This is a genomic window from Paenibacillus albicereus (assembly GCF_012676905.1).
Classification (GTDB): Bacteria; Bacillota; Bacilli; order Paenibacillales; family Paenibacillaceae; genus Paenibacillus_O; species Paenibacillus_O albicereus.
Window position 1 is genome coordinate 1,193,330 of record NZ_CP051428.1, and the last position, 230,686, is coordinate 1,424,015.

At 63.5% G+C, this 230,686-nt stretch carries 189 protein-coding genes and 1 pseudogene (1 of these 190 only partly in view); 146 read left to right on the forward strand and 44 right to left on the reverse strand.

Going from position 1 to position 230,686, the window contains the following annotated elements:
* The 4 genes from HGI30_RS05280 to HGI30_RS05295 all read left to right on the forward strand — a co-directional run.
* On the forward strand, nt 1-540 hold the 3' portion of the coding sequence (locus tag HGI30_RS05280) for a B3/B4 domain-containing protein (RefSeq protein ID WP_168906687.1). 132 nt of this gene lie to the left of the window's left edge; only the last 540 of its 672 coding nucleotides appear in the window; its start codon lies beyond the left edge, outside the window; its stop codon occupies nt 538-540.
* Nucleotides 537-1,931, forward strand: a complete 1,395-nt coding sequence (locus tag HGI30_RS05285; protein ID WP_168906688.1) for an MFS transporter — start codon at nt 537-539, stop codon at nt 1,929-1,931. Before HGI30_RS05280 ends, HGI30_RS05285 begins: the two co-directional genes overlap by 4 nt.
* Before the next feature lie 67 nt (nt 1,932-1,998).
* Nucleotides 1,999-3,258: an ATP-grasp domain-containing protein gene (locus HGI30_RS05290; protein WP_168906689.1), complete on the forward strand. Its 1,260-nt coding sequence runs from the start codon at nt 1,999-2,001 to the stop codon at nt 3,256-3,258.
* Between the two features lie 5 nt (nt 3,259-3,263).
* On the forward strand, nt 3,264-4,886 hold the full coding sequence (locus tag HGI30_RS05295; RefSeq protein ID WP_168906690.1) for an ATP-grasp domain-containing protein: 1,623 nt from the start codon (nt 3,264-3,266) through the stop codon (nt 4,884-4,886).
* 954 nt (nt 4,887-5,840) lie between these two features.
* Here the strand turns inward: HGI30_RS05295 and HGI30_RS05300 are convergent.
* Nucleotides 5,841-6,179 carry a c-type cytochrome gene (locus HGI30_RS05300; RefSeq protein ID WP_168906691.1) on the reverse strand — a complete coding sequence of 113 codons (339 nt, stop codon included), beginning with the start codon at nt 6,177-6,179 and terminating at the stop codon, nt 5,841-5,843.
* Between the two features lie 115 nt (nt 6,180-6,294).
* Between HGI30_RS05300 and HGI30_RS05305 the strand changes: the two genes are divergently transcribed.
* Genes HGI30_RS05305 through HGI30_RS05315 form a run of 3 tightly spaced genes read left to right on the forward strand, consistent with a single transcriptional unit; the run spans nt 6,295 to nt 9,236 of the window.
* Nucleotides 6,295-7,263 (forward strand): helix-turn-helix transcriptional regulator, encoded by a 969-nt coding sequence (locus tag HGI30_RS05305; protein ID WP_168906692.1) that lies wholly within the window; start codon nt 6,295-6,297, stop codon nt 7,261-7,263.
* 12 nt (nt 7,264-7,275) lie between these two features.
* Nucleotides 7,276-8,595, forward strand: coding sequence for an A/G-specific adenine glycosylase (mutY, locus tag HGI30_RS05310; protein ID WP_168906693.1), 1,320 nt, complete (start codon nt 7,276-7,278; stop codon nt 8,593-8,595).
* A complete protein-coding gene (locus tag HGI30_RS05315) occupies nt 8,592-9,236 on the forward strand; it encodes a bifunctional 4-hydroxy-2-oxoglutarate aldolase/2-dehydro-3-deoxy-phosphogluconate aldolase (protein WP_168906694.1) in 645 nt (214 codons plus the stop codon). Before mutY ends, HGI30_RS05315 begins: the two co-directional genes overlap by 4 nt.
* Nucleotides 9,237-9,936: 700 nt before the next feature.
* Here HGI30_RS05315 and HGI30_RS23025 read toward each other — a convergent pair.
* Nucleotides 9,937-11,481, reverse strand: coding sequence for a cytochrome P450 (locus HGI30_RS23025; protein WP_235680330.1), 1,545 nt, complete (start codon nt 11,479-11,481; stop codon nt 9,937-9,939).
* Nucleotides 11,482-11,678: 197 nt separating this feature from the next.
* On the opposite strand from HGI30_RS23025, the gene HGI30_RS05325 reads away from it, so the two are divergent.
* The 3 genes from HGI30_RS05325 (at nt 11,679) to HGI30_RS05335 (ending at nt 15,859) form a co-directional block, all read left to right on the forward strand.
* Complete coding sequence (locus HGI30_RS05325) at nt 11,679-12,248, forward strand: glycerol-3-phosphate responsive antiterminator (RefSeq protein WP_168906695.1); 570 nt, start codon at nt 11,679-11,681, stop codon at nt 12,246-12,248.
* Between the two features lie 13 nt (nt 12,249-12,261).
* On the forward strand, nt 12,262-13,758 hold the full coding sequence (glpK, locus tag HGI30_RS05330; protein WP_168906696.1) for a glycerol kinase GlpK: 1,497 nt from the start codon (nt 12,262-12,264) through the stop codon (nt 13,756-13,758).
* Between the two features lie 262 nt (nt 13,759-14,020).
* On the forward strand, nt 14,021-15,859 hold the full coding sequence (locus HGI30_RS05335) for a glycerol-3-phosphate dehydrogenase/oxidase (RefSeq protein WP_168906697.1): 1,839 nt from the start codon (nt 14,021-14,023) through the stop codon (nt 15,857-15,859).
* Nucleotides 15,860-16,043: 184 nt separating this feature from the next.
* Here HGI30_RS05335 and HGI30_RS05340 read toward each other — a convergent pair whose 3' ends face one another.
* Nucleotides 16,044-17,000 (reverse strand): glycoside hydrolase family 5 protein, encoded by a 957-nt coding sequence (locus HGI30_RS05340; protein ID WP_407945031.1) that lies wholly within the window; start codon nt 16,998-17,000, stop codon nt 16,044-16,046.
* Nucleotides 17,001-17,580: 580 nt separating this feature from the next.
* Between HGI30_RS05340 and HGI30_RS05345 the strand changes: the two genes are divergently transcribed.
* The 8 genes from HGI30_RS05345 (at nt 17,581) to HGI30_RS05380 (ending at nt 29,271) form a co-directional block, all read left to right on the forward strand.
* Entirely contained in the window at nt 17,581-19,062 is a 1,482-nt protein-coding gene (locus tag HGI30_RS05345) for a DHA2 family efflux MFS transporter permease subunit (protein WP_168906698.1), read from the forward strand.
* Nucleotides 19,063-19,252: 190 nt separating this feature from the next.
* Nucleotides 19,253-21,037: a cache domain-containing sensor histidine kinase gene (locus HGI30_RS05350; RefSeq protein ID WP_168906699.1), complete on the forward strand. Its 1,785-nt coding sequence runs from the start codon at nt 19,253-19,255 to the stop codon at nt 21,035-21,037.
* A complete protein-coding gene (locus HGI30_RS05355) occupies nt 21,034-21,825 on the forward strand; it encodes a response regulator transcription factor (RefSeq protein WP_168906700.1) in 792 nt (263 codons plus the stop codon). Before HGI30_RS05350 ends, HGI30_RS05355 begins: the two co-directional genes overlap by 4 nt.
* A gap of 110 nt (nt 21,826-21,935) precedes the next feature.
* The gene (locus HGI30_RS05360; RefSeq protein WP_168906701.1) at nt 21,936-23,288 is read left to right on the forward strand and encodes an extracellular solute-binding protein; all 1,353 of its coding nucleotides are present in this window, start codon (nt 21,936-21,938) and stop codon (nt 23,286-23,288) included.
* A 109-nt stretch (nt 23,289-23,397) separates the two neighbouring features.
* The gene (locus tag HGI30_RS05365) at nt 23,398-24,276 is read left to right on the forward strand and encodes a carbohydrate ABC transporter permease (RefSeq protein ID WP_168906702.1); all 879 of its coding nucleotides are present in this window, start codon (nt 23,398-23,400) and stop codon (nt 24,274-24,276) included.
* A gap of 19 nt (nt 24,277-24,295) precedes the next feature.
* A complete protein-coding gene (locus HGI30_RS05370) occupies nt 24,296-25,177 on the forward strand; it encodes a carbohydrate ABC transporter permease (RefSeq protein ID WP_168906703.1) in 882 nt (293 codons plus the stop codon).
* Nucleotides 25,178-25,233: 56 nt separating this feature from the next.
* Nucleotides 25,234-26,214, forward strand: coding sequence for a glycoside hydrolase family 43 protein (locus tag HGI30_RS05375; protein ID WP_168906704.1), 981 nt, complete (start codon nt 25,234-25,236; stop codon nt 26,212-26,214).
* Nucleotides 26,215-26,364: 150 nt separating this feature from the next.
* Complete coding sequence (locus HGI30_RS05380) at nt 26,365-29,271, forward strand: glycoside hydrolase family 2 protein (RefSeq protein WP_168906705.1); 2,907 nt, start codon at nt 26,365-26,367, stop codon at nt 29,269-29,271.
* A 426-nt stretch (nt 29,272-29,697) separates the two neighbouring features.
* Here HGI30_RS05380 and HGI30_RS05385 read toward each other — a convergent pair whose 3' ends face one another.
* Together HGI30_RS05385 and HGI30_RS05390 are read right to left on the reverse strand one after the other, a co-directional pair.
* Nucleotides 29,698-30,639: a WYL domain-containing protein gene (locus tag HGI30_RS05385; protein WP_168906706.1), complete on the reverse strand. Its 942-nt coding sequence runs from the start codon at nt 30,637-30,639 to the stop codon at nt 29,698-29,700.
* Nucleotides 30,605-31,927: a helix-turn-helix transcriptional regulator gene (locus HGI30_RS05390; protein WP_168906707.1), complete on the reverse strand. Its 1,323-nt coding sequence runs from the start codon at nt 31,925-31,927 to the stop codon at nt 30,605-30,607. Before HGI30_RS05390 ends, HGI30_RS05385 begins: the two co-directional genes overlap by 35 nt.
* A 748-nt stretch (nt 31,928-32,675) precedes the next feature.
* On the opposite strand from HGI30_RS05390, the gene HGI30_RS05395 reads away from it, so the two are divergent.
* From HGI30_RS05395 to HGI30_RS05455, 13 genes are all read left to right on the forward strand, one after another.
* Nucleotides 32,676-33,785 carry a slipin family protein gene (locus HGI30_RS05395; RefSeq protein ID WP_168906708.1) on the forward strand — a complete coding sequence of 370 codons (1,110 nt, stop codon included), beginning with the start codon at nt 32,676-32,678 and terminating at the stop codon, nt 33,783-33,785.
* A gap of 175 nt (nt 33,786-33,960) precedes the next feature.
* Complete coding sequence (locus HGI30_RS05400; protein WP_168906709.1) at nt 33,961-35,004, forward strand: glycerophosphoryl diester phosphodiesterase membrane domain-containing protein; 1,044 nt, start codon at nt 33,961-33,963, stop codon at nt 35,002-35,004.
* The gene (locus HGI30_RS05405) at nt 35,001-35,609 is read left to right on the forward strand and encodes a DUF4129 domain-containing protein (RefSeq protein WP_168906710.1); all 609 of its coding nucleotides are present in this window, start codon (nt 35,001-35,003) and stop codon (nt 35,607-35,609) included. Before HGI30_RS05400 ends, HGI30_RS05405 begins: the two co-directional genes overlap by 4 nt.
* Nucleotides 35,606-36,859, forward strand: coding sequence for a DUF4350 domain-containing protein (locus tag HGI30_RS05410; RefSeq protein ID WP_168906711.1), 1,254 nt, complete (start codon nt 35,606-35,608; stop codon nt 36,857-36,859). The genes HGI30_RS05405 and HGI30_RS05410 overlap by 4 nt, the downstream gene beginning before the upstream one ends.
* Nucleotides 36,856-37,776, forward strand: a complete 921-nt coding sequence (locus HGI30_RS05415; protein ID WP_168906712.1) for an AAA family ATPase — start codon at nt 36,856-36,858, stop codon at nt 37,774-37,776. Before HGI30_RS05410 ends, HGI30_RS05415 begins: the two co-directional genes overlap by 4 nt.
* Nucleotides 37,727-39,097: a DUF58 domain-containing protein gene (locus HGI30_RS05420; RefSeq protein WP_168906713.1), complete on the forward strand. Its 1,371-nt coding sequence runs from the start codon at nt 37,727-37,729 to the stop codon at nt 39,095-39,097. Before HGI30_RS05415 ends, HGI30_RS05420 begins: the two co-directional genes overlap by 50 nt.
* A gap of 28 nt (nt 39,098-39,125) precedes the next feature.
* Nucleotides 39,126-40,127 carry a stage II sporulation protein M gene (locus HGI30_RS05425; protein WP_168906714.1) on the forward strand — a complete coding sequence of 334 codons (1,002 nt, stop codon included), beginning with the start codon at nt 39,126-39,128 and terminating at the stop codon, nt 40,125-40,127.
* Entirely contained in the window at nt 40,124-40,948 is an 825-nt protein-coding gene (locus tag HGI30_RS05430) for an RDD family protein (protein ID WP_168906715.1), read from the forward strand. Before HGI30_RS05425 ends, HGI30_RS05430 begins: the two co-directional genes overlap by 4 nt.
* A gap of 404 nt (nt 40,949-41,352) precedes the next feature.
* The gene (locus tag HGI30_RS05435; protein ID WP_168906656.1) at nt 41,353-41,712 is read left to right on the forward strand and encodes a transposase; all 360 of its coding nucleotides are present in this window, start codon (nt 41,353-41,355) and stop codon (nt 41,710-41,712) included.
* Nucleotides 41,691-42,605, forward strand: a complete 915-nt coding sequence (locus HGI30_RS05440; RefSeq protein ID WP_235680407.1) for an IS3 family transposase — start codon at nt 41,691-41,693, stop codon at nt 42,603-42,605. The genes HGI30_RS05435 and HGI30_RS05440 overlap by 22 nt, the downstream gene beginning before the upstream one ends.
* Nucleotides 42,606-43,769: 1,164 nt before the next feature.
* Nucleotides 43,770-44,354, forward strand: coding sequence for a TetR/AcrR family transcriptional regulator (locus tag HGI30_RS05445; RefSeq protein WP_168906716.1), 585 nt, complete (start codon nt 43,770-43,772; stop codon nt 44,352-44,354).
* A 58-nt stretch (nt 44,355-44,412) separates the two neighbouring features.
* A complete protein-coding gene (locus HGI30_RS05450; protein WP_235680331.1) occupies nt 44,413-46,173 on the forward strand; it encodes an MFS transporter in 1,761 nt (586 codons plus the stop codon).
* A gap of 61 nt (nt 46,174-46,234) precedes the next feature.
* The gene (locus HGI30_RS05455; RefSeq protein WP_168906717.1) at nt 46,235-47,371 is read left to right on the forward strand and encodes a transglutaminase domain-containing protein; all 1,137 of its coding nucleotides are present in this window, start codon (nt 46,235-46,237) and stop codon (nt 47,369-47,371) included.
* A 67-nt stretch (nt 47,372-47,438) separates the two neighbouring features.
* Here HGI30_RS05455 and HGI30_RS05460 read toward each other — a convergent pair whose 3' ends face one another.
* Both HGI30_RS05460 and HGI30_RS05465 read right to left on the reverse strand, forming a co-directional pair.
* Nucleotides 47,439-47,843: a hypothetical protein gene (locus HGI30_RS05460; protein ID WP_168905834.1), complete on the reverse strand. Its 405-nt coding sequence runs from the start codon at nt 47,841-47,843 to the stop codon at nt 47,439-47,441.
* 6 nt (nt 47,844-47,849) lie between these two features.
* Nucleotides 47,850-49,013, reverse strand: coding sequence for a virulence factor (locus HGI30_RS05465; protein WP_168906718.1), 1,164 nt, complete (start codon nt 49,011-49,013; stop codon nt 47,850-47,852).
* A gap of 230 nt (nt 49,014-49,243) precedes the next feature.
* Between HGI30_RS05465 and HGI30_RS05470 the strand changes: the two genes are divergently transcribed.
* The 6 genes from HGI30_RS05470 to HGI30_RS05495 all read left to right on the forward strand — a co-directional run bounded on the left by HGI30_RS05470 (nt 49,244) and on the right by HGI30_RS05495 (nt 56,110).
* On the forward strand, nt 49,244-50,398 hold the full coding sequence (locus HGI30_RS05470) for an MBL fold metallo-hydrolase (protein WP_407945010.1): 1,155 nt from the start codon (nt 49,244-49,246) through the stop codon (nt 50,396-50,398).
* A gap of 104 nt (nt 50,399-50,502) precedes the next feature.
* Nucleotides 50,503-51,570: a Gfo/Idh/MocA family protein gene (locus HGI30_RS05475; RefSeq protein ID WP_168906719.1), complete on the forward strand. Its 1,068-nt coding sequence runs from the start codon at nt 50,503-50,505 to the stop codon at nt 51,568-51,570.
* Between the two features lie 374 nt (nt 51,571-51,944).
* Nucleotides 51,945-52,289: a Dabb family protein gene (locus tag HGI30_RS05480; RefSeq protein WP_235680332.1), complete on the forward strand. Its 345-nt coding sequence runs from the start codon at nt 51,945-51,947 to the stop codon at nt 52,287-52,289.
* Entirely contained in the window at nt 52,286-53,107 is an 822-nt protein-coding gene (locus HGI30_RS05485) for an SDR family NAD(P)-dependent oxidoreductase (protein ID WP_407945011.1), read from the forward strand. The genes HGI30_RS05480 and HGI30_RS05485 overlap by 4 nt, the downstream gene beginning before the upstream one ends.
* Before the next feature lie 521 nt (nt 53,108-53,628).
* On the forward strand, nt 53,629-54,291 hold the full coding sequence (locus HGI30_RS05490) for a helix-turn-helix domain-containing protein (protein WP_168906720.1): 663 nt from the start codon (nt 53,629-53,631) through the stop codon (nt 54,289-54,291).
* A gap of 190 nt (nt 54,292-54,481) precedes the next feature.
* Nucleotides 54,482-56,110, forward strand: coding sequence for an ABC-F family ATP-binding cassette domain-containing protein (locus HGI30_RS05495; protein WP_168906721.1), 1,629 nt, complete (start codon nt 54,482-54,484; stop codon nt 56,108-56,110).
* A 202-nt stretch (nt 56,111-56,312) separates the two neighbouring features.
* Here HGI30_RS05495 and HGI30_RS05500 read toward each other — a convergent pair whose 3' ends face one another.
* On the reverse strand, nt 56,313-57,344 hold the full coding sequence (locus tag HGI30_RS05500) for a glycoside hydrolase family 53 protein (protein ID WP_168909746.1): 1,032 nt from the start codon (nt 57,342-57,344) through the stop codon (nt 56,313-56,315).
* A gap of 395 nt (nt 57,345-57,739) precedes the next feature.
* Here HGI30_RS05500 and HGI30_RS05505 point away from each other — a divergent pair, with 395 nt between their 5' ends.
* Together HGI30_RS05505 and HGI30_RS05510 are read left to right on the forward strand one after the other, a co-directional pair.
* Complete coding sequence (locus tag HGI30_RS05505) at nt 57,740-59,554, forward strand: sensor histidine kinase (RefSeq protein ID WP_168906722.1); 1,815 nt, start codon at nt 57,740-57,742, stop codon at nt 59,552-59,554.
* Complete coding sequence (locus HGI30_RS05510) at nt 59,551-61,125, forward strand: response regulator (RefSeq protein ID WP_168906723.1); 1,575 nt, start codon at nt 59,551-59,553, stop codon at nt 61,123-61,125. Before HGI30_RS05505 ends, HGI30_RS05510 begins: the two co-directional genes overlap by 4 nt.
* A gap of 1,494 nt (nt 61,126-62,619) precedes the next feature.
* Here the strand turns inward: HGI30_RS05510 and HGI30_RS05515 are convergent.
* Nucleotides 62,620-62,832: a hypothetical protein gene (locus HGI30_RS05515; RefSeq protein ID WP_168906724.1), complete on the reverse strand. Its 213-nt coding sequence runs from the start codon at nt 62,830-62,832 to the stop codon at nt 62,620-62,622.
* Between the two features lie 231 nt (nt 62,833-63,063).
* On the opposite strand from HGI30_RS05515, the gene HGI30_RS05520 reads away from it, so the two are divergent.
* From HGI30_RS05520 to HGI30_RS05540, 5 genes are all read left to right on the forward strand, one after another.
* Complete coding sequence (locus HGI30_RS05520) at nt 63,064-63,984, forward strand: ABC transporter permease (RefSeq protein ID WP_168906725.1); 921 nt, start codon at nt 63,064-63,066, stop codon at nt 63,982-63,984.
* 18 nt (nt 63,985-64,002) lie between these two features.
* Entirely contained in the window at nt 64,003-64,938 is a 936-nt protein-coding gene (locus HGI30_RS05525) for a carbohydrate ABC transporter permease (protein WP_168906726.1), read from the forward strand.
* 34 nt (nt 64,939-64,972) lie between these two features.
* Nucleotides 64,973-66,553 carry a DUF3502 domain-containing protein gene (locus HGI30_RS05530; protein ID WP_168906727.1) on the forward strand — a complete coding sequence of 527 codons (1,581 nt, stop codon included), beginning with the start codon at nt 64,973-64,975 and terminating at the stop codon, nt 66,551-66,553.
* Nucleotides 66,554-66,851: 298 nt separating this feature from the next.
* Nucleotides 66,852-68,927: a beta-galactosidase gene (locus HGI30_RS05535; protein WP_168906728.1), complete on the forward strand. Its 2,076-nt coding sequence runs from the start codon at nt 66,852-66,854 to the stop codon at nt 68,925-68,927.
* A gap of 197 nt (nt 68,928-69,124) precedes the next feature.
* Nucleotides 69,125-69,358, forward strand: coding sequence for a hypothetical protein (locus HGI30_RS05540; RefSeq protein WP_168906729.1), 234 nt, complete (start codon nt 69,125-69,127; stop codon nt 69,356-69,358).
* A gap of 1,136 nt (nt 69,359-70,494) precedes the next feature.
* On the opposite strand, the gene HGI30_RS05545 is transcribed toward HGI30_RS05540, so the two are convergent.
* The 4 genes from HGI30_RS05545 to HGI30_RS05560 are packed head-to-tail and all read right to left on the reverse strand — an operon-like array spanning nt 70,495 to nt 74,641.
* Nucleotides 70,495-71,673: a GerAB/ArcD/ProY family transporter gene (locus HGI30_RS05545; protein WP_168906730.1), complete on the reverse strand. Its 1,179-nt coding sequence runs from the start codon at nt 71,671-71,673 to the stop codon at nt 70,495-70,497.
* A complete protein-coding gene (locus HGI30_RS05550; RefSeq protein WP_168906731.1) occupies nt 71,670-71,882 on the reverse strand; it encodes a hypothetical protein in 213 nt (70 codons plus the stop codon). The genes HGI30_RS05545 and HGI30_RS05550 overlap by 4 nt, the downstream gene beginning before the upstream one ends.
* A gap of 13 nt (nt 71,883-71,895) precedes the next feature.
* Nucleotides 71,896-73,083, reverse strand: a complete 1,188-nt coding sequence (locus tag HGI30_RS05555) for a Ger(x)C family spore germination protein (protein WP_168906732.1) — start codon at nt 73,081-73,083, stop codon at nt 71,896-71,898.
* Nucleotides 73,084-73,099: 16 nt separating this feature from the next.
* Nucleotides 73,100-74,641: a spore germination protein gene (locus tag HGI30_RS05560; protein ID WP_168906733.1), complete on the reverse strand. Its 1,542-nt coding sequence runs from the start codon at nt 74,639-74,641 to the stop codon at nt 73,100-73,102.
* Between the two features lie 142 nt (nt 74,642-74,783).
* Between HGI30_RS05560 and HGI30_RS05565 the strand changes: the two genes are divergently transcribed.
* The 13 genes from HGI30_RS05565 to HGI30_RS05625 all read left to right on the forward strand — a co-directional run bounded on the left by HGI30_RS05565 (nt 74,784) and on the right by HGI30_RS05625 (nt 91,005).
* Nucleotides 74,784-75,977 (forward strand): amino acid deaminase/aldolase, encoded by a 1,194-nt coding sequence (locus tag HGI30_RS05565; RefSeq protein ID WP_168906734.1) that lies wholly within the window; start codon nt 74,784-74,786, stop codon nt 75,975-75,977.
* On the forward strand, nt 75,974-77,374 hold the full coding sequence (locus HGI30_RS05570) for a D-arabinono-1,4-lactone oxidase (protein ID WP_168906735.1): 1,401 nt from the start codon (nt 75,974-75,976) through the stop codon (nt 77,372-77,374). The genes HGI30_RS05565 and HGI30_RS05570 overlap by 4 nt, the downstream gene beginning before the upstream one ends.
* 422 nt (nt 77,375-77,796) lie before the next feature.
* Nucleotides 77,797-80,265, forward strand: coding sequence for a peptidase G2 autoproteolytic cleavage domain-containing protein (locus tag HGI30_RS05575; RefSeq protein WP_168906736.1), 2,469 nt, complete (start codon nt 77,797-77,799; stop codon nt 80,263-80,265).
* 303 nt (nt 80,266-80,568) lie between these two features.
* Nucleotides 80,569-81,378 carry an ABC transporter ATP-binding protein gene (locus HGI30_RS05580; RefSeq protein WP_235680411.1) on the forward strand — a complete coding sequence of 270 codons (810 nt, stop codon included), beginning with the start codon at nt 80,569-80,571 and terminating at the stop codon, nt 81,376-81,378.
* Nucleotides 81,375-83,072: a hypothetical protein gene (locus HGI30_RS05585; protein WP_168906738.1), complete on the forward strand. Its 1,698-nt coding sequence runs from the start codon at nt 81,375-81,377 to the stop codon at nt 83,070-83,072. The genes HGI30_RS05580 and HGI30_RS05585 overlap by 4 nt, the downstream gene beginning before the upstream one ends.
* Before the next feature lie 44 nt (nt 83,073-83,116).
* Nucleotides 83,117-83,974 carry a metallophosphoesterase family protein gene (locus tag HGI30_RS05590; RefSeq protein ID WP_168906739.1) on the forward strand — a complete coding sequence of 286 codons (858 nt, stop codon included), beginning with the start codon at nt 83,117-83,119 and terminating at the stop codon, nt 83,972-83,974.
* On the forward strand, nt 83,971-84,618 hold the full coding sequence (locus HGI30_RS05595; RefSeq protein WP_168906740.1) for a glycerol-3-phosphate responsive antiterminator: 648 nt from the start codon (nt 83,971-83,973) through the stop codon (nt 84,616-84,618). Before HGI30_RS05590 ends, HGI30_RS05595 begins: the two co-directional genes overlap by 4 nt.
* 152 nt (nt 84,619-84,770) lie before the next feature.
* Nucleotides 84,771-86,099 carry an ABC transporter substrate-binding protein gene (locus HGI30_RS05600; RefSeq protein ID WP_168906741.1) on the forward strand — a complete coding sequence of 443 codons (1,329 nt, stop codon included), beginning with the start codon at nt 84,771-84,773 and terminating at the stop codon, nt 86,097-86,099.
* A gap of 4 nt (nt 86,100-86,103) precedes the next feature.
* Entirely contained in the window at nt 86,104-87,168 is a 1,065-nt protein-coding gene (locus HGI30_RS05605; RefSeq protein ID WP_168906742.1) for an HAD family hydrolase, read from the forward strand.
* Nucleotides 87,128-88,237 carry an ABC transporter ATP-binding protein gene (locus HGI30_RS05610; RefSeq protein WP_168906743.1) on the forward strand — a complete coding sequence of 370 codons (1,110 nt, stop codon included), beginning with the start codon at nt 87,128-87,130 and terminating at the stop codon, nt 88,235-88,237. The genes HGI30_RS05605 and HGI30_RS05610 overlap by 41 nt, the downstream gene beginning before the upstream one ends.
* A complete protein-coding gene (locus HGI30_RS05615) occupies nt 88,234-89,106 on the forward strand; it encodes a carbohydrate ABC transporter permease (protein WP_168906744.1) in 873 nt (290 codons plus the stop codon). Before HGI30_RS05610 ends, HGI30_RS05615 begins: the two co-directional genes overlap by 4 nt.
* A gap of 226 nt (nt 89,107-89,332) precedes the next feature.
* On the forward strand, nt 89,333-90,154 hold the full coding sequence (locus tag HGI30_RS05620; RefSeq protein WP_407945032.1) for a carbohydrate ABC transporter permease: 822 nt from the start codon (nt 89,333-89,335) through the stop codon (nt 90,152-90,154).
* A gap of 2 nt (nt 90,155-90,156) precedes the next feature.
* Nucleotides 90,157-91,005: a glycerophosphodiester phosphodiesterase gene (locus HGI30_RS05625; RefSeq protein ID WP_168906745.1), complete on the forward strand. Its 849-nt coding sequence runs from the start codon at nt 90,157-90,159 to the stop codon at nt 91,003-91,005.
* Between the two features lie 81 nt (nt 91,006-91,086).
* Here the strand turns inward: HGI30_RS05625 and HGI30_RS05630 are convergent, their stop codons facing one another.
* The 5 genes from HGI30_RS05630 to HGI30_RS05650 form a co-directional block, all read right to left on the reverse strand.
* The gene (locus HGI30_RS05630; protein WP_168906746.1) at nt 91,087-92,451 is read right to left on the reverse strand and encodes an MATE family efflux transporter; all 1,365 of its coding nucleotides are present in this window, start codon (nt 92,449-92,451) and stop codon (nt 91,087-91,089) included.
* A gap of 216 nt (nt 92,452-92,667) precedes the next feature.
* Nucleotides 92,668-93,690, reverse strand: a complete 1,023-nt coding sequence (locus HGI30_RS05635) for a LacI family DNA-binding transcriptional regulator (protein ID WP_168906747.1) — start codon at nt 93,688-93,690, stop codon at nt 92,668-92,670.
* 370 nt (nt 93,691-94,060) lie between these two features.
* Complete coding sequence (locus HGI30_RS05640; protein ID WP_168906748.1) at nt 94,061-95,839, reverse strand: alpha-glycosidase; 1,779 nt, start codon at nt 95,837-95,839, stop codon at nt 94,061-94,063.
* A 475-nt stretch (nt 95,840-96,314) separates the two neighbouring features.
* A complete protein-coding gene (locus HGI30_RS05645; RefSeq protein WP_168906749.1) occupies nt 96,315-97,739 on the reverse strand; it encodes an FAD-dependent oxidoreductase in 1,425 nt (474 codons plus the stop codon).
* Nucleotides 97,740-98,269: 530 nt separating this feature from the next.
* Nucleotides 98,270-99,451 carry a MalY/PatB family protein gene (locus HGI30_RS05650; protein WP_168906750.1) on the reverse strand — a complete coding sequence of 394 codons (1,182 nt, stop codon included), beginning with the start codon at nt 99,449-99,451 and terminating at the stop codon, nt 98,270-98,272.
* A gap of 236 nt (nt 99,452-99,687) precedes the next feature.
* On the opposite strand from HGI30_RS05650, the gene HGI30_RS05655 reads away from it, so the two are divergent.
* Entirely contained in the window at nt 99,688-102,030 is a 2,343-nt protein-coding gene (locus HGI30_RS05655) for a glycoside hydrolase family 95 protein (RefSeq protein WP_235680334.1), read from the forward strand.
* Nucleotides 102,031-102,180: 150 nt separating this feature from the next.
* Here HGI30_RS05655 and HGI30_RS05660 read toward each other — a convergent pair whose 3' ends face one another.
* From HGI30_RS05660 to HGI30_RS05675, 4 genes are read right to left on the reverse strand one after another with little or no spacing between them, the layout of a single operon-like run.
* Nucleotides 102,181-103,296 (reverse strand): Ger(x)C family spore germination protein, encoded by a 1,116-nt coding sequence (locus HGI30_RS05660; protein WP_168906751.1) that lies wholly within the window; start codon nt 103,294-103,296, stop codon nt 102,181-102,183.
* Complete coding sequence (locus HGI30_RS05665; RefSeq protein WP_168906752.1) at nt 103,293-104,390, reverse strand: GerAB/ArcD/ProY family transporter; 1,098 nt, start codon at nt 104,388-104,390, stop codon at nt 103,293-103,295. Before HGI30_RS05665 ends, HGI30_RS05660 begins: the two co-directional genes overlap by 4 nt.
* The gene (locus HGI30_RS05670) at nt 104,387-105,754 is read right to left on the reverse strand and encodes a spore germination protein (RefSeq protein ID WP_168906753.1); all 1,368 of its coding nucleotides are present in this window, start codon (nt 105,752-105,754) and stop codon (nt 104,387-104,389) included. Before HGI30_RS05670 ends, HGI30_RS05665 begins: the two co-directional genes overlap by 4 nt.
* Before the next feature lie 36 nt (nt 105,755-105,790).
* Nucleotides 105,791-106,801 (reverse strand): AraC family transcriptional regulator, encoded by a 1,011-nt coding sequence (locus HGI30_RS05675; RefSeq protein WP_168906754.1) that lies wholly within the window; start codon nt 106,799-106,801, stop codon nt 105,791-105,793.
* Between the two features lie 147 nt (nt 106,802-106,948).
* Between HGI30_RS05675 and HGI30_RS05680 the strand changes: the two genes are divergently transcribed.
* From HGI30_RS05680 to HGI30_RS05720, 9 genes are all read left to right on the forward strand, one after another.
* Nucleotides 106,949-109,102 carry a glycoside hydrolase family 52 protein gene (locus tag HGI30_RS05680; RefSeq protein WP_168906755.1) on the forward strand — a complete coding sequence of 718 codons (2,154 nt, stop codon included), beginning with the start codon at nt 106,949-106,951 and terminating at the stop codon, nt 109,100-109,102.
* Nucleotides 109,083-111,143, forward strand: a complete 2,061-nt coding sequence (locus HGI30_RS05685) for an alpha-glucuronidase family glycosyl hydrolase (protein WP_168906756.1) — start codon at nt 109,083-109,085, stop codon at nt 111,141-111,143. The genes HGI30_RS05680 and HGI30_RS05685 overlap by 20 nt, the downstream gene beginning before the upstream one ends.
* A gap of 85 nt (nt 111,144-111,228) precedes the next feature.
* Entirely contained in the window at nt 111,229-112,170 is a 942-nt protein-coding gene (locus tag HGI30_RS05690) for a Nif3-like dinuclear metal center hexameric protein (protein WP_168906757.1), read from the forward strand.
* 12 nt (nt 112,171-112,182) lie between these two features.
* Nucleotides 112,183-113,343 carry a family 8 glycosyl hydrolase gene (locus HGI30_RS05695; protein WP_168906758.1) on the forward strand — a complete coding sequence of 387 codons (1,161 nt, stop codon included), beginning with the start codon at nt 112,183-112,185 and terminating at the stop codon, nt 113,341-113,343.
* A gap of 72 nt (nt 113,344-113,415) precedes the next feature.
* Complete coding sequence (locus tag HGI30_RS05700; RefSeq protein ID WP_168906759.1) at nt 113,416-115,014, forward strand: response regulator; 1,599 nt, start codon at nt 113,416-113,418, stop codon at nt 115,012-115,014.
* A gap of 16 nt (nt 115,015-115,030) precedes the next feature.
* The gene (locus tag HGI30_RS05705; RefSeq protein WP_168906760.1) at nt 115,031-116,818 is read left to right on the forward strand and encodes a sensor histidine kinase; all 1,788 of its coding nucleotides are present in this window, start codon (nt 115,031-115,033) and stop codon (nt 116,816-116,818) included.
* A gap of 117 nt (nt 116,819-116,935) precedes the next feature.
* The gene (locus HGI30_RS05710; RefSeq protein WP_168906761.1) at nt 116,936-118,657 is read left to right on the forward strand and encodes an ABC transporter substrate-binding protein; all 1,722 of its coding nucleotides are present in this window, start codon (nt 116,936-116,938) and stop codon (nt 118,655-118,657) included.
* Between the two features lie 201 nt (nt 118,658-118,858).
* Complete coding sequence (locus HGI30_RS05715; protein WP_235680412.1) at nt 118,859-119,722, forward strand: ABC transporter permease; 864 nt, start codon at nt 118,859-118,861, stop codon at nt 119,720-119,722.
* 15 nt (nt 119,723-119,737) lie between these two features.
* Nucleotides 119,738-120,703, forward strand: a complete 966-nt coding sequence (locus HGI30_RS05720) for a carbohydrate ABC transporter permease (protein WP_235680335.1) — start codon at nt 119,738-119,740, stop codon at nt 120,701-120,703.
* A gap of 1,362 nt (nt 120,704-122,065) precedes the next feature.
* On the opposite strand, the gene HGI30_RS05725 is transcribed toward HGI30_RS05720, so the two are convergent.
* The 3 genes from HGI30_RS05725 to HGI30_RS05735 all read right to left on the reverse strand — a co-directional run bounded on the left by HGI30_RS05725 (nt 122,066) and on the right by HGI30_RS05735 (nt 125,035).
* Nucleotides 122,066-122,665, reverse strand: coding sequence for a response regulator transcription factor (locus HGI30_RS05725; RefSeq protein WP_168906763.1), 600 nt, complete (start codon nt 122,663-122,665; stop codon nt 122,066-122,068).
* A complete protein-coding gene (locus tag HGI30_RS05730; RefSeq protein ID WP_168906764.1) occupies nt 122,662-123,918 on the reverse strand; it encodes a sensor histidine kinase in 1,257 nt (418 codons plus the stop codon). The genes HGI30_RS05725 and HGI30_RS05730 overlap by 4 nt, the downstream gene beginning before the upstream one ends.
* Nucleotides 123,919-124,009: 91 nt before the next feature.
* Nucleotides 124,010-125,035, reverse strand: a complete 1,026-nt coding sequence (locus HGI30_RS05735; RefSeq protein WP_168906765.1) for a Delta(5) desaturase DesA — start codon at nt 125,033-125,035, stop codon at nt 124,010-124,012.
* Between the two features lie 206 nt (nt 125,036-125,241).
* On the opposite strand from HGI30_RS05735, the gene HGI30_RS05740 reads away from it, so the two are divergent.
* From HGI30_RS05740 to HGI30_RS05750, 3 genes are all read left to right on the forward strand, one after another.
* A complete protein-coding gene (locus HGI30_RS05740; protein WP_168906766.1) occupies nt 125,242-125,724 on the forward strand; it encodes a zinc ribbon domain-containing protein in 483 nt (160 codons plus the stop codon).
* Nucleotides 125,725-126,451: 727 nt separating this feature from the next.
* Nucleotides 126,452-127,306: a cation diffusion facilitator family transporter gene (locus tag HGI30_RS05745; RefSeq protein ID WP_168909750.1), complete on the forward strand. Its 855-nt coding sequence runs from the start codon at nt 126,452-126,454 to the stop codon at nt 127,304-127,306.
* A gap of 367 nt (nt 127,307-127,673) precedes the next feature.
* Nucleotides 127,674-129,344, forward strand: coding sequence for an SH3 domain-containing protein (locus tag HGI30_RS05750; protein WP_168906767.1), 1,671 nt, complete (start codon nt 127,674-127,676; stop codon nt 129,342-129,344).
* A 241-nt stretch (nt 129,345-129,585) separates the two neighbouring features.
* Here HGI30_RS05750 and HGI30_RS05755 read toward each other — a convergent pair whose 3' ends face one another.
* Nucleotides 129,586-131,037 carry an O-antigen polymerase gene (locus HGI30_RS05755; RefSeq protein ID WP_168906768.1) on the reverse strand — a complete coding sequence of 484 codons (1,452 nt, stop codon included), beginning with the start codon at nt 131,035-131,037 and terminating at the stop codon, nt 129,586-129,588.
* Between the two features lie 498 nt (nt 131,038-131,535).
* Here HGI30_RS05755 and HGI30_RS05760 point away from each other — a divergent pair, with 498 nt between their 5' ends.
* Entirely contained in the window at nt 131,536-132,771 is a 1,236-nt protein-coding gene (locus HGI30_RS05760) for an MDR family MFS transporter (RefSeq protein WP_168906769.1), read from the forward strand.
* A gap of 129 nt (nt 132,772-132,900) precedes the next feature.
* On the opposite strand, the gene HGI30_RS05765 is transcribed toward HGI30_RS05760, so the two are convergent.
* Both HGI30_RS05765 and HGI30_RS05770 read right to left on the reverse strand, forming a co-directional pair.
* Nucleotides 132,901-134,313, reverse strand: a complete 1,413-nt coding sequence (locus tag HGI30_RS05765; protein WP_168906770.1) for an NAD-dependent malic enzyme — start codon at nt 134,311-134,313, stop codon at nt 132,901-132,903.
* A gap of 176 nt (nt 134,314-134,489) precedes the next feature.
* Nucleotides 134,490-135,608, reverse strand: coding sequence for an MGDG synthase family glycosyltransferase (locus tag HGI30_RS05770; protein ID WP_168906771.1), 1,119 nt, complete (start codon nt 135,606-135,608; stop codon nt 134,490-134,492).
* A 130-nt stretch (nt 135,609-135,738) separates the two neighbouring features.
* On the opposite strand from HGI30_RS05770, the gene kapB reads away from it, so the two are divergent.
* Together kapB and gltB are read left to right on the forward strand one after the other, a co-directional pair.
* Nucleotides 135,739-136,128, forward strand: a complete 390-nt coding sequence (kapB, locus tag HGI30_RS05775) for a sporulation phosphorelay system protein KapB (RefSeq protein ID WP_168906772.1) — start codon at nt 135,739-135,741, stop codon at nt 136,126-136,128.
* A 640-nt stretch (nt 136,129-136,768) separates the two neighbouring features.
* Nucleotides 136,769-141,376 (forward strand): glutamate synthase large subunit, encoded by a 4,608-nt coding sequence (gene gltB / locus HGI30_RS05780; RefSeq protein WP_168906773.1) that lies wholly within the window; start codon nt 136,769-136,771, stop codon nt 141,374-141,376.
* Nucleotides 141,377-141,585: 209 nt separating this feature from the next.
* Here the strand turns inward: gltB and HGI30_RS05785 are convergent, their stop codons facing one another.
* Entirely contained in the window at nt 141,586-143,061 is a 1,476-nt protein-coding gene (locus HGI30_RS05785; protein WP_168906774.1) for an O-antigen ligase family protein, read from the reverse strand.
* A 970-nt stretch (nt 143,062-144,031) separates the two neighbouring features.
* Nucleotides 144,032-144,403, reverse strand: a complete 372-nt coding sequence (locus tag HGI30_RS05790; RefSeq protein WP_168906775.1) for a helix-turn-helix domain-containing protein — start codon at nt 144,401-144,403, stop codon at nt 144,032-144,034.
* 249 nt (nt 144,404-144,652) lie between these two features.
* Here HGI30_RS05790 and HGI30_RS05795 point away from each other — a divergent pair, with 249 nt between their 5' ends.
* The 32 genes from HGI30_RS05795 (at nt 144,653) to map (ending at nt 172,156) form a co-directional block, all read left to right on the forward strand.
* Nucleotides 144,653-145,072, forward strand: coding sequence for a hypothetical protein (locus HGI30_RS05795; RefSeq protein ID WP_168906776.1), 420 nt, complete (start codon nt 144,653-144,655; stop codon nt 145,070-145,072).
* A gap of 29 nt (nt 145,073-145,101) precedes the next feature.
* A complete protein-coding gene (locus HGI30_RS05800) occupies nt 145,102-145,854 on the forward strand; it encodes a YveK family protein (protein WP_168906777.1) in 753 nt (250 codons plus the stop codon).
* A complete protein-coding gene (locus tag HGI30_RS05805; RefSeq protein WP_168906778.1) occupies nt 145,835-146,527 on the forward strand; it encodes a CpsD/CapB family tyrosine-protein kinase in 693 nt (230 codons plus the stop codon). The genes HGI30_RS05800 and HGI30_RS05805 overlap by 20 nt, the downstream gene beginning before the upstream one ends.
* A gap of 291 nt (nt 146,528-146,818) precedes the next feature.
* Complete coding sequence (galU, locus tag HGI30_RS05810; RefSeq protein ID WP_168906779.1) at nt 146,819-147,718, forward strand: UTP--glucose-1-phosphate uridylyltransferase GalU; 900 nt, start codon at nt 146,819-146,821, stop codon at nt 147,716-147,718.
* A 1-nt stretch (nt 147,719) separates the two neighbouring features.
* Nucleotides 147,720-148,409, forward strand: coding sequence for a sugar transferase (locus HGI30_RS05815; protein ID WP_168906780.1), 690 nt, complete (start codon nt 147,720-147,722; stop codon nt 148,407-148,409).
* 27 nt (nt 148,410-148,436) lie between these two features.
* On the forward strand, nt 148,437-149,708 hold the full coding sequence (locus HGI30_RS05820; RefSeq protein WP_168906781.1) for a polysaccharide pyruvyl transferase family protein: 1,272 nt from the start codon (nt 148,437-148,439) through the stop codon (nt 149,706-149,708).
* A complete protein-coding gene (gene murJ / locus HGI30_RS05825; RefSeq protein ID WP_168906782.1) occupies nt 149,705-151,246 on the forward strand; it encodes a murein biosynthesis integral membrane protein MurJ in 1,542 nt (513 codons plus the stop codon). The genes HGI30_RS05820 and murJ overlap by 4 nt, the downstream gene beginning before the upstream one ends.
* A 10-nt stretch (nt 151,247-151,256) precedes the next feature.
* Nucleotides 151,257-152,483 carry a glycosyltransferase family 4 protein gene (locus tag HGI30_RS05830; RefSeq protein ID WP_168906783.1) on the forward strand — a complete coding sequence of 409 codons (1,227 nt, stop codon included), beginning with the start codon at nt 151,257-151,259 and terminating at the stop codon, nt 152,481-152,483.
* Nucleotides 152,484-152,532: 49 nt separating this feature from the next.
* Complete coding sequence (gene cps2T / locus HGI30_RS05835) at nt 152,533-153,759, forward strand: beta 1-4 rhamnosyltransferase Cps2T (protein ID WP_168906784.1); 1,227 nt, start codon at nt 152,533-152,535, stop codon at nt 153,757-153,759.
* The gene (locus HGI30_RS05840) at nt 153,756-154,505 is read left to right on the forward strand and encodes a sugar phosphate nucleotidyltransferase (RefSeq protein WP_168906785.1); all 750 of its coding nucleotides are present in this window, start codon (nt 153,756-153,758) and stop codon (nt 154,503-154,505) included. The genes cps2T and HGI30_RS05840 overlap by 4 nt, the downstream gene beginning before the upstream one ends.
* A gap of 18 nt (nt 154,506-154,523) precedes the next feature.
* The gene (rfbC, locus tag HGI30_RS05845) at nt 154,524-155,069 is read left to right on the forward strand and encodes a dTDP-4-dehydrorhamnose 3,5-epimerase (protein WP_168906786.1); all 546 of its coding nucleotides are present in this window, start codon (nt 154,524-154,526) and stop codon (nt 155,067-155,069) included.
* A 20-nt stretch (nt 155,070-155,089) separates the two neighbouring features.
* Entirely contained in the window at nt 155,090-156,109 is a 1,020-nt protein-coding gene (rfbB, locus tag HGI30_RS05850) for a dTDP-glucose 4,6-dehydratase (protein ID WP_168906787.1), read from the forward strand.
* Entirely contained in the window at nt 156,102-156,971 is an 870-nt protein-coding gene (rfbD, locus tag HGI30_RS05855; protein WP_168906788.1) for a dTDP-4-dehydrorhamnose reductase, read from the forward strand. Before rfbB ends, rfbD begins: the two co-directional genes overlap by 8 nt.
* A gap of 270 nt (nt 156,972-157,241) precedes the next feature.
* Complete coding sequence (locus HGI30_RS05860) at nt 157,242-157,415, forward strand: hypothetical protein (RefSeq protein ID WP_168905835.1); 174 nt, start codon at nt 157,242-157,244, stop codon at nt 157,413-157,415.
* Nucleotides 157,416-157,456: 41 nt separating this feature from the next.
* The gene (locus HGI30_RS05865; protein ID WP_168906789.1) at nt 157,457-158,608 is read left to right on the forward strand and encodes a nucleotidyltransferase domain-containing protein; all 1,152 of its coding nucleotides are present in this window, start codon (nt 157,457-157,459) and stop codon (nt 158,606-158,608) included.
* The gene (locus tag HGI30_RS05870; protein WP_168906790.1) at nt 158,605-159,549 is read left to right on the forward strand and encodes an LCP family glycopolymer transferase; all 945 of its coding nucleotides are present in this window, start codon (nt 158,605-158,607) and stop codon (nt 159,547-159,549) included. Before HGI30_RS05865 ends, HGI30_RS05870 begins: the two co-directional genes overlap by 4 nt.
* A 43-nt stretch (nt 159,550-159,592) precedes the next feature.
* Nucleotides 159,593-160,279: a VanZ family protein gene (locus HGI30_RS05875; protein ID WP_168906791.1), complete on the forward strand. Its 687-nt coding sequence runs from the start codon at nt 159,593-159,595 to the stop codon at nt 160,277-160,279.
* 28 nt (nt 160,280-160,307) lie between these two features.
* Entirely contained in the window at nt 160,308-160,805 is a 498-nt protein-coding gene (locus tag HGI30_RS05880) for a hypothetical protein (protein ID WP_168906792.1), read from the forward strand.
* A gap of 52 nt (nt 160,806-160,857) precedes the next feature.
* On the forward strand, nt 160,858-161,064 hold the full coding sequence (locus tag HGI30_RS05885) for a hypothetical protein (protein ID WP_168906793.1): 207 nt from the start codon (nt 160,858-160,860) through the stop codon (nt 161,062-161,064).
* A 34-nt stretch (nt 161,065-161,098) separates the two neighbouring features.
* The gene (locus HGI30_RS05890) at nt 161,099-161,317 is read left to right on the forward strand and encodes a hypothetical protein (RefSeq protein WP_168906794.1); all 219 of its coding nucleotides are present in this window, start codon (nt 161,099-161,101) and stop codon (nt 161,315-161,317) included.
* A gap of 26 nt (nt 161,318-161,343) precedes the next feature.
* Nucleotides 161,344-161,565: a hypothetical protein gene (locus HGI30_RS05895; RefSeq protein WP_168906795.1), complete on the forward strand. Its 222-nt coding sequence runs from the start codon at nt 161,344-161,346 to the stop codon at nt 161,563-161,565.
* A gap of 124 nt (nt 161,566-161,689) precedes the next feature.
* On the forward strand, nt 161,690-162,568 hold the full coding sequence (locus HGI30_RS05900; protein WP_168906796.1) for a hypothetical protein: 879 nt from the start codon (nt 161,690-161,692) through the stop codon (nt 162,566-162,568).
* Nucleotides 162,565-162,843: a PqqD family protein gene (locus HGI30_RS05905; protein ID WP_168906797.1), complete on the forward strand. Its 279-nt coding sequence runs from the start codon at nt 162,565-162,567 to the stop codon at nt 162,841-162,843. Before HGI30_RS05900 ends, HGI30_RS05905 begins: the two co-directional genes overlap by 4 nt.
* 34 nt (nt 162,844-162,877) lie before the next feature.
* Nucleotides 162,878-163,474, forward strand: coding sequence for a S24/S26 family peptidase (locus HGI30_RS05910; RefSeq protein WP_168906798.1), 597 nt, complete (start codon nt 162,878-162,880; stop codon nt 163,472-163,474).
* Nucleotides 163,475-164,289: 815 nt separating this feature from the next.
* The gene (locus tag HGI30_RS05915; protein ID WP_168906799.1) at nt 164,290-166,680 is read left to right on the forward strand and encodes an ABC transporter ATP-binding protein; all 2,391 of its coding nucleotides are present in this window, start codon (nt 164,290-164,292) and stop codon (nt 166,678-166,680) included.
* A complete protein-coding gene (locus HGI30_RS05920; RefSeq protein ID WP_168906800.1) occupies nt 166,677-167,183 on the forward strand; it encodes a DUF1854 domain-containing protein in 507 nt (168 codons plus the stop codon). Before HGI30_RS05915 ends, HGI30_RS05920 begins: the two co-directional genes overlap by 4 nt.
* 336 nt (nt 167,184-167,519) lie before the next feature.
* Nucleotides 167,520-167,753 (forward strand): hypothetical protein, encoded by a 234-nt coding sequence (locus tag HGI30_RS05925; RefSeq protein WP_168906801.1) that lies wholly within the window; start codon nt 167,520-167,522, stop codon nt 167,751-167,753.
* A 102-nt stretch (nt 167,754-167,855) separates the two neighbouring features.
* Entirely contained in the window at nt 167,856-168,107 is a 252-nt protein-coding gene (locus tag HGI30_RS05930) for a hypothetical protein (protein WP_168906802.1), read from the forward strand.
* A 364-nt stretch (nt 168,108-168,471) separates the two neighbouring features.
* On the forward strand, nt 168,472-169,434 hold the full coding sequence (locus HGI30_RS05935) for an ABC transporter ATP-binding protein (protein WP_168906803.1): 963 nt from the start codon (nt 168,472-168,474) through the stop codon (nt 169,432-169,434).
* A complete protein-coding gene (locus tag HGI30_RS05940; protein WP_168906804.1) occupies nt 169,427-170,242 on the forward strand; it encodes an ABC transporter permease in 816 nt (271 codons plus the stop codon). Before HGI30_RS05935 ends, HGI30_RS05940 begins: the two co-directional genes overlap by 8 nt.
* A 280-nt stretch (nt 170,243-170,522) precedes the next feature.
* The gene (locus HGI30_RS05945; RefSeq protein ID WP_168906805.1) at nt 170,523-171,413 is read left to right on the forward strand and encodes a TetR family transcriptional regulator; all 891 of its coding nucleotides are present in this window, start codon (nt 170,523-170,525) and stop codon (nt 171,411-171,413) included.
* Nucleotides 171,410-172,156, forward strand: coding sequence for a type I methionyl aminopeptidase (gene map / locus HGI30_RS05950; protein ID WP_168906806.1), 747 nt, complete (start codon nt 171,410-171,412; stop codon nt 172,154-172,156). Before HGI30_RS05945 ends, map begins: the two co-directional genes overlap by 4 nt.
* 23 nt (nt 172,157-172,179) lie before the next feature.
* On the opposite strand, the gene cls is transcribed toward map, so the two are convergent.
* Complete coding sequence (gene cls, locus HGI30_RS05955) at nt 172,180-173,607, reverse strand: cardiolipin synthase (protein ID WP_168906807.1); 1,428 nt, start codon at nt 173,605-173,607, stop codon at nt 172,180-172,182.
* Nucleotides 173,608-173,898: 291 nt separating this feature from the next.
* On the opposite strand from cls, the gene HGI30_RS05960 reads away from it, so the two are divergent.
* Both HGI30_RS05960 and HGI30_RS05965 read left to right on the forward strand, forming a co-directional pair.
* Nucleotides 173,899-174,372 (forward strand): bactofilin family protein, encoded by a 474-nt coding sequence (locus tag HGI30_RS05960; protein ID WP_168906808.1) that lies wholly within the window; start codon nt 173,899-173,901, stop codon nt 174,370-174,372.
* 684 nt (nt 174,373-175,056) lie between these two features.
* A complete protein-coding gene (locus HGI30_RS05965; RefSeq protein WP_168906809.1) occupies nt 175,057-175,791 on the forward strand; it encodes a hypothetical protein in 735 nt (244 codons plus the stop codon).
* 202 nt (nt 175,792-175,993) lie between these two features.
* On the opposite strand, the gene ligD is transcribed toward HGI30_RS05965, so the two are convergent.
* From ligD to ku, 3 genes are read right to left on the reverse strand one after another with little or no spacing between them, the layout of a single operon-like run.
* Nucleotides 175,994-176,890 (reverse strand): non-homologous end-joining DNA ligase, encoded by an 897-nt coding sequence (gene ligD, locus HGI30_RS05970; RefSeq protein WP_168906810.1) that lies wholly within the window; start codon nt 176,888-176,890, stop codon nt 175,994-175,996.
* Nucleotides 176,891-176,912: 22 nt separating this feature from the next.
* A complete protein-coding gene (locus HGI30_RS05975; RefSeq protein ID WP_168906811.1) occupies nt 176,913-178,148 on the reverse strand; it encodes an ATP-dependent DNA ligase in 1,236 nt (411 codons plus the stop codon).
* Nucleotides 178,149-179,111, reverse strand: a complete 963-nt coding sequence (ku, locus tag HGI30_RS05980; RefSeq protein WP_168906812.1) for a non-homologous end joining protein Ku — start codon at nt 179,109-179,111, stop codon at nt 178,149-178,151.
* 172 nt (nt 179,112-179,283) lie between these two features.
* Between ku and HGI30_RS23730 the strand changes: the two genes are divergently transcribed.
* Complete coding sequence (locus HGI30_RS23730) at nt 179,284-179,691, forward strand: hypothetical protein (RefSeq protein ID WP_456238626.1); 408 nt, start codon at nt 179,284-179,286, stop codon at nt 179,689-179,691.
* Between the two features lie 60 nt (nt 179,692-179,751).
* Complete coding sequence (locus HGI30_RS05990) at nt 179,752-179,949, forward strand: H-type small acid-soluble spore protein (RefSeq protein ID WP_168906813.1); 198 nt, start codon at nt 179,752-179,754, stop codon at nt 179,947-179,949.
* A gap of 111 nt (nt 179,950-180,060) precedes the next feature.
* Here HGI30_RS05990 and HGI30_RS05995 read toward each other — a convergent pair whose 3' ends face one another.
* On the reverse strand, nt 180,061-180,294 hold the full coding sequence (locus HGI30_RS05995) for a hypothetical protein (RefSeq protein ID WP_168905836.1): 234 nt from the start codon (nt 180,292-180,294) through the stop codon (nt 180,061-180,063).
* A 274-nt stretch (nt 180,295-180,568) separates the two neighbouring features.
* On the opposite strand from HGI30_RS05995, the gene HGI30_RS06000 reads away from it, so the two are divergent.
* From HGI30_RS06000 to tsaD, 5 genes are all read left to right on the forward strand, one after another.
* On the forward strand, nt 180,569-181,444 hold the full coding sequence (locus HGI30_RS06000) for a YitT family protein (protein ID WP_168906814.1): 876 nt from the start codon (nt 180,569-180,571) through the stop codon (nt 181,442-181,444).
* A gap of 207 nt (nt 181,445-181,651) precedes the next feature.
* Entirely contained in the window at nt 181,652-182,149 is a 498-nt protein-coding gene (gene tsaE / locus HGI30_RS06005) for a tRNA (adenosine(37)-N6)-threonylcarbamoyltransferase complex ATPase subunit type 1 TsaE (protein ID WP_168906815.1), read from the forward strand.
* Nucleotides 182,146-183,153, forward strand: a complete 1,008-nt coding sequence (tsaB, locus tag HGI30_RS06010; protein WP_235680336.1) for a tRNA (adenosine(37)-N6)-threonylcarbamoyltransferase complex dimerization subunit type 1 TsaB — start codon at nt 182,146-182,148, stop codon at nt 183,151-183,153. The genes tsaE and tsaB overlap by 4 nt, the downstream gene beginning before the upstream one ends.
* On the forward strand, nt 183,140-183,664 hold the full coding sequence (gene rimI, locus HGI30_RS06015) for a ribosomal protein S18-alanine N-acetyltransferase (protein ID WP_168906816.1): 525 nt from the start codon (nt 183,140-183,142) through the stop codon (nt 183,662-183,664). Before tsaB ends, rimI begins: the two co-directional genes overlap by 14 nt.
* The gene (tsaD, locus tag HGI30_RS06020; RefSeq protein ID WP_168906817.1) at nt 183,661-184,710 is read left to right on the forward strand and encodes a tRNA (adenosine(37)-N6)-threonylcarbamoyltransferase complex transferase subunit TsaD; all 1,050 of its coding nucleotides are present in this window, start codon (nt 183,661-183,663) and stop codon (nt 184,708-184,710) included. Before rimI ends, tsaD begins: the two co-directional genes overlap by 4 nt.
* Before the next feature lie 1,247 nt (nt 184,711-185,957).
* Here tsaD and HGI30_RS06025 read toward each other — a convergent pair.
* Together HGI30_RS06025 and HGI30_RS06030 are read right to left on the reverse strand one after the other, a co-directional pair.
* Entirely contained in the window at nt 185,958-187,034 is a 1,077-nt protein-coding gene (locus tag HGI30_RS06025; protein WP_168906818.1) for a phosphodiester glycosidase family protein, read from the reverse strand.
* Nucleotides 187,031-187,459: a hypothetical protein gene (locus HGI30_RS06030; RefSeq protein ID WP_168906819.1), complete on the reverse strand. Its 429-nt coding sequence runs from the start codon at nt 187,457-187,459 to the stop codon at nt 187,031-187,033. The genes HGI30_RS06025 and HGI30_RS06030 overlap by 4 nt, the downstream gene beginning before the upstream one ends.
* A gap of 351 nt (nt 187,460-187,810) precedes the next feature.
* Between HGI30_RS06030 and HGI30_RS06035 the strand changes: the two genes are divergently transcribed.
* The 8 genes from HGI30_RS06035 to HGI30_RS06070 are packed head-to-tail and all read left to right on the forward strand — an operon-like array spanning nt 187,811 to nt 196,662.
* Nucleotides 187,811-188,794, forward strand: a complete 984-nt coding sequence (locus HGI30_RS06035; RefSeq protein WP_168906820.1) for an ABC transporter ATP-binding protein — start codon at nt 187,811-187,813, stop codon at nt 188,792-188,794.
* The gene (locus HGI30_RS06040) at nt 188,791-189,645 is read left to right on the forward strand and encodes an ABC transporter permease (RefSeq protein ID WP_168906821.1); all 855 of its coding nucleotides are present in this window, start codon (nt 188,791-188,793) and stop codon (nt 189,643-189,645) included. The genes HGI30_RS06035 and HGI30_RS06040 overlap by 4 nt, the downstream gene beginning before the upstream one ends.
* A 3-nt stretch (nt 189,646-189,648) precedes the next feature.
* Nucleotides 189,649-190,458: an ABC transporter permease gene (locus HGI30_RS06045; RefSeq protein ID WP_168906822.1), complete on the forward strand. Its 810-nt coding sequence runs from the start codon at nt 189,649-189,651 to the stop codon at nt 190,456-190,458.
* 28 nt (nt 190,459-190,486) lie between these two features.
* Nucleotides 190,487-191,866 (forward strand): hypothetical protein, encoded by a 1,380-nt coding sequence (locus tag HGI30_RS06050; RefSeq protein WP_168906823.1) that lies wholly within the window; start codon nt 190,487-190,489, stop codon nt 191,864-191,866.
* Nucleotides 191,863-193,044, forward strand: coding sequence for a hypothetical protein (locus HGI30_RS06055; protein WP_168906824.1), 1,182 nt, complete (start codon nt 191,863-191,865; stop codon nt 193,042-193,044). Before HGI30_RS06050 ends, HGI30_RS06055 begins: the two co-directional genes overlap by 4 nt.
* A gap of 35 nt (nt 193,045-193,079) precedes the next feature.
* A complete protein-coding gene (locus HGI30_RS06060) occupies nt 193,080-194,189 on the forward strand; it encodes a radical SAM protein (RefSeq protein ID WP_168906825.1) in 1,110 nt (369 codons plus the stop codon).
* A gap of 11 nt (nt 194,190-194,200) precedes the next feature.
* On the forward strand, nt 194,201-195,472 hold the full coding sequence (locus HGI30_RS06065) for a Gfo/Idh/MocA family oxidoreductase (RefSeq protein ID WP_168906826.1): 1,272 nt from the start codon (nt 194,201-194,203) through the stop codon (nt 195,470-195,472).
* Between the two features lie 17 nt (nt 195,473-195,489).
* Nucleotides 195,490-196,662: a radical SAM protein gene (locus HGI30_RS06070; protein WP_168906827.1), complete on the forward strand. Its 1,173-nt coding sequence runs from the start codon at nt 195,490-195,492 to the stop codon at nt 196,660-196,662.
* Between the two features lie 273 nt (nt 196,663-196,935).
* Here HGI30_RS06070 and HGI30_RS06075 read toward each other — a convergent pair whose 3' ends face one another.
* Together HGI30_RS06075 and HGI30_RS06080 are read right to left on the reverse strand one after the other, a co-directional pair.
* Nucleotides 196,936-197,922, reverse strand: coding sequence for a hypothetical protein (locus HGI30_RS06075; RefSeq protein ID WP_168906828.1), 987 nt, complete (start codon nt 197,920-197,922; stop codon nt 196,936-196,938).
* A gap of 940 nt (nt 197,923-198,862) precedes the next feature.
* Nucleotides 198,863-200,803, reverse strand: a complete 1,941-nt coding sequence (locus tag HGI30_RS06080) for an ABC-F family ATP-binding cassette domain-containing protein (protein ID WP_168906829.1) — start codon at nt 200,801-200,803, stop codon at nt 198,863-198,865.
* 141 nt (nt 200,804-200,944) lie between these two features.
* On the opposite strand from HGI30_RS06080, the gene HGI30_RS06085 reads away from it, so the two are divergent.
* From HGI30_RS06085 to cysK, 10 genes are all read left to right on the forward strand, one after another.
* Nucleotides 200,945-201,574, forward strand: coding sequence for a 5-formyltetrahydrofolate cyclo-ligase (locus HGI30_RS06085; RefSeq protein WP_168906830.1), 630 nt, complete (start codon nt 200,945-200,947; stop codon nt 201,572-201,574).
* Nucleotides 201,571-202,080 (forward strand): cyclic pyranopterin monophosphate synthase MoaC, encoded by a 510-nt coding sequence (gene moaC, locus HGI30_RS06090; protein ID WP_168906831.1) that lies wholly within the window; start codon nt 201,571-201,573, stop codon nt 202,078-202,080. The genes HGI30_RS06085 and moaC overlap by 4 nt, the downstream gene beginning before the upstream one ends.
* An 18-nt stretch (nt 202,081-202,098) precedes the next feature.
* A complete protein-coding gene (locus tag HGI30_RS06095) occupies nt 202,099-202,593 on the forward strand; it encodes a MogA/MoaB family molybdenum cofactor biosynthesis protein (RefSeq protein ID WP_168906832.1) in 495 nt (164 codons plus the stop codon).
* The gene (locus HGI30_RS06100; protein ID WP_168906833.1) at nt 202,590-203,603 is read left to right on the forward strand and encodes a molybdopterin-binding protein; all 1,014 of its coding nucleotides are present in this window, start codon (nt 202,590-202,592) and stop codon (nt 203,601-203,603) included. Before HGI30_RS06095 ends, HGI30_RS06100 begins: the two co-directional genes overlap by 4 nt.
* Nucleotides 203,604-203,667: 64 nt before the next feature.
* Nucleotides 203,668-203,925, forward strand: a complete 258-nt coding sequence (locus HGI30_RS06105; protein ID WP_168906834.1) for a twin-arginine translocase TatA/TatE family subunit — start codon at nt 203,668-203,670, stop codon at nt 203,923-203,925.
* A gap of 125 nt (nt 203,926-204,050) precedes the next feature.
* A complete protein-coding gene (gene tatC / locus HGI30_RS06110; protein WP_235680337.1) occupies nt 204,051-204,869 on the forward strand; it encodes a twin-arginine translocase subunit TatC in 819 nt (272 codons plus the stop codon).
* Nucleotides 204,870-205,172: 303 nt separating this feature from the next.
* On the forward strand, nt 205,173-205,448 hold the full coding sequence (locus HGI30_RS06115) for a hypothetical protein (protein ID WP_168906835.1): 276 nt from the start codon (nt 205,173-205,175) through the stop codon (nt 205,446-205,448).
* Between the two features lie 202 nt (nt 205,449-205,650).
* Nucleotides 205,651-205,932: a co-chaperone GroES gene (gene groES / locus HGI30_RS06120; RefSeq protein WP_168906836.1), complete on the forward strand. Its 282-nt coding sequence runs from the start codon at nt 205,651-205,653 to the stop codon at nt 205,930-205,932.
* A gap of 80 nt (nt 205,933-206,012) precedes the next feature.
* A complete protein-coding gene (gene groL / locus HGI30_RS06125) occupies nt 206,013-207,641 on the forward strand; it encodes a chaperonin GroEL (protein WP_168906837.1) in 1,629 nt (542 codons plus the stop codon).
* 143 nt (nt 207,642-207,784) lie between these two features.
* Entirely contained in the window at nt 207,785-208,714 is a 930-nt protein-coding gene (gene cysK, locus HGI30_RS06130) for a cysteine synthase A (protein WP_168906838.1), read from the forward strand.
* Nucleotides 208,715-208,937: 223 nt separating this feature from the next.
* Here the strand turns inward: cysK and HGI30_RS06135 are convergent, their stop codons facing one another.
* Nucleotides 208,938-210,110 carry a glucose-1-phosphate adenylyltransferase gene (locus tag HGI30_RS06135; protein WP_235680338.1) on the reverse strand — a complete coding sequence of 391 codons (1,173 nt, stop codon included), beginning with the start codon at nt 210,108-210,110 and terminating at the stop codon, nt 208,938-208,940.
* 267 nt (nt 210,111-210,377) lie between these two features.
* Here HGI30_RS06135 and HGI30_RS06140 point away from each other — a divergent pair, with 267 nt between their 5' ends.
* From HGI30_RS06140 to HGI30_RS06170, 8 genes and pseudogenes are all read left to right on the forward strand, one after another.
* The gene (locus HGI30_RS06140) at nt 210,378-210,704 is read left to right on the forward strand and encodes a YflT domain-containing protein (RefSeq protein ID WP_028600585.1); all 327 of its coding nucleotides are present in this window, start codon (nt 210,378-210,380) and stop codon (nt 210,702-210,704) included.
* Nucleotides 210,705-210,987: 283 nt separating this feature from the next.
* The gene (locus HGI30_RS06145; protein ID WP_235680339.1) at nt 210,988-211,974 is read left to right on the forward strand and encodes a CobW family GTP-binding protein; all 987 of its coding nucleotides are present in this window, start codon (nt 210,988-210,990) and stop codon (nt 211,972-211,974) included.
* 116 nt (nt 211,975-212,090) lie between these two features.
* Complete coding sequence (locus tag HGI30_RS06150) at nt 212,091-212,690, forward strand: hypothetical protein (RefSeq protein ID WP_168906839.1); 600 nt, start codon at nt 212,091-212,093, stop codon at nt 212,688-212,690.
* Nucleotides 212,691-212,964: 274 nt separating this feature from the next.
* Nucleotides 212,965-216,657, forward strand: coding sequence for a response regulator (locus HGI30_RS06155; RefSeq protein ID WP_168906840.1), 3,693 nt, complete (start codon nt 212,965-212,967; stop codon nt 216,655-216,657).
* Complete coding sequence (locus tag HGI30_RS06160) at nt 216,650-217,498, forward strand: CheR family methyltransferase (protein ID WP_168909756.1); 849 nt, start codon at nt 216,650-216,652, stop codon at nt 217,496-217,498. Before HGI30_RS06155 ends, HGI30_RS06160 begins: the two co-directional genes overlap by 8 nt.
* Nucleotides 217,499-217,522: 24 nt before the next feature.
* A pseudogene (locus HGI30_RS23735) lies at nt 217,523-218,374 on the forward strand (response regulator); the annotation flags it as partial.
* Nucleotides 218,375-218,410: 36 nt separating this feature from the next.
* Nucleotides 218,411-219,772, forward strand: coding sequence for an ATP-binding protein (locus HGI30_RS23740; RefSeq protein WP_456238628.1), 1,362 nt, complete (start codon nt 218,411-218,413; stop codon nt 219,770-219,772).
* An 85-nt stretch (nt 219,773-219,857) separates the two neighbouring features.
* A complete protein-coding gene (locus HGI30_RS06170; RefSeq protein WP_328805251.1) occupies nt 219,858-221,195 on the forward strand; it encodes a TrkH family potassium uptake protein in 1,338 nt (445 codons plus the stop codon).
* Nucleotides 221,196-221,274: 79 nt separating this feature from the next.
* Here HGI30_RS06170 and HGI30_RS06175 read toward each other — a convergent pair whose 3' ends face one another.
* Nucleotides 221,275-222,066 carry an SDR family oxidoreductase gene (locus HGI30_RS06175; RefSeq protein WP_168906842.1) on the reverse strand — a complete coding sequence of 264 codons (792 nt, stop codon included), beginning with the start codon at nt 222,064-222,066 and terminating at the stop codon, nt 221,275-221,277.
* A 106-nt stretch (nt 222,067-222,172) separates the two neighbouring features.
* Here HGI30_RS06175 and HGI30_RS06180 point away from each other — a divergent pair, with 106 nt between their 5' ends.
* The 5 genes from HGI30_RS06180 to HGI30_RS06200 all read left to right on the forward strand — a co-directional run bounded on the left by HGI30_RS06180 (nt 222,173) and on the right by HGI30_RS06200 (nt 225,494).
* Complete coding sequence (locus tag HGI30_RS06180) at nt 222,173-223,153, forward strand: magnesium transporter CorA family protein (RefSeq protein ID WP_168906843.1); 981 nt, start codon at nt 222,173-222,175, stop codon at nt 223,151-223,153.
* Between the two features lie 109 nt (nt 223,154-223,262).
* Nucleotides 223,263-223,607 (forward strand): hypothetical protein, encoded by a 345-nt coding sequence (locus HGI30_RS06185; RefSeq protein WP_168906844.1) that lies wholly within the window; start codon nt 223,263-223,265, stop codon nt 223,605-223,607.
* A 126-nt stretch (nt 223,608-223,733) separates the two neighbouring features.
* A complete protein-coding gene (locus tag HGI30_RS06190; protein WP_168906845.1) occupies nt 223,734-224,252 on the forward strand; it encodes a hypothetical protein in 519 nt (172 codons plus the stop codon).
* A 166-nt stretch (nt 224,253-224,418) separates the two neighbouring features.
* The gene (locus tag HGI30_RS06195) at nt 224,419-225,288 is read left to right on the forward strand and encodes an SPFH domain-containing protein (RefSeq protein ID WP_168906846.1); all 870 of its coding nucleotides are present in this window, start codon (nt 224,419-224,421) and stop codon (nt 225,286-225,288) included.
* A gap of 11 nt (nt 225,289-225,299) precedes the next feature.
* Nucleotides 225,300-225,494, forward strand: a complete 195-nt coding sequence (locus tag HGI30_RS06200; protein WP_168906847.1) for a type II toxin-antitoxin system antitoxin — start codon at nt 225,300-225,302, stop codon at nt 225,492-225,494.
* A 197-nt stretch (nt 225,495-225,691) separates the two neighbouring features.
* On the opposite strand, the gene HGI30_RS06205 is transcribed toward HGI30_RS06200, so the two are convergent.
* The 3 genes from HGI30_RS06205 to HGI30_RS06215 all read right to left on the reverse strand — a co-directional run bounded on the left by HGI30_RS06205 (nt 225,692) and on the right by HGI30_RS06215 (nt 229,190).
* Entirely contained in the window at nt 225,692-226,498 is an 807-nt protein-coding gene (locus tag HGI30_RS06205) for a carbohydrate ABC transporter permease (RefSeq protein WP_168906848.1), read from the reverse strand.
* A gap of 93 nt (nt 226,499-226,591) precedes the next feature.
* A complete protein-coding gene (locus HGI30_RS06210) occupies nt 226,592-227,449 on the reverse strand; it encodes a carbohydrate ABC transporter permease (protein WP_168906849.1) in 858 nt (285 codons plus the stop codon).
* A 115-nt stretch (nt 227,450-227,564) separates the two neighbouring features.
* A complete protein-coding gene (locus HGI30_RS06215; protein ID WP_235680341.1) occupies nt 227,565-229,190 on the reverse strand; it encodes an ABC transporter substrate-binding protein in 1,626 nt (541 codons plus the stop codon).
* A 215-nt stretch (nt 229,191-229,405) separates the two neighbouring features.
* Here HGI30_RS06215 and HGI30_RS06220 point away from each other — a divergent pair, with 215 nt between their 5' ends.
* The gene (locus HGI30_RS06220) at nt 229,406-230,536 is read left to right on the forward strand and encodes a LolA family protein (protein ID WP_168906850.1); all 1,131 of its coding nucleotides are present in this window, start codon (nt 229,406-229,408) and stop codon (nt 230,534-230,536) included.
* Nucleotides 230,537-230,686 lie beyond the last annotated feature (150 nt).

The window sequence follows — 230,686 nt, forward strand, 5'->3', positions numbered from 1 at the left end:
CATGCCCGCTGGCGCGGCCGCAGCAAGGCGGACGTCGCGGACGATCCGCGCATCCGCGCCTACAGCGAGTTCTACCGCAGCATCGGGCTTGATCCGAAAAAAACGCCGCCGTCGGTGCAGAACCTGCTGCAGCGGTTCTTCATCAAGGACGAGCTGGCGCGGCTGCCGCTGATCCATCCGGCCGTCGACGCGGTCAACCTGGCCGCGCTCGAGCACCGGATTCCGCTCGGCGCGTTCGACTCCGGCGCGGTCGTCGGCAGCCTGCGGCTCGACTTCACGCAGGGGGGCGAGCCGTTCCAGGGACTCGGCGAGCCGGAGGCGGCCGAGCTGCCTGCCGGCGTGCTCGTGCTCGCCGACGGCGAGAAGGTGCTCTCGCGCTTCTGCTACCGCGACGGCGAGGCGCAAAAGGTGACGGCGGCGACGCGCTCCGTCTGGCTGCTCGGCTGCCAGGTGCCGGGCATCCCGCGCGCCGAGGTGGAGGCCGCGCTCGACGCGGCCGCCGCCCGTCTGGAGCGGACCGGCGTTCGGACGGCCGGATGAGCGGCCGTCTCGGCTCTCCCCTCGCCCGCGCCGGCGGCTTGATCCGGCGCTATGACTCGGCGCTCTGGATCCGCATCTGCGGCAACGCCGTCACGGCGACGACGACGTTCCTGATCCGCCCGTTCCTGGCGCTCTACCTGTACGAGCAGTCGGGCGGCTCGCTGCTGCTCGCGATGCTCGTCATCGGCCTGCAGCCGTTCGCCTCGATGGTGACCAGCTTCGTCGGAGGCGGGCTGAGCGACCGGCTCGGCCGCCGCCCGGTCATGATCGGCGCGCTGCTGCTGCAGGCGGCGTGCATGGGCGCGTACGCCTTCGCCGAGCAGGTGTGGACATTCGCGGCCATCACCGCCGTCATGGGCGTCGGCTCGGCGCTGTTCAACCCGGCCGCCAACGCGATGGTCGCGGACGTCGTCCCTGGCGAGCGGCAGCGCGAGGTGTTCGCGCTGCTGCACACCGCCTCCAACGTCGGCGCCGCCTTCGGCCCGGCGGTCGGGCTGCTGCTGCTGCGCGCCGGGGAGAACGTCGTGTTCGCCGCCGGAGCGGCGCTGCTGCTCGCGTACCTCTTCCTCGTGCTGTCCAAGGTGCCGGAAACGAGGCCGGGCTCGGCCCGGAGGCAGGCGGGCGCGGTCGCCCGAGGAGCGGACGCGGAGCAGCAGGGCGCGTCGCCCGGAGCCGCCGATGGGGCCGATGCGGCCGAGGGCAGGACGCCGGCCGTGCCGGAAGCCGCCGATGCGGCCGATGCGGCCCGGGGCAGGACGCTGTCCGCGCCGGATGCCGCCGCGCGCCGCCGGGCGCTGCTCGGCATGACATCGCTGGCGATGCCGATCGGCCTCGTCTTCGCGCTCGTCATCTCGATCCTGCCGTTCCACTTCGGCGAGTCGTTCGCCCGTCCCGAGGACGTGCTCGCCTCGCTGATGACGTTCAACGGCATCCTCGTCATCTCGCTGCAGCTGTGGATCATCGCGCGCACGAAGCGGATGTCCGCCTCCTTCGCGGCGGCCGTCTCCTACGGCATGTTCGCCGCCGTGTCGGTCGGCTACGCATTTTCGACCGTCCTGCTGCTGCTGTTCGTCGTCGAGCTGGTGTTCTCCGTGGCGGAGATGCTGATCGGGCCGCATCTGCAGAACACGGTCGCCGAGCTCGCTCCGGAGCAGGAGCGCGGCTATTACTTCGCCATCTTCGGCCTGCACATGCACGTTCCGCTCGCGATCGGCCCGGTGCTCGGCGGCCTGCTCTACTCCGCGACGGACGGCGCCGTGCTGTTCTCGGCGCTCGGCGCGCTGTTCGTCGCCTGCGGCATCCTGCAGGCGCTGCTCATCCGCCGCATCCGCAGCGGCGGCCTGGGCGCCGCGCGCCGCGCCGGCTCCGCCGCCATCGACGCCTCGGCCTGAAGCCGGGGCGGCTTTCCGTTTGACCGCAAGCGCAGAACATCCCCAAGAGGGCATAAGGAGGAGCATTATGACCACATCCCGGAAAATCGCCGTCATCCACCGCTTCGGCGACGTTGTGCTCGGCGGCTTCGTCGACTACTCCCGCGTCATCGACCACTCCCGCGACCAGGTCGTCTATTTCGTCAACGCGCGGGGACGCAAGGACATCGCCGCCGTCGAGCCGCTGGCGGCCGAAGTGCACGAGCTGGCCGAGCTGGAGGCGTTCGAGCCGCTGCGCGCCGCGTTCGAGGGCGCTTCCGAGCGGCTGGGCGGCTTCGACCTGCTGCTCGCGCTGTCGGAGTTCGACCTGAGCCATGCGGCGCGGCTGCGCTCCGAGCTCGGCATTCCCGGCGTCGGCTTGGACCGCATCTCCCTGTACCGGGACAAGATCGTCATGAAGGAGCGGCTGCGGCGGGACGGCATCCGCGTGCCTCGCTTCCTCGATGGAGCGGAGGAGGACGCGGCGGTCGCGTTCGCCCGCGAGACCGGCTATCCGGTCATCGTCAAGCCGCGCCGGGGCGCGGCGAGCCAGGGCGTGCGGAAGGCGGAGGACGAGCGGCAGCTGCGCGAGGCGCTGCGCGCCGTGCATGAGGCGGGCACGGCCGGGGACTGCCAGGTGGAGGAGTTCGTCGCCGGCCCGATCTTCCATATCGACGGACTGGTCAAGGACGGCGAGCTGGCGTTCTACGCGCCGTCGCAGTATGTCGGAGGCTGCCTCGGCTTCGCCGAGGGGCGGCCGAACGGATCGTTCATCGTCACCGACCGGCAGGAGCTGCGGGACCGCCTGCAGCGCTTCACGGAGGAGGTGCTGCGCTCGCTGGAGCTGAGCGACGGCTGCTTCCATCTGGAGGTGATCGACCGGGACGGCCGCGAGGCGGTGTTCCTGGAGATCGGCGCGCGCATGGGCGGGGCGGAGACGCCTTTCCTGACCGTCGATCTGTACGGCGTCAACCTGTGCGAGGAGTGGATGCGCATCGAGCTGGGCACATTCGAGCCGCTGCAGGCTCCGCAGGAGGGCGTGCACGGCGGGCTGATCCAGTTCCCCGAGCCTCCCGGCACTCCGGCCGAGGTCGTCTCGGTCTCCTCGCTGCTCGGCGTCGTACCGGAAATCTATGACGAGTGGACGCCCAAGCCGGGCGAGATTCTCGACGGCAAGGGCTCCTACTACCATATCAGCGGGCGCTACCGGCTGCGCGGCGAGAGCGAGGCGGCGGTCGAGAAGGCGATCCTTCGGGCGATGGGGCTGTTCCGCATCGAAGCGCGGCCGCTGGCGGCCGTGGAGGGCTAGGACGGATGGAGCAGACGAGGAAGAAGCTGCTCGTCGTGGCCGATCTCGGCGGCTCGCCGCCCGATCTCCGGACGCTCGCGGAGCTGGCGGACGTCTACGTGTACATCCCGCGCCCGAGCGCTGTTACGGCCCGCTACATGGAGGACGTCGGGCGCTACGCGCACGGCGTGCTCAAGGAGCGTACCGCCTGCCCTCCCGGCGGCTACGAGCATCCGGCCAGCGTCACGTTCACCGGAGCGCGTCCGTACACGCTGACGGAGGAGCAGCTGGCGGACCGGATCGCCGAGGCCGCCGTGCTGTTCGGCGCGGACGGCATCCTGTTCGGCGGCGCGGAAAATATCGTGCTGTCCGTCGCCAAGGCGGCGGAGCGGCTCGGCCTGCGCTCGGCCGGCGTGCACGGCGCCGTGCAGGCGCGCGGCAAGCTGGAGATGCGCCAGGCGTTCCGCGCCGGCGGAGCGCCCGGCCCGGACTTCCGGCCGATCTACGGCGAGCGCGATCTGGCCGCGGCCGCGCGGGAGCTCGGCTATCCGCTCGTGCTCAAGCCGACGTATCTCGCCTGCTCGATCGGCGTCACGCGGCTCGACGGCAGCCGCGATCCGGCGGAGGTGTTCCGCGAGGTGCAGGCCAGCCTCGGCAGCTCGGAGGAGGACCGGCTGCTGTTCGGCGGCGAGTGCCTGTTCCTCGCCGAGACGTACATGGAGGGCTGCGCCGAGGATTGGTACGGCGAGCTGGCGCCGCTGTACGGCGACTACGTCTCCGTCGAGGGCATGATGGTGGACGGCGTCTACCATCCCGTGGCGATCACGGACAAGGCGCCGCAGCACAGCGAGTTCACGGAAACGGCGCATCTCGTGCCGTCCGCGCTCGATGCCGAAGCGCAGCGGATCATCGTGGAGGCGTGCCGGCTCGCCAACGAGGCGCTCGGCCTGCGCACCTGCCCGACCCACACCGAGGTCAAGCTGCTGAAAGGCCGCCGCGTCGGCATCATCGAGACGGCCGCCCGCTTCGGCGGCTGGAACATCGTGCCGCAGCTGCGCGACGTGTACGGCATCGATATGACGCGCGCCTGGGCGCTCGCCGTGCTGTACGGCTCGGCGAACGGCCTGCCGCCGTCGGCACTGCGCGAAGCGCCGTCCGCGCGCTGCAACCTGCGCCTCTATCTGGAGGACGACGCGCGCACGCAGGTCGGCGGCGCGTACGTCTATGCGGGCTACGAGCGGGAAGGGCTGCTGCCGGACGGCGTGCGGCTCGCGGCGGAGCAGGAGCTGCCGGTCGGCAGCGTCGTGCGGCGCGTCGCCGGGCAGAACGCGATGAGCTTCGTCTCGACGCTGCAGCTCGAGGCGGAGCGGCCGCAGGCGCTTGCGGCCGCCGTGCGCCGCATCCGTTCCGCCGTGCGGCTGCGGCTGGCGGCGGCGGACGGGGCGGCCGGACTGGCCGCGGCGGAAGCGCCGGGCGAAGGGGCGGCAGCGGAAGCGTCGGCCGGCGCGGCCGGACTGGCCGCGGCGGAAACGCCGGGCGAAGGGGCGGCAGCGGAAGCGTCGGCCGGCGCGCGGCCGGCAGCCGCTGCGGAAGGCGAGCCGGAGCCCGCTCGCGACGGGCAGCCGCTGCAGGAGTCGTTCTCGTTCTGAGCGCTCCCGGCAGCGGTTCCAGTCGTCGTAAGGGCTCCTCGTAGAAGATCGGGGTGCTGACGACGAATCAGCTCGTTAGGAGGCTGGAATCGGGGTGCCGATCGAGCTAACGACGTGTGGCGAGCTTAGCCGCAAAAAAGTCAGGCAAAACGAGCTGAATGAGGGCGTTTCAGACGTGCAAGCGTCTGACGCGTCGCTAGCTTGTCATAAGCGCGACAAAAGGGCCGCTAAGCGTACCAGGAATCGTAAGCTTAGAACGGACTCAGCTCGCGGACAGCATTCCACTGCTCAAACGGACGTCCAGCAGCTAGCGTGATGCAACGCGCTGCTTGCAGGGGTGCGTCCGCCAGCTAGCGTGATGCAACGCGCTGCTTGCAGGGGTGTGTCCGGCAGCTAGCGTGATGCATCGCGCTGCTTGCAGGGGTGTGTCCGGCAGCTTGCATGATGCAACGCGCTGCTTGCCGGGATGCGTCCGGCAGCTAGCGTGATCCAATGCGCTGCTTGCCGGGAGGCGTCCGCCAGCTTGCATGATGCAACGCGCTGCTTGCAGGGGTGTGTCCGGCAGCTTCGGCAATGCTTAACCCGCACTGAGCCGTGAGCCGCTTGCAGCTGCCTGCAGGCGGCGTCCTGACGATAGCCGTCAGCGCAAAAGCTTTCCGAACCGGAGCTTGCAAAGCAAACGAGACGAAGCCGGAATCAACCGGCTTCGTCTCGTTTGCTTTTTAGGCCGATGGACTTCTTAAAACGATCTGGAGTCCACGTTTCCCTCCATTGTTTAGACGCCTTCCATATATGCCAAAATTACCGCCGTCGGCGGCAATGAGGTGAAAATGGCATTCCTACAGGCGGGCGAGCCGTTCCCGCCGCCGCTTGCTCGCTTTTGCCGAGGCCGGACAGCCCGCCCGCCGCCGCTTACTCGCTTTTGCTTAGGCCGGATAGCCCGCCCGCCGCCGCTTACTCGCTTTTGCCGAGGCCGGACAGCCAGCCCGACAGGACGCGGATCTCATCGGCCGTCAGCCGCTCGCCGAAGGCGGGCATGGAGGCTCCGCCTTGCTCGATCTGACGCGTGATCTCCGGCTCCGACAGCCGCGCTCCGACGTCATGGAGGTCACTGGCCGGCCCCATGCGCCCTTTGAGGTCGGTGCCGTGGCAGCTGATGCAGCTTTGCTTGTACAGCGCGACCGCCTCCTCTGGACCTTCAAGGCTCGCTTCTCCGCGCTCGGCGCTGCTTCCGCAGCCTGCGAGCAGGGCGAGAATCAGCGCGGCCGAAGCCGCTGCCCAAGCTGTTTTCATGGAATGGAAGCTCCTTCCTTCGTTTAGAATGATTTCAATTTTAGAGTTTATTTCGTATAATACCCGAAACGGGATCTTCGGCTGGCCCGGAGCCTATGGACAGGGAGCTGAGCGGATGGATCGGAATGAATCGGTTATTATTAGGCACCGGCTGAGGCAGCTGCACGCCACGTTTTCGATGGCATCCGCCAGCGAGCTGCAGCCGGGGAAGCACGGAGAGCTGCTGCTTCACGACCAGCATTGTCTCGTCCTGCCCGTTACGGGACGCTGCGAGATTCAGATCAAGGGCAAAAGCTCGCATGTCGCCGAAGCCGGCGGCCTCTACTACTATCGCGAGGGCGTCCAGACGAGCTGCGTCGTGCGGGAAGGAGAGCCGTTCCGCTTTTATTGGATCTCCTTCCATCTCGATGCGGGCAGCACGGAATTCATCCGCCTGCTGAAGCTGCCGATCCGCTCTCGGATCGACGACCCGGAGCGGGTCAAGACGCTGTTCCGGCAGCTCGCCGACAGCCGCAGCCGAAGAACGCTGTCCGACGAGCTCAAGGCGCGGGCGGTCGTGATGGAGCTGGTCGCCTTTTTCCTGGAGGAGGGCCTCCGCTCGGGGGAGATGCTGTCCGAGCATCCCGAGCTTCAGCTGCTGTCCGGGGTGCTGAGCTACATCGACGAGCATCTGATGGATGCCCTGACGGTGGAGGAGCTGGCGAAGCTCGCCTACCTCCATCCCAATTACTTTATCACGTATTTCCGCAGCCTGACAGGACTGACGCCGATTCAATACGTCAACCAGAGAAAGATCGAATACGCCCGGGAGCTGCTCGACAGCGGCGAGCTGCCGGTGCAGGAGGCGGCGCGCGCGATCGGCCTCAACAACCCCTATTTCTCCCGCCTGTTCAAGCAGCAGATCGGCCTCTCGCCGAGGCGCTACCGCCAGCTGATGGCCGAGCGCAGGGAACATCTGGAGCAGCAGGAGAAGCAGCAGCCCGCGCTGCCCGAAGCCGGACCGTGGCTGGAGGAGTTCGCTTGGCTGGACGAGCCTCAGGCGAGTCCCCATGCCATCGCGCGTCCGATCGCCAGCCTGGCCTAGAAGGAGAACGACATGAACCCAACGACCAAGACGGATACGCCGGCAACGTACTTCAGCCGCGAGCTGCTGGCCTGGTATCGCGCCAGCAAGCGGACGCTGCCCTGGAGGCGCGACCGGGACCCCTACCGGGTCTGGGTATCCGAGATCATGCTGCAGCAGACGCGAGTCGATACCGTCATTCCTTATTACGAGCGCTTCATGGCCCGCTTCCCGACGCTCGAAGCGCTGGCCGAGTCGCCTGAAGCCGACGTGCTCAAGCACTGGGAGGGCCTCGGCTATTATTCGCGCGCCCGCAACCTGCAGGCCGGAGCGCGCGAGGTCGCGGAGCGCTATGGAGGCCGGGTGCCCGACGACAAGGCCGCTGTATCCTCGCTCAAAGGAGTCGGCCCGTACACGGCCGGAGCGATCATGAGCATCGCGTTCAACCGGCCTGAGCCGGCCGTCGACGGCAACGTGATGCGCGTCCTCTCACGCTATTTCAACCGCGACGAGGACATCGCCAAGCCGTCCACCCGCATCGGCATGGAAAAGCTCGCCGCCTCGCTCATTCCCGAGGGAGCGGCGGGCGACTTCAACCAAGCGCTCATGGAGCTCGGAGCGCTTGTCTGCACGCCCCGTACGCCGGGCTGCCTGACCTGTCCGGTCATGGTCCTCTGCGCGGGACGGCTTGCCGGGCGCGAGACGGAGCTGCCGGTCAAGGCCAAGGCGAAGCCGCCGAAGCCGGAGCTGCGCGTCGCCGCGATCATCGAGGGCGCCGGAGCGCATGCCGGCAAGGTGCTCGTCCGGCAGCGGCCGGACAGCGGACTGCTGGCGAGCCTATGGGAGCTGCCGCATGTGCTCTTGGACGAGCCGGCGGTCAAGCCGCGCGGCCGCGAGGCGAAGCTGGCCGCCGCGGCGCAGCCGCCGGTGGAGCGGCAGGCCGCGGACGCGGCCGAGCTGCTGCGCCGGCTGGAGGAGGAGACGGGGCTGCGCGCCGTCGCCCGACGCTGGCAGGCGACGGAGGAGCATACGTTCAGCCATCTGCACTGGCTGATGCGCGTGTACGCGGCGGAGCTGGACCTTGGCGGTGACGCCGCTCGCGGGGCGGCCGCGCGGCTGCGCTTGCCGGCCGCGCGCGGCGGAGTCCCGAATCTCGGCGCGGCGAGCATCGCGGCCGAAGGCTTGGCGGGAGCCGCGCTCTACGAGGCGGCGGCCGCGGCGGAGCCGCAGCTGCCTGCGGGCTACGCCTGGATCGGACGGGGGCAGATGCGCGAGCTTGCTTTCCCGAACCTGTTCGCCAAGATTCTGTACGACTATTGGGATTCGATCGGGGAAGAGGAGGACGAAGGATGAGCCTGCTGCTGGATGCGCTGATGCGCGAGAAGATCGTGGCGATCTTCCGCGGCATCGGACGGGAGGAGGCGGACGGCGCGGCCCGCGCGCTGGCGGCCGGAGGCGTCCGCCTGATGGAGGTGACGCTCAACACGGACGGAGCGCTGCCGATCCTCGCCCGCTGGCGGGAGCTGCTGGACGGGCAGGCCCATGTCGGAGCGGGAACCGTGCTCGACGAGCGGATGGCGCGCGAGGCGGTCGCGGCCGGGGCCGAGTTCCTCATCTCGCCCAACCTCGACGAGGCGGTCGTCGAGTACGGCGCGAGCCGCGGCGTCTCGGTCTGGCCGGGCGTCATGACGCCGACGGAGATCGTCCGCGCCTGGAAGGCCGGCGCCGAGGCGGTCAAGATTTTCCCGATGGGCTCGCTCGGACACCGCTATCTGCAGGAGCTCAAGGCGCCGCTGGACCACATCCCGATGATCGCGACCGGCGGCGTCGACCTGGACAATATCGGCGACTATCTGCGGGCCGGAGCCGACGCCGTCGGGCTCGGCAGCAAGCTCGTCCAGCTCCAGCTCGCCCGCGAAGGGCGATTCGAGGAGATGGAGCGGCGCGCCGCCGCGTTCGTCGCGGCCGTCCGGGCCGCAGAGCCGCAAGCGTAGACGGCTGCGCGGCTTGGCTGCGCCCGGCGTGATGAAGCATGCGGGCGCAAGGGGCGATGTCCGTGCGGCTAGGCAGAGGCCGGATCGGCGAAGCCTGCTCGTCTGCGCCTTGTACGGCGAGACAGAGCGGGGCTGTCCGGCTCAAGGCGGGGCGCGCTGGGCGTGCGGCCGAGCGCGGAAGGGGTCGAGACGGCCTTCATGGGGCGCGCTGGGCGCGCGGCCGAGCGCGGAAGGGGTCGAGACGGCCTTCATGGGGCGCGCTGGACGTGCGGTGGAGCGCTGAAGGGGTCGAGAGGGCCTTCACGGGGCGTGCTGGGCGCGCGGCCGAGCGCTGATGGGGTCGAGACGGCCTTCACGGGGCGTGCTGGGCGCGCGGCCGAGCGCTGAAGGGGTCGAAACAGCCTTCATGGGGCGTGCTGGGCGTGCGGCCGAGCGCTGAAGGGGTCGAGACGGCCTTCATGGAGCGCGCTGGGCGTGCATTCGAGGCAAAGAATGGAACACCGATCTCATGCAAAAAGCCTTGCCCGTTCAACGGGCAAGGCTTTTTGCGATGGCGCAGCTCCGCGCCGTACCGTCAGCGCCTACCGCCGTACCGTCAGCGCCTACCGCCGTACCGTCAGCGCCTACCGCCGTACCGTCAGCGCCTACCGCCGTACCGTCAGCGCCTACCGCCGTACCGTCAGCGCCTACCGCCGTACCGTCAGCGTCGCAGCCGCAGATTCCGCAGCCGGATGCGGCTATGCGGCAAGGAAGGGATCTCGCTGAGGCTGAAGCTCAGGTCCTGCTCCGGCAGCTCGTAGGACAGCCGGCTTGCGAGGAAATCGAGGCTTTCCTTCATGATCTCAAGCGTAATCCACTCGCCGGCGCAGCGGTGGCCCGCATCGTGGCCGCCTCCGCCCTGGGGCACGAACTTGAACGGACTGCCCTGCCAATCGGCGAAGCGCTCGGGCTGGAACGACTCCGGATCGGACCACAGCGCCGGATGGCGGTTTGTGGCGTACAAGTCGAGCAGGACGAGGTGCCCGGCCTCCAGCCGGAAGCCGGCCCATTCGGCCGGCTCTCCGGCGCGCGCCGCCGCGACCGGGAAAAACGGGTAGAAGCGCCGAACCTCCTGCACGAACCGCTGAAGCAGCTCCTCGCGCTTCCCGGTCCTCCACTCCGCCCCGCGCTCGCCATGGTCTTCGTCAATGCGAACCGGCCCATCCGCGTGACGCGACCCGTCACCGCGAACCGGCGCATCTGCCCGACCCGACCCGTCACCACGATCCGGCCCATCCGCGTGACGCGACCCGTCACCGCGAACCGGCCCATCAGCCCGACCCGACCCGTCACCACGATCCGGCCCATCCGCCCGACCCGACCCGTCACCACGATCCGGCCCATCCGCGCCACCCAGCCCGTCCGCCCGACCGAGTGGATCCCCGTCGTTCCGCGCCAGTCGGGACGCCTCCTCCGGGTGATGGATGACGGCATGCGCGGTAAAAGCGACGTAAACCGCGACGGCGACGATCGGCCGCAGGATGTTGAGCAGCTCGACCGCGGCGATCTTCGCCGGCAGCAGCCCGCCCTGCAGATCGCGATGCAGCGCGATCGTACGCAGCGCGGTGCCTTCGGGAACTTCGAGCCTGCCTTCGCGCACGTCCTCGATCAGGGCGGCGAACCGCTTCTCGCCTTGGCGCCGGCTCCGGCGGCCCTTGACGTAGGCGAGGCCGAGCGAGGCCGGGGCCTCGTACATCGCGCCGAGCGATTCGGCCAGCCGCGGAGCGTCCTCGGACTCGAGCGGCACGCCGGCCCAGGCGCAGGCGGCGCGGGCCAGCAGCAGCTTGGCCTCCTCGTACAGCTCGATGTCGTCGCGGCCCTCCCAGCGGCCGGCGGCCAGCATCCATTCGCGGGCGACGATGTCCCGCATCTCGCGCAGCGCTCCGCGATGCATGAGCGACATGAACATCGCCTTGCGATGGCGATGCTCCGCCCCGTCGAGCCCCTGCACCCCTTGCTCGCCGGTCAGCGTCTTCTGCACGCGCTTGGGCATGGCGCCGCTGCGGACGAGCTTGCCGCTGTCGTAAAAGAAGCGAGCCGCCTCTTCCCCGCGCAGGACAAGCGCCTTTTCCCCGAGCAGCCTCGTCTCGAACGCATCCGACTGAAAGGCGTCGGCCCGATTCTGGCCGAAGCGGTAGCCCTCTTTCAGCAGAGCCAGCGTATGGTCCAGTCCTTCCTCCCGCGCAAGCGGCTTGGCGTGATCCATCCTTGCTCCTCCTTCATCCGGGCGAGCGGTCCGCGCCCGCCCGACGGCCTTGTTTGCTGCTTCTTACCCGCAAGGGCTTCCTTGCAAGCATGGGCCAGAGCGGCGGCAATCATACGCTCGCCGACGCGCGGAGCGGTTGACATCGCTTCCAAGAGCCCGATACAATCGTGCAGAAGGCGAAGGAAGGAGAAGCGCGCATGACATTTCCATCCCAGCCCGTGCTGCCGGCCGCACGGAGCATGAAGCAGCTGGAGCGGCTGCTCCGCTCGTCGTACACGCATCTCATCCTGCTGGACAGCCACGTCAGCCGGCTGAGGCCCGCCGCCGATCTCGCCGCGGCGCACGGCAAGCAGCTGCTCATCCATGCGGACCTGATCGAAGGGCTCAAGAACGACGAGGCGGCGGCCGAGTTCCTTTGCCAGACGATTCGTCCCGCCGGCCTGCTGTCGACGCGGGCGAGCGTCATCGCCAAGACGAAGCAGAACGGCTTGCTGGCGATTCAGAGAATCTTCCTGCTGGACAGCGGAGCGCTGGAAAAAAGCTACGCGCTGCTGGCGCGCTCGCAGCCGGACTGCATCGAGGTGCTGCCGGGCATCCTGCCGGGCCTCATCGCCGAGGTGCGCGAGCGGACCGGCCTGCCGGTGCTTGCGGGCGGGCTCGTCCGCACGGCGGGCGAGGTGGAGGCGGCGCTGGCGGCCGGCGCCTCGGCGGTGACGACCTCGCGCGAGCCGCTCTGGAAGCAGTTCGAGGCATCACCCACCCCCTAGGAGGCGATTCGACTTGAGCGATACCTACATCCTGTCCATCGACCAGGGCACGACGAGCAGCCGCGCGGTCATCATCGGCCGTGGCGGCGAGTTCGTCGCGTCCGCGCAGGAGGAGATCCGCCAGTACTACCCGCGGCCGGGCTGGGTCGAGCATGACGCCAGCGAAATTTGGGTGTCGGTGCTCGGCGTCATCGCCGCAGCGCTGTCCAAGGCGCAGCTGCGACCGGATCAGATCGGAGCGATCGGCATCACCAACCAGCGCGAGACGGCGGTCGTCTGGGACCGGGCGACCGGCTATCCGATCCACCGCGCGGTCGTCTGGCAGTCGCGCCAGACGGCGGGCATCTGCCAGGAGCTGCGCGAGGCGGGGCACGAGGACGCGTTCCGCAGCAAGACCGGCCTGCTGCTCGATCCGTACTTTTCCGGCACCAAGATCAAGTGGATCCTCGATCATGTCGAGGGCGCGCGGGAGCGGGCGGAGCGCGGCGAGTTGCTGTTCGGCACGATCGACGCCTGGCTCGTCTGGAAGCTGACCGGCGGAGCGGTCCACGCCACCGACTACACCAACGCTTCGCGCACGCTGCTGTTCAACATCCATGAGCTGCAATGGGACGCCGAGCTGCTCGGCATCCTCGGCGTGCCGGAGGCGATGCTGCCGGAGGCGCGGCCGTCCTCGGGCAGCTTCGGCGAGACGAGCGAGGCGCATTTCTTCGGCTGCCGCATCCCGATCTGCGGCGTCGCCGGCGACCAGCAGGCGGCGCTGTTCGGGCAAGCCTGCTTCGAGAAAGGCATGGCCAAGAACACGTACGGCACGGGGTGCTTCATGCTGATGAATACCGGCAGCGAAGCCGTCGCCTCCGCGCGCGGCCTGCTGACGACGCTCGCCTGCAGCGCGGACGGCGGTCCGGCCCAGTACGCGCTCGAGGGCAGCGTGTTCGTCGCCGGCTCTGCCGTGCAATGGCTGCGCGACGGCATGCGCATGCTCAAGGCCGCGAAGGACAGCGAGCTGTACGCGATGCGCGTGGACTCGACCAAGGGCGTCTACGTCGTGCCGGCGTTCGTCGGGCTCGGCACGCCGTACTGGGACAGCGAGGTGCGCGGAGCGGTATTCGGGCTGACGAGCGGCGCGGAAAAGGAGCATTTCGTACGGGCGGTGCTGGAATCGCTCGCCTATCAGACCCGCGACGTGCTCGCCGTCATGGAGGAAGACTCCGGCATCCGGCTGAGCTCGCTGCGCGTCGACGGAGGCGTCGTCCAGAACGGCTTCCTCATGCAGTTCCAGAGCGACATCCTCGGCGTGCCGGTCGAGCGGCCGGAGATCAACGAGACGACGGTGCTCGGAGCCGCCTATCTGGCAGGACTCGCTTCCGGCTACTGGCAGGATCTCGAGGAGCTGAAAGCGATCTGGAGCATGGAGCGGCGCTTCAAGCCCGCCATGGAGCCGGAGCGCCGCGAGGAGCTGTACGGCGGCTGGAAAAAAGCGGTCGCCGCCGCAAGGGCTTTTCAATAGCGCCGCCATCTGGTACGCTTGGAGCAACAAGTTGATACGCTCGGCGCTGAGAACGGGAGAACGCCGCAAGGACCGGACCGCCTGCATGATGCAGGCCGGACGCGGTTCCTTGCGGCGTTTTTCATGCCGGGAGGCGGACGGGGGAGCGAAGCGCCCCGATCGCCTTGGCGCCGGAGGGCGGGAAAGCGAGGACGTGCAGATGGCAAGAAGCGGAACGGACGGACAGAGGGGAACGGACAGCGGGAGGGAAACCGAAATCGGGATGAGAGCGGCGAACGGCCCGCCGCCGGCACGAGGAGCTGCCGGGGGCGGGCCGGGGACAGCCGGGGCCGGAGAACGAGCGGCAGACAGAGCCGGAGAACGAGCGGCAGACAGAGCCGGAGGCCGAGCGGGGGAGGAGCCTCCGGCGTTCTCCGCGCTGGAGCGGGAGAGTCTGCTGTCGCGGCTGCAAGGCGAGACATGGGACGTGCTCGTCATCGGCGGCGGCATCACGGGGGCGGGCATCGCGCTGGATGCCGCGTCGAGGGGCCTCAAGACGGCGCTCGTCGAGATGCAGGACTTCGCCGCCGGCACGTCGAGCCGCTCGACGAAGCTCGTGCATGGCGGGCTGCGCTATCTCAAGCAGCTGGAGGTGCGCATGGTCGCCGAGGTGGGGCGCGAGCGGGCGATCGTGTACGAGAACGGACCGCATGTGACCGTGCCGGAGCGCATGCTGCTGCCGATCTACCGGGGCGGCACGTTCGGCCGCTGGTCGACGTCGCTCGGCCTCGCGCTGTACGACCGGCTCGCCGGCGTGAAGCTGCGGGAGCGGAGGCGCATGCTCGGCGCGGACCAGACGGCGGAGCTGGAGCCGCTGCTGAAGCGGGACGGGCTGCTCGGAGGAGGCAGCTATGTCGAGTACCGCACCGACGACTCGCGGCTGACGATCGAGGTCGCCAAGAAAGCGGCGGAGCTCGGCGCCTGCGCCGTCAACTACGTCAAGGCCGAGGGCTTGCTGTATGACAGCGGGGCGCATCCTGCCGGCGGGGCGTCCGCGGCAGAGGACGGACGCCGCAGGCTGTGCGGCATCCGGGCCGTCGATCGGATCGGCGGCAGCGAATTCGAGCTGCGCGCCCGCGTCATCGTGAACGCGGCCGGCCCTTGGGTGGACGGCATCCGCGAGCTCGACGGCTCGCGGCAGGGCAAGACGCTGCGCCTGACCAAGGGCGTGCATCTCGTCTTCGACGGCGCGCGCTTCCCGCTGCGCCAGGCCGTCTACTTCGATACGCCGGACGGCCGCATGATGTTCGCGATTCCGCGCGACGGCAAGACGTATGTCGGGACGACCGACACCGACTACGACGGCGATCCGGCTCATCCCCGCATGTCGGAGGAGGACCGGCGCTACATCGTCGATGCGGCGGCGGCGATGTTCCCGAAGCTGAGGCTGACGGCGGATGACGTCGAGTCCAGCTGGGCGGGCCTGCGGCCGCTGATCTTCGAGGAAGGCAAGGACCCGTCGGAAATTTCGCGGCGCGACGAGATTTTCCGCTCGGACTCCGGCCTGCTCACGATCGCGGGCGGCAAGCTGACCGGCTACCGCAAGATGGCCGAGACGGTGACGGACCTCGTCGTCCGGGAGCTGGAGCGCGCGGGGCATGGCCCGTTCGGCCGCTGCCGCACGCGGACGCTGCCCGTCTCCGGCGGCGACGTCGGCGGCTCGGCCGGGCTGCCGGCTGCCGTCGCGGCTGCCGCGGCGCGAGGCTCGGCGCTCGGGCTGCCGGAAGAGGACGCCCGGCGCATCGCCGAGCGCTACGGCAGCAACGCCGCCGCAGTGCTGGAGCAGCTGCCGGACGAGGCGTCCGCGCGCTCCGCCGGCTTGCCGCGAGCGCTGATGGCCGAGCTCCGCTACGCGATGCGCAGCGAGATGGCGGCGCGGCCGGCGGATTTCCTCGTCCGACGCACCGGCCTCGCGCTGTTCGACCGGGAGGCGGCGGTCCGCTGGCGCGAGCCGGCGCTGCGCCTCATGGCGCGCGAGCTCGGCTGGACGGACGGGCAGCTGCGCTCCGGCGCGGAAGAGCTCGACCGGGAGCTGGCGAACGCGGTGCAGCCTCAGGCTTGAAGCCGGACGGCAGGCTCAGCTCGGCTTGCGAGGCGCAGCTCTCCCGTCGCGGGGGAAGCGGCCAGCGGGGACCGGGAGCGATCCGCCACCGCGAGAAGCATGCTCCAGCTCAAAGAAGGCAGCCTTCGGTCACGACCATGACCGAAGGCTGCCTTTTTCATGGAGGAAACGGAACCGCCGACGGTCAGTACACGCTCGCCTTCACGCTCGTCTGCTTGATGCCGTTGGCGTTGTTCAAGCCGTATACGACCGTATTGCCCCAATCGGTCAAGGTCCCGCCGGCGCTGCGGGCGAGATCGAGGTAAGCGTAGCTCGAGCCGTTGCCGTGCCACGACCAGGCCGTCCAGCCGACCTTCTTCTGCTGCGTGTAGCTGAGGATCGTCGCCTCGTCCACGTCGCCGTTCGTATGGTACTGGCCGAATTCTCCGATCGTCAGACACAGCCCCTTGTTCAGCACGTTGTCGATGTTCGTCTTGATCGTCTGCGCGTTGCCGCCGGCATACTCGTACATATGGATGGAGAACATCGTATTGCGCTGCGGATCGGCGGCGAGCACGCTCTGTCCGTAATCGCGGATGGAATCCGGGTACTGGCCCCAGCCCGCGCCGTCGACCATGATCGTATGCGACAGCCCGGCGCTGCGCAGCTTCGGAATGGCGGCTTTATAGCCGTCCGCCCAGCCGCTGCCGTTCCAGGTGCCGTACCACTCGTTGGCGACGTTGAGGATGACGTACTTTTCCTGGCCGATCAGCGCGTTCTTGATCTCGATCCAGTAGTTCACCGCCTTGTCCAGCTCGGCCGCGCTGTCGCTGCCGGTCGCGTCATGCACCTCCAGCACCGCGATCATCTTGTATTGCTTGACCAGGGAAATGATGGCGCTTACATTGGCGGCCGTATCCTTGGTGTACTGGCTGCCGTTGGAAAGGACGACGCGCACCGTATTGGCGCCGGTCGCGGCGATGGCCGGAATCGCCGTGTTCAGGTCATTCTTGAACCACGTGTGGGCGTAGTTCACGCCGCGCATCACGAAGGGCTTGCCGTTCGCGTCGTACAGCGTCGTGCCGCTGACGTAAAATCCGGAGGCGGCATGGGCGGTGCGCTCCATTCCCGGCATCGCCGCGAGGAGCGTCCAGGCGGCCATCAAGGCAAGAACTAGGTTAAGCGCTTTCATCTTCATCATCAATCTCTCTCCTTTGCTGAGGGGGATGGCTAGAGGATAACACGTCCAGAAAAAGATAAAGATGGAATCGATTTGGATTTCTTGTCTTGTATGATGCAGTTTGTTAGGCGGCCTGTTTGCAGGTGCAAGCGCTTTACATTCAAAAAAAAGAGGCCCGCGCGAGGCGCGGGCCCAGAGAGAATATATGAATAAGGGGGGGTCTGCTAGTTACTATAAAGGCGCTAAATGAAAGCTAGCTGAAGAAAAGATTACAGACAGATTACAAAATTGAAAACAACGCTTCATCAACGCTTCATATAAAAAAGGATTGAACGAAAAATAGCGCCATGATATAATCCATAGCGCGTTGAAGTTTACTTTAACTCACACAGGTCAAACCATTCTTATCCCACTTTAATTGTACCTGCAGAGCTTGAAGTTGTCAACGCTCATTTTATTTCCAAAAAAAGGTAAAGGAGGGGGCTTCACCGGCACGGTTGGACCTCGTTGTCCGCCCAAAGTCTCGCCCATCTTACGCTCGCGGAGCAGAAAGCAGGAGCCTATGCCAGAAACGACGTTCCAACCGGAGCGCAGCGGAGATGATTTTTCGCTGAAAGCGATCCTGATGCCGCTTTTGGCCATCATCATCGGCATGATTATGATTATCCTCGACAGCACGGTCGTGAACAACGCCATTCCGAAGCTTGTCGACTACTTCGACACCGATCTGAAGACGATCCAATGGACCGTCACCGGCTACACGCTGGCGCTCTCCGCCGTCATCCCGCTTGCCGGCTGGATGGCCGACCGGTTCGGCGCCAAGCAAGTCTTTCTCGTCACGATCGCTCTCTTCACGGTCGGCTCCGTGCTGTGCGGCATCGCTCGGACGCCGGAGGAGCTGATCCTCTATCGGGTCATTCAAGGACTGGGCGGAGGCATGGTCGGCCCGATCGGGCTGGCCATGGTGTTCAAGCTCGCTCCCCCGGAGCGGCGAGGCTCGGTCATGGGCCTCATGGGCATACCGATGCTGATGGCCCCGGCGTTCGGTCCCGTCCTGTCCGGCTGGCTGGTCGACGCGGTAAGCTGGCACTGGATCTTCATCATCAACCTGCCGATCGGCGTCCTCGCGCTGATCCTCGCCTGGAAGTTCCTGCCGAGATCCGAGCGCCACGAGGCGCCGCATCTCGATGTGTACGGCATGCTGCTCGCGCCGGTCGCCTTCTCCATGCTGGCGTACGGCTTGACCGAAAGCGGAACCAGCTGGACTTCGGCCTCGACGATTACGGGGCTCGCCGTCGGCGGCGCCGCGCTCGTCGCCTTCATCTTCGTAGAGCTGTCCCAGAAGCAGCCGCTGCTGGAGCTGCGGGCGTTCCGCTCGTCCGACTTCACGCGAAGCATCATCCTGACGTGGATCGTGCAGCTCGCGCTGTTCGGCGCGATGCTGATCCTGCCGCTGTACCTGCAGCGCGTGTTCGGCTACACCGCGCTGGAGACCGGCTGGATCCTGATGCCGTATGCCGTTTGCGCGGGCATCGGCATGCCGATCAGCGGCCGGCTGTTCGATCGGATCGGCGCCCGGCCGCTTGCTTTTGCCGGCCTTGCCGTCGTATCTGCCGCGTTGTTCCTCCTGTCCGGAATCTCGCTGGATACTCCGCTCTGGACGATCATCCTCTACATCTCCATGATGGGTCTCGGGATGAGCTTCGCCATGATGCCGCTCAACACGCATGTCCTGAACTCCGCCCCTCGCGGCCTGGTGAGCCGCGTCACGCCGCTGACGACGGCGGCCCAACAGGTCGTCGTCTCGTTCGCGGCCGCCGGCTTGACGGGATATCTTACGTCCCGCATCGCCGCCCATGGCGCAGGAGGAAGCACGGATCCGCTTCGCGCCGCCGTCCTCGGCTACGGCGACACGTTCTTCCTGTCGGCAAGCCTCACGGCCGCCGGCGTCGCCCTGACGCTGCTGCTGCGCAGGCCGAGGCATGAGGCTCCAGGCCCGGCTGCGGGCGAGGCGAGGCCGGGCGAGGCGATGACGGACCGCTGACCGTCCGACTCTTTGCCCCTATGCAAGCTGCCTTGGACGCGGCCTTCGAGCCGGCCAAGGCTTTTTTTTGTCCATTCTCGGCTCTCGGCCGCCGTTCTTCCTCCCCCTTGCGCCGCTCCGGCGCCTGCTCCTATAATGAGTCACGACTTCACCAAGCGAGCCAAGCTCGAACCGGAAAGGAAGATTCGCGATGAGAACGCGGCTGCGAAACGCCAACACGCTGCGGAACCAGATTCTCGCCGTCTGCTTGCTCGTCATGGCGCTCGTGCTGCTGTTCGTCGGCTTCTTCACGTACAGCCGCGTGTCGACCGTCATTACGAGCAACGCGGAGCGCCAGCTGCAGCAGACGGCGATCGAGGCGATCGGCCGGATGGAAACGCTTTACCGCCAGGTCGACATGCTCTCCAGCCAGGTGATGACCGCATCCGAGGTGCAGCAGCTGCTGCTGCAGGAGTCACGCGGACGCCGCTCGACGCTCGGCCAGCGGCAGTCGCTGCTGCAAAGCGTGCGCACGCTGCAGGTGTATTCCGACGGCATCGCCTCGTTCGACCTGTTCACCCGGGATTACCGCAGCCTGTCTCCGCTGGACGAGAGCCGGCTGACCGACCGGCTGCAGCCCGAACAGATCGGCCTCGCCGACCGCGGCAGCGGGCGCCTGACGTGGATCGGAGAGGATCCGAAGGACCCGGCCTATTTCCTCGCCGTCCGCAGCGTGCGGCTGATGGACCATTCGTTCGAGAGCGCGGGCTATCTGCTCGTGCGCATCGAGCGCAGCTACTTCAACCTCGGCGCGGACGAGGCGCAGGAGCGCCGCGAGTTCATGACGCTGCTGGACGGCGAAGGCCGCGTCATCACGTCCGACTACGGCGGCTCGGCGGAAGCGCTCCTGGACTCGGCCGACCATAACTTGGACATCGGCGGGGAACCCTACCTGCAGGTGCGCCAGACGTCCCAGCTGACGGGGTGGAGGCTCGTCATCCTGGCCCCGGTGAAAAGCCTGACGGAAGGCATCGGCGCGCTGCGCACCGCGATCGTCGTGTCGGGCGCGGTCGGCTTCCTCATCTGCCTCGTCTGCTCGTTTTTCCTCAGCGCGATGATTACGAGGCCGATCCTGCGGCTCATCAAGACGATGCGCGGAGCGCGCCTCGGAGAGCTGCGGCCGAGCCCGGAAGTCCACTCGACCGTGGAGATCAACGAGCTGACCAAGACGTACAACCAGCTCGTCGGCCATATGAACGACCTGATCCAGGTCATCTACGAGAAGGAGCTCGTCCGCAGCCGCACCGAGCTGAAGGCGCTGCAGGCGCAGATCGACCCCCACTTCCTGTACAACACGCTTGAAGCGCTGTTCTGGGCGCTGCAGGACAAGGACGAGGAGGAGCTCGCCAACCTCGTCGTCGCCATGTCCGATCTGTTCCGCTATACGATCGGCAGCGAGCACGGGAGCGAGTGGGTGACGCTGCGGGAGGAGCTCGACCATGCGGAGCGGTACATGCAGCTGATGAAGCTGCGGTTCGGAGACCGTCTCGACTGGAGCATCTCGGCGCCGCCGGACAGCCTCGAGCTGCGCATGCCCAAGCTGCTGCTGCAGCCGCTCGTCGAGAACGCGATCCTGCACGGCGTCGGCGCCAAAAAAGGGCCGGGCTCGGTGTCGCTGCGGGTCGAGCCGGCGGGCGAGCCGGATCTGTGGTCGGTCGCCGTCGAGGACGACGGCCCGGGCATGGAGGCGGCGCTCGTCCAGGAGCTGGCCTCGTCCCTCGGCGAGGGCGGCTTGCCGGGCGCGGGCGGCAAGGTCGCCGGCATCGACGCCGGCAGGGAGGGCGGCAAGGGCAGAGGCAGCGGCATGGCGCTCGCCAACGTGAACAGGCGCCTGCAGCTTTATTACAAGGATCGTCCGCCGCGCGGACTTCGCATCGAGAGCAGGCCGGGGGAAGGCACGACGGTCGGATTCGAATTACCGGGAGGGACAGCATGAAAAACCGGCTGACGGTGCTCATCGTCGACGATGAGCCGAGAACGAGGCAAGGACTGGCCAAGACGCTGGAAGGCTGGGCGGAGGGGCGCTTCGACATCTTCTCCGCCGAGAACGGGGACGAGGCGCTGGAGCTGGCGGCGGAGCGGCCGATCCATCTGCTGCTGACCGACATCCGCATGCCGGAGATGAACGGGCTGGAGCTGATCCGCGCGATCAAGGAGCGGGGCAGCGATCCGGTGGCGGTGCTGCTCTCCGGGTATTCCGAGTTCGACTACGCGCAGGAGGGCATCCGGCTCGGCGTCGTCAACTATCTGCTGAAGCCGGTGACGCGCGCGAAGCTGCTGGAGGCGGTGGAGCAGGCGCTTCAGATCATCGAGGAGCGGCGCCGCCGGGGCGCGATCGAAAAGATCGTCGATCTGGAGCTCGCCGGCATCAAGGAGGAGGATCGGCTCGTGCCGCAGCCGGTGCAGGACGCGATCCGCTTCATCGAGGACAACGTGCGGGCGCCGCTGACGCTGCGCGAGGTCGCCGAGCACGTGCATCTGAACCCGAGCTATTTCAGCTCGCTGTTCAAGGAGAAGACCGGCATGACGTTCAGCCAGTTCGTCGCCCGCAGCAAGCTGCAGGCGGCCAAGAAGCTGCTTTACTCGACCGGCCTGCCGGTCGGGGAAATCGCCGAGCAGGTCGGCTACCAGACGGCCAAGTATTTCATCACCTTGTTCAAGGAATACGAGGGCATGACGCCGAGCCAGTACCGCCGAAGCCTGTCCGAGGACGCCGACACCTGAAAATAACGGACTTTTCCCTAATCGCCGTTACCTTATTTCAAGCCGGGTAAACCGCTATCATTGGAAATGTAACCGCTATCCAAGAGCGATGAAGGGGAGGAACCACCACCATGGCAAAAAAATCGACCTCCGTGCTGGGCGCGGCAGCGCTGGCGTCCATGCTGGCGCTGACCGCCTGCGGCGGCGGCAACTCGGCCGGAACCAACGGCAATGCGGGCGGCGAGGCCGCGAACGCCGGAGCGGGCTCGGGCTCGGCCGAAAAGATCACCCTCAAGATGATGCATCTGTGGCCGGCCGGCAGCTCCAAGCAGCAGAACATGATCGTCAACGACATCATTTCCCAGTATCAGGCCGACAACCCGAACGTGACGATCAAGCAGGAGATTCTGGAAAACGAGCAGTACAAGAACAAGCTCAAGGTGCTGTCCGCCTCCAACGACCTGCCGGACGTCGGCATGACCTGGGCTGCGGGGTTCCTGACTCCTTATGTCAAAGGCAATCTGTTCGCTCCGCTCGACGACACGCTGGCCGGCGGCCTGAAGGACACATTCGTCTCCGGCACGACCGAGGCGTACGCGGTGGAAAACAAGACCTACGCGCTGCCGCTTGAGCTGAACATCACGCCGGTCTACTACAACAAGGCGATCTTCAGCAAGTACAACCTGGAGGTGCCGCAGACGTACGCAGACTTCCAGAAGGCGGTCGACACGCTGCAGCAGAACGGCGTCGCGCCGATCGCGCTCGGCAACAAGGACCGCTGGACCGGCTCGCTCTGGTACATGTACCTGGCCGATCGGCTCGGCGGGCCGGAGACGCTCAAAAAGGCGATCGACCGCTCCGGCTCGTTCGAGGATCCGAGCCTCGTGCAGGCGGCGGACGAGGTGCGCAAGCTCGTCGAAGGCAATGCCTTCAACAAGGGCTTCAACGGCCTGTCCAACGACGAGGGCAAGGCGGAGTTCCTGAGCGGCAAGGCGGCCATGTACCTGATGGGCACGTGGGAGCTGCCGAACTTCACGACGAACGAGTCCATCCCGCAGGAGTTCCGCGACGAGGTCGGCTTCTTCAAGTTCCCGACGATCGAGGGCGGCAAGGGCGACATCGACAGCTGGGTCGGCGGCCCGGGCGTAGGCCTGTTCGTCTCCGAGAACTCCAAGGTCAAGGAAGAGGCGAAGAAATTCGTCAAGTTCTTCGTCGAGAAGTGGGGCGAGCAGTCGGTCACCAAGGCGGGCGTCATCCCGGCGACCAAGGTCGACACGTCCAAGGTCGACCTGCCGCAGATGTACATCGACATCCTGAACGAGCTCGGCAAGGCCAGCAACATCACGCTGTTCGCGGACGTGCAGATGAGCCCGGCCGTCGCGCAGGTCCATCTGAACATGATCCAGGCGCTGTTCGGCAAGGAAGTGCCGCCGGAGGACTTCGCCAAGCAGCATGAAGAGGCGCTGAAGCAGGACGCAGGCTGATCCGAGGCCGCGCGGCATCCGAGGAGGACCTGTCCCGCGAGGCGGGCGCAGGTCCTCTTCGCTTGCCGCCGCATCCGCCACCCGAACGTGCGAAGGAGCGTGAACAAGCATGGATAAAGTGATGTCCAACAAGAAGATGATTGCCCTCTACGTGCTGCCGGCGCTGCTGCTCGTGCTCGTCCTCATCTACGTGCCGATCGTGCTCACCGGCTATTACGGCCTGATGAAATGGGACGGCATCGGCGAGATGACGTTCATCGGCATGGACCAGTACGCGAAGCTCGTCCGGGACGCGGCGTTCTGGGACAGCGCCGGCCACTCGCTGCTGCTGGCGGCGTTCTCCGCGCTCAGCCTGATCGGCTATCTGGCGGTGGCGCTCGTGCTCGCCGGCGAGGTCAAGGGCGCGAACCTGCTGCGCAAGCTGTATCTGATCCCGATGCTGCTGAGCTCGGTCGCGATCGCCCAGCTGTGGGCCAAGATCTATCACCCGACGAACGGCATCCTCAACACGCTGCTCGGCGCGGTCGGCCTGCCCGATACGGTCGAGTGGCTGTCCGACACGGGCATCGTGCTGGTGTCGATCTTCATCCCGATCATCTGGCAGTACGCCGGCTTCTACATCCTGATCTACTACGCGGCGCTCAAGAATATCCCGTCCTCGCTCGTCGAGGCGGCGCGGATCGACGGCGCGAGCCCGCTGCAGATCGCGCTGCGCGTCAAGCTGCCGCTCATCGCCGGCGTCGCCAAGATGACCGTCGTGCTGGCGGTCGTCGGCTCGCTCAAGTACTTCGACCTGATCTACGTCATGACCGGCGGCGGGCCGAACGGAGCGAGCGAGGTCATGGCGTCCTACATGTACAAGCAAGCGTTCAGCAGCTACGACTTCGGCTACGGCAGCGCGATCGGATTTTTCCTGCTGCTCATCTGCCTCGTCGCCACCTGGCTGATCCGCAAGCTCACCACATCCGAAGAGGTCCAATACTCCTAAGCGAAAGGAGCCAACCGACATGCCGCAACCCCTCGCCGCGTCTCGTGCAGAACTCCGCTCCGGCGGAAGCTCTGGCGGGAGCCCGGTCCTGAAGACGCTCCTGTACGCCGTATTGGCCCTCATCGCCGTCGTGCAGGTGTTCCCGCTGCTCTGGCTCGCCGTCTTTTCCCTCAAGGATACGCAGGAAATCTTCACGAAGTCCCCGCTCTCGCTGCCGGCCAGCCCCAAGTGGGAGAATTACGAGAAGGTATGGACCGAGGGCAACATCGGCCAGTACTTCTTCAACAGCGTCTGGTACACCGTCGTCGCCGTCGCCGCGACCGTGCTTCTCGCGAGCCTCGTCACGTTCGCGCTGACGCGTATGAAATGGGGCTGGAAAAAGCCCGTGCTCGGCCTCTTCATGGTCGGCATCATGATTCCGATCCACTCGACGCTCATCCCGCTGTTCCAGATGTTCATGAAAGCGAATCTGACCGACCATCCGCTGTCGATCATCCTGACGTACACCGCGTTCAACCTGCCGCTGACGATCATGATCCTGCTCGGCTTCTACGAGACGCTGCCGCGCGAGGTCGAAGAGGCGGCCGTCATGGACGGCTGCTCCGTGAACCGCATCTTCTTCCAGATCGTGCTGCCGATGACGGCATCCGTGGTGGCGACGACGGTCATCATCAACATGATCTACAACTGGAACGAGTTCGTTTTCGTCAACACGTTCATCAGCACCGACTCGCTCAAGACGCTGACCGTCGGCATCCAGAACTTCATCGGCCAATACTCGGCCGATTGGGGCGCGATCGGCGCCACGCTCATGATCAGCATCCTGCCGATCCTCATCGCCTTCTTCGCGCTCAGCAACCAGATCGTCGAAGGCATGACGGCAGGCTCGGTGAAGGGCTGATCCGCCTGGGCCTGCACGACCCGACGACTCTCGACGACTCCCGAAAGGAAGATACGATGACCGCCAAACCGAGCTTCAACCAGCCGCTCGTCACCCATCTCTATACGGCCGATCCGTCGGCCCATGTGTTCGAAGGCAAGCTGTACGTCTATCCGTCCCATGACCTCGACCACGAGCGGACGTCCAACGACAACGGCGACCAGTACGACATGGAGGACTACCATGTGCTGTCGATGGACGCCCCGGATGCGCCTTGCGTCGACCACGGCGAAGCGCTGCATGTGTCAGGAGTGCCGTGGGCGTCCCAGCAGATGTGGGCGCCGGACGCCGCCTTCAAGGACGGCAAGTACTATCTGTTCTTCCCGGCTCGGGACAAGGACGGCGTCTTCCGCATCGGCGCCGCCGTCGGCGAGCGGCCGGAAGGGCCGTTCCGCGCCGAGCCGAGCTGGATCGACGGCACGTTCAGCATCGACCCGGCGGCGTTCGTCGACGACGACGGCCGCGCCTATCTGTTCTTCGGCGGCCTGTGGGGCGGACAGCTGGAAAAATGGCAGGGCGGCTCGTTCGATCCGAGCGCCGAAGGGCCGGCCGGGAACGAGCCTGCGCTCGGGCCTCGCGCCGCCGAGCTGGCGGACGATATGCTGTCGCTGAGGAGCGCTCCCGTCGAGCTGTCGATCGTGGATGCGGACGGCCGGCCGATCGCGGCCGGCGACGAGGAGCGCCGCTATTTCGAAGGGCCGTGGATGCACAAGCATCAGGGGCGCTACTACCTGTCGTACTCGACCGGCACGACGCACAAGATCGTATATGCGACGAGCGACAACCCGCTCGGTCCGTTCGTCTACCAGGGGACGATCCTCGAGCCGGTCGTCGGCTGGACGACCCACCACTCGATCGTGGAGTGGGACGGCAAGTGGTATCTGTTCTATCACGACAGCTCGCTCTCCGGCGGCGCCGACAACAAGCGCTGCGTCAAGTTCACGGAGCTGCATCATGAAGAGGACGGCTCGATCCGTACGATCCGGCCGTACGAGTGAACTTTACGTCCGAAAAACGTCCCGATGGCTCCGAGCCGGCGGGACGTTTTTAATTTCAATAAATAGAAACAGTTGAATTAAATTTAGTTCATGCTACGATGAAAGGAGCGACGTTCGTTTGGCTTTCTATAGGGAAGGTTGGGGTTCGACATGGAGATGCGGAAGCTGGATGCGGCATGGGAAGTAAAGGGATTCTGGCCGTGGGTGCCGCTGAAGGGCACGAGCATGGAGATCGGCAACGAGCTGCTCGGCGTGACGGAGTGGATTCCGGCGACGGTGCCGGGCGGCGTGCATGAGGATCTGTACCGGGCGGGGCATATCCCCGATCCGTATGTGGATAGGAACAGCCTGGCGGTCGAGTGGGTGGAGAACCGCTGGTGGGTGTATCGCGGCCGCTTCGCGCGGCCGGAGCTTGAGCCGGACTGCCGAATCGAGCTGGTGCTGGCGGGACTCGACTACGAGGCGATCGTCTCGCTGAACGGCCGCCGCCTCGGCGAGCATGAGGGCATGTACGAGCCGGCCGTCTACGACGTGACCGAGCTGCTGGGCGAGCGCGAGTCGGCGGAGCTGCAGATCATCCTCAAGCAGGCGCCGGACGAGATGGGCCAGATCGGCAAGACGAGCGAGACGTTCACGCAGAAGAGCCGCTTCAACTACAAGTGGGACTTCTCGACCCGGCTCGTCCACGTCGGCATCTGGGAAGGCGTCTGGCTGCGCGTCCGCCGCGCCGTCTCGCTGGACGAGCTGGCGCTGCATGCGGATGTGCGAGAGGACGGCACGGGACTGGTTTCCGTGTCGGCCCTGGCGCGCGTGGAGGCAGGGACGGAACGGGCCACGGCGGAGCTGGAGCTGCTCGATCCGGACGGACAGGCGGTTCTTCGCTGGAGCGGGCCGGTGGCGGACGGAGAGGTGAAGGCCGAGCTGGAGGTTCCGCGGCCGCGCCTCTGGTTTCCGAACGGGTACGGCGAGCAGCCGCTCTACGAGCTGCGGCTGCGCCTGTTCGCGGACGGGCGGCTGGCGGAGGAGACGTGCCGGCGGACCGGCATCCGCCGCCTCGAGTACCGCCGCAATCCCGGCGGTCCGGACGACGCGCTGCCGTATACGTTCGTCGTCAACGGCCGGCCGGTCTACATCCAGGGCGCGAACCTGACGCCGCTCGACCATCTGTACGGCAACGTCGGAGCGGAGCGCTACGGCTGGATCGCGCGGCTCGCCCGGCGGGCGAACCTCAATCTGCTGCGGGTGTGGGGCGGAGGCCTCATCGAAAAGGAAGAGCTGTACGACCTGTGCGATCGGCTCGGCATCCTCGTCTGGCAGGAGTTCATCCAGTCGAGCTCCGGCATCGACAACGAGCCGTCGAAGAAGCCGCGCTTCCTCGAGCTGCTCGGCCGCAGCGCCGTGCAGGCGCTCAAGACGCGGCGCAACCATGTGTCGCTGGCGGTCTGGAGCGGCGGCAACGAGCTGATGAGCGCTCCCGATCGTCCTTCCACCTATGAGGACTCCAATCTGGCCTATCTGCGCGCGCTCGTCGCCGAGCATGATCCGCAGCGGCTGTTCCTGCCGACGTCGGCGTCCGGGCCGAGGCAGTACATCACGAGCGAGAAGGGCGTCAGCCACGACGTCCACGGCCATTGGAAGTACATGGGCAATCCGGGCCACTACCCGCTGTATGCCGAGGCGGACCATCTGTTCCACAGCGAGTTCGGCGTCGACGGCGTCAGCAGCGCGAAGAGCCTGCGCAAGTTCCTGTCGGAGCCGCACCGGAGGCCGGTCTCGATGGAGAAGAGCCTCGTCTGGCGCCACCATGGCGAATGGTGGGACACGTTCGGCCGCGATACGGAGCTGTTCGGCGGCTTCGCCGACCTGCAGGCGTTCTCCGACGCGAGCCAGTGGATCCAGGCGGAGGGGCTGCGCTTCATCCTCGAGGCCAACCGCCGCCGCCAAGGCCGGCAGAGCGGCAGCATCATCTGGCAGCTCAACGAGCCGTGGCCGAACGCCAGCTGCACGAACCTCGTCGACTATTACATGGAGCCGAAAATGGCCTATTACTGGACCCGCTCCGCCTTCGAGGGCACGCATGCCTCGCTCGACTACCGCTCCCTGGATGCGCCTGCGGGCAGCCGCCTGCAGGCGGCGGTGCATCTGCATCTCGGGCCCCGGCTGGTCGCGGGCCTGAGAGGCGAGACGGACGGGCTGTACGGAATCGGGCGGCCCGCGGACGCGGCCTCGGAGGCCGGGCGCTCCGCAGGCGCGGCCCTCCGATCGCCCTGGACGGCGTCGCTTCAGCCGTCGATCCTCGGCGTCCGCGCCGAAGTGCGGGACCTGCGCGGAACGCTGCTGCATGAGCAGGCGTTCATGCTGGAGGGGGAAGGCTGGCGGCAGTCCGACGGCGTGGAGCGAGCGGCTGGAGCATCGGACGGCCGGCCGCAGGCGAACGAGGAAGCAGGCGGCGAGCGCTCAGCCGGTGCCGGTTCCCTCGGTAGCCCATGGCAGTCCGGCGACGGCGCAGGCAGCGGAAGCTCGCTTCGGCTCGGTACGTTCGACTGGGTGGTGCAGGAGACGTACAACGGCCTGCTCCTCGTCCGGCTGCTGGTGGAAGGGACCGACGCACCGCCAGCGGAGTATTACTTCTCCACCCGGTCGCCGGCGGTCTACGCGGCCGCGCTGCAGCCGATGGCCGCTGCGCTGCGGGCCGTACCGCTGGGCGGCTGGGAGCAGGCGCCGCCCGAGGCGGGCGGCCCGGCGGCCAGTCCGCTGCTGCGCCGATCCTACGTCGTGGTCAACGACGGCTCGGAGGCCGCGCTGCATGTGCGGCCGGAGGAGACGACCGACGGCTGGTGGATGGAGGCGAGCGAGGCGTACTTCACGCTGCTGCCGGGAGAGTCGCGCACGGTCGAGCTCTCCTGCGCGCCTCGCCGCGGCGAGCTGTTCGGCGCCGGGGCGGCGACCCGAGCGGCGGATGCGGGGAGAGAAGGGGCGGATGCGGACCGTTCCGGCGATGCGCCGGCGGAGCCGACAATCGCCTTCCGCGCGTTCAACCAGCCGCTTCAGGCATGAGCTAGGCATACGGAAAGGGACTTGTTCCGGTTCGTTCAACGAACCGGAACAAGTCCCTTTGTCGCGCTAGATGGCTTGGACAGGAACCAAGGCGGAAACCTGCCTTGGATGGTCGGCTGATGGGCTGGATGCCCGGAACCAAGGCATAAACCTGCCTTGGATGGTCGGCTGATGGGGTGGATGCTCGGAACCAAGGCAGAAACCTGCCTTGGATGGTCGGCTGATGGGGTGGATGCCTGGAACCAAGGCATAAACCTGCCTTGGATGGTCGGCTGATGGGCTGGTTGCCCGGAACCAAGGCATAAACCTGCCTTGGATGGTCGGCTGAAGGGCTGGATGCCTGGAACCAAGGCAGAAACCTGCCTTGGATGGTCGGCTGATGGGACGCGCCGCGAGCTTGCGAGCGAACGAGGACTGAGCGCGCCGCTAACCTGTACTCGTCAGTCCCGCCGCCTCGCCGCTGCCGCGCTGCCCGCCGGCCCCGGCCACCGCGCGAGCCTCCACGCCGGCCTCGGCCTCCACGCCGGCCCCGGCCACCGCGCCGGCCTCGGCCGCCGCCTCGGCCTCCGGCCGAATGCCGTACCGGGCCAGCGCCTTCACCGCGCTGGCCCGCATCTGCTCCTGCAGGGCAGCGCCTTCCAAGACGCGTACCCGCTTGCCGAGGAAGCGCAGCTTCTGCAGCAGGAAGCCGCGCTCGTCGCGCGCATAAGCGAGCTCGATGCGGTAGACGCCCTCGTCGGCATCGTAGCGCACCTCCTGGCGGAAGCAGGAGAGGGCATAGAGGATGCGCGACAGCTCGCGGTTGTAGCGGGGCACGAGCTCCAGCACCGTCGTTTCGCCCGAACGGGCCGACAGGGCAGCGATGCAGGCGTCCAGCCGATCCGCCTCGCCGGGAGGCAGCGGCCGCTCCTCCACGCCGTGGACGTGGGTGAGCCGCGTGCGCATGAGCGGCCGGCCGCTGGCGCGATGCCAGAGCAGGTACCACTGCTTGGTCGACATCGCGTAGTCGAGCCGGTACGGGTAGCCCTCGGCATGGCGGAGCGCGCCGCCGCCCTTGGCGCTGTAGGCGAGCCGCATGCCGCTGCGGCGGGCGACGAGCTCGGCCAGCTCCGGCAGCAGCGGCGAGAAGAGCCGGCGCTCCCGGCTGCGCGCCTTCTCGACCAGATGCCCCAGCGGCAGCGGCTCCTCCGCCGCCAGCAGCTCGGCCAGCTTGGCGCGCGCTGCCGCGCCGAGGAAGCCTTCGGCCGCGGGATGCTCCAGCATGAGCCGCAGCCAGGCGCGCTCGCGTCCGGTCACGGCGACGGCGCCCGCCTCCGCCATGCGGCGGCTCAGCTCATGATTGTGCGCCTTGTCGAACAGCAGCTCCATACGTTTCCGCCAGCTCCTTCCACTCCTCGATCATGTCCTGCCGCAGCTCCTCGGGCTCCAGCACCTCGCAGCTGGAGCCGAAGCTGCGCAGCCACGGCCGGATCTCCCGCGTCCCATTCACGTCGATGTCGTACCGGAACGAATCCGGCCCCTCCTCCGTCAGCTCCCCCCACTGGCCCTGCAGCAGCACGCGCTCGCGGACGAAGTCGTAGTCCGCCCCGTCCGGACGGAAAAACCGCACGGACACGCGCTGCGGCGCGCCTAGCTCGACGAGCCAGCTCGTGCGCAGCCGCGTGCCTAGCTGCTCCTGCCTGCGCGCGAACAGCTCGGGATCGGCGGGCTCTCCGATCGTCAGGCCGCTCATGCCTTCCATCCTCCAGGCGCTCCATCCGTGGGCGCGGCTATAGCCGATCGCGTACCACCGGCCGTACTGGTGGTCGTAGACCGCCCGCAGCGGCAGCATCGCCACCTGGCGCGCCGGGCTGGTCCGCGCATGCAGCGGATTCGTTCCGCGCGCGGCGTAGCGATGCTCCGATTTTGGCGTCAAGTACTCGAAGCTTGCCATCCGCCGCTCTTCAATCGCCGCCAGCAGCGGATGCAGGTACGCCTCGTCGAGGATGCGGCAGTCGTAGCGGTAAGCGAAGCCGACGCCCGAGCTGAGCGCTCCGTCCGGGCCGAGCAGGCGGCGCAAGCTGTCCTGCAGCAGAAAGCCGTGCACCGACGGCACGCGCGTCTGAGCCATCACATGCACGAACAGCTCCAGCCGCCGCAGCTCCTCCGGGTCCAGCGACGTCCACAGCTCGTCGCGCAGCCGGTAGCGCACCGGCCGGCCGCCCGAGCGCGCGACGATGCCGGCTTTTTCGAGGTAGGCGAGGTCGGAGCGGATCGTCTTCTCGTCCGGCCACGGCGATGCCTCCGGCCAGCCGCCGCAGCAGGCGTCGAGCAGCTCGGCCGCAGTGCGGCCGCCTCCGTTCAGCTCATCGAGGAGCAGCGCGAGGCGGGCGATCTCCGATTCCTTGAGCGAGCGGGAGCGGAAAAGAAACAGCAGCAGCGGGTCGCCGACCCGCTCGCGCCGAGCCTGCAGCAGCCGGCCGAGCCCGAGCTCCCCGGCTCCAACCGCTTCCGCGCCGCCGGACGAGGCGGCGTCCCGCAGCCGCCGCAGCGCCTTGTCGAGCGTATGCACCGAGATGCCGAGCCGCTCCGCCGACTCCTTGCGGCTGAACGCCCCGCCCGTCAGCGCGAGCAGCCGCAGCAGCTCGATCTCCTTGTCGAAGCTCTCTCTAGCCATGTCTACTCCTCCTCCTTCCGTCCGTTTTCAGCCGAACCTTCTGTATTCGTGAACAACCGCGCGAGTTCCTGCTCCGGCGGCGGAGAGGGGCAGCATCATCCGGCAGTCCGATGAGCAGCGGCCGAACGCCGGCGCCGTCTTTTTTCCGCTGCTTCGCCATACTTCCGCCCTGTTCCGGCGCTCCGCCCGAAGCTATGATGAAGCGGAAAGGTCAGGCGACAGGCGGGAACTTCGGCCGCAGGCCCTGTTCCGCAGTGCCGGGACGCTGATCCGACTGGCATGCTACGGCCGTCCTTTCTCTCGTTCATTCACCGGGTTCGAATCCCGGACGCTCCGTCCGGAGCGTTCATGGTCGATGAATTCAAAAAGGCGAAGAGCCTATGAACGCAGTACCCGAGGGACCGGCATCCGATTCCGCCGATCCGCGCCGGCCGCGCCGTCATGGGCGGCGCCGGGAGCAGGCCATGAAGCCCCTGCGCCGGCGGCGGCACGAAGGACGATTTCCTGAGGCGATCGCCCGCTCGCGATCCACCTTGCGCCACGGCGCGAGGAAGGCGCGAGCGGGACAGCGGCGGGAGGGCGTCCGGACGCCGCCTGCCCGCAGGCGCTCCGCCTACGCTTCCGGGGCGCGGACGAAACGGACGGATGCCGCCCTGTCCCGGCTGACAAGAGCCCGAGCAGCTTGCCCATGCGGCGCATCGCCGCCGGGGCGGCTCGCGGCTTGCCCGATAGAGAAGGAGATGATCTTATGTTTGAGACTGCGACGATCAAGCCGACCGAGCGCGGCTTGCTGTACCGGAGAGGAAGCTATGCGGGAGTGCTCCTGCCCGGGACGAAGCGGCTGAACCGGCTGCGCCGCGAGACCGCGGTCGCCTGCCGCGTCGACGAGCCGTTCCTGCCGCCAGACGGCCCGCTCGCCGTCTACCTGCAGGATGCCAGGCTTGCCGAGCAGCTGGAGGTTGTGGAGGTCGGCGACGGCGAGTACGCCGCACATCGCATCGACGGGCGCTTCGAGCGGCTGCTGCTGCCGGGCCTGCATGCCTTCTGGAAGGCGGGCGGCCAGCACGGCTTCCAGCGCATCGATACGCGCGAGCCGGATGTCTCGGCCGCGCTCGAGCCGGAGCTCGCGGACCGGATCGGACCGTATGCGTCGACGCTGGAGGTGGAGAGCGGGGAGCGGGGCTTCCTTTTTTACGACCATGAGCTGCAGCGCGAGCTCGGTCCGGGACGCTACCGGTTCTGGCGCGGTCCGGTCAAGGCGTCGATCCAGAAGGTCGATCTGCGACGCCAGCAGCTCGAGCTGCACGGGCAGGAGATGATGACCGCCGACAAGGTGACGCTGCGGCTCAACTTCGTCAGCACGTACCGCGTCAGCGACCCTCGGCGCACGCTGGAGATCCGCTCGCTGTCCGAACATCTGCACGCCTCGCTGCAGCTGATCCTGCGCGACATCGTCGCCGCGAGGACGCTCGACCGCCTGCTCGCCGCGCGCGACGAGGCGGCGTCCGAGGCGCTGGAGCGGCTGCGGGCAGTCGGGGCCGCGAGCGGGGTCGAGTTCCTCGGGACGGGCATCAAGGACGTCATCCTGCCGGGCGAGATGCGCGACATTCTCAATACGGTGCTGCTGGCGGAGAAGAAAGCCCAGGCGAACCTCATCACCCGCCGCGAGGAGACGGCTTCGACGCGCAGCCTGCTCAACACGGCGAAGCTGATGGAGGACAACGAGACGCTGTACCGGCTGAAGGAGATGGAGATGCTCGAGCGGCTCGTCGAGCGCATGGACCGCATCACGCTCGACGCGGGCAGTCCGGTGCTGGAGCAGCTTGCCCGGCTTGCCGGCGGCGCGGGACGGCGCTGAAGTCCCGAGACGGGCGGTTCCCTGCGAACCGCCCGAATTTTTATTCTTTTGGGAGCATAAGGAAAAGGGAACCGTTTCAGGCCTGCGATCCGTAGTATAATGATCGTTGTGCGCCTGAAGGCGAACAGCACTCTATTGACATGGCTTTTTACCTACATAGGGAGGTCGGACAATCATGCAGCAACCGCAACCACTGAGGCCGATGGGGATCGGCCGCATTCTCGACCGCAGCTTCCAGCTGTACCGCACCCACTTCACGACGCTGGCGATCATCATGCTGGCGCTGTACGGACCGATGGCGATCGTCTCGATGGCGCTAGCCACCGATTCGTCCAACACGTACTCCGGCCTGATCGATTCGTTGCGCGATGGCGGACTCGACGGCTACCTGCAGTCGGTCGAGGCGCAGGAAGGCGCAGGGCTGAGCGGCGGCGCCGTGCTGGCCGCCTTGCTCGGCTTCGTGCTCATGCTGCTGCTCGGACCGGTCTCGGTCGCGGCGATCGTGCATCTCGTGCAGGCGCATCTGCGGGGCGAGGACATTCCGAGCGCGGGCGAGCTGCTCAAAAAGGGCTTCCGCCGCCTGTGGCCGTTGACCGGCAGCACGCTGCTGTACGGCATCATCATGATCGGACTTTACGTGCTCGTCGTATTCGCGTTCGCGCTGGTCGGCGGCCTGATGTTCGCCGCGGCTCTGTCCGGCACGAGCGGTCCTTCCGGCGTAGCCTTCCTGCTGATTTTCGCGGCGTTCATCGGCGTTTTCCTGCTCATCACGTTCTTCGCGATCCGCTGGGCGTTCTACCTGCCGTTCGTCGCGCTTGACGAGAGCGGCACGGGCGTCGGCGCGAGCTGGCGTCTGACCAAGGGCAGCTTCTGGCGCCTGCTGCTGCTCTACCTCGTGCTTTCCATTCTGCTCGCCATCTTCACCGGGGTGCTGAACCTCGGCTCGGCCGCCATCTTCGGCGGAGGCGTGCTGAATTCCCTCGTCGACGCGCTCGTCTCGATCCTGATCGGCTCGCTCTGGGTGCTGCCGTATGCGATTACGTTCTTCGACCTGCGCGTGCGCCGCGAGGGCTGGGGACTCGATACGCTGCTGGACGGAGCGCAGCCGTACGGCGGCCAGGCGCCGCCTCCGCCTCCTGCGAGCTGGGGCGGCGGCTACGGCGCGCCGGACCGTCCGGACCGTCCGGATGACAGCTCCGGGGGCGGCCCTCGTCCATGACGGAAAGGGAACAGCTGGAGGAAATCCTCTCCCGCGAAGAATATTCCGCCTATCGCAAGGAGCCGGGCTTTTCCTTGTGGGACTGGATCGTGGAGAAGCTCGGCAAGCTGCTGGCGGCGATCTTCCCCGACCTGAAGCCCGGGCCAGGCACGGTCAGCTTCCTGTCCGTCCTGATCGTGATCGCGCTCGCGGCCTTTCTCGGCTGGATGGTCTGGCTGCTGACGCGCCGCTTCGGGCCGAGGGGGCGGCTGCGCCCCGGCGCCTGGATGGAGCCGGGAGAGGATAGCCGCTCCTGGCGGCATTACGCTCGGCTCGGCGAGGGCTTCGCCGCTCAGAGAGAGTGGAGGGACGGCGTGCGCGCCGTCTTTCTCGCTTTTCTGTTCCGGCTGGAGGAGCGCGGGGAGCTGAGGGTCGAGGCGTGGAAGACGAATCGCGAATACTTGGACGAGCTGGCCGCAGCCGGCTCGCCGCATGCGCCGGAGCTCCGGACGGCGATGTCTCTGTTCGAGCGCATCTGGTACGGCCGGATGGAGGCCGAGCAGGCTCCGTACGACGAGCTCAAGGCGCTGTTGGACAAAGCGGACGGCAGGGAGGTGCCGCAATGAGGAAGGGGACCAAGCGCAGCTTCGGGCTGCTCGCCCTGCTGGCGGCCCTGTTCCTGCTGCTCGGCCTGCTGCTGGGTCGGCCGCAGCTACGGGACGAGTCGCCGAACCTGAGCTTCTCGTCGGACACGGACGGGCTCCAGGCATGGCGGGAGCTGCTTGATGAGCGGCATCCGCTCGTCGGCGAGTGGCGGCTGCGCTGGGACGAGCTCCCGCAAGGCTCGGGCCGGCTGCTGATCGCAGCGGAGCCGGCCGGCGTCAGCGGCGTCGAGTGGAAGGCGCTGGAGGAGTGGCTGAAGCGCGGCAATTCCGCGCTGCTGCTCGGAGATTTGCCGGATCAGCCGTTCTGGGAGCTGACGGGAAGCGGAAGCGCAGCGGCGGAGGACGGCGATGCGGCCGGGGAGGGAGATGCGGCCGAAGAAACGTCGGACGAGGGGTCCGCATCCGACAACAAGGCCGGGTCGGACCACGAGGCTTTGCCCTCCGCAGTGGAAGCGGAGGCGCTGCTCGGCCCGGGCGCCTATGAGGCGCTGACCGATACGTCGGTACGGATCGCCGTCCTGGACGGCGAAGGCTCCGCGCTCGTCGCTGACGAGCGCGGCACGCTCGCGGCGCGCAAGAGCGTCGGCGCCGGCTCGGTGACGCTCGCCGTAGAACCGCGCTGGATGCAGAACGGCACGGCGCTCAAGGGCTCGCATGCGGAGCTGATGGGCGCGCTGCTGGAGGGGAGCTGGACGGAGATGCTGTTCGACGAGCAGCATCACGGCTATACGTCCGCGCCCGGCGCGTTCGCCGTCCTGCCCCGCCCGCTGCTGCTGGCGAGCGCGCTGCTGCTGCTTGCGCTGCTGCTCGCGCTCTGGAGCGCGGGCAAGCGCTTCGGTCCGACGCGCGTGCCGCGCGAGTGGACGACGCGGCGCGGCGACGAGACGGTGCGGGCGCTGGCGGCCTGGTACGAGCGCTTCGGCCTGATGGACGAGGCGCTGGACCGGCAGCGCGGGCGGCTGAGGCAGCAGCTGGCGCAGCGCTGGGGACTGCCTGCGTCGGCATCGCCTGAGCAGGCGGCCGCGGCCGCCCGCAGCCGCTGGAGCGAGGAGGACGCGCTGCGCCTGCAGCGGGCGCTCGAGGAGCGTCCGCTGCAGGCCGACGGCCGCAAGGCGGCACGGCGCGAGTTTACGGCAAGATCCAAGGAAGCAAGCGAGCTGGCGGCGCTGCTGCGTGGCGGCGCCGATCCGGGAAGGGGACAGAGAAGATGAATCACTTGGTCGAATCGCTGGAGCGGCGGATACACGGACAGAGCCGCAACATCCGTTTGCTCGTCACGGCGCTGGTCGCGGGCGGGCATGTGCTGCTGGAGGGCGTGCCGGGACTCGGCAAGACGAGCCTGGCGCGCGAGCTGGCGGCGCTGTCGGGCTGCGGCTGGCGCCGCATCCAGTTCACGCCGGACCTGCTGCCGGGCGACATCACGGGCAGCGTGACCTACAGCATGCAGGAGCAGAGCTTCTCCGTCGTCAAAGGGCCGGTATTCACGAACGTGCTGCTCGCCGACGAGATCAACCGCTCCGGTCCGAAGACGCAGGCGGCGCTGCTGGAGGCGATGGAGGAGCGGCAGACGACGATCCAGGGCACGTCATATGAGCTGCCCGAGCCGTTCTTCGTCGTCGCGACGCAAAATCCGGTCGAGTACGACGGCACGTATCCGTTGCCGGAGGCGCAGCTCGACCGGTTCCTGTTCAAGCTCGTGCTGGACTATCCCGGCGAGCAGGCGGAGATCGGCATCCTGCGCTCGCATCGGCGGGCAGGAAGCATCCGCGAAGCCGCTCCGGAGCCGGCCGTATCGCCGGCCGAGCTGCTGGAGCTGCAGCGCCGGGTCGAGGATGTCGTCGTTCAGGACGCCATCTACGGCTACGTCGCCGCGCTCGTGCGCGCGACGCGCGACACCGACGGCGTGCAGCTCGGAGCGAGTCCGCGCGCGGGCATCGCGCTGCTGCGGGCGGCGTCCGCTTGGGCGCTGCTGGAAGGACGCGACTACATGACGCCGGACGACATCAAGGAAATGGCGCTCCCGGTGCTTCGCCACCGGCTGCTGCTGACGCCGCAGGCGGAACTGGAGGGGATGACCGGTGAAAGCATCATCCGGCAAACGCTGGCATCGGTTCCGGTCCCGCGCTGACCGGCTGCTGCGGCACGCGCCGCTGCCGACGCCGCGTCTCGCATGGTGGACGGCCGGCGGCGGCGCTGCGGCCGCGCTGTTCGGAGCGGCCGGCCTCGAGCTCCAAGCCGCCGTGGTTTGGCTGGCCGCCCTTGCCGCGCTGTCGGCCGCCGATCTGGCGCGGCTGCCTCGGGCGTCCGCCTGGTCGGCGCGCCGCGAGCTGCCGGAGAGCGCGGAGATCGGCCGCGAGTTCGCCGTGCGGCTGGAGCTGACCTGCCGCACGGGACTGCCGCTGCGCGTGGAGCTGGCCGACGACATCCCGGACCGGTTCGACCGTCCGGATGGCCGCAGCGCGTCCGGCATGCTGGAGCGCGGCCGGCTGCAGGCGTCGTATCGCCTCCGCGCGCTGGAGCGCGGGCGGTTCCGTTTCGGCGAGGTGGACGTGCGCTGGAGCGGCGGACTCGGCCTGTGGCGCAAGCAGGCGCAGCTGGCCGCGGAGGACGGCATCCGCATCGATCCCGACCTGTCGGGCGTGCGCGGCGTGCTCGCCTCGGCGCAGGACTCGCTGCTCGTCGACGGCAAGCGGATCCACCGCCGCCAGCGCGGCGGCACCGAGTTCGACGCGATCCGCGAGTATGCGGCCGGCGACGACATCCGCGAGGTCAACTGGCGGGCGACGGCGCGCTCCGGCCGGCTGCTCACGAACCTGTACCGGCCCGAAAAGGGCAAGACGCTCGTGCTGCTGCTCGACTGCGGCCGCCAGATGGGCGTCGAGCTGGACGGCCGGGTGAAGCTCGACCGGACGCTGGAGGCGGCGCTTACGCTGGCCGCCGCCGCGCTCCGGCAGGGCGACCTCGTCTCGCTGATCGCTTATTCGAGCCGCGTCAAGCTGTACATCCCGCCCGGCCGCGGGCTGGAGCAGCTGCAGGCGCTGACCCGCGCGGCGAGCGGCATCGCGCCGGATTACGCCGAGGCAGGAGCGGCCGTAGGACTCGGCTTCCTGCTGCAGCGCGTGCGGCGGCGCTCGTTCGCGGTGCTTTTTTCCGATATGGACCACTATCTGCATGACGCCGAGCTGCTCCCGTACGCGGCCAAGCTACGCAAGCAGCATCATCTCGTGCTGATGTCGCTGCAGAATCCGGCGCTGCGCGAGCTCGAGGAGCGGGTTCCCGAGACGGCTAGCGACGCCTACGTACGGAGCATGGCGGCGTCTTATGCGCTGGAGCGGCAACTGCTCGTCCGTCGACTCGGCAGCGGCGGCGTGCCGATGCTCGACGCCTCTCCGGACCAGCTGGCGACGAGCGCGGTGAGCGCCTATCTCGACATCCGCGACAAAATCTGATCCGGCAACAATCAGGAGAGGAGCCATCATGGACACGACGACATTCATCCGGCGGCACAAGCCGGCCTGGGCGGAGCTCGAAGCCCTGCTCGACCTGCTCGGGCGGCGCAAGGCGCGGCCCGGCGCGGGCCAGCTCGACCGTTTCGCGGAGCTGTACCGGAGCGCCTCGGCGAATCTGGCCTACCTGCAGACGCATGCGCCCGCGAGCGAGGCGGCGCTGCTGCTCGGCGACCTCGTGTCGCGGGCGCACAACCAGCTCTATGCGGGCGGAGCCGCAGGGCGCAGCAAGCCGCTCGAGTTCCTGCTCTGGGGCTTCCCGCTGCTGCTGAAGCGGCGGCTGCCGTTCATCGCGCTCGCGGGGGCGCTGCTGCTGCTCGGCGAGCTGCTCGGCTACCTCGCCGTGCGCGACAATCCGGCGGCGATCCACTCGCTGCTGCCTGCCGGCATGGCGGACAACGTCGATCCCGCGCGCACGGCCGACGACCGCGGCGACATCAACAGCGCGGTCGTCTCCGCCCAGATCATGACCAACAACATCCGCGTGGCCGTGCTCGCGTTCCTGAGCGGAGCGACGCTCGGCCTGCTCACCATCTACCTGATGGTGTTCAACGGCATGCTCGTGGGCGGACTTGCCGCCGTGTTCGCGCAGGCGGGGTACAGCTATACGTTCTGGGCCTACATCCTGCCGCATGGCATCATCGAGCTGGCGGCGATCTTCATCGCGGGCGGCTCGGGCTTCTACATGGGCTACAAGTTCTTCGTGCCCGGCGAGCTGCCTCGGCGCATCGTGTTCGTGCAGGCCGCCAAGGAATCCGCGCTGCTGCTGCTCGGCACGATTCCGCTGTTCGTCATCGCGGGCCTCATCGAGGGCTACATCACCCCGGCCTCGCTGCCGCTCGAGCTCAAGTACGCTGTCGCCGGACTGACGCTCGCCGCGTTCACGGCGTACTGCGTTTACGGCGCGAAGCGCGGGGAGCGCGAGAGCGGGGGGACGATAGCCTCCCCATTCCGAAAGGAGGTCCGACCATGACGATGAAAGAACCCTATTCCGAAAGACAGACGACGTTTGTCACCCCAGAACAGGTGCGGCTGCAGCTGCGGACCGCCGGCCTCGGCAGCCGGGCGATCGCCCACCTGATCGACGCGCTGTTGCTGCTCGCGGCCTCGGCGCTGATCGTATTCGGAACGGCGGGCAGCCTCTACCTGCTGTCCTCGTCCTGGTTCCCGAACGACGGCTACGACTACGTGTTCGCCGGCATGTTCCTGCTGCTGATCGTAGTGAATGTCGGCTATTTCATCGTGATGGAGGCGTACCGGGGCGGCCAGACGATCGGCAAGAAGGCGCTGGGGCTGCGCGTGCTCCAGGCGAGCGGCCAGTCGGCGACGATCCTGCCGGTCGTCATCCGCAACCTGTTCCGGCTGCTCGACTTCCTGCCCATGGGCTACTTCGCGGGCAGCGTCGCGATCTTCTTCAGCCGCGCCGACAAGCGCATCGGCGACATGGTGGCCGGGACGATCGTCGTCGCGGAAGCGACGGCGGAGCAGCGCGGACGCCGCGCGCGCATCGACAAGCGGATCGCCCGCCTGCAGTCGAAGGGGCTGCGGCTGCCGGAGCTCGCCCGCGACCTCGGCGCGGCGGAGCGCGCTCTGCTGGACGAGCGCGACTGGCAGCTGCTGTCCGGCTGGGCCGAGCGCATCGATCCCAAGCCGCCGATCGGCGCCCAAGGGCTCGAGCAGCGCATCTGGCAGCACTTCACCGAGAAGCTCGGCCACAGCCGGGCGGCCTACAACGATCCGCGCGGCTACTTGGCCGCGCTATACCTCGCTGTGCGCGAGGACTGGGAGCTGTAGATCAGTCCTTGTAGGGTCAAACAAGCGTCCGCCTGGCGTAGGCCTGGTGCGGACGCTTCTTTTGCTTTGCGGGGCGGGCTTGCCCCATGGCTGGCCTGGGACGGCGCATCGGCGGGCGAGCAAGTCGGATGGGCGGGCGGCGCGGAGCTCGTGAACTCGATTTATTCGAGTTCAGCGTGCGTGATGCGCCAGCTGGATCTGATTAGGTCGATATTTTCGAGTTAACGCCTGCGAGATGCGCCAGTTGGAGCCCAATAGGTCGATTTTTTCGAGTTAACGCCTGCAAGATGCGCCATCTGGAGCCCAATAGGTCGATTTATTCGAGTTAACTCTTAAGCCCCCTAATTGGAATGGAGAGTACCCTAGGGAATCAGGTACACTTAATCCAAGAGGTGATGAGGACGATGAGACAACGGAATCAGGTCTTTGAAGAAGTCCGCAACAAGGTGGCTCAGGAGGCGCTGGCTGGGATCCGGACCGGCGTGCTTGCACGGAAGTATGATGTTTCTCCAAAGACCATCCGCAATTGGGTGCGGGAGTACCAGGAAAAGATGGGCGACGATGCCCTCCCGACGATCGACCAGCGGATCGACGACGCCAAGCGGCTGGCGGAGCTAGAAGCCAAATACGATCAGGCGCTGAAGGCATTAGGCGAGAAAGAGCTGGAAAACAAAATTCTGCAGGAACTTGTAAAAAAGACCCGCCCTGCCTCGATGAACGGCTTGCCGTCGCCGAATCATTCATCGAGCAGGGACACGCGGTAGCTCCTGTTCTTCGCACCTCCGGTGTCTCCAGCTCGACGTACTATAGCCGTCGGAGCCGGATCGATTCGGACCGGCCAGCTCCAGTCTCTGTCGGGCGTCCCTGCTCCTCCTTCACCCTCACCCGATCCGGAAAGCCAATCTGCAACGAGCAGGTCAAAGAATGGCTGCTCGAGCTTGTTTCCGGCGAAGAGCACGGCTACGGCTATTCCATGCTGACGGACTGCCTGCGCAGCCAATACAACCTTGTCATCAACAAGAAAAAGGCGTACCGGTTCTGCCAAGAGCTCGGCGTGCTTCATTCCCAACGAAAAAAGCAAGTGCAGCATCCCCGGCGGTTGGCGCGAAACCATACCATTACCGGATCCAACCAGCTGTGGCAGCTGGATATTAAATATGGCTACGTGGCTGGCTACGGCCAATTTTTCTTCCTTGCGGATATGATTGATGTGTTTGACCGTACGATTGTGGGCTACCATCTGGGCTCCAGCTGCAGCGCCAAGTCGGTGTGCAGCATGGTGAAGCGTGCGCTAGAACAGCGAATTGCCCCAGGCGCAGCCATGCCGATTATTCGTACGGACAATGGACCTCAATTCGTGAGCCGCGCCTTTGGAGAGCTTGCGCAGCAGGCAGGATTTGTCCACGAACGCATCCCGCCCAAGACGCCGAACATGAATGCGTACATAGAGTCCTTTCATGCCACGCTGGAGCATTGGGTGCTGCGCAAGGAACAGTTCGAGACATTCGATGAAGCCTTCCATGCGGTGGAGGAGTTTATGGATTTTTACAACAACCGCAAGATGCATGGGAGCCTGGCACGACGCTCCCCCGCAGACTTCATGGCGTGGGTCTCCGAGCAAAAACCGGATCTTACCCGATTCCAGCGTGCTGTCTGACCGAGCATGAAGGCCAAAAAAGAAGGTATACAGAGAGACACCCTGATGAAGGGGTCTAGTCTCCACAATTAGGGGGCTGAACCGTTAACGCCTGCGAGATGCGCCAGTTGGAGCTCATTAGGTCGATATTTTCGAGTTAACGCCTGCTGGAACGCCTGCCATCAATTCTGCTAGCTTGCTCGTATCGACATACCGTCTGCGTGAGACATCAGCTGGTGTGGAGTTGTCACTGGGAGTGGAGTTGCTCGGTTTTTCCGCGTAACGCCGCCGTTGGTGTGCCAGTAGGAGTGGAGTTACTCGGTTTTTCCGCGTAACGCCGCCGTTGGTGTGCCAGTAGGAGTGGAGTTACTCGGTTTTTCCGCGTAACGCCGCCGTTGGTGTGCTAGTTCGGGTGGAGTTACTCGGTTTTTCGACGCAACTCCGCCATGGGAGTGCCAGTAGGAGTGGAGTTACTCGGTTTTTCCGCGTAACGCCGCCGTTGGTGTGCCAGTAGATGTGGAGTTGCTCGGTTTTTCCGCGTAACGCCGCCGTTGGTGTGCCAGTAGGTGTGGAGTTACTCGGTTTTTCCGCGCAACTCCGCCATGGGAGTGCCAGTAGGAGTGGAGTTACTCGGTTTTTCCGCGTAACGCCGCCGTTGGTGTGCCAGTAGGAGTGAAGTTGCTCGGTTTTTCCGCGTAATGCCGCCGTTGGTGTACCAGTTGGAGTTGAGTTGCTCGGTTTTTCCGCGTAACGCCGCCGTTGGTGTGCCAGTAGGAGTGGAGTTGCTCGGTTTTTCCGCGCAACTCCGCCATTGGAATACCAGTAGGAATGGGGTTACCGAACGAATCGATTATGGCAGAGGACAGGAGCGCTACAACGGCTGGTAGGCTTGATCGCTGCAACCTGCAGTTCAACAGCGTTCGAATCAGTCGTTGACTGGAGGAGCGGCGGGGGCGTATACTACCTTCATTGAATGTAAGTGAACACTTGCACCAGATGCTGAACATGGCGAACATGAGTCACACGAACATCAGTCGACGCATTAGTGTCAGTCGCTTGAGCGCTATTCACATAAGCATCATTCACGAAAGCATCATTCATTTAAGCATCATTCACAAAAGCTTTACTCACACACGGGCATCGCTCGCCCAGCATCACGAAGAGAGGAAGGGAGGCGCGCGGGAAATGGAGACGAACAGATCGACGGCGGAAAAGCTGTTGCTGGCCACGATCGAGGTGATGGCGGACAAAGGGTATCTCGGCGCCTCGACGAAGGAGATCGCGGCAGCTGCCGGCGTGAACGAGGTCACGCTATTTCGGCATTTCGGCTCCAAGTCGAACCTGCTGGAAGCGGCGCTCGACCGCTATCACTACGCGGACATCATGACGGAGCTGTTCGCCACCCGGCTGACAGGAGAGCTGGAGAGCGACCTCCATCTCATCGCGCAGACGTACCAGCAAGCGATGTTCCGCAACAAGAAGCTGATTCGGATCGTGCACAAGGAAGGAGCCTCGCTCCCGATCGGCGAGCACGTCCACCGAAGGCATCGGGAGAAGCTCCGCGAGCTGCTGCGGGACTACTTTGCAGATCAGCAGCGGCGCGGCCTCATTCACGCCGATCCGCCCGATGCGCTTGCGCAGTCATTCATGTACGTCAATTACGGCTGCTTCATCAGCCGCCTCCACTCCGATTTCACCGAGCCGGACGATGATTCTCGCGAAGTCATCCGCCAGTCGGTGAAGCTGTATGCTAGAGCGCTCAAGCTCTAGCCTTTTATTCGCTCCAAATGCAAGCGTGCGCTTGCTTACAAGGAAAGGATGATCGACTATGTCCGAGAAACGTCCGGCCACCGAGCCGTCCGTAAACGAATCGACCGCCACTGATGCGTCCACATCGACCGCCACCGAATCGTCCGTAAACGAATCGACCGCCACCGAGCTGTCCGCGAACAAATCGACCGCCAGAGGGCTCGCCACCGATGCGTCCACATCGTCCTCCACCGAGCCGTCCGTGAACAAATCGACCGCCACCGATGCGTCCACATCGACCGCCACCGAATCGTCCGCGAACAAATCGACTGCCAGAGGGCTCGCAACCGACGCGTCCACATCGTCCGCCACCGAATCGTCCGTAAACGAATCGACCGCCATCAAGCATGCCGCTGGCGGAGCGGCTGCAGCTCCGCCGGCCCCATCTGCAGCCGAGCAGGCCGCCACCGAGCCGCGGCCCGGCGCGGAAAAGCTGATCGGCGTGCTTGCGTTCACGATGGCGATCTCGTCGATGAGCGCGATGATGTTCACGATCGTGCTGCCCGAGATGAAAGCGGAATTCGGCCTGACGCTGTCCCAAGTGAGCTGGATGATGACCGGCTACATGCTGATCTACGCGATCGGGTCGGCCATCTACGGCAAGCTGGCGGATCTGTTCCGCCTCAAGCACCTGCTCACGTTCGGCCTCTCGCTGTTCGTCATCGGCTCCTTCATCGGCCTCGTCTCCAGCTCTTACGGGGCGGTGCTGGCCGGCCGCCTCATCCAGTCGGCGGGAGCGGCCGTCGTGCCCGCAGCCGCGATGATTATTCCGATCCGCTACTTCCCGCCGGCCGTCCGCGGCCGCGCGCTCGGGATGACCGCCTCCGCGCTTGCGCTCGGCAACGCCATCGGCCCGATCTTCGCCGCGCTCGTCGTCAGCATGCTGCACTGGCGCTGGCTGTTCTGCGCACCGCTGCTCGTGCTGCTCACGCTCCCGCTGTTCCGCCGCTATCTCGTCGACGAGCCCGCCAAAGGCGGCTCGCTCGATCTCGCCGGCGGCCTCCTGCTGGCCGCCTCGAGCGCCTCGCTGCTGCTTGCCCTGACGGAATGGAGCCTTTGGTACGCTGCGGCCGGCATCGTTCTCGCCCTGCTGCTGGCGCTGCGGCTGCGCACGGCGCGCGAGCCGTTCCTGCGCCCGGCGCTGTTCCGCATCCCCGCCTATCGCCAAGGGCTTCTGCTGATGATGCTGGCGATGGTTTCGGGCTACGCGCTGCCTTTCCTGACCCCGCAGCTGCTCTCGTCCGTGCATGAGCTTCCTCCCGGCGTGATCGGCTTCGCGATGGTGCCGGCGGCCGGACTCGCCGCGCTGCTCGGCCGCGCGGCCGGACGTCTCGCGGACCGCAAAGGCAACGCGTACGTCTTTTACGTTGCCGCCAGCCTGCTGCTGACCTTCTTCGGCCTGATGGCGCTGCTTGCCGGTGCATCGCCTTGGGTCGCCGGAGGGGCGCTCGTGCTCGGCCAGCTCGGCCAGACGATGCTGCAGATTTCCCTCATGAACTCGGTCTCGCGCACGCTGCCGGCCGATCAGGCGGGTGCCGGGATGGGTCTGGTCTCCCTGCTCAACTTCCTGACCGGTGCCGCGGCGGGAGCGGTGTTCAGCCGTCTGCTGGACAGCTTCGGCGGCGAATCGGGCAAAGGAGCTTTTCCGGTCTTCGGCTTCATCTATGCGGGGTTGTTCGTGGTCGTCGCCCTGCTCGCGCTGACGTTCCGCTACCGCTTCAGCCAACGCGGCAAGAGCGGCAGGGAAACGATGCCGCTCCGCGAGTCCATTGATTCATGAACCGCCGGTTCGTCCACATATAGTTACATGATGCGGACGCACAACCGGGAGGCGATGGACGATGAAGCACCGGATCGCGAACCTGCTGCTGGCACTGTCGCTGGCGGTATCGATCTACGTGGTGGAGGCGAGAGTCGGCAGTCCGGCGCAGGCCGACAGCTTGGCGGACACCGATGCGCCGGCGGTCTCAGCGGTGGAGCCGAGAAGCGGTGCCGACGGACTCGGAAATAGCCCAGAGGACGGGACCGGGCCAAGCGGCGGCCCGTCCGCCGGAACCGAATCCCCGCCCGAAAGCGGCACGGACCAAGTCGCCGTGCCGAGCAACGGCTCAGCGGGGGCTGGAATCGCCGGCAAGCCCGGCGGCGAAGCCACTGCCCAGCCGCAGCCGGCCTCCTCATCGGAAAGCCCGGACGCCGGCGGCGTGGCTGCGGCCGGAGCGACCGCTTCAGCCTCCGAGCCGCAGACGAACGCGGCCGGCGAATCGTCCGCGGCGGATCAAGCCCGCGCCAAGCTGGTGGGCGGCCTGGCCGAAGGCTTTCGCAGCCGCAGCCCCGAGTTCAGGCTGACCTTCCGGGGCGGCCACGAGCAGCTTGTCGAGCTGATGCCGGACTTGGTGCAGCAAGGCCTTTACCAGGACGACTACACGGCCTATGTGCTGAAATCGTACGCCTACAAGATCCGCTCGGTCTCCGGCACGTCGACGATCACGATGACCGCCAAGTACCGCGAGACGCCGGAGCAGACCGCCGAGGTCGCCCGCCGCTCCAAGGAGATCGTCGCGGGGCTGATCCGGCCGGGCATGAGCGACGAGCAGAAGGCAGGCGCGATTCACGACTGGATCGTGCGCCATGTGCGCTATGACGAGTCGCTCACGCGCTACACCGCCTACGAGGCGCTGGAGCTGCGCTCGGCGGTATGCCAGGGCTATGCGCTGCTTGCCTACCGCATGCTCACCGAAGCAGGGCTCGAGACCCGCATCGTCGAAGGCACGGTCGATACCGGCGACCACGCCTGGAACCTGGTGCGCATCGACGGCCGCTGGCATCACATGGACACGACCTGGGATGACCCGCTGCCGGACCGCGGCGACGAGGTCAGCCGCCGATACTATCTGCTGTCGGACGAGGAGATGCGCCAGGACCATGAGTGGACGAAGCCGTACCCGGAAGCGCCGACGAGCTTCGGGGAAGCCCGGTAGCTCCGGGACATGAACCGCCAAAAGGGGACGAAGCCGGACAGATGCCCGGCTTCGTCCCCTTTTGCGCTTATCGCTCCAGCTCCATGTTCAAACACTCCACTGCGCTGCGAAGCGCTTTTTGCCGCCGTTCCGTCAACGTATGCGAAGAAGTGCCGGGCTTCAGCCGGGGCTGAGCCTTCTCGATCTTGGCGATGACGGCCTGGAGCGCCGACAGGGCGTCTTCCAGCTCGGCCTTGGTATGGCCGGCGGCCGACGCTTGTTCCGCCTGCGCCTCCGCGTCAGGCGCAGGCTCGGCTTGCCGCGCTCTGGCAATCAGATCGAGCGCGATGCGATAGGCGTTGATCTCGCGCGATATCGCGGCCTCCGAAGAGGAGCCTCTTTTCAGCTTCTCGCGCGCCTTTTCGCTTTTCGATAGGACGGAAGCGAGGGCGCGCATCGCCTCATCGCCTTCGTGCGCGTCAAGCCGGAGCATGTCGGCTCAGCTCCGTTCGGCTTCGCCGGTCTCCCGGCGGCGCGCCGCCGTCATCTGCTGCCAGACGGAGCCGGCGGCTTCCTCGCCGCGCTGGATGCGCTCGAGCGCCATTTGAGCCTGCAGCCGGATCTCGAACTCGCTGTCCTCGGCGGCCTGCTGCAGCGCCTCCAGCGCGCTGTCGTCGCCGACCTCGTACAGGAAGCGCGCCGCCCGCCAGCGGACGAGCTTGTTGCGATCGCCGAGCGCGGTTATCATCGCGCCAGTCGCGGCGGGATCGCCGAGATCGGACAGCGTGTCGCCGGCCGTGCGGCGCACCGAAGCCGACTTGTCGGCGAGCGCCTGGATGAGCAGCGGCAGCGCCTGCGGATGCTCCCGCAGGTCGCCGAGATACACGACGGCGAGACGGCGGATGCTGGCGTTGTCGTCGGCAAGCGCCCGCTCCAGCAGCGGCAGCGCGGATTCGTCGACGGCGAGCCGGTCGAGCGCGGCGTAGCGGCTCTGCCAGTCCTCGGCGGCCAGCAGCGGCTCCGCTTCGGCGGCGGTCAGCGGCGCGGGCCGCACGGCTGGCGCGGCAGCGGACTGCTCGCCCGGACCGGCCGCCAGCGACGCCTCCACAAGCGCATCGAGCCGCTCCTCCGCATAGGATGCCTCGAGCTCGCGCACGATCTCGGCGGCGATCTCTTCCGGATCGCCGTAGCGCACGCCGAACTCCTCGAGCTTGCGCTCGCGGATCATCGACGATCCGGCCGCGCGGGTGACCGCATCCGTGAACGCCTGCGGCAGCGCGGCGCGCGTCTCGCCGTCGCCCATGCGCACGCGCACCTGGATCGGGATGCCGCGGAACATCTGGACGAGCACATGCGCCTCGCCGAAACCGCTTGCCGGGTCGGATGCGGCGGCGGCTCCGCCGTCCTCCGCCTGCAGGATGCGCCTCGCTTCCGCGAGGATCGCGGCCCAGTCGGCGCTCGGCTTGCGGTCGAGCGCGATGAAGTCCGCCGTGCGGAACAGGCTGCGCACGCCCGCGATGGCGAGCAGGCTGCGCAGCGGCTCCGGCGCGGCATCCGGCTCGGCCGGCACATACGTATGGCGATGCCCTCGGGGCAGCGTCTCGTCGACGTTCAGCTTCATCGAGTTCGGACTCGGAGTCGGTTCGATGGAGATCAAGTTCATTTTTCGTTCCTCCCGCCTCAGGGTAAGTAAACAGCAAGCTCTGTCCTCCTAGTGTAGCGCATTCGCCTGCGCGATGCGAACCGATGCGAACCGGCAGGCAGCGGGGAGCGGGAGCGGCGAAAGCCCATTCGGACGCGCGAACGGGAAGCCTCGCCGTCCGGCGGCTGCCGCGGATGCGCCGACTGCGTTGCATTCGCCCTGCGCGAACGGTATCTTTAGGGGGCAGAAACTTGACCGACCGACTTTCCGCAGCCGGCGAAAGGGTGACCAAGATGGCCAAGTCCAAATTCGGCAACATGGATCCTGTCTCGACGCAAAAAACATCCAAGCACTTCAAGCGCTGGAGGCAGGAAAAAATCTGGAATCGGCAAGACCGGGACTATTCGTTCTGCGTCCCGAACAGTCCGCCGGACCTGGAGTTCCTTCATTATAACCGCAGCAAGCCGTCCATGACCTGGATCGGCCACTCGACGTTCCTGCTGCAGCTGGCGGGCGTCAACATCGTCACCGACCCCGTCTGGGCGGGCAAGATGGCGTTCCAGCGCAGGCTGGCGCCGCCAGGCGTGCCGCTCGAGGCGATGCCGCCGGTCGATCTGGTGCTTGTCTCGCATTCTCATTACGATCATCTGCACATGGCTTCGCTGCGCCGCCTCGGCGGCTCCAAGACGATTCTCGTGCCGGCTGGCCTCGGGGCCAAGCTCAAGACGAAGGGCTTTCCGCGCGTGCATGAGCTGCACTGGTGGGAAAGCTTCCACTTCCGCGGCCTCAAGCTGACGTTCGTGCCGAGCCAGCATTGGACCCGGCGCAATCCGTGGGACATGAACGCCTCCCACTGGGGCGGCTGGGTGATTCAGCCGGAGCACGGGCTCGACCACGAGCCGGGCGAAGGCACGCTCGGCGGCGCCAGCTCGCATCCGCCGCGGCCGCATGATGCCGGCGCGCCCGCAGGCTCGGAGGACGGATCAGCCGGCGACGGCGCTCCCGCAGCCGACCCCGGGCCGTTCGATCCCTTCCATCCGGATGCCGAGCGGCCTCGGGCGGGCCTGTACCCGACGGTCTATTTCGCGGGAGACAGCGGCTATTTCCGCGGCTTCGCCGACATCGGCCGCAAGTTCCGCATCGATGTGGCGATGCTGCCGATCGGCGCGTACGATCCGGAGGAGTTCATGGGGCCGCAGCATACGACGCCGGAGCAGGCGCTGCAGGCGTTCCGCGACACGCGGGCGCGGCTGTTCGTGCCGATGCACTACGGCGCGTTCAAGCTCGCCGACGACACGCCGCAGGAGGCGCTGGAGCGGCTCGAGAACGCCCGCCGTCAGGCGGGGCTGGAGGCGGACCGCATCGTGCTGCTTCCGCACGGGGAGACCTGGCGGATGAACGGTTGACGCCAAGATCGCACAAGGACGCGCCACAACGCAGCCTCGAATGCCTAGGCGCAGAGTGGTATACTGAAGGCGATTTGTTCAATCGACAGGAGGACTCAGCTACCATGACCCATTCCCCGCTCCGCATCGGCATCATCGGCGCCGGCGCGATCGGCAACGTGCATATGGATACGATCAAGAACATCCCGGAAGCGACGGTCGCGGCCGTGACCGACGCGTTCCTGCCGCTGGCGCAGCAGCGTGCTGACGAGCACGGCATCCCGACCGTGCACGAGAGCCCGCAGCATCTGCTCGAGGACGCAGGCATCGACGCCGTCGTCATCTGCGTGCCCAACCAGTTTCACGCCGGCCTGGCGATCGAGGCGCTCCGTCAGGGCAAGCATGTGCTGCTCGAAAAGCCGATGGCGATCAGCCTGCCGGACGCGCGCGCCATTCTCGACGCGAAGCTTGCCTCGGGCAAGACGCTCATGGTCGCGCACCAGATGCGCTTCCTCGGCCTCAGCCGCGCGATCAAGGACATGATCGACGGCGGCAAGCTCGGCCGTATCTACAACGCCAAGACCGGCTGGTGGCGCAAGAAGGGCATTCCCGGCTGGGGCTCCTGGTTCACGCGCAAGGACATGGCCGGCGGCGGCCCACTGATCGATATCGGCGTGCATATGCTCGACCTGTCGCTTTACATGATGGGCAACCCGCGCCCGGTCAGCGTCTTCGGCACGACCTACGCCGAGTTCGGCCCGCAGCGCAAGGGCATCGGCAACTGGGGCACGCCCAACTGGGACGGCTACTATGACGTCGAGGATCTGGCGACGGCCCTCATCAAGATGGACAACGGCGCGACGCTCACGCTCGAAGTGAGCTGGGCGGCGCATAGCGCCGGGATGGGCGAGAACCCGTTCATCCATCTGATGGGCACGGAAGGCGGCGCGAGCTACTCCGGCAGCACGGGCACTTACGTCACCCACGACGAGCAAGGCGTGGTCGAGCAGGATATCGCTCCGCTCGAGGGCGAAGAGGACCGCGTGCTCATGTTCCGCCATTTCATCGAATGCGTGCAGACCGGACGCGAGCCGATCAGCTCGGCTCTGACCGGCTACACCGTCAACCGCGTCCTCGACGCGATCTATGAATCGTCCCGCACGGGCAGCGAAGTCAAGCTGAGCTGGACCTGACGCGAAAGCGTCCCACGGCGATGAGGAGCGGTGCTCGCCGGAGCGGTCGCGAGAGCGTCCCACGGCGATGAGGGGCGAGTGCGCGCCCGGAGCGGTCGCGAGAGCGTCCCACGGCGGCCGAGGGGCGAGTGCTCGCCCAGAGCATGCGCGGACGCGAGAGCGCCCCTGGCGTGCCAGCCTAGGCGGCGATGGGACGGCTCTGCCGGGCGGACGCTGGCGCGTCCCTCCGGCATGCGCGCCAGGCGCAGCCGGATCGGATGCAGGTCCGTCCGTTCCGAAAGCAAGCGCGGCATGACAGGCGGCGGCTATGGAGCCGCCGCCTTTTGCTTTTCAAACCAGCGTTGAGTCTAGGCAAACGGAGAGGGGACAGGGCAATGGAGCAGCGGCAAGGCCGGATTCGGCATATGGTGATCTTTGATTTGGCGCGTGAAGAGGGCTCGGTCGAGGAGACGGCGTTTCTGAGGGACGGGGAGCGCATCCTGACCTCGATTCCGGTCGTTCGGGCATTCGGAGCCTTCCGCCAGACGAGCGCGAAAAACGACTACCGCCTCGGCTTCAGCATGGAATTCGACAGCCGGGCCGACTACGAGGCGTACAACGCCCATCCGGCGCATGTGTCGTTCGTGGAGGAGCGGTGGCAGAAGGAAGTGAGCCGCTTCCTCGAGATCGACTTCGATCTGGACGGGGCGACCGCCCCAAGAGAGGGGGCCGGGCAATGAGCGCCCCATACGAGCCGCTGACGGGAGCCGGCGGAGCAGCCGAAGCGGGCGGCATCCGGCTCGACTTGTCGGGCCATGTCGCGCTCGTGACCGGATCGACGGGCCAGCTCGGGCGAGTCATCGCCCGCACGCTGGCGCAGGCGGGAGCCGACATCGTGCTGCACTATCACGGCAACGAGGCCAAGGCGAAAGAGCTGCACGCCGAGCTGGCCGCTCTCGGACGCAGCATCATGATCGCCCAAGCGGATGTCACGAAGCTGGACTCCGTGCAGGCGATGCGCGCCGCCGCCGTCGCCTCCGGCATGAGGCCGGTCGACATCGTCGTCGCCAACGCGGTCGTCCAGTACGGCTGGACGTCCGTGCTGGAGCAGCCGGTGGAGGATTATGTCAGCCAGTTCGAGTCGTGCGTGCTGCAGAGCGTGCATCTGGCCAAAGCCTTCGTCCCCGCGATGAAGCAAGGCGGCTGGGGCAGGATGATCGGCATCAACACGGAGTGCGCGATGCAGAACTTTCCGACGCAGTCGGCCTATGTCGCGGGCAAGCGCGGCATGGACGGCGTCTACCGCGTGCTCGCCAAGGAAGTCGGAGCGGACGGCATCACCGTCAACCAGGTCGCTCCGGGCTGGACGATCAGCGAGCGCGACCGCGAGAACGGCACCGAGCGCAGCGAAGGCTACGAGAGCACCGTCCCCTTGCGCCGCCGCGGCACGGACCAGGAGATCGCCCATGCGGTCGCTTTCCTCGCCTCGGACCTCGCCTCGTTCATCACCGGCGCCTACCTCCCGGTGAACGGCGGCAACGTGATGCCGGCGATATAGAGGGCTGGACGCAGGCTCGAACATGCGAGTTACTGGACCTGGAGTAGGTCGTGGAGCAAGCATTAAGTCGAATAAATCGAGTTACTGGGGTTCAAGTAGGCCGTGGAGCAGGCGTTAAGTCGAATAAATCGAGTTACTGGGGTTCAAGTAGGTCGTGGAGCAGGCGTTAAGTCGAATAAATCGAGTTACTGGGGTTCAAGTAGGTCGTGGAGCAGGCGTTAAGTCGAATAAATCGAGTTACTGGGGTTCAAGTAGGTCGTGGAGCAAGCATTAAGTCGAATAAATCGAGTTACTGGGGTTCAAGTAGGTCGTGGAGCAGGCTTTAAGTCGAATAAATCGAGTTACTGGACTTGGAGTAGGCCGTGGAGCAGGCTTAAATTGAATCGTTGAAAATACTATTGCACAGACCTGGTTTAATATTGTAAATTTTAAATATATCTCTGGAACCAGCGTGAAGCACACGCCGTTTGCCCTTCGGGCAAGCGGCTTTTTTATTTGGAAGAAATGAAGGAGGAGCCGCTATGACTGATCCTAGAATTCAAACCTTTATGGAAAAGGAACGTAAACAGGCCAAGGGCCAGCGTTTGGAAATGCTGGAAAGAGAGCTGCACGGAACGATCAAGCTGCTTGAAACCGCTATTCTCCCCGTTTTCCGTTCCTTGGAAGGGTTCCATTTAGAGTATGAGTTCAAAAGCCCTACCGGCTATAGCTACTATGCCGATCTCTTTTACGAGCCGCTCCAAACCGTATTTGAATGCGATGGATTCGTGCCGCACGGAGAGCTTTTGACAAGAGAACGATTTGCGTTGGAGAGGCAGCGGGTAAGAACGATGGCGATGTTCGGCTATCGCTATCTGCCCTTCAGTTGGGACGAACTGGAGAAGAAAGGAGAGCTTTGCCGAAGGACGGTCTTTGAACTGCTGGGCCGTTTTGGGAAGGGAACAAAAGCGATCCAGGCTTTATCGATTCAAGAAAGGGAGATGTTGCGGCTGGCAGCCCAGGGACAATCCTTTCGCCAACGAGATGCGCAGATTTGGCTGGGGTTGAAGAATGAGACGGTAAGGAAGATTATTCGTCGCATGCTCGAAAAGGGATGGGTAGCCCCAGATAGCAAAGGAGAGTCACGTATCCACTCTTACAAAATGACGGAACAGGGCTGGAGCTTGTTTCGGGGTCACGGCTGATTTGTCTTTCTTCACTATGGGTAGACCCCGCCCCCCTCGTTTCCCACGATCCTGCATCTTATGCTATACTGAAGGAAGTCTGTTTTTTTGCAGGGAATGCGGGGCCGAGGCCGATCCGATCCCTGCCCGAGACGATGATGCAAGGCGGTCCTCCGCCTAAATCCATAGATGAAGGACGGGATTTCCACACATGATCAGCACCAGCGGCATATCGCTTCGCTACGGCAAGCGGGCGCTTTTTGAAGACGTCAACATCAAGTTCACCCCCGGCAACTGCTACGGCCTGATCGGGGCGAACGGAGCGGGCAAGTCCACGTTCCTGAAGATTCTCTCCGGCGAGATCGAGCCCAACACGGGCGAGGTCCACATCACGCCGGGCGAGCGCATGGCCGTGCTCAAGCAGAACCATTTCGAATATGACGAAGTGCCTGTTCTCATGACCGTCATCATGGGCCACAAGAAGCTCTACGACGTCATGAACGAAAAGAACACGCTGTACGCCAAGTCGGACTTCACCGACGAGGACGGCATGCGCGCGGGCGAGCTCGAGGCGGAGTTCGCCGACATGAATGGCTGGGAAGCGGAGTCCGAGGCAGCCGAGATGCTGAACGGCCTCGGCATCACGCCGGACCTGCACGACAAGCTCATGAAGGATCTCGACGGCAACGCGAAGATCCGCGTCCTGCTGGCGCAGGCGCTGTTCGGCACGCCGAACATCCTGCTGCTTGACGAGCCTACCAACCACTTGGATATGCAGTCGATCGAATGGCTGGAGAAGTTCCTGTCCACCTACGAAGGCACCGTCGTCGTTGTCAGCCACGATCGCCACTTCCTGAACCAGGTGTGCACGCACATCGCGGACATCGACTTCGGCAAGGTCCAGATGTACGTCGGCAACTACGACTTCTGGTACGAGTCCAGCCAGCTGGCGCTCGCGCTCCAGCGCGACGCCAACAAGAAGAAGGAGGACAAGGTCAAGGAGCTGCAGGCGTTCATCCAGCGCTTCAGCGCCAACAAGTCCAAGTCCAAGCAGGCGACGAGCCGGAAAAAGATGCTCGACAAGATCACGCTCGACGACATCCGTCCTTCGAGCCGCAAGTACCCGTTCATCAACTTCAAGGGCGAGCGCGAGGCAGGCAAGCAGATCCTGCTGATCGAGGGCATCTCCAAGGCCGTCGACGGAGAGCAGCTGCTGAACAACTTCACGCTCACGGTCAACAAGGGCGACAAGATCGCCTTCGTCGGCCCGAACACGCTGCCCAAGACGGCTCTGTTCCAGATCATCACGGGCGAGTCCGAGGCCGATGCCGGCACGTACCAATGGGGCATTACGACGATCCAGGGCTACTTCCCCAAGGACAACTCCGCCTACTTCGAGGGCGTGGAGATGAACCTCGTCGACTGGCTGCGCCAGTACTCCAAGGACCAGGACGAATCGTTCATCCGCGGCTTCCTCGGACGGATGCTGTTCTCCGGCGACGAAGCGCTCAAGAAGGCGAGCGTGCTCTCCGGCGGCGAGAAGGTCCGCTGCATGCTGTCCAAGATGATGCTGTCCGGCGCGAACGTGCTCATCATGGACGAACCGACCAACCACTTGGACCTCGAGTCCATCACCGCGCTCAACAACGGCTTGATCGACACGGACTGCACCGTGCTGTTCACGTCGCATGACCATCAGTTCGTGCAGACGATCGCCAACCGCATCATCGAGATTACGCCAGGGGGAGTCATCGACCGCCTCATGACGTACGAGGAGTACCTCGAGAGCGACGATGTCAAGGCGATGCGCGACCGTCTTTACGCCGGTCAGCCGAGCTGAAGCCTCCTTCGACAAAAAGAACCGCCGCTTCCCGATTCGGGAAGCGGCGGTTTTTACGTTGAAGGCTCGTCCTGCGCTCCGCGACGGAGCTGTCGCAGCCCGTTCGCGCGACCGGATTCAATCGGATTGCGGCGACGGGAAGGGCCCGCGAAGGCGGTGAGCCCGAATTTGATCTCGCTGCAACTCCACGCGCCCAGCGGCGCTAGTTCAAGAACCCGTCGAGCGCGATCGTCGGCTTGCCGTCGGCCTGCCAGGCGCCCTTGTTGTAGCCGCCGTTGTAGCCCGGTGTCGACTGCGGCTCCCAGTAGAACACGCCGAGGCCTTTGCCGCCGGAGATGTTGCGGATCTTCGTCTTGATGTCGGCGATGAAGCTCTTGGACGCGGCCGGCTGATTGTAGTCCAGGCCGATCTCGGAGATCATGACGCTTTTGCCGTAGCGGGCGATCATGTCATTGGCGTTGGCGATAGTCTGCGTCACCTTCGTCTGCCAGTCGGAGACCGATGGATAGAGCGACATGCCGATGATGTCGAACGTCGCGCCGTTCGCGATCAGCCCGCCGATGTTCCAGACGAACAGCGCGTTGTCGTAGCCGTTGGCGAGATGCACGATCGTCTTGGTCGACGGAAAGATGCTCTTGACCGCATTGTTGCCCGTGTTGACGAGCCAGGCGTAATTCTTCATGTTGACGGAAGCGCGGCCGTCCTGCCACAGCATGCCGTCGTTCGTCTCGTTGCCGATCTGCACCCAGTCGGGCGTGACGCCCTTCGCCTTCATCGCGTTCATGACGTAGACGGTATGCGACCAGACCGCGTCCATGAGCTGGGTGAAGGTGAAGCTCTGCCAGGCGTAGGGCTTGGTCTGCTTGCCCGGGTCGGCCCAGGAGTCGCTGTAATGAAGCGACAGCATGACGCTCATGCCTTGTTCCTTCGCCCGCGCCGCCAGCTCCGCCGCCTTCTCGGCGTTCAGGTAGCCGTTGCCGTAGTCGCTCATGTTCGGATTGACCCAGACGCGGATGCGGGCGGAGTTCAGGCCGTAGTCGTTCTTGAGAATATTGAAAATGTCCCGCGTCGTGCCGTTCTTGTCCTTCCATTTGTAGCCCTGCGCCTCCATGGCGGCGACCCAGCTGATGTCGGCTCCTTTGGCGAAGGCCGGCGCAGCCGCCGCCTTGCCGCCGATGGCGCTGCTCCCGGCGCTTTCCCAGGCCGGAGCGAGCAGCAGGAGCAGCGCCGCCATCAGGAGGGCGATCGCCTGTTTCCACCTGCGCGTCCGTGCCTGCCGTCCGCCGAGAGCCTCTGCGTGTTGGTTCATTCTTCATCTTCCTCCTTGTCGAAAATGGATTCCTCCGTATCGTAAGCGCTTACGTGGCGGCCCGACAGTGAGCGCAGCCATGATTTCTTATCCAGAATCAACGACAGGCAGGTCCGCCAAGGCAGCGATAGCGGCGAGACGCGCGGTCCCGATCGTATCCGTCTCCGCGATCGTGGAAAACCTATAAGAAAACGTTGCCTCGCGCAGTAGGCATCCGCCTGCCGGGAAAGGTACAATGGGGTATTGAACTCGGGCCGGACACGGAACGGAACGGAATGGAACGGAACGGAATGGAACGGCCCTGGGCGGAGGCGGCAGCGATGAGAGACGCGAAGAGAAAGTCCTTTATCCCATATACCTACAAAATGATGATCCCGTACCTGCTGCTCGTGCTCGTCACCGACGCCCTGATCGGCACGATCTCCTACCGGATGCTCGTCGAGTCGCGGACGGAGATCGCGCGCACGAACATCCAGGCGGCGATGCAGCAGACGCGCACGAACATGCGCTACCAGATGGAGGAGATCAAGCGCATCTCGGACACGCTGTTCGGCAGCGTGCCGTTTCAGCGCGCGCTGCAGAAGCACGGGGACGATCTGCAGGCGTATCTCACCATGCTCGACGAGATCGTGCCCAAGCTGCAGGAGCCGCTGCAGCTGTTCGGCAATCCGCTGCGCATCGAGCTCTATACGACCAACCCCGACCTGTACGAGATCGAGGGCGACGATCCGTCGACGCCGATCGAGCGGAGCGACTATTACGTGCTGTCCGCCGAGCGGCTGCGCGGCAGCGCCTGGCCGGAGCAGTCCGGACAATGGTTCGGCAGCAGCCGCTGGATGCAGGTGGAGTCCGACGCGCAGCACCGTCAGCTGTCGCATCTGACGAGGCTCATCTCCTATAGCGATTATCAGACGGTTATCGGCTACATCCGCATCACCGCGCGGCTCGACGACCTGCTCGGACGCTTCGACGCCTTTCCCGTGGAGAAGGGCATGACGCTGCGCCTGCTCGATCAGCAGACGGGCCGGACGCTGTATGACAAAGGCGAGGTCAACGAGGCGGACGCGCCCGGGCATCTGACGCTGACGGAGGCGGTGCCGGGCAGCGGCTACGTCATTCAGGCGGTCGTGTCGCAGAGGTACCTGCAGGAGGACGCGCGCCGGCTCGGCCTCGTCATCGTCGGCGTCTGCTCGGTCAGCTTTGCCGTCATGGCGCTCATCGGCTTCATGGTGGCGCGCCTGTCCGGGCGCAAGATGCGCAAGATCGTGACGCTCGTGCAGTCGTTCCAGGACGGCAGCCTCGAGAAGCGCATCCGCTTCTCCGGCAAGGACGAGTTCGTGCAGATCGCCGATGCGTTCAACACGATGGCCGAGCATGTCAAGGAGCTCATCAGCAGCGTGTTCGCCCAGGGGCAGAAGCGCAAGCAGGCGGAGCTCGAGGCGCTGCAGGCGCAGATCAACCCGCATTTCCTCTACAACACGCTATCCACGATCAGCAGCCTGGCCAACATGGGCGAGACGCGCCAGGTGACGGAGATGGTGAAGGGGCTGTCGCGCTTCTACCGGCTGTCGCTCAACGAAGGGCGCGTGCTCATCCCGCTCGCCCAGGAGCTGGAGCAGGTGCAGACGTATCTGGACATCCAGCAGGTGAAGTACGCGGACGCCTTCACGGTGCATCTGCACGCCGAGCCGGACATCGGGGAGCTGCGGGTGATGAAGCTGATCCTCCAGCCGTTCGTGGAAAACGTGTTCAAGCATGCCTGGTACGGCGAAAGCATCGCCATCCGCATCACGGCCCGCCGGCTCGGCGCCGATCTGGAGCTGAAGGTGATCGACAGCGGCGTCGGCATGAACGACGAGACGCTGGAGAAGCTGCGCTCCGGCACGGCCGGCCTGTCGGGCGAGCCGGTCGCGTCCGCTCCCGCAGGCACATCGGCCGCCTTGGGCCGATCCGTCACCGGCGGCAGCTACGGCATCCGCAACGTCGACGAGCGCATCCGGCTGCGCTACGGCGAGCGGTACGGCATCGAGGTCGGCAGCGTGTACGGCGGCGGCACGACGGTGCGCATCCTGCTCCCCGCCGAAGGCGAGTGGGAGGACGGCATCGTCCGGGAACGAAAGGAGGAAGGCCGATGAACGAAGGAACGCCGATCCGGCTGCTGCTCGTCGACGACGAGGCGGTCGATCTGGAATGGCTGCGGCGGCGGGTCGCGGGCAGCGGCCTGCCGGTGCAGGTAGCAGGCACAGCGAGCAGCGGCTTCGCGGCGCTCGACCTGCTGCAGCGCGAGCAGGTGGACGTCATCCTGTCGGACATCCGCATGCCGATCATGAGCGGCATCGAGTTCGCCCGGCGGGCCAAGGAGGCGCGCCCGCAGGTGAAGCTTGTCTTCATCAGCGGCCATGAGGACTTCCACTACGCCAAGGAGGCGCTGCGGCTGAGCGCGTCCGGCTACCTGCTCAAGCCGGTCGACGACGAAGAGCTGCTGGCGATGCTCGCTGCGCTCTGCCGCGACGTCGAGCAGGAGAAGCGGGCGAGCCGCAGCGTCTCGGAGGCGCTGTCGCTGGCGGCGCGGGAGCTGCTGCTGCGCTGGCTCGGCGGGGACCGCTCCCCGCTGCTCGAGGAGCATCTGCAGCCCTATCTGCACTCGGCCGCCGAGCATGGCGCGAGCTGCGCCTTGATCGAGATCGACGATCTGGAGTGGAAAGCCGCGGCGCTGGGCGAGGAGGAGCGCGACCGGCAGCTCGCCGCGCTGAACGCGTTTCTGGACGGCTTCGCGGAGCGCCGTCAGCTCGGCCTGCTGCTGGCCGGCCTGCCGGGAGCGCGGGCCGCGCTGATCGCCGGGCCGGGCGCGGACGCGCGGCTCGAGGAGCTCGTCGCCGAGATCGGCCGCCGCTTCCCGCTGACAGTGACGGTCGGGGTCGGCCGTCCGGCGGAGCGCTGGCAGGAGCTGCCGGAGTCGTACCGCGAGGCGCAGGCCGCGCTGAGCGCCAAGTGGCTGCTCGGCAAGAACCGCGTCCTGCGCGGGAGCGCCGAGCCGGCCGGAGAGGAAGGACCGTCCGCCGCCCAGGAGGCGGTCGTCGACCGGATGCTCGCCGCCATCCTGCACTATGATCTCGTCGAGATCGACGATTGCCTGCTGGAGCTGTTCGGCGGCTCCGGCCGGCTGCGCCGCAGCGAGGCGTACCCGCTCGTGCTGCGGCTGACGTCCAAGCTGCACGCCGATCTGCAAGCCATGGACGAGAACCTGTACGAGCTGCTCAAGTGGGACACGCATGAGCCGGGAGTGATGTTCCAGTTCGAGACGATGAACGACTTGCTCTCGTGGCTGCGCAAGCGGCTGTTCGAGCTGTCCGAGCTGCTGCTCATCAAGAGCCGAAGGCACAGCCGCAAGCTGATCGACGAGATCAAGGCCTATGTCGAGGAACGGCTGGAGCAGAAGGTGACGCTCAAGGAGACAGCGGCGCAGTTCAGCTTCACGCCGAACTACCTCGGCCACCTGTTCAAGGAGGAGACCGGCCAGCACTTCAGCGACTACCTGCTTGAGCGCAAGCTCCGGCGCACTTGCGCGCTGCTCGAGGAGCCGACGCTCAAGATTTACGAGATCGCCGACCGCATGGGCTACAAGAACATCGTCTACTTCAACCGGCAGTTCAAGCAGGCGACCGGCATGTCGCCGGGCGAATATCGCAAGAAGGCGGGCATCTAGCCCGCTTTTTCGGCGTGAATGAAGTTGTCTCCGGGCGAAGCCGGAGAACCGGTCATGGGTCATGAAGCCCGCTGTGCGAGCCGAGTCTTTCTCGGCAGCGCCGGAAGAGGCTGATTGGTGGCCAAGAAGCCCGCAGCGCGAGCCGAGCCTTTCTCGGCAGCGCCGGAAGCGGCTGAGTGTGGCCAAGAAGCCCGCAGCGCGAGCCGAGCCTTTCTCGACAGCGCCGGAAGCGGCTGAGTAGTGGACAGAAGCCCGCAGCGTGAGCCGAGCCTTTCTCGGCAGCACCGAAAGAGGATGAGTGGTGGACAAGAAGCTTGCTGCGCGAGCCGAGCCTTTCTCGGCAGCGCCGGAAGCGGCTGATTGGTGGACAAGAAGCCCGCAGCGCGAGCCGAGCCTTTCTGGGCAGCGCCGGAAGCGGCTGAGTGGTGGACAAGAAGCCCGCAGCGCGAGCCGAGCCTTTCTCGGCAGCGCCGTAAGAGGATGAGTGGTGGACAAGAAGCCCGCAGCGCGAGCCGAGCCTTTCTCCGATTCCACTGGAAGCCGGATGCCTGGATTGCCCAACCTCCTATGCGGAGGCCATCCGTCTTCCAAGAGGACCGCTGCTGCTTCTCCGAAAGGCATCGCCTCGCTCCGCTTCCGCTTGTCCCAATGCCACCCTCCCCTCGGCCGAACGAAGGGGTCCAAACTACCCTCACGAGCGAAAAGGCGGCTGATCCGACTGAGCGAAGGGGTCGGGACTACCGTCATGAGCTCAAAGCTAGATGATTCGGCCGAACGAAGGGGTCCAAACTACCTTCACGAGCGAGAAGGCGGCTGGTCCGACTGAGCGAAGGGGTCGGGACTACCGTCATGAGCTCAAAGCTAGATGATTCGGCCGAACGAAGGGGTCGGGACTACCGTCATGAGCTCAAAGCTAGGTGATTCCGCCGAACGAAGGGGTCCAAACTACCGTCACGAGCGAGAAGGCGGCTGGTCCGACTGAGCGAAGGGGTCGGGACTACCGTCATGAGCTCAAAGCTAGATGATTCGGCCGAACGAAGGGGTCCAAACTACCGTCACGAGCGAGAAGGCGGCTGGTCCGACTGAGGGAAGGGGTCGGGACTACCGTCATGAGCTCAAAGCTAGATGATTCGTCCGAACGAAGGGGTCCAAACTACCGTCACGAGCGAGAAGGCGGCTGGTCCGACTGAGGGAAGGGGTCGGGACTACCGTCATGAGCTCAAAGCTAAGTGATCCGGCCGAACGAAGGGGTCCAAACTACCGTCATGAGCGAGGAGCCGGCTGGTCTGACTCAGCGACAGTGTCCAAACCGCCGTCGGAAGGTGGTGAAGACGGTGAATTTGACCTTGTATGCAGCTTTCTGAATCCAAGGGGTTGAGCGAGGAAGGCGAGCGAGGGGGTTCAATGAGTCGGAAAGCGAAGCGGACGGGGGCTCGTGGAGAAGCGGAAGCGGTTCCCTTGGAGGCCGGATTCCACCCCTGTTGGGGAATGGAATCAAAGGAATCTGGGCTCCAGGGAGATCGGAACGAGTCCCCGCTCCGCGAAGCGGATGCCCGGCTTCGATGTCTGCTCCGCGAAGCGAATGCCCGGCTTCAATGTCTGCTCCGCGAAGCGGATGCCCGGCTTCGATGTCTGCTCCGCGAAGCGGATGCCCGGCTTCGATGTCTGCTCCGCAAAGCGGATGCCGACTTCGATGCCCGGCTTCAATGTCTGCTCCGCGAAGCGGTTCCCGGCTTCGATGCCCGCTCCGCAAAGCGGATGCCCGGCTTCGATGCCCGGTCTCGATGCCCGCTCCGCCCGCCGGCTCCCGTCCCTTCCCGCCTCCCGTTGAAAAAGTATCGGTTATTGTTGCTCCTCCCAATGACGGCGTCCAGGGCGGCGGACCTATAATGGGACCGTAAGCCAGACCAGACCGCAACACCGAGAGGAGAGGGGCTCATGAACCGAGGCGGCTTTTGGTCGGACGTCAGCAAGTACCGCGTCCTCCTGCTCATGCTGCTGCCGGCCGTTCTGTTCTTCCTGCTGTTCGCCTACATCCCGATGGCCGGGATCGTACTCGCGTTCAAGCAGTTCAATTACAACGGAGGCATCTTCGGCAGTCCGTGGAACGGACTCGACAACTTCCGGTTCTTCTTTGAATCCGGGGACGCCTGGCGGGTCACCCGCAACACGGCGCTGTACAATATCGCGTTCATCATCGTGAACAACGTGCTGCAGATCGCGGCGGCGATCCTGCTGTTCGAGGCGGCGCGGCCGTTCTTCCGCAAGATTTTCCAGACGATGCTGTTCCTGCCGTACTTCATCTCCTGGGTCGTCGTCGGGGCGATCGCCTACAACCTGTTCAACTACGACTACGGCATGCTGAACTCCGTGCTCGGCTGGCTCGGGATGGAGCCGATCGACGTGTACAACACGGCCTCCTACTGGCCGCTGCTGCTGATCCTCATCTCCGCATGGAAGGCGCTCGGCTACGGCACGGTCATGTACCTGGCCGCGATCACCGGGCTCGACCGCGAGATGTACGAGGCGGCGGAGATCGACGGGGCGAACATCTTCCAGCGCATCATCCACATCACGATCCCGAACCTGATGCCGACGCTCATCATCCTCGTGCTGCTCGCGATCGGCAACATCTTCCGCGGCGACTTCGGAATGTTCTACAACATGGTCGGCACCAACGGCATCCTGTTCTCGACGACCGACGTCATCGACACGTACGTGTTCCGCGCGCTGACGGCGAACAACGACATCGGCATGTCGGCCGCGGCCGGCTTCTACCAGTCGATCCTCGGCTTCATCACGATCCTCGTCGCCAACTGGGCGGTCCGCCGCTACGACAAGGACCGGGCGCTGTTCTAGAAAGGAGGCTCATCCGACATGAAAAACCAGGCTGCGGCCGCCCCGGCCGCCTCCGACGCGGTCCGAGGCAAAGCCGTCCGCCGGGACATGCTGCTGTTCCGCATCCTCGGCTACGCGGTGCTGACGCTGCTCGCGCTGTTCTGCTTCGTGCCGTTCCTGCTCGTGCTGTCCTCGTCGCTGACGAGCGAGAGCTCGATCATCGAGAACGGCTTCCAGCTGCTGCCGGCGGAGTTCTCCACCGAAGCGTACTCGCTGCTGTTCCAGTACCCGGAGCAGATTCTCCGCGCCTACGCCGTCACGATCGGCGTGACGGCGCTCGGCACCTTCGCCGGACTGTTCCTGACGTCGATGACGGCGTACGTGCTGTCCCGCAAGGATTTCCGCTGGCGCAACTCGTTCTCGTTCTTCTTCTTCTTCACGACGCTGTTCAGCGGCGGGCTCGTCCCGTGGTACCTGCTCATCGTCAACTACCTGCAGCTCAAGGACACGTTCATCGTGCTCGTGCTGCCGATGCTGCTCAACGTGTTCTACATCATCGTCATGAAGTCGTTCATGAGCGGCATCCCGGAGGCGATCGTCGAGTCGGCCAAGATGGACGGGGCGGACGACTTCCGGATCTACTGGCAGCTCATCCTGCCGCTCGCCAAGCCGGCGCTCGCCACGATCGGGCTGTTCCTGGCGCTCGGCTACTGGAATGACTGGTACAACGCGCTGCTGTTCGTCTCCAACGACAACCTGATGCCGCTCCAGTACTACCTGTACAAGATGCTGGGCAACATGGACGGCATGCGCAAGGCGCTCATCAGCTCCGGCGCGGTCGTGACCCTCAGCATCCCGACGGAGAGCCTCAAGATGGCGATGACTGTCACCGCGATCGGGCCGATCCTGCTGGCCTATCCGTTCATCCAGCGCTACTTCGTGCAAGGCCTGACGATCGGGTCCGTGAAGGGCTAGTCCTTTCTTATACTCATATAGGGGGAACACTTCCATGAAAACGAACACGAGAAAAGCAGCCCTGCTGCCGCTGGCGGCCGCGCTGTCGCTGACCGCCATCCTCTCCGCCTGCAGCGGCGGAGGCAATGCCGAGCCGTCCGCAGCTCCGGCCGCATCGACCGCACCGTCCGCTGCGCCGGGCGAATCGTCCGGCCCAGCCGACACGTCGCAGGAGGTCAAGCTCAAGATGATCCTCGTCGGCGGCAAGCCGGTCGACTACGACAAGGTGTTCGGCGAGCTGAACGCGAAGCTCAAGGAGAAGATCAACGCGACGGTCGAGGTCGAGTTCCTCGACTGGTCCGACTGGAACCAGAAGTACCCGCTCAAGTTCGCGGCCAACGAGGACTTCGACCTCGTGTATACGGCGAACTGGGCGTACTACAACGACCAGGCGCTCAAGGGCGGCTTCCTGGAGCTGACCGAGGACATGCTGAAGCAGTACGCGCCGCAGACGATGGAAAGCATGCCGTCTGTCTCGTGGGACCAGGCCAAGGTGAACGGCAAGCTGTACATGGTGCCGAACAACAACGTCGAGGTCAACGACAAGGTCATCCTGTACCGCGAGGACCTGCGCAAGAAGCACAATCTGCCGGAGATCAACAGCCTCGACACGTACGCGCAGTATTTGAAGGCGATCGCGGCGAACGAAAAGGGCATCATCCCTTACGGCGCCAAAGCCGGCGACGGCTGGAAGTGGCATGAGATGGACCAGGCGACGCTGGAGCAGCACAACGACTGGAACCTCGTCGACACGACGCTGCCGCTCGCCTACAAGATGGACGACGCGACGGGCCAGATCTTCAACATCTACGACACGCAGGAGTTCAAGGATCTGCTCGTGTACTACAAGGATCTGGCGGACAGCGGCGTCTGGAGCAAAAACGTCGTCAGCAACAAGAACGACGTCTGGCAGGACATCAAGGCCGGCAAGGTCGCTTCCTATGCCGCCCAGAACCTCGGCACCGCCGGCTCCAACCTGGCGGAGATGCGCCGCGACAACCCGTCGCTTGAAGTCGCCATCGCGGACATCACGCCGAACGGCAAGAAGATCGCCGCCATCTCCACGCAGAACGGCATGGCGATTCACGCGACGAGCAAAAATCCGGAGCGCTCGCTCATGCTGATCGACCTGCTGCAGAACGACAAGGAGATCCATGACCTGACGATGTACGGCATCGCCGGCGCGAACTACGTGCCGGAGGGCGACGACAAGTATGCGGCCGGTCCGACCGCGGGCAACTACACCGGCTTCTCCAATTGGGGCTGGAACTCGCCGCTCAACCGCAAGGACGCCTCGTATCCTCAGGAAGCGGACGATATGTTCAACGGCTGGCAGTCTAAAATCTACCACTTCCCGCTGGAGACGTTCGTGTTCAACGGCGAGAAGGTCAAGGCGGAAGTCGCCAACATCGGCAACGTCATGACGCGCTACGCGATTCCGCTGGAATACGGCCTCATCAAGGACATCGACAAGGGCCATGCCGACCTCATCAAGCAGCTCAAGGCCGCCGGCATCGACAAGGTGCAGGCCGAGATGCAGGCGCAGGTCGACGCGTTCCTCGCGGCGCAGAAGTAAGATCATGATCCCGCTCGCGGGCAAGCGGCCCGTCAACGGGCCGAACAAGTACTCGGCGGCAAGCGGCCCGTCGACGGGCCGAACGAGTCCTAAGCGGCAAGCGATCCGTCGACGGGCCGAACAAGTCCTCGGCGGCAAGCGATCCGTCGATGGGCCGAACGAGCCCTCGGCGGCAGCGATCCGTCGACGGGCCGAACGAGCTCGCGGCCGCCGTCCGTTCCGCTGCAGCCGCCCCCTCGCGGGGGCGGCTCGCGGCTTTTCGCTTGATGTTTTTTTACTCGAAAGGAGAAAGACCGCCATGACCAAAACCCTCAAGTTCCCCCCGATCAGCCCGAAGCTGCCCGTTATGATGCACGGAGCGGACTACAACCCCGACCAGTGGCAGCATGATCCCGCCGTGCTGGAGGAGGACATCCGCCTCATGAAGCTCGCAGGCTGCAACGTCATGTCCGTCGGCATCTTCGCCTGGGCGGCGCTGGAGCCGGAGGAAGGCCGCTTCGAGTTCGGCTGGATGGACCGGCTGCTGGACACGTTCGCCGAGAACGGCATCTATGCCTGGCTGGCGACGCCGAGCGGCGCGCGTCCGGCCTGGATGTCGGAGAAGTACCCCGAGGTGCTGCGCACGGGCGGCAACCGGGTCCGCAATCTGCACGGCATGCGCCACAACCACTGCTATACGTCTCCGGTGTACCGGGAAAAGACGCGCCTCATGAACGCCCAGCTGGCGGAGCGCTACGCCCAGCATCCGGCGGTGCTCGGCTGGCATATCTCCAATGAGTACGGCGGCGAATGCCACTGCGGGCATTGCCAGGACGCGTTCCGCGCGTGGCTCCAGGAGCGCTACGGCACGCTGGACGCGCTCAACGCCGCCTGGTGGGCGACGTTCTGGAGCCATACGTACACGTCGTGGGAGCAGGTCGAGTCGCCCGCGCCGCACGGCGAGACGATGGTGCACGCGCACAACCTCGATTGGCGCCGCTTCGTGACGCATCAGACGGCGGACTTCTGCCGCGCCGAGATCGAGCCGCTGAAGGCGGCCAATCCGGAGCTGCCGGCGACGACGAACCTGATGGACCTGTTCTACGACCTCGACTACCGGGAGCTGGCCAAGGTGATCGACTTCGTCAGCTGGGACGCCTACCCGATGTGGCATTCGCAGGCGAGCGACGCCGGCACGGCCGCCTGGTTCGCGTTCAACCACGACCTGTTCCGCTCGCTCAAGCAGCAGCCGTTCCTGCTCATGGAGAGCACGCCGAGCCTGACGAACTGGCAGCCCGTCAGCAAGCTCAAGCGTCCCGGCATGCACCGGCTCAGCTCGCTGCAGGCAGTGGCGCACGGCTCCGACTCGGTGCAGTATTTCCAATGGCGCAAGAGCCGCGGCTCGAGCGAGAAGTTCCATGGCGCGGTCGTCGACCATGTCGGCCACGAGCATACGCGCGTGTTCCGGGACGTGGCCGAGCTCGGCCGCGAGCTCGCGTCCATGGGCGAGGTCGTCGGCACGGGCGTGCCGGCGGAGACGGCGATCGTGTTCGACTGGGACAACCGCTGGGCGGTGAACGACGCGCAGGGCCCGCGCAACGGCGGCCTGCGCTATGAGCAGACGGTCGTGCAGCACTACAAGGCGCTGTGGGAAATGGGCGTGCCGGTCGACGTCATCGGCTCCGCCGATCCGCTGGACGGCTACAAGCTGCTGATCCTGCCGATGACGTACCTGCTGCGTCAGGACGCCGGCGAGCGCATCGAGGCGTTCGTGCGCGGGGGCGGCACGGTCGCGATGACGTACTGGAGCGGCGTCGTCGACGAGCATGACCTGTGCCGTCTCGACGGCTTCCCCGGTCCGCTGCGCAAGGCGGCGGGCGTCTGGGCCGAGGAGATCGAAGGCTTGCACGACGGCGAGGAGAATCGCCTCGTGCTGCGCGAGGGCAATGCGCTCGGCCTGACGGGCAGCTGGCGCATCCACGAAATCTGCGAGCTGATCCACGCCGAGGGCGCGGAGGTCGTGGCCGAGTACGGCGACGACTTCTACGCCGGGCGGCCGGCGCTGACGGTCCACGCCTTCGGCGAGGGCCGGGTGCACTATCTGGCCGCGCGCGTGGCGGACGACTCGTTCTACGGCGCGTGGTACGGCGCGCTCGTCCGCGAGGCGGGCGTGGCGCGCGCGCTGGAGGCGGAGCTGCCTGCGGGCGTGACCGCGCAGCTGCGCAGCGACGGGGAGCACGACTACGTGTTCGTGCTCAACTTCTCCGGCGCGGCGGCGCAGGTGCGGCTCGGCGAGAGCGGACTCGTCCGCTTCGAGTCCGGCGAGCCGGCCGGCGCCGAGCTGGCGCTGCCGGCGCACGGCGCGGCGCTGCTGAAGCGCGCCGCGCGGCGCTAGGGCGGCGGGCGGCAGGCGGCCGGGCGCGGGAGAGGCAGGGCGGTGGCGGGCGAGCGTGGGAGGCAGAGGCGAGCAGCGGGGGCGGGCGAGCGTGGGAGGCAGAGGCGAGCAGCGGGGGCGGGCGAGCGTGGGAGGCAGAGGCGAGCGGCGGGCGGTAGGTGGCCCGGCATGGGAGGCAGGGGCGGCGGCGAGCGAGCGTGGGAGGCAGAGGCGAGCGGCGGGCGGACGGTAGGCGGCCCGGCACGGGAGGCAGGGGCGGCGGCGAGCGAGCGGACGGTAGGCGCCGGGCGCGGCTCGGCGAGAGCGGACTCGTCCGCTTCGAGTCCGGCGAGTCGGCCGGCGCCGAGCTGGCGCTGCCGGCGCACGGCGCGGCGCTAGAGCGGCGAGCGGTAGTCGGCCAGGCGCGGGAGGCAGACGCCGCTGCTGGCTAACGACGTTTCAGCTCCTTAGAGGGCTGAAATCGGGTCTCCCCGAAATTTAACGACTCGTGAGGCGCTTAGGGCAGCAAAAGGGCCCCAATAAAGCCTGTAAACGAAGAGTTGGCTGCTCTAAGCGTTCGAGCAGTCGTTAGCATTCCAAGCAGGCTTCAATCTAGCTTCTAAGCGCCTCACTCGTCGTTAGAGAACCGGGCTCCGTTCGCATCACCGTCCCATGCAGCGAGTGGAGAACACTTAAAGCTGGAGACCGGTGGTCTGTCAGGCTCATTAAGAAAGCTGGGTTAAGGTGAAACGCAGCGGTCGACTCCTAGAAAGCGCCGTCCTCAGCAGCCAAAACGAAGAAGCGTTCCGATCCACGTCGCATGTGGATCGGAACGCTTCTTTTCATAGGGCCCACTTCTGCCAGTGCTTGCCGAACGCCCGCCCGGATCGAGTTAAAGCCTGCCGAACGCCTCCGCCAGGACCAGTTAAGTCGGTTTTATCGAGTTAGAGCCTGCCGAATGCCACCGCCGGGGCCAATTAGTTCGATTTAATCGAGCTAATGACAGCCAAACGCCTTCGCCAGGACCAGTTAAGTCGGTTTTATCGAGTTAAAGCCTGTTGAACGCCTCCGCCAGGACCAGTTAAGTCGGTTTTATCGAGTTAAAGCCTGCCGAACGCCTCCGCCGGGACCAGTTAAGTCGGTTTTATCGAGTTAGAGCCTGCCGAAAGACCCACCTGCGAGCATCCGTGAAGGGTGCCTTCACAGCGGGAAAACCAAGCAGAAGCAGTCGCAACGAACGACGAGGGGAGCAAGCGGCATGGACTTCGGGATGATCGCGGTAAAGCTGACGACCGCATTCGCAGCGCTTTGGCTGATGATGAGGGTGCTCGGAAAAAAGGAGATGACGCAGCTGACGGCGTTAGCCGGAATGGACCGAAGGCGAGGGGCTGAACATCCTGTAGGCCAAAGAGAAGCCCGCCAGCTTGCGCCCCCAGCGCGCCTCCACCGGCGCCCCCGCTCGCACACCGACGCCCGCGCCTCCACCGCCGGCCTCCACCGCCGGCCTCCACCGCCGGCCTCCACCGCCGGCCTCCACCGCCGGCCTCCACCGCCGGCTCCGCCATCAGATCGATCCTCCTTCCGCCCCTCAGCCCGCTCCCGAGTCTCCGCTTGCTCCGACAGGTCCGGCGGCAGCAGATGCGGACGGCTGCTTGGCCTCCAGCCGCCGACGCGCCGCCGGGATGGCGAGCAGCGCCAGGAGCAGCAGCGGCAAGCCGAGGTAGACGATCAGGTCATAATACGGAAAATACGCCTGGATCAGCTTGTTGTACGCCGCGATGTTCGGCACGCTGATCATGCCTCCCGCAAGCAGGAGCAGCGCGAGCGGCATGGCGAGGACGCGGTCGTCCCGCAGCCGCGCGAGCTCGCCGATCGCCTTTTGGAGCGAGAAGCTGTAGAGCAGCGCCTTGTAGAAGACGGTGACGATCCAGAGAAAGATCAGGAAAGCCTCCATCCGCTCGAGAAACCGGCCGATCTCGATGCGCTGGGCGAGCAGGAACGTCGGATAGTGCTTGAGCGCCATCATGTTCGGTCCTAGCACCAGCACGCAGAGCAGCATGAGCAGGAACAGCAGGAGGCCTCCGGTGAAGAAGCCTTGGAAGACGGCCGAGCGAGCCGCCTTCTCGTCGTCCTCCTTCACGTATGGCGCCAGCATGAGCAGCACCGCCGCCTCCAAGAAGCCGTAGGAGAAAGCGAGCAGCGTTCCTTCGGCGATGGATGGCAGTCCCGTCCGGGCGATCGGCAGCAGCTGGTCCGGCTTGATCTGGGGCAGCAGGCAGAGCGACAAGAAGACGAACATCGCGACGAAGATCGGATAGAGCAGCTCGCTCGTCCGCGCGAACGTCTCGACGCCGTAGCGCATGCCCGCGGTCAGGACGATCAGGAACGAGAGCATGATCGCCTCCGCCGGCGTCTCGTGCATCATCTGCGCCCGCATGAACAGGCTGATCTCGGCCAGCAGCGACAGCACCATGATGTAGAAGGCATACGCGTACACGAGTCCGAGCAGGCCTCCGGCGATGCGGCCGAGCAGCGCCGTCCATGCGCCGACCAGGCTGAGCCGGCCGAGCCTGCCCAGCAGCGCGGCATACGCCCAAGCCATTCCCATGCCGCAGGCGATCGCCGCCAGCTGGGAGAGCCAGGCGTCCTGGCGGGCGATGTTGCCCATCAGGTTAGGCAGGATGAGGATGGAGTCGCCGATGAGGGCGAAAATAATCATGATCTTGAGCTGGCGCGCGGTGATGCGTCCGTTCTCGACCCGATTCATTCGGTCACCTCCTTGCGGAACAGGTCCATCACGTCGAGCGGACTCGGCAGCGGGACGTGAAGGTTATGCGCCGTGAACAGCAGCAGCCCGGCGAGGCCGATGGCCGCGGCCAGCACCAGCTCCTTCCTGCGGTCCGCCCGCAGCAGCTCGCGTCCGTCCATCGCCGCGGCGGCGGCAAGCCAGAGGCAGCCGGTCAGCAAGGCATACATGATCGCATTCCTCCTACGGTTTCGGTTTGACGGAATTGCCGATCGATCCGGTCTTGCGGATGACGAGATCGATCTGGAACGAAATGTTCGCCTGAGGAAAGCCGGCCACGTCCCAGGTCGCCTTCGCCTGCTTCCAGTACTCGGGATGCTTCCTGCCGAGCGCGCTCCCGAAGCCGAACAGATCGGCCTCATGCCGCTTGCCCCAGCGGATCGCGGCTTCCGCATTGCTTCGCACGATGTCTTCCGCCCTTTTCTCCAGCTCGTCGAACGTCGAGGACCGGGAAAAGTCGACCTGCGGGCAGGCATTTTCCACGATGTCGCCCTGCGCCCAGATCTGGATGAGGAACTCGGCCTTGCCGCCTCGGATCCGGGGAACGATTTTCGTATCGGAGGACGTCACCTCGATGCCGGTATGGAGAGTCTTGGAGCACGGCAGCTCGATGGAGGTGCTGTCGAGGTTGTCGGTCAGATCGGTAAAGCCCTTGCTTTCCTTCTCGTCCAGCCAGCCGATCAGCTTGTCGCCCTTGAAGGCGCCGATGCCTCGATAGTTGTAAGAAGCCGCAGGACGGAAGCCGATCAGGTTGCCGGGCCGGTCGGCCTGCTTGCGGCTGCCCACGATCTCGATGCCGGTCAGGACGAGCTGCTGGCCGTCGCCCGTCAGCTTGTTGACCACATCGCCCATCGTGACGGCTACCGTCGGCGCCCAGGAGCGCTCGGAGGTGCGCAGCGACTGCTGCATGCTGTAGGTCGGCAGCCGCTCGAGCGGCGTGTACAGCTCCAGGATCTGCTCGGCGGTCGCCCCGCGGGCGATGACGACGTTGTAGTCCATGCGCGCCTCGTTGTCCCGCAGCGGGCTGTCGATGACGCTCGCGACGCCCCGGCGGGCCATCTCCTCGCTCAGCACGAACAGCTGCAGGTGACCCAGGTACATGAGGCGGGGAGCTCGGGTCGTCAGGGAGCGCGCCGCTTCGAAAATCGTGTTGCCCCGGCCTTGGTACAGCGTGCCGGGGGCGCGGTTGGTGCTTTTGCTCTTCAAGGAGATCTCGTTCGGATTGACGACCTGGAACGAGACGACGTACTGCCCGTCCTCCCAGTCGATGCCCATGCCGAGCACGACGAGCAGATCGTTGAGCTCGCGCCGGCTCCAGCAGCCGCTCAGCAGCAGCAGGCAGGCCAGCACGACGCAGATTCGTTTCCCCATGGGCGATCACGCTCCTTCAATTCGGGCGGCGGCCGCGATACCGCCTCGCTCCGGCGCGCCGGGACCCTGCAGGCTGGGCGAAGCTCGCCCACCTCGGCACCCGCACCAGCGCATCCAACAGGGCGCGCGGGCGCAGCGGCGCGATCGGAGACATGTAGCTTTCGCCGAACGTCTTCAACGAGGCCAGATGCAGCAGCAGCAGCAGCTGCGCCAGGATGATGCCGTACAGCCCGAACGACGCCGCTACGGCCATGAACAGGAACCTCAGCATGCGGATCGGGATCGAGATGCTGTACGAGGGCAGCGTGAACGTCGCGATCGCCGTGACCGAGACGACGATGACCATCGCGGCCGAGACGATGCCCGCCTCGACCGCCGCCTGCCCGATGACAAGCGTGCCGACGACGGAGACGGCTTGGCCGATCGGCCTCGGCATGCGCAGTCCCGCCTCCCGCAGAATCTCGAACGTGACCTCCATCGCGAGCGCCTCGACAAAGGCCGGGAACGGAACGCCCTCGCGCTGCGCCATCAGGCTGAACAGCAGCGTGAACGGCAGCATGTCGCGGTGGAACGTCGTGATGGCGATGTAGATCGACGGCAGCAGCAGCGCGATGAACAGGCCGAGCAGCCGCAGCAGGCGCAGCAGGCTGGAGTAGAGGGCGTACTGGTAGTAGTCCTCGGCCGTCTGCATGAACGAGAGGAAGGGAGCCGGGGCGATCAGCGCGTTCGGCGAGCCGCCGACGAGGATGGCGATCTTGCCTTCCAGCAGCTCCCCCGCTACGCTGTCGGGTAGCTCGGTGTTTTTCATCGTCGGAAAGAACGACCGCCGGTCGTCCTCGATCAGCTCCTCCACATACCCGCTGTCCAGCACGCCGTCGATGTCGATCGCCTGCAGCCGGGAGCGGGCTTCGGCCACGACCGACGGCTTGGCCAGCCCCTGGATGTACACGAGGCACACCTCGGTCTTGGTCATGCGGCCGAGATGGATCGACTCCATCCACAGCCGCGGGTCCTTGATCTTGCGCCGCAGCAGACCGGTATTGACCCGCAACGTCTCCGTGAAGCTTTCCCGGGGCCCGCGGATCGACGTCTGGTTGGGCGATTCGGAGATTTCCCGCTCCTTCCACTTGGCGTTGGGGACGGCGTAGGCGAGCTCGCTTCCATCCAGCACGAGCATCGCGCTGCCGCTCAGCAGCCGCTCGTAAAAAACCGCCATGTCGGGCACCGGCTCGCCGCTGCCGATCGTCCCGAGCAGCCGCAGCGCGGCGGAAGCGGCTTCCGACGACGGCGGGGACAGGCCGTCCGGGCCGGTCCCGGCTGCCCGCAGCACGTCGGCGACATAACGGTCTGCGGTCTCGTCATCCGATATGCCGTCTATGTATACAAGCGCTGCCGGAGGCGAAGCGGCGGACGCGTCGCCGAACCGCCTGACGACGAGATCGCGGCTTCCGCCCATGTCCTGGCGGATCGCTTCCAGCAGCCGCCCCGCATCGGGATCGAGCGGCAGCGGCCGCAGCACTCCCGGCTCCGAACCTTCCCAGCTGAACGTCGGTTTCATGTCTATCCGCCGCCTTTTCTTTCCACATCGGTCCAAGCAGGGTTTCGGCCTGGTCTGAGAGAAGTGTTCCCAGCAGCAGGAAGCTATATCCAACATGAGAGAGCGGCAGCGATAACCCCGGCCGTTCAAGGGAGAGAGCGCCATGTCCGATTATGAAACGTACCGCAAGGCATTCGAGGGCCGGCCGGCCCCGTTCGCCTATGTCGATCTCGACCGGCTGGACGCCAACGCGGCGGCGATGGTCCGCTCGGCCGGCGGCAAGCGCATCCGCATCGCCAGCAAGTCGATCCGCAGTCCGGCGATCATGCGCCGCATCCTCGCCTCCGATCCGGCCTATCAGGGCATCATGTGCTTCACGGCGGCGGAAGCCGCCTTCTTGGCGGAGCAGGGCTTCGACGATCTGCTGCTCGGCTATCCGCAGACGGACGAGCGGCCGATCCGCGAGCTGCTCGGCTGGATCGCGGCCGGGCGCAGCATCGTCTTCATGGCCGACGACGAGGAGCATCTGCGTCTGCTGGAGCGGCTGGCCAGAGAGCTCGGCCTCGAGCGGCCGGTGCCGGTCTGCCTCGATCTCGACCTGTCCGTCTCCTATCCGGGGCTGCACTTCGGCGTCAAGCGCTCTCCTCTGCGCGGCTGGAGGGACGTCCGGCCGCTTGCCGAGCGCATCCTGGGCTCGCCGGCGCTGGAGCTGGCGGGACTGATGGGCTACGAGGCGCAGGTCGCCGGCGTCGGCGACGACGTGCCGGGCCAGCCGCTGCAGAACGCGCTCATCCGCCTGCTGCAAAAGCGCTCGATCGCCGAGGCGGCGCGTCGGCGGGCCGAGGCCGTGGCCGGCTTGCGCTCGCTCGGAGCGCCGCCGCGGCTCGTCAACGCCGGCGGCACCGGCAGCCTGTCCACCTCGTCGCGGGAGGCGGACGTGACCGAGCTGACGGCCGGGTCGGGCTTCTACTCGCCGGCGCTGTTCGACCGGTACCGCCGCTTCCGGCTGGAGCCGGCCGCCGGCTTCGCGGTGCCGGTCGCGCGGCTGCCGGAGCGAGCGGTGGCCACCTGCCTCGGCGGCGGTTACGTAGGTTCGGGAGCCGCCGGCAAGGACCGGCTGCCCGTGCCGTACTTGCCGCCGGGACTGCGGCTGCTGCCGCTGGAGGGGGCGGGAGAGGTGCAGACGCCGCTGCGGCTGCCTCCGGGCACGGAGCTCGCCATCGGCGACCCGGTGTTTTTCCGCCATGCCAAGGCCGGCGAGCTGTGCGAGCGGTTCGACCGGCTGCTCGCGGTGTCCGGCGGCCGCGTCGTGGACGAGTATCCGACTTATCGGGGGATGGGAGCGTGTTTCTTATGAGCGCAAGATTCGAGGCGGGACGATGGACGAACTGGGCGGGAAACGTAGTCGCGGAGCCGGCGGAGGTCGTCTATCCGGCATCGGTCGAGGAGACGGCCGAGGCGGTGCGCCGCTGCCGCCGCGAGGGAAGGAAGCTGCGGGTCGTCGGATCGGGCCACTCGTTCACGCCGATCGCGGCTTCGGACGGCATGATGCTGTCGCTCGACCGGATGCAGGGGCTGATCGAGCTCGATGAGGAGGCCGGTACGGCTCTCGTCTGGGGCGGCACCAAGCTGCGCCGGCTCGGCCGGCTGCTGCATGAGCGGGGCTGGGCGCAGGAGAATCTGGGCGATATCGACGTGCAGTCGATCGCCGGCGCGATCGCGACCGGCACGCACGGGACGGGCCGCGGCTTCGGCAACATATCCACGCAGGCGGTCGAGCTGACCGTCGTCACCGGCGCCGGCGACATCGTCACCTGCTCCGAATCGTCGCATTCGGACTGGTTCAAGGCGCTGCAGGTCTCGGCCGGCATGCTCGGCGTCATCGTGCAGGTGAGGCTGCGGCTGCAGAGGGCGTTCCGAATGGAATATTCCAGCTCCACGCTGCCGCTGGGGGATTGCCTCGGCAGGCTGGACGAGCTGGCGGACGGCAACCGGCACTTCGAGTTTTTCTGGTTCCCTTATGCGGAGCCGTGCCAGATCAAGCGCATGAATCCGACGGAGCGGCCGAGCGTGGAGCGCCCCGTGCGCGATTATATCAGCGACGTGCTGGTCGAGAACAAGCTGTTCGGCCTCTTGTCGGAAGGCTGCCGCCTCTTTCCGAGCCTGGCGCCGCGAATCAGCCGCCTGTCCGCCTCCTCCGTGCCTGTCGGCACGAAAGTGAGCGACAGCTACCGGCTGTTCGCGACCGAGCGATCCGTCAAGTTCGTGGAGATGGAGTACAACGTGCCGGCGGAAGCGATGGCCCCCGTCATCCGCGAGATGCGAGCGGAGATGGAGCGGCAGCGGTACCGGGTGCATTTTCCGGTGGAATGCCGCTACGCGAAGGGCGACGACATCCCGCTCAGCCCCGCCTACGGCCGGGATTCCGCATACATCGCGGTCCATATGTACAAAGGCATGCCGCATGAGGCGTACTTCGCGGCGATGGAGCGGATCTTCCTCGCGCACGGCGGTCGGCCGCATTGGGGCAAGCTGCATTCGCTCGGCGCGGCTCAGCTGCGCGGGCTGTACCCGCGCTGGGACTCCTTCGCGGCCGCGCGGCGCGAGCTCGACCCGGACGGCGTGTTCCTCAGCGGGCCGATGGCGCGGCTGTTCGGAGAGACGCCGCCCGCAGGCGGCGCGGACAGGAGCGCGTCCGGACCGGATGGCGGCGAGGCCGGAGATGCGGGCGCGGGGGAGGCGCGGATCGGCTGACGGGGCGAGCGGGGAGCGCGGAGGGAGTAGCGCGGAAAATCCGAGCCAATCGGCTCGAACATGCGCCCCAGCCGGGAGTAGCGCGGAAAATCCGAGCAAATCGGCTCGAACATGCGCCCCAGCCGGGAGTTGCGCGGAAAACCCGAGCAAATCGGCTCGAACATGCGCCCCAGCCGGGAGTAGCGCGGAAAAATCGAGTTCGCAGCGTTCGAGGAGGGCGATCCGCTGAGTGAACTCGAAAAAATCGAGTTACAGAGCGTCACCCGAAGCCGGAATTGAAAAATACACTCCCTCGGGCGAAATGGAGGAAGCGTGCTGCGGCCGCTTCCTCCATTTCGCTTTTTCCCGTTCCCCATGACACCAACCCGCATAGGATACAGAACTACACTTGCGGCTACGGCAGAGAAAGGATGGGGACGAATATGGACGGGCAATGCAACCGCCAAGCGATCGGTCCGTGCTCGGATGCGGGCGGAGCGGACACGACGGCGAGCGGACCGGCCGCGCACGCGGAGGGCAGCGAGACGCTCGCTTCCGGCAGCGCGGCTCATGCGGAGGGGTACCGGACGGTCGCCGCCGGAGACAGCTCCCATGCGGAAGGCTCGACGACGGTCGCGGAAGGCTCCGCCTCGCATGCGGAAGGATTCTCGACCCGAGCGCTGACGGACGCCGCCCATGCGGAAGGAAGCGATACGACCGCGTCGGGCGAAGCCTCGCATGCGGAGGGATCGCGCACGCTGGCGGCGGGCGAGGTGTCCCATGCGGAGGGCAGCGAGACGGAAGCGGTCGGCACGGCCGCGCACGCGGAAGGCTATCAGACGCTGGCCGCTGCGGACAGCTCCCATGCGGAAGGCTCCGGCACGACGGCATCCGGCTCCGCCGCCCATGCGGAGGGCTACCGGACGGCGGCCTCGCTCGATGCGGCGCATGCGGAGGGCTCCGGCACGACGGCCGCAGGCCAGTCTTCCCATGCGGAAGGCATGGGCACGACGGCATCCGGCGCGGCCGCTCATGCCGAGGGTACGGTCACGGCGGCGAGCGCCATGGCTTCCCACGCCGAAGGCTCCGGCACGGCCGCCTCCGGCCCGGCCTCCCATGCCGAGGGGGAAGACAGCTCGGCGGAAGGAGAAGCCTCCCACGCCGAAGGCACCGGCACGAGAGCCGTCGGCGCCTCTTCGCACGCGGAAGGCTCCGGCACGAGAGCGATCGGCGATCAGTCCCATGCGGAAGGCTTCGGCACGTCCGCTTCCGGGCTCGCCTCGCACGCCGAGGGGCGGTCGACGGCGGCCTCCGGCCCGTACGCGCATGCGGAGGGCGTCGGCACGGAGGCGATCGGGGACAGCGCGCATGCGGAAGGCACATCCACGACGGCCAGCGGCACGACGGCGCATGCGGAGGGCTCGAATACGGCCGCGACCGGCAGCTTCTCGCATGCGGAAGGGTTCCAGACGCAAGCGTCCGGCACGTATGCCCATGCGGAGGGCTCGCTGACGGCGTCAACCGCGTTCAACTCCCATGCCGAAGGCTACCAGACCCAAGCGTCCGGCTACGCCTCCCATGCGGAAGGCAACGCGACGATCGCCTCCGGCAACAACTCGCACGCCGAAGGCGCGACGACGACGGCGAGCGCCTTCGGCTCCCACGCGGAGGGCAACACGACCGTCGCCTCCGGCGGCAATGCCCATGCGGAGGGCAACGCCACGCTCGCCCAAGGCACCAATTCCCATGCGGAAGGCTCCACGGGCCGGGCGCTCGGCATCAACTCGCATGCGGAGGGCTTCAACGGGGAGGCTTCCGGCGACAACTCGCATGCGGAAGGCTCGGATACGGTCGCCTCCGGCACCTCCGCCCATGCGGAAGGCGCGAACACCGTCGCTTCAGGGAACTTCTCCCATGCGGAGGGCTCCGAGACGCAGGCGCTGAACAACTACGCGCATGCGGAAGGCTCGCTGACGGTGGCGAGCGCGTTCAACACGCATGCCGAGGGCTACCAGACGACCGCCTCCGGCTATGCCTCCCACGCGGAAGGCAGCGGCTCCTCCGCCACGGCCAACTACGCGCATGCGGAAGGCTTGACGACGGCGGCGTCGGGCTTCGGCTCCCATGCCGAAGGCGTATCGACGGTCGCTTCCGGCAGCCGCGCCCACGCCGAGGGCGGCAATACGACGGCCAGCGGCAACTATACGCATGCGGAAGGGCTGCAGACGACCGCCGATCAGGCCGGGTCGCACATCATGGGCCGCTACGGCACGACGCTGTACCCGTACTCCTGGCATGTCGCCAACGGCACGTCGCCGGCCAATCTCGGCCTCGCGGCCGTCCTGCAGGGCTCGACCGGCAACATGTACATCGACGGGACGTATTTCAGCGGCGGGGCCGACTACGCGGAGCTGTACGAAACCGTCAGCGGAGCGCCGCTCGAGCCCGGCTACTTCGTCACGCTGGAGGGCGAGCAGATCCGGCCGGCCGAGGCGGCGGACGGGTACGTGCTCGGCGTGACGAGCGCCGTGCCGACGCTCGTCGGCGATGCGTCCGAGCTGCGCAGCCCGGATGCCTATCTGCGCGACGAGTGGGGGCGGGTCGTACTGGAGACGGTGACGATCCCGGCCGAAGTCGCTCCGGACGGGACGATCATCGCTCCTGCCTATACGGTCGAGCAGCCCGCGGCCAATCCGGACTACGATCCGACGGCTCCGTACGTGCCGCGCCGCCTGCAGCCCGGCTGGGTGCCCGTCGGCCTGATCGGCAAGCTGCTCGTGCGGGACGACGGCAGCTGCGCGCCGAACGGCTATTGCCTGCCGGGGGCGGGCGGGATCGCGACAGCGGCCGAGAGCGGGTACCGCGTGCTCAGCCGCACCGGCCCGAACCAGATCCGCATCCAGATGAAATAGAGAGGATTTCCTCGCCATCCCGCCCTGCGGCAGCGTATTCGACCCTCCGTCGATACGCTGTCGCAGGGCGGGCTTTTTTTCGCGGGCGATCCCGATCTTGCCCGCTCGATACCCAATCCATTTCCCCGGACATCGCCTTCTCTGGTAAAATGAGGAATGCTAAACGAAAGGAAAGGTGGTAACGGCTTGTCTTCTTTCGACATTTCTCGCACTCCTCCGCTTTCCGTCCAGGACGGCCGGTCCAGCCGTCCGCTCCCGCCGGGCGAGTCCGCGCCGCCGCCCCAAGAGCCCGCCCAGCCGGTCATCCGCGTGCGCGGCCTGCGCAAGTCGTACGGCGCCAAGCAGGTGCTGAAGGGCATCGACCTCGAAGCGTATCCCGGCCAGATCATCGGCTACATCGGGCCGAACGGAGCGGGCAAGAGCACGACCCAGAAGCTCATGCTCGGCCTCGAGCAGGGCTATGATGGCTACATCGAGGTGCTCGGCCACGACATCTCGGACGGCTCCTCCGAGTACAAGGCCCGGATCGGCTACGTCCCGGAGACGGCCGAAATCTACGACATGCTGACCGCCCGCGAGTACCTCGCGTTCAGCGGCCAACTGTACGGCCTGCCGCGCGAGGCGGCCGAGCGCAAGGCCGAGCGGCTGCTCGCGCTGTTCGGGCTGGAGGAGATGGTCGACCGCCGGATCGATGCCTTTTCCAAAGGCATGCGCCAGAAGGTCATGCTGTCCGCCGCCGTGCTCCACGATCCCGACGTCCTCTTCCTGGACGAGCCGCTCAGCGGCCTCGACGCCGGCAGCGTCGCCGTCGTCAAGGAGATCCTCGCGCGGCTGGCCGCGCGGGGCAAGGCGATCTTCTACTCGTCGCACATCATGGACGTCGTCGAGAAGATCAGCAGCCGCATCGTCCTGCTCCATGACGGCAAAGTGGCGGCGGACGGCAGCTTCGCCGAGCTGCAGGCGCGCAGCGAGGGAGGCAGCCTCGAGCGGATCTTCACCCGCATGACGGGCTTCCATGAGCAGGAGGCGATCGCCGAGCGGTTCTGCGGCACGGTCGCGATGACGCCGGAGCAGCTCGCCGAGGAAGCGTCCGGGGAGAATGAGCGGCCATGAAGGACTTCCTCTCGCTCCGCCTGCTCGACCGCTTCCGCGACGCTTTCATCCGCGCAGGCTATGACTTCCCGGCGCTGCGCGTCATTTTGCAGGCCAAGCTGACGATGGGCCGTCGCCGGCCGACCGGATTGATGAACGCGTTCAGCGGGAGCAAGAGGACGGAGGGAGACGAGCTGGAGCAGTCGTTCTTCTCCTCGCTGTGGATTTATGTCGGAATCAGCTTGTTCCTTGTGCCGATGACGGTCGGCATCGAGCAGCCGATCCTGCGCATGGGGCTGCTCTCGGCGGTGCAGATGCTGCTGCTCTCCTCGCTGCTGCTCTCCGACTTCTCCTCCGTGCTCCTCGATACGCGGGATCGGACGATTCTCGGCGCACGGCCGGTCTCGCCGAAGACGGCGGGCATGGCGCGGCTGCTGCATGTCGTCGTCTATTTGGGCTGGACGCTCTCGGCGCTGTCGCTGCTGCCGCTGCTGGCGGTGCTGCTGGCGCACGGTCCGGCGTACGCAGCCGTCTACGCGGCGCAGGCAGGGCTGCAGGCGGGGCTGCTGCTGAGCTTGACGGCAGCCGTCTACTACTCGGTGCTGCGGATCTGGGACGGCGAGCGGCTCAAAGACATGATTAACTACGTGCAGATCTTCCTCGCGGCGGTCGTGCTCGGCGGCAGCCAGATCGCCGTCCGGCTGTTCCGCTTCAGCATGGCGGAGCAGGCGCTGGAGCCGCAGTGGTGGTGGACGCTCGTGCCGCCGCTCTGGTACGCCGCTCCGCACGGACTGATCGACGGGCAGGGAGGCGGATGGCTGATCGCTTGCGCCGCGCTCTCCGTCGCCGCGCCGCTGCTCGGCCTGCTGCTCTATTTCCGGCTGATGCCGGCGTTCGAGCGCAGCCTGCAGAAGCTGGCGTCGAAGGACGCCTCGGCCCGTCCGTCGCGCCGCCGGCTGTCGATCACGTCCTCGCTCGGCCGCCTGCTGCTGCGGGACCCTCGCGAACGGGCCTTGCTCGACTTCTCGCTGGCCGCGCTGGCGCGGGAGCGCGACTTCAAGCTCAAGGTGTACCCGAGCCTCGGCTACACCGTGATCTTCCCGTTTCTGTTCGTGCTCCCGACGCTGTCCGGCAACGGCTTCCGCGTGGGCGAGCTGAGCCCGACGTGGAGCATCGCTCTGTACGGTGCCGGCACGGCGGTGCCGATGCTGCTCCTCATGCTCCGCTTTTCCAGCAAGCCGCAGGCGGCATGGATCTTCCGCGCGGCTCCGGGCCTGCGGGAAGGTCAGGTGCACCGGGCCGCGGCCGCCGCCGTGCTGCTGAAGCTTGCCCTGCCGGCGTTCGCCGTGCCGGTGCTGCTGTTCCTCGCCGTCTTCGGCTCGTCGATGCTGCCGTATCTGGCGGGACTGCTCCCCGCGATGTCGATCTACGCCGTCCTCGGCTACCGCATCCTTCCGCAGCGGCTGCCGTTCGCCGAACCGTATCCGGCCGGAAGCCGTATCGGAGGATCGGGATATACGCTGCTGCTGATGCTCATGCTGGTCGGCTTGAGCCTGCTCCATCTGCTGATCGACTCGCTCGCGGGCACGGTCGGCTTATGGAGCTACGCCGTCCTGCTGCTCGTTGCGCAGCACTTCAGCTGGACATACGGCTTCCGGGAAGGATTTACAAAAAGGACAAGTTCCGTTGATAAAAAATCGACATTGCGCTTGTAAGCTGGGAGGGAAATCCAAACCGCATCAACGGGAGGATGATCCGATTGAAGCTGATCGTCATGGGGGACCTGCATTACCATGAGTTCGACGAGACGGTGGCCGGCCTGCAGGCAAGCCACGAGGCGTATTACGGCAAGCTGATGGAGCGCTTTTTCGAGCAGGACGCAGACCTCCACATCTCGCTCGGCGACTTGACGAACTTCGGCACGGAGCGCGAGCTGCGCGAAATCTACGGGCTGATCGGCCGCTGGACCGGCCGGGCGGACCGCCGCTTCGTCCATGTGCTCGGCAATCACGACCTGTACGCGCAGCCGCGCGCGGACGTGCTGGCGCAGACGGGACAGCCGCGCTACAGCCGCGTCGAGACCGACCTCGCGATGCTGGCGTTCCTCGATACGGCGCGCGACCAGGACCTGCTCGACTGGGGCGGCTGGATCGACGACGAGCAGCTCGATTGGCTGGAGGAGACGGTCGTCGCCTCGGGCGACAAGCCGCTGCTCGTGTTCGGCCATCATCCCGTCTATGCGACGACGGCGCGCTCCGAGGGCGACATGGGCTCGATCCACCGGCAGGTCGACATGTGGCGCGCGCTCGGCCGGAAGCAGGGCATCGGGCTGTACTTCAACGGCCATACGCATGTCGATTCGATCGCTTCCCGGGACAACTGGACATTCGTCCAGCTGGCCGCCTGCCTCGACGTGCCGTCGTTCCGCGTCGTCGAGATCGGCCCCGAGTCGATCGAGGTGTCGGCCGCGGAGGCGCTGGACGAGGAGATCGTCTCCGGCTCGGCCGCGATCTGCGCGCACATGCATCACTTCCGCCAGACGCCCGGCGCGCGCGGAGAGCAGGGAGACCGCGAGATCCGCATCGCGCTGAAGGACGGCGCGAGCCTCACGGGATGACGGCCGCAGCGTTCCGGCAGCGGCTGCGCGAGAAGCGCATGATCGCCTCCGTCAAGGAGCCGCGCACGATCGAGCAGGCAGCCGAGCTGAGCGGGCGGCTGGGCGGCGTGTTCCTGCTGACCGGGCATATCGGCGTCCTGCCTTCGTACGTGGAGCTGCTTCGCCGGCACGGGCTGCCGGTGTTCCTCCATCTGGAGAAGCTCGGCGGTATCAGCACCGATCCGCATGGCCTCGACCATCTCGTCCGCACGGTCCGCCCCGACGGCATCATCTCCACCAAGACGGGAGTCATCCGCGCGGCGCGCAAAAAAGGGCTGCTGACGGTGCAGCGCTTCTTCCTCGTCGACACCGACGGCCTCGCCAATCTGGAAAGCAGCCTGCAGCAGGCGGAGCCCGACTTCGTCGAGCTGATGCCGGCCCGGATGCCGGATGTGATCGCCCGGGCGAGGGCGATCACGCCGCTGCCGATCATCACCGGCGGCCTGCTGCAGGAGCCCGAGCAGGGGCGGCTCTGCCTCGCGGAGGGGGCGGCCGCGATCAGCAGCTCGCGCCCGGCGCTGTGGAAGGCGGATTATCCGCTTCCTCCCGCCGCCTTTAGACCATCTTCACCGCCCGTTGACACAGCGCTGACAAATCGTCGTTAAGCTGGGCTTGTACCACGCACAAGTAAATCGAAACAGGTCGGAGCATCGGAGAGACCTTGACCGCAGCGGGCATATGCCGCGCGTACGGTTGAGGTCTCTTTTTTCATGCGCAAGAAACGAACGTCACCCCAATCGAAGCGGAGGAAAAGAACATGAACAAATGGTGGAACGCTTCCCTGGCCGTCCTGATGACGGCCGCGCTGGCCGCCTGCGGCACGGGCAACTCGCCTGCGGAGGGCCAGACGGCCGAAGGCGCGCAGAACGGCGCCGCTGCCGGCTCCCAGGCCGGAGGCGAGAAGATCCAGATCAAGTATTGGTACGCCTACGGCGACAAGATCGAGGAAGCGAAGAAGCATCTGGTCGAGCAGTTCAACGCCTCGCAGGACCGGATCGTCGTCACCGCCGAGCACCAGGGCAGCTACGCCGATCTGCATGCCAAGGTGCAGGCGGCGTTCGCGGCAGGCAATGCCCCGGCCGTCACCGATCTGGAAATCGCCTCGACGGGCGTGTTCGCCCGCTCCGGCATGCTGGAGGAGCTGACGGCCTACGCCGACAAGGACAAGGAGCAGCTGCGGCTGGACGACTTCATCCCCGGCCTGATGGGCAACGCCTATGTCGACGGCAAGCTGTACGGGCTGCCGTTCATGCGCAGCACGCCGATCCTGTACAAAAACGTCACGATGCTGAAGGAAGCCGGCCTCGATCCGCAAGGGCCGAAAACATGGGACGAGCTGGAGCAGTATTCCCGCACGCTGAAGGAAAAGGGGAAGTCCGGCCTGACGATGCCGGCGGACATCTGGTTCTATGAGGCGTTCGTCGCCCAGAGCGGCGGCACGATGCTGAGCGAGGACGGCAAGAAGTCGGCCTTCAACGCGCCGGAGGGCGTCGAGCCGGTGGCGTTCTGGAAGAAGCTCGTGGAGGAGAAGCTGATGAAGATGCCGGTCGGCGACGAGGCCGGGGCGACGGCGGACAAGGACTGGGCCAACAGCCTGACCGCCTTCAAGTTCGGCTCGACGGCCGGCGTGTCGGGCAGCCTCGCGATCGCGGAGGGCAACGGCTTCGAGATGGAGACGTCGTTCATGCCGGCGAACAAGTCGTACGGCGTGCCGACCGGCGGCTGCCAGCTGGTCATCACGTCCAAGAGCTCGCAGGAGGAGAAGGACGCCGCTTGGGAGTTCCTCAAGTTCATGACGTCCAAGGAGAATACGATCTACCAGCACAAGCATGTCGGCTACCTGCCGACGCGCGTCTCGGCGGTCGAGAGCGAGGAGATCCAGGCTCACTTCAAGGAGAATCCGCAGTTCAAGGTGGCGGTCGACCAGCTGGAGTATGCCCGTCCGCGCCCGATGGAGACCGCGTATCCCGAGGTGGCCAACCTCATCAAGTCGGCGATCGAGAAGGCGATCCTCGACCCGAAGGCCTCTCCGCAGCAGACGCTGGACGAGGCGGCGGCCAAGGCCGACAAGCTGCTGGGCAAATAAGCGGATGGAGCCGTGGATGCGCGGGCTGAAGGCGATCCTGTTCGACCTGGACGGGACGCTGTATCAGGATGAGGCGTTTCCGGAGCGGTACGTCCGCTACATGCTGGAGGAGGCGCTCGGTCCGGAGGAGGCGGCCAAGGCCGCGCTTGAAGGCCGCGAGGCCCTCGCCGGCAAGCGGGCGCTGCGGCTCGGGCGCTTCTACGATCCGCAGGCGGATCTCGTGCTCGCCTGCCGCAGCGGCGAGCCGGCCGGCGGCTGGAGCTGGGACGGCGAGCCGATTCCGCCGCAGGAGCTGGCCCGGTATGCGGCCTGCTTCCGGCCGGCCGGACCACGGCGCAAAGGGAGCGGCGCGGACGGCGTGGATGGTGCGTGCCGCTCGGGCGGCGCGGCGAAGGCAGCCGCCGGAGCAGAGGCCGGAGCAGAGGCCGGAGCAGAGGCCGGAGCGAGGCCGCGGCTTGCGGAGCCGAACTCGGAGGCGCCCGAGCTGATCGCGGCCGGCGACGGCTGGGGCATCGCCGCGGCGGTCGGACGGCGGCACGGAGCGTCGCCGCAAGCGGTGGAGGCCGCCTTCGGCCGGGTGCGCCGGGAGATGCTGGACGGGCCGCATGCGTTCGCCCGCCACGCCGGCCTGGCGCAGGCGCTGGCGGAGCTGGCGGCGTGCGGAGCGCTGGAGCGGATCATGCTGCTCACCAACACGCCGGAGCCGTCCGCGCTCGATTTCCTGGAGGCGCTGGGCATGCAGGGGCTGTTCACCGAGCTGCGCTGCGGCGCGGGCAAGCCGGACGGGATGGAGCGCTGCATCGAGGAGCTGCTGGGCCAGGGCTACCGGCCGGAGGAGTTGCTGTCGGTCGGGGACAACGCATGGAACGACCTGCTGCCGATGCGGCGCGCGGGCGGCAGGACCTGCCTCGTCGCGCCGTATGCGATGGACGAGGAGGAGCGATGGGATGCGCGGCTGCGGACGCTGGAGGAGCTGGAGCGGCTGCTGCGCGGCATCCGATCGACAATGGAAGGGAGCGTGAGCGGACATGGCGGGAATCGAGCTGGTCGGCCTAAGCAAGAGGTTTAAGCAGGAGACCGTCATCGAGAACTTGAGCCTGAGCATCCGGGACGGCTCGTTCACCGTGCTCGTCGGTCCGTCGGGCTGCGGCAAGTCGACGCTGCTGCGCATGGTGGCGGGGCTGGAGCGGCAGAGCGAGGGGCGGATCTGGATCGGCGGCCGGGACGTGAGCGAGACGCCTCCGGGCCTGCGCGACGTCGCGATGGTGTTCCAGAACTATGCGCTGTATCCGACGATGAGCGTGCGCGGCAACATCGAGTTCGGACTGCGCAACAAAGGCGTGCCGAAGGCGCAGCGCGAGCGGCTCATCGGCGACATCTCGGACATCGTCGGGCTCGCGCCTTATCTGGACAAAAAGCCGCAGAGCCTGTCCGGCGGCCAGCGGCAGCGCGTGGCGCTCGCCCGCGCGATGGTCAAGCAGCCGCAGGTGTTCATTCTCGACGAGCCGCTTTCGAACCTGGACGCCAAGCTGCGCGGGCAGATGCGGACGGAGCTCATCCAGCTGCACAAGCGGCTCGGCACGACGTTCGTCTACGTGACGCACGACCAGGTGGAGGCGATGTCGATGGGCGACGAGATCGTCATCATGGACAAGGGCGTCATCCAGCAGGCCGACCGGCCCATGCGGCTGTATGAAGATCCGGACAACCTGTTCGCGGCGCAGTTCATCGGCACGCCGGCGATGAACGTGCTGCGGGCGGAAGACCTCGAGACGCTCGAGCTGCCGCGGATGCCGCTGCGGGAGCCGGGACGGCTGCGGCATGTCGGCTTCCGGCCGGAGCATGCGGCGTTCGCCGAGCCGGGCTCGCCGCCGCGGCCGGGCATGCTGCGCCTCTATGGCGAGATCGTCACCCGCGAGAGCCTCGGCGCCGAGCAGATTTGCCAGCTGCGGCTGCCGACCGGCACGCTCGCGGCGGTCAAGACGTTCCTGCAGCCGCTGGCGCCGGAAGGCCGCGCCGCGATCGACGTGCCGGCCGAGCGGCTGTACGCCTTCGGCGAGGACGGCCGCCGGCTGCGCGAGACGGCGCCGGGCGAGGCGGAGCTCGCGCTCGCTGCCGGCGAGGGAGGCGGCCGATGACGCTGCGCGACAAGCTGCGCCCTTACGGCATGGTCGCTCCGGCGATCCTGATCTTCTCGGTCTTTTTCCTCTATCCGATCTTCTACATGCTCTACCTGAGCCTGTTCGAGTGGAACTTCGTCAGCCCGGACAAGGCGTTCGTCGGCCTCGGCAACTTCCGCGAGCTGCTCGCCGACAGCGACTTCCGGCAGGTGCTCTCCAACACGACCGTCTACACCGCGCTCACCGTGCTGCTGACGACGACCCTCTCGCTCGCGCTCGCGCTGTGGCTGAACCGGGCGGGCTGGTTCCACGGGTTCGTACAGGGCGCGATCTTCACGCCGCATATCATCTCGCTCGTGTCGATCTCGCTGCTTTGGAGCTGGCTCATGGACCCGGAGTACGGGCTGCTCAATTGGTTCATCGGCCTTGCCGGGTTCGGGCCGTCGCAGTGGCTGTCGCATCCGTCGACGTCGCTGCTCTCGCTCGTCCTCGTCGCCGTGTGGAAAGGGCTCGGCTACAACACGCTCGTGTTCATCGCCGGGCTGCAGAGCATCCCGCGCGACCTGTTCGAGGCGGCGTCGCTCGACCGGTCGAGGCCGCTGACGACGTTCCGGCGGATCATCCTGCCGATGCTGTCGCCGACGATCTTTTTCCTCGTCATCATCAATCTGATCGGCTCGTTCCAGGTGTTCGAGACGATCGCCATCATGACGCAGGGCGGGCCGGTCAACTCGACGAACACGCTCGTCTACTACATCTACGAGAACGGCTTCCGGTTCTTCAAGATCGGCTATGCCTCGGCCGCCGGCGTCATCCTGCTCGCCGTTGTCGGCGCGCTGACGCTGGCCTACTTCCGGCTGCTCTCCAGCAAGGTCCACTACCGCTAGGGCGTGCTTGCAAACCCGCTCAAGGGCATCGGTCACCGCCTTTTCGCGCCCCCTGCTTCCTTCGGAGCATGCACGCACGCCCTCGCAAAGGAGCGATCCGACCATGAAACCGAATGTTCATGCCGCAGCCGCGGCTGCGGCAGCGGAAGAGACGCTCGTCGCCGCACCGGCGTCCGGCAGCGGCTTGCCGCATGCGCAAGTCCGGAGCCGCCTGCAGGCGGTCCGCCTGCTCCGCCTCGTGCTGCGCGCGCTCAACGTCGCGGCGCTGCTGGCGCTCGTGCTGGCGTTCGCGATGCCTTTCGCCTGGATGATCTCGACCTCGCTCAAGACGCTGCCCGAGACGATGATTTTCCCGCCGGAATGGATTCCCCGCGATCCGGTATGGAGCAACTTCGCCCAGGCGTGGAACACAGGACCGTTCCTCCAGTATGCGGTCAACAGCCTCATCGTGTCGGTCGGCATCCTGCTGCTGCAGATGCTGACGATCATCCCGGCCGCCTACGCCTTCGCGCGCTGCAAGTTCGCCGGCTCGCGGCTGCTGTTCGGCCTCGTCATGGTGACGCTCATGATTCCTTCGCAGCTCATCTTCCTGCCGGTCTACCTCGAGCTGAGCGCGTTCGGGCTGCTCGACACGCATCTGGGGCTGATCCTGCCCTTCGCCTCCAGCGCGTTCGGCATCTTCCTGCTGCGCCAAGGCTTCATGCAGGTGCCGGAGGAGCTGCTGGAAGCGGCGCGGCTCGACCTGGCGAGCGAATGGAGCATCATCGCCCGCATCATGGTGCCGCTGGCCAAGCCGGTGCTCGTCACCTTCGCTTTGTTCAGCTTCATCGCGCACTGGAACGACTACTTCTGGCCGCTCGTCATGACGACGAGCGAGACGGCGCGCACGCTGCCGCTCGGCATCGCCAAGATCCGCGAGGTGGAGGGCGTCGCCACCTGGAACATCCTGATGGCCGGCAACCTCATCCTCGTCGCGCCGATCCTGCTCGTCTTCGTCGTGTCGCAGCGCCAGATCATCCGGGCGTTCGTCTACAACGGGGTCAAATAAGCATGCGCCAGGGGAATCCGATCCGCCGCGCGGTCCGCCCGCTGCTCGCAGCGGGTTGGCTCGGGGCCTCGCTGCTGCTGATGTCGGCTTCGCCTGTCGCAGACGGGCAGCCGGAACTCGTCGCCCATCGCGGTGCCTCCGCCTACGCGCCGGAAAACACGCTCGCCGCCTTCGACGAAGCGGTCCGGCTGGGAGCGGACTGGATCGAGCTCGATGTGCGCCGTACCCGCGACGGACAGCTCGCGGTCATCCACGACGAATCGGCCGAGCGCGTGACCGGCACGGCGAAACGAATCGGCGGCACCGACCTAGCCGAGCTGCGGCAGCTCGATGCCGGATTCTCGTTCCGAGGCGGGGCGCAGCATCGCTCGGACGATAGCCGCGCCTCCGGCGCCGCCGCTGTCCAACGCATCCCGCTCTTGGACGAGGTGCTCGAGCGGTACGCCGGCCGGATCGGACTCCTCATCGAGCTGAAAGACCCCGCGCTCTATCCCGGCATCGAGGCGCAGGTGGCGGAGCGGGTGAAGCCTTTTCTCGGAAATAGGCTGCTGCTGCAGTCGTTCGATCTCGGCTCGCTGGAGCGGCTGCGCCGACTCCTGCCGGAGGCTCGGCTCGGCGCGCTCATCGGCGAAGAGGCGGCCGCTGAATTCGCGGACGGCGATTGGAGGGAGCAGGCCCGCTCCTGGGATTACGTGAACGTGCAGACGACGCTGCTCGACCGCAGGCTGGTGAAGCTGCTGCACGAAGAGGGGGCGCTCGTCATGGCATGGACCGTACGCAGCCCGGAGGACCGGCAGCGGCTGGCATCCATCGGCGTCGACGGACTCATCATGGACGATCCGAGGTTGTGAGCGAGCCGCGTTTACAAAAAAAGAGAAGAGGCCGTGCGTATGCACGGCCTCTTCTCTTTCAGTGTCGAGGTCGGTTCGGCGTCAGGAGGGAGAGCGCAGCGCCATCGGGCGCTGCACGATCCACAGCCGGATCGCGAAGCCGATCGTCGCGAACGTCAGGCCGGCGGTGATGCCCACCCAGAACCCGTACGCGCCGAGGGAGGTCCACGCGGCAAGCGCATAGCCGAGCGGGATGCCGATCAGCCAGTAGGACACGAAGGCGACGACGAACGGCACCTTGACGTCCTTGTAGCCGCGAAGCGCTCCTTGAAGCGCCGCCTGCGAGGAGTCGGACAACTGGAACACCAGCGCGAACAGCAGGAACGTCACCATCAGCGAGGCGACCTCGGGATCGTTCGTATAGAACGAGGCGATGGCCGAACGGACGAAGTAGAGCGCCGCCGCGGCCGTCACCATCAGTCCGACCGCCGTCGTCACGCCGAGCAGGGCGTATTGGCGCGCATGGCGCGCGCGTCCCGCGCCCGCCTCGTACGCGACGAGGATCGTCAGCGCCATGCTGATGCTCAGAGGCACCATGAACAGCAGCGACGAGAAGTTGAGCGTCGCCTGGTGCGCGGCGATATGCGTCGTGCTGAACATGCCGCCCATGAGGAGCGTCACGACGGCGAAGATGCTCGCCTCGAAGAACGTCGACAGCCCCATCGGCACGCCGATGCCGAGCAGCTCCTTCATGCTGCGCCAGGACGGCGCGTACCAGCGCCGGAACAGCCGGTGGACGCGCAGCGCCTCCGTGCGGAACGTCAGCCAGACCGACGCGCCGAAGATGAGCCAGTACGTGATGCCGGTCGCGTAGCCCGAGCCGACGCCGCCGAGGCGCGGCAGGCCGAGCTCGCCGAAGATGAGGCCGTAGTTGAGCAGGGCGTTCACCGGCAGCGACGCGAGCAGCAGCACCATCGTCATGCGGGTGTAGCCTTGGGCTTCCCAGAAATACCGCAGCACGTAGCTGCCGAACAGAGGAATGAAGCCGATGGCGAGGCCGCCCAGATAATGCTTGGCGATGCGATGCACCTCTTCGTCGAGACCCATGAGCGACAGCGCGGGCTCGACGGCGAGCCAGCCGCCGATCAGCACGAGCAGCGACATGGCCAGCGACAGGTAAAGCGCCTGCACGACCGGACGGGAAATGCCGTCCTTGTCGCCGCGGCCGATCATCTGGCCGATGACCGGCGTCACGGCGAGCAGGATGGCGTTCATCCCCGTCATGATCGGCATGAACAGGCTGGAGCCGACGGCGACTCCGGCGAGGTCGTTCGTGCCGGCGCGTCCCGACATCATCGTGTCGAGCACGCTCATTGCGGTATAGCTGACTTGGGTGATGACGATCGGACCGAGAATCGTGAGGAACAGCAGCAGTTTCCCGCGCAGGGCGGGCTCGTGGCGAAGCATGATGAATACCCTCCAGCCGAGCATCGTTTTTCCAGCGGGCTTTCGGATCGTGGGAAGCCGGGGGAAGTGTCTCGCTCCAAGAAATAAAAGAAGACCTGCCCCGAAATAGGGCAGACCTGTCTAGTGTATCATATCCGGTCAAGCGCACGCAGCGGATGAATGCCTCCTGCCCGGGCCAAAAGCTTCCAGGCGAGCCTGTCCGGCCGTGTCCGAGCCCTACGAGCCGGGCGGCTGCGACGATTCCCGGGGAAGGAGCCGATGAGGCACGATGACGCGCCGCTCCGCGATCTCCTCGTTCTTGATGGACTTCAGCAGCAGGCCTGCCGCCTGCAGGCCGAGCTGGTAGACGCCGATGTCGACGGAGCTGACCGGCGGCGTGCTCACCGGAGACATCGGATTGTCATTGAAGCCGAAGACGGCCATGTCGCCCGGCACGCTCCAGCCGAGCTCGGACAGCGAGCCGAGCAGGCTGAACGCCAGCAGATCGTCCATGACGACCAGCGCTGTCGGTCGCTCCGGCTGCTCCATCAGCGCCCGTACGGCCGCCGTGCTGTCTTGGCGGATGAGATCCGCTCCGAACACCCATCGCGGATCCGGCTCGATGCCCGATTCGGCGAGCGCCCTGCGATAGCCCTCGTAGCGGTCGGAGGATACGACAAGCTCGAGCGGGCCGCCCGCATAGCCGATGCGGCGGTGTCCGAGCTCCAGCAGATGGCGGGTCACGTCGTACGCGCCCTGCACGTTGTCGTTGTCGACGGAGAGGATGTCCGGCCGCTCCGGGTCGCGCCCGATGAGCACGAACGGAAACTTCTCCTGCAGCAGATAGCGGATGACCGTATCGTCGCGCCGCGACTGAAGCAGGATGATGCCGTCCACGCGCCGGCCTTTCGCCAGCCTCGTCACCGCTTCCAGCTCTTCCTGCTCGGACTTGCCCGTCTTCAGCAGCAGGTCGTAGCCGGCCCGGGTCGCCTGGCTGAGAATGCCCCGAGTGACCTCGGAGAAGAAAAGATCGAGAAACGCCTCGTCGGCGTTGCGCGGCAGCAGCAGGCCGATCGTCATCGTCGTGCGCGACACGAGATTTTTGGCCATTAGATTGGGATGATAGCCCAGCTCCTCCATGACGGCCTTCACCTTCTCCGTCGTCGCCGCGCTGATGCGCGTGCTGCCGGAAATGACGCGCGAGACGGTCGAAGGCGAGACGCCGGCTTTTTTGGCGACATCGATTATCGTTACGTTCATCGGTTACAGTCCTCTGCTTGTGCGGATGGCAGGCTGGGGGCGCCTGATGGAAAGGTTCAGCTATCAAAAATTGTAAGCTTGGATGCGGACAAAATCAAGACAGCGGCGCGGCTGCAGGGCGGTTGCGCGAGCCCCGGACGCGTATGGCCGCAGGAAGCGGAACCTGCGCCTCCGAACGGATCGGGAGGGCGGAAGCTCAGCTCATACGGATCGGCGCCTTGCCTTGATCGGAGGCGCCTGCCGCTCGGGACGAAAACAAGCCGCCGCCCGATGCTTCAAGCATCGGGCGGCGGCCTTTCGGCCGCGCGCCGGGAATCATCTCCCCGCCGCCTGTCCGGTCAGCCGTCCCGGCCAGCTCCGAGCCCGAAGCTTATCGGGCGGCAGGGAAGCCGACCGCGCTGATCGAGGAAGCCGCGCGCAGCAGCAGGAAGCCGCTTGCCGGAAGCTCGATCTTCAGCCGGCCTCCGGAAGCCTTGGCTTCTCCGCCGCCGAGCAGGTCTTCCCACGCTTCCTGCTTCACGTCGATCTCGACGGAAGCCGCTTCGGCGCCCGGATTGACCGCGATCAGGAAATGATCCTGCTCGTCCTTGCGCTCCAGCACGAGCAGGCTGTCGCCTTCGGCCGCATGCAGGAACGCCAGCTTGCCGCCGCGCAGCGCCCGGTGCTCCTTGCGAAGCGAGATGATCCGCTGGAAGAAGCCCAGCAGCTCCCGATCCTGCTTGCTCTCGTCCCACTCCATGCACTTGCGGCAGTCGGGATCGCCCTCTCCGTCGAGGCCGATCTCGTCTCCGTAGTAGACGCACGGCGCGCCGGGAAAGACGAACTGGAGCAGCGTCGCGAGCTTCATGCGCTCCTTGTCGCCGCCGCACAGCGTCAGCAGGCGCTCGGTGTCGTGGCTGCCGAGCAGGTTGAAGGCGACTTCGTTGGCCGAGTCGGAATAGCTGGCGAGCAGCTCGCCGATCTTGCTCGCGAAGCGGTCGGCGCCGATGATGCCCTTGCCCGCGTAGTCGATGACCAGATGCGTGAACGGATAGTTCATGACTGCGTCGAACTGGTCGCCGCCGAGCCATGGCAGGGCGTCATGGAACATCTCGCCGAGGATGTAGGCATCGGGGTTCACATCCTTGACCGTCTTGCGGAATTCCCGCCAGAACGCCATATCGACCTCGTTGGCGACGTCGAGCCGCCAGCCGTCGATGCCCGTCTCCTCGATCCAGTAGCGGGCGACGCCGAGCAGATACTCCTTGACCTCCGGATGCTCCGTATTGAGCTTCGGCATGAGCGGCTCGAAGGCGAACGTCTCGTACGTCGGCAGCCCGTCCTTCACCTGGATCGGCCACTCCATCACATGGAACCAGTCGGCGTACTTGGAGTCCCGGCCCTTCTCGCGCACGTCGCGGAACGGCTCGAACTCCTTGCCGCTGTGGTTGAACACGGCGTCGAGCATGACGCGGATGCCGCGCTCATGGCAGGCGTCGACGAGCCGCTTCAGCAGCGCGTTGTCGCCGAAGTGGGCGTCCACCTTCATGTAGTCGGACGTATCGTACTTGTGGTTGGTCGTCGCCTGGAACAGCGGGTTGAAATAGATCGCATTGACGCCGAGCTCCTGCAGGTGGTCGAGATGGTCGATGACGCCCTGCAGGTCGCCGCCGAAGAAGTTCTTCGGCGTCGGCTTGCCGCCCCAAGGCTCCACGCCCTCGGGATCGTTGGACGGATCGCCGTTCGCGAAGCGCTCCGGGAAGATCTGGTAGAACACCGCTTCCTTCACCCAGTCCGGCGGCGAAAAGACGTCGGCGGGATTCAGGTACGGGAAGTCGAACATCTTGTCCGGATCGGCCGGCTCGTCCTCGCGGAAGCCCTTCTCCTCGAAATACAGCGTCTCCTCGGCGGAGCGCAGCTCGAACCCGTACTTCATCCGGCGCAGCGAAGGCTGCACGGCGGCCTGCCAGTAGTCGAACCGCTCGTCGGACGGCAGCTTCTCCATGAAGGTCTTTTCGAGCGTGCGGTCCCAGGCGTACTTGTCGCCGTGGAGGAGGACGACCTCGTCCAGGTCGTCCTTCTTGGTCCGCAGCCGGATGTGCAGCGTCGCCTTGTCGTAGGCATAGGCCCAGTTTCCGCGCGGGCGGTGATAGATCGCTTCGAGATTCATGGTGATTCCTCCTCATCGGATATGGAGTCGGCGCGGCTGCCGCGCGACGGCGCGGACAGGCAACAAAAAGGGCACAACCAGGCGGCGGCCGCGCGAGGTTGTACCCGGATGGCTGGGGTAGCATTGCCTTTGACTTCTGGGATTATTATAAGGGCAACCTCGCCGTTTGGCAAGCGTTTGCACAACTTGCTTTTCCGCTGTCGTTCCGCCTCTTGCGGCCCGGGAGCAAGCCGGGGACGCTTCGTCCGATCCGATGCCTCGGCGCTCCAAAAAGGACGCCCGGAAGGCGTCCTTTTTGGATTCATGCGGCGAACCGGACAGCCGGCCCGGTCGGGAGAGCGTGCGAACCCGAGCGGGCCGCCGCGATCGGCTTCAGGGTCCAGCGGCGCGCCGGACGCCGGTCGATCGCGGCGGCCGGCTAGCTGGCCGAGGCTCCGCTGCAAGAGCCCGCCCTTCGGCCTCGGTCCCATGTCCGTCAGGCGCTGGCGCGGCGGCCGGCCTTGGGTTCCGCAGCGGCCTCCGCCTTCGCCGGCTCGGCCACCGCTTGCGGGCGGCGAGCCTCGGCGCGCTGCTTTTCGGCGGCGTGCCCGGCCTGGTTGAGCAGGTTCCACGGATGGTTGTAGTGCGGCTGGAAGAAGAAGTCCACGTAGGCCAGGTCCTCGGTCGTCATGCGATTCTGGATGCACACCGACAGCGTGTTGGCGGCTTGGGTCAGATCCGCCTTCGACAGGACCTGAGCCCCGAGCAGACGGCCGGTCTCCCGCTCGTAGACGAGCTTGAGCAGCGCCTCCTCGGCATCCGGCATGAAGTCCGGGCGATGCGACTCGCGCAGCGTCACGGCGGCGGCGTCGATGCCCGCTGCCTCGGCGGCGTCCTCGGTCATGCCGGTCGAAGCGATGTTCAGGTCGAACAGCTTGATCGCCGACGTGCCCTGCGTGCCGCGGTACTTGACCTTCGGCTCGACGAGGTTCCGTCCGGCGAGCGTGCCCATGCGCACCGCGTTCGTCGCCAGCGGGATGTAGGACTGCTGCCCGGTCGGATTGTAGCGCACCGCGCAGCTGTCGCCGGCGGCGAGCACGTCGGGATCGCTCGTGCGCATATACTCGTCGACGAGCAGCGCTCCGTTGTCGAGCATGTCGAGCTGCCCCTTCACGAGCTCGGTGCCGGGGCGGAAGCCGATGCACAGCACGACCAGATCGGCTTCGTGCTCGCCCTTGTCGGTGACGACCTTGGCGACGCGGCCGTCCTGCCCGACGAAGCGGCTTACCTTCTCGCCGAGCGCCGTGCGGATGCCGCGTTCCGCGAGCGCTTCCTCGGCGGCGTCGGTGAACTCGGCGTCGAGATACTTGGCCATGACGCGGTCCATGTTGTCGAGCAGCGTCACGTCCTTGCCGAGATCGCAGAACGCCTCCGCCAGCTCGATGCCGATGTAGCCGGCGCCGATGACGGCGACCTTGCGGGCCGCTCCGGCGCGGGCGATGATCTCCTTGGCGTGGAAGAAGTTCTTGCACAGCTGCACGTTGTCCAGGCGGATGCCCTCCATGTCCGGCACGATGGGCCACGAGCCGGTCGTCACGACGAGCTTGTCGTACCCGTCCTCGACCTCCTCGTTCGTCTCCAGGTTGCGGACGCGGAGCGTCTTGGCGGCTGTATCGATCCGCAGCACCTCATGCCGCATCTTCGTGTCGACGCCGAGGCTGGCGAGCTGCTCGGGGCTGCTGTAGAACAGTCCCTCGGGATCCTTCACGACGCCGCCGACATGCAGGGCGATGCCGCACGACAGGAACGAGATGTTGTCGTTGCGCTCATAGACGGTGATGCGGGCTTCGGGGTGCTCGGCCGCGATGGCTTTGACAGCGGCGGTTCCGGCGTGCGTGCATCCGATGACGGCGATTTTCATAAAGGGATTCCTCCTTGAGGGATATGGGCGGGACAGGGTTGGCGCGGCTTGATGTCTTCCGCGATGCTTGCTGGGACGGCGCGCGACAAGTTTGTGAAATTAATCACATTCTGAGGTGAAAGGGAGACGATCCTGCTTCCCCGGGACTCTTGAGAGAGGGAGAGCCTTCGCGCGTCGGGACGAGCCGAAGTGCGGAAGAAGCAGAACCGCCTGTGTCAGATGTTGTGAAATTAATCACAATCTCTTGATGGCTTAATCGTATCATCCGGCACAAAGGCGCGCAAGGGGCAATCGCACCGGTTTATGTCGAGGTTGTGACAGTCGTCGGAAGGACATCCGGGCGATCGGCTCAAGGATTCATAACCGCAGGCAAGCCTTTTGACGCAACTGCCGTCGCTTCGATCTCTTATGCCTCGGCCGGCCTGACAGCCCGCGTACGGGCTGTCCTTGCCGCCTATGCTACGGCCAGCCCGAAGCGCCGGCGCCAGCAGGCGAGCCCGCACCGGCAAGGCGCCGGCCTGCGCGCATCATCAGCGCGAGGCGCGCAGTTCCTGCACGGCGGCGGCGATGCGCCGCGCCGCCTCTTCGGCCGTGGCCCGGCTGCAGGCCGCGTTCAGCCGCATGAAGCCGGCGCCGCCCTCCACGAACGAGGAGCCGGGGCTAAGCTGGATCCGGGCCTTTTCAAGGAAGAAGCGATGAAGCTCGGCATCCGCCAGGCCGAGTCCGAGGCAGTCGAGCCAGAGCAGGTACGTCCCCTCCGGCGCCGCGACGGACAGCTCCGGCACGGAGCGCCCCAGCGCTTCGACGAGGAACTGCTGGTTGGCGCGGATGTAGGCGAGCGCCTCCTCGAGCCAGTCCTCCCCGCCTTCGTAGGCTCCGATGACGGCGGCGTGCCCGAGCGCGGAGATCGAGCCGAGCGCGCCGCGCTTCAGCTCGGCCGTCACCGCCGTCCTCAGCTGCGGGTTCGGAATCACCATGTTGGACGTATTCATGCCGGCGATGTTGAACGTCTTGCTCGGCGACGTGCAGACGAGCGCGAGCGCGGCCGCCTCCTCCGAGATCGAGGCGAACGGAACGAATCGGCCGGGCTCGAACACGAGGTCCGCATGGATCTCGTCGGACACGACGAGCACGCCGTGACGCCCGCACAGCTCGGCGACCCGCAGCAGCTCCTCGCGCGTCCAGACCCGGCCGACGGGGTTGTGCGGCGAGCAGAGGATGAGCAGCTTGACCCGCTCCTCCGCAAGCTGCTCCTCCAGCTGGGCGAAGTTCATCTCGTAGCGGCCGTCCTCGCGCCGCAGCAGAGGATTCAGCACGAGCTCGCGCCCGTTGTCCTCGACGACGGAGCGGAACGGCGGGTAGACGGGAGGCTGGATGACGACGGCATCTCCGGGCTGCGTGCAGGCGCGGACGATGACGGACAGCGAGACGACGACGCCGGGGCAGAAGCGCACCCACTCCGGCTGCGCCTGCCAGCCGTGGCGGCGGGCCATCCAGCCGGCTACGGCCTGCTTGTATGCCGCAGAGACGGTCGTATAGCCGAGCACGCCTCTGCCGATCCTCCGCTCGAGCGCGTCCAGCACGCTCGGCGGCGCGGGGAAGTCCATGTCGGCGACCCACAGGGGCAGGATGTCCTTGCCTTTGTGCAGGTCCCATTTTTCGGAAGCGATGCCTTCGAACGAAGGCGGGTTGTCGAACGTATGGCGGGTCATCGAAGGACTCCTCTCTTGCGGCAGCCCCTCGGGGCTGCTCGACGATGGGACGATCTCCCTCAGTCTACGGGAATGGATGCCGAAAAAAAAGGGAGTCCTGCCTCCTTCCCGCTGCCGAACAGCCGGGTCGTCCGGCGGGCACGTTCGATGAGAACGGTATCATAAGCCCGCGATCCATGCTAGAATCGGGGGTGAGATACCGATAACTCACTCCATGGAGAAGGAGCGACCGATCAATGAGCAACGATCAGCAAGCGGCCATGAGGAGGCTTGATCCCTCGTCCCGGGACAGCCTGTGGTACCGCTCTCCGGCGGAAGCGTGGACGGAGGCGCTGCCGATCGGCAGCGGCAAGCTGGGCGCGATGGTGTTCGGCCGGCTCGGCCAGGAGCGGATTCAGCTGAACGAGGATTCGCTCTGGTACGGCGGGCCGGGGATGAACGTCAGCCCCGACGCGGCGCGCGAGCTGCCGCGCATCCGGGAGCTGCTGCTCGCCGGCGAGCCGGAGCAGGCCGAGGAGCTGGCGATGGACGCGATGATGCTGCAGTCCGGCCATATCGCGCCGTACCAGACGCTCGGCGAGCTGCTGCTGCGCCTGCCGGGCGAGACGGCCGAGGCGGACGGCTACATCCGCGAGCTGCGGCTGGAGGACGGACGGGCCGAGACGCGCTGGACGTCCGGCGGAGCGCTGCATGTCCGCACCGTCTTCGCCAGCGAGCCGCATGGCGTCATCGCGGTCCGCTTGGAAAGCGGCGTGCCGGGCGGGCTGACCCTGCGCGCGGGAATGACGCGCCGGCCGTTCGAGGGGCGGCTGCAGCAGCTTGAGGACGGCGTCGCGATGACCGGCCAATGCGGTCCGGACGGCGTCTCTTATGCCGCCGTGCTGCGGGCGTCAGCCGAGGGAGGCTCCTGCCGCGTGCTCGGCGACGTCATTGCGGTCGACGGCGCGGACGCGGCGACGCTGTATGTGGCGGCGGCGACGACGTTCCGCTGCGGCGATCCGCTGCAGGCGAGCCTGGATGCCGCTCGGGCGGCGCTCGCCGACGGCTATGCCGAGGTGCTGCGCCGCCACCGGCAAGCCCATGGCGCGCTGTACGGGCGCGTCGGGCTGCAGCTCGGACCGGAGCCGGACTCCAGCTCGGCGGCATCGCCCGGCGCGGCCGCTGCCGAGCTGGAGCGGCTGCCGACGGACGAGCGGCTGCGGCGGCTGCGCGAGGGCGGGGAGGACCTCGGGCTGGAGCGGCTCTTTTTCCTGTACGGACGCTACCTGCTCCTCTCCAGCTCGCGCCCCGGCTCGCTGCCGGCGAACCTGCAGGGCGTCTGGAACGAAAGCTTCACGCCGCCGTGGGAGGCGGACTACCATCTCAACATCAACCTGCAGATGAACTATTGGCCGGCGGAGTCCTGCCATCTGGCGGAGACGCATGAGCCGCTGTTCGACCTGCTCGACCGGCTGCGCGAGAACGGAGCCCGCACGGCCCGCGAGATGTACGGGGCGGAAGGCTTCGTCGCCCATCACGCGACGAATCTGTGGGCGGACACCGGCATCGTCGGCGTCTGGGTGCCGGGCGTCATCTGGCCGATGGGAGGCGCCTGGCTGGCGCTCCATGCCTGGGAGCACTACCGCTACGGCCTGGACGAGGCGTTCCTGCGGGAGCGGGCTTACCCGGTCCTGCGCGACGCCGCCCGCTTCTTCCTGGACGCGCTCATCGAGGACGGCCGGGGGCGTCTCGTCACGGGACCGTCCGTCTCCCCGGAAAATACGTACGAGCTGCCGAGCGGAAACCGCGGCAGCCTATGCGTCGGGCCGTCGATGGACTCGCAAATCCTCCATCAGCTGCTGGGCGCCTGCATCGAGGCGGCGGAGCGGCTCGGCGTCGATGCCGGGCTGGCGGCCCGGTTCGCGGAAATCCGCTCGCGGCTGCCGCAGCCGGAGATCGGCCGCGCGGGACAGCTGCTGGAATGGTCGGAGGAGTACGGCGAGCCGGAGCCGGGCCATCGCCATATCTCCCATCTGTACGCGCTGCATCCGGGCGAGCAGATCACGCCGGAGGAGACGCCGGAGCTGGCGGCCGCGGCGCGGACGACGCTGGAGGGCCGGCTGCGCCACGGCGGCGGGCATACCGGCTGGAGCCGGGCCTGGATCAATCTGTTCTACGCCCGCCTGGCGGACGGCGAGGAGGCGCGCCGCCACTACCTGGAGCTGCTGCGGCATGCGGTGCATCCGAATCTGTTCGGCGACCATCCGCCGTTCCAGATCGACGCCAACTTCGGCGGCACGGCGGCGGTCGCCGAGATGCTGCTGCAATCGCACGGCGGCACGCTGAAGCTGCTGCCGGCGCTGCCGCAGGGATGGTCCGAGGGCCGGGCAAGCGGCCTGCGGGCGCGCGGCGGCGTGGAGTGCGACTTCGTCTGGAGCGAGGGCGCGCTGACGGAAGCGACGCTCCGCTGCGGCCCGGGAGGCGTCGTGCGCGTGCGGGGACCGGAGGGATGGACGATCGCAGGCGGAGCGAGCCGCTGGGCGGGCGGCATCCACGAGATCGAGGCGGCTCCCGGAGCGGCGATCCGCATCCGCGCGTAGGCGGGCGGCGTCCGAGGGCGATCCGCCGGGGAACCGGGCCGCCAAGCGGACAAGGGGCAGCTCCTGCAGGGCCGGTCGATGCGGCCTGGCAGGAGCTGCCCCTTTTTTGTGCGCCGATCTTCTCCGGGGCGCCGCGCCATCGCCGCCCGGCTAGGTCCGGAGGAATTCAAGCCCCGTATTGCGCAGGACGATGTGGAACGTGCAGCGGATGTCGGCCTGCCGGTACAGCTCGGGCCAGTCCTCCGGGCGGACGCGGTCGCGGAACCGGTTGCCGAAGCCGAAAATGTCCGCGCCCGCCTGCTGCGTCTTCTCCATCAAGCTCCGCGCCAGCCCCTCCAGCAGCAGCACCAGCTCCTCCTTGATCCTCTCCTCGCTGCGATGCTTGAAATGGGACTTGTCCAGCAAGGTGACCGACAGGCTGATCTCTACGTCGATGCGCGGCTTCTCGCTGTCCAAGCGGCTGCGGATGCGGGTTCGGTTATGGACGATGTTGAGATCGGAGCGGCTCATGAGCACGATCTCCGAATCGCTCAGCCGCTTGGCGATCATCTCGTACAGCAGCGACTCGTCCATCGTCAGCCTGCCGCCCATCTTCTCCCCATGGAAAAAGGCGTTGCCCACCTGGATGAAATCCTTCTTCTCCTGGCGCAGCACGGGAATGAGGTTGGCATGCATCGGGTCGTGCAGCTTGGCGTACACCTCCCAAAGCATCGTCTTGTTCTTGCGGGGGATGCCGCCGGCGTAGGGCTCGAAGTAGATTTTGGTGTAGATGCCCGGCAGCTCGCCCGCCGGATTCGGGCTTTCGAAGATGCTCTTCATGTCGCCCTGCACGATCGCGATGACCGCATCGAGCGGAACCGACCGCTCCCGCACCGCGAACTCCAGGTAAGGCAGCAGCCCGGCGCGCGCGCTCTGCTCGTCGAGGAACATCGCCCGCGTCGAGGAGACGTCGACCGCCTTGGGCAGCTTGTACTGCACCTTGTTGACCGCGTCCATGACGGTTGAGCCCTGCTGGCTGACCGAGAAGAAGGAGTTCTTGTGGTTGCCGTCCGAGGAGCTGGTCACCGGGATGCGGAACCAGACGTCGAGGCTGTTGGGGGACTTGAGATCAAGCCCCATCGCGCCGACGAGGAACCGGTTGTCCACATCCTTGGAATCCCAGCAGCCGCCTGCGACGAGCAGCGCGAGCAGGGCGGCGAGACACCCGGCCTGCCTGAGCCGAGCCGGCGCTCTCCGGCTTGTCGAGCTTCGTTCGGCCTGCCTCATGCCGCATCCTCCTTTGCCCGCTTGCTCCGCTGGACGATGAGCAGCAGCAGCGGAAACGCGAACAGCGCGTAGAGCCGCAGCGCGATGCAGTGGAACACCCAGCTCTCGACGTCCCTCCATTCCGGGATCAGCGTCGACAGCGCGAATACCGCGAGCGCGCCCCCGAGGATGAGCTTGTCCGCGGGCAGCCGCGGCCACAGCCCGCTGGCCATGCTGCCGATGGCCCGCAGCTTGAGCGCGAGGACGATCATGACGCTGAGCATGGTGGCGGACAGGAAGATGGCGGTCAGGTTCTCGAATACGATCCAGTACTGGTAGACGGAATCCATCTTGGTCACGAACGGAAACGTCAGGCGGGAGCCGAGCTCACGGCCGAACGTCAGCACGGGCAAGTAGACGAACGCGAGCACGAGCAGCGTGCCGGTTCCGAGCGACAGCAGATAGCCCTTGCGGAACTTGCGGCTGCTGCCGCTGTCGAAGCTGCCGCATAGCGCGACGAAGGTGAAGCCCATCCATAAAAAGGAGCCCCCGAAGAAGCCGCCGCTCAGCAGAAGGGCCGGGTCCGGCCTAAGCCAAGGGCCGCCGTAGTAGAGATGCGTGTTGATGAGCCCGACGAGCATCAAGAACAGCAGGATGAGGAAGGCCATCAGGAACAACGCTCTCGCCGCCCGGAAGATCGGAGGCAGGCCGGCCGCGGCCAGCAGCGCCGCCGGCGCGATCATGCCGTCGAGAAAGGCGATCGGCGTCGTCGGCAGCAGCGTCATCGACACGAGCTCGGAGAACGAGCGCAGCATGACGACGATCGCTCCGATCGCGAACAGCATCACGGGCAGCATGGCCAGCGAGGCGGCCGCCGGTCCGAGCAGCCCGCGCGTGTAGGGCACGAGCGGCTGGCCGCCGAGACGGCCGAGCACGCGGGCGTAGAGCAGGCAGCTGGCGGCGGAGGCGCCCGCCCAGAGGAGGATCGGCATCCAGAGCGACCCGCTCGTGCTGTTGATGACGAGGCTCGGATACAGGAAACCTCCCGTCGCGCCGAAGTAGAGGGCGAACAGGCAGAAATAGGCGTACGTCGAAAGGCGGGGCTGGGGCGTCATGCTCCACCGCCTTTCTTTTGCAGCAGCGGAGTCAGATAGGGGGTGCCGAACGACTCCAGGCTGCTCAGGTAAAAGACGAGGCAGGCGAGGCAGAACACGATGCCGAGCAGCCCGGCCACGGCGGCGCCGATGCAGGCGAAGTACTTGAGGATGCGCTGCACGAGCCCCATCTGGTAGTCGATGACGATGAAGTTCGTGATGGCCGTCGCCGCGACGATGATGACGAGCAGGTTGCTCACGATGCTGGCCTGGATGATCGCCTGGCCGAGCACGACGCCGCCGACCATCGTGACGGTCGCGCTGATCGCGTTGGGCAGCCGCGTGCCCGCCTCGGTGATGAAGTCGATGATGATGAGCATGAGCATCGTCTCGACGAACACGGGATACGGGACGCCCTCCCGGCTCGCCGCCGCGGCGAGGCTGATCTCCAGCCGGTTGACGTCGACGTTGATGGAGGTCAGGGCGATGTACAAGGCCGGCAGCGTGAGATTGCAGAGCATGGCCAGGAAGCGCAGCGCGTTGAGAAAGACGGAGACGAACGGATTGACGTACCGGTCCTCCGGCGAATGCCAGAAATCCGTATAGACGGCGGGAAGCAGCAAGGCGAACGGAGTGCCGTCGAGCAGGATGGCGAGCTTGCCCTGAAGCAGGTCGATGCTGACGCGGTCGGGCCGCTCGGTGAGGATGGCCTTGGGGAACAGCCGCGCCCAGCGCTTCGTGTCGAGCAGCCGGAGCAGCTCGCCGGTATCCTGCACGCCCTCCACCTTCAAGGCGCCCAGCGCGTCCTGGATGCGCCGCAGGCAGTCCGGGTCGGCCTTGTCCGCGAGGTGCAGAACCGCGCATTTCGTGCGGGTCACGCCGCCGATCTCGATCGTCCAGCTCTTGAGCTTCGAGCTGCGGATGCGCTGGCGGACGATCGCCGTATTGAGATCCAGATTTTCGTTGAAGGCGTACAGCGGCCCTTGCAGCACGTTCTCGGTGAACGGGGAGCCGAGGCTGCGCTGCTGCACCTCATGCAGGTTGAGCACGAGCCCGCGCGAGGAGCCTTGCAGGCAGAGGATCGCCATGCCGAGGCAGACGGCATGCTCGGCGCTGTCGTAGTCGGCCTCCTCGATCGCGGAGCCCTCGTACTGGCTGAGCCGCGATTCCAGCGTCCCCGCCTCCTCGGAGACGACGAAGCGGAGCTTGTCAGGCGAGGCGAGCGTGGTCAGGTAGCAAAGGCTCACCTCGCGTCCGCCGTCCTCGCCGATCTTGACGCAGATGTAGTCCTCGCAGCCGGCGAACAGGCGGCACAGCTCCTCCGAGAGGGAGCGCTCCGGCTCGTCGACGGTCCAGGTATGAAGGCTGGCGAGCAGAGCCGGCATGGCAAAGCCTCCCTTGGCAGAATGTGCTAACGGAGGTTATTCTGCGCGTTCGCCGCCGGAACTATGCAGCTGCCGCCGGCGGTAGGCCGACGGGGAGAGGCCCGTCCAGCGCTTGAACTGGCGGCTGAAGTGGGCGATGTCGCGATAGCCGAGCACCCCGGAGATCATCTGGATCGAATGCTTGGAGTCCGACAGCAGCTGCTTGGACTCGTGCAGCACGAGCGAGGACCAGTACGCCCGCGGCGACTGTCCGTACACCTCGCGGAATACCCGGCCGCAATGGGAGACGCTGATGCCGAGCTCGGCGGCGATCCGGCGCAGACCGCCCTGGCCGTCGGCATCGTCGCCCTCCTCCTCTCCTCGGCCGTCCGTGGCCGCGCTCGCGCCGGCCGCCCCCGGCCCGCGGGCATGGCGGAAGTTCAGGCTGGCCGCGCCCTGCAGCCGGGCGGCGATCTCCTGCGCCAGCTCCTCCTTGGCATACGAGGAGCGGGGAAGCTGCAGCAGCGATTCCGCCGTGATCGCGTCCCAGAGCATCGCGAACAGCTCGAACGCGGCCGCCTGCAGCCGCATCCGCGCGGCGACGGAGCCGGGGCCGTGGCCGGCTCCGGCCACGGCGCTCTGGGCGGGCTCCAGCATCTTGCGCAGCACCGGGCTCGCCTTGCGCGCGAGCTCGCTGTCGGCGCGGAACAGCGTCTGGTCGAGCCGTCCGAGCAGCGGCAGGAACAGCCGGTCGTCGAGATCGAAGTGCAGGCAGAAGTAGTCGAACGGCCGGCCGTCGCCGCTGCGGCTGCTGTGCCGCTCGCCCGGACGGATGAGCAGCAGGTCGCCGGGCGACTGGACGAGCTCGCGTCCGCCGACCGTCATGATCTGGCTGCCCGCGAGCAGGAAGTTGATCTCGTACTGGGGATGCTGATGCGAAGGATAGGACCAGTCCCCGCGCACCTCCCGCCGGTGGATGCCGAACAGGTTCAGCGTCGTCTTCACATCCGCGAACATCGTCTCCGACAAGACGGACCCGCCTTCGGGAGCCGGAACGGCCTCGGCCATGCGCCTTCATTCCTTTCGACGAGCCCTTTTTTTCCAGTATAAGGCTTAGCCTGATTTGGGTAAATAGTCGCCGGATTTGACCATTTCCGCCCTCTGGATGCCGTGTTAGGATAAACGTAATCGCTTTCATGGAAGGGGCTGTCCCGCTTGTCCGACAACCGGTTCTACAACGCTCACCACGCTCCGATCGGAGCTTTCGCCAGCTTCACGCTCGGCTATCCCGGCGCCAAAGGCGGGCTCGGCCTCGAGCTCGGCAAGCCGGCCGACCAGAACGTCTACATCGGCCTCCAGTCGCGCGACGGCTCGCGCTACGAGGCGCTGCCGTTCTTCGGCGAGCTGGGCGACGAGGCGGCGCGCTACGACGTCGAGAAAAAAGGCGCGGGAGGCCCGTCCTTGCTGCAGCCGTTCGACTTCGCCGCCATCCGCCGCAGCCTGGAGGCAGGCGAGGACGTCTGGGAAGCGGGCGACCTGACGTTCCGCATCCTCTCGCCGGTCCGTCCGGTGCCGGACCCGGCGGCGGCCTCGGAGGAGGAGCTGAAGGCCGCGCTCGTGCCGGCCGTATTCGCCGAGCTGACGGTGGACAATACGGCGGGCGTCGCGGCGCGCCGGGCGTTTTTCGGCTATGAGGGCAACGATCCGTACAGCGCGATGCGTCCGCTGGGGGGAGACGGCTTCTGCGGCGTCGGCCAGGGACGGATCACGGCGATCGCCGCTCCGCGCGCCCCGGGCGTGAGGACGGGCTTCGGCTTCTCGATGGAGAGCATCCTGACCGCCCGCCACGAGCAGCATCTGACGTTCGGGCTCGGCGGCACGGGCGCGCTGCTGCTCGACACGCCGGCGGGCGAGCGGCGCACGTTCCGCTTCGCGGTCTGCTTCTACCGGGGCGGCATCGCGACGGCCGGACTGGACGCATCTTATCTGTACACGCGCTGGTTCGGCCGCATCGAGGACGTCGCGGCCTACGCGCTGGAGCGCTTCGACGAGCTGGCGGACGACTGCCGCGCGGCGGAGGGCCGTTGGAGCGGCGGCCGCCTGTCGGCGGATCAGCGGTTCATGCTGAACCATGCGATCCACAGCTATTACGGCAGCACGCAGCTGCTGGAGGCGGACGGCGAGCCGCTATGGGTCGTCAACGAGGGCGAGTATCGGATGATGAACACGCTCGACCTGACGGCGGACCAGCTGTTCTTCGAGCTGGAGCTGAATCCGTGGACGGTGCGCAACGAGCTCGACTGGTTCGTCAAGCGCTACAGCTATTCCGATACGCTGCGCTTCCCCGGCGACGCTGAGGAGCATCCCGGGGGCATCGCCTTCACCCATGACATGGGCGTCGCCAACGTGTTCTCGCCGCCGGGCCGCTCGGCATACGAGCTGGCGGGCATCGACGGCTGCTTCTCGTACATGAGCCACGAGGAGCTCGTCAACTGGCTCTGCTGCGCCCTCGTCTACCTGGAGCAGACGGGCGACCGCGAATTCCTGGAGCGCGCGCTGCCGGTGCTGCAGGACGGACTCGACAGCATGCTGCGCCGCGACCATCCGGACCCGGCGCTGCGGAACGGCCTGATGGGCCTGGACAGCTCGCGCACGGACGGCGGAGCGGAGATCACGACGTACGACAGCCTCGACGTGTCGCTCGGCCAGTCCCGCAACAACATCTACATGGCGGGCAAATGCTGGGCGGTCTACGTCGCGCTCGAGAAGCGCTTCGCCGCCGAAGGGCTCGCCGGCCTCGCTGCCGAGGCGGGCGTTCAGGCCGACCGCGCGGCGGCGACGATCGCGGCGCAGCTGAACGATCGCGGCTACATTCCGGCCGTGATCGGCGAGAACAACGATTCGCGCATCATTCCGGCGATCGAAGGGCTCGTGTTCCCGTATTTCACCGGAGCGATGGACGCGCTTGATCCGGACGGCCGCTTCTCCGGCTACCTCGCGGCGCTCCGGACGCATCTGGCGACGGTGCTGCAGGAAGGGGACTGCCTGTTCCCGGACGGCGGCTGGAAGCTGTCGTCGACGAGCGACAACTCCTGGCTGAGCAAAATCTACCTCTGCCAGTTCATCGCCCGCGAGATTCTCGGTCTCCCGTGGGCGGAGCAAGGGGCGGCGGCCGACGCGGCCCATGCCGCCTGGCTCAAGCATACGGAGCTGTCGTACTGGGCGTGGAGCGACCAGATCCTCGCCGGCGAGATCATCGGCAGCAAGTATTATCCGCGCGGCGTGACCGCGATCCTATGGCTGCGCGAGGGCGAGAGCCGCGCGCGCGCGGCGGAAGGAGGCGAGCGCGATGCGGCACGCGCAGGCTGAGCCGGGCAGCGGCTACGACGCTTGGCTCGGCGCGCCTCCGGCGAGCGGAGATGCCCGGCGGCAGGCGCTGGATCGCATGGCGTTCCTCCATGCCCCCGAGGAGGCGGCGCCGATCCGGGCCGCGCTGGCGGAGCTGCGCGCCGCGGCGATCGCCCTGACCGGCCGCGAGCCTCGGCCGGAGCCGGCGCCAGAGGGCGGCCGCGGCATCGTGCTCGGCACGCCGGCCGGCTGCCCCGAGGCGGCGGCCGCCTGGGACGGCCTGCCGGATGATCCGGCAGGCGAGAGCTACCGCCTCGTCGAGCGCGGCGGCATCGTCGTCGTCGCCGGCTCCGGTCCGGCCGGCGTGCTGTACGGCGCGTTCCACCTGCGCCGCCTGCTGCGCTCGGGCGCGCCTCTGGGCGGGCTCGACGTCGCCGAGCGGCCGGCGAATGCGCTGCGCATGATCAACCAATGGGACAACGCCGACGGCAGCGTCGAGCGCGGCTATGCGGGCCGCTCGATCTTCTACCGGGACGGCGAGTTCGTCCGGGACCGCACGCGCATCCGCGACTACGCCCGCCTGCTCGCCTCGGCCGGCATCAACGCGCTGGCGATCAACAACGTCAACGTGCATGCCCGCGAGACGCGCTTCATCGGCGAGGAGGACCTGCCGAGCGTGGCGGCCGTGGCCGACATCCTGCGCGGCTGGGGCATCCGCCTGTACCTGAGCGTCAACTTTGCCGCGCCGGTCGAAGGCGGAGGCCTGGACACGGCCGACCCGCTCGACGAGGAGGTGCGGAGCTGGTGGCGCGAGGCGGCGGACCGCGTCTACCGTTACGTCCCGGACTTCGGCGGGTTCCTCGTCAAGGCCGACTCGGAATTCCGGCCCGGCCCGTTCACGTACGGCCGCGACCATGCGGACGGCGCCAACATGCTGGCGGACGCGCTCGCGCCGCATGGCGGCCGGGTCGTCTGGCGCTGCTTCGTCTACGACTGCCGCCAGGACTGGCGCGACCGCGTCACGGACCGGGCGCGGGCGGCGTACGACCATTTCATGCCGCTCGACGGCCGTTTTCGCGACAACGTGTTCCTGCAGGTGAAGAACGGCCCGATGGACTTCCAGGTCCGCGAGCCGGTGTCGCCGCTCATCGGGGCGATGCCGCGCACGAACCTGCTCGTCGAATTCCAGATCGCGCAGGAGTACACGGGCCAGCAGCGGCATCTGTGCTACCTCGTGCCGCAGTGGAAGGAAGCGCTCGACTTCGACACGCAGCGGAAGGGCGAAGGCTCGACCGTGAAGCGGATCGCGAGCGGCGAGCTGCACGGCCGCCCGGCGGGAGGTCTCGCCGCCGTCTCCAACATCGGGGACGACGCCAACTGGACCGGGCATCTGCTCGCGCAGGCGAACCTGTACGGCTTCGGCCGCCTCGCCTGGCAGCCGGAGCTGTCCGCAGAGGCGATCGCCCGGGAGTGGGCGGAGCTGACGCTGGGCGACCGCCCGCAGGCGGCGGATGCCGTCTGCGGCATGCTGCTGCGGTCGTGGAGCATCTACGAGTCGTACACCGCTCCGCTCGGCGTCGGCTGGATGGTCAAGCCGCATCATCACTACGGGCCGGATGTCGACGGCTACGAGTATTCGATGTGGGGCACGTACCATTTCGCCGACCGCGACGGCATCGGCGTCGACCGCAGCTCCGCAAGCGGCACCGGCTACGCGGCGCAGTACGGCGAGCCGGTCGCCCGCCTCTACGAGTCGCCGGAGACGACGCCCGACGAGCTGCTGCTGTTCTTCCACCATGTGCCGTACACGCATCGGCTGCGATCGGGCAAGACGGTCATCCAGCATATCTACGACTCCCGCTTCGAGGGAGCGGAGCGTGCGCAAGGGCTGCTCGAAGACTGGGAGTCGCTGCGCGGCCACGTGCCGGAGCCGGCGTTCTCCGAGACGCTGGAGCGGTTCCGCCATCAGGCGGAGCATGCGCGCGAGTGGCGCGACGTCATCAACACGTATTTCCGGCGCAAGAGCGGCATGCCGGACGAGCGGGGCCGCACGATCTACTAGGGCTTGCCGTGGGGGCGACGGTCCTGGCGGGAGCCGGGCGAAAGCTCCTATGGCGAAAGACGAGCCATATAAGGAGGAGCTGTTCATGCCATGGACGATCGGAGAGGCCGTACGCCGCATCATGCAGCCGGACCTGGAGGCGGAAGGCCTCGGCAGACCGGACGGCCCGACTGGAGTCGGCAGCCCGCCCGCAGCTGGCAGCGTGCCGGCTGCCGGCAGCGTACCGGCATCTGGCAGCGTGCCCGCAGCCGGCGATATGCCCGGAGCCGGCAGCCCGCCGCCGCCGCGCGGCGGCTCGGACGGCCTGCTCGCCGGCGATCCGGAGCGGACGCTGGCCGGCATCGCCGTATCGTTCGCCGCGTCGGTGGACGCGCTGGAGCGGGCGCGGGACGCCGGGGCGAACCTGCTCGTCGTCCACGAAGGCCTCTACTTCAGCCATCATGCGGATGCCGCCTGGACGGCGGACAGCGGGGCCGCGCAGGCGAAGCGGCGCTGGATCGAGGCGAGCGGCATGGCGGTTTTCCGCTGGCATGACGGGCCGCACCGGCTGCGGCCGGACCTCATCACGGAGGGGCTCGTGCGCCGGCTCGGCTGGGCGGACGCCGTCCATCGGACGCTGCCGGAGGCGACGATCGTCCGGCTGCCGGAGCCGGTGAGCGCGATGGAGGCGGCGGAGCGCGCCAAGCGGACGCTCGGCGCGCGCGGCGTGCGGGCGGCCGGCGACCTGGCTCATCCGTGCCGCACGGTCGCGGTCACGGCCGGCTATCGCGGCGGCGGCGAGCTGGCCGCCCGGCTGTACGAGCAGCATGGCGCGGAGCTGCTGCTCGCGGGCGAAGGGCCGGAATGGGAGGCGCCGGAGTACGTGCGGGACGCGGTCCGGCTCGGTCGCCGCATCGCGCTCCTGTACGTCGGGCACGCCGCCAGCGAGCAGCCGGGCATGGAGCTGGCCTCGGAGCGGATCAGCAGGATGCTGCCGGGCGTGCCGGTTCAATTTCTGAACGAACGGGAAGGAATCGAGACCATCTGAGGGGGAATCGGCATGACGGAAGCGAGAACGGGAGTAAGAAACGGAGCGTTCCATACCGGGACCTACCGCAACGTATTCCGCGAGGCGGGCTACGGGGAGGAGGAGATTGCCGCGCGGCTCGCGCAGACATGGCGGGAGCTGTTCGAGGAAGGCGACGAGACGCGCATCTACTACGAGACGGATGACGGGATGGGCTACCTGCTCGATACGGGCAATCTCGACGTGCGCACCGAGGGCATGTCCTACGGCATGATGATGGCCGTGCAGCTCGGCCATAAGGACACGTTCGACCGCATCTGGCGCTGGAGCTGGCAGTACATGCACATGAAGGAAGGACCGGGAGCCGGCTACTTCGCCTGGTCCTGCCTGCCGGACGGCACGCGCAACTCGAACGGCCCCGCTCCCGACGGAGAGGAGTACTTCGCGCTCGCGCTGCTGTTCGCCTCGCATCGCTGGGGCGACGGCGAGCATCCGCTCGACTACGGCGCCAAGGCGCGCGAGCTGCTGAGCGTCTGCATCCACAAGGGCGAGGACGGCGCCGGCGATCCGATGTGGAATCCGGACAACAAGCTCATCAAGTTCGTGCCGAGCGCGGAATACAGCGATCCGTCCTATCATCTGCCGCATTTCTACGAGCTGTTCGCGCTCTGGGCCGACCCCGCGGACCGGCCGTTCTGGCAGGAGGCGACGGAGGCGAGCCGGGCGTACATCCGCCTGTCCTGCCATCCCGAGACGGGGCTCTCGCCCGAATACGCCCATTACGACGGCACGCCCAACGACGAGCGCGGCTACGGCAAGTTTTTCAGCGACGCCTACCGCGTCGCGGCCAACATCGGGCTCGACTGGGAATGGTTCCGCGCCGATCCGCAGCAGCCGGCCATCGCCGGCCGCATCCAGTCGTTTTTCGCGGACAAGGAGCCGGACGACTATCGGCGCTACTTCATCGACGGGACGCCGCTCGAAGAGAAAGCGCTTCATCCGGTCGGGCTGCTCGCGACGAACGCGGCCGCCTCGCTGGCGGCGGGCGGCGAGCTGGCGCTCGAGACGGTCCGCCGCTTCTGGGAGACGCCGGTTCGGACCGGCGAGCGCCGCTATTACGACAACTGCCTCTACCTGTTCGCCATGCTGGCACTGAGCGGGCGCTACCGCATCTGGATGCCGGAGCGCGGATAGCGGCGAGTCCGGCAGGCTCCGCCATAGCTGCGCCATACGGATCGATTCCATTCAAGCGGAGGAGGAGTGGCCATGCACAAGGTCATGCTCGTCGACGACGAAGGGTACGCGCGGCAAGGACTGAAGACGATGATCGACTGGAAAGGCTGCGGCTACGAGGTATGCGGCGAGGCGGAGGACGGCGAGGAGGCGCTGCGCCTGATCGGCGAGCTGTCGCCGGATCTGGTCATCACCGATATCCGCATGCCGGAGGTGAGCGGGCTGGAGCTGATCCGATCCGTGCGCGAGCAGGGCAACGAGCGCGTCAAGTTCATCATCGTCAGCGGCTACGGGGATTTCGCCTACGCGCAGCAGGCGATCAAGTTCGGCGTCCGCGACTTCATCCTGAAGCCGGTCGACGACGTGGAGGTGACGGACGCGCTGCGGGAGCTGGCCGGGCAGATCGAGAAGGATGCGCGCGAGGCCGGAGCGGCCGTCCCGCCGATCCGCTCGGCGCTCGACAAGCTGCTGCGCGGCGAGCCGCCTCGGGACGCAGGGACGGCATACGCCCGCCTGCTCGGCGTGCCGGAGCGCGCCCCGTGCGGCTATCTGCTCGTCGAGGCGCACCCGTCCCCGGACGCAGTCAAGGCCGGCGCCGACAATGCCGAGGCGGAGGCGGACGCTCAAGGGGAGGACCGCCTCGCCGAGGCGATCTCCGCCGCTGCGGCCGCGCTCGGGCTGAAGCATGACCCGAGCTGCGTCGACCGGTCCGCGCCGGGCTTGTACGGCTTCCCCGTGCATCCCGATCCAGCCGCCGGAGCGGCGCTCGAAGGGCTGGCGGAGCGGCTGGCGGTCCGTCTCGGCGCCCGGCTGGGCCGGCTGTTCACCGTCTATGCGGGCTGTCCGGCCGAGTCGCCGTCCGGGCTGCGCGCCTCCCGGCAGGAGGCGCTGGAGGCGATGCAGTACCGGTTCGCCTACCCGGAGCGGCGCGCGTTATGCCGAAGCGCCTTGAACGGGGAGGAGCTGAGGCGGATGGAGCTGGAGCCGTCCGAGCATGCCGCTCTGAACGAGCGGCTTGAAGACGGCGATCCGCTCCGCCGGCAGGAAGCGGTGCGCCGCCTCTTCGAGCGGTTCCGGGAGCAGCGCTTCGCCCCGGATGCGGTCCATCACGCGCTCAGCCGCTTCGCGTTCAGCGCGATCGCCGCGATCCGCTCGCTCGGCGGCGACGAGAAGGAGCTGCGCTCGCTCGAGCCGCTGCTCGCCTGGCGCGAGGAGCCGGTCTCGCCGGACGGCCTGCGGGAGCGGTTCGCGGCCTTCGCCGAAGAGAGCCAGGAGCTGGCGAGCCGGCTGCGGAGCCGCAGCGCCAAGGGAGACATCGCTCGCATCAAGCAGTACATCGACAGCCGTTTTCACGAGGACATCAGCCTGAAGAGCATCGCGGCCCGCTTCTACCTCAATCCGGTCTATCTGGGGCAGCTGTTCAAGAAGAGCTACGGCGTCTACTTCAACGATTACCTGCTCCAGCTGCGCATCCAGCAGGCGAAGCTGCTGCTGCGGCGGACCGACAAGCGGGTGTACGAGATCGCCCGCTCCGTCGGCTTCGACAACCCGGACTACTTCATCTGCAAGTTCGAGAAAGTCGAGGGCAAGTCGCCGACCTCCTACCGCAACGAGCTGAAGACGAGTTCATGACGGAAAGGATGACCCCATGCGATTCAGCTTGAACCACGTCCGGCTCCGCAAGAAGATGCTCATCGTCTACGTCGTCTGCGTGCTCGTTCCGATCGTGCTGACGAACATCGTCTTTTATCAGGTGACGACCCACAACGTCCGCCAGCAGAAGCTGAGCGACATCTCGGCGGCCATGGACCAGGTCCGGCGCGACTTCCTCGACCAGATGGATGTCGCGGCCGGAATTTCGTCTATTTTCTATACCGACGCCAGGTTCAACGAGGCGATCGAGCGGTCCTATGCGACCTCCTCCGACTATGTGGACGCCTACTATGCGGACATCTATCCGACGATGTACCGCTATTCGCCGATCTACAAGGCGATCCGCGACGTCGCCGTCTACAGCGCCAATCCGACGATCGTCGGCGGCGGCGGCATTCGGCCGATCACCGAGGAGGTGGAGGCCGCCTCCTGGTACCAGGCGCTCGCGCTCGGAGGAGGGGGCGGCACGCCGATCGTCGTCCGCAGCGTCAGCCAGACGTCCCACGGACCGGAGACGGTGTTCAGCTTCGTGCGCCGCCTCGACTATTTCGGCGAGAAGCACGGCCGCTATCCGATCCTCAAGATCGACATCGGCTACGGCGCCATCAGCGCGCTGCTGCGCAATGCGACGCTCCAGGGGGACGTCTATCTCGTCGGAGGAGACGGCCGGATCCTGACGGCGGCGGGCAGCGCGGAGCGGCAGCAGGAGCTCGCGGCATTTCGCCCCGAAGCGCTCGCCGCAGACGCGATCTCGGTGCGCAAGCCGATCGACAACGTCGACTATTTGCGCGGCTGGAGCATCGAAGGCGCCTTCCCCGAGCACCGGGTGCTGCAGGACGTGTACAAGTCCCGCAACCTGGTCGTCTATCTCGCCCTGCCGAACGTCATCGTGCCCACGCTCGTCATCCTCTGGTTCACCCGCTCGCTCAGCTCGCGGCTCGCCCGCATCCTGCACCAGATGAAGAGGGTGCGCAACCATTCGTTCGAGCCGGTCGCTCCGCCCGACTACCGCGACGAGATCGGGCAGCTTACCCGCGAGTTCAACCGCATGACGCTGCAGATCAAGAGCCTGATCGACGACGTCTACCTGGCCGACATCCTGCGCAAGGATCTGGAGATCAAGCGCAACCAGGCGCAGCTGCACGCCTTGCAGAGCCAGATCAATCCGCATTTCCTGTTCAACGCGCTCGAGACGATCCGCATGCGCAGCCTCATCAAGAAGGAGGAGGAGACGGCCAAGATCATCCACAACATGGCCAAGATCTTCCGCCGCTCGCTCTCGTGGGACCGGGACTGGATGACCGTTCGAGAGGAGCTTGAGCTGATCCACTGCTTCCTCGAAATCCAGAAGTACCGGTTCGGCGACAAGCTGGACTATGCCGTCGAGGCGGATGACGAGGCGCTGGAATGGCTCGTGCCGAAGATGTCCGTGCTGCCCTTCGTCGAGAACGCCAGCATCCACGGCATCGAGAAAAGCAAGCGCGGCGGCAGCATCCGGCTGCTGTTCCGCGTCGAGGGCAGCGCGCTCGTCGCCGAGGTCGCGGACGACGGCGCCGGCATGGAAGCGGAGGAGCTGGAGGCGATTCGCGGCAGCCTGGAGCGGGATGAGCCGTTCGGCGACCATGTCGGCATCCAGAATGTCTATCGCCGGCTGCGCCTCTACTACGGCGAGCGCTTCGAGCTGCGGATGGACAGCGTCCGCCGCAAGGGCACGAGCGTGCGCATCCGGCTCCCGCGCCGCGGCGAGGAAGGTCCGTCCGACGAGCCCGGCGGCAACTCCTAAACTTTTTAGGGTAGAAGCTAAAGTTTGAAGGGGTGCCGCTAAAGCGCTTTCGCTTTAAGATGAAAGTGCTTACACAACAGGCTGACATTCACGGACGATAGGAAGGGGAGCAAAGAGATGGTCAAGACGAAAAAAAGCTTGCTGGTCCTCGCCGTAGCGATGGCCACGGCGCTGGCGGGCTGCAGCGGCGGCAACGGCGGCAACGCCGGCAACGCGGGCAATAGCGGAGGATCGGCAGCCCCGGAAGCATCGGCGAACGCAGGCTCGGGCGGAGAGGCGGCCGCAGCGAAGGAGCCGGCTACGTTCACGTATTTCAACGCCGGCGCCCAGGTTCCGAACATCGACTCCAACAAAACGAAGATCGGCAAGCTGCTGGAAGAGCAGACCGGCGTCAACTTCAAGCTCCAGTACCCGGTCGGCGACGTCAATACGAAGATCGGCACGATGATCGCGAGCGGCGACTATCCGGACGTCCTCTCCCCGGACACGGCCATCGACAAAGTGCTCGACGCCAAAGCGTTCATCCCGCTGAACGAGCTGATCGAGAAGCATGGCCCGAATCTCCAGCGCGTCTACGGTCCGTACATGAACCTGATGAAGGCCGAGGACGGCAACATCTACTTCCTGCCGTTCAGCCCCGTCGTAGGGGAATACATCTCCAACCCGACTATCGAGCAGGGCGCGTTCTTCATCCAGCGCCGCGTGCTGAAGGAAGCCGGCTATCCGAAGATCAAGACGCTGGACGAATACTTCGACCTGATCGAGACCTACCAGGCGAACAACGCCGGCGAAAAGCTGACCGGCTTCACCTCGCTCATCTACGACTGGCGCACGATGGGCATCTTCAACCCGCCGATGCATCTGGCCGGCTATCCGAACGACGGCGACGTCATCGTCGACATGGCGAGCCACGAGGCAAAAGCGTACTCGAACACCGACAACACGAAAAACTGGCTGAAGAAGCTGAACGAGGTCAACAGCAAAGGGATTTACGACGAGTCCTCGTTCGTCAACAACTATGACCAGTACCTGGCGAAAATCTCCTCCGGCAGCGTGCTCGGCTTCTTCGATTACGGCTGGCAGGTGAACCAGGCGCTGCAGAACATCAAGAAGACGGGCAACGACGACATCGACTACATGCCGCTGCCGATCGTGTTCGACGGCGTCGAGAAGGACCAGTACCTCGACCCGCCGTCCTTCGTCAACAACCGCGGCGTCGGCATCACGACGTCGGCCAAGGATCCGGTGCGCATCATCGAGTTCTTCGACAACATGCTGAAGGAAGAGAACCAGGTGCTGATCCAATGGGGCGTCAAGGGCGAGGAGTACGAGGTGGACGACAAAGGCCGCTACTACCGCACGCCGGAGCAGATCGAGATGCTCAAGGACAACAAGACGCAGGAAAGCATCGGCTTCTCCTACTTCAACTACAGCTGGCCGATGTACGGCGGCGGCTCCACGCTGTCCGACGGCAACTCCTTCAACGCCGGCCGCCAGCCGGAGGTCGCGCAGGCTTCGTTCACCGAGGGCGACAAGCTGATTCTCGAAAAATACGGCGCGAAGACGTTCTCCGACCTGTTCGCGAAGCCGGACGAGCGTCCATGGTATCCGGCTTGGAGCATTTCGCTGGAGCAAGGCTCGCCGGCGCAGATTTTCACGCAGAAGTCCAAGGACCTCAAGCTCAAATACTTCTCCAAGCTCGTGCTGGCGAAGCCGGAGCAGTTCGACGGAATCTGGGAGGATTACCTCAAGGAATTCAACAAGCTCGACGTGAAGGCCTACGAGGATACCATGACCAAGGAAGTCGCCGCGAAGATCGCCAAGACGCAAGGCAACTAAGAACAGGCTGAATGGTTTCGGACCGGACCGGGTCAGTCGCACCGGTCCGGTTTTTGCCGATCGGCCTGCCGGTTGGATAGGAGAGGAGAGTTTGCGATGCCGAGCCAAGAAACCGCCGCCGTCCCGGCCGTCCCCGACGCGGAGCCGGGCAAGGTCAGACGCTGGTTCAAGACGCTGTCCAAACAGAAGGCGCTGGTGCTCATGTCGGTGCCGTTCGTCATCTGGATTTTCATCTTCAAGTACGTGCCGCTGTGGGGCTGGACGATCGCCTTCCAGCATTACCGCCCGAACCTCGGCATGCTCGAGCAGGAATGGGTCGGCCTGGAGCAGTTCCGCTTCCTGTTCTCCGACGATTCGTTCCTGCGCGTCCTGCGCAACACGCTTGCGATGGCCGTCATCAAGCTGGTGCTCGGCTTCTTCACCGCCATCGGCCTCGCGATCCTGCTCAACGAGGTGCGCATCGCCTTCTTCAAGCGCGCCGTGCAGACGATCAGCTACCTGCCGCACTTCATCTCCTGGGTCGTGGCGGCCAACATCATCTCGACGGCGCTGTCGATCGACGGCGGCATCGTCAACGAGCTCTTGATGTGGCTCGGCGTCATCGACCGGCCGATCATGTGGCTCGGCGTCGGGCATTACTTCTGGGGCATCCTCGGCGCCTCCGAGGTGTGGAAGGATGTCGGCTGGAACACGATCGTCTATCTCGCGGCGATGACGATGATCGACCCGTCGCAGTACGAGGCGGCCGAGATCGACGGCGCCAGCCGGCTGCAGCGCATCCAGCACATCACGCTGCCGGGCCTCAAGCCGGTCATCGTCATCCTGCTCATCATGAACCTCGGCAGCATCCTCGAGACGGGCTTCGAGCCGCAGTACCTGATGGGCAACGGCATGAACGCCGACTATTCCGAGAACTTGGAAATCTTCGTCCTTAAATACGGCATCTCGATGGGCAACTTCTCGCTCGCGACCGCAGCCGGCATCTTCAAGACGGTCGTCAGCTTCATCCTGCTGTTCGGAGCCAACTCGCTGGCGAAGCGGCTCGGCGAGCAGAGACTGTTCTAAAAGGAGCGACCGATCATGGCCATGCCATCAGCCCAGCGGGCAGGAGCGGGCAAGAAGCCCGACAAGCCGCGCAAGGTGTACAAACGGTTCCAATCTCCGGGAGACCGCCTGTTCGACCTGTTCAACTTCATCTTCCTGTCGCTGCTCGTCGTCGTCACGCTCTATCCGTTCCTCAACACGCTGGCCGTGTCGCTGAACGATGCCAACGACTCCATCCGCGGCGGCATCTACCTGCTGCCCCGCGACTTCAGCCTCGACAACTACAAGTACGTGTTCCAGGAAGCGACGATCTTCCATGCGACGCTGATCTCCATCCTGCGGACGGCGATCGGCACCGTGGTCACGGTGTTCTGCTCCGCGATGGTCGCGTATACGATCAGCCGGCCGGAGTTCCTGCTGCGGCGCTTCGTGACGGTGACGTTCATCCTCACGATGTACCTCAACGGCGGCCTCATCCCGAACTACCTGCTCATGCGCGACCTGGAGCTGATCGGCAGCTTCTGGGTGTACATCGTGCCGGGCATCATCGGCGTGTTCAACATGATCGTCATCCGGTCCTTCATCGAAGGGCTGCCCGAGGGCATCATCGAGTCGGCGCGCATCGACGGAGCGGGCGAGTTCCGTACGTTCATGCAGATCGTCATCCCGCTGGCGCTGCCGGCGCTCGCCACGGTCGCGCTGTTCACCGGCGTGTTCCAGTGGAACTCGTGGTTCGACGTCTTCCTGTACAACTCCGAAAAGGCCAACCTCAGCACGCTTCAATACGAGCTGATGAAGATGCTGGCCAACTCGAACTCGAACTCGTCGATGACCTCGGCCTCGGCGTTTGCGAACAGCGCGAGCGGCAGCGCGAACTTCGTCACGCCGAGCTCGATCCGCGCGACGATGACGATCGTGGCGAGCCTGCCGATGATTATCGTCTACCCGTTCCTTCAGAAATACTTCGTCAAAGGCATGACCGTCGGCGGCGTGAAGGGCTGAGCCGACGGCTGCCGCCCGGCGAAGCCGCAGGCCGGCGGCGAAGGCCGCTGCGCGGCGGGCGCGATGGCCGCGCGCGGCAGGCGCGAATGGCCCTCGCAGGGCGGGCGCGAATGGCCCTCGCGCGGCAGGGCTAACGTAACCCCCTCTGCTCGGAAGCTTGGCTTCCGCCAGCGGGGGTTTTTGGCTTACTCCGCCGCTTTACGGACGAGCCTTCATCCATTTTCATAGCAAGCGACATGGCTCGCCTTGCCGCGCTCTCCGCTAACTCGATTTTTTCGGCTTAGCGCCTGCCGGAAGCCTTCGTTGGAGCGCTTGAACTCGATTAATTCGAGTTAAATGACCCCTGGTGCCCAGCAGGAAGCCCAGTAACTCGATTTATTCGAGTTAAAGCCACTTCAATGTCCACCACGAAGCCCAGTAACTCGAATGTTTCGACTTAGCGCCTGCCGGAAGACGAGCTCGCAACCAACGAACTCGGTTTTTCCGCGCAACGTCGGTGCTGGAGCAGCAGAGGAGGCGAGTTACTCGGTTTATCCGAGCAACGCCGGTGCTAGAGCCGCAAAAGGAGCGGAGTTACTCGGTTTATCCGAGCAACGTCGGTGCTGGAGCAGCAGAGGAGGCGAGTTACTCGGTTTATCCGAGCAACGCCGGTGCTGGAGCCACAGATGGAGCGAAGTTACTCGGTTTATCCGCGCAACGTCGGTGCTGGAGCGGCAGAAGGAGCGGAGTTGCTCGGTTTTTCCGAGCAACGTCGGTGCTGGAGCCGCAAAAGGAGCGGAGTTACTCGGTTTATCCGCGCAACGTCGGTGCTGGAGCAGCAGAGGAGGCGAGTTACTCGGTTTATCCGCGCAACGCCGGTGCTGGAGCCGCAAAAGGAGCGGAGTTACTCGGTTTATCCGCGCAATGCCGGTGCTGGAGCAGCAGAAGGAGCGAAGTTGCTCGGTTTATCCGAGCAACGTCGGTGCTGGAGCAGCAGAAGGTGACGAGTTACTCGGTTTTTCCGAGCAACATCGGTGCTGGAGCAGCACAAGGAGCGGAGTTGCTCGGTTTTTCCGCGCAACGTCGGTGTTGGAGCAGCAGAGGAGGCGAGTTACTCGGTTTATCCGCGCAACGTCGGTGCTGGAGCTACAGATGGAGCGAAGTTGCTCGTTTTATCCACGCAACGTCGGTGCTGGAGCAGCAGAAGGAGCGAAGTTGCTCGGTTTATCCGCGCAACGTCGGTGCTGGAGCAGCAGAAGGAGCGGAGTTGCTCGGTTTTTCCGCGCAACGGCGCCGTGGAGGCAGCTGTTGAGAGCGAGAAGCGCAAACAAGCCGCAGCCGCCCCATCATGGGCTGCTGCGGCCTGCACGCCACGCGGGCTTTTTATTTGAACCAGCCCTTCTCCTTGAAGCGGGAGACGGCCTCGATGCGGTTGCTGACGCCGAGCTTGTCGAGGATGACGGAGATGTAGTTGCGCACGGTGCCGCTCGAAAGATACAGCTGGCTCGCGATCTCCTTGGTGTTCTTACCGGCGGAGACGAGCTCCATCACTTCCCGCTCTCGTTCCGTGAGCGGGTTGCTCTCGTTGTACACTTCGTCGACGAGCTCGGGCGCGTACAGGCGGCGGCCTTCCATGACGCTGCGGATCGATATGGCGAGCTCGTCGCTCGAGCTGTCCTTGAGCAGATAGGCCTGCACGCCGGCCTTGAGCGCCCGCTCGAAATAGCCGCTGCGCGCGAACGTCGTCAGGATCATGACGCGGCAGCCGCTGTCCTTCAGCTGCTCGGCCGCCTCGAGCCCATTCATGACGGGCATCTCGATGTCCATGATGCAGATGTCGGGCTTGTGCTTGCGCACGAGCGCGACGGCATCCTCGCCGCTCGTCGCCTGGCCGACGACCTGCATGTCCTCCTCCAGGTCGATGAGGGAGCCGAGTGCGCCAAGCAGCAGCCGCTGGTCCTCGGCGAGCACGATTCGAATCATAGGGAATCCTCCTTTTCCATGCGGCTGACGTTGTGAGGGGCGATCATGTAGATCGTCGTGCCCGGCCGTCCGTGCGCGCTGTCCCCTCCGGCGCCTCGCCCTCCCGCCGGCATCGGCGCGGAAGCTCTCGAGGCTTCCGTCCCCGGAGCCTTCGAGCCGGACGGCTTCGAATCCATCCCGGCGGCGTTGCCGATCTGGAGGCTGCCGTTGATGAACTCCAGCCGCTCCTTCATGCCCTGCAGGCCGTTGCCCCGATCCTGGGCGCGCGGCGGCCGCATGCCGATGCCGTCGTCCTGCACGAGCACGCGCAGCAGGTCGGGCTTCTGCTCGATGCGCACGAGGCAGCGGGAAGCCCGGCTGTGCTTGACGACGTTCGTGACCGCTTCCTTGATGCACATGCTGAGCACGTTCTCGGTGAAGCGGGACGTATGCGCGAGCTTCGGATCGCCGATCAGCTCGAACTCGATTTCCGCCGCGCGCAGGATCTGGCCGACCCGTCCGAGCTCGTCCTCGAGCCGGGCTCCCCGCATGTGCGAGACCATGTCGCGCACTTCCTGCAGCGCGATGCGCGCCGTCTGGTGCACGTCGCTCATCTCGGCGCGCGCCCGCTCGGGATTTTTGGATACGAGCTTGCCGGCGAGGTCGCTCTTGAGGCGGATGAGCGACAGCTGCTGGCCGAGCGTATCATGCAGGTCGAGCGCGATCCGCTGCCGTTCCTCCAGCACAAGCAGGTCGGCGATCCGCCGGTTGGCGTCCTCGAGCTGGCCTTGGAGCCGCTCCTGCTTGAGCCAGTTGTAGCGGCTGAACGGCAGCACCGACACCCCGATGAGCAGGATCGCGACGAACGGAGACTGCTGGATGAAAAAGCGGTTCTGCATGAAGTAAGCGGCGTAGATCGTGGCGGCGACGAGCACGAGATGCACGACATAGAGGCTCGTGAAGCCGGCCCGGCTGCGCGTGTTGCCGATGTAGAACGCCAGGAAGAAGCCGAAGTACGGGTAGTGGAAATAGATCGTCATCGCCGCGGATATGGCCATCTGGATCGCGATGCCGGTGTACATCCGCCAGCCTCGGCCCTCGCGCGTGAGCCGGTAGCAGATGAAAAAGACGGCAACCATGAGGCTGCCGGCGAGAATGCTGCCCGTATCCGGGTAGCGGAAGATGAAGTAGAACGGCAGGACGATGAAGGCCAGCCAGATATAAGGTCCGAGCCCGGTATTGCGCGGCAGGATCTGGTTCCATTTTTGCTGCATGCGGAGCTCCTTGGGCCGGGCGCGGTCAGGCCGCGAGCCCGGGAGGGATGGTTGACCTCATTGTAGCATATTATCCGATCGGATATCCGCTTCAGGCGGGACGGCCGGTGGAGCGGAGCGGGAGCTCCGCGGCTCGGCGGATGCCTTCGCGGAACGTGACGAACTGGCGGCGCTCGTCGTCCCACAGATTGAAGCGCAGCGACTTCAGGCTCGTGCGCAGCGTAATCGTCGTCGCATGCTCCAGCGGAGGCGCGGCCTCGTGGGCCTGCTGCAGATGATAGTTCGGCACGCGCGGGCTCAAGTGATGCACATGGTGGTAGCCGATGTTGCCGGTCAGCCATTGCAGCCAGGCGGGCAGCTTGTAGAACGAGCTGCCTTCTACGGCCGCCTTGACGTAGTCCCACTCTTCCTCATGCTCGAAGTACGAGTCCTCGAACTGATGCTGGACATAGAACAGCCAGATGCCGGCGGCGCCGGAGATCCAGAATACCGGCAGCTGCACGAGCAGGAACGACTGCCAGCCGATCGCCCAGATGAGCAGCGCGTAGAGGGCGGCGATGCCGGCATTGGTCAGCCACGTGTTGCGGCGCTCCTTGAGGCGAGCGCCTTTTTCGTTGAAGCGATAGGTAATGAGGATGAGCGCGATCGGTCCGATTACGAACAGCACGAACGGATTGCGGTAGATGCGGTAGCGCAGCTTGGTCCACGTCGATGCTTCCTTGTACTCCTTGACGGTGAGCAGCCACATGTCGCCCGTGCCGCGGCGCTCCAGGTTGCCGCTGCCGGCATGGTGGATGTTGTGGCTGTGCTTCCATTGCTCGTACGGGAACAGCGTCAGGATGCCGAGCAGCGTGCCGAGCGCGTCGTTGGCCTTGCGGCTGCGGAAGAACGAGCCGTGGCAGCAGTCGTGAAAGATGATGAAGCTGCGGATGAGGAAGCCGGCCGCGAGCGCGGACAGCAGCAGCGTCAAGGCATAGGAGACCTGCAAGCTGGCATAAGCCGCGATCCACAATAGGATGAACGGCGGAATCGTATTGAGCAGCTGGCGCACGCTGGCGGAACGGTCGTTGCGCTCGAAGGGAGCGATCATCTTGCGAAGCTGTTTCGTCTGGTTCATGGCGTCCTCCCGGTTGGCCGCACGGCGCGCGGAGCGCTGCGGCTGATGATTCCAGTATACGGAAGGGCGCGCGCCGCAGGCAGTCATAGCCGTCAGCGATCCGATATGACATCTGTCATGCCTTGTTTGAGAGCGAGTTGCCGGTCAGGCTTCGATTGGTGTAGCTTTAAGGGAAGAACCTTCATCGGAAGCGGGGAGCGTGCATCATGTCCATATTCGACAAAATGAAGCAAGGAGCGGCCGAAGCGGCGAGGGCCGCTCAGCAGACGATGGAGACCGCGCGGCTGAAGTCGCAGGTCGCGCTTCGCCAGCGCGACATCTCGCGGCTCAAGAAAGAGATCGGCGATGCCGTATTCGCCGCCTACATGAAGGACGACATGACGGCCTCTCATGATGCGGCCCACCGGCTGTGCCAGCAGATCGTGTCCGCGCAAGGGCAGATCGACCAGCTGGAGCAGCGCATCCGCGCGCTCAAGGCGCTCAAGGCCTGTGCGTCCTGCGGGCGGGAGGCCGACCATGAGGCTCGCTACTGCCCGGATTGCGGCGCGTCTTTTCCGGAGGAGGGCGTGCTGCCGGCGCTGCAGCTCGAGGGCCAGGTGCATGTGCTGTGCGGACGCTGCAAGGCGGAGAATCCGCTCGATGCGAAGCGCTGCACGCGCTGCGGCAGCGAGCTGGCTTCCTGGCAGTAGGCCGCGGCTCTTGGGCGGCTGCCGGACAGCAGGCGTGGCGGCAGCCGCTTGGCGGCCAGGCTGCAGGGAGATGCCGCAGGCGATCGCGCGGAGCGGGCAGGCGGCTGGAAAACGTCTGGAATCGGCCGGGCCAAGGCACATAAGTGCCTTGAATTCAGTTTTCCGGCTGCAAGCAGCCTAGCCAAGGCACATAAGTGCCTTGGATTCAAATTTCCGGCTGGAATCAGCCGATTCAAGGCACATAAGTGCCTTGGATTCAAATTTTCGGCTGGAATTAGCCGATTCAAGGCACATAGGTGCCTTGGATTCAAATTTCCGGCTGGAATCAGCCGATTCAAGGCACATCAAGTGCCTTGGAATCTATTCTCCGGCCGAAACCAGCCCATCCAAGGCATCCCAAATGCCTTGGATTTTTTTATTTTCCCGCATGCTCCCGCCCGTCCAGCCCAAGCCGGACTTGGTTCATGCACTCTCAAATCCACGATGCGTGTACCCGGCAGCACTTGCTCGATGCAAGACCGGAACGGTCCTGGCGGTTGCATAAAAATACCAGAGAAAGGGCAGGATAATGGGCGTTGCTCAAGGGAGAAAGTGTTGCGCGGGGCCACAAAAAGGCGCATCCGCACAACAATGTTTCTCTAGACCCACTGCGGGTTCGGACGGTAAGGTGGGGAGAGTGTTTTGGAGAGGGGAAGGAAAAGTGTCTACCGACCAACAATATGCCGACATGCGTCGGGGAGAGCGCGGAGCCTGGATCAGCATCGGCGCTTATGTCGTGCTGTCGATCGCCAAAATCGGCGCGGGCTATCTGTTCGCCTCCAAGGCGCTGTCCGCGGACGGCTTCAACAACCTGACCGACATCGTCGCCTCGTTCGCCGTGCTCATCGGCCTGCGCATCTCGCAGAAGCCGCCGGACGAGGATCATCCTTATGGACACTTCCGGGCGGAGACGATCGCTTCGCTCGTCGCTTCCTTCATCATGGCGACGGTCGGCCTGCAGGTGCTCATCAGCTCCGTGCGCTCGCTGTTCGCCGGGCGCGAGGAGGCCCCGAACATCCTGTCCGCGATCGTGGCGGTCGTGTCTGCCGTCGTCATGCTCGGCGTGTACCTGTACAACCGCCGCCTTGCCCGACAGATCAAGAGCCAGGCGCTGGAAGCGGCGGCCAAGGACAACTTGTCCGATTCGCTCGTCAGCATCGGCGCGGCGATCGGCATCGCGGGCGCTTCGCTCGGCTTGCCGTGGCTCGATCCGGTGGCCGCGATCGCCGTCGGCCTCATCATCTGCAAGACGGCTTGGGAAATTTTCTACGGCGCGACCCATGCGCTGACCGACGGCTTCGACGACGGCGAGCTGCGCACGCTGCGCAGCTCGATCGAAAAGGTCGACGGCGTCAAGTCGATCAAGGATCTCAAGGCCCGCGTCCATGGCAGCCATGTGCTGGTCGACGTCATCGTGATGGTCGATTCGAGGCTCACCCTCGTCGAGAGCCACCGCATCAGCGACGAGATCGAGCACCGGATGGAGCGCAAGCACAACATCATGAACGTGCATGTGCATGTCGAGCCATACGAGCCGGCCTAATGTCCGGTGCCTGGCCGCTGCTCGAAGCAGGGCTTCGGCAGGCGCGAGTCGCTCCGACCGAAGTCCGTTCCAGCTCCGCAAAGCCCGCTTCCAGTCCCTTAGGGGACGGCAGCGGGCTTTTTCGCGCGTGCAGGCCGCTCGTCCTAGCCTGGTTCCGCGGCGAACTTGGGAGCAGCGGTCCATGCGGTTTCTCGCGCATTTATTTACAATAGAAGCCAGAAGTCTCCATCACGTGCCAGGAGACATGCAGATTCGCCGTTCCTTCGACAGGACAAGCCTAAACCCGGGGCGACCGGATGCCGATAAAGTCACAGAGATCTAGACCTTAGACAATCGACATTCCAACTAGATGAGGAGTCGTGATCGAATGAGAAAGCCCGTCGCAGCCGTGCTGGCCGCAAGCCTGCTGCTTGCGTGCATGCCCCCGGGCGGGGCGGAAGCCGCGCCTGCCGCCGCCGTCCAGCTTGCCGTTACTCAGTCCACCGTCAATCTGAGGGAGGAGCCGTCGACGAAGGGCAAGGTGATGCGTCTGCTCGCCAAGGGCGAATCGCTCTCGGTGCTGGAGCGGGTGGACGGCAGCTGGTTCAAGGTCAAGGAACGCGCGGGCAAGATCGGATTCGTCTCCTCCTCCACGGCCTACATCAGCCTCGTCGAGCCACCAGCCGCTTCCGCCAAGCCTGCCCTTGCCGCGAACGCAGAGATCCTCGCCACCGTCACGCTGCGCAAGAGCGCCTCCGTGTCCAGCGACCGCATCCGCTACCTGAAGATCGGCGAGCTGGTGCAGATCGTGGCTGTACCGACGGCGTACTGGTATCAGGTGAAGGACGAGCAGGGCTACAGCGGGTACATAAGCTCCGACAAAAAATACGTCAGCGTGACCGGCAGCCTGCCAGGCGCTCCGGCTGCGACCTTGGCGCCGACGCCGAGCAAGACGCCGGCCGCGACCTTGGCGCCGACGCCGAGCAAGGCGCCGGCCGCGAGCGCGACGCCGACGCCGAGCAAGGCGCCGGCCGCGACTGCGACGCCGACGCCGAGCAAGACGCCGGTCGCGACTGCGACGCCGACGCCGAGCAAGACGCCGGCTGCGACTGCGACGCCGACGCCGAGCAAGACGCCGGCTGCGAGCGCGACGCCGACGCCGAGCAAGACGCCAGCCGCGACGGCCACGCCTGCGCCGAGCAAGGCGCCAGCCGCGACGGCGACGCCGTCCCCGAGCAAGACGCCGGCCGCGACTGCGACGCCGACGCCGAGTCAGGCTCCGGCCGCGACTGCGACGCCGACGCCAGAAAGCGGCGGCACGGATGCGTTCGCTCCGAATGCGAAGGCCGCTTCGGTGGTGGCGTTCCGCGTCGGTCCGTCCACGGCTCAAGAGCGCATCCGCTACCTCAAGACGAACGAGGCCGTGCAGATCGTGTCTGCGGCCAACCGCAGCTGGTACCAAATCGTCGACGCCGCCGGCCAATCCGGGTATGTCAGCTCCGACGCCAAATACATCACCGTAACGGGGACGCTCCCGAGCGAGCCATCCGCGACGCCAGCGCCAGTCGCGACCGCATCGCCGACGCCGGCTCCGTCCGGCGATGAGGACGGCCTCGCCTCGCCGGAGCTGGAGGCGGTCATCGCCGCCGGCCTGAAGTACCTCGGCACGCCGTATGAGTTCGGCTCCAGCCGAAGCGATACGACGACGTTCGATTGCTCGGACTTCGTGCGGCAGGCGTTCCTCGACGCGCTCGGCGTCAAGCTGGCGGCCGACTCGCGCGGTCAAGGCCAGCACGTGAAGAACAAAGGCGCGTACACGCAGGAATGGAACGAGCTGAAGCGCGGCGACCTCATGTTCTTCACGACGACCGCGATCAGCAAGGAGATGTCGGCCGAGGAAAGCCTCGACGCTTCGCTCATCTCTCATGTCGGCATCTACCTCGGCGACAACAAGATCCTCCAGACGTACTCCAAGGAATCGGGAGGCGTGCAGGTGACGGACATCCCGCAGAACTCGACTTGGAAGACGCGCTTCATGTTCGGCGGCAGCGCGCTGTAGGGCTGATAAGATAGGCAGTCCAACTTAAATCAATCCTACGGTGACGAAGAACGTCCTGTTTCACCACGACTCTTGTTCGCAGGGTTCCTTTGCTAGGGAAAGCGGACAGGAGGGAGGCATGATGCGGGGCGTTTCACTCAATAGAACAAGCAGCGCAGCAATGTCAGGAAAGCGAGCTTTTTAGATGGGCCGAGATACACCTCAGTCGCCATATAATCATCTCCTTAAAATAAATAGCCACTCATTTGAGTGGCTGTTCTAATGATTGGGTTTTTATGCCGTATCGATTTAGTCTCAACTGCTCAATTTTCTGTTTACCTACCAAAGCTTTCGCTTTTTCATTCTGTGGATAGTAGGCAAGAGCGAAGATTAAAACCGCACTGCCGCAGAGCCACGTCGTCATTAATGTTACGTTTTCAATACCGCCCCGAATTGAGACCGAGAGAAAATATATTGTAATGGCAGCGATAAGGCCAAGAATATTGCTCTTATTCCGAAGCAATAAATGATGGAGCATTGACCATATAAATCCTAGAATCAGCATGCCCAAGACAATCCCTGCAGTTGAGAAGTTAATGTATAGATCTCCAAGAAGTGTAGGTGGAAGTCCACCTCCATCAAATCCCCGCCTTAACGCTACTTTCAGGATGAAGTCGAAGGGCTGTGCATCGTTTCCAGGAATCATCGTTTGAAAATTCCAAAAGAAAGTCTTACCGTACTGCAGAGGCATTGCAGAGTTTGGAAGTTGACTAATTACAGCACTCAGTATGTCTTTCCCAAATACAACCGGATAGTTATAAAGGTACTGGATAAAAGCCCCAAAGTAATCCCCTTGAGCCATCATGTCATTTAGAACAAATTTACTATTTGAGGAACGGATCCTTAAAAGCCCCAGACCCGCGATAAGAGAAATAATAAGCGCTCCGATCCCACCAAGACGACCGAGCGAGATCGGTCGCTTGTAATGATAAATTGCCAAAGCGACGAAAATAAGCGCTACTGCTGTGCTCCTCCACCCTGTACTCATGAGCAGAAGAATGGTCATAAAAAGAGGGATAAAGCTCTTCTTAAAGGTGAATTTCTCCGTTTTAATGAACAGAAACCAGATTGCTACGCTCATCAACAATGACATATGAAATGGAATGCCGTTTCCTGATAAGGAGGCGACCCGACTATTTTCAAGATCGGAGTGTAAAATTGGTGGTCCACCTGATTTTGCCCAGTATAGCAACATGAACATCCCGCCGATTACATAGAACAACTTGATTACTTTTTTGTAATTGGTACGAGAATCATTCAACGTTCCTCTTTCAGGTGATTTGAGGAATAAGGAGCTAGCCATAAAAGCACCAAGCAAAAACATTACAAATCCTAGAATTACGAGCGTCAAAAGTTTGCTGCCTAATTCCGGATTCGTATTTAAGACCTCGTTTGTTCCAGGAGCATATATGATTAAATACATCATCGGAAACAGTATGTAAGGCGACATGAAATCAATAAACTTTCTTGTCATAATGCCTTTGGTGACTCCGAAAATGGTTACAGCAAGAGAGAGTAAGACGAACAGTATTAAGATCGACTGCAAAGGTGATCCAGCAATTGCTTCAGCAGTTAGCATGGAGAGAATGGAAACGAAAATAACAACGGCAATTAATCCAGACGATCTCCCACCTGATTTAACCTTTTCAGTCACATTCCTCACCTTCTTTCTCATTAAAATTTGACAAATGGTTATTTTGCATCGTGTCACCCCTGACCCTCAATGATACATATCGTATCATTGAGGGGGCAATTATTCAATAACGAGATATGAAAGCACTATGTGGGTGCCCTCAAAACTATGTATGTCTCATCAGGGATTTTAATATGAAGCGGTTTACCCTATGTGCTGGAGCCTCATGATTGATGGCGTTCAACAAGCTGAAAGGAAAGGATACCTGCAAGAGGGAGCGTACTCGTATAGGGTAAATATGGCACGGAGAGACGCCGCTTAAGGGAAAACGCCCAGCATGACGTTGCTAAGGCAGAAGCAGCGCTGGCAGAACAAGGTTTATCCAAACCAACCCTATGCAAGCCGGCAGCTTCTCTTTTACAATGAGACTCTGTTCGACAAGCGTGCCTGCGTCACGCCGAAGCTGCAAGCTCCCGTATCCCTTCCCTATCGGCCATCCTACCAAAGCGCGGTGAAAGCATGAACCGAATCCAGCACCTGTTGCGTGCGTACCACCCGATTGTCATTTCGCTGCTTGTCGGGCAGATGATCTCCCGGATCGCCACCTCGATGAGCATGCCTTTCCTTGCCCTGTACCTCGCCAAGAACACCGACATGAGTGCTGCGATGATCGGCTTCGTCGCCGGCGCCGGCGCGCTCGCGGGCACCTTCGGCGGCTTCATTGGAGGAGCTTTGTCGGACCGCTATAGCCGCAGGCTCGTCATGTTCGTCTCTTTGTTCGCTTGGAGCGCCGTGTTCATCGGCTTCGCCTTCGCCAAGCAGCCGGCGCTGCTGCTTCTGCTGAGCCTGCTGAACGGCCTGTGCCGCTCCTGGTTCGATCCCGTCGCGCAAGTGCTCATGGGCGACCTGACCGAGCCGGAGCGACGATTCAAGCTGTATTCGCTCCGCTATCTGATGGGGAACGTCGGCGTCGCCGTCGGCCCTCTGCTCGGCGTCTATCTCGGCGTCGGCAGCAGCTCTGTTCCGTTTCTCGTGACCGGACTCATCTTCCTGCTCTACGGCTGCGTCCTGTTCGCGATGATGCATGCGTTCGGCATCCAGGCGATCGAAGGAGGAGCCACCAAGGAGAAGATCACGATCGGCTCCGCGTGGGCCGCCGTCCGCCGCGATCGGGTGCTCCAGCTGTACACCGTCGGTGCCATCCTCGTCGCCATCGGCTACAGCCAGCATACCGTCACGCTGTCGCAGCATCTGGAGATGAGCTTCAGCCAGGGCGTCTATGTGTTCGGCTGGCTCATGACAGCCAACGCCGTCACGGTCATCGTGCTGCAGATGCCGCTCTCCAGGCTGGTCGAGAAGCGGCGCCCCATCTCGGCTATTCATGCGGGCAACATCCTGTTCGCGCTCGGGCTCGTCGGCTTCGGCCTCTCTCCGACGATTCCCTTGTTGTTCGTCTCGATGATCTGCTTTACGATCGGCGAGATCCTCAACTATCCGGCCGGCAGCCTGCTGCTGGACCGGCTGGCGCCGGAGCCGCTGCGCGGAGCATATTTCGGCGCGCAGACGTTCGGCAACTTCGGCTATTTCCTCGGTCCGCTGCTGGGCGGCTGGCTGCTCGATCGAACGAGCGGCCCGGTCGTGTTCACGCTGATTGCCGTCATCCTGCTCAGCTCGTCTTATTTCTACGGAGCGGGAGCGCGCCGCCAGGCGGCGCTCGGGCAGGAGGCCCCGGCCGCGCGCGCGGCCGGCTTCTGAAGCCAGCCTAGCAAAAAGAACCAAGGCGGAGAGCAAGCTCTCCGCCTTGGTTCTTTTTAACGCGCCGCCGCCGCTCTCGTAGGCAGGGCCGGCGTCGCCGAGGCTCCACGCGGAGCGGCGCGCACCGCGCTACTCCCGCGGATTCCGCCGGGCGACGCCGCTGTCGCGGGCCGCCTGCACGACGCGGCGGCGCACTTCCTCGACGACCTTGGCGTTGAACACGCTCGGGATGATGTAGCTGCGGCTCAGCTCGTCCTCGCCGACCGTGGAGGCGATCGCCTCGGCCGCGGCCAGCTTCATCTCCTCGTTGATCGTCGTCGCGCGGCAGTCGAGCGCCCCGCGGAAGATGCCCGGGAAGCAGAGCACGTTGTTGATCTGATTCGGATAGTCCGAGCGTCCGGTGGCGATGACCGCGACGATGTCCTCGGCTTGCTCGGGCCGAATCTCCGGCTCGGGGTTCGCCATCGCGAACACGATCGGCTGCTCATTCATCGTGAGCACCATCTCCCGCTTGAGGATGCCGCCGGCCGAGAGGCCGATGAACACGTCCGCTCCGGCGACGGCGTCGGCCAGGCTGCCGGAGATGCGTCCAGGGTTCGTGTTGGCCGCGTACCAGTTCCACATCGGATGCGCATAGTCTCGATCCGCCGTCAGGATGCCGTCGCGGTCGACGCCGAGCACGTTGCGGGCGCCGCCGGCGAGCAGCATCTTCGTGCAGGCGGTGCCGGCCGCGCCGATGCCGCAGACGACGATGCGGGCATCCTCGATCGACTTGCCCGTCAGGCGCAGCGCGTTGAGCAGTCCCGCATAGAGGACGACGGCGGTGCCGTGCTGGTCGTCATGGAACACCGGGATGTTGAGCTCCTCGCGCAGCCGCTCCTCGATCTCGAAGCAGCGCGGCGAGCTGATGTCTTCCAGGTTGATGCCGCCGAAGGCAGGTGCAATCGCTTTCACCGTGCGGATGATCTCCTCGGTGTCCTGCGTGTCCAGGCAGATGGGGAAGGCGTCGACGTCCGCGAACTGCTTGAACAGCATTGCCTTGCCCTCCATGACGGGCATCGCCGCTTCCGGGCCGATGTTGCCGAGGCCGAGCACCGCGCTGCCGTCGGAGACGACCGCGACCATGTTGCGCTTGATCGTCAGCGTGAACGCCTTGGACGGATCCTCGTGGATGGCGGTGCAGACGCGCGCCACTTCCGGCGTGTAGACGCGGGAGAGGTCGTCGCGGTTGTGGATGGCGGTCTTGGGCTGTACGGTGATCTTGCCCCCGAGATGCAGCAGGAAGGTGCGGTCGGAGGTGTTGATGACCCGGATGCCCGGCAGCTGTCCCAGCGTCTTGCCGAGAAGCTCCGTCGTGCCGGTGTCCTTCACCTTGACCGTCAAGTCGCGCGTCGTGCTTCCTTTGCCCGTCTGGATCACGTCGATGGCGATCATGTCGCCGCCGGCCGCCTCGATGGCGGATACGACCGAGCTGAAGTTGGTGCCGGAGTCGATCTCCAGCCGGACGATGACGGTCTTGCCGTCCAGAGCCTTGTTGTTCAATCTGCTCATCTCCTTGGCTTTTGCCTTTAGAGGCGTAGAATACGTAGTGTAGGAAAGAAAAGGGGAGGGAGCGTCCTCCCGTCCCCCGTATGGGTATAGCCTGGACGCATGCGTCCTATACTCGCCTGGCGCTCGACCGGAGCCGAGGGCTTGATCGTCCCGGCCGTGCCGCGAGGTTACTGCATCAGCCTCAGCACGGCCGACGGACATTCCTGCGGGTCGTACTGCTGGCTGCTCTTGGACTGCAGCCGCTGCCGGCGCTTGCCGGAGCTGTACGGCTCCTGGATGAGCCGGAACCAGCGGTCGATCGTCGCGGTCGACTGCAGCATCTCGCCGAAGCCGCTGCCGATAAAGTAGTCCAGGTTCTCTTCCTCCTGGCCGGGGATCGGCTTGTAGAACAGCATCGGAATACCCTTGCTCATCCCCTCGGTGCAGGTCATGCCGCCGGGCTTGGTCACGAGCAGGTCCGCCGCGTCCATCAGCTTGGAGATTTCGCGCGTGAAGCCGAGCACCTGAATGTTCGGATGGTTGAACCGCTCGTCCGCCAGCATGCTCTCCCGCGACTTCTCGTTGGTGCCCGTGCAGAAGATCAGCTGCACCTCCTCGCGCCAGCGGGTCATGTAGGTGAAGAATTCGTCCTCCTCCTCCATGAGCCCCCAGCCGCCGCCCATGACGAGCACGGTCGGCAGGCTGCGCAGTCCGAGCCCGCTCCTCGCGTCCGCCTGGTCCTGCGACTGCCAGAACTGCGGATGGACGGGGATGCCGGTCACTTCGATGCGGCCGGACGGGATGCCGCGGTCCATCAGCTTGCGCTTGACGACGGGCGTCGAGACGAGGTAGTGGTTGACCTCCGGACTGGCCCAGGTGCCGTGCGCGTCGTAGTCGGTAATCAGCGTGTAGAGAGGCACGTCGAGCCCGAGCCGCTTGAGCCTGGCGACGGCGGCGTTCGGGCCGGGATGCGTGCAGACGATGATCTCCGGGCGCAGCTGCTGGATGACCTGCTCGGTCTGGGTATAGAAGATCCGGTGTATCGCGAGCTGCGCGAACCGGTTGAACGATCGCTTATAGTTGGTGCGGTACATCATGCCTACCAGCTTGGGCTGCTTGCCGACCGTCTTGCGATAGGCGGACATGATCAGAGGACCGAGCACCGGATTCAGGAATTTGCCCAGCTCCAGCACGCGGGTCTGGACATCCGGAGACAGCTGCCTCAGCCCGGCAGCGAGCGCATATGCCGCCTGGGTGTGTCCGGATCCGAACCCCTCCGATAGCAGCAGCACTCTTTTTTTACGCATGCACTCACCTACTTTTCCACTTCCAATATTACGACGAGCGCCGCCCATAAGACAAGCTCGGCTTGTCCGCTTGTGCTTCGCGCCCCGCTTCCTATATTCTTGGGGAAACGATCCGAAGGAGAGATGAACGATGAGCGACGAGAATCAGGTCCCGGCCGGGGAAGGCTGGGTGCGCTTCACCTACAAGACAGGCGAGTATGCGGGCAGGCTGGTCGAGCAGGGCACGCCGCGGAGCGTCGTCGAGACGCTGGCCGTGCTGCGCCATCCCGAGCAGGGCGACCTGCACCATCCGTACGACCCCGACGTGCCGTTCTTCCACGAAAGGCGGGCGCTGGCCCATCGCGAGAAGGCGCTCGTGCCGAATCGCGACATCCAGCCGCATGCCGCGGCGGAGCTGCCGCCGTACGAGGCCTCCCGCGAGCAGGCGGTCGCCCGCATGCTGGACGAGCTCGACCGGCTGCAGCGCTGGGCGGCGCGCGCGGCCGATCAGCTGCGGACCGTGGCCTCCGACTATAGGTAGCCGCGCCTTGCCCTGCGCCGCTCGCGTCCGGTTTGCGCCGTAGCTTCCGGCAAGCTGACAGCGAGACAGCGTTTTCATCGGATCGGCAGCCGGCACGGTTGCAGTTTTGGTTTAAAAATTTGCATGAGTATACATGTGCCGGCTTACTTTGACCTGACATGGGACGTCATCGTTCGGGAAGATCCGCCGATCCTTAAACTTGGGATACCCAACCTGCGGAGGCATGTGATAGGATGATTGCAGAAGCGCCGCTGTAGCGTGGCGAAGCGACACCATCGGCCGGTTCAAACCCTTGCCGCACAAGGGAAGGGCGGGATCGGGAGCGAAACGTTTCCTTCCTCGATCAAAAAGATTCAATTGATCTGTGTAAGCCCTAGTGATAAAATCGAGGAATAACTATGCGAGCCCCCCTGCCTTTTTCCGGGATCGCCGCCATGGAGATCCGACCGATTTCTGCCTTATGAACGACGGGACGGTACGTAATGGATATGTATTAATATGCATCTTTATTCATGATGACTGCTCGGAGAGCTTCCATGCACGGCGGGAGCCGCTTCCGGAATGAAGATGTCTATCTAATAGGTAGCCGTTCGCAGCCGTCCGTTCTCTATCCATCCTCCGACAGAAAGGTTGCCATCCGATGAACAGGAAAATGACGGGATTGCCGCCGAAACAAGGCCTTTACGATCCACAGTTCGAAAAAGACGCTTGCGGCATGGGATTTGTCGCGAACATCAAGGGAGCCAAGTCCCATACGATCATCCGCCAGGCGCTGACCGTGCTGGAGAACATGGAGCATCGCGGCGGCCAGGGCAGCGAGCCCAACACCGGCGACGGAGCGGGCATCATGCTGCAGATCCCGCACGGCTTCTTCAAGCGCGAGCTGAGCCGTCAGGCCATCGAGCTGCCTGCCGAGGGCGGGTATGCGGTCGGCATGCTGTTCCTGCCGCAGGACGCGGCCGTGCGCGAGTCGCTCGAGAGCAAGCTCGAGGCGATCATCGCCGAGGAAGGCCAGAGCGTCATCGGCTGGCGCACCGTGCCGACGGACGACGCCAAGCTCGGCGAGTCCGCGCTCAAGGCCAAGCCTTACGTGCGCCAGGTCTTCGTGTCTCGCGACGCGGCACTCGCGGACGAGTTGGCTTTCGAGCGCAAGCTGTACGTCATCCGCAAGCGCGCCGAGCTGGCGATCCGCTACGCGGGGCTCGAGGGCGGAGACATGTTCTACTTCCCGTCGTTCTCTTCCAAGAAGATCGTCTACAAGGGCATGCTGACGACCGAGCAGGTGCGCTCGTTCTACGTCGACCTGAACGACGAGGCGATGGAGACGGCGATCGCGCTCGTCCACTCCCGCTTCAGCACCAACACGTTCCCGAGCTGGGAGCGCGCGCACCCGTACCGCTACCTGATCCACAACGGCGAGATCAACACGCTGCGCGGCAACGTCAACTGGATGCACGCGCGCCAGTCGCTGTTCGCCTCCGAGCTGTTCGGCGAGGACCTGGACAAGATCAAGCCGATCATCAATCCGGACGGCTCCGATACGGCGATGTTCGACAACACGCTGGAGTTCCTGTATCTGGCCGGCCGCTCGCTGCCGCATGTGGCGATGATGATGGTGCCGGAGCCGTGGTCCAACCACGAGGACATGAGCCCGGAGAAAAAGGCGTTCTATGAGTACCACAGCTGCCTGATGGAGCCGTGGGACGGACCGGCCGCGATGGCGTTCACCGACGGCACGCAGATCGGCGCCGTGCTCGACCGCAACGGCTTGCGTCCAGCACGCTACTACGTCACCAAGGACGACGTCATCATCCTCGGCTCCGAGGCCGGCACCGTGCCGGTGGAGCCGGAGAACATCCTGTACAAGGACCGCCTGCGTCCGGGCCGCATGCTGCTCGTCGACACCAGGGAAGGCCGCATCGTCTCCGACGAGGAGGTCAAGGACCTCATCGCCTCGGAAAAGCCGTACCAGCAGTGGCTGGACGACAACCTGATCAGCCTGGTCGACCTGCCGGACGCACCGGAGCTGCCGGAGCTCGAGCACGCGACCGTGCAGCAGCGCCAGCAGTCGTTCGGCTACACATTCGAGGACCTGCGCAAGGTGCTGGAGCCGATGGCGTCCTCCGGCGTGGAGCCGGTCGGCTCGATGGGCTACGACTCGCCGCTGGCCGTCCTGTCCGAGCGTCCGCAGCGGCTGTACAGCTACTTCAAGCAGCTGTTCGCCCAGGTGACCAATCCGCCGATCGACGCGATCCGCGAGGAGATCATCACAGCGACCGGCACGTCGCTCGGACCGGAGCGCAACCTGCTCCATCCGGAGCCGGAGAGCGCGCGCCAGATCCGCCTCGACTCGCCGATCCTCTCCAACGAGGAGTTCGCCAAGCTGCGCCACGTGCGCCGTCCGGGCTTCAAGTCGATCACGCTGCCGATCTTCTTCCCGGCGGACGGAGGAGAGGCCGGCCTGCGCAAGGCGCTGCAGACGATGTGCGACGCGGCCGACCGCGTCATCGCCAAGGGGCATAACGTGCTCATCCTGTCCGACTTCGGCTCCGACAAGGACAATTGCCCGATCCCGGCGCTGCTCGCCGTATCGAGCCTGCATCACCATCTGATCCGCGAGGGCACCCGTACCCGCGTCAGCCTGCTGCTGGAGTCGGGCGAGCCGCGCGAGGTGCATCACTTCGCGCTGCTGCTCGGCTACGGCGTGAGCGCGATCAACCCGTACCTGGCGTTCGAGACGCTCGACGACATGATCCGCCAGGGCATGCTGCGCGGCGTGACGCACGACAAGGCCGTCAAGAACTTCATCAAGGCGGCGACCAAGGGCGTGCTCAAGATCCTGTCTAAGATGGGCATCTCCACGATCCAGTCGTACCGCGGCGCGCAGATTTTCGAGGCGGTCGGACTCCAGGAGTCGGTCATCGACAAGTACTTCACCTGGACGCCATCGCGCATCGGCGGCATCGGTCTCGACATCATCGCCCAGGAGGCGCTGCGGCCTCATCTGCGCGCCTATGCCGAGCAGCAGGGCGGCGAGCGCGAGCTCGACTCCGGCGGCGAGTACCAGTGGCGCAAGGACGGAGAGGACCATCTGTTCAGCCCGCAGACGATCCACACGCTGCAGATGGCTTCCCGCGCGGACGACTACAAGCTATACAAGAAGTTCTCGCATCTCGTCCAGGGCGAGGACCGCAAGTTCATGACGCTACGCTCGCTGCTCGACTTCAAGAAGGACCGCCAGCCGGTGCCGATCGACGAGGTCGAGAGCGTCGAGGCGATCATGAAGCGGTTCAAGTCCGGCGCGATGAGCTTCGGCTCCATCTCCAAGGAAGCGCACGAGAGCCTTGCGATCGCCATGAACCGCATCGGCGGCAAGTCCAATACGGGCGAGGGCGGCGAGGATCCGGCGCGCTTCATTCCGGATGCCAACGGCGATTCGCGCCGCAGCGCGATCAAGCAGGTCGCCTCGGGACGGTTCGGCGTGACGAGCCACTATCTCGTCAACGCCGACGAGATCCAGATCAAGATGGCGCAGGGCGCCAAGCCGGGCGAGGGCGGACAGCTTCCGGGCCGCAAGGTGTACCCGTGGGTCGCCGAGGTGCGCGGCTCCACGCCGGGCGTCGGCCTCATCTCGCCGCCGCCGCATCATGACATCTACTCCATCGAGGATCTCGCGGAGCTGATCCATGACCTCAAGAACGCCAACCCGCGCGCCCGCATCAACGTCAAGCTCGTCTCCGAGGTCGGCGTCGGCACGATCGCGGCGGGCGTGGCCAAAGGCCGCGCGGACGTCATCCTCGTCAGCGGCTACGACGGCGGCACGGGCGCGTCCCCGATGAACTCGATGCGCCATGCGGGCCTGCCGTGGGAGCTCGGCCTGGCGGAGACGCATCAGACGCTCATGCTCAACAACCTGCGCGACCGCGTCGTCGTCGAGACGGACGGCAAGATCATGAACGGCCGCGATCTGGCGATCGCCACGCTGCTCGGCGCGGAGGAGTACGGCTTCTCGACCGCTCCGCTCGTCGTGCTCGGCTGCGTCATGATGCGCGTCTGCCAGCTGGACACCTGTCCGGTCGGCGTCGCGACGCAGAATCCGGAGCTGCGCAAGAAGTTCATGGGCGATCCGTCGCATGTCGTCAACTACATGCGCTTCGTCGCGCTGGAGATGCGCGAGTACATGGCCGAGCTCGGCTTCCGCACGATCAACGATATGGTCGGTCGGGTCGATGTCCTGGAAGCCAAGGAACTGCTGGACCACTACAAGCTGCGGGGCATCGACCTGGCGCCGCTGCTGCATCAGCCGGAAGTTCCGCAGGACGCGGTCCGCTACAACGTGCAGCAGCAGAACCACGGCCTCGAGCTGTCGCTCGACATGCAGTCGCTGCTGCCGGCCGCCCAAGGCGCGCTGGAGCGCGGCGAGCCGGTCAAGGCGACGTTCCCGATCTGCAACACCAACCGCGTCGTCGGCACGATCCTCGGCAGCGAGGTGACGAGCCGCTACGGAGCCAAGGGGCTGCCGGAGGATACGATCCAGATGCACTTCGTCGGCTCCGCCGGCCAGAGCTTCGGGGCGTTCGTGCCGAAGGGCATCACGCTCTCGCTCGAGGGCGACTCCAACGACTACGTCGGCAAGGGTCTCTCCGGCGGCAAGATCATCGTCGCCCCGTCGCCAAAAGCGACCTTCGCGGCGGAGAACAACGTCATCATCGGCAACACCGCCTTTTACGGCGCGACGGGCGGGGAAGCGTACATCCGCGGCATCGCGGGCGAGCGCTTCGCCGTGCGCAACAGCGGCGTCAAGGTTGTCGTCGAGGGTACGGGCGACCACGGATGCGAATACATGACAGGCGGACGCGTCGTCGTGCTGGGGGGCACGGGACGGAACTTCGCGGCCGGCATGTCGGGCGGCGTGGCGTATGTGCTCGATGAGAACCGGAGCTTCTACAAGCATGTCAACCTGGAGATGGTGCTGCTGGAGCGCGTCGAGGACGAAGCGGACGTGCGCGAGCTGCGCTCGCTGATCGAGAACCATGTCCGCTATACGGGCAGCGCGATCGGCGACCGGGTGCTGGCGAACTGGGAGCAGTCGCTGGGCGACTTTGTACGCGTCATTCCGAAGGACTACAAGCGGATGCTGGAGCAGATCCGCCATGCCGAGGAGGAGCAAGGCCTGAAGGGCGACGAAGCCCTGCTGGCCGCCTTCGAGGCCAATATGAGAGAGCTGGCGCGGGTCGGAGGCAACTAAGCCTCCGACAATGCAGCCGGCCGGCATGCAAGCCGCCCCCAGTCCGATTTCGGGCTGGGGGCGGCTTGTTTTGTGCAGGTTCGCGGCACGGACGATTGCTGCGATTCAAGGCAATCAGGAAGATTTTGGCTACTACAACCATTCTTATAAATTAAAAACCGCTCAGTTGAGCGGTTGCTAGCCAAGCGACAGTGATGGACTGTAGCTTTTTAAATGGGTGTATTTTTGGCACTTGTTGTCCTCATGCTAATGGATATTTTAGCGGCCAAGCCCATTATTAGCCACAGATAAAACGAATTTGACCGAATTTCAAAATTTGGTCCAAGGAAGCCCGCTACGATAAAGCAAATAACTAGGGCCGCTGCCGCGATTAGAATAGCTTGTTCATCTGTCGTTGCTTTCTTTGCTCGGTACAGGCTCTGAAAAGCAATTGAGAGAAGAAACCCAAGAAATAGGAGAGAGCCAATTATGCCAATCTGGCCTAAAATCGAAATCCAGTTGACGTCTGCTACAAACTTCAAGAAATACTGGTCCGTTATACCGTACTTGTAATAAAGAGTCTTGTTGTCAGCCACCGTTTGAGCCGAACCAAATGTATTTAATCCGAGCCCTAATGGATCACGCTTTAAAAGTTGTTCACCAACGTTTGTGATATAGAAGAGCCGAAAGTTGTTTTCCTTTGTCGTGCTATAAGTATTGGCGTCAAAAAGAGTCGTGATTTGCTCGAGCGGATTACGCTCGCTCGTTACAAAGCCACGGCTATCCCCTGAAGGTGTGAGAAGAAGGAAGACCGCTCCTACGGTACAGGCTAGTAATATACTAAATGTGACAATTTTACCCTTTTTTTGGAGTGCTTGTTTTCCACGCGCAGCAAGGGAAACAACGATAGCTCCAATGACTAGAACGATTAAGGCTTGCCGTGATGTGGAAAGAAGAATACCTGCAAGTGCAGCTAGGATAGGCAAAAATTTCGCTTCATTTTGGATGAAGTATCTTGATAAAGAAAGTATAGCAATGATTGCGAGAAACATACCATATTGGTCATAGCGGCCGAGGGTACCTTGAACTCCAAAGGTGCTGCCCGCCATAATGAGATTGTCTCCAAAGGTGTTCCAAGGTGCTGGGCCGAAAACAGCCTTGCTTAAAAACTGCATTAAGCCCAGAACAACTTCAAAATACAGAAGCTTTGTCAGAAGATTCAATAGACGTCCGTAAAGTCCTGTTGTATCCGGAAGCAGCCTAACGATGAAGTAGACTAGTGCAAAACGAAAGAACAAACGTCCGCCCATCACCATGTCTATAAGACCGATGTTATTGTATAAGCTGATAACAATCGCAAACATGATGACAGAAAGAAGAAGCGTATCAGGTATCCCGTTAACTCTTCCCTCCCTAAACTTGCTGAGAATTGTACCTGCGAGCACAGCAGAGAGCAAAAGCTCCGGGATGATTCTCATTAAATCTGAGAGGGAAAGCGAAAACCATGAAACGATAAATGGTTCAATCGGGATATACAGTACTGTGAGGATAAGCGCTTTTCGAGGGTTGACTGCAGCGGCTATGGACACGAGAGCCGCGAGTAAAGCCCCTATGCTTAATAGTGGCTGAAACGAAACCATGGCCATTGTAGCAAAAGAAACGAGGAGCGTAAGGGTGGCATTACTCAAACCCCTTTTTAACGGCATCTTCTACACCTCCAAAGATCCACTCGGACAAAATAGATTTATCAAAAGCATGAAATCCAAAATATTTTAAACGCTTTGAATCTGAAAGGGAGCTGGATTTGCAAAGGATTCAGAGGCATCTAATCTTGGTATTGATACAGATCGTATCAAAATATGCAGCATTAATCAATTCCTTTCACTAAACAGCATCTGCAGGAAAGATCTACGAACTTAACCCCGTTTTTGAAGATTTATGGGAACTCGCAGCTAGCTAGAGATTTCGATTTAGTTAAGACAAAGCCTGGCACCAGATATTACTGTCAACTACTAGTTAATTTTTGTTGAGCAAGGGTTAAAAATAAAAGGACAGCCCATGGGCTGTCTTTTATTCCTTAAAAATTTTAATACAAGGGATAATGGACAGTGGCTACGATACAATGGGTATCTCTACATGGTCTAGCGAGTATGTAAATCGATCCTTGCATTTAAACAAGTTCAAGACACCTGGACTTGGCTACTTGAAGAAATAATATCAATTACACCTGCATTGGGGGAAGAGGCGTGCAGCGCTTACTTCTTCGAGGTGCTGTTCTGTCGCTCCTCCTGTGAAGAAGGAGAGGTCCGATCCGGGAATAGCTCTTTCAATGCGGCATCCGTCTGCAATCCTAGCTGTTCGAGCACATGCCTGACATCCAATACCTTAACAGGAGGTTTCGAGCTGCTTTCTGGTTGATGGCTGTTCATTCCTGTACCCCACTCCCATTTCCTATTAGTTTCTCTATGTATTGGGAACATAGGATAAAGTATATCGGACTGTCGATGCAAAGAGTGTCGGAATGTGAAGCGGCAGGCGGAGAAAAATACAGGAACTTTTGTCGAATCAGGACTATTGAATTAATAAATTGTCTGTTTGGTACCTTTATCCTATTTCATTTTGGCAAAGATGCAAAAAAACCTGCCGATGGCAGGTTTGATAGCGTCGGGATGTCCCCTATGATCTCATCGAACGGTTCGCTCGGACGAATGCGATGAACATTTTAGATTCCTCGGGCGTAAGCGGGCTGCCGTCGATCGAGAAGGCGAACTTCTCCAATATCTCTTGATCGGACAACTCGATGCTGCCGGCAAATTCCCTGACCTCCGGATCGAGCGTCGCTTCCGGATTGTCGGTTCTTCCCACTAGATAGTCGATCGAGACTTGATAGATATCTGCAAATTTCGCAAGCGTATCGGTATCCGGTTCACGCCGGTTCTTCTCATAATGACTCAAGGCTGCGCGGGAAATGCCAAGCGCCTGAGACGTGTGCTCTTGAGTCCATCCCCGGTCTTCCCTCAGACTTGCAAGCCGTGATCCTATGTCCACTTACGTACCTCCTAACTCTCTCTACCTTCAAGTTTAATACGGAAATGCCCCCGCTAAAAGGTTTTCTCCAGCCATGATACAAAAAGACGCAATCTTGAAAATTAAGCCTGAAAAACCCTTGACATGTTACGTTTTGTATCGTAAAGTTGGAATTGTCAAAGTGATACAAAACGTATCAATCATCCATCATTCTTCCCCGCCGGGGCTTCTTTCAAACCTCAGCCCGGAGGCATTTGTCGGAGGTGAGCCGTGAACGTACGTCGGAATATGGAACATTCTGCTGGCGTCATATCCCGAACCGGCATCAGCCATCGCCTGCTGGCGGAGCTCGCGATTTCTCAAGTTGGCGGCGAGGCGGTCCATTCCGGCAGTCGCAAGGTCCTCCTGCATCATATGAACGCGAATGAACTGGAATTCTCCACAACGCTCCGTTTTCCGGTAAGCGATCGTTACCGGCTATCCTTTCGGCTGAAGCTGGGGGAGAAGAGCATCATCCTCGAAGGCATCGTCGCTTCGCGAGTCAAGCAAGGGAACCTCTATCTGTATGAGCTCCGCATCGCCGGAAGCTCGATCAGCCGCACGGATTGGATCCGGGGGCTGAACGAGTGGCTGCTCCAGCATCAGCCGGCATTGCCTGAACATAAAGTCCACTATTTATATCGGAACTGACCACTATACATAAACGGGAGGCCCATCACGTGGAGTTGAAAGAGTATTTGAGCATTCTGGCCAAGCGCAAGTGGCTCATCGCGGCCATCGTCCTCCTGGCCTGCGTCGCCACCGGAATCAAGAGCTTCATGTATACGACGCCGATTTACCAAGCCACGGCTAAGCTCATCGTCAATCAAGCTTTTGAGTATCAAGGAATGTCGATGCTGGATCTCAGCACGATGCAAACGAATATTACAGTCATCAACTCCTACAAGGAAATTATACAGTCTTATGCGATCTTGAATAAAGTTTCGACCAACTTCCCCGATCTGAAGCTGAGCGCAGACCAGCTGCGCAGCGGACTCAGCATCGGATCCTCCGCGGAATCCCAGGTCATGGACCTGAGCTTCGTCAGCACCTCGTACCCGCAAGCGGCCAAGGCTGTCAACGCGATCGCCGAAACGTTCCGTACGACCAACCCCGACATCATGAAAGTCGACAACGTCACGATTCTCAACAAAGCGGACGCCGAAGCGGCAGCCATGAGCATCAACACCAGCCCTATCATCCTGATTTTTATCGCTTTTGTCGTCTCGCTCCTGCTTGCGGTTGGCCTCGTGTTCCTACTGCACTATCTGGACGACACGATCAAGACGGAAAAGGATATCGAAAAAGAGCTCGAGCTGCCGATGCTGGCGCTCATCACCAAAATCGACAAGTACGGCACTCGCTCGAAAAAGCCGTCCGCATCCAAGCCTAAGCCAGTCGGGGAGGGATCCTATGCCACGCTCAACCAGTGATTCGAGCCTCGTCACGTATTACGAGCCGAAGTCGCCGATTTCGGAAGCCTATCGGACGCTTCGGACGAACATCCAGTTTTCCTCGTTCGATGAGCCGATCCAGGTCATCATGGTCGCTTCAGCCAACCCGAGCGAGGGAAAAAGCACGACGGCGTCCAATCTCGCCGTGACGTATGCCCAAGAGGGCAAGCGGGTGCTGCTGATCGATGCGGATCTTCGCAAGCCGTCCGTGTTCAAAGTATTCCAGGTCTCCAACCGAGTCGGCCTCTCCACCGTCGTCTCCGGACAATGCCGCGCCGCAGATGCCGTGCAGGAGACGCTGGTCGAGAACCTGTTCGTCCTGCCGTCCGGGCCTGTGCCGCCGAATCCGTCGGAGCTGCTCGCCTCTCAAAGCATGAAGGCGACGCTGGAGGAATTCAAGACCCATTACGATGTGATCGTCTTCGATACGCCGCCGGTGCTGGCGGTTACTGATTCAATCATCGTCTCCTCGCTCTGCCAAGGCGTGCTGCTCGTCGTGCACGCCGGCAAGGTAAAAAGCGAGCTGGTCCGCAAGGCGAAGTCCAGCCTCGAGCATGCCCACGCCCGCATTCTCGGCGTCGTGCTCAACAACACCAAGAGCCGCAAAGGCGACAAGTACAACTACTACTATTACGGGGCGGAAGCGAAATAAGTTCCCGGCCTAATGGAGGATATGTACAGGTAATGCCTACTGAACCTTTATCACTGTAGGCACTCGGCCATACTGTGGGTTCCTAGTGGACCTTAGACGCGAGTCGTCGATGGTATGGCGTGAGGCGGGGTTGAATGCCCCTTTTTACCCTACTAGCAAAGGGTAAGCATCAAGAAAGCCATAAAAACGGGTTATGTTTCGACAGGGAAACGTAGCTCGTTTTTTTGGCGTTTCTTCATGTGAGGGCAGAAGAGCCAGAGATAAAGATATAAGAGAAGGATAGGTGATTGTGTGAAAAAAGTTCGTAAAGCGATCATTCCAGCCGCTGGTCTTGGAACCCGATTTCTGCCGGCAACCAAAGCGATGCCGAAAGAAATGCTTCCGATTGTCGACAAGCCGACCATTCAATACATCGTGGAAGAGGCGGTCCAGTCCGGTATCGAGGACATCATTATTGTCACGGGCAAAGGCAAGCGGGCAATAGAGGACCATTTCGATATTGCTTTCGAGCTGGAGCATACGCTTGAGAAAAAGGGAAAGTCCGACATGCTAAGCGAAGTAAGAAAATCGTCCCATGTTGATATTCATTACATAAGGCAAAAAGAAGCAAAAGGTCTGGGCCATGCTGTTTGGTGTGCAAGAAATTTTATTGGTGATGAGCCATTCGCGGTTCTTCTAGGAGATGATATTGTCCAGGCGGATGTTCCTTGCACGAAGCAGTTAATAAATCAATTTAATGTACATCAAAAATCGATTATCGGAGCTAGGACAGTCGGGATCAATGAAACGGATCGTTACGGAATTGTAGATCCATTAGATAATAACGAAAGACTTTACAGAGTTAATCGATTTGTAGAAAAGCCGCCGATTGGTCAAGCACCTTCCAACCTTGCCATCATGGGAAGGTATATTTTTACGCCCAATATCTTTGATTTTTTAGAAATGCAAAAAATCGGTGCTGGGGGCGAAATTCAGCTAACGGATGCAATTCAATTGTTAAATGAATCACAAGGTGTTTTAGCTTATGACTTTGAAGGGGACCGTTATGATGTTGGGGAGAAACTGGGTTTTATCCTGACCAGCGTCGAGTTCGCATTAAAAAACGATGAGCTCCGACTTCCTCTTCTTGCGGAACTTGAACAGATTTTGGAAAAAGAAGTGAATAAAACTTATCGTAGTAGGGGTGAGTGATATGAGCAAGCCTCAAGAGAATGTTGAGGCAATGGGTAACACGTCTACCATCTATTACATCGATGAAGCCAATCAAAAAAATCTATATGTATCTGATCTTCTCAAGCGAGGGTTTGATATTATCCTGGCGGGGGTAGGGCTTATGCTTCTACTCCCTCTTTTTATAACAATAGCGATATGCATAAAAATTGAAGATCCAAAGGGAAGCGTGTTTTTTTACCAAACTCGGGTAGGTAAAAACGAAAAACTATTCCGAATGTATAAATTCAGATCCATGGTTTCAAATGCAGAAGAAATGTTGCAAAAGCTTCTTGCTCAGAATGAAGTGAGCGGTGCGATGTTTAAAATGAAGAATGATCCCCGAATTACTCGAATCGGGAGATTTATCCGAAAAACAAGCATCGATGAGCTCCCTCAATTGGTAAATGTTCTAAAGGGAGATATGTCGCTTGTAGGACCTCGGCCGCCATTGCTACGGGAAGTGGAAACCTATACTCCTTATGAAAAGCGTCGACTTACCGTAACACCTGGATGCACAGGTCTTTGGCAAGTCAGTGGACGGAATAGCCTCTCATTTAGTCAGATGGTTGAACTAGACCTAACATATATAAAAAACAGAGGTTTAGTAATGGATACAAAAATTCTCCTTCTAACAATTAAAGAAATATTCGCATCTAAAAATGCTTTTTAACAAATGTAAAGTAAGGGTGATATTCAGGTGAAAGTGCTTATTATCAACGCTCACTCCAGTAAGAATAAAGGAGACGCAGCGATAATTATATCGATGATTCAAAGCATACGAAAGTTTAATGCGGATGCTACGATTACTATTGCATCAAGATACCCAATGGATGATGATCTGTACTTAAGCTATGGTTGTAATGTTGTTGAACAAATTACTCGTTTTCCGGATAAAAAACATAGCAAGCTAAAGCGACTAGCCTTAATTATCCGAGACTTAATGGACGCAAGAAAGTTTGTATCACAGGGCAAGATACCGGAAACTCGACAAGCAGAAGCTTTTAACGCATATCAGTCTGCTGATATCATTGTAAGTTGTGGAGGGGGCTTCATCTATTCCCACTCACCTATAATTGAAGCCAGCCTAATCATGCATTTGGCGCAGATTTTCTTTGCCAAAAAGTTAAATAAAAAAGTTATTACGTATGCTCAATCAATTGGCCCATTTCATAGCGGTTTCTCGAAATATGTTACAAGGAAGGTATTAAACGAAGTCGATGTAATTACAGTTAGAGAAGAACTATCACAATTGTTTTTAAGAAATATCGGAGTCCACAACACGAAAATGGTGGGAGATTCTGCGTTTGTTATAGAGACAGATCATATTAAGATTGATCAGCTATTAGATCTTGATAAAAGTCGTCCCAATGTCGGTGTTACCGTTAGACAATGGACTTTTCCAAATCAAGTCGAACCAGAGAAAAAATATAAGCAATATATCCAAGCTGTAGTGGATTCGATTGAATTTCTAGTTCATGAAAAACAGGCTACTGTTTATCTTGTTCCTCAAGTCACCGGGCCAACTCCGATTGAAGACGATCGAATTGGTAGTCAGCATGTGTGGAATTTACTTTCACAGGAAACTAAGAAACAGGTAAGACTATTGACTACAGATTATTCGCCAATAGAACTAAAAGCGATTTACAGCAATTTTGATATGTTTGTTGGGACTAGGATGCATTCAAACATCTTCTCCTTATCTTCCCATGTTCCCACAGTAGCCATTTCTTATGAACCCAAAACAACAGGCATTATGAAAATGCTCGGACTCTCGCAATATGTATGTGAAATAAACTCGATTACAAGTAGTGAATTAGTAGAGAAATGTGATCTTGCTTGGAAGCAGCTCTCAAGCTATAGATCAGAACTCGAAGCTATAATTCCTGAAATCAAAGTAAAAGCCGAAGAGCCAGCACGGATTATCCGTCAACTTACGGCCTCATCAAAGAACGAAGTTATGGTGTCATGAAACGCTTAAATGAAGGTTTTTTTAACGCGACCATTTTGGTTATTGTCTTTACATTATTGGGAAGAGCACTTGGTTTCGTGCGAGAGCAAATAATAGCCGGTTATTATGGCACTTCATTGACAGCCGATGTATTCGTTACAGCTTTCACCCTTCCGCAATATATATCAAATATTTTTGGTGGAGTAATTACAATTGCCTTTATCCCTTTGTTTTTAGAAAAAAAGAATGAGAAGTCCAATGAACTTGCGAGCAATTTTTCATTGGATTTCTTTTTTTTGTTGCTAAAAATACTTATTGTTTACGCAATTATTGCAGTAGCTTCTTCAAGTTGGATCATTGACAAAATGTTTTTTGCAAGTAGTTCAGCTACCTTTTACATCTATTTTTTAATGATTCCGGTTACCCTTTTTATGACGCTGTCTTTATTTTTTTCCGCATATCTTAATGCTCAAAAGTCGTTTATTGTCCCTACTTTATCCCCTTTAGTAATGAGTGTTTTCTTTATTTTCGGCGTAATAATATTTCCAATAAATATAAACAGTTTAGTATGGTCTTCATTGATTTCTGCATTTATTGCACTTGCCTTTATTGTAATCTACTCTAAGCGTGCTGGATTTAATTATAATCGCACTTCTGGATTCGAGAAAAAAGACTATAAAAACATTTCAACAATTGCGTTTCCGATGGCAGTGGGATCAATCTTTCTTCAATCAACAACGGTAATAGACAAGTTTTTTGCGAAACAGCTCCCAGAAGGAAGCATAGCTGCTTTAAATTATGCTTTCAAGCTAACTCAACTTCCATCCGGAATATTTGCAACTGCCATATCGACTCTTATTTTTCCGACTCTAGCTGTACTGGCGAGCCAAAAAAATGAAAAGGGAGCTTTCCTCATATTAAACAAGGGCATTCGATTAACCCTTTTCATTACTCTGCCAGCAATCATCATTTTATTATTGTTTTCAAAATCAATTACGGAACTCTTGTTCGAACGAGGAGCATTTAACTCAGCTGCTACACAGATTACATCTAATGCAGTTGTTATTTATTCAATTGGAATCTTAGGTACTTCTTTAACCATGCTGATCTCAAGATATTTTTATGCAAGGAAAAATACGTGGATTCCGGTCTCCACAAATGTTGGGGCTACCTTACTAAATGTTTTATTTTCATTTATTCTTGTGGAAAGAATGGGTTATTTAGGATTGGCCACCTCGTATTCAATTTCGGTTTCACTTAATTTCGTCGCGCTTGCTGCGATATATGGAATTAAGCAACGTAAATTCATTTCAGTTTCTAATTTCAAGGATTACAGTAAAATTGTTGTTTCTTCCTGCCTAACTTACACTCTTTTTAGTTTAGTTTTAAAGCTCAATAAAATGGACTTAAATACATTGCTATTATTTATATTGATAATTATGGTGTGCGTCGTTTATTTTGTGCTCTGTAGAGTGATGAAAACAGAAGAAAGCATAAAAGTTACTCTAAAGTTAAGCGAGTTTATAAAACGTTCCTCCCAAAAAGTTTTAAGTAACTAAAGGAGACCCAATGAATATCTTAACTATTAATAAGTTTTATTATATTAAAGGTGGTAGCGAGACCTATCTGTTTGCGTTAAAAAAGGAACTAGAGACCATCGGGCACAAAGTGATACCTTTTTCTATGAAAGATGAAAAAAATCAAGCTACGGAGTATGAAAAATACTTTGTCGATAACATTGATTATGGGAAAGCTGGATTGATGGAGAAGATAAAGCTTGGCTCTAAGGTCATCTACTCTGTTGAAGCAAGAAAAAAAATTGAAAAACTCTTGGATGAAAATAAAGTTGATGTGGCTCATTTGCATTTGTTCCAACATCAACTATCGCCATCCATTCTAATGCCGCTGAAAAAAAGAAAAATCCCCATTGTTTATACCGTACACGATTTAAAGGTTATGTGTCCAAACTATAAAATGCTTAATAATAATGAATTGTGCGAAAAATGTAAGGATGGTAAATTCTACAATGTTTTGCTTAATCGCTGCACGAAAAATTCACTTAGCGGCAGCTTGGTTTCAATGGTTGAAGCCTATGTCCACAGTGGAATGAGATTTTATGAAGATTACATCGATCATTTTATTACTCCAAGCAACTTTTATAGAGAAAAAATGATTGAATGGGGATTCCCTGAATCTAAAATTAGTTTCATACCGAACTTCTTGGATACGAGTTCAATATCTCCCAAATACACTCATGGGGATTATATGCTTTACTTAGGAAGATTGTCAGAGGAGAAAGGCATCCTTACCCTTCTGGAAGCAATGAAAAAGAGCAAAAGTTCTGCACGACTAAAAATAGCCGGTACCGGACCGTTATCAGACACCATTCGCCATTATATCCTTGCTCATGATCTTGGGCACAAAGTTGAAATGTTAGGCTTTGTAAGTGGGTCTGAATTGGAGAGCGCAATCAATCAGTCAAAATGCATGATTATGCCATCTGAATGGTATGAAAATGGTCCTTTAGCATTAATTGAGACATTTGCAAGCGGGAAACCGGTTATTGGTAGCGATATTGGCGGTATTCCGGAGCATATTGATCATTTGAAAAACGGTTTGCTGTTCAAGTCTAAAAGTTCACTCGACTTAGCGGAGAAAATCGATTTTATGAACAACTTGTCCGAGGCGCATTATTTGGAGTTTTGCCGGAATGCGCGAGTTAAAGCCGAACAAGTCTTCGATTCCAAGCAGCATCTTTCAAAGATCCTTCCACTGTATGAATCTATTATTGCTTAAGCAGCCACCTAAGTGGCTGCTTTTTGTTTAGAAAGGACTTGGTTACAAAATGGACTTAAACAAACAGCATATATTTATCATTGGTTCCAAAGGGATACCGGCAAAGTATGGCGGTTTTGAAACATTTGTTGAACACCTAACAAAATCGAAAAAAGATCAAAGCATACAATACCATGTTTCATGTCTCGCTGATAATAGACAAGTCTATACCCATAACGAGTCTCGTTGCTTTAACATTTCTGTTCCTAATATCGGTCCAGCTAAAGCCGTGCTTTACGATGTATTGAGTTTAAAAGAATGTTATGAATTCATCAGTAAAAATAATATACATGATGCTATCATCTATATTTTAGCTTGTAGAATTGGTCCCTTTCTTGGTTTCTACAAGCGTAAACTGGAAAAATTCAATACTCAGATTTTTGTGAATCCGGATGGGCACGAATGGAAAAGGTCTAAATGGAATGCTTTCATCAGAAGGTATTGGAAATTTTCTGAATCCATTATGGTTAAGAAAGCAGATCTGTTGATATGTGATTCAATTGGAATTCAAAACTACATAACGGAAGAATATAAGAAATATAGACCGCAGACGACATACATTGCTTATGGAGCAGATACGGTGAAATCCACACTTAATAGCAAGGATTCAACGTTCATAAATTGGATGGATAAAAATAAGGTAAGGGAGAAGGACTATTATCTTGTCGTAGGGAGATTTGTTCCGGAAAATAATTATGAGTTAATGATTCGGGAGTTTATGCGTTCTAATACGAGAAAAGATTTTGTAATTATCTCAAATGTTGAGAACAATACGTTTTATAAAGATTTGCTTCAAAAGACCCATTTTGAACAGGATAAGCGAATAAAGTTTGTTGGAACGGTCTATGACGGGGAATTATTGAAGAAGATTCGGGAAGAAGCCTTTGGTTATTTCCATGGACATGAGGTTGGCGGCACAAATCCATCTTTGTTGGAAGCAATGGCAAGTACACAGCTTAACCTCCTGCTGGATGTGGTTTTTAACCGTGAGGTCGGTTTGGACGGAGCCGTATATTTTGAAAAAACTCAAGGAAGCTTGGCAAAGCTTATTGCCGTATGCGATGGCATGGACGAGGAAACAATCAAGCAGTATCAAGAGTTAGCTGTTGATCGAATTCAAAATGCGTATACATGGAATCTAATCATTCAAAAATATGAAGCTGTATTTAAAGGGATGAGTCAGCAGTATGTGAACGACATTGCCTTATATCCAGCACAAGGAGTTGTTAAAGCATGAAAGGAATTATCCTCGCAGGAGGAACAGGCTCCCGACTATATCCATTGACTAAGGTTACCAACAAGCATTTGCTGCCAGTCGGGCCATATCCCATGATCTACCATTCGATCTATAAACTTAAAACAGCAGGAATTGACGACATCCTCATTGTCACGGGCCGTGACCATATGGGCGATGTCGTTAATCTTTTGGGCAGCGGCTATGAGTTCGGCGTGAGCTTCTCCTATAAAGTCCAGGATCAGGCGGGAGGCATCGCCCAAGCGCTCGGACTGGCACGAAGCTTCATCGGCTCTGATCCGATGGCCGTCATTCTCGGTGATAACGTGTTCCAGGACGATATGAAGCCGTTCGTCGAGAACTTCAAGAAGCAAGGCAGCGGCGCCAAGATCCTGCTGAAGGAAGTTCACGATCCGGAGCGGTACGGCGTGGCGGAGCTGGACGGCCCGCATATCGTGTCCATCGAGGAAAAGCCCAAACAGCCGAAAAGCAGCATGGCCGTAACGGGCATCTATATGTACGACAACAACGTCTTCGATATTGTCAAAGAGCTGAAGCCTTCCGGTCGCGGAGAGCTCGAGATTACGGACGTCAACAACGCCTATATCCAGCATGGATTGCTTACGTACGACGTGCTGAGCGGCTGGTGGACCGATGCCGGCACGCATGAGTCCTGGGCGCATGCGAACGAACTCGTCCGACATGATGCGTTCGACCTGAACTTCGGGCGCAAGCTTGCGACGGTCTAAAGGAGCGGAATTCAAACGATGAGACTCATCGAGACAAAGCTTCCCGGAGTCCTGATGGTTGAGACCGACGTGTTCGGCGACCACCGGGGCTTTTTTACGGAAAGCTACAATGAACAGAAATTCCGGGAAGCCGGCATCGTCCATGCTTTCATCCAGGATAATCATTCCCTGTCTCAGGAAGCCGGCACGCTGCGCGGCCTGCACTATCAGCTGGCGCCGAAAGCCCAGACAAAGCTGGTCCGCTGCGTAAGCGGGGCGATCTATGATGTCGTAGTTGATTTGAGGCGGCAGTCGCCCACATTCGGACAGTGGCAGGGCTTTATCCTGAGCGAGTCGAACAAGCGCCAGCTGCTCGTGCCGAAGGGCTTCGCGCACGGCTTCTGCACGCTCACGGCCAATACGCAGGTGATGTACAAAGTGGATGAGTATTATTCCAAAGAGCATGACCGCGGCATCCGCTGGGATGATCCTGCTCTCGCTATCGACTGGCCGACGGCTCACGTGGTCCTGTCGGAGAAGGATCGCCAGCATCCCGGTCTTCAAGAAGCGGAGCATCATTTTTGACCTCAAGGAGATGGAGAGAGATGAACCTACTGGTTACAGGAGGCGCCGGCTTCATCGGCAGCAACTTTATTCGGCATATGAAGGAAGAGCATCCGGACTATACGATCGTGAACCTCGACAAGCTTACCTATGCGGGGAATCTGGATAATCTGAAGGATTTGGAGAACGACAGCGGCTACCACTTCGTCAAAGGCGACATCTGCAACGAGGCGCTGGTTCGCCACCTTCTCCGCAATCACGCGATCGACGCCATCGTCAATTTCGCCGCCGAATCCCACGTGGATCGCAGCATCAGCGATCCCGGCATCTTCGTCGCGACGAACATATCGGGCACGCAGGTGCTGCTCGAGGCTGCCCGTGCTTACGGCATCGAGAAATACATCCAGATTTCAACCGATGAGGTGTACGGGTCCCTTGGAGCGACGGGCTACTTTACCGAACAGACACCTCTCGCACCGAACAGTCCATATTCCTCCAGCAAGGCCGGAGCCGACCTGCTTGTGCGAGCCTATCATGAAACGTATGGCATGAACGTGAACATCACCCGCTGCTCGAACAACTACGGTCCCTATCATTTTCCGGAGAAGCTGATCCCGCTCATGATTACGCATGCGCTGGATGACAAGCCGCTTCCTGTCTATGGCGACGGGCTGAACGTGCGCGACTGGCTGCATGTGCGGGATCACGCGGCTGCGATCGATCTGGTGCTTCATCAAGGCAAGCCAGGTGAAGTGTACAACATCGGGGGGCATAACGAGCGGACCAACATCCAGATCGTCGAGCTGATCCTGGAGCGCTTAGGCAAATCCAAGGAGCTGGTCCGTTACGTGGAGGATCGCCTCGGACATGACCGCCGCTACGCGATCGATCCGGCCAAGCTGCAAGCCGAGCTCGGCTGGAAGCCTAAGTATACGTTCGAGACCGGCATCGTCGAAACGATCGACTGGTATCTCGGAAACGAATCCTGGTGGCGAAATATCCAATCCGGCGACTACCGCAATGCTTATGACAACCGCTTCAGGCAGCCGGTTCATGGATAAGCGCAAAGTCATCGTCACCGGGGCAGGAGGCCAGCTCGGCCGAGATCTGGTTTCTTTGCTGAATGAAGAAGAATACGAGACGTTCGGGCTGACCCGCTCCGAGCTGGACTTTTCGAAGCGGGAAGAGGTAGACCGGATCGTGTCCCTCTTGAAGCCGGACATCATCATCCATAGCGGAGCCTATACAAAAGTCGATCAAGCCGAATCGGAGCCTGACGTCGCGCATCAGGTGAATGGAGATGGCGCGGGCTATATCGCGGCAGCGGCAGAACGCATCGGCGCGAAACTGGTCTATGTGAGCAGCGATTACGTATTCGACGGCTCCGCCTCCCAGCCGATTCCCGAATCCGCCGCGACGCATCCGATCAATGTCTATGGAGCGTCCAAGCGGAAAGGGGAGGAGCAGTCGCAGGCTTTGTGCAGCCGCTGCTTTATTGTCCGGACATCATGGGTGTACGGTATTCATGGAGCCAACTTTGTCAAAACGATGCTCAATCTCGCGCGTCAGGGCAAGCCGCTCTCGGTTGTCCAGGATCAAGTCGGCAGCCCGACGTTTACCCGCGATCTGGCCGCTTGCATGCTGGGGTTGATGGATACGGAGCGATACGGCATCTATCATGTCTCGAATTCAGGCTTCTGCTCCTGGTACGAGTTCGCCCAGGCCATCTTTGAGGAAGCAGGGCTTGAGGTCGAGCTCGCCCCCGTTTCCAGCGATCAGTTCGTTCGACCGGCGCGGCGCCCGGCTTATTCGGTGCTCGGGCATGAAGCGCTTCGAGAACATGGGTTTCCCGAGATGCGGCATTGGCGGGATGGCCTGAAGGAATTTGTACGAATGGGTTCTGCAATAAAGCAGCTTCAATAAAATAATCTCGTCATGACCAGCAAGCTTCTTCATCTATGAAACCTCGTTCAACACCAAAGGGAGTCGTCACTAAGTATAGAGGACGATGAGCCTGGTGCTGTCTATGTCGTAATCTTGTCGGACGGTATGCTACGTGCAGCCAATCGGATAAGGAGCGGATAGAGAGATGAAACTTGCTGTGATCGGAACGGGATACGTCGGTATCCGCAGCGCGGAGATGATCAAGTACGCTCAAGTCGGTGGTCGAGGTGAACCGCGACCAGCGCTTCAATGTCATCCGCAAGCTGCAAGCGACGCTCGGCGAGCTCGCCGGCCAGACGGATCGACGGCCGCAACCAGTTCACGGAGGAGGAGCTCTCCGGCACGTCCTTCGTCTATTACTCGGTCGGCCGCCCCAATCTCAATAAGGGCGTCCGCGAGCAGAGCCCGGCTCTGCAATTCTAGCGCAAGCAGGCGGCTGGCCGCCGGAAAGGAGGGGGGTCCCCTTGAAGTCGAGCGAATCGATGCAGCTGCTGAACCGCCTCTACGAGCGGGCCGAGAACGAGCCTTGGGACGAAGGAAGCTGGCGGCGGGCCTGGGCGGATATCCGCGACTCCTTCACCGGCAGCCAGTTCTACCATCTCCTGCAGGACAGGGGAGCGCTGAAGGAAGCGCCTGCCTGGCTGCAGGGCGAGCTGAAGGCCGAATCCGAGCGCATCCTGTTCCAGAACATGCTGATCCGCGGCGAGCAGAAAAAGCTGTTCCGCGCCTTCGAGCAGGAGGGCATCCCGCTCATCCCGCTCAAGGGCATCCGCATGGCGGAGCGCTATTTCGGCCACTTCGCGGCGAGGCCGACGACGGATCTCGACGTGCTCGTCCGGCCGAGCGACCTGCAGCGCGCGTCGGCGCTGCTGCGGCGGCTCGGGTTCGAGGACGGCGAGCAGCTGGACGAGGACCATTTCCACCTGCTGTTCAACAAGTTCTACGGCAACCCGATGTTCCCGTTCCTCGCCGTCGAGCTGCACTGGAGCCTCCTTCGCTCCCACGGGCATGAGACGGATGTGGAGGCGCTGTGGAGCCGCACGGCTCCGATGCCCGGCAGCGCCGGCTGCATCCGCGAGCTGAACGACGAGGACACGCTGTACCATGTGTGCCTGCATGCGTTCAACCATCATATGGCGTCGCTGAAGTACGTCGTGGACATCGCCCAGGTCATCGACCGCACATGGGATACGGTATCCTACGAGTCGCTGCTGGAGCGCGCCCGCCGGGACGGCAACCTGGCGAAGCTGACGGCCGTGCTGTCGCTCGTCTACCGGCTCTGCCCGTCGCTGCAATGGGTGAAGCCCCTCGATCGGCGTCGCCGCTGGCCGTTCTGGAGCGAGCGCCTCATGCGGGAGGCCGGGCTCGGCCTCAAGAGCCGGCGGTACTACCTGTTCCGCTTCGCCTCGATCTTCGTCACGTACGACAAGCCGTCCGCGATGCTCCGCCATATCCACTATCTGTTCCTGCCGCCCGCGGATTACGCGCGCTCCCAGTTCCGGGAGGACAAGGGCGGCTCTTTGCTGTCCCTGTACACCCGAATCTACCGGCTGCGGCTGAAGCATCTGCTCGGCAGACGGCCGCGCGCCGGCGCGAAGGAGCTTGACGCCCCATGAGCCTGAATCAGAAACGGGCGCTGATCGCCGTCCTGTCCATCCTGCTGGCGGCGGCGCTGGCGATCGGCGGCTTCGGCTGGTATTTCTACAACTCCATCAAAGGCACCGCCCACAAGGTGTACGAGCCGACGAAGCGTCCGGTCTACGTGAGCACGGACCCCTCCGTCAAGGAGGAAGCGGTGCCCTCCGACAACCTGCCGTTCACGGTGCTCGTGATGGGCGTGGACGAGCGGCGGAACGACGTCGGCCGCGCCGATACGCTGATGCTGCTGGCGGTCAATCCGCAGAAGAACGACGTGCTCATGCTGAGCATTCCGCGCGATACGCGCACGACGATCATCGGCCGCGACACGGAGGACAAGATCAACCACGCCTATGCGTTCGGCGGGGTGAACATGGCCGTGCAGACGGTGGAGAGCTTCCTCGACTATCCGGTGGACTACTACGTGAAGGTCAACATGGAAGGCTTCGAGAAGGTCGTCGACCTGCTCGGCGGCGTGGAGGTGAACAACCCGTTCGCCTTCACCTACGAGGGCCAGGAGTTCGCACAGGGCGACCTCAAGCTGAGCGGAGAGCAGGCGCTGCTGTACTCGCGCATGCGCTACGACGATCCGCGGGGCGACTTCGGCCGGCAGAACCGTCAGCGCGACATCATCCAGCAGGTGATGAAGAACGCGCTCACGATCAGCAGCCTGACCAAGGCGAGCGGCATGCTCGAGCAGATCGGCAGCAACGTGAAGACGGACATCTCGTTCGACACGATGAAGGACCTGCTGGTGAACTATCGGCCGAAGATCGAAAAGATCACGCAAAAAGAGGTCAGCGGCCGAGGCGCGCGCATCGGCGGCATCTATTACTATACCGTCGATCGGGCGGAGCGCGACCGGCTCCACGCGATGATCAAGGAGCACCAGCAGCAAGGCAAGCCGGAGCTGAACTGACGGGCGGGCCGCCCGCAGCCGGCCATCAAGGAGGGAGCATCGCATGGCGAGCAAACGCGCAGCCGGGACCGCGAGCGGCTCCCGGAATCGGACGGCGGCCGGCCGCGGCATGCAGCGGGATGCGGCCCGCCGTAGCGGGGCCTCTGCCGGCTCCGGAAGCGTGGCCGGAGCGGCGGGACCGCGACCTGCGGCTTCGGCCGGAGCGGCCAAGAGGCCTCGCAGGAGCCGGACTAGAGCCCTGTTGTGGGGCTGCTTGCTTTCCTGGCTCGTGCTGATCTTCGTTTTTTCCAGCCAGCCGTATCAGACGCAGTCGATCCAGCCTGCGCTCGAGCGCAAGCTGGACGCGGAGACGGTGCAGAAATGGCTGCCTCCGATGTCGTTCCATTACAACGGACAGCTGTACCTGTCTTCTTATAATCCGTATGACGTGATCGAATTCTTGTTCCGCAAGGCGGCTCATCTGTTCGTCTATGCCGTGCTCGCGGCGCTGGCTTGGGCGCTGGCCCGCCTGTACCGCGTGCCGCCAGGCTTGTCGGCCTTCATCGCGCTGTCGCTGACGGCGCTGATCGCATGCCTGGACGAGTACAACCAGCAATTCTCCCTATCGCGTACCCCCAACCCCGAGGACGTGCTGATCGATTGGATCGGCGGCTGCCTCGGGGTGGTGCTTCTATACCTGTTCTCGACGGCGCTTCGCAGGTCTAACCGCTCGTCCCGCCTCATATCCTAAGGCACGTTCAGGGACGAGGAGGGAGCGGATGTTCCGGAGAAAGAGAAGGCTGCCGATCGGCGGACTGCTGCTTGCGGCCTGCATGGCCGCGGCGCTGTGGCTGACGGTGCGCTCTGCTGCGGGATGGCTCGGAGACGGCGCCGATTCGGGGGGCGCCCGCGAAGTCGTGTCCGAGTTTTACACGATGGAGCGGGAGGGCAACTTCGGAGGGTCCTGGGAACTGTTCCATTCGCAAATGAAGGAGCATTTCACCAAAGACAGCTACATCCAGAAGCGAGCCCATGTATTCATGCAGGATTTCGGCGTCGATACGTTCGGCTTCAAGCTCGGCGAGCTCGAAGAGGTAGGCGCATGGCGGATGGGTGGGGACCAGCCTCAGCTTGGGGAGGTGTTCGCCGTGCCGGTCACGATGACGTATCGCAGCAGCTTCGGCGCGTTCGAGATCAGGCAGGACGTGTTCGTCGCGCAGGAGTCCGGTGAATGGAAGGTCCTCTGGTCATATCAAGGCGAATCCGACACGGAATAACCTTGACATGATACGAAATGTATCGTAAATTGAAGAAAGCGAGGTGGTTTCCATGAAGGCTTACAACCCGCCCAAAGTCATCATGCATGAACAGGTCGAATTCGGCACCGTGAACATCAGCAACAACTTCTTCTACCGCTGGTGCAAGCAGTTCAATTTCCGGCCGTTCATCTGCAGGCTGTTCTATGGTTCCGGAAGCGTAGGCGGAGCCGGCGGCTTCAACGAGCCGTTCTCCGGCATCAAGGGAACACCGAAGTGACGGCCAGTCCTGGCTGAAAATGAGGTGAAGCAGCGTGATCAAGACCTATGCCGCACCTAGAGTGCTCGTCCATCAGGCGGTTGAGTTCGGCACCGTCAATATCAGCAATAATTTTTTCTACCAATGGTGCAAGTGCTATGATTTCCGGCCGTTCATCTGCCGTCTGTTCTACGGCAATATCGGCCCGACCGGCGGAGGCAAGGGCGTCTCGACACCGCTTGGCCATCTGGAAGGCTGGACGCCGAAGAAGTAGAGGACTCAGCAGACTGGATGGGGTGGATGTCGATGAAGCCGTATTGCGCTCCTGCCGTGCTCGGCCACCAATCGGTGGAGTTCGGCACGGTCAACATCAGCAACAACTTTTTCTACAAGTGGTGCAAAAGCCAGAACTTCGCGCCGTTCATCTGCCGGCTGTTCTACGGCCCGGGCGGACCGGGAGGTCCGTGCGGCTGCGGAACGAAGCCGCTCGGCTACCTGGACCGGTACGACGGCCTCAAGTAGACGGCGTCGCAGGCGGACGAGCGCGGAGGCGCGCAAGCAGGCTCGAAGAGGGGAACAGGCCTATGGCTGTTCCCCTCTCTCGGGTCGGCATTGCGGCGAATTGTCACATATGGGGTGATACGAAATGTATCTTTATCAAGCGATCGTGGGCGGCAAGCGCATCCGGTTCGAGGTGCAGACCGAACATCTGAAGGAATGGATCGCCGCGCGTTTCCCGGAGGATCGGGGACAGCCGGCGGCAGTCCCGGCTGGGAGCGGCAAGGCTGCGGTTGAGGCGGCCTCGCGTCTGGCGGTCGAGGGCAACGCGAGGGCGACGGACGAGGAAAGCGCGTCGGAGGACGCGGTGCTGTACATAACGGATTTTTACGGCTCGATGTATGACGAGGGACCGGTGGAGATCGAGGCGGCAGGCGACACGATCACGTATACGCGCAAGGATTATCGGTTGGAGACATCGGCGGACGGGTCCAGCGTGAAGCTCCAGGTGTTCGACGATCTGGCGCTGAAGCATGCGCTCATCAACTGGTACAGCGCCTGGCTGATCCATCATCGGGCGGGACTGCTCGTGCACAGCTCCTGCGTCGTCGACGGCGGCAAGGCGTGGATGTTCGTCGGGCACAGCGGAGCAGGCAAGTCGACGGCGGCCGAGCTGTCGGCGCCGCGGCCGATCCTGTCGGACGAGGCGACGCTGCTGCTGCTGGACGAGGACGGCGGCGTCACGATCTACGATTCCCCGCTGCGCAGCGAGAACGAGGATCGCGGCGAGGCGGATGCCTGTCCGCTGGGCGGCATTCATTTCCTCCTGCAGGCCCCGGACGTGCGGCGCGAGCCGGTGAGCAAGGTCGATGCGCTGATCGGCCTGATGGACAAGGTGTTTTACTGGAAGCACAGCAAGACGGAGACGGCCAAGATGATCGCGGTCTGCCGCGAGGTCGTGCAGCGCGTGCCGGCGTATGAGCTGCATTTTCAAAAAAACGATGCGTTCTGGGAGGTCATCTCATGACAGTGCTGGCGAATCAGCTCCTGAAGCGGCAGGAGTCCGTCGAAACGGCGGAGCTTGACGGCGAGTGGGTGCTGCTCGATCTGGAGAGCCACTCGATCACGAAGGTGAACGAGATGGGCGGCTACATCTGGGAGCTGCTGGAGACATGCCCGACCATCTCGCAGCTGGCGGAGCGCGTCGCGACGGAGTACGCGGCGGATCCGGTCCAGGTGCAGGCCGACGTGGAGGTGTATGTCGCGGAGCTCGTTCGCGTCGGGCTGATCGTGCATGAATAGTCCGGCCGGCAACTTGGCCCCTATGGTGGCCGCCTTGATTCAAAAGCGCGGCGCCATGGAGCTGACCTCCTTCGGCATGAGCATGTATCCCTTAATCCGGGAAGGCGACGTCAGCCGCTTCGAGCGCGTTCGCGCGCGGGACCTGGAGGTAGGGGATGTATGCTTGTTCGTAAGCGGCAGCGGCATCCTGACCGGGCATCGCCTGGTCGAGATTCGCGGCGAGGGCGCTGGCCGGCAGTACGTGTTCCGCGGGGACACGAGCTACATCGCCGACGACCCGGTCGGTCCCGAGGCGATCCTCGGCCTCTGGACCGGCGTCCGCCGGGCGCGGCGCGGCGGGGGGACGGGGACGGCCCGTGCCGCCGTCGGCGCTGGTGCTCTAGCGGGTAGAGCCGCGGAAGCGGGCGGGGCCATGGCGGCTGGAGCGGGCGGTGCAGGCGGGGCGATGAGAGGCGGAGCGCGGTGGGCAGGAGCCGCGGAATTCGGCGGAAAGTGGATCACGCCGAAGCACTGGCAGGCGCGGGTGCTGCGCTGGCTCGTGCTGCGCTATCCGCTGACGCGCAAGTTCACGCGCAAGCTCGGGACGTGGAGCATGTCGCGGAAGCCGATGTACCGGGCGGCTTCGCGATGAGTTAGGGGTTCGCGCAATGCGAGGTAAACCCGAGCAGCTCGGAGCGAACGGCTGCTCGGCGTCGGAGGTACGCGGAAAAACCGAGTAACTCGGGCCGAAGTGGTGCGCCGGCGTCGGAGTTGAGCGGAAAAACCGAGTAACTAAGGTCGAACGGGTGCCCCAGCATCGGAGTAGCGCGGAAAAACCGAGTAACTCGGGCTAAAGTGGTACCCCGGCGTCGGAGGTACGCGGAAAAACCGAGTAACTCGGGCCGAAGTGGTGCGCCGGCGTCGGAGTTGCGCGGAAAAACCGAGTAACTCGGGCCGAAGTGGTGCCCCGGGGTCGGAGGTACGCGGAAAAACCGAGTAACTAAGGTCGAACGGGTGCCCCAGCATCGGAGTAGCGCGGAAAAACCGAGTAAATCGGGCGAAGTGGTGCCCCAGCGTCGGAGGTATGCGGAAAAACCGAGTTAGCCGGGTTCGAAGTGGGCGTTAGGCAGGCAAGAACTCGAAAAAATCGAGTTCATGCGCGCTGGCGAGGGCTTCCGGGTGGAGTTAAGTCGAACAAATCGAGTTAGCCGAATTCGAGGTGGGCTGCAACCCGAAAAAGTCGGGCTGCGGGCATGAAGGTGAGCCGGGTGCCGATTCGTGAGGCGGAAGCGGAGGGAATGGAGCTGCCGGGCTAAGCGAGACATGGAGCGCGGCGGTGCAGGGAGATTGACTGTCGGGCGTGCCGGCAACAGCAAAGCGGCCGACCGATATCGCGCAACGCGAAATCAGCGCCAGCAGCTGAGGCGATAGAAATAGCAACGGGAGAATGGGCAAGGAGGCGGGGGCATGGCTTTCGGCAGTGGGAAGGCAAGAAAAGCTGGCAACGGACGGGCGGCAGTCGAGCCGACGGAAGGCGAGCGAGCGGGGGGCGAAGGAGCGGCGGCGGCGCTGAGGCAGCGGCTGGCGGACAGCTGGCTGCGGCTCGGCGCGGACATCAACGAAGCGCGGCAGTTCCAGCGCTACGAGCTCGTGTTCACCGACCGCGAAGCGGCGGTGATCGACGAGCAGGGCCGTCTGCAGCGGCGCTTCCCGAAAGGCACGATCGACGAGATCGAGCTGCGGGAAGGCGTTGCAGGAGGCGCGCTCGTGCTGCTGACTCGCGACGGCATGCGCGAGGCGGCGCGCTTCACGCTTCCGCATCTGGAAGCGTACCGCATCGCCATGCCGCGCATCGCCGCATGGCTGGAGGAGCCGCTCCCGGTACCCGGAGCGGCGGCCAATGCGCCGGCCGGCGACGCCGCCGGCGCGAGCCCCGCCGCGCCGCAGGCTGGCGCGGCGCCCAAGCTTCCGCCGCGCGTGCGCCGAGGCGCGGCGGGCACGGCCGCTGCGCTCGGCGCCGGCGATGCCGCCGCCGCGCCCGCGGCCGGCCGCGCTTGCCGCGTCTGCGGCAAGCGCCTCTGGCACCGTCGCACCAAGTGCCTCCGCTGCAGCAACAAAACCCTCATGGTCCGCCGCATCCTGGCGTACGCGCAGCCGCATCGCCGGCTGATGATCGCCAGCGGCGTCCTGCTGCTCTTCAGCATCGCCTTCGAGCTCATCCCGACGTACCTGATGAAGCTGCTCATCGACAACTTCACCGGCGGCGGCAGCCGCAGCGCGCTGCTCTGGCTCATCGTGGCGATGGCGGCCGTGCATCTGGTCGGCACGGGCGTCTCGATGGCCCGCAGCTTCATCGGCCTGCGCTTCGGCGGCAGGCTGATGGGCGATATCCGCAAGCATGCGTTCGACGCGATCCTGAAGCTGTCGATGAGCTATTTCGACCGGCGGCAGGTGTCGCAGTTCATCAGCCGCGTGCAGAACGATACGGAGGAGCTCAAGCAGTTCCTCACCGAGGGCTTCATCCAATTCCTCTCGCAGGTGCTGCTCGCGGTCGGCGTGCTCGGCCTGCTGTTCTACCTCAACGCGCCGCTGACATGGATGATCCTCATCCCGGTGCCGTTCCTGGCATTCGGCTTCTTCTGGCTCTGGCCGCGCATCCGCATCCTCTGGTACTCCCAATGGATGAGCGTCATGAACGTCAACAACGTCATCGGCGAATCGCTGCAGGGCATCCGCGTCATCAAGGCGTTCGCCCAGGAGCAGCGGGAAAAGAAGCGCTTCGCGCAAGCGAACGACACGCTCGTGAAGCGCATGATCTCGATGGGCAATCTGTGGATGAGCGTCTCGCCGCTGTTCTCGCTCGTCATCGCGGCGTTCGGCCTGCTCGTCTGGTACGCCGGCGGCAAGTCGGTGCTCCAAGGGGGCATGTCGCTTGGCTCGCTGACGGCTTACGCGTCGTATCTGGTCATGTTCTTCGGTCCGCTGCAGGCGTTCGGGGCCTCGCTCAACATGATTAACCGGGTGATGGGCTCGGCCGAGCGCATCTTCGAGCTGATGGACGCGAAGAGCGACACGCCGGACCGTCCGGATGCGGTGCAGCTGACGAGCGCGCAGGGCGAGATCCGGTTCGAGGGCGTGCGCTACGGGTATGACAAGAGCAGAGCCGTGCTGAAGGATCTGGACTTAACCATCCGCCCCGGCGAGATGGTCGGGCTCGTCGGTCCGAGCGGCGCCGGCAAGTCGACGCTCATCAATCTCGTCTGCCGGTTCTACGACCCCGATGCCGGGAGCATCCGCCTGGACGGCATCGACCTGCGGGACATCGCTCAGGAAAGCCTGCGCGCGCGCATCGGCGTCGTGCTGCAGGAGACGTTCCTTTTCGACGGGACGATCGCCCAGAACATCGCCTACGGCAGGAAGGACGCCTCGCCCGAGCTCATCATCGAGGCGGCGCGCACGGCGGGGGCGCACGGCTTCATCTGCGGCTTGCCGGAAGGCTACGAGACGCAGGTCGGGGAGCGCGGGCACCGCCTCTCCGGCGGCGAAAAGCAGCGCATCGCGATCGCCCGCGCCGTGCTGCTCGATCCGGAGATCCTCATCCTCGACGAGGCGACCGCCTCGGTCGACACGGAGACGGAGCGCGCCATCCAGGAGGCTCTGGCCCGCCTGGTCAAAGGGCGCACGACGATCGCGATCGCCCACCGTCTCTCCACGCTGCGCGGCGCCGACCGGCTGATCGTGCTGGAGCAGGGCCGGATCGCGGAGACCGGCACGCATGACGAGCTGTACCGAAGCAAGGGCACGTACTATCGGCTGGTGGAATCGCAGAAGCAGATGACCGAATCGGAGGTGGGATGATGAACGGCAACCTGGTGTTCATGAACCGTTCGAAGCCCTATGAGGTGATGCTGTTCCACAGCCGCGAAGGCTATCTCAAGGCCGTGCTCGGCGGAGAGCCGATGGGCCGCGTCAAGCTCGTGCGCTGCTTCCCGTATTCGCTGCCGGACCGGCTCATCTCGGTGCGGACGGCCGATACGGGCAAGGAGCTGCTCCTCCTGCCGAGCCTCGACCAGCTGGAGGAGGAGAGCCGCATCGCGGCCGTCATGGAGCTGGAGCGGGAGTACACGATTCCCCGCATCGAGCGCATCGTCTCCATCCGCAAAAAAGGACCGGAATGGATCTGGGCGGTCGAGACCGATTACGGTCCGAGCACGCTGCACATGAGCATCCTGCACGAAGGCATCCACAGCCTGACGGACGGCCGCTGGATCGTGACCGACGACGACGGACGAAGGTTCGAGCTGTCGAACCTGGACCGCATGGACAAGCGGAGCCGCGAGCAGTGGGAAAAAATCGGCTAGACCGGCAGGCAGCGGAGCGGCGAAGCAGACGAACCGAATTCCGGCATTCGGAGACGAAAGCCGGATTTTTTTATAATATCGCTAAATAAAGAAGGAATTCTTCTTCTTTGGTCGAAAATGTAAGCGTATACATAACCAGCCAGCAGATTTCGACACTTTTCAGCGAAATCAGGCGCTCAGCGGCTTGACGAATGGCGGGATTTGTCCTAAATTAAAGAAGTGTTGATACAGAACGTAACATAAACATAAATGCTCGAGGGACGAATGCTGCTCTCGATTCTATACTGCGGATTGCTTGCTGGCCCAGAAGCAGGACGACATCCCAAAGGGGGAATCATGATGAAATCAAGCGATCTGTTCCATTGTCTCAGCTGCGACCGCCAGCTGTCGGGGGCCGAAGCCTCGGTGCTTTTCCGGACGGGCTTCTACCGCGTCTCCTACCGGCTCGGATGCTGCAGCGCCTGCGAGGAGCAGGCAGCCGGAGGACCGGCGGCCGAACGAGACGCGCAGGCTCCGGGAGCGCGAGACATCGCGCATTCGCGCTTTGCCCACTACTCGATCTCGGCCTGATCGGCAGGGATGGAAAAAAAGTAACCAAGATACGTTTCGTATCCAATAGATTCGGTTAAGGAGAATGGGGTAAGACGATTCGAGTCGGAGGAGTGATTGGAGATGAATGCGAAAGGCCAGATGTTCCACTGCCTGGGCTGCGGGCAGCTGCTGCACCTCGAAGCGGCGGGCAAGCTGTTCCAGACCGGATTCTATCAGGCGTCCTATCCGCTTGGCAGCTGTACGTCCTGCAGCGAGCCGGAGCCTGCGGCCGGCTCCGGCTCGACCGCGAATCCGGATGAGTCCGGCGCCGGCCGGGGACCCGGCTTGTCTCCGTCCGAACGGTTGTACGGTCCCTCGATGCGAAGCGCCTGATTCCGTTCCGGCGGCCAGACGAATGCCGGTCGCGCCGAGCTTCTTGGATGCGGGATCATAGCCTTCATTCCTGGACGAGCCTCTGACGGTCCGCCATTCGCAGCCTCATGTATCGGCACTGTTTTTTCTGCATCCGCCATCCCGGCCTCTGACCAGGCCGGGATGCTTTTTTTTCGGCGCGGATCGGCACGACGCCGAGTCTCGCCGCCTCCGCGAGAAATCCTTTGTTTCCTTAACCCGATCGAGCCGACTTGAAACAGGCCTTTTGTAAAAAGCTTAGCCGGATAAAGGGAGCCTGATTTCCAACCGCGGCGCGGATAGGCTATAATAGGCTGGATATGGATGGAAACGGAGGGAGGTCAACATGCTGAGCCAGCCTATCGTACAATTGAAGCAAGTGACGAAGCGGATCGGCGGCAAGACGATCATCGACGGTCTGACGCTCGATCTTCCGCAAGGAGAAGTGTTCGGCTTTCTCGGACCGAACGGATCCGGCAAGACGACGACGATCCGCATGATGGTCGGCCTGATGCGCATGTCGGAGGGAGATATCGTCATCGGCGGCTCCAGCATCCGCACCGATTACGAAAAGGCGATCCGCCATGTCGGAGCGATCGTGGAAAATCCGGAGATGTACAAATTTCTGACCGGCTATCAGAATTTGCTGCACTACGCGCGCATGGTGCCGGGCATCAGCCGCAACCGCATCGACGAGGTCATCCGGCTTGCCGGCCTGGACAAGCGCATCGAGGACAAGGTCAAGACGTACTCGCTCGGAATGAGGCAGCGTCTCGGCGTCGCCCAGGCGCTGCTGCACAAGCCTTCGCTGCTCATCCTCGACGAGCCGACGAACGGACTGGACCCCGCGGGCATCCGCGAGCTGCGCGACTACTTGCGCCGGCTGGCGGCGGAGGAGGGCACGACGGTGTTCGTCTCCAGCCATCTTTTGTCGGAGATGGAGCTGATGTGCGATCAAGCGGCGATCATCCAGGCGGGACGCCTGATCGACGTCCGCCGCCTGCGCGGCGGCGAGGAGGCGGATGCGGCAGGCGGCCGCAGGCCGGCGCAGACGCTGTTCGAGGTCGACCGCCCGGACGAGGCGGCGGCGATGATCCGGGACGGGATCCGGACGGCGGAAGGCGTTCCGGCTCAGGTCCAGGTGCGCGGCGGCGACGGGGCGATCGTGCTGGACGCCCATCGGGCCGATATCGCCGAGATCAACTCGCTGCTCGTGCGCGGCGGCATTCTCGTGTACGGCATCCGCTCCGCCGGCAAGACGCTGGAGGAGCAATTCCTGGAAGTGACGGGAGGGGAATCGGTTGTTTGATTTTGCGGCTCTCGTCGCGAACGAGAATATGAAGATTTACCGGCGTCCGCGGGCATGGATCATGCTCGGCCTGCTGGCGCTGCTGGCGGCGGCGATCGCGCTCATCGCCTCGGCCTCCTCGAGCTCGCCGCTCGAGATGTGGCCGATGACGAGCATCATGCTTCTGCTGCTCTTGCCGCTGGCCAACATCTTCAGCGTCATCATCGCTGCCGACAGCGTCGCCGGCGAATTCACCGGCGGCACGATCAAGCTGCTGCTGATCCGGCCTTGGACCCGCTCCAAAGTGCTGCTGTCCAAGTACGTCTCGGTGCTCCTTTTCGTGATCTTCTCGCTGCTCGTCGTCTATTTGTCCGTCCTGCTGATCAACTCGGCGGTGTTCGGCTACGAACGGGGCGTCGCGGCCGAGGAAGCGTTCGGCGTCCTCGATCCGGGCCTGTCGGCCTGGTCGTACTACCATCAGTACTTCCTGCTCGAGCTGATCTCCTCGATCGTAGGGGTGACGCTCGCCTTCATGATTTCGGCGGTGTTCCGCAGCAGCGCCCTGTCAATCGGGCTGTCGCTGTTCCTGCTGCTCATGGGCGCGACGCTGTCGCAGCTGCTGCAGCTCGTGGACAAGGCATGGGTGGACTACGTGCTGTTCCAGCATCTCAGCCTGACGCGCTACATCGGCAGCGGAGGCGCGAGCGGCGAGCTGCATTCCGGCTCCCCGATGACGATGGGCTTCTCGCTGTCCGTGCTCGCCGGCTACTACCTCGTCTTCATGGCGCTGTCCTGGTTCGTGTTCACCAAAAGGGACGTCGCGGCCTGACGGGCGACGAACGCGATCCGGCTGCGCGCAGCGCAGCGATGCGCTTAGCCTGCCGCGCTCAAGGCGGCAGGCCGCCAAGGTCTGGATTCGCGCTGCGGAGCCCTTCCCTGAGAACAGCCCCGCGCTCGATATTCGAGCGCGGGGCTGTTTGCCGCGCGTCCGGATTGCAGCGGTGCCGCGGATCGGGCGCGAATCCTTCTCTTCGCTTGCCATTTGCATGCCGATGTTTTACATTGACATTATAGCAGGTCAAAAAAACAAAAGAGGGGAACGGTCCAGGATGACTCCGCGCACGAAGGAACAGAACGAAGAAATCCGGCTTCGCCGTCTGGCGCAAATTCGCAAGGCAGCAGCGGAGGTGTACGTGAACACCGGGAGCCTGATGGAAATTCGCGACGTAGCCGTGCAGGCCGGTCTCGGCTATGGCACGGTCTATCATTACTACAGCAACAAAGCCGACTTGCTCCACGATTTGCTGTGGGACGCGCTGGAGCGGGCAGCGGGATGGCTGGAGGGCAAAGCGGCAGCCGCAGGTAGCCGAAGCTTGGCGCAGGAAGCGGCCGATGCCGCAGCCGGCCTCCGGATGGGCGAGGATACTGCCGATGCCGCAGGCGGCCTCCGGATGGGCGAGGATACTGCCGATGCCGCAGCCGGCCTCCGGATGGGCAAGGATACTGCCGATGCCGCAGCCGGCCTCCGGATGGGCAAGGATACTGCCGATGCCGCAGCCGGCCGAAGGGCAAGCCTCGGAGCGGCCGATGCCGCAACGATGGAGCCGGGCCTCTCGGCAGACGCCAGCTTCCGGCTGCTGCGGCTTTGGGCGGAGGACCCTGCCCTATATTTGCTGCATAAGCTGGCCGGAGAAGGCTTCGCCCCGCTGCCCGCAGCGCGCTCGGCTCCGCTTATGGACGCCTATCGCCGGGAGGTGCTGGCGCCGCTCGCCGTGCGGATGGAACGGGGGCGCGACGCCGAAGCATCCTCTGCAGCCGACGCCGATGCCCCGGAGCTGCCGCTTGGGCTGCGCCGCGCGGAAATGCTGCTGGCCGCTTTGGCCGGCTGCGCCTTGCTCTCGCTTCGCCGCGGAAGGCTGAGCGAGGAAGCGGCAGACATCGTTCATTTTTTGACCGGAGCGCCGAATCAAGCGGTGAAGGAGCGAATCGAATCCAGATGATCCTACTGAAATCGTCCAAGGAGATCGAAGAGATGAAGCTGGCGGGCCGGATCGTGGCGGACTGCTACCGCGTGGTCGCCGGCCTGATCGAGCCCGGCATCACGACCCGGGAGATCAATGACGCTGTCGCCCGGCATATCGTCAAGCTGGGCGGCAAGCAGGTGACGAAGGGCTACAACGGGTTCCCTGCCGAAACCTGCACGTCGGTCAATGATGTCGTCGCTCACGGCATTCCGTCGAATCGGGCGCTGGTGGATGGCGATCTGCTGAAGCTCGACATCGTCGCGCAATATGGGGGCTGGCACGGCGATTCCTGCAGGTGCTTCGCGGTGGGCGAAATCCGGCCGGAAGCCCGGAAGCTGATGGAGGTGGCCGAGGAATGTCTGAATCGGGGAATTGCCCGCGCGGTTCCCGGCGGCCGTCTCGGAGACATCACGTCCGCGATCCAGCAGCATGCGGAGGCGAACGGGTTTTCGGTCGTGCGCGACCTGCTCGGGCATGGAATCGGGCGAAGCATGCACGAGGAGCCCAATTACGAGCATATCGGCACGGCCGGCAAAGGCATCCGCCTGAAGGAGGGCATGGTGTTCACGATTGAGCCGATGATCAATGAAGGCACGTTCCGCATCTCGATCGACGGCGACGGGTGGACGGCAAGAACGGCGGACGGCAAGCTGTCGGCCCAATACGAGCATACGGTCGCCGTCACGGCGGACGGCCCGCTGATTCTGACCGCCCTGTAGCTGCCGGGCGGTCCGGCTTCCTTTTACAGCAGCGGAGACAGCATGTGCGCTACGACCTCCGCTGCCTTTTGCATCCGGGGACGCTTCTCGAACTCGTGCAGGGTCACCTCGTAGCAGTCCTGCAGATCCGTCGCGAAGTCCTCTTCCAGCCGCGAGATCGCCTTGGCGCTGTACACATGGGCGTTGATCTCGAAGTTGCTGAAAAAGCTACGCATGTCCATGTTCGCCGTGCCCACCGAGGCGAGCAGCCGGTCGACGATCATGACCTTGGCGTGGATGAAGCCCTTGCGGTACCGGTAGATGCGCACGCCTGCCATGAGCAGGTCCTCCACGTAGGAGAGCGACGAGTAGAGCACGAGCTTGGAGTCCGATCGATGCGGCAGGATGATGCGCACGTCGACGCCGCTCAGCGCCGCCGTCCGCAGCGCCATGAGCACGCTCGGATCGGGGATGAAGTACGGCGTCGCGATGTACACCTTTTCCTTGGCGGCGCTGATCGCGGAGAAGACCCCTTCGAGGATGGCGTCGGAGCTCGTGTCCGGCCCGCTGGCGACGATCTGCACCTGCTCCTCGCCGATGCAGCCGTGCTCCGGCAAGTACTCCGGCTTTTCCAGGCGCTCCCGCGCGGTGAACCACCAGTCCCTCATGAATACGAGCTGCAGGTAATAGACGGCGTCTCCCGTCAGCTTGATATGCGTATCGCGCCAGAAGCCGAGCATCGGATCCTTGCCGAGGTATTCGTCCCCGATATTGATGCCCCCGACGAAGCCGACCGTGCCGTCGACGACGACGATCTTGCGATGGTTGCGGAAGTTGACGCGCTTGTCGAAAAAGGCGATCCGCGGCGTGAGGAAGCACTGCACGCAGACGCCGGCCTCCTCCAGCTCCTTGACGAACCAGCTCTTCAGCTCCAGGCTGCCGATGCCGTCGTAGATGATGCGGATCTCGACGCCTTGCTTCGCCTTGCGAAGCAGCGCTTCCTTGAAGCGGCAGCCGATCTCGTCGTCGCGCAGTGTGTAGTAGTCGAGATGGATATGATGTCGGGCCTTGTCCAGCGCGTCGAGGATGGAGGCATAGGTCGCTTCGGCGTTCGTCAGCACCTCCGTCTCGTTGCAGCCGGTGATCGGGAGCATCGAAAAGCTGCCGAGCAGGTTGAACAGCCGCTCCTCGTGCTTGAAATCGGGAGCCTCCATATCCTCCGCCCGATGGACGAGCGCGCTCTGGCGGAGAGCCTTGAGCTGCACCTCGCGGGCGATGACGCCGCGGCGGCGGACGGTACGGCGATTCTGGAACTCCTTGGCCAGGAAGTAATACATGACGAAGCCGATGACCGGCAGCACGAATAGGATGAGCAGCCAGGCGACGGTCTTGCTCGGCTGGCGGTATTCGGCGATGAGGATGGTCATGATTTGAAAGAGGAACACGAGGAACGCGATCAGCAGCCAGAACATGGGGCACCTTCTTATAGGAGATGAAATAGGATCTTCTTTATAAGTATCAACGATGGACGGTGATTTCAAGCAGGAATCGGAGAGGGTTTCCCGCCATCGACGGGAGAGCCGGAATCGACGAGCAGCCGAGCCGGATTTTCGTCCTCCTCCGCAACAGCTGTCCATCTGCGCGGCTTTTTCACGATCGCGGTCCCGCATCGCGTCCCGACTCGGCGCGGACGGTGTCATCAACCGCCCTCGCGGCGAATACATACTACATAGCACGAGCCTATACTGCGGGAGGGATCGAGCATGTTCAAGGAAAACAAGCGCTTGACGGCAGCCGACACGCTGATCGGCCAAGGCACGCGCGCGGAGGGCACGCTGTCCTGCCAGGCCAGCCTGCGCATCGAAGGGGAATACCGAGGCGACATCGAGTGCAAGGAGGACGTGATCGTCGGCGAGAGCGGAGTGGTCCGCTCGAACATAGCCGCGCGCGACCTGACCATCTCCGGCAAGGTGTACGGCGATGTCGTCACGACCGGCCGGCTCACGATCCTGAGCAGCGGGCAGCTTCACGGCAGCGCGACGACGGCGTCGCTGCTCGTGCAGGACGGCGGCGTCCTCAGCGGCAGCTGCCGCATGGAGGCTCCGCGTCCGCAGGAGTCGCCGCAGCCGGCGGCCGCGCCGCAGCCGCAGGCGGCCCGCCAGGTCCACAGCGGCGAGCCGGCCCCGCCGCGCGAGCTCCGCGAAGGCGTCGCGAAGGAGCGCCGCCAGGCGGGCTGAGCGTAGTCGAGCGCGGGGCGAGCGCCGGCAGGCGCGGGCTGAGCGTCGGCAGGCGGGCTGAGCGTCGGGCAGGCGCGGGCTGAGCGCCGGTAGGCGGGCTGAGCGTCGGGCAGTCGGCTGAGCGTCGGCAGGCGGGCTGAGCGTCGGCAGGCGCGAGCTGAGCGCCGGCAGGCGCATGGCGTCGGCAGGCGCGCTGAGCGTCGGCAGGCGCGGGCTGAGCGCCGGTAGGCGCGAGGCGGCTTGAAAGGCCCTTTTGCAACGGATGACCGCCGCGGGGGCCAGACTGCCTCCAAGCGGCGAATGGTGCGGGTCAGTAGCGCTGAAGGTGTCCGGACTACCCTCACTGGGTGCGCGGTGCGGTGAGTCGAGCGCTGAAGGGGTCCGGACTACCTCCATTCGGCGAATGGTGCGGGTCCAGCGCGTATGAAGGGGTACAGACTACCTTCACTGGACGCGCGGTGCGGTGAATCGAGCGTTGAAGGTGTCCGGACTACCTTCATGCGTCGAGTGGAACGGTGAGTCGAGCGCTGAAGGGGTCCGGCCATGACCGCAATCTACACTAGTAGCATTCATTTGAAGCCTTACAGACTTGTTTCGCGGCTGGTGAATAATCCGCTTGCCTAATTTATCGTTTTGGGCTATTCTTTGACAAAAGCCAAGCGATGATGCTTGAGCTTACCATCAATGGCTTGGACGAAGCACGTCCTGCTGCTTGACTGGATTGAATCCCGATTTCGTTTTCTTTCGTTCGTGAAAGGAAGCGTAGCGGCGACTTTATCCGGTTGCGCGGCAGGACGTTTTTTTGTGGCCAATCATAAGGCGGCGAATGGAATGAAGTCAAAAGAAGACCAGGAGTTCGAGGAGGCGCATGCGGTCTGGCTGAACGGTCATCTCCGCAAGCGCAAAGGGGAGCGGAGAGACCGGCTGAAGCGAGGTCACGGACATGGAGAAAAGCTGTTTCTCAAAAAGGTATGGTGGCCGCTGTTCGGTACGCTCGACGAGCTGCACCCCGAGTATGAAGTAAGCGACTGGCGCGGGGCGAAATGCTACCTGGACTTCGCATGGCTGCGAGGCGATCTGCGCTTCAACCTCGATGTGAAAGGTTACGGACCGCATGTAGAACAGACGGATCGGACGAAGTATGAGCGAGAGCTTCTGCGTGAGATCCAGCTTCAGTTTTATTTTTTTCGAAATGTGCCGATTCCCTACGACACGCTTGCTAGAGACCCGCAGCTGCTACAGCATATGATGAGGCAACTGCTCCATACGTATGAGCGTGACGGCAAAGATCGCGATAAAGGCTTATCTCTAGTGGAGCAAGAATTGCTCCGTTATGCCAAGCTGCAATGGGGGCAATCTATCCTTATAAAGCTGCTGCAGCGCTCGGCCTTCATCCTAGAACGGCGAGCGACAATATGAAGAAGCTTGCTGCCAAGGGCAGGCTCAAGCCTATAGGGAACAAGCCACGTGTAAGTCGCTACGAGTACGTGCGTCAAGAGTTCGAGAACTAAAATCTGGATTGAAGACAATCGGGTCCGGACTGCCTTCAGGCGGCGAACGGAGCGGGCCAGCGAGCGTCGAAGGGGTGCGGACTGCCTTCAGGCTGCCTCCCGCCCCCTCCTCATCGCCGCCGAAGAAACTCCAGGATCGGCCGCAGCCGCTGCCGGGGGGCGGCGGCAAGCAGATCGCCCTTCTCCTGCAGCCGCTCCGCGATATTGAGCAGATGGAAATCTCCGATCTGCGCGCCGGCGCGGATTTCGTCCCAGCCGAGCGGCGTGGACACGGTCGCCCCCGGCTTGGCGCGCGGAGTATAGGGAGCGGCGATCGTCTTGCCTTGGTAGTGCTGCAGGTAATCGAAGTAGATGCGGTCTCCGCGATTTTTCTTGAGCCGCTCGACGGTGAACAGGTCCGGCCGTTTTTGCGTCATGTACTCGCCGACGAACTGCCCGATCGAACGCAGCTCGTCGAAGGTAAGCCGGTCCTCCAGCGGCACGATCAGCTGCACGCCGGTTGCTCCGCTCGTCTTGGCCAGCGACTCGATGCCGAGCGAAGCGAGCTGCTCGCCGACGAGCAGAGCGGCCTCCATGATGCGGGGCTCCTCCTCCTGCGAAGGATCCAAGTCGATGACCCATTCCGGCGGATGCTCCGAATCCTGCGCGAGGTCGAACGAAGCGTGGAATTCAAGGCAGGCCAGATTGCCGAGCCAGAGCAGTGTCGGCAGCTTGTCCAGCACGACGTAGTCGATTCCGCCTCCGAGGCGCGAGCGGACGAATTCCGGACGGGGCTCCGGACAGTTTTTTTGATAAAAGAACTTGTCATGGATGCCATGCGGATAGCGGATCGTCGTCAGGTGCCGGTCGCGGCAATGGCGGATCAGATAGGGGGAGAGCTGAATCAGCTTCTCCAGGAACATCAGCTTCGTCACGCCGGCCTCCGGCCAGAGCGGCTTGGACGGGTTCGTGATGGTGAGCGTGACGCCGTCGACGGTTAGTTCTCCTTGCTCGTGCTTGATCGCCATGCTTCGCCTCCCCCTTCTCCGTTCAGCTCGTCCTGCGGCCGAAGCCCGCCAGCTTCGGATGGCGGAGCTGCCCGGCTTCGGTCACCTCCAGACCCGTGACGGTGCAAGGAAGCGGGGCTTCCAGCCAAACGACCCGCTCGCCCTTGAGATCCGAGGGCAGAGCCGCAAAAGGAAGCTCGCCGTGCTGCCGGCGGCCTTCTTGAAAGGCTTCCTCGGGAACGAGCTGCTTGGTCAGCAGCGCCCTCATCTCTCCCGTCAACCCCAGCGATACGCTGCCGAAATACTGCCCTTCCAAGCTCATGACCAGGCTGGCGGCCTGTCCCTCCCGGACTTTCAAGCCGACGATGTCCACATCGAGCCGCAGCGCGGTCTTGGTCTTGAACCAATCTCGATGGGTTTTGGCTGCGCGGTAGGGAGCCGTCAGCCGTTTGCTGACGACGCCTTCCCAGCCCTGCTCCTGCACCCATCGCCATAAGGCAGCTCCGTCTCGATAGAGCTCCGTCACGAGCATGCCGCTCGGCAGCAGGGGAGCAAGCTCCAGCAGCCGTCGATGCCGGCTCGCATAAGGCAGCGCCCGCAGGTCGTGACCGCCGTGCGCCAGCACGTCGAAGAGGATGAAGGCGAGGCCGGGAGGTCCGAGCGGCTCGCTGTGGCCGTCGGAGCCGGCCGGCTGGTGGTGGTCCGGATGCGGGTCCGCATGCTTGCGACCTTTCGATACGTCCCGAGCTTCCGCTGCGTCAGCCGCGACTTCTTCGGCACCGATCCGCCACGGGCAGACGCCGGGATCGGGATGACGCAAGGAAGCCATCGCGGAGCCGGCCGAACGGCCGCGCATCCGCTCCCGCTGCAGCACCCGCTGAAAGCTCGGCCGCTCGCCGGTCCAAGCGATCAGCTCCCCGTCGAGCACGGAAGGACCGAGCGCAGGCGCGGCGCTTCTCAGCAGCGCGACCAGCTCCGGATAGACGGCGTTTTTGGGCAGTCCGTTGCGAGAAACAAGCTCGATCGCGCCGTCGCCGCCGATCGTGGCGATCAAGCGCACGCCGTCCCATTTGATCTGGTAGCCCCAGTCCGGCCCCTCGGGAAGACGTGCCGCAGGAAGGGGAGCCATTGGCGGAACGGCCTTTTTGGTGCCGCCTCCGGCCGATGCGGATCGATGGCTGGCCTCGCCGGTCTGTCCCATCGCCACGTCGTCGCGGTCCTTGCCCATCGCCGCTTCGCGCGGCCGATCCTTTCGGCCCGCTTCCTTCATCCGGCCCATCTAGGAAGCACCGGCATCCTTCTTCTTTTTGGCGCGAGGCTTGGCCGCCTTTTTCGTTTCCTTGCCGGAGCCGGCCTCCTTGGCCGCATCGGCCTTCGCGCCGCCGGCCGCCTCCGCGGACGCCGCTTTCTTGCGCTTGCCGCCAGCTGCGGCAGCTCCCGTTCCCGGATCCGACACCGGCATCGCCGACGGCGCCTTGACCGACTCGAGGCTCGCCTGCAGCGCGGCCATGAGGTCAAGCACCCGACCGGGCTCCTGCCGCGGCGCCACGGTGACGTCTTCGCCGGCGATCTTGGCCTGGATGAGCTCATGCATGGCGCTGCGGTAATCGTCCGTGTACTTTTCCGGCTCGAACGGCGTCGTCAGCTGATCGATGAGCAGCTTGGCCATCGTCAGCTCCTTCTCGCTTACCTGGGCCGGACCGGGCAGGTTCGGCACTTGCGATACCGCCCGGATTTCGTCCGGGTAGAAGATCGTCTCCATCGCCAGGCACCCGTCCTCCAGCACGCGGATGGCGGCAAGGCTGCTTTTGGAGCGGATCGAGATTTTGGCGATGCCGATCTTGCCGGACTGCTTCATCGCCTCCATCAGCAGGGAGTATGCCCCGCCTCCGGCCTGATCCGGCGACAGATAGTACGTCTTCTGGAAATAGATCGGATCGATCTCCTCCAACGCGACGAAGTCGAGGATCTGGATCGTCTTGGACTTCTCGCCCGCGGCCTGCTCCAGCTCATCCTTGCCGAAGGTGACGAAGCGCCCCTTCTCCACCTCATAGCCCTTGACGATCTCGTCCCACTCGATCTTCCTGTCGCATGTCGGGCATTCCCGGACGTAGGCGATCGGACTGCCGCAGACGGAATGCAGCATGCGCAGCGAGATATCCTTGTCCTCCGTCGCCGAAAACATCTTGACCGGCACATGGACCAGCCCGAAGCTGATCGCGCCTTTCCATACGGTATGCATCGCTTCTGTCGACCTCCTGGCGCCGGGCGGTGCCCGGCTCGTTATAGGGACAGTGTGCGTTCCGGCGCCGAGTTCCATGCATGAGCGCGCCAGGCCGGGGGCATATTGTCGCATAGGGCTGGTTGCAGCCTCTGCACGCGCAGCGATAGCGAAAAGGAGGCCGAAAGCACCGATGAAGGAAGAAGAGATCCGTCGCAAGCTGGAAAAGGAGCTGGACAACCGCCACATGCTGGCGAGCGAGCGCGACAAGCTCAGCCTGGCCGAGCTCGACGCGGAGATGAGCACGGAGCTGGACGGCTCGTTGGAGTCTGGCGGAGCGACCTCCGTCACGGAAGCCGGCACGGGCGTCACGAACGATCACGGCGGTCGCGTGGACTACGAGATGGACATCGACCGGATGGTCGGCGAAGGGCTCGGCGGCGGACAGGTGACGATCCACAACGGCCACATCGGCGAGTCGACGACCGACACGATGATGCTGGAGGAAGACATCGGGCTGGACGAGGTGGAGGAGAGCGGCAAGCCTGCCGATCCGTCGGAGCAGCTCGGCCGCATCAAGGCCCAGCTGATGGCCGACTAGGCTTCGGCTGATGAAGTTCGGGTCGAATCCGGCAAATCGATAGAGGGAGGAGGAACAGCGATGGACGTGAAGCGCGCGATGGAAATCTACAGCTCCTCAGACATGGTCGCCGTGCATCTGGGAGGAGATTCGGTCTGGATCGAAAACGTGGATGAAGCGAACGGCATGGCGACGGTGCAGGTCGGCACGACGCCGCAGAAGACGAAGACCGTCTCGGTCGACCGTCTGCACGAGGGCAAGCCGGAGCGGGAGCACTGACCGGAACAAAGCCCGTCGCAGGCTGGGGCTGACTGCGGGGTTATCCGCAGCGGCGGAATCCACCGGCATGCATCAGCTCAGAGGCGTCGACGAGTGTGGCTCGGGCCAGCATCAAGCCGGACGAAGCAGCGTTCCGCGATCGGTCCCGTCACCGGCCGCGCTCCAACCAAAAAAAGCGCCGTCATCCTGGTCCTTGCGGCACCAGGTGCGGCGCTCTTGCTGCTTGCGGCTCGGCCCGACCTGCGTCTGGGGCTTGCGCGGCCAAAGCTTGCGAGTCGAATCGAGTTCATGCTGCCTTGGCGAAGCGCCTTGCTTCGTCGGGGCTTTTTTGCGTTTGCGGGACATGATTATCGCCTCCTTGAGCTGCTTTCCATGCTAGCGGAATCGGGTCTAAGAGGCAAAGCCCAAAATAAATATAAAGAGGAGGATTCGGGAGCATCGGCATGGATACCGGATGAAAAGAAGTGAAAAGCCGAGAAAACGAGGGATAATAGGCTATAAATGCAGATAATGCGATGCAAAGCGACTTTTCTATGCGAAAACGGTCCAAAACGCTTTAATTTAGTCAAAAGAACCTTTATAATTAGATGTATAGATAGGAGAGAGGGAGTGAGGGGTTATGGCTGCGGTGCATGGGCAGCATTTGAGGCTGCCTTTGGTCGAGGTGGTCAAGAGGACGATCTTTCTGACGATCGGCGCGATTTTGATGGGGGTCGGGCTGGAAATCTTCCTCGTGCCGAACAATATCATCGACGGCGGCATCACCGGCATTTCGATCATGGCTTCTTATTTGACGGACCTTCCGCTTGGACTTTTCCTCTTCGTGCTCAACCTGCCGTTCCTGTTCCTCGGCTACAAGCAGATCGGCAAGACGTTCGCCATCTCCACGCTGTACGGCGTCTCCGTCATGTCGCTCACGACGTTCCTGCTGCATGACGTCGATCCGCTCACGATCGACGAGTTCCTCGCCTCGATCTTCGGCGGGATGGTGCTCGGCGTCGGCGTCGGCCTGGTCATCCGGTTCGGCGGATCGCTCGACGGCACGGAGATCGTCGCCATCCTGTTGTCCAAGAAGCTGCCGTTCTCCGTCGGGGAGATCGTCATGTTCGTCAACCTGTTCATCCTGTCGAGCGCCGGCTTCGTCTTCTCCTGGGACCGCGCGATGTACTCCTTGATCGCTTACTACATCGCCTACAAGATGATCGACATCGTCATCGAGGGCTTCGACGAGTCCAAGGCGGCGTGGATCATCAGCGACGAGCATCATCCCATCGGCGAGGCGATCATGAGCCGGCTCGGGCGCGGCGTTACATATCTCAACGGCGAGGGAGGCTTCACCGGAGGCGACAAGAAGGTCATCTTCGTCGTCATCAACCGGCTCGAGGAGGCCAAGCTCAAGTCGATCGTGACCGACATGGACCCTGCGGCTTTCCTCGCGGTCGGCAACATCCATGACGTCAAGGGCGGCCGGTTCAAAAAGCGGGACATCCACTAGCGGGATGTTCCGCCGAGGCAAGCGAGCTTCGGCAGGGGGCGCCCGCCTCCTGCCGGAGCTTTTTTGGCGTCCGCCAAGGCGGCGGACGGGAAGCGCCGCCGGCGATCCGTCCGGTCCCCGCAGCGGTTGCGGCACGCAGGGGCGGCCGATATAATGGGAACAAGATTCCGAGTACGGATGCAGCAGACAGAGAGCAGGGTGGAACAGATGACGATAGAAGCGGCGGAAGCGCAGTGGAGCGCGGAGAGCGAGGCGGATACGGCGCGGCTGGCCGGGTGGCTGGCCCAGCGCGCCGAGCCCGGGACGGTGATCGCGCTCGACGGCGACCTCGGAGCGGGCAAGACGCGCTTCTCGCAGGCGTTCGCGGCGGCGCTCGGGGTAGCGGGCGTGGTTAGCAGCCCGACGTTCACGATTATAAAGGAATATGAAAGCGGCAGGCTGCCGCTCTACCATATGGATGTGTACCGGCTGTCCCAGGAGGAGGCGGACGAGCTCGGCCTGGACGAGTACTGGTACGGCCGGGGCGTGTCGCTCGTCGAATGGGCGAGCCTCGTTCCCGATCTTCTGCCGGAGCGCAAGCTCAGCATCCGCATCGCCCGCGAGGACGGGGAGCGGAGGCGCTTCACGCTTCAAGGCGAAGGATTGCCCTACGCGGACTGGTGCCGCGAGTGGACCGTCGCGGCGGAAGGAGGCGGGCGCGGATGAGCTTGACGGACAAGCAAATGTCGGCCGGCGAACCGCTGGTGCTGGCGCTCGACACGTCGACGCCGACGCTCTCGGCCGCGCTCATGCGCGGCCGAGAGACGCTCGGGAGCGTGCAGGCGCCCGCCGCGCGCAACCATTCCGCGCATGCGGTGCCGGCCGTGCAGCGGCTGCTGCGCGAAGCGGGCGTGCGGGGAACGGAGCTGGCCGGCATCGCGGCCGGGGTCGGCCCCGGCTCGTACACGGGCGTGCGGATCGCGGCGACGATCGCCAAGACGCTCGCCTGGACGTGGAGCGTGCCGCTCGTCGGCGTCTCGACGCTGGAGGCGCTGGCCGCCGGAGCCTGGCGCGAGGCGGCCGCTTCCGACGATGCGGCGCGGCCGTCCGACGCGCCATCCTTGCTGCTGGACGAAGCCGGGAGCGGAGCCGATCGAATCGGCGCGGCCGATGGCGGAGGAACGGCTGCCGGCGTTTCCGGCGTCTGTCCGCTGCCCATGCCTTGCCCGCGCATGCTGGCCGACGAGGCGGGCGGCTGGATCGTGCCGCTGCTCGACGCGCGGCGCGGACAAGCTTATACGGCGCTGTTCGCGGCCGGGGCCGCTCCCGGCTTGGCCGAGGGAGAGTGGCTGCCTGCAGATGCGCCGTGGCGGCGGCTGGAGCCGGACGGGCTGCGCCTCATGGACGGGTGGGCTTCGCAGCTGGCGGAGCTGCTGGCGGCGGCGGATCGCCGGCCGGCCTACGTGCTGTTTGCAGGAGAGATGGACAAGCATGAAGAAGGCATCCGCCGGTTCCAAGCGCTGGCGGCGGCGACAGAGGATGGACCGGCTGTCTGCGGACAGCCGCATTCGATAGACGGGCGATCCGTCGCCTGGCTCGGGGCGCGGAGTCTTGCCGGAGGTGAAGCGGTCGATGCGCACGGACTTGTACCGAACTACACGCAGCTGGCTGAAGCGGAAGCTAAATTATTGGAAAAATCCCGGGAGGAGAAGAACGATGGCCGACTATGACCGCTTGCGCGAGCAGGCGGAGGACGACGGAGACGGCCTCGTCTTCCGCTCCATGCGGATGGAGGACATTCCTTCCATCATCGCCATCGAGCATGAGGCGTTCACCTCCCCGTGGACCTCGGATGCGTTCGCCAACGAGCTGACGCACAACCACTTCGCCCGCTACATGGTCATGCAGCTGCATGGCGAGATCATCGGCTACGGCGGCATGTGGATCATCATGGACGAGGCGCATGTGACGAATATCGCGGTGAGCGGCGCGTTTCGCGGGCGCAAGCTCGGCGCGCGGCTGCTCTCGGAGCTGCAGAAGCTCGCGTCGTTCTTCGGCGCCACGAGGATGACGCTGGAGGTGCGGATAAGCAACGAGGTCGCCCAGTCGCTTTACCGCAAGTTCGGCTTCGAGCCTTCCGGCATCCGGCCCGGCTACTACTCCGACAACAATGAGGATGCTCTGATCATGTGGGCCGAGCTCGGCCGCAGCGGAGCGGAAGGAAGGGCGCAATCGCAATGAAGACAGAAGCAGGCTTGATCCTCGCGATCGAGACGAGCTGCGACGAGACGTCCGCCGCGGTCATCCGCGGGGGCAAGGAGATTCTGAGCAACATCGTCTCGAGCCAGATCGAGACGCATCGGCTGTTCGGCGGCGTCGTGCCGGAGATCGCCTCCCGCAAGCACGTGGAGGTCATCACGCTCATCATCGAACAGGCTCTGGCGGAGGCCGGAGTGCAGCCGGATGAGCTGTCCGCCGTCGCCGTCACGCAAGGCCCCGGCCTCGTCGGCGCGCTGCTCGTCGGCATCGTGTCCGGCATGAGCCTGGCGATGGCGCTCGATGTTCCGCTTATCGGCACGCATCATATCGCGGGGCATATTTATGCCAACGCGCTCGTGCAGGAGCTGGAGTACCCGTGCCTCGCGCTCGTCGTGTCCGGCGGCCACACGGAGCTCGTGCTTTTGGAGGAGGAAGGCGTGTTCCGGATCATCGGCCGCACGCGCGACGACGCCGTGGGCGAGGCGTACGACAAGGTCGCCCGGGCGCTTCATTATCCGTATCCGGGCGGGCCTCATGTAGACCGCACGGCCGCGCAGGCGCAGACCGTCATCGAGCTGCCGCGCTCCTGGCTGGAGCCGGACTCGTACGATTTCAGCTTCAGCGGCCTCAAGTCGGCCGTGCTGTCCGCCATCAACCAGGCGAACATGAAAGGGCTGGAGCTCGACGTGCCGGGACTGGCCCGAGGCTTTCAGGAGTCGGTCATCGACGTCGTCACCGGCAAGGCGTTGCGCGCTGCGCGGGAGTACGGCGCGCGCCAGCTGCTGCTGTGCGGCGGCGTAGCGGCCAACCGCGGCTTGCGCGCCCGGCTGACGGAGCTGTGCGAGGCCGAAGGGCTGCCGCTGCTCATTCCGCCGCATGCGCTCTGCACGGACAACGCGGCGATGGTCGGCGCGGCCGCCCATCTGAAGTGGAAGCGCGGCCAGTTCGACGAGCTCGACCTCAAGGCCGACCCCGGCCTGTCGCTGGAGGCGTGGTCGGTGAAGCCGCCGGCGGCCGCGGAGGCGTAGGGATTGGATCGGGGCTGCTGGCGATGCCGGCACCGGGCGGCAGTCCGTGGGAGCTGCGAGAGGGCGTGGATCGGATCTGGCTCGCCAAGCCGGTTCGCCGGCTGCAGTTCGTGGTAGCGGTGAGAGGGCTATGAATAGATCTGGCCGGTCAACCCGGTACGGGGGCTGCAGTCCGTGGAAGCTGCGAGAGGGCTATGACTTCGTCTGACTCGCCAAGCCCGTTCGGGGATGTAGATCGTGAAGCTACGGAGGGCTATGACCCGGTCTGGCTAGCCAAGCCGGAACGGGGGCTGCAGTCGTCAGCCTGGACCGGAGCTGTCGGCAGCGACTGGAAAACCTAGGCCGTGTCAATCCGATAAGGCTCTACCCACTGTCCCTTTCTTTTGCGGAGCGTCTGAGTGCTAACGAAACTGAGACACGCTATTCTGCTTTCAAAGCAGCTATTGCGCTTGCTAACGAAACGGACACACCTTATTTCGCTAAAAAGTCCCTATTTCAGCTGAAATCTTGCCGATAAGACGCCTCAGTTTCGTTAGCTTAAAAAAACCGGCGAAAATGGGCAAATAACGCGTCTCCGTTTCGTTAGCACTGCAAGCGGGGTTGCCGACCATACTCGGCCGGTCCGCATCATTGCGGCAGCTCCGCCAAAGCATGCGAAATCAACAAAAACCGCCCCTGGGCGGGCGGGAAGCTTCAGCTTCCTGCCTGCCAGGGGCGGTTTTTTGGCATGCCGGGCATCTGGCACAGACCACCGCGCACCTAGGACCGGACGCATTCGAGCTAGATCAGAGCCAGTCCGAGCCAGTTCGGATTAAAGAGTCAGGTCCAAGCTAGATCGGAGTCAGTCCGAGCGAAATCGGAGTCAGGTCCAAGCTAGATCGGAGTCAGTATGAGCTAGATCGGAGTCAGTCGAGCGAAATCGGAGTCAGTATGAGCTAGATCGGAGCCAGTCCGAGCGAGATCGGAGTCAGTATGAGCGAGATTGGAGTCAGTATGAGCGAGATTGGAACCAGTCCGAGCCAGATCGGAACCAGTCCGAGCGAGATTGGAGTCAGGTCTGAGCGGGATCGAATTAAGGTTCGAGCGAGTTTGAATTCAGGTCCGAGCTAGATCAGAGGCAGTCCGAGCCAGATGGAAGTCAGGTCTGAGTCCAATCCGACCTATCCGGGGGCGCATCCAAGTCCATCCGAACCCCATCCGAACCCCACTCAAAGTCCATCCGAACCGCATCCGCGCTCCTGAGCCGCTCACGTGAAGAACAGGAAGTTCGTCGCGACGGGGCGCAGCGTCTTGTCCGAGGGACGGTTGACGACGCGGCCGTCGAAGACGAGCGTCGACGAGCCGCCGCCGTCGAGGTTGTAGCCGTCCACGGCCTTAAACCGGGACAGCAGAATCTGCATCTCGCGCAGCGTGGCGCCGGAGCTGCCCGACTCGTTGTAGCCGTCGGCGACGAGGAACAGCAGCTGGTCGTCCTTGTAGCTCGCGACGACGGTGCGCGGCGCGCGGGCCGGACTGACCTGCCACTTGGCCGGAATCGGCTGGGCGATGCCGTTCTTCATCAGGATCGGCACGAACGAGACGCCGAATCGCGGCTCTTCCCGGTCCAGCTGCTCCCGCGTCGCGTATTTCCCGCCGATCAGCTTGCCTTGCTCGTTCAAGCCGACAAAAAACAGGTCCTTGTACGACGGCTCGAAGCCGTTCACGTACTTCCCGCCGAGCACGGTCGTGCTGAGCGGGTAGCGCCGTCCGCTGCCGTCGTCGGCGAAGCCCCCGGCGTTGATGCCGACGGCGGCGCCGTAGCGCTTGGCGGCGGCGAGCGTCGTTTCGGCCTTGCCGGGCTTGTCTCCGCCGATGACGAGCTTCATCGCGTCCTGGTCCTTGAGCCGGACCTTGAGGGCGTAGGCGGTGAAGTTCTGCGCCTGGATGGGGAACAGCTGCGCGGTCAGCCGGTCCGACTGGATCGTCCGCGACGGGCTGCCGAGCGGCAGCGTGATGCGGCGGTCGTAGATCATGAGCGGACGGCTGCTCTGCGCGGCGGCCGTGCTTGCGATCGAGCCCATGCGGCGAGCGGTCTGGGCGTAAAGCTCGGAGCCGCGCTTGATGGCGTCCGCTGTCTGGGCCGCGACGACGGCGGCTTCGTCGAGCGAGCCGCCGATGCGGACCGCCGGGGCCGGGTCGGCGGCCGGCTGCCGCGGGACGTCCGCCAAGCCGGCCGTGCCGGGAAGGCGCACCTCGACCTGGACCGCGAGCAGCAGCAGCAGCGCGCCCAGGAAAGGAGCCGTCGTCAGCAGCATCCAACGGTTGATCCGCTGCACGCTCGTCATTTGAGCACGTCCAGATTTTTCTTGAGCTCGTCCAGCTGCTTCTGCACCTGGCTGAGCTGCGTGTACAGCTTGTTGCTGTTGTCGGTCTTGCTGCTGGCGTTGTCGCGATTGAACGCGAGCAGCTCGTTCAGGCTGTCCACCTTGCCTTGCAGCTCGGCCAGCTGGGCGGCATAGCCGCTCTCGAGCTGCTGCAGGCGGGCGTCGTAGCCCGCCTGCATCTGGGCGAGCTGGCGATCGGTCTGCTGCTGGATCTGGACGGCCAGCTCTTGCTGGAGGCGCTGCGTATAGAACCAGGCGCCGGCGACGCCGGCGGCGATGATGACGATCCAAGCGATCAGGAACGGCCACGGAGAGCGCTTCGAGGCGCGGCGCGGCACGGTAGGGTCCGCGGAGACGGAGGGGACGAGACGGGAATCGGCATTCATGTAAACTTTCACCTCTCTTGCGTGTTGCGGCATAACGTTTGACGACCGAACGCTGGCAATAGTTGCGTCCGTTTCCGGACGAACTCCTATTCTACCATACCGTTCCTATCGTTTCAGCCCGACTTTCCCATCGGGATGTCGACGCTCGAGATCGGCGCTGCGGAGCCGATTCGACGTTTTTCTTCCTTTTGCTGAGCTGTCCGATCAAGATTTCATTCTTTTCCATCTTGCAAATGCGCCTTTCGATGGATGACAATCGAATTAGTCGTTTATTACAATCAATCCAGAACCCGTTTATTTCCTCTTAAATTTCCATAATCCCCTACTCCCTGGCGCAAAGGAGCGGCTCTCATGCACGCAGCGATTGAAGTCGATCGGCTCGAGAAGATCTTTCCCTACTACAAGAAGGAGGTCGGCTTCCGCCAGTCGGTCCGCAACCTGATCCGGCGCGAGCGGCTGCTTCGCCATGCGGTGCGCGGCATCAGCTTTTCCATCGAGGAGGGAGAGATGGTCGGCTTCCTCGGTCCGAACGGAGCCGGCAAGACGACGACGCTCAAGATGCTCTCCGGCATCCTTCATCCGACGTCCGGAACGGCCCGCGTCCTCGGCCACACGCCTTGGGAGCGCAAGAAGGCGTTCAAGCAGCAGTTCGCGATCGTGATGGGGCAAAAGAGCCAGCTGTGGCCCGACCTGCCCGCCGGCGAATCGATCTACCTCAATAAATGCATCTACGGCGTCGACGACGGCGACTACCGCCGCACGCTCGGCGAGCTGTCGGAAATGCTGGACGTCCAAGAGCTGCTCGGCGTGCAGGTGCGGCGCCTGTCGCTCGGCGAACGGATGAAGATGGAGCTAATCGCCTCGCTCATCCATCGGCCGCGGCTGATCTACCTCGACGAGCCTACGATCGGGCTCGACCTGATGTCGCAGCGCTCCGTGCGCCGGTTCCTCGGCGAGTACAACGCCGCGCACCGGGCGACCGTCATCCTGACGAGCCACTATATGAAGGACATCGAGGACCTCTGCCCGCGCGTCGTCCTCATCCGCGACGGAGGCCTCCACTACGACGGCAGCCTCAAGGGCGTAGCGGCCGTCATCCGCGAGCGCAAGCTCGTCAAGCTGCATTTCGACCGGGAGGTGTCCCGCGAGGAGCTTGCCGCCTACGGGTCCGTGCAGGAGCATGCCGGCCTCTACGCCGCGCTGGAGGTGGACAAGCCGGAGGTGCGCGCCGTCTCCTCGCAGCTGCTCGACCGCTTCCCGGTCGTCGACTTCACGATCGAGGACCTCAGCGTCGAGGACGAGCTCATCCGCATGATGGGGAGGGACCCGGCATGATTCCGGAGCCTCGCCTAGCCGCCCGTCCGCCGGGCACCCCGACCGGGCGCCGCACCGGCAAGTACGCCGTCGCCTTCCGCATCGGCTTTCAGAGCGCGCTCGAATATCGGCTCAATTTCCTGCTTTCGCTCGTCAGCGCCTTCTTCCCCGTCGCCGTGCAGTACTACATCTGGAAAGCCGTCTACGGCGGCTCGGGGAGGGTGCTGTTCGGCTATCGGTACGAGGACATGATCCTGTATACCGTCATGGCCGGCATCGTGACGAAGCTCGTGCTGACCGGCATCGAGCATTCCATCGCGGACGACATCAAGAGCGGCGGCTTGAACAAATACCTCGTTCAGCCCGTCGGCTACTTCGGCTTCCGCCTCTCTTCCTACGTCGGGCAGCGCGCTGCTTCCTTCACCATCCTGCTGCTGCTCGCCGCCGGCGCCGCGCTGGCGCTCGGCACGATGCCGGGCCAGTCCGGCATCGGCTCCCGCTTCCTGCTCTTCCTGCCCTCCCTGCTGCTGGCGTGCGCGCTCAGCTTCCTCGTCTCCTACGCCATCTGCGCCTGCGCGTTCTGGCTGCAGGAGATCGGCTATTTCTTCGTCGTCTCCACGCTGCTCGTCACGATCGTCAGCGGCGGCATCTTCCCGCTCGAGGTGTACGGAGAGACGGCCAAGCAGCTGATCGCCTGGACGCCGTTCTACTATCTCATCTATTTCCCCGTCAACGTGCTCGGAGGACGCATCGCCGGAGCCGACGCTTGGACGGGCATGGCCGCCCAAGCGCTCTGGACGGCGGGCATGCTCGCCGTCGCGCTCGGCTCGTGGCGGCTCGGCATGAAACGCTATCTCGGACTGGGGGGCTGACGGATGAATGCCTGGCTCGAGCTCCGCAAGCATCTGGCGCTGCTGCTCCAGTTCGCCAAGCTGTCGCTCATGACGCAGATGGAGTACCGCGCGAACTTCTTCGCCGGCATCTTCGTCGAGTCGATGTTCCTGCTCGCCAAGCTGCTCTACGTGCTCGTGCTCTACCGCACGCAGCTGGCGGTCGGCGACCTGACGCCCGACCTCATCCTGCTGTTCATGGGCACGCATATCCTCATGACCGGCATCTACATGGGGCTGTTCTTCAACAACTTCGCGCGGCTGATCGAAGACGTGCGCACCGGCATGCTCGACCTGCTCCTGGTCAAGCCGGTGTCGCTGCAATTCGTCGCCTCGACGCGGCTGATCGAGCTCGGCATGCCGATCCCGAACCTGATCGCCGGCACCGCGATGGTGGCGATCGGCTGGCAGCGGGCCGGCCTGCCGGCGACCGTCGGGACGGTCGGCGGCTACCTGCTGCTGCTCCTGCTCGGGACGGCGGTCACCTACGCGGTCATGATCGTGCCGGCGCTGCTCAGCTTCTGGTTCGTGCAGACGTCGGCCGCAAGCGAGATCTCCTACGCGGTATGGGACGCCAACAACATGCCGTTCGCGCTGTACGGCAAGTGGATCCAGCGGATCGGGCTGTTCATCCTGCCGGTCTTCCTCATCACGAACTTCGGCCCGCTCTACGCCATGGGCAAGCTGCAGGGACCGCTGCTGCTGTGGGGACTCGCCGGACCGCCGCTGCTCCTGCTGCTCGTGCGGCTCGTCTGGAAGCGGGCGCTCCGCTCCTACGCCAGCGCCAACCTGTAACCACCCGGGGAAAAGGAGGAATCAACGGATGGACCATCAGCTCGAGGAGGCTCGTCCGATGGAAGCGGATCTGCTGCGGCGCGGCGGCGCCGAGGCGCTGCTCGCGGCGACGGTGGGGCCGGCCGTCTGGCTCGGCAACATGGAGGCCGAGGACGGATGGGCGGCCGGCGGTCCGCTGTCCGCTCCGCCGCAGCCGGCGCAGACGAGGCTGACGCGGCTGCAGGAGCGGCAGCTGCTTTGGCTCGCCGGTCCCGGCGACACCGTCTGGCTGCGCGAGCCGCTCGACGCCGAATACCGGGACTACGCGCTCGCCCAGCTGCAAGCGCTGCCTGCGCTGCATGTCGGAGGGGAGCCGCCGAAGACGGGGGAAAGTCCGGGCTTGATGAGGGGAAGCGCTGACGATGCGGCGATGATGGAGCGGACGGACAGCCGGAGGAGGACGCTGTTCCTGCCGTTCCTGCTGACGGAGGAGCTGGAGGCGGTCGCGCGCGAACGCGGCTGGCGGCTGGTCGGCGACGTCGAAGCGGCGGAGCCCGGAGCGCGGGCAGCCGCGGCGCGGCGGCTGAGCAGCAAGTTCTACGTCCGCCGCCTGGCCGAAGGGCATGGGCTGACGGTGGCGGACGGCCGCTTCTGCCGCGATGCGGACGAGCTGGAGGCGGCCTACGCCTGGCTGCGCGAGCGGGGCTTCGCCCGGGCGGTGCTCAAGCAGCCGCATGGCTCGTCCGGCAAGGCGCTGACGGTGATCGACGGTCCGGAGCGCTTCGGGCCGCTGATCCGGTACCTGCGGCGGCGGAGCTGGAGCGGCGAGCTGCTGCTGGAGGGCTGGCATCCCGCCGCCCGCTGCCTGAACGCGCAGCTGCTCGTCGGCGAGCGCGACGCTCGGCTGCTCGCCGTCACGGAGCAGCGCGTCGACGGACGCGGCGTCTATGCCGGCACCGACTACGCGCCCCGCTACGAGCCGGAGCTGCTGGAGCGCTACGAGGCCGAGCTGCTGCGGCTCGGCGGGCTCATGCGGCAGGAGGGCTTCCGAGGCGTCGCCGGCGTCGACTCCATCGTGGACGCGCAGGGGCGGCTGCTGCCGGCGCTGGAGATCAACGCCCGCTTCACGCAGGCGACTTACCTGCTGCCGCTGGCGGCGCGGCTGCTGCGCCGCCAGCCGCTGCTGGAGAGCCGCTGCCTGCGGCTGGAGGCCGCTGCGGAGCCGACGCTCTCGGAGCTGCTGGAGCGGCTGCAAAAGCTTCTCGCGCCGGACGGCGGCCATGGCTTCCTCGTGTACGGGTGGGGCTGCGCGGCTCAGGGCTCGCGCCATTTCGCCCGGGCCCATATCCTGCTCTGGGGAGAGCGGCCGGAACGGCTGCGGGAGATGACGGAGCGGCTCGCGATATTCGAATGGGGGACGACCGCATGAACGAGGAGGTGACGCTGCTCAGCTCGGGCAACTCGCTCGGCGTGTACATGCCGGCGCTGCGGCTGCGGAACCGGCTGCGGGCGCGCGGCGTGCCTGCCCGCATCGAGATGCTGGAGACGCTGTACGACGACGCGACGCGCGCGCGGATTCCGCGAACCCGCGAGGCGTTCCACGACCGCTTCGACGTCGCGCGCGCGGCGCTGCGGCTGGCCCGCGACAGCGGCCGCAGCCTGGAGGAAGCCCGCGTGAGGGAGACGCTCGCCCGCTGGCAGGCCGAGGGCCGGCGCCGGTTCTGGGCGCTGACGGGGTTCTGGCTGCCGGTGCTGGAGCAGGCGGCGGCGATGCGGCCGGAGGAGCGGCTCGACATCCGCTTCATCCGGCTCGACGCCGCCGACACGCCGTCCTATGCGGTGTTCGGAGGCCGCATGGCGGCTTTTCCCCAGGAGCGGCTGTACGGGGAGCTCGGCGACGAGCTCGCGGCGACGCTGCCGGTCGACGATGCGGAGCCGATCCCATACGCGCGCCGCGACCTGCGCTTCCTGCTGCATGGCGGCGGCTGGGGCATCGGGACGTATCGCGAGGCGGAGGAGGAGCTTCGGCGCGCGGGGCATGCGGTCCACCTGATCGCCTACCGCGAGCAGGAGCTCGGCCCGCCGGAGCCGGACCGCAGCTGCGGCCTGCTCGACCCGGACTGGAGCCCGTGGGAGACCGACGCGGAGGGCAGGCATGTCGAGCCGCCGTATGCGGAGCCGTCCCTTGCGGGGCGGTCGGTCGCCGCGGACGCGATGCCGCTCGTACCGGTCGCAGGCGGCATCTGGCGCCGCATCCGCGAGGCTGCGGCGATCGTCAGCAAGCCGGGCGGCGCGACGCTGCTCGACTCGCTGTCCGCGGCGACGCCGCTGCTGCTGCTGGCGCCGTACGGGGAGCATGAGCAGGCCAACGCGCGGCTGTGGGAGCGGCTCGGCTTCGGCATGGCCTTCGAGCGCTGGAGCGCGCTCGGCTGCCCGCTCGAGCCGCTCGCCGCGATGCATGAGCGGCTCGCGCAGGCTCGCCGCCTCGCGCCGGACCTCGCCGAACGGCTGCTGAAGGGAGGTGAGCCGCACGAGCTCCGCCGTCATCGCGGAGCCGGAACGCCGACGAAGCTGCCGCAGGCGGGAACCGCCGCCCGGCCGAAGTGAGGTTGCCGCAGACGATTACGGAAAAGGAGGCCATTATGTCCGTCAACGCCGATTCGCTTGCCCGCTCCGCCGCCCTGAGCATGAGCCGCCCCCGCTGGGTGTGGCTGCAGCTGCTCGAAGCCTGCAACCTGCGCTGCAAAATGTGCTATGAATGGGGAGACAACGGCGCCTACAAGGAGCGCCCGGTGCTCAAGACGCTCGACATCGGTGTCGTGCGCCAGATCATCGAGGATTGCAGTCCGGCCCGGCCCTATTACGACTTGTTCGGCGGAGAGCCGCTCATGTACCCGCATATCGACGAAGTGCTCCATCTGATCCGGCATTACGGGAGCCAGGTGGCGTTTCCGACGAACGGCACGCTGCTCGAGAAGCATGCCGAGCTCATTATCGAGACGCAGCCGCACCGCGTCTGGGTGTCGATGGACGGTCCGGAGGCGGTCAATGACGCCCAGCGGGGACGCGGCGTGTTCAAGCGCGCCGTGAAGGGCTTGCAGAAGCTGCATGCGCTGCGCGAGGAACGAGGGCTCGAATACCCGAAGATCGGCATCATTTTCATCATCACCCCGCTGACGTACCGCCATGTCGAGGAGCTGTTCTTCGACAGCATCGACATCTCCATGCTGGACTCCATCAGCCTCGAGTTCCAGTCGTTCATCACGCCGGACGACCACCGCGACTACCGCAACATCCTCAAGGAGCAGTTCGGCGTGCAGACCGACGCGCCGGCCTCGCGCGGCTTCGTGCGCAGCCTGTCCGAGTTCGAGGGCATGGACGCCAAGCTGATCGCCGCCCAGGCGAGCCGCATCGAGGAGCACTGCAAGGAGAAGGGCGTCTACTTCAACGCCTATCCGCAAAGGATGACGGAGGAGACGGTGCAGCTGTACTTCAGCGGCGAGAGCGCGCGGCTGTCGCACGCCAAGAAGCGCTGCGAGTTCCCGTGGCTCAGCACCGAGATCAACGCGCGCGGCGACGTCACCTCCTGCCACGCGCTGTACGACCTGTCGCTCGGCAATGTGTACGAGGAGCGGCTGCTCGACATCTGGAACGGGCCGCGCTACAAGCAGTACCGGAACTACCTCAAGAAGAACGCCTTTCCGATCTGCCAGGCCTGCTGCCTGAACTTCAAGACGACTTCGGCCAAATAGGAGGACGCCGGATGCGAATCGGAATTCTGGGGCCGGCAGCGATCGCGGAACGGGCCGTCCTGCAGCCGGCGCGCGGGCTGGACGGCATCGAGGTCGCCGCGATCGCCGGTCGCGACCCGGCTCGCGTGGACGACTACGCGGACCGATACGGCATTCCCGTACGGCTGCGGGATTTTCGCGAGCTGCTGGCGCTGCCGGAGCTTGATGCGGTCTACATCCCGCTGAGCAACGAGCTCCATCATCCGTGGACGATGGAGGCGCTGCGGGCCGGACGCCATGTCCTCGTCGAAAAGCCGGCCGCGCTTGGCGCCGCGCAGCTCGCCGAGATGCACGAGCTGGCCGCCGCGCGAGGACTGCAGCTGGAGGAGGCGCTCATGGCGCGCCATCATCCTTGGCAGGACGCCGCGGCGGAGCTGGCGGAGAGCGGCCGGCTCGGCCGGCTGCTCGGCATCGCCAGCGAGATCGCCCAGCCGTTCCGCGCCCTCGAAGGAGCGGGCAGCTACCGCAGCGATCCGCGGCGGGGCGGCGGGGCGTTCCGCGACTTCGGCTGCTACTGGCTGCAGCTCGTGCAGCGGCTCGCCGGCACGCTGGAGGCGGAGGCGCTCTCCGCCCGCTCCGCGTTCGACGGGCCGGGCGGCTGCGACTGGACGTTCGAGGCGTCCGTCCGCTGCGGCGGCATCGACGCCGAGCTGTCGGCCTCGTTCGAGCGGCCGGCGTGCTCGCGCCATACGCTGCGCTTCGAGCGGGGCGAGGCGGTCGTCCGGGACTTTTTCCGCTGCGCGATGGGCGCCTACCGGCTTCATCTGGATGTCCGCCAGGAGGACGGCTCGAGCGAGCGGATCTCGTTCGAGCCGCAGAGCTATTATGTCCATCAGCTGCTGGCATTCCGGGACCGGGTCGAGGGGCGGGCTCCCGCGCCCGATGCCCGGCTGGAGCTGGAGCGGGCCGCGCTCGCCGAGCGGCTGCTGGAAGCGGCCGCGCAGCGGCGCAGGCCGACACGAACAAAGGAGGAGAAGAGGATGACGTCGACGGAGCAAAGGGTCATCGAGATGGTGAGCGAGGTCAAGCAAGAGCCGGAGCTGGCGCGCAGCATGGGGGCGGAGACGAGCCTGATCGAGGACGTCGTGCTCGATTCCCTGCAGATGATCCACTTCGTGCTGGCGGTCGAGGACGCGTTCGGCGTGGAGATCGATTTCGAGACGTTCGACTTTGACCATATGCAGTCCGTGCGCACGCTGGCGGGCTTCCTGGACGCCTCGCGCAGCAGCATTTCGGCCGGATAGGAAGGAGGGAGAGCGTCATGCAGCCCAAAACGGACGTGCGGTTCGACCGCGAGACGTTCCGCAACATGAAGCGCACGATCTCGATGATGTCCAAAACGAGCCGCGCCTTGCAGGAAGACCCGTCCTACGCGCTCGAGCTGCCCGACGATATCGGCATCAAGCTCAACAACGGCTGCAACCTGCGCTGCAAGCACTGCTTCGAATGGGCCGCGGAAGGCTTTCACCACGGCATGGGCCGCGAGGCCAAAAAGCAGGAGATCGAGCTGAGCCTGCTGGCGAGCCTGCTCGAGCAGACGCGCGCCCGCAAGTCGCGGCTGTTCCTGTGGGGCGGCGAGCCGCTCTATTACAGCCGCTTCGAGGAGCTGGCCGACCTGCTGGAGCGGGACAACCGGACGACGACCGTCTGCACGAACGCCATGCTCGTCGAGGCGAAGCTCGATTCGATCCTCAAGATTTCGGACGGCATGACGATGCTTGTCAGCCTGGACGGCTTCGAGGAGGAGAACGACGCCATCCGCGGCAAAGGCACGTACCGCAAGGTCGTCGAAGCCGTCGAGCTGCTGCTGGAGCTGCAGCGGCAGGGGAAGTACCGCGGCAAGGTCTCGATCAGCCTTACGATCAGCGATTCCATGGTCGGCAAGCTGTATGCGTTCATGGAGGCGTTCGAGCGGCTCGGTGTCGATTCGGTGTATTTGGTTTTCCCGTGGCATATTCCGGAGCGTATCGCCGACCGCATGGACGAGTATTTCCGGGAGCGGTTCGGCTGGCTGGAGGCGAGCCGGATGCAGATGCGCTACAGCTGGCACAGCTTCGGCTTCAAGGTGTCGGAGGACAAGATCGGGGAGCTGCAGGAGGAGATGGCCCGCATGGCCGCGCGCGAATGGGGCACCCGCATCCGCTTCCAGCCGGCGCTGGAGCCGCATGAGGTGCGGGACTTCGTCCTCGGCTCGGAGCGCCCGGGGATGGGCAAGACGCGCTGCCTCTCGATCGCGAGCCGGCTCGACGTCATGCCGGACGGCAAGGTCAATCCGTGCAAGTTCTTTCCCGAGTTCACGCAGGGCACCCTTGAGGAGGGGACGCTGGCGGAGGTGTATCGCAACGAGAGCTTCCGCCGGCATCGCGAGGAGCTCGGCCGCGGACTGACGCCCGTCTGCTCGCGCTGCGTGCTGCTGTACAACTACGGCCGCTGACCGGGGAGAGTAGGGCGCCTGGACGAACCGACGCTTCAAGCGCGGCAAAAGAGGAGGGATCGGATTCCGATCCCTCCTCCGCCATGCCGGAAGGGACGAGACGCAGAGAGCTCCGCTCCGTCCTGCGTTCGTAGTCAGGCTGCCGGCGCCCAAGCGAGACTTCGCCGCCATATCCAGGGGGAACGCCTCGCCTCGCCGAGATTCCATGCTTCTGCGCGTGGTCGAGCCTGCGCCGGCACGATTCCGCCTTCGTGCATCCGCGTCGGACTTCGGTTAAGCGAGCGAGGCGAGCACGCGCAGCGGAGGATTGGGCTTGAAGGGGCTCGCCAGCAGCCGCTCTCCCGCGTCCACGTCCTGCAGCCGCAGCCGCGCGTTCAGCTCCAGCATGCGGTCCTTCGACGCCTTGCCGCCGGAAGCGGACTTGGCGAACGCGTTGCGCAAGCGGAACATGTCCTCTCCGAGCGCCTGCATGGAGGCGGTCAAAGCCGGCGGCGCGCCGACCGACGCGAGGAAGCAGCCGAACAGCGTACGCGAGCCGGCGAGCCAGCACGCGGCCAGCTCCAGCGTCTCCCACCGGGAACGGTCGGCATCGTCCGCCAGGCGGATCCATTCGGCCATCGTATCGTACAGCCTCGGCTGCGGCGCGAGCTCCTCGCGGAAGCGGGCGAACGACTGCTGCAGCAGGTCCAGCCGATCGGCGGGACACAGCGGGCGCGGCACGAGGGATACGACCTGCATCCGCCAGTCGGGATGCGCCCGCTGCACGGCCTGATGCACGATGCCGCCTTCCAGCTCCCCGGTGCAGGCGGGCCAATTGTCCCGATACGAGAAATGGAGGCCGTCCGGGCTGCGCCTGGCTCCGTGCAGCATGAGCGAATGCGTGCTGTCCGGTTCCGCGTAATCGATGCCGACGCTTTTGAAAGGCAGCACGTCGTTGTTGGCCCAGATGAGCACGCGGCGGCCGTCGGCCAGCAGCCGCTCCAGCAGGTCATGCAGCTCGTCCGGATCGTCCGGCCGATCGAGCCGATGCAGCTGCTGCTCCATGCCGACGATCGCGACATCCTCCGGATGGAGGGAGTCCCCGTCGAACGACCAGCGGCTCCGGCCGTCGCGGAACATGTGCTGCTCCAGCCGGGACGTGCATTCGTACGTCCGTCCGAACAGCAGCTCCACGGGCAGGCCCATCTCATAGAGCAGATCGACGATCTGGCCTTTGCGGCATTCGTAGAACCAGTAGACGGGAGCGATGGAATCGAGCATCAACAAACCCTCTTTCTTCAAAATATGTAAATATATATTCGATATAGGCGGTTGATCTCCTTCCTCCGGAGCGTTGAGGTTCTTGTAAAAATGGACGAAGGCCCTCTGCCGGCTGCGAGCAGCTGCGGCGGAGAGCCTTCTATTGGAGTGCTTGCCGTGCCCGCGAACCCGCGGGCGAAAGAGGCAAAGCGGCCTTCCGGCAGTGGACCGGAGCGGCCTTATGACGACCCACGCTCGAGCCTTGGCGCCGGCGGCAGGCGAAGCGCGTTAGGCGCTGCCCGGCCGGGCTCGAGCGGGAATATTCCTGCTTCTTTTCCATAACCTACAGATGAAACTCGACCTGCTCGGTGTTGCGATGCCTCAGATCGCCGGGCAACGTTCCGGCGAAAGGCCATCCAAAACAACGGAAGCCCTACCTCTCTTCCGTCCTTGCGGCTCCGTAGACCGCGCCAGTGTGAATCAGAACTTCTAGCAACAGCTGGCAGGCTGATCAAGGGATTCAAGTAACGGCGGAATCGGGGAGAAAACATGCGATTCCTGAAAGAAGGGGAATAGGCGGGTAATCAATAGCTCCTACTTTAACACGTAGATCAGGAATAGTCAACATTCAGCTGCATAGGCGCATGAGCGGCGAACGCCTTGCGGTGATGCTCCATGCCAGACGCTGAGCTTAGCCTTATGGCATCGGCGAGCGCCGATTCCTTGTTGTAAGGGCTCCATATTAGAACAAAGAGGAAGCGCCCGCTCACTGGGAAAGGCTCGCCTCAACAAATTTTAGCAGCAGGAGCGAGGAAAGCCGCAAGCATCCTAAAAGGGACGCTTGCGGCTATTGATGCGCGGTCCCGTCAACCTGGCACGCAGTCCCGTCTGCCCGGCATCGCCTCTGCCCTTCTTCGGCAGCTCGTCAGCCCAATCCGTTCGGCCTCCGCCAGACTTCCCGTCAGCCCAGCATCTCTTCCCACTCGGCGTAAGCCGCTTCCAGCTTGGCCTTGACGGAAGCCAGCTCCTCCTGGACCGACTGGACCTGCACGTAGTCCTGATACACGTCCGGGTCGGCCAGACGCTCCTCGAGCACGCCGCTTTCTTCCTCCAGGCGGGCGATGTCGGCCTCGAGCTGCTCCAGCCGCCGCTGGCGCGCGCGCTCGTCCCGCTTCGCCTGCTTGTCCGCCTCGTACGAGCCGGGGCCGACAGGCTTGTCGGCTGCGACGGCCGCGGCCGAGGCCGCGCTTTGCTTCGCGCCGGCTTCCTGCCGCAGCTCCTCGATCTCTTTCTTCTTCTCGATCATGTCGTCGTAGTTGCCCAGGTAGTCGATCGTACCGGTCGGCGTCAGCTCGATCATGCGTTCGGCGATCTTGTTCAGGAAGTAGCGGTCATGGGAAATGAACAGCAGCGTCCCCTCGTAGTCGAGCAGCGCCGTCTCCAGCACTTCCTTGCTGTACAGGTCAAGATGGTTGGTCGGCTCGTCGAGGATGAGCACGTTCGCCTGCAGCAGCATGAGCTTGGCGAGGGCGACCCGCGCCTTCTCGCCGCCGCTCAGCGAGCTGACGCGCTTCTTGACGTCGTCGCCGCTGAACAGGAAGTTGCCGAGCACGGTGCGGATGCGCGCTTCCTCGACATGCGGGTAGGCGCCCCATACTTCCTCGAGCACGGTGCTGGTCCCGCTCAGCTCGGTCTGCTCCTGGTCGTAGTAGCCGATCTTGACATGCGTGCCCCAGCGGATCGACCCGGAGAGCGGGCGCTGCTTGCCGATGAGCGCCTTGAGCAGCGTCGACTTGCCGATGCCGTTCGGCCCGACGAGCGCGGCCGTCTCGCCGCGCTCCATGCGCAGCGACACGTCCCGGAACACCGGCGCGGCGCGATCCTCGTAGCCGACCGACAGCTCGCGGGCGTCGAGCACGTCGCGCCCGGTCGTGCGCTCCACCTCGAAGCGGAAATGCGCGCGCTTCAGGTCGCCCTGGGGACGGTCGATCCGCTCCATCCGGTCGAGCGCCTTGCGCCGGCTCTGGGCGCGCTTGGTCGTAGAGGCGCGCACGAGGTTGCGGCGCACGAATTCCTCCATGCGCGCGATCTCGTCCTGCTGCTTCTCGAACTGCTTCATCGCCGATTCGAACTCGGCCTCCTTGAGCTCGACGAAGCGGCTGTAGGTGCCGGTGTAGCGCTTGGCCTGATGGCGCTCGATCTCGATGATCGTGCCGACGGTGGCATCGAGGAAGTAGCGGTCATGGGACACGACGAGGATGGCTCCGGCATACCCGCGCAAGTAATCCTCGAGCCAGGTCAGCGTCGCGATGTCGAGGTGGTTGGTCGGCTCGTCGAGCATGAGCAGGTCCGGCGCCTGCAGCAGGATGCGCGCGAGCGCGAGCCGGGTCTTCTGGCCCCCGCTCAGGGAGCGGATCGGCGTGGCGGGGTCGGTCTGGCCGAAGCCCATGCCGTGCAGGACGCTCTTGATGCGGGTCTCGATCTCGAAGCCGCCCTGGTCGCGGAACCAGTCCGAGCGGCGAGCATAGCGCTCGAGCGTATCCTCGTAGCGCTTTTTGTCCGCATGGAGCGCCGGATCGGCGATGTCGCGCTCGAGCTGCCGCAGCTCCAGCTCGGCCTCCAGGAGAGGGCCGAATACGGCTCTCATCTCCTCGATGATGCTGCGGTCGGACTGAAGGCCGCTGTTCTGGGCGAGGTACCCGACGCGCGTCTCCTTGGCGCGGTGGATGACGCCGCTGTCGCTGGACATCTGCCCCGCAAGAATTTGCAGCAGCGTCGACTTGCCCGCGCCGTTGACGCCGACGAGCCCGACGCGCTCGCGCTCCTGGATCTGGAACGTGATGCCGGACAATATGGTGGTGATGCCGTAGCTTTTCGTTAGGTCATTGACTTGCAGCAGCATGGCCGGGCATGTTCCTTTCCGCAGAATGCTTCTATATATAATTGTAGAATACCGCAATCCGCCGCTATAATCGACCCTTATTGGCGAAACAAACCGCTCGGTGGTACACTATAGACAATTATGGCAGGAATGGTGGGTCCGATGATGGAATCCGGTTCGGCGAAGCCCGCCGAGACCAAGAAGGAGCTCCGCCGGCAGCTGCTGGCGCTGCGCGACGGCTTGTCCGAGGCCGAGAGGGCGGAGGCGTCCCGGCTCGCGTGCCGCCAGGCGGCGGAGTGGATCGAGGCGTCCGGCATCGGGAGCGTCATGGCGTTCGTCTCGTTCCGCTCGGAGCTGGACACGTCGCCGCTGCTGGAGTACTGCTGGGCGCGGGGCTTGCGGCTGCTGCTGCCTCGCGCGGACATCGGCTCGAAGCGCTTGGAGCTGCACGCCGTGCGCTCGCGGGACGAGCTGGCTCCCGGCGCATACGGCATCCTGGAGCCTCGTCCCGGCCGGGCTGCCGCGGCAAGGGAGGCGCCGGAGGCGATATTCGTTCCGGGCGCGGGCTTCGACCGCAGCGGCGGACGGATCGGCTACGGCGGAGGCTATTACGATCGCTTTCGCGCGGAAGGGCGCGCGGCAGCAGGCGCTGCGTGGATCGGGCTCGGCTTCGCGTCGCAGCTCGTGCCGCAGGTGCCGATGGAGCCGCATGACGCGCCGCTCGACGGGGTCATTACGGAGCAGGGGCTCATCTGGACAACATCGAATCCGCCGAAAGGAGGCCGATCATGACAGACCGTACAGAACCATCGCCGCTGGAGCCGCTCAGCCATTTCGGCGAGCAGGGACGCGCGCGGATGGTCGACGTCTCGGACAAGGAGACGACGGCGCGCGCGGCCGTCGCCCGCACGTCGATCGCGATGGCGGAGGAGACGCTGGCGCGCATCAAGTCGGGCGGCATCGCCAAGGGCGACGTGCTCGCGGTCGCCCAGGTGGCCGGGATCATGGCCGCCAAGAATACGTCGGCCTGGATTCCGATGTGCCATCCGCTGCCGCTGAGCGGCGTCGACATCTCGTTCGGAGACAACGGCCGGGACACGCTGACGATCGAGGCGGCGGTCCGCACCAAGGGGCCGACCGGAGTCGAGATGGAGGCGCTGACGGCGGTATCGGCCGCGGCGCTCACGGTATACGACATGTGCAAGGCGATGCAGAAGGACATGGTCATCGGACCGACCGAGCTCGTCTCCAAGACGGGCGGCAAGAACGGCGATTACAGCCGCACAGATCGGGCATAGCGACGGGAGGAACGGAAGATGCGTTGGAAGGTAGCGATTCTTACGGCGAGCGACAAGGGCTCGCGGGGCGAGCGGGAGGATACGAGCGCGCAGGTCATCCGCGAGCTCGTCGAGGAGGAGCTGGGCGGCAGCATCGTCGATTACCGCATCGTGCCGGACGAGCAGGACGAGATCATGGCCGCGCTGATCGAGATGACCGGCTACTATGAGGCCGATCTCGTGCTGACGACGGGCGGCACCGGCCTCGGGCCGCGCGACATCACCCCGGAGGCGACGCTCAAGGTGATCGAGCGCGAGGTGCCCGGCATCTCCGAGACGATGCGCAGCAGCACGATGTCCCGTACCCGTCGCGCCATGCTCTCGCGCGGCGTGAGCGGCATCCGGGGCCGCACGCTCATCATCAACCTTCCGGGCAATCCCAAGGGCGTGCACGAGTGCCTCATGGCCGTCATCGATCAGCTGCCCCATGCGCTCGCCATCGTCTCCGGCCGGGAAGGGGAGCATGGCGCATGACCATCCGCACGCGGCTGCGCGAGGTTCCCGTCGAGCAGGCGCTCGGCCTGCGGCTCGCGCATGACCTGACGCGCATCGTGCCCGGCTCCTTCAAGGGGCGGGCGTTCGTCAAGGGACATGTCGTGACGGAAGCCGACATTCCCGCCCTGCTCGACATCGGCAAGGCGCATCTCTACGTGATGGAGCTTGCCGCAGGCGAGCTGCACGAGGACGAGGCCGCCCTCCGCATGGCGGAGGCCCATCGGGGAGAGCGGATCGAGCTCGGCCGTCCCCATGAGGGCAAGGTGGCGCTGAAGTCGTCCATTCAGGGACTGGTCAAGATCGACCCCGGGTACGTGAACGAGATCAATGCGCTCGGCGACATCGCGCTCGCGACCGTACTCGGCGACCGACTGGTGGAAGCGGGCGGACAGGTAGCCGCGACCCGCGTCATCCCGCTCGTCGTCGAGGAGGCTCTCGTATCGCGCGTCGAGGCGCTCGCGGCACGGTTCCGCGAGCGGCACGGCCGCTCGCCGATCGAGGTCAAGCCGCTGCGCCCGATGCGCGTCGGCCTCATCACGACCGGAGGCGAGGTGTACAGCGGACGCATCGAGGACCGCTTCGGTCCTGCAGTGCGCGCCAAGCTGGAGCGTCTTGGCTCGGCCGTGGCCGAGCAGGCGCTCGTCCCGGACGACCGGGAGCGGATCGTCAGCAAGATCGTGGAGTACAAAGGCAAGGAATATGATATGATACTGCTTACAGGAGGCATGTCCGTCGACCCCGACGACCGGACTCCAGGCGCGATCCGCGCGGCCGGCGCCGACATCGTCAGCTACGGGACGCCGATGCTGCCCGGATCCATGCTGCTCATGGGCTATCTCGGCGGGACGCCGGTGCTGGGCTTGCCCGGCTGCGTCATGCATGATCCTCACACCTCGTTCGACGTGCTTCTTCCGCGCCTGCTGGCGGGGGAGGAGATTCGCAGGGAAGACATCACCGCGATGGGGTACGGCGGCCTGTACGGCTGCTGACGACTTTCGCGCATTCGACAGCGGAACGGCCCGTTCAGGCCCGTTCTCAAGGAGGAAACCGACAATGGGTGGTATTGGAGCTACAGGATTTCTGCTGCTGGCCGTCATCGCGCTGCTGCTGTTCGGACCGAACAAGCTGCCGGAGCTCGGCCGAGCTTTCGGCCGCACGCTCAAGGAGTTCAAGGCCGGCACGCGCGAGCTGATGGCGGAAGACGACGACCAGGCGAAGCGTCAGGCGTCCTCCTCCCGGATCGAAGTGTCCGGCAGCGACAGCGCTCAGCCCGAAGCGGGCCGCGCCGAAGCCCGGCGGCTGCCGGAGTAGGCGGTCCGTACCGGCGCATCACCGCGCGGAAGCCCGCAGGCTTCCGCTTTTTTATTGAATTCCTGCCATGTCCGGCTGCCGCGAGGCTCGCGCATGCCGGCATGGCTACATAAGGAGGACCTCCTATGGCCAGCCGTCCCCAGGACGGATCCTCGCCGCTGCGCAAGCGGATGAGCGAGGAGGGGCTCATGTCCCTGATGGAACATTTGGGCGAGCTGCGCAAGCGCCTGTTCGTCGTGCTGCTCGTGCTGGTCGCGGGCCTCGTGCTCGGCCTGTTTCTCGCCAAGCCGATGTACGAGTATCTGACGACGACCGAGCAAGCCCGCGAGATCGGAGGATTCCATACGTTCTCGCTCTGGGACGGCATCGGCATCTACATGAAGTTCGCCTTCATCATCGCGCTCGTCCCCGTCGTCCCGCTTGCCTTCTATCAGCTGTGGGCCTTCGTCAAGCCGGCGCTGCGCAAGCATGAGCAGACGGCCGCGCTCCGCTACGTGCCGTTCGCGCTGCTGATGCTGCTGATCGGAATCGGCTTTTCCTACTTCGTCGTCTTTCCGATGGCGTTCCATTTCACGTCGGAGATCTCCCGCAGCCTCGGGCTGGAGGAGACGTACGGCATCGTGCAGTACCTGACGTTCCTCGTGAACATCGTCGTGCCGATCTCGCTGCTGTTCGAGATGCCGGTGCTGTTCATGTTCCTGACGGCCATCCGGATCCTGACGCCGGCCGGACTGCGCAAGATGCGCCGGGTCGCCTACTTCGGCATGGTCGTCATCGGCGTCGTCGTGACGCCGCCGGATGTCGTCTCCGACCTGCTCGTCGCGATCCCTCTGATCCTCTTGTACGAGGTAAGCATCCTGATGTGCGCTCGCATCCATCGCAAGCAGCTCCTCAAGGATGCCGAATTCGACAGCCGCTACGAATCGGCGGCGCTGAGCGAATAGCCCGCAGGCTCGCCGCAAGCGCCGCGCAAGCAGCTTGATCGGCGCTGCCGAAGCAGTTGGCCTTGGCCCCGTCCACCGGACTTCCGGTGGACGGGGCTTTTTTCATGAAACCGACACAAAGGGGGAAGAATAAAGCTTGAGATTGAGGGAGTCAAGCTCCGGTTAAAGGTAAAAAAGGCGCATCAACGGCAAATTCGTGACATAGATATGATGAAAATGTGAAAAAAGTTTGAACATCGTTTCTCAGCTGTGGTATAGTGGACTCAAGAAACCACTTACAATCTTGAACGGGATGTGACAAGCATGGCTAAAATGATGTCCGTGAAGCCGGTGCAGCAAACGAAGAACGCGGTCGATCGCCTCTTCCAATTCATGAACCTGATGGCTTGGACCTGCTTGCTGATCGGAGTCGTGACCTCCCTTTGGAACATCACCCACTTTAGCGATACGAACATGACGCTGATGGTCGGCATCGGATTCCTCATCGGCAGCGTGTTCATCTATACGTCCGGAGCAGCCCTGCACCTGTTGTCCCATAAGCTCGAGCAGCTGGAGGACCGTGCGGAAGATCGCTCCTGATTCCAGCAAGAAGCCGCGGCATCGCGGCTTCTTTTTTTATGCCTTCGCACGGCCGCATGTCCATGTAAAGTTCTCTCGAACAACGAGGCGCCCCTCTTGAAATTGTCCGGCAGTTTGAGTATGATAAAAAAGGTTATTAGCACTGACGTCCCTTGAGTGCTAATAAAAAGAGACAAATTTCGATTAAGGAGGCTATTTTTTCATGATCAGACCTTTGGGTGAACGCGTATTGGTTGAACCGATCGCCAAGGAAGAGACGACTGCGAGCGGCATCGTGCTGCCCGACACGGCGAAAGAGAAGCCGCAAGAAGGCAAGATCGTAGCTGTAGGCAGCGGAGCGCTGAAGGACGGCGTTCGCGTCGAGCTGGAAGTGAAGGTCGGCGACCGCGTTCTTTTCTCCAAGTATGCAGGAACGGAGATCAAGTACGAAGGCAAAGACTATTTGATTATGAAAGAAAGCGACATCCACGCGATTTTCGGCTAAGCTGCAGCAGCCAGCCGGCGCTATAGAGGCTTTCATACTTAGGGCATGGCCCAAATCATGAACTCGGGAGGTAACGTACGATGGCAAAAGAAATCAAGTTCAGCGAAGACGCTCGCCGCGGCATGCTGCGCGGGGTCGACGCTCTGGCGAACGCAGTAAAGGTGACGCTCGGACCGAAAGGCCGCAACGTCGTTCTGGAGAAGAAATTCGGCAGCCCGCTCATCACGAATGACGGGGTATCCATCGCGAAGGAGATCGAGCTGGAAGACCCGTTCGAAAATGCAGGCGCCCAGCTGGTCAAGGAAGTCGCGACCAAGACGAACGACGTCGCCGGCGACGGCACGACGACCGCGACGGTGCTCGCTCAGGCGATCATCCGCGAAGGCCTGAAAAACGTGACGGCGGGCGCGAACCCGATCGTCCTGCGCAAAGGCATCGAAAAAGCCGTGCGCGCGGCCGTGGAAGAGCTGAAAAACATCTCCAAGCCGATCGAAGGCCAGCAGTCGATCGCTCAAGTCGCTGCGATCTCCTCCGGCGACGAGGAAGTCGGCCAGCTGATCGCCGAGGCGATGCAGAAGGTCGGCAACGACGGCGTCATCACGGTCGAGGAGTCCAAAGGCTTCTACACCGAGCTTGAAGTCGTTGAGGGCATGCAGTTCGACCGCGGCTACGTCTCCCCGTACATGATTACCGATACGGACAAGATGGAAGCCGTGCTCGACAACCCGTACATCCTCATCACCGACAAGAAGATTTCCAACATCCAGGAGATCCTGCCGGTGCTTGAGAAGGTCGTTCAATCCGGCAAGCAGCTGCTGATTATCGCGGAAGACGTAGAAGGCGAAGCGCAAGCGACGCTGATCGTCAACCGCCTGCGCGGCACGTTCACGTGCGTCGCGGTCAAGGCTCCTGGCTTCGGCGACCGCCGCAAGGCGATGCTGGGCGACATCGCCGCTCTGACGGGCGGCCAAGTCATCACCGAGGAACTCGGCCTGGATCTCAAGTCCACGACGGTCGAGCAGCTCGGCTCCGCTCGCCAGATCCGCGTCACCAAGGAAAACACGATCATCGTCGACGGTGCCGGCGAAAAGACGGACATCGACGTTCGCGTCAAGCAGATCCGCGCTCAGCTCGAAGACACGACGTCCGACTTCGACCGCGAGAAGCTGCAAGAGCGTCTGGCGAAGCTGTCCGGCGGCGTAGCCGTCATCAAGGTCGGCGCTGCGACGGAAACCGAGCTCAAAGAGCGCAAGCTGCGCATCGAGGACGCTCTGAACTCCACGCGCGCTGCCGTTGAGGAAGGCATCGTATCCGGCGGCGGCACGGCTCTCGTCAACGTCTACGGCGCTGTTGCAGCGCTGAACGTGACCGGCGAAGAGAAGACCGGCGTGAACATCATCCTGCGCGCTCTGGAAGAGCCGGTCCGCACGATCGCGACCAACGCGGGCGTAGAGGGCTCCGTCATCGTCGAGCGCCTCAAGAAGGAAGCGGTCGGCATCGGCTACAACGCCGCTACCGGCGACTGGGTCAACATGTTCGAAGCGGGCATCGTCGATCCGACGAAGGTGACGCGCTCCGCGCTGCAGAACGCTGCATCCGTAGCGGCTGTCGTCCTGACGACCGAAGCGGTCGTCGTCGACAAGCCGGAGAAGGATAAGCCGGCTATGCCTGACATGGGCGGAATGGGCGGCATGGGTGGCATGATGTAAGAATCAGGCCCACAAGCCTGATGGAGTAACGAAGAAACGGGACCTTTCGGGGTCCCGTTTTTCCTTTGAGGGGAGGCCGGTTGATTCCGGCCTCCTCTTCCTTTACCATGGGCATATCGCAAAAGAAAGAGGAGGGGCTGACCATGCCGCCTAGAATCGTCCGCTCCGTCACGGAGCTGATCGGGGATACGCCGGCCGTACGCTTGAACCGTCTGGCCGGCCCAGAGATGGCCGAAGTGTACGTGAAGCTGGAGAGCTTTAATCCGAGCGGGAGCGTAAAGGACCGCGCCGCCGCCAATCTGATCCTGGAGGCCGAGAAGTCCGGACGGCTGCTGCCCGGCGGCACGATCATCGAGCCGACGAGCGGCAACACCGGCATCGGACTCGCGATGAACGCGGCGGCGCGCGGCTATCGCGCGATTCTCGTCATGCCGGACAACGCGACCAAGGAGCGGATCGGCATCCTGCGCGCTTACGGCGCCGAGGTCGTGCTCACGCCTGCCGCCGAACGGATGCCGGGCACGATCCGCAAGGCGGAGGAGCTGGCCGCCGGCATCCCGGGCAGCTTCATCCCGCAGCAATTCGAAAACCCCGCCAACCCAGACGCGCACCGGACGACGACAGCGGCCGAAATCTGGGAGCAGATGGACGGCCGGCTGGACGCCTTCGTGGCGACGGCCGGCACCGGAGGCACGATTACCGGCACCGGCGAGGAGCTGAAGCGCCGGCTGCCCGGGCTCCGCATCGTCGTCGTCGAGCCCGCAGGCTCTCCGGTGCTGTCGGGCGGCCAGCCGGGACCGCATAAGCTCGTCGGCACGAGCCCCGGCTTCGTGCCGGCCATCCTCAACACGGCCGTTTATGACGAGATCGTGCAGGCGCAGGACGAGCAGGCGCTGGAGACTTGCCGGCGGCTGGCGCGCGAGGAGGGACTGCTGGTCGGCCCGTCCGGCGGCGCGGCCGTCTGGGCGGCGCTGCGGGAAGCGGCCCGGCTCGGACCCGGGAAGCGGGTGCTCTGCATGGCTCCCGACAGCGGCGAGCGTTACTTGAGCATGGGCGTATTCGACGCTCCGTGATCGCAGTGGCAGCACCGGCCGCGAGCCGAGACGCAATCGGCTCTAGGCGCTGTCGGATAAAACGCAAACGGGACGAAGCGGAGCAAGGCTCCGTTTCGTCCCGTTGGTGCATATATGGGCATTGCGTGAATCGAAAAGAGGTGCCGTCCCCGCAGCGGCTCCCGGCTCGGACAGGCTCCCGATGGCCGCTCCTGCCGGTACCCTCAGCCCGAACCCGCTTCTCTTACGAGCCGGTACGGACCTCGTCCAACGCCATGGCAGGACGCAGGCGGCGAAGCGGGGAGCGGCTGTAGCGGAACTCGCCGGCTCCGAGCACCGTGAGCGACTCGCCCGTGCCCTCGATCGTCGAGCCGTCGGCCACATAAGCGCCCTCGCCGACGATCGCACGGTGCACGTGCACGCCGCGGCCGATTCGGGCTCCCGGCATGATGATGCTGTCGGTGATCGTGCTGCCTTCGCCGATCTGGACGCTGTGGAACAGGATCGAGCCTTCCACCGAGCCTTGGATCCGGCAGCCGCGCTGCACGATCGAGTTGGACACTTCGCCGCGCCCTTCGACATAGACGGCAGGGCTCAGGTCCAGGGACGGCGTGTACATCGGCCATTCCGGACGGTTCAGGTCGATGACGCCGTTCAGCAGGTCCATATGGGCCTCCCACAGGCTGTCCGGCGTGCCGACATCTTTCCAATAGCCTTGGAAAGGAAACGCGACGACGTTGCTGCCCTCGGAGAGCAGCTGCGGTATGATGTCCTTGCCGAAGTCGTGCGAGGAGCGGGTGGAATCGGCATCTTTCAGCAGCGCTTCCTTCAGATCGGCCCAGCGGAAGATGTAGACGCCCATGGAAGCGAGGTTGCTTTTGGGCTCGGCCGGCTTCTCCGCGAACTCGGTCACCTGCTGGCGCTCGTTCGTATTCATGATGCCGAAGCGGGAAGCCTCGCTCCACGGCACTTCCTTGACCGCGATCGTCGCAGCCGCGCCGCGCTGCTTGTGGAACGTCAGCATTTCCGTGTAGTCCATCTGGTAGATATGGTCGCCGGAGACGATCAGCACATGCTCCGGATTTTCCTGTTCGATGAAGTCGAGATGTTGATAGATGGCGTCTGCCGTCCCGACATACCCCTTCTTTTCATCGGAGGAGCAGAGCAGGTCGATGCGGGCGTTGTCCCAAGCCTGGCCGTCCGCGATGTGCTGCGTGATCGATTGCTTCATATATTGGCAGAGCACGCCGATCCGGTTGATGCCGGAATTGACGCAGTTGCTCAGCGGGAAGTCGATGATGCGGTAGCGGCCTCCGAAATGAACCGCAGGCTTGGCAAGGCGGTTCGTCAGAGGGGCGAGGCGTTTTCCTTCGCCTCCGGCAAGAAGCATAGCTAGGCAAGTGTTGGATTGAATCATCAGGTGGTACCCTCCATTTTTTCGCTCGGAATATCGTGTCTAGGTAATAACTAAACGACATGGAACACTTTGAAACCGAGATGAAAACAAGCGAGCCTTGCGGTCAGGCGATCAAGGGCCGGCTCTGGGAGCAGATGGAACCATGTGGAAAGGGCCCGAATGTTTCATGGGCCGCAAAGCCAGGGTAGAGATAGCCTAGGCTGAGGACAGGCCGCCCGCTGGCGGCTTCCCGATAAGACCGACTACATCCAACTGGAGGGATTTTCCATGAAACCAAGCATTCAAGTCGTCGAGAACGGCACGGACGCGATGTCGGCCGTACGTGAGCTGAACCGTCGCGGTTACGGACGGGACGAGATTTATGTTCTGGCCCACGACAAGGACCAGACGGATCGGCTGGTCGAAAATTCCGATGCGAACAAGATCGGCATGTCCGAGGAAGGCGTCTTCGACTCCATGGCCAACATGTTCCGCTCCCGCGGAGACGAGCTTCGCTCGAAGCTGGAGTCCGTCGGCTTGACGGACCTCGAAGCGGAGCGGTACGAGGAAGTGCTCGACCAGGGCAAAATCCTCGTCATCGCCAAAACCCACTGAATGATCGAAATCTCGGCCCCGGAGAGCGCAGCTCTTTCCGGGGCTTTTCCATCCCCGCTTTCGCTTATCTTCCTCCCTTCTTCCGCTTCTTTAAGAGGATTAATTATTCCGATCTCGCAGATCGGTTATCCTAAATGTAAAGATTCCCTATCGATAGATATATTCCCTTTATCTGACATGAACATTTTTCCCTTCGCCGTTCGCCCGGCGTATGGATGGCTTCTCCGGCTTTCCGCAGGTATACTGATGAGATGGAAACAGCGGAATCGGGAGGTTGATAGATATGGATCACATGCCCGCAAGCGCCCCGTCGATACCGGTCGTCCTGCTGGGGGGCTTTTTGGGAAGCGGCAAGACGACGCTGCTCGCCCGCTTGGCCGAGCGGTACCGACAGCAGGGCAAGCTGGCTGCCGTCATCCTGAACGAGCTGGGGGACGTCTCGTTCGGCGAGCTGCCGGAGGCCGACATGCCGGTGACGGAGCTGCTGAGCGGCTGCATCTGCTGCTCGATGAAGGCGGACCTGGCCGCGGAGCTGCTGCAGCTGGCCGACCGCAAGCCGGATGTCATCCTGGTCGAAGCGACCGGAGCGGCCAATCCGCTGGAGCTGGTCGAGAACGTCATGGAAGCCTCGTTCTACCGCCCGCTTCATCTGGGAGCCGCCATCACCGTCGTCGACGGTCCGGCATTATTGAAGCTTCGCAAAGGAAGCCGGAAGACGTTCAAGCTGCTGACGGACGGCATTCGCTGCGCGACGCATCTGGTGCTCAACAAGGCCGACGGGCTGCACCCGGAGGAGCGGGTCGAGCTGGAGCAGCTGCTGCGGGAGCTGAACGGCGGCGCCAAGCTGGCGGTGGCGGTGCGGGCCGCCGTGCCGGACGGCTGGCTGGACGGCCTGGACCGGAGCGGCAGGGCGATATCCGGGGAGGAGCTCCGCAAGCTCCAGCAAGCCCCCGCCGAACCGTTCGGCGACGCCGGACCTGGCTCCGCGCCGCTCGAGCCGCATGAGCACCTGCTGGCGGTCACCTTTCGTCCGGACCGGCCGTTCGACAGCCGCGCGTTCGAGCGGCTGCTTCGCCGGCTGCCGGAGACGGTCTACCGGGCCAAGGGCATCGTCACCTTCACCGATATCCCGAGCCGGTATCTGGTGCAGGTCGCGTTCCGCGAAGCCGACTTCACGCCGACGCTCTCCACCGCTCCGGATGCGATGGTTTTCATCGGGGAGCATTTCTCGCGCGAGGAGCTTCTTCGGGAGCTGGCGGGGCTGGAATAGCGGCAGCCGACTTTGGCGCCGATCCGGCGCCTTTTTCTGTTTCACGCTTCGAATCTCGTGGTAAATGAAGGAATCAAGCCTTACAGACGATGGCTTCACGACGAGGAGGAAGGCGCATGAAACGGATTGTCGCCCTAGTTGCCGCTGCTTGCCTGCTGATGACAGGAGTTACGATCGGCGTGCTCATGCGTCCGGCTTATGCGCCTGCCCCCATGGCCGCGGCCGGACCGTCGGTCCCGGATGAGCTCGCGGCCGCCCTCGTCTCTCCGGCCTACTCGGCCTACCTGGATCTCGAGGCTTCCGAGCCTGCGGAGCCGGCCGAGACGGAGATGGACTTCAGCGAAGTGAACGGGGTGGGCCTCTATGACGCCAAAGAGCAGGTCGTGACCGAGATCGGCATCCCGCAGTCGGCGCAGCGCGACGAGCTGCTGCCCGAACAGACGGCATGGAGCTATCCCGGCATGGAAGTCGGCTTCAGCGGCGGCAGCGTGGAGTATGTAAGCGTGCCGGTCGGAGCCGACCCGATCCAACTCGAGAGCGGCAGCTTGCCGGTGTCGGTGGAGGGATGGGAGAAAGTGTTCGGAGAGCCGATGTTCACGGCGGACGACGGCGTCGGCTATGTCGACGAGCGCGGCTTCGCGGCCAAGCTGTTCCTTGATTCCCGCAGCGGAGAGCTCGTTTCCATCGATTTCTTCTGGTCCTCGTCCACGGAGTGAAATAAATGTCGATTCTTCTGTTTCAAGCTCGGCTCGAGAGGGTAAGTCAATTTCATAGCTGAATTTCGAAGAATACGGTCGCTGCCTCTGGAGGTTGCGGCCGCTTCGTGCGTACTTGGATGAGATGCCATCATTTTGTTGCAGATTCGGGGTGACGATCGTTTTCCCGCTCCTGTAAAATAGATGTTGAGAAATAGAGTGAGAGAGAATAGAAGTAAGCTATCTTCATCCAGAAAGATAGTCATCCTATAGAGGGGAATCGGTGAGCACCTACATGAAAATCCGGACGAAAGTTCAAATCGGCTTCTCCCTGCTGTTGGCGATCATCATCATCCTCAGCGTCGCAGGCGTACGGAACCTGTACAACATGAGCGAGCAGCTCAACGAAATTTACGACGACCGCTATACGAAGGTCTACATCGCGACGGACATGCGGGGCAATACCAATAACGTGGCCAAATACATGGTCAACGTGCTGACCGTCCCGACGGCGGAGACGGTCGAGAAAAACCGCGCGAACATCGAGACGACGCGCAAGAACGTGCTGGAGGGCATCGAGCGGCTTCGGCTGCTTTCCGTAAGCGAATCCGAGCTGAGCATGATGGAGGAGATTTCGAGCTCGGCGGCCGACTTCTTCGGCTATGTCGATCAGGCTCTATCGCTCGTGAGCTCGGGCAAGGGCGCGGATGCCGTCGCGCTGCGCGAAGCGCAAGGATTGTCGTTCCAGGAATCGCTGGTCGCCGATACCGACAAGCTGTCGAGCTATCACCGCAACGCCTTGACGCAGCTCGTCGAGCAGACGCGAGCGGACAACGAGGCGACGACGAACATCATGGTCGCCTTGACGGTGGCGGGCGTGCTGGCAGGTGCGTTCATCATGGCTTGGAATACGAAGTCGCTCGGCCGCGGCTTCCGCGGCCTGTCGCTGATGATCGCAGGCTTCGCCGAAGGAGGCTCGACGGCGGAATCCCGCCGGTTGGCGCAGAAGCAGGAGGGCGAGTTCAAGGAAGTGACGGATGCCTTCATCGCCCTTGCCGACGACCTGGATGAAAAGACCGAGGCGGAGAGAATCTACAACCAGAACATGCAGGAGCAGACCTGGCTCAAGACGAACCTCGCCAACGTCACCGTCGAAGCTCAGGGCATCACCGATCTGGACCGCCTGTCGAGCAAGCTGGCGGAGCTGATCGCGCCGCTCACAGGCGCGACGTACGCGGCGTTCTACGTGCGCGACCACATGGGCGAAGGCCAGACGCTGACGCTGCGCGGCAGCTACGCCGGCATGGAGGGCGGGCGCATGCGCTCCGTCGTCCGCCTGAACGAAGGCTTGACCGGCCAGGCAGCGGCCGATGGCCGCGCCGTGCATTTGACCGAGGTGCCGAACGACTACCTCAAGGTGTCCTCGGCTATCGGCGAGTCGGCCGTTCGGGAACTGCATATTCTGCCGCTTCACTATCAGAACAAGGTCATCGGCGTTCTCGAGCTCGGGACGCTCCAAGCCTTCACTCCGATCCATCTGGACCTGCTGCAGCAGGTCGGCGAGTCGGCCGGCATGGTGCTTCACAACCTGTTCGGCCGTATCCGCATCGAGGAGCTGCTGCGCGAGTCGCAGACGATGAGCGAGGAGCTGCAGTCGCAGTCCGAGGAGCTCATCAGCCAGCAGGAAGAGCTGCGCAGCTCCAACGAGCGCCTCGAGGACCAGACGAGGGCGCTCAAGTCTTCGGAGGAGAAGCTGCAGTCGCAGCAGGAAGAGCTGGAGCAGACGAACGAGGAGCTGCTCCAGAAGACGCATATGCTGGAGCTTCAGATGAAGGAGACGCAGAAGCGCAGCCAGCAGATCGAGCAGACGCGCGACGCGCTCGAAAAGCAGACCATCCAGCTGGGCCTCGCCTCCAAGTACAAGTCGGAGTTCCTCGCCAACATGTCGCATGAGCTCCGGACTCCGCTCAACAGCTTGCTTATCCTGTCGCAGATGCTGTCGGACAACAAGGAGGGCAACCTGACGAAGAAGCAGGTGGAGTTCGCGACGACGATCCATGGATCGGGCTCCGATCTGCTCAAGCTGATCGACGAAATTCTGGACCTGTCCAAGATCGGCGCAGGCAAGATGGATGTCGTCATCGAGCATGTTCCGATCCGCGACCTGGAGCAGTATGCGCTGCGCAGCTTCCAGCCGCTGAGCGCGCAAAAGGATCTCGAGTTCGGGACGAAGATCGACGAGGACGTGCCGACCGAGCTGTTCACCGACAGCCATCGCGTCAAGCAGATCCTCCGCAACCTGCTTTCCAACGCGTTCAAGTTCACGAGCCAGGGCTCGGTCAGCCTGCACGTGCGCAAGGCCGCCGAGGCGGAGGTTCCAGAGCAGGCCGAGGGCGAATGGATTTCCTTCGAGGTCCGCGATACGGGCATCGGCATTCCGGAGGAGAAGCAGGCGATCATCTTCGAGGCGTTCCAGCAGGTCGACGGCACGACGAGCCGCAAGTACGGCGGCACAGGCCTAGGCCTTGCGATCAGCCGCGATCTCGCCAAGCTGCTCGGCGGCGAAGTGAGGCTGACCAGCAAGCCGGGCGAAGGCAGCTCCTTCGTCCTGACGTTGCCCGAGTTCCACATCGCCAAAGGCCAGGCGGAGCCGAGCGAGCTCGTCTCGGGAGCAGGCTTCGGAAGCATGAACGAAGCGGCAGCCGCGCTGGCGCCGGCAAAGCCGGCCTTCGCGCCTGCTCCTCGCAGGCAGGCTGACGAGCCGGTCCGGGTGCCGCAGGAGGTCGAGGACGATCTGATGAACCTGGAAGAAGGCGACAAGGTCGTGCTCATCGTCGAGGATGACGTCGCCTTCGCCAAGGTGCTCGTCGACATCGCCCGCTCGCGCGGCTTCAAGGCGATCGTCGCCGGGCAGGGAGACAAGGGCCTGTCCCTGGCGAGGACGTATGTGCCGGACGCGATCCTGCTCGATATCCAGATGCCGGTCATGGACGGCTGGTCCGTCCTCCATCATCTCAAGAACGATGCCGATACCCGTCATATCCCGGTGCATCTGATCTCCGTCATCGACGAGGTCCAGCAGGGCCTGTCGCTCGGCGCGATCGCCTATCTCAAAAAGCCGGTCAGCAAGGAGCATCTCGACAACCTGTTCACGCAGATCGGACTGTTCCTGGAGAGGAACCTCAAACGGCTGCTCATCGTCGAGGACGACGAGGCGCAGCGGCTCGCGATCGAGGAGCTGATCGGCCATGACGACCTGGTCATCACGGGCGTCTCCTCGGGCAAGGATGCGCTGCGCGAGCTGACCGAGCATCGCTACGACTGCATGGTGCTCGACCTCGGGCTGCCGGACATCAGCGGCTTCGAGCTGCTGGACCAGATCCGGAGCAACGAAGAGCTCCATGACCTGCCGATCATCATCTACACGGGCCGCGAGCTCGACAAGCGGGAAGAGATGATGCTCAAGAAATACGCCGAGACGATCATCGTCAAGGACGTCAAGTCTCCGGAGCGCCTGCTCGACGAGACGACGCTGTTCCTGCACCGCGTCGAGGCCGATCTGCCGGAAGACAAGCGGAGCGTGCTGCGCAAGCTGCACAGCGTCGAGACGATCTTCGAAGACCGCAACGTTCTGATCGTCGACGACGACATCCGCAACGTATTCGCTCTCTCCAACGTGCTGGAGGGCTACAAGATGAACATCATCTACGCGGAGAACGGCCGGGAGGCGATCGATCAGATCGAGAAGAATCCGGATCTCGATCTGGTGCTGATGGATATCATGATGCCGGAAATGGACGGCTACGAGGCGATGAGGCTGCTTCGAGCGGACAGCCGCTTCGACAAGCTTCCGATCATCGCGGTCACCGCCAAGGCGATGAAGGGCGATCGCGACAAATGCATTGAGGCAGGGGCCAGCGACTACATCGCCAAGCCGGTGAACGTCGACCAGCTGCTTTCATTAATGAGGGTGTGGTTGTATAAATAACAGCAAGCTTCGTCCAAGCGAGGCGGACGAGAGGGAACAAGTCGAGATCGAGCTGCTGCTGGAGGCGATGTTCCGGCTGTACGGGTATGATTTCCGCAATTATGCCTATGCTTCGATCCGGCGCAGGATCTGGCACCGCGTCCATGCCGAGCGGCTGCCCACGGTCAGCTCGCTGACCGACAGGATGATCCATGACCGCAGCTGCATGGAAAGGCTGCTGTCCGACCTGACGATCCACGTCACGGAGATGTTCCGGGACCCGGAGGTGTTCCGCTCGTTCCGCCAGAATGTCGTGCCGCTGCTCAAGACCTATCCGTTCATCCGCATCTGGCATGCCGGCTGCTCGACGGGCGAAGAGGTCTATTCCATGGCGATCCTCCTCCATGAGGAGGGGCTGCTCGAAAAAACCCGCATCTATGCGACGGACATGAGCGCTACCGTGCTCGATGTCGCCCGTCAGGGCGTCTTTCCGATCGAGCGGATGCAGCAGTACACGCGCAATTACCAGGACGGAGGCGGCAAGGAATCGTTCTCGGACTATTACTCGGCCCGGTACGAGTCCGTCATCTTCCAGAGCTTCCTGAAGAAAAATATCGTCTTTGCCCAGCATAACCTGGTCACGGACGGTTCGTTCAACGAGTTCCACGTCATCCTTTGCCGCAACGTGATGATCTACTTCAACAAGGACCTGCAGAATCACGTGCATGGCCTCTTGTACGACAGCCTCAGCATGTTCGGCGTGCTGATGCTGGGCACCAAGGAGTCGATCAACTTTACCCGGCATGCCGACAAATTCGACGACCTGGACCTCGTGAACCGGATTTACCGAAAGATCAAGTAGCCGAGCTGAGAGAGGGGGGGAACCATGATCTCTTATGACGGACCGATCAATATCCTGCTCGTCGACGATTATCCGGAGAACCTGCTCGCGATCGAGGCGGTGCTGTCCGATCTGGACTACAATCTCGTGAAATGCTTGTCGGGCGAGGAGGCGCTGCGCGCGCTGCTCAAGGACGACTTCGCCGTCATCGTCATGGACGTTCAGATGCCCGGCATGGACGGCTTCGAGACGGCGCGCATGATCAAGTCGAGGGAGAAGACGAAGGAGATTCCCATCATCTTCGTCTCCGCGACGAGCAAGGAATCGCAGCATCTGTTCACCGGATATGCGGTCGGCGCGATCGATTATATGCTCAAGCCGTTCGTGCCTCAGATTTTCCGCTCGAAAATCGAAGGATTCGTCGGGATGTACGTGAGCAACAAGAAGCTCCAGCAGCAAAAAATCCTCCTGCAGCAGCAGACGCAGGAGCTGGAGCGGATGAACAAGGAGCTGATGCGCACGGCGTATCAGCTGACCAAGGCGGAAGCGATCAAGAGCGTCATCAGCAGCACGTCGATGGATACGATGATTACGTTCGACGAAGGCGGCATCATTCTGACCGTCAATCCGTCGATCCTGCCGATGTTCAGCTATGCCGAGAAAGAGGTCATCGGCCGTCATATCCATGAGCTCGTCCCCGAGCTGTGCCTGGCACAGCCCGAGGGGATGACGGAGCAGACAGCCGAGGGCGTCTCGTCGGGACGCCTCATCGAGGTGATGCCCCTTCGCAAGGACGGCAGCCGCTTCCATGCCGAGATCAAGCTCGGCAGCACGCATGTCGACGACGAGCTCATCTACGCCTGCACGGTCAGCGACATCACCGAGCGCAAGAAGACCGAGCGCGAGCTGCTGACCGCCAAGGAAGCGGCCGAGATTGCGGACCGCGCCAAGACCGATTTCCTGGCGATGGTCAGCCATGAGATCCGCACGCCGATGAACGGCATCCTCGGCATGACCAATCTGCTGACGGAGACCGATCTCGACGAGGAGCAGCGCGACTTTACGGAGATTATCCTCAAAAGCGGGGACTCCCTGCTCGGCGTCATCAACGATATTCTCGACTATGCCAAGATCGAGGCCGGCAAGCTGGAGCTCGAACGGATTCCGTTCAGCCTCAAGAGCTGCCTTGACGAGTCGCTGGACCTGTTCATCGCCAAGGCGCGGGAGAACAGCCTGGAAATGCTCTGCATCGTCGACGAAAGCTTGCCGGAATACGTTTACGGCGACGTGACCAAGCTGCGCCAGATTCTGATGAATCTGGTGAGCAATGCGGTGAAGTTCACGCCGGAGGGACGGATCGAGGTGAGCGCGAGACCGGGCTCCGGCGCGTTCGCAGGGTCGGCCCGGGACATGACGGTCGAGTTCCAGGTGCGGGACACCGGCGTCGGCATTCCGGAGGAAAAGCTGGCGGACCTGTTCCAGCCGTTCTCCCAGCTGGATTCGTCGATGACCCGCAAATACGGCGGAACCGGCCTCGGCCTCGCCATCTGCAAAAATCTGGTGGAGCTGATGGACGGCTCGATCGCTTGCGTTCCGAACGAGCCTAGAGGGGCGGTGTTTACCTTCACCGTCCGTCTGGAGCGGGTGGAGGAGAAGCCCGGCTCCGGCCAGGCCGATCTGCCTCAGCCGAGAGCGGAAGCGAGCGCCGAGCCTCATCCGCGTTGGGAGGCTTCCCAGCCGTTTTCCTTTTCGGCGATGCTGAGCGATACGTTCGCGGAGATCGGCGCTGCGGCGATGCCGGAGATGGAGACGCTGCTGCCCGACCGGTACGGCGGCGGGGGAGTGCTGCCCTTTGCGCCGCCTTTGTTGGATCGTCTAGGGCGCTCCCGCAAGCAGGAGGCGCCGCGCGTGCTGGTGGCGGAGGACAACGAGGTGAACCAGAAGCTCATCCTCAAGCTGCTCGACCGCTTCGGCATCGAGGCGGATGTGGCCGAAAACGGCGAGCTTGCCGTCGAGATGGCGCTGAGCCGGACGTACGATCTGATCTTCATGGACATGAAGATGCCGGTCATGGACGGCTTGGAGGCGACGAGGCGAATCGTGGGGCAGTCCGGCTCGGCCTACCCGGCGATCATCGCCATGACGGCCAACGTGCTGCCCGGCGACAGGCAAAAATGCCTGGAGGCCGGCATGACGGACTACATCAGCAAGCCGATCCGGCCGGACATCCTGGAGACGGCCATCACCCGGCACCTGCTCGGCGAGCCCGCCGCCCAAAGGCAGTCCACGCATTAGTGGACTGCCTTTTCCTCTTCGGCTATAGTAGGGAGGATAAGGCGCGACAGCGGCTTTTTGAACCGTTAGAGAGGAGCTTCATCCGGTGTTTTTCATTCGCATGATCCAAAAAACCTACTCATCCCCTCCCCGGGTGCTGACAACCGGCTTCCTGCTGCTCATCCTGATCGGCACGGCGCTGCTCAGCCTGCCCGCTGCGTCGGCCAGCGGGGAGAGGATCAAGCTGCTGGACGCGCTGTTCACCGCCACCTCGGCGACTTGCGTCACCGGCCTCACGATCCTGGATACCGGCACCGTCTATTCCCGCTTCGGCCAAATCGTGCTGCTCGTGCTGTTCCAGCTCGGCGGCATCGGCTTCATGACCGCGGCCACCTGGTTCGCTCTGGCCTTCGGTCGCAAGATTTCGCTGAAGGACCGGCTTGTTCTGAAGGAATCGCTCAACCAGCATGAGATGAGCGGCATCGTACAGCTCGTCATCCGCATCTTTCTGTTCTCCGCCGCCATCGAAGGGCTCGGCGCGATCATGCTCACCCTAGCATGGATGGATCGGATGAGCTTCGGCGAGGCGGTCTACAACGGCATCTTCCATGCCGTGTCCATCTTCAACAATGCCGGCTTCGAGCTGTTGGGCGGATGGAGCCAGTTCGTCGACGATCCGGCGATCAACCTCGTCTCGATGACGCTCATCTTTTTCGGCAGCATCGGCTTCATCGTCATGGCCGACTTGATCCGCTGGCCGGAGAAGCGCAAGGTGTCGCTCCATACGAAAGTGGTGCTGTGGGCGACGGCCGTGCTGACGGTGGGAGGGGCCGTGCTGTTCTTCATCTTTGAATACACCAACCCGCGCACGTTCGGGCCGCTCGGCCTGGACGGCAAGCTGTGGGCATCGGCGTTCCAGTCGTTCAGCCTGCGCTCCGCGGGGCTCAACACGGTGCCGATCGCCGATTTGCGCCAGGCGACCCAGCTCATGATGGTCATCCTCATGTTCATCGGCGCCGCTCCGGGCTCAACCGGCGGGGGCATCAAAATCACGACGTTCGTCGTGCTGCTCGCCGGCATCGTCACGATCATCCGCGGCCGCGAGGACGCGGTCGTCTTCCGCCATCGGATCGCGGCTCGGGAGCTGTACCGGGCGATTACGGTCACGCTCATGGGGGTGATCGTCATCGTCGCCGCGACGATGATCCTGACGACGGTCGAGGACGGGCCGTTCCTCGTCCTGCTGTTCGAGGCCGTATCGGCGTTCGGCACGGTCGGATTCAGCCTCGGGGCGACCGTGGAGCTCACGGACCCGGGCAAAGGCGTCATCATCGCCCTCATGTTCATGGGCCGGCTCGGCTTGCTGACGCTCGCCTTCGCCTTCCGCTCCAAGCCCAAAAAAGAAAGCTTCCGCTATCCCGAAGGAAGAATCATCATCGGCTGACCTTCGTTCGATCGTCAAGAAAACGCCTCGGATCTCGCATCCGTAGGCGTTTTTTTTGACGGTTGCCCAAGAGAGGCGCTCATCCCCGGAGCAGCGATTCCGCGCCGTCGAGGTAAATCTCCGTGCCGGTCACATGATCGGAATCGTCCGAGGCGAGAAACAGCGCCAGCTTGGCGGCCTGCTCGGCCGATCCCGACTTGCCGGCCAGCGGCTGGGCGCCTGCGGGGAACTCGACCGGAATCGCAATCTCCTCCACTTCTTTCTTGAGGTCGGTGCTCTCGTCGATGGACGTATCGATCGCGCCGGGGCAGATGGCGTTGACGCGGATGCCGAACTGGGCGAGCTCCAGCGCCGCCATCTTCACGAGCGCGACCTGTCCCGCTTTGGACGTGCTGTAAGCGCTCATGCCGAAGCTGGTGAACACCCGGTTGCCGTTGATGGAGCTCGTGACGAGGATGCTGCCGCCCCCCGCTTGCTTCAGCCGAGGGATGGCGTGCTTGATCGTGAGGAAGGTGCCGGTCAGGTTCGTTTCGATCGTGCGCGACCACTCCTCCGCCTTCATGCTCTCGAGCGGCGCCAGCGTTCCGTTGACGCCGGCGTTGGCGAAGACGATATCCAGCCTGCCGAACGCCTCGTCCGCTCGCCGATAGGCGTGTTCCAGCTGCTCCTCGCTCGAAATGCTGGCCTCGACGGCCAAGCAGCGGCCGGCTCCAGGCAGAGCCGACAGCTCGTTGCAGGTCTGCTCGAGGCGCTCCTGATTGACGTCGACGAGCACGACGTCGGCCCCCTCGCGGGCAAAGAGCAGGGCCGAGGCTTTGCCGATGCCGGAGGCAGCCCCGGTAATGAAGGCGGTTTTTCCTTTCAAGCGCATGCGAACACTTCCTTTGCGGAATCGTTTTGCATCATCATTACCCCGTGGCGGTGGCAGAATAAACCGGATGAGTCGATGGTTGTACGGCCTATGGAAACGGGTAAGAATGAGCAGAAATTCGAGAAAGCGGGGGATCGGCGTGAGCGGGGCGGAGGAGAAAGGGAAGGAGCCGCAGTGGCGATGGAAAAGGTTCGACCGCTGCGAGCAGGCGGCTCAGGAGCTTGACGAGCAGCCGGTGCTGGCCCAATGGGCAAGAAACAGCGCCAGCCGGGATACGAACTATTTGTCGGCGATCTCGCTGCAAGGCGAGCAAAACGCCGTATTTGGAACGCTGGTCAGCGGCAGGGCGGATGACGAGGGGAGCCGAAGCTCGCATTTCCATTTCCTGCTTCGGAAAGATGCGCTCTACACGATCGGCTTCCAGGAGGAGGCGATCGTCGAAGGCTGCGAGAAATCGGCTTTGTTTTTCGAGCACGCGGAGGACGCCGACTCGCCTCTGGACGGCTTCATCCACCTGCTCGCCGGCATCATGGAGCCGTTCTTCGAGGGCATGGACCGGTTCGAGGCGAAGCTGCGCGAGATGGAGGACAGCTTGCAGGAGCGGAACGGCGGCTACATGTTCCATCGGATCGTCGAGCTCCGCGCAAGGCTGCTGCACTGGACCGGATTGACGCGGCCGATCCGCGAGATCCGCTACGCGCTGGAGGAGGCTTTCCCGGAGCAGATGGAGGAGAGCCGCATCGACCAGGCGCTGCAGTCCCGGCTCGAGCGCATGATTATGCTGCAGGACGAATACAGCCGGGAGCTGGAGTCGCTGCTGCTGCTCGAAGAGAACCTTTCCAATTACAGGGGCAACGAGATCATGAAGACGCTCACCGTCTTCACCATCCTGTGCACGCCGATGATGGCCATCGGGGCGATCTGGGGCATGAACTTCAAGCATATGCCCGAGCTCGAGTGGAAGGCCGGCTATTGGATCGCGCTCGGCGTCATCGGCGGCTCGACCCTCGCCGTCTACGTCTGGATGCGCGCGAAGGGCTGGATGGGCGATCTGCTGCGTTCGGACAACCGGCGCGAGAAAATGTAAGGCGGCGGTTGTTTAACAGCTGAAGCAAGCGGTTTAATAGCTAGTACGGCAGCGCTAACGGCACTGGCCGAATCTGCCTCACTCGATGAGGTACCAATAGGCGGTGTTGATGATGTCCATCAAATATCGGAATACTTGCTCTGACATCGAGATTCTGGTCAAACACGAAGAGTCGGATGCGGTTGCTCCTTATCGGGTCAACATTCAAAGCTCCAAAAATCCGCTCAGCTTCGGCAACAATCTGGCGAGCTACGATTCGGAGGAGCAAGCGGTGAAGACCGCTGAAAAGCTGTGCGGCTACTATGCGGCCGCCAAATCGAACGGGTACTATATGAAAGGCAAGGCGTTCACGAAGCCGGACTGCGAGGATATCGAGATCGCCGACGTGCTGGAGCGCGACCTTAACGAGGACCAGTTCAACAGCCTGCTGAACCGTCAATCGATCGAAGGTTGATCTTCTTCGACTGCTACGACCCCTTTCGAAAGAAAGGGGTTTTTTGCATGTTCATGGAATAAGATCGCTCGTGGAAGGAAACGGTAAAAACGTACCAGAATCCATCCCGAAAGAAGGAACGGATGAATGAACCACATTGCCGCCAAAACCAGCGCATGGCTGCTTGCGGCCGCCATCATGGCGTCTGCGCCGACCGCAGCGGCAGCCGCGGCGATTCAGCCGCAGCCGTCCCAAGCTCCGGCCTCCGCGCCGGACCGCATCGAATCGCCCCACGGAGAGCTTCGCCATCCGAAGGGCCATCCCGGCCATCAGCGCTACCGCAAAGCCCACAAGCAGATGATGATCCGCGAGGCCGTCTCGTTTTTCGGCTTGAAGACGGAAGGCAAGAGCGAGGAGCAGCTGCTTCAGGAGATTCGCGAGCAGAAAACGAAGCAGCCGGAAAAATGGGCGCAGTTCAAGCAGCAGCTCCATGCGAAGAAGCTGGAGCGGATGAAGGCGTTCGCCGCCGCCCAAGGCATCGACACGAACGGGTTGAGCGAGCAGCAGCTCCGGGAGAAGCTGCGCCAGCTCCATCAGGAAGGGAAGCTGAAGCTTCCCGAGCGGCCGTCTGCGCCGACCGCTCCCGCGCCTGCTCCTAACGCCTGAAGGTACGGCGCTTGAAGCGGAGCGGCGCTGCAGCAAGCAGCCGCACGAAAGGACTGCCTCCAAAAGGTCGTTACATGGACCTGGAGGCAGTTCTTTTCTTTGGGCTTCCAAACTGAAAGAAAAAGTGATATCATATTTATATCAAGATGATGTGGGGGGAATGACGATGCAAGAACGAAAGGCATGGCACACCAATGGCTTTGGCGCGGCGCTGCTCGGAGTCGTCGCTATTGTCGGAGCTGTGTTTCTGTTTATTGGAAGCGACGATACCGGATTTGGTACGGCGGGATACGTCCTTGGCGCAGTGCTTCTGCTTGGCTCGCTCATCCTGTTCAGCGCGCTGACGATCGTCCAGCCGAACCAGGCCAAGGTCATCACTTTTTTCGGACGGTATAAAGGCACCGTGACCGACAGCGGACTTTGGCTCGTCATGCCGTTCAGCGCCAAGTCGCAGGTTTCGCTGAAAGTGCGCAATTTCAACAGCCAGAAGCTCAAAGTGAACGATGCTTCGGGCAACCCGGTCGAGATTGCGGCCGTCGTCGTCTTTCGCGTCACGGACACGGCCAGGGCGAGCTTCGAGGTCGACGACTATGAGACGTTTGTCGAGATTCAGAGCGAGACGGCGATCCGGCATCTGGCTGCGCAGTACCCGTACGATACGTACGAGGACGAGAGCGCGGTGTCGCTGCGCGGCAATGCGGACGAGGTGAGCGGACGGCTGCTCGCGGAGCTGCAAGAGCGTCTGACGGTAGCGGGAGTCGAGGTTCTGGAGACGAGGCTGTCCCATCTGGCATACGCGCCGGAGATCGCCGGCGCGATGCTGCAGCGTCAGCAGGCGGAGGCGATCGTATCGGCCCGGCAGAAGATCGTAGATGGAGCGGTGGGCATGGTCGAGTCTGCGCTCAATCAGCTGGAGGCCCGCGGGGTCGTTCTCGATGAGGAGCGGCGGGCGGCGATGATCAACAATCTGATGGTGGCGATTGTCTCGGAGCGCGGCACGACGCCGGTCATCAATGCAGGAACGCTTTACAATTAGGAGCATCCGCGATGCCTAAGGAAAGAAAGTCCTTCCCGCTCCGGATGGACCCCGAGATTTACCAGGCGATCGAGTCGTGGGCGGCCGACGAGTTTCGAAGCGTCAACGCGCATATCGAGTTCCTGCTCCGCGAGTCGCTGCGAAAATCCGGGCGCTTGAAGCGGGGCGCTCCGCCTGAGCCCCCGCAGGAGGGGCAGACGGACTGAGTTCGCTGCCGCGCCTCTCGACCGCGCGCATGACGCTGCAAGCGCAGGCGCTGTGACGGTCAGCCATAGCAATCGTTCTTTCGTATACGTCAAAAGGCTCCAGTGCCCGGGATCGGGCGTCTGGAGCCTTTTTCTATGCTGCCGTTCGCTCCTGGGCGGAGCGGATGAGTCTGGCAAGGATGATGCTATCGGAGTTATCAGCCTTTTACAGCACCCTCGGTCATGCCTTTCTCGATGTACTTCTGAATGAACAGATAGACGATGAGGATAGGCACGACGGTCAGGGAGACGGCGCTGGCCATGAGGCCGAAGTCGGTTCCGTACTGGGAGCTGATTTCGTTGAGCAGCGCCACGATGGGCCGGACGTTTTCCTTGTTGACGAAAATCAAGGCCGAGAACAGATCATTGTAGGACCAGAGGAAGACGAAGATGCTTGCCGAAGCGAAGACAGGACGGGCGATCGGGAAGAATATTCGGGTGAACATGTTGAATCGGTTGCAGCCGTCGATAAAGGCCGCTTCCTCCAGCTCTTTTGGTATGGTCGCCATATAGGCGGTCATGACCAGGATCGCGAAGGTCAGGTTGCCGGCGGTATGCGGAAGGATCAAGCCCCAATACTGATTGACGAAGCCCCACTTGATAAGAAGCTCGTATACGGGCACGACCGTGGCGAACGACGGAATGAGCAGCGTCGCGACGAGCAGGGAGTTCAGTGCGATGCGCCCGCGGAATTTGAAGCGCGACAGCACGTATGCGGCCAAGCCGCCTAAAATGAGGACGAGCAGTACGGTCGACCCCGACATGATGAGGCTGTTGGCGTACGCCTTTCCGATGTTGATTCGCTCAAACGCCGTTTCGTAGTTCGTCAGCACCGGCGACATGGCGAGGGAGAAGGAATCGTTCATGACGTCGTTCGACATTTTGAAGGAGTTGTTGATGATCCAGAACATCGGATAAATCGTCGTCAGCGCCCATAGCGAGAGGCAGACATACATGAACGCCATTCCAAAGGGGAAACGCTTGCCGGCTCGTTGTTGTTGGACAGGTATGGTTTTCACTCCATTGACTTGCTGCATCTGCTTCCACCCCATAACAGGTTAATAGGTGATCTCTTCTTTTTTGAGCAATCGGTTCGTAATGAGGGACAAGACAAGGCCGAACACGACGATGTAGATGGCGATCGTCGAGCCGTAGCCGAAGTTCTGGTCCACGAGCGCTTTTTTGTACATGTAGGTGCCGAGCACCTCCGTGCCGTTTTGGCCGCGGGAGAGGATCCAGACGAAGTCGAACACCTTGAGCGTGCCGGTAATAGCCAGAATGAGCACGACCTTGATGTCGCTCAAAATAAGCGGAATCGTCAGCATCGTCGTTTTTTTGATGCCGGAGATGCCCTCGAGCTTGGCCGCTTCGTAAAAGTCCGAAGGAATTTTGGACATCGCGGTCAGGAAGAGGATGAAATAGAAGCCGACGTAATGCCAGACGGTCGGAACCGCGACGGCTTTAAGCGAGCCGGTCTCGCTCAGCCAAAGGATCTTCTCGATGCCGAACCCGGAGAGGGCATTGTTCAGCATGCCGAACTGATAGTTGTAGATCAGCACGAACAGCAGGGAAATCGCCGCGCCGGAGATGACGATCGGGAAGAAGAAGACGGTGCGGAAGAACTGCTTTCCTTTGGAAATGTTGTCGACCATGACGGCGAGCACGAGGGCGATGCCGACTTGGAACACGATCGTGTAGAGCATGATCTCCAGCGTGTGCAGCGTCGCTGCGCCGAGCAGCTCATCCGAGAACATCCGCTTGTAGTTGTCGAGCCCGACGAATTTTTTATCGAAGAAGCCGGACGTGCGGTAGAAGCTCAGATACAAGCTCTTGAGGAACGGGTAGTAGACAAATGTGGAAATGAGGATCAGCGCTGGCGCCAGGAACGCCACGATATACTTCTTATCACCCTTCATACAATCACCTTTTTTGCTCGTAATGGATGGAACTGGAGGCGGAAATGAACTCGCCGCCCATGCAGTCAGAGGGGCGGCGAGGGTGAATTATAGATGGACTGCGAGAGAAGCAGGATTACTTCTTGTTCGCCTTTTCGATCTTCTCCGCTGCTTCGAGCGCTTGCTTCGCCGTTTTGTCGCCTTTGACGACCGCTTGCACGTTTTGACGGATCGTCGTGAACGTCTCAGGTGCCAGGTAGCTGTCGATCGGCGAGTTCACGGACGTCGAGTCCGCGACCATTTTGAAGCCGTCGAGCGCGACTTGCGGCAGGCCTTCGATTTGAACGTCGGCCGCTGGCGTGCCGCCGTTTGCCGTTGCGATTGCTTTGATCGAATCTTTGTTCGTCAGGTATTTCAGGAGGGAGACAGCAGCATCTTTCTTGTCGGCATTGTCAAACGTCGATTTGGAAAGGTAGAAGCCGCTTCCGAAGCCGCCGACAACGTCTTTGCCGGTGCCTTTGCCGCCTGGTGCTGCCGGGAACGGAAGAACCGTCGTTGTTGCCTTGACTTCGTCGGACATGCCGCCGATGGCCCACGAGCCTTCGAGGTTCATCGCAGCCAGGCCTTGGGAGTAGTAGTTCGCTGCCATCGTCAGGTCGATCGTGGAAGCGTCTTTTGCGAAAGCGCCCAGGTCGCCGAGCTCCTTCAGCTTGCCGATGCCGAGCTCCCACTCCGGATTGATGCCGTTCAGCAGGCCCGCTTTTTGGCCTTCGGAACCGGCTGCGCCGAGGATGGAGTGCTCGACGAGGTAGTGGGACTGGTCGAACGGCGCTGCCAGCGGAATGACCTTGTTCTCAGCCAGCGTCTTGATTGCTTTCGTCAGCTTGTCCCAGTCGGTCGGCAGCTCCAGGCTGTATTTCTCGAAGATCGCCTTGTTGACGAACAGGCCTTCGTAGAAGCCGGTCAGCGGAGCGGCGTAGATGTTGCCGTCCGGTTGCTTGACGGATTCCAGCGCGGAAGGAATGAAGCCGTTTTTCCACTCGGCGTCTTCGTCGAGCAGGCTGTTCAGAGGAACGACCTTGCCGGCGTCTACGAAGCCTTTGGCGTCGGCGCCGACGAAGTAGAAGAGCAGGTCCGGTTCGTTGCCGCTGTTCATGTCGGAGTTGACTTTCGTCCGGAAGCCGTCGTCGTTGGCCGACATGACGTCGTTTTCGATTTTTACGTTTGGATATTGGGCGGAGTAGTCGTCGAGGAGCTTTTGGAACGCCTCGCGGGCTGCGTCTGTGCCGCCGAACGTAGAGAATACGCGGAGGGTCACGTCTTTAGCCGGAGCTTCGCTCGGCGCGGCGCTTGCGCTAGGAGCCGGGCTGGAGCTGGCGGCGCTGCCGTTGTTGGCGTTGTTGCCGTTGCTGCCGCAAGCGGTGAGGGCAAGCACGGTAGCCATGGAAAGCGCGGCCAAAGCCGTTGTGGATTTCTTCTTCAACATTGCGAAAATCCCCCTTGAATTCGTTGTATCGATTCTGCAAGATTCGTCATCTCGCTTACCTAAAGTGTAGGCTTTGCGGAGCGCACAGCCAAGGCAAGATTGGTTCGCTGGATGGGGGACATTCCTATGGGGAGGGAGAGTATTCATCGATAACCAAGGGGGATTATTCTCTTCTTTTCCTTTCGCCAGACACTCGACTAGCGGCCTGCAGACGGCGCTGCTGCTGCAATCGAGCCGATCGGGAAGGCTGCTGCGGACCCGCGGGGTTTCGTCCATCGGACGATCGCAGCGCCGGGACTTTAGACCCAACTCCTTCCTCCGCTCCGCGAAAGCCTTGGAGGATGCCGCGTCCTGGAATTCGGCTTCATCTAATATTCAGCGCCGCTCTCCCGCTCGGAGCCGGCTCGTCAATCTCGTCCGCATAAAAGGCCAAGTCCCCTCATAGACATGTATCAGCTTAGGAAAACTCAACGAGCAGAGGGGATGAGAAGATGCATCGCATAAGCTTGATCGCGGCTCTGATGGCCTGCTTCATTCTGGTGCTGGCCGGATGCGGCAAAAAGGATGCGGGCTCCGTGGTGAAGGAGCTCGGCAAGCTGCAGGAGAAGACGGAAACGTATCAAGGTTCGGGAACGATGACGCTGCATACGGCTACGCAGCCGCTTCAGTACAAGGTCGACGTGAAATTCCAGAAGCCGAACTACTACCGGATCGCGCTGACGAACGAGAAGAAGGACCTGACTCAGATCGTCCTGCGCAACGATGAAGGCGTGTTCGTCCTGACGCCGAGCCTCAATAAAGTGTTCCGCTTCCAAAGCAACTGGCCGGAGGAGCAGGGGCAGGTATACCTGTACCAGACGCTGGTGGAGAGCATCCTGAAGGACAATTCCCGCCAGTTCGCCAGCGACAAGGAGAGCTATGTGTTCGACGTCATGGCGAACTACCAGAACGCCTCGCTGGCCCGCCAGAAAATCTGGCTGAGCAAGGACAACTATGCTCCGAAGCAGGTCGAGGTGAGCGACTCCAACAGCGCCGTGCTTGTGGACGTGAAGTTCGATTCGTTCAAATTCAACGAGAAGCTGGAGAAGAGCGTGTTCGATACGAAGGCGAACCTGCAAAGCTCCCCGGCAGCCGGCTCGCAGCCGACGACCGCCGTGCCGGAAGGCCAGGCGGGAGCAACGGACGGCACGGTGACCGATGACGCGGCAGGCGCCGATCCGGAAGCAGCCGAGGAGGACGGCAACGCGTCCGGGGGCGGAGTCGCCGCCGATCCGTCGAGCTCGAGCTTCATCCCGATGGAGCCGTCCTACCTCGGTCCGGAGGGCATCGCGTTCAAGGACAGCAGCGACATCGAATTCGGCGGCAATCCGGGCGTCATGCTGCGCTATGACGGCACGTACAGCTACACGCTGATCGAGACGCAGCCGGACGACTACGCGTCGGCGGCAGGCACCGGACGGATCGTCGATCTCGGCTACACGGTCGGCCAGCTGAGCGAAGGTCAGCCGATGACGCTGGCGTGGACCTACCAAGGCACCTATTTCCGCCTCACTTCCGATAATTTGCCGGAGAACGAGCTGATTCAGGTCGCGCAGTCGGTCGTCGACGACATGACCAAGTAAAGCGAGCGAAGCGCCGCAGGCCGCGGATGGCCGCGGCGCTTTGCCGGCTTCTGCCGGGCTTTCCTCTGCCAACAGGTGGCAGCCGGACGGAGGGCTTCGTTCATTGACACTGCCGGGCATCGAGGGTACCATTAGAGGCATTGGGTTTTC

What these genes read in the sequence shown, in the direction of transcription:
- HGI30_RS05860 (WP_168905835.1), top strand. Translation starts at nt 157,242, where the DNA reads ATGTCATCCGCAAGCTGCAAGCGACGCTCGGCGAGCTCGCCGGCCAGA.
- HGI30_RS05345 (WP_168906698.1), top strand. Translation starts at nt 17,581, where the DNA reads ATGCCAGAAACGACGTTCCAACCGGAGCGCAGCGGAGATGATTTTTCG.
- HGI30_RS05630 (WP_168906746.1), bottom strand. Translation starts at nt 92,451, where the DNA reads ATGCTTCGCCACGAGCCCGCCCTGCGCGGGAAACTGCTGCTGTTCCTC.
- HGI30_RS06025 (WP_168906818.1), bottom strand. Translation starts at nt 187,034, where the DNA reads ATGACGAGCGTGCAGCGGATCAACCGTTGGATGCTGCTGACGACGGCT.
- HGI30_RS05740 (WP_168906766.1), top strand. Translation starts at nt 125,242, where the DNA reads ATGTCCATATTCGACAAAATGAAGCAAGGAGCGGCCGAAGCGGCGAGG.
- HGI30_RS06075 (WP_168906828.1), bottom strand. Translation starts at nt 197,922, where the DNA reads ATGCTCGATTCCATCGCTCCCGTCTACTGGTTCTACGAATGCCGCAAA.
- HGI30_RS05935 (WP_168906803.1), top strand. Translation starts at nt 168,472, where the DNA reads ATGCTGAGCCAGCCTATCGTACAATTGAAGCAAGTGACGAAGCGGATC.
- HGI30_RS05625 (WP_168906745.1), top strand. Translation starts at nt 90,157, where the DNA reads ATGCGCCAGGGGAATCCGATCCGCCGCGCGGTCCGCCCGCTGCTCGCA.
- HGI30_RS05900 (WP_168906796.1), top strand. Translation starts at nt 161,690, where the DNA reads ATGTATCTTTATCAAGCGATCGTGGGCGGCAAGCGCATCCGGTTCGAG.
- HGI30_RS05635 (WP_168906747.1), bottom strand. Translation starts at nt 93,690, where the DNA reads ATGAACGTAACGATAATCGATGTCGCCAAAAAAGCCGGCGTCTCGCCT.
- HGI30_RS05785 (WP_168906774.1), bottom strand. Translation starts at nt 143,061, where the DNA reads ATGCCGTTAAAAAGGGGTTTGAGTAATGCCACCCTTACGCTCCTCGTT.
- HGI30_RS05895 (WP_168906795.1), top strand. Translation starts at nt 161,344, where the DNA reads ATGTCGATGAAGCCGTATTGCGCTCCTGCCGTGCTCGGCCACCAATCG.
- cysK (WP_168906838.1), top strand. Translation starts at nt 207,785, where the DNA reads ATGCCGCCTAGAATCGTCCGCTCCGTCACGGAGCTGATCGGGGATACG.
- HGI30_RS05370 (WP_168906703.1), top strand. Translation starts at nt 24,296, where the DNA reads ATGCCGCAACCCCTCGCCGCGTCTCGTGCAGAACTCCGCTCCGGCGGA.
- HGI30_RS05570 (WP_168906735.1), top strand. Translation starts at nt 75,974, where the DNA reads ATGAGCGCAAGATTCGAGGCGGGACGATGGACGAACTGGGCGGGAAAC.
- HGI30_RS06155 (WP_168906840.1), top strand. Translation starts at nt 212,965, where the DNA reads ATGAAAATCCGGACGAAAGTTCAAATCGGCTTCTCCCTGCTGTTGGCG.
- HGI30_RS06210 (WP_168906849.1), bottom strand. Translation starts at nt 227,449, where the DNA reads ATGAAGGGTGATAAGAAGTATATCGTGGCGTTCCTGGCGCCAGCGCTG.
- HGI30_RS05705 (WP_168906760.1), top strand. Translation starts at nt 115,031, where the DNA reads ATGCGATTCAGCTTGAACCACGTCCGGCTCCGCAAGAAGATGCTCATC.
- HGI30_RS05475 (WP_168906719.1), top strand. Translation starts at nt 50,503, where the DNA reads ATGACCCATTCCCCGCTCCGCATCGGCATCATCGGCGCCGGCGCGATC.
- HGI30_RS05460 (WP_168905834.1), bottom strand. Translation starts at nt 47,843, where the DNA reads ATGCTCCGGCTTGACGCGCACGAAGGCGATGAGGCGATGCGCGCCCTC.
- HGI30_RS06205 (WP_168906848.1), bottom strand. Translation starts at nt 226,498, where the DNA reads ATGGCGTTCATGTATGTCTGCCTCTCGCTATGGGCGCTGACGACGATT.
- HGI30_RS05645 (WP_168906749.1), bottom strand. Translation starts at nt 97,739, where the DNA reads ATGAAAATCGCCGTCATCGGATGCACGCACGCCGGAACCGCCGCTGTC.
- HGI30_RS05670 (WP_168906753.1), bottom strand. Translation starts at nt 105,754, where the DNA reads ATGCCGGCTCTGCTCGCCAGCCTTCATACCTGGACCGTCGACGAGCCG.
- HGI30_RS05760 (WP_168906769.1), top strand. Translation starts at nt 131,536, where the DNA reads ATGAACCGAATCCAGCACCTGTTGCGTGCGTACCACCCGATTGTCATT.
- HGI30_RS06040 (WP_168906821.1), top strand. Translation starts at nt 188,791, where the DNA reads ATGATTCCGGAGCCTCGCCTAGCCGCCCGTCCGCCGGGCACCCCGACC.
- HGI30_RS05395 (WP_168906708.1), top strand. Translation starts at nt 32,676, where the DNA reads ATGTTTGAGACTGCGACGATCAAGCCGACCGAGCGCGGCTTGCTGTAC.
- HGI30_RS05555 (WP_168906732.1), bottom strand. Translation starts at nt 73,083, where the DNA reads ATGGGGAAACGAATCTGCGTCGTGCTGGCCTGCCTGCTGCTGCTGAGC.
- HGI30_RS05545 (WP_168906730.1), bottom strand. Translation starts at nt 71,673, where the DNA reads ATGAATCGGGTCGAGAACGGACGCATCACCGCGCGCCAGCTCAAGATC.
- HGI30_RS05870 (WP_168906790.1), top strand. Translation starts at nt 158,605, where the DNA reads ATGAGCCTGAATCAGAAACGGGCGCTGATCGCCGTCCTGTCCATCCTG.
- HGI30_RS05745 (WP_168909750.1), top strand. Translation starts at nt 126,452, where the DNA reads ATGCGTCGGGGAGAGCGCGGAGCCTGGATCAGCATCGGCGCTTATGTC.
- HGI30_RS05840 (WP_168906785.1), top strand. Translation starts at nt 153,756, where the DNA reads ATGAAAGGAATTATCCTCGCAGGAGGAACAGGCTCCCGACTATATCCA.
- HGI30_RS05500 (WP_168909746.1), bottom strand. Translation starts at nt 57,344, where the DNA reads ATGGCGGCGCTGCTCCTGCTGCTCGCTCCGGCCTGGGAAAGCGCCGGG.
- murJ (WP_168906782.1), top strand. Translation starts at nt 149,705, where the DNA reads ATGAAACGCTTAAATGAAGGTTTTTTTAACGCGACCATTTTGGTTATT.
- rimI (WP_168906816.1), top strand. Translation starts at nt 183,140, where the DNA reads ATGGCCGACTATGACCGCTTGCGCGAGCAGGCGGAGGACGACGGAGAC.
- HGI30_RS05920 (WP_168906800.1), top strand. Translation starts at nt 166,677, where the DNA reads ATGATGAACGGCAACCTGGTGTTCATGAACCGTTCGAAGCCCTATGAG.
- HGI30_RS23025 (WP_235680330.1), bottom strand. Translation starts at nt 11,481, where the DNA reads ATGGATCACGCCAAGCCGCTTGCGCGGGAGGAAGGACTGGACCATACG.
- HGI30_RS06140 (WP_028600585.1), top strand. Translation starts at nt 210,378, where the DNA reads ATGAAACCAAGCATTCAAGTCGTCGAGAACGGCACGGACGCGATGTCG.
- HGI30_RS05585 (WP_168906738.1), top strand. Translation starts at nt 81,375, where the DNA reads ATGAAGGACTTCCTCTCGCTCCGCCTGCTCGACCGCTTCCGCGACGCT.
- ku (WP_168906812.1), bottom strand. Translation starts at nt 179,111, where the DNA reads ATGCATACCGTATGGAAAGGCGCGATCAGCTTCGGGCTGGTCCATGTG.
- HGI30_RS05490 (WP_168906720.1), top strand. Translation starts at nt 53,629, where the DNA reads ATGACTGATCCTAGAATTCAAACCTTTATGGAAAAGGAACGTAAACAG.
- HGI30_RS05560 (WP_168906733.1), bottom strand. Translation starts at nt 74,641, where the DNA reads ATGAAACCGACGTTCAGCTGGGAAGGTTCGGAGCCGGGAGTGCTGCGG.
- HGI30_RS05520 (WP_168906725.1), top strand. Translation starts at nt 63,064, where the DNA reads ATGAACCGAGGCGGCTTTTGGTCGGACGTCAGCAAGTACCGCGTCCTC.
- HGI30_RS05805 (WP_168906778.1), top strand. Translation starts at nt 145,835, where the DNA reads ATGCCACGCTCAACCAGTGATTCGAGCCTCGTCACGTATTACGAGCCG.
- HGI30_RS06030 (WP_168906819.1), bottom strand. Translation starts at nt 187,459, where the DNA reads ATGAATGCCGATTCCCGTCTCGTCCCCTCCGTCTCCGCGGACCCTACC.
- tsaD (WP_168906817.1), top strand. Translation starts at nt 183,661, where the DNA reads ATGAAGACAGAAGCAGGCTTGATCCTCGCGATCGAGACGAGCTGCGAC.
- HGI30_RS05390 (WP_168906707.1), bottom strand. Translation starts at nt 31,927, where the DNA reads ATGGCTAGAGAGAGCTTCGACAAGGAGATCGAGCTGCTGCGGCTGCTC.
- groL (WP_168906837.1), top strand. Translation starts at nt 206,013, where the DNA reads ATGGCAAAAGAAATCAAGTTCAGCGAAGACGCTCGCCGCGGCATGCTG.
- gltB (WP_168906773.1), top strand. Translation starts at nt 136,769, where the DNA reads ATGAACAGGAAAATGACGGGATTGCCGCCGAAACAAGGCCTTTACGAT.
- HGI30_RS05880 (WP_168906792.1), top strand. Translation starts at nt 160,308, where the DNA reads ATGTTCCGGAGAAAGAGAAGGCTGCCGATCGGCGGACTGCTGCTTGCG.
- HGI30_RS05650 (WP_168906750.1), bottom strand. Translation starts at nt 99,451, where the DNA reads ATGACCCGCCATACGTTCGACAACCCGCCTTCGTTCGAAGGCATCGCT.
- HGI30_RS05535 (WP_168906728.1), top strand. Translation starts at nt 66,852, where the DNA reads ATGACCAAAACCCTCAAGTTCCCCCCGATCAGCCCGAAGCTGCCCGTT.
- mutY (WP_168906693.1), top strand. Translation starts at nt 7,276, where the DNA reads ATGAACCCAACGACCAAGACGGATACGCCGGCAACGTACTTCAGCCGC.
- HGI30_RS06175 (WP_168906842.1), bottom strand. Translation starts at nt 222,066, where the DNA reads ATGCGCTTGAAAGGAAAAACCGCCTTCATTACCGGGGCTGCCTCCGGC.
- HGI30_RS05710 (WP_168906761.1), top strand. Translation starts at nt 116,936, where the DNA reads ATGGTCAAGACGAAAAAAAGCTTGCTGGTCCTCGCCGTAGCGATGGCC.
- HGI30_RS05360 (WP_168906701.1), top strand. Translation starts at nt 21,936, where the DNA reads ATGGCAAAAAAATCGACCTCCGTGCTGGGCGCGGCAGCGCTGGCGTCC.
- HGI30_RS05295 (WP_168906690.1), top strand. Translation starts at nt 3,264, where the DNA reads ATGGAGCAGACGAGGAAGAAGCTGCTCGTCGTGGCCGATCTCGGCGGC.
- HGI30_RS06180 (WP_168906843.1), top strand. Translation starts at nt 222,173, where the DNA reads ATGAGCAGAAATTCGAGAAAGCGGGGGATCGGCGTGAGCGGGGCGGAG.
- HGI30_RS06200 (WP_168906847.1), top strand. Translation starts at nt 225,300, where the DNA reads ATGCCTAAGGAAAGAAAGTCCTTCCCGCTCCGGATGGACCCCGAGATT.
- HGI30_RS05505 (WP_168906722.1), top strand. Translation starts at nt 57,740, where the DNA reads ATGAGAGACGCGAAGAGAAAGTCCTTTATCCCATATACCTACAAAATG.
- HGI30_RS05750 (WP_168906767.1), top strand. Translation starts at nt 127,674, where the DNA reads ATGAGAAAGCCCGTCGCAGCCGTGCTGGCCGCAAGCCTGCTGCTTGCG.
- HGI30_RS05400 (WP_168906709.1), top strand. Translation starts at nt 33,961, where the DNA reads ATGCAGCAACCGCAACCACTGAGGCCGATGGGGATCGGCCGCATTCTC.
- HGI30_RS05485 (WP_407945011.1), top strand. Translation starts at nt 52,286, where the DNA reads ATGAGCGCCCCATACGAGCCGCTGACGGGAGCCGGCGGAGCAGCCGAA.
- HGI30_RS05380 (WP_168906705.1), top strand. Translation starts at nt 26,365, where the DNA reads ATGGAGATGCGGAAGCTGGATGCGGCATGGGAAGTAAAGGGATTCTGG.
- HGI30_RS06060 (WP_168906825.1), top strand. Translation starts at nt 193,080, where the DNA reads ATGTCCGTCAACGCCGATTCGCTTGCCCGCTCCGCCGCCCTGAGCATG.
- HGI30_RS05675 (WP_168906754.1), bottom strand. Translation starts at nt 106,801, where the DNA reads ATGGCCGAGGCCGTTCCGGCTCCCGAAGGCGGGTCCGTCTTGTCGGAG.
- HGI30_RS05445 (WP_168906716.1), top strand. Translation starts at nt 43,770, where the DNA reads ATGGAGACGAACAGATCGACGGCGGAAAAGCTGTTGCTGGCCACGATC.
- HGI30_RS05575 (WP_168906736.1), top strand. Translation starts at nt 77,797, where the DNA reads ATGGACGGGCAATGCAACCGCCAAGCGATCGGTCCGTGCTCGGATGCG.
- HGI30_RS05960 (WP_168906808.1), top strand. Translation starts at nt 173,899, where the DNA reads ATGTTCAAGGAAAACAAGCGCTTGACGGCAGCCGACACGCTGATCGGC.
- HGI30_RS05725 (WP_168906763.1), bottom strand. Translation starts at nt 122,665, where the DNA reads ATGATTCGAATCGTGCTCGCCGAGGACCAGCGGCTGCTGCTTGGCGCA.
- HGI30_RS05700 (WP_168906759.1), top strand. Translation starts at nt 113,416, where the DNA reads ATGCACAAGGTCATGCTCGTCGACGACGAAGGGTACGCGCGGCAAGGA.
- HGI30_RS05425 (WP_168906714.1), top strand. Translation starts at nt 39,126, where the DNA reads ATGGACACGACGACATTCATCCGGCGGCACAAGCCGGCCTGGGCGGAG.
- HGI30_RS06215 (WP_235680341.1), bottom strand. Translation starts at nt 229,190, where the DNA reads ATGGACGAAACCCCGCGGGTCCGCAGCAGCCTTCCCGATCGGCTCGAT.
- ligD (WP_168906810.1), bottom strand. Translation starts at nt 176,890, where the DNA reads ATGGCGATCAAGCACGAGCAAGGAGAACTAACCGTCGACGGCGTCACG.
- HGI30_RS05770 (WP_168906771.1), bottom strand. Translation starts at nt 135,608, where the DNA reads ATGCGTAAAAAAAGAGTGCTGCTGCTATCGGAGGGGTTCGGATCCGGA.
- HGI30_RS23730 (WP_456238626.1), top strand. Translation starts at nt 179,284, where the DNA reads ATGAAGGAAGAAGAGATCCGTCGCAAGCTGGAAAAGGAGCTGGACAAC.
- HGI30_RS05615 (WP_168906744.1), top strand. Translation starts at nt 88,234, where the DNA reads ATGACGCTGCGCGACAAGCTGCGCCCTTACGGCATGGTCGCTCCGGCG.
- cls (WP_168906807.1), bottom strand. Translation starts at nt 173,607, where the DNA reads ATGTTCTGGCTGCTGATCGCGTTCCTCGTGTTCCTCTTTCAAATCATG.
- rfbB (WP_168906787.1), top strand. Translation starts at nt 155,090, where the DNA reads ATGAACCTACTGGTTACAGGAGGCGCCGGCTTCATCGGCAGCAACTTT.
- HGI30_RS05405 (WP_168906710.1), top strand. Translation starts at nt 35,001, where the DNA reads ATGACGGAAAGGGAACAGCTGGAGGAAATCCTCTCCCGCGAAGAATAT.
- HGI30_RS05665 (WP_168906752.1), bottom strand. Translation starts at nt 104,390, where the DNA reads ATGACGCCCCAGCCCCGCCTTTCGACGTACGCCTATTTCTGCCTGTTC.
- HGI30_RS05885 (WP_168906793.1), top strand. Translation starts at nt 160,858, where the DNA reads ATGAAGGCTTACAACCCGCCCAAAGTCATCATGCATGAACAGGTCGAA.
- HGI30_RS06065 (WP_168906826.1), top strand. Translation starts at nt 194,201, where the DNA reads ATGCGAATCGGAATTCTGGGGCCGGCAGCGATCGCGGAACGGGCCGTC.
- groES (WP_168906836.1), top strand. Translation starts at nt 205,651, where the DNA reads ATGATCAGACCTTTGGGTGAACGCGTATTGGTTGAACCGATCGCCAAG.
- HGI30_RS05450 (WP_235680331.1), top strand. Translation starts at nt 44,413, where the DNA reads ATGTCCGAGAAACGTCCGGCCACCGAGCCGTCCGTAAACGAATCGACC.
- HGI30_RS05720 (WP_235680335.1), top strand. Translation starts at nt 119,738, where the DNA reads ATGGCCATGCCATCAGCCCAGCGGGCAGGAGCGGGCAAGAAGCCCGAC.
- tsaB (WP_235680336.1), top strand. Translation starts at nt 182,146, where the DNA reads ATGAGCTTGACGGACAAGCAAATGTCGGCCGGCGAACCGCTGGTGCTG.
- HGI30_RS05995 (WP_168905836.1), bottom strand. Translation starts at nt 180,294, where the DNA reads ATGTCCCGCAAACGCAAAAAAGCCCCGACGAAGCAAGGCGCTTCGCCA.
- HGI30_RS05975 (WP_168906811.1), bottom strand. Translation starts at nt 178,148, where the DNA reads ATGGGCCGGATGAAGGAAGCGGGCCGAAAGGATCGGCCGCGCGAAGCG.
- HGI30_RS05695 (WP_168906758.1), top strand. Translation starts at nt 112,183, where the DNA reads ATGACGGAAGCGAGAACGGGAGTAAGAAACGGAGCGTTCCATACCGGG.
- HGI30_RS05430 (WP_168906715.1), top strand. Translation starts at nt 40,124, where the DNA reads ATGACGATGAAAGAACCCTATTCCGAAAGACAGACGACGTTTGTCACC.
- HGI30_RS05600 (WP_168906741.1), top strand. Translation starts at nt 84,771, where the DNA reads ATGAACAAATGGTGGAACGCTTCCCTGGCCGTCCTGATGACGGCCGCG.
- HGI30_RS06035 (WP_168906820.1), top strand. Translation starts at nt 187,811, where the DNA reads ATGCACGCAGCGATTGAAGTCGATCGGCTCGAGAAGATCTTTCCCTAC.
- HGI30_RS06085 (WP_168906830.1), top strand. Translation starts at nt 200,945, where the DNA reads ATGATGGAATCCGGTTCGGCGAAGCCCGCCGAGACCAAGAAGGAGCTC.
- HGI30_RS06050 (WP_168906823.1), top strand. Translation starts at nt 190,487, where the DNA reads ATGGACCATCAGCTCGAGGAGGCTCGTCCGATGGAAGCGGATCTGCTG.
- HGI30_RS05325 (WP_168906695.1), top strand. Translation starts at nt 11,679, where the DNA reads ATGACATTTCCATCCCAGCCCGTGCTGCCGGCCGCACGGAGCATGAAG.
- HGI30_RS06185 (WP_168906844.1), top strand. Translation starts at nt 223,263, where the DNA reads ATGATGTCCATCAAATATCGGAATACTTGCTCTGACATCGAGATTCTG.
- HGI30_RS05595 (WP_168906740.1), top strand. Translation starts at nt 83,971, where the DNA reads ATGACGGCCGCAGCGTTCCGGCAGCGGCTGCGCGAGAAGCGCATGATC.
- HGI30_RS05525 (WP_168906726.1), top strand. Translation starts at nt 64,003, where the DNA reads ATGAAAAACCAGGCTGCGGCCGCCCCGGCCGCCTCCGACGCGGTCCGA.
- kapB (WP_168906772.1), top strand. Translation starts at nt 135,739, where the DNA reads ATGAGCGACGAGAATCAGGTCCCGGCCGGGGAAGGCTGGGTGCGCTTC.
- HGI30_RS05480 (WP_235680332.1), top strand. Translation starts at nt 51,945, where the DNA reads ATGGAGCAGCGGCAAGGCCGGATTCGGCATATGGTGATCTTTGATTTG.
- HGI30_RS05690 (WP_168906757.1), top strand. Translation starts at nt 111,229, where the DNA reads ATGCCATGGACGATCGGAGAGGCCGTACGCCGCATCATGCAGCCGGAC.
- HGI30_RS06000 (WP_168906814.1), top strand. Translation starts at nt 180,569, where the DNA reads ATGGCTGCGGTGCATGGGCAGCATTTGAGGCTGCCTTTGGTCGAGGTG.
- HGI30_RS05415 (WP_168906712.1), top strand. Translation starts at nt 36,856, where the DNA reads ATGAATCACTTGGTCGAATCGCTGGAGCGGCGGATACACGGACAGAGC.
- HGI30_RS05285 (WP_168906688.1), top strand. Translation starts at nt 537, where the DNA reads ATGAGCGGCCGTCTCGGCTCTCCCCTCGCCCGCGCCGGCGGCTTGATC.
- rfbC (WP_168906786.1), top strand. Translation starts at nt 154,524, where the DNA reads ATGAGACTCATCGAGACAAAGCTTCCCGGAGTCCTGATGGTTGAGACC.
- HGI30_RS05550 (WP_168906731.1), bottom strand. Translation starts at nt 71,882, where the DNA reads ATGTATGCCTTGCTGACCGGCTGCCTCTGGCTTGCCGCCGCCGCGGCG.
- HGI30_RS05300 (WP_168906691.1), bottom strand. Translation starts at nt 6,179, where the DNA reads ATGAAAACAGCTTGGGCAGCGGCTTCGGCCGCGCTGATTCTCGCCCTG.
- HGI30_RS05685 (WP_168906756.1), top strand. Translation starts at nt 109,083, where the DNA reads ATGCGGCACGCGCAGGCTGAGCCGGGCAGCGGCTACGACGCTTGGCTC.
- HGI30_RS05915 (WP_168906799.1), top strand. Translation starts at nt 164,290, where the DNA reads ATGGCTTTCGGCAGTGGGAAGGCAAGAAAAGCTGGCAACGGACGGGCG.
- HGI30_RS05735 (WP_168906765.1), bottom strand. Translation starts at nt 125,035, where the DNA reads ATGAACCAGACGAAACAGCTTCGCAAGATGATCGCTCCCTTCGAGCGC.
- HGI30_RS06105 (WP_168906834.1), top strand. Translation starts at nt 203,668, where the DNA reads ATGGGTGGTATTGGAGCTACAGGATTTCTGCTGCTGGCCGTCATCGCG.
- HGI30_RS05495 (WP_168906721.1), top strand. Translation starts at nt 54,482, where the DNA reads ATGATCAGCACCAGCGGCATATCGCTTCGCTACGGCAAGCGGGCGCTT.
- HGI30_RS05335 (WP_168906697.1), top strand. Translation starts at nt 14,021, where the DNA reads ATGAGAGCGGCGAACGGCCCGCCGCCGGCACGAGGAGCTGCCGGGGGC.
- HGI30_RS06195 (WP_168906846.1), top strand. Translation starts at nt 224,419, where the DNA reads ATGCAAGAACGAAAGGCATGGCACACCAATGGCTTTGGCGCGGCGCTG.
- HGI30_RS05965 (WP_168906809.1), top strand. Translation starts at nt 175,057, where the DNA reads ATGGCTTGGACGAAGCACGTCCTGCTGCTTGACTGGATTGAATCCCGA.
- HGI30_RS05350 (WP_168906699.1), top strand. Translation starts at nt 19,253, where the DNA reads ATGAGAACGCGGCTGCGAAACGCCAACACGCTGCGGAACCAGATTCTC.
- HGI30_RS06045 (WP_168906822.1), top strand. Translation starts at nt 189,649, where the DNA reads ATGAATGCCTGGCTCGAGCTCCGCAAGCATCTGGCGCTGCTGCTCCAG.
- HGI30_RS05435 (WP_168906656.1), top strand. Translation starts at nt 41,353, where the DNA reads ATGAGACAACGGAATCAGGTCTTTGAAGAAGTCCGCAACAAGGTGGCT.
- HGI30_RS05365 (WP_168906702.1), top strand. Translation starts at nt 23,398, where the DNA reads ATGGATAAAGTGATGTCCAACAAGAAGATGATTGCCCTCTACGTGCTG.
- map (WP_168906806.1), top strand. Translation starts at nt 171,410, where the DNA reads ATGATCCTACTGAAATCGTCCAAGGAGATCGAAGAGATGAAGCTGGCG.
- HGI30_RS06080 (WP_168906829.1), bottom strand. Translation starts at nt 200,803, where the DNA reads ATGCTGCTGCAAGTCAATGACCTAACGAAAAGCTACGGCATCACCACC.
- HGI30_RS06145 (WP_235680339.1), top strand. Translation starts at nt 210,988, where the DNA reads ATGGATCACATGCCCGCAAGCGCCCCGTCGATACCGGTCGTCCTGCTG.
- moaC (WP_168906831.1), top strand. Translation starts at nt 201,571, where the DNA reads ATGACAGACCGTACAGAACCATCGCCGCTGGAGCCGCTCAGCCATTTC.
- HGI30_RS05455 (WP_168906717.1), top strand. Translation starts at nt 46,235, where the DNA reads ATGAAGCACCGGATCGCGAACCTGCTGCTGGCACTGTCGCTGGCGGTA.
- HGI30_RS05640 (WP_168906748.1), bottom strand. Translation starts at nt 95,839, where the DNA reads ATGAATCTCGAAGCGATCTATCACCGCCCGCGCGGAAACTGGGCCTAT.
- HGI30_RS05655 (WP_235680334.1), top strand. Translation starts at nt 99,688, where the DNA reads ATGAGCAACGATCAGCAAGCGGCCATGAGGAGGCTTGATCCCTCGTCC.
- HGI30_RS05660 (WP_168906751.1), bottom strand. Translation starts at nt 103,296, where the DNA reads ATGAGGCAGGCCGAACGAAGCTCGACAAGCCGGAGAGCGCCGGCTCGG.
- HGI30_RS06135 (WP_235680338.1), bottom strand. Translation starts at nt 210,110, where the DNA reads ATGATTCAATCCAACACTTGCCTAGCTATGCTTCTTGCCGGAGGCGAA.
- HGI30_RS05610 (WP_168906743.1), top strand. Translation starts at nt 87,128, where the DNA reads ATGGCGGGAATCGAGCTGGTCGGCCTAAGCAAGAGGTTTAAGCAGGAG.
- HGI30_RS06070 (WP_168906827.1), top strand. Translation starts at nt 195,490, where the DNA reads ATGCAGCCCAAAACGGACGTGCGGTTCGACCGCGAGACGTTCCGCAAC.
- HGI30_RS05465 (WP_168906718.1), bottom strand. Translation starts at nt 49,013, where the DNA reads ATGAACTTGATCTCCATCGAACCGACTCCGAGTCCGAACTCGATGAAG.
- HGI30_RS06220 (WP_168906850.1), top strand. Translation starts at nt 229,406, where the DNA reads ATGCATCGCATAAGCTTGATCGCGGCTCTGATGGCCTGCTTCATTCTG.
- HGI30_RS05830 (WP_168906783.1), top strand. Translation starts at nt 151,257, where the DNA reads ATGAATATCTTAACTATTAATAAGTTTTATTATATTAAAGGTGGTAGC.
- rfbD (WP_168906788.1), top strand. Translation starts at nt 156,102, where the DNA reads ATGGATAAGCGCAAAGTCATCGTCACCGGGGCAGGAGGCCAGCTCGGC.
- HGI30_RS06095 (WP_168906832.1), top strand. Translation starts at nt 202,099, where the DNA reads ATGCGTTGGAAGGTAGCGATTCTTACGGCGAGCGACAAGGGCTCGCGG.
- HGI30_RS05385 (WP_168906706.1), bottom strand. Translation starts at nt 30,639, where the DNA reads ATGGAGCTGCTGTTCGACAAGGCGCACAATCATGAGCTGAGCCGCCGC.
- HGI30_RS05355 (WP_168906700.1), top strand. Translation starts at nt 21,034, where the DNA reads ATGAAAAACCGGCTGACGGTGCTCATCGTCGACGATGAGCCGAGAACG.
- HGI30_RS05930 (WP_168906802.1), top strand. Translation starts at nt 167,856, where the DNA reads ATGAATGCGAAAGGCCAGATGTTCCACTGCCTGGGCTGCGGGCAGCTG.
- cps2T (WP_168906784.1), top strand. Translation starts at nt 152,533, where the DNA reads ATGGACTTAAACAAACAGCATATATTTATCATTGGTTCCAAAGGGATA.
- HGI30_RS06055 (WP_168906824.1), top strand. Translation starts at nt 191,863, where the DNA reads ATGAACGAGGAGGTGACGCTGCTCAGCTCGGGCAACTCGCTCGGCGTG.
- HGI30_RS05815 (WP_168906780.1), top strand. Translation starts at nt 147,720, where the DNA reads ATGAGCAAGCCTCAAGAGAATGTTGAGGCAATGGGTAACACGTCTACC.
- HGI30_RS05715 (WP_235680412.1), top strand. Translation starts at nt 118,859, where the DNA reads ATGTCGGTGCCGTTCGTCATCTGGATTTTCATCTTCAAGTACGTGCCG.
- HGI30_RS05945 (WP_168906805.1), top strand. Translation starts at nt 170,523, where the DNA reads ATGACTCCGCGCACGAAGGAACAGAACGAAGAAATCCGGCTTCGCCGT.
- tatC (WP_235680337.1), top strand. Translation starts at nt 204,051, where the DNA reads ATGGCCAGCCGTCCCCAGGACGGATCCTCGCCGCTGCGCAAGCGGATG.
- HGI30_RS06100 (WP_168906833.1), top strand. Translation starts at nt 202,590, where the DNA reads ATGACCATCCGCACGCGGCTGCGCGAGGTTCCCGTCGAGCAGGCGCTC.
- HGI30_RS05605 (WP_168906742.1), top strand. Translation starts at nt 86,104, where the DNA reads ATGGAGCCGTGGATGCGCGGGCTGAAGGCGATCCTGTTCGACCTGGAC.
- HGI30_RS05340 (WP_407945031.1), bottom strand. Translation starts at nt 17,000, where the DNA reads ATGGCCGCCTGGACGCTCCTCGCGGCGATGCCGGGAATGGAGCGCACC.
- HGI30_RS05565 (WP_168906734.1), top strand. Translation starts at nt 74,784, where the DNA reads ATGTCCGATTATGAAACGTACCGCAAGGCATTCGAGGGCCGGCCGGCC.
- HGI30_RS06190 (WP_168906845.1), top strand. Translation starts at nt 223,734, where the DNA reads ATGAACCACATTGCCGCCAAAACCAGCGCATGGCTGCTTGCGGCCGCC.
- tsaE (WP_168906815.1), top strand. Translation starts at nt 181,652, where the DNA reads ATGACGATAGAAGCGGCGGAAGCGCAGTGGAGCGCGGAGAGCGAGGCG.
- HGI30_RS05530 (WP_168906727.1), top strand. Translation starts at nt 64,973, where the DNA reads ATGAAAACGAACACGAGAAAAGCAGCCCTGCTGCCGCTGGCGGCCGCG.
- HGI30_RS06115 (WP_168906835.1), top strand. Translation starts at nt 205,173, where the DNA reads ATGGCTAAAATGATGTCCGTGAAGCCGGTGCAGCAAACGAAGAACGCG.
- HGI30_RS05730 (WP_168906764.1), bottom strand. Translation starts at nt 123,918, where the DNA reads ATGCAGCAAAAATGGAACCAGATCCTGCCGCGCAATACCGGGCTCGGA.
- HGI30_RS06150 (WP_168906839.1), top strand. Translation starts at nt 212,091, where the DNA reads ATGAAACGGATTGTCGCCCTAGTTGCCGCTGCTTGCCTGCTGATGACA.
- HGI30_RS05905 (WP_168906797.1), top strand. Translation starts at nt 162,565, where the DNA reads ATGACAGTGCTGGCGAATCAGCTCCTGAAGCGGCAGGAGTCCGTCGAA.
- HGI30_RS05510 (WP_168906723.1), top strand. Translation starts at nt 59,551, where the DNA reads ATGAACGAAGGAACGCCGATCCGGCTGCTGCTCGTCGACGACGAGGCG.
- HGI30_RS05410 (WP_168906711.1), top strand. Translation starts at nt 35,606, where the DNA reads ATGAGGAAGGGGACCAAGCGCAGCTTCGGGCTGCTCGCCCTGCTGGCG.
- HGI30_RS05375 (WP_168906704.1), top strand. Translation starts at nt 25,234, where the DNA reads ATGACCGCCAAACCGAGCTTCAACCAGCCGCTCGTCACCCATCTCTAT.
- HGI30_RS05305 (WP_168906692.1), top strand. Translation starts at nt 6,295, where the DNA reads ATGGATCGGAATGAATCGGTTATTATTAGGCACCGGCTGAGGCAGCTG.
- HGI30_RS05925 (WP_168906801.1), top strand. Translation starts at nt 167,520, where the DNA reads ATGATGAAATCAAGCGATCTGTTCCATTGTCTCAGCTGCGACCGCCAG.
- HGI30_RS05315 (WP_168906694.1), top strand. Translation starts at nt 8,592, where the DNA reads ATGAGCCTGCTGCTGGATGCGCTGATGCGCGAGAAGATCGTGGCGATC.
- HGI30_RS05290 (WP_168906689.1), top strand. Translation starts at nt 1,999, where the DNA reads ATGACCACATCCCGGAAAATCGCCGTCATCCACCGCTTCGGCGACGTT.
- HGI30_RS05875 (WP_168906791.1), top strand. Translation starts at nt 159,593, where the DNA reads ATGGCGAGCAAACGCGCAGCCGGGACCGCGAGCGGCTCCCGGAATCGG.
- HGI30_RS05990 (WP_168906813.1), top strand. Translation starts at nt 179,752, where the DNA reads ATGGACGTGAAGCGCGCGATGGAAATCTACAGCTCCTCAGACATGGTC.